The 216,239-nt window shown below is 63.5% G+C and carries 197 protein-coding genes and 2 pseudogenes; 103 read left to right on the top strand and 96 right to left on the bottom strand.

From position 1 onward, the window contains the following. The 6 genes and pseudogenes from AC1DXN_RS19575 to AC1DXN_RS19550 form a co-directional block, all read right to left on the bottom strand. Positions 1–366 (bottom strand): annotated as a pseudogene (locus AC1DXN_RS19575) (IS630 family transposase); the annotation flags it as partial. Positions 367–567: 201 nt separating this feature from the next. Beyond that, positions 568–1,284 (bottom strand): hypothetical protein, encoded by a 717-nt coding sequence (locus AC1DXN_RS19570; protein ID WP_477421627.1) that lies wholly within the window; start codon positions 1,282–1,284, stop codon positions 568–570. Then, positions 1,244–1,702, bottom strand: a complete 459-nt coding sequence (locus AC1DXN_RS19565) for a group III truncated hemoglobin (protein ID WP_477275378.1) — start codon at positions 1,700–1,702, stop codon at positions 1,244–1,246. Before AC1DXN_RS19565 ends, AC1DXN_RS19570 begins: the two co-directional genes overlap by 41 nt. Before the next feature lie 15 nt (positions 1,703–1,717). Beyond that, complete coding sequence (locus AC1DXN_RS19560; RefSeq protein ID WP_477275376.1) at positions 1,718–2,587, bottom strand: SUMF1/EgtB/PvdO family nonheme iron enzyme; 870 nt, start codon at positions 2,585–2,587, stop codon at positions 1,718–1,720. Positions 2,588–2,663: 76 nt separating this feature from the next. Next, positions 2,664–3,770 carry a copper-containing nitrite reductase gene (gene nirK / locus AC1DXN_RS19555; RefSeq protein WP_477275374.1) on the bottom strand — a complete coding sequence of 369 codons (1,107 nt, stop codon included), beginning with the start codon at positions 3,768–3,770 and terminating at the stop codon, positions 2,664–2,666. 237 nt (positions 3,771–4,007) lie between these two features. Next, positions 4,008–4,454, bottom strand: coding sequence for a pseudoazurin (locus tag AC1DXN_RS19550; RefSeq protein ID WP_477241110.1), 447 nt, complete (start codon positions 4,452–4,454; stop codon positions 4,008–4,010). 283 nt (positions 4,455–4,737) lie between these two features. On the opposite strand from AC1DXN_RS19550, the gene AC1DXN_RS19545 reads away from it, so the two are divergent. From AC1DXN_RS19545 to AC1DXN_RS19520, 6 genes and pseudogenes are all read left to right on the top strand, one after another. Then, positions 4,738–5,349 (top strand): DUF4118 domain-containing protein, encoded by a 612-nt coding sequence (locus AC1DXN_RS19545; protein WP_477275372.1) that lies wholly within the window; start codon positions 4,738–4,740, stop codon positions 5,347–5,349. Beyond that, complete coding sequence (locus tag AC1DXN_RS19540; protein ID WP_477275370.1) at positions 5,346–5,477, top strand: hypothetical protein; 132 nt, start codon at positions 5,346–5,348, stop codon at positions 5,475–5,477. The genes AC1DXN_RS19545 and AC1DXN_RS19540 overlap by 4 nt, the downstream gene beginning before the upstream one ends. Positions 5,478–5,580: 103 nt before the next feature. After that, positions 5,581–6,228, top strand: a complete 648-nt coding sequence (locus AC1DXN_RS19535) for a helix-turn-helix domain-containing protein (protein WP_477275368.1) — start codon at positions 5,581–5,583, stop codon at positions 6,226–6,228. Positions 6,229–6,402: 174 nt separating this feature from the next. Next, on the top strand, positions 6,403–7,461 hold the full coding sequence (locus AC1DXN_RS19530) for an Acg family FMN-binding oxidoreductase (RefSeq protein ID WP_477275366.1): 1,059 nt from the start codon (positions 6,403–6,405) through the stop codon (positions 7,459–7,461). A 26-nt stretch (positions 7,462–7,487) separates the two neighbouring features. Continuing rightward, positions 7,488–7,820 carry a hypothetical protein gene (locus tag AC1DXN_RS19525; RefSeq protein WP_477275364.1) on the top strand — a complete coding sequence of 111 codons (333 nt, stop codon included), beginning with the start codon at positions 7,488–7,490 and terminating at the stop codon, positions 7,818–7,820. A 139-nt stretch (positions 7,821–7,959) separates the two neighbouring features. Then, positions 7,960–8,547, top strand: a pseudogene (locus tag AC1DXN_RS19520) (DUF6920 family protein); the annotation flags it as partial. Positions 8,548–8,690: 143 nt separating this feature from the next. On the opposite strand, the gene AC1DXN_RS19515 reads toward AC1DXN_RS19520, so the two are convergent. From AC1DXN_RS19515 to adhP, 4 genes are all read right to left on the bottom strand, one after another. Next, on the bottom strand, positions 8,691–9,137 hold the full coding sequence (locus AC1DXN_RS19515; protein WP_477275362.1) for a pyridoxamine 5'-phosphate oxidase family protein: 447 nt from the start codon (positions 9,135–9,137) through the stop codon (positions 8,691–8,693). Positions 9,138–9,167: 30 nt separating this feature from the next. Further along, positions 9,168–9,422 (bottom strand): lipoyl domain-containing protein, encoded by a 255-nt coding sequence (locus AC1DXN_RS19510; protein ID WP_477275360.1) that lies wholly within the window; start codon positions 9,420–9,422, stop codon positions 9,168–9,170. A 161-nt stretch (positions 9,423–9,583) separates the two neighbouring features. Then, positions 9,584–10,015 carry a potassium channel family protein gene (locus AC1DXN_RS19505; RefSeq protein ID WP_477275358.1) on the bottom strand — a complete coding sequence of 144 codons (432 nt, stop codon included), beginning with the start codon at positions 10,013–10,015 and terminating at the stop codon, positions 9,584–9,586. A gap of 109 nt (positions 10,016–10,124) precedes the next feature. Continuing rightward, positions 10,125–11,198 (bottom strand): alcohol dehydrogenase AdhP, encoded by a 1,074-nt coding sequence (adhP, locus tag AC1DXN_RS19500; protein ID WP_477275356.1) that lies wholly within the window; start codon positions 11,196–11,198, stop codon positions 10,125–10,127. Between the two features lie 148 nt (positions 11,199–11,346). Here adhP and AC1DXN_RS19495 point away from each other — a divergent pair, with 148 nt between their 5' ends. Then, a complete protein-coding gene (locus AC1DXN_RS19495; protein ID WP_477275355.1) occupies positions 11,347–12,867 on the top strand; it encodes an aldehyde dehydrogenase family protein in 1,521 nt (506 codons plus the stop codon). Positions 12,868–13,134: 267 nt separating this feature from the next. Here AC1DXN_RS19495 and AC1DXN_RS19490 read toward each other — a convergent pair whose 3' ends face one another. The 10 genes from AC1DXN_RS19490 to AC1DXN_RS19445 form a co-directional block, all read right to left on the bottom strand. Next, entirely contained in the window at positions 13,135–14,118 is a 984-nt protein-coding gene (locus AC1DXN_RS19490) for a beta-ketoacyl-ACP synthase III (protein WP_477275353.1), read from the bottom strand. Next, the gene (locus tag AC1DXN_RS19485) at positions 14,115–15,380 is read right to left on the bottom strand and encodes an adenosylmethionine--8-amino-7-oxononanoate transaminase (protein WP_477275351.1); all 1,266 of its coding nucleotides are present in this window, start codon (positions 15,378–15,380) and stop codon (positions 14,115–14,117) included. Before AC1DXN_RS19485 ends, AC1DXN_RS19490 begins: the two co-directional genes overlap by 4 nt. Beyond that, positions 15,380–16,015, bottom strand: a complete 636-nt coding sequence (gene bioD, locus AC1DXN_RS19480) for a dethiobiotin synthase (RefSeq protein ID WP_477275349.1) — start codon at positions 16,013–16,015, stop codon at positions 15,380–15,382. Before bioD ends, AC1DXN_RS19485 begins: the two co-directional genes overlap by 1 nt. Beyond that, the gene (locus AC1DXN_RS19475; protein ID WP_477275347.1) at positions 16,012–17,151 is read right to left on the bottom strand and encodes an 8-amino-7-oxononanoate synthase; all 1,140 of its coding nucleotides are present in this window, start codon (positions 17,149–17,151) and stop codon (positions 16,012–16,014) included. The genes bioD and AC1DXN_RS19475 overlap by 4 nt, the downstream gene beginning before the upstream one ends. Continuing rightward, positions 17,148–18,149, bottom strand: a complete 1,002-nt coding sequence (gene bioB / locus AC1DXN_RS19470) for a biotin synthase BioB (RefSeq protein WP_477275401.1) — start codon at positions 18,147–18,149, stop codon at positions 17,148–17,150. Before bioB ends, AC1DXN_RS19475 begins: the two co-directional genes overlap by 4 nt. A gap of 102 nt (positions 18,150–18,251) precedes the next feature. Next, complete coding sequence (gene nadC / locus AC1DXN_RS19465; RefSeq protein WP_477275345.1) at positions 18,252–19,106, bottom strand: carboxylating nicotinate-nucleotide diphosphorylase; 855 nt, start codon at positions 19,104–19,106, stop codon at positions 18,252–18,254. Next, on the bottom strand, positions 19,106–20,647 hold the full coding sequence (locus AC1DXN_RS19460) for an L-aspartate oxidase (protein WP_477275343.1): 1,542 nt from the start codon (positions 20,645–20,647) through the stop codon (positions 19,106–19,108). Before AC1DXN_RS19460 ends, nadC begins: the two co-directional genes overlap by 1 nt. Then, the gene (gene nadA / locus AC1DXN_RS19455) at positions 20,644–21,618 is read right to left on the bottom strand and encodes a quinolinate synthase NadA (protein ID WP_477275341.1); all 975 of its coding nucleotides are present in this window, start codon (positions 21,616–21,618) and stop codon (positions 20,644–20,646) included. The genes AC1DXN_RS19460 and nadA overlap by 4 nt, the downstream gene beginning before the upstream one ends. 66 nt (positions 21,619–21,684) lie before the next feature. Continuing rightward, a complete protein-coding gene (locus AC1DXN_RS19450) occupies positions 21,685–22,656 on the bottom strand; it encodes an NUDIX hydrolase (RefSeq protein WP_477275338.1) in 972 nt (323 codons plus the stop codon). Between the two features lie 150 nt (positions 22,657–22,806). Beyond that, positions 22,807–23,799: a LacI family DNA-binding transcriptional regulator gene (locus AC1DXN_RS19445; RefSeq protein ID WP_477275336.1), complete on the bottom strand. Its 993-nt coding sequence runs from the start codon at positions 23,797–23,799 to the stop codon at positions 22,807–22,809. Positions 23,800–24,005: 206 nt separating this feature from the next. Between AC1DXN_RS19445 and AC1DXN_RS19440 the strand changes: the two genes are divergently transcribed. The 7 genes from AC1DXN_RS19440 (at position 24,006) to AC1DXN_RS19410 (ending at position 29,749) form a co-directional block, all read left to right on the top strand. Continuing rightward, positions 24,006–24,953, top strand: a complete 948-nt coding sequence (locus AC1DXN_RS19440) for a sugar ABC transporter substrate-binding protein (RefSeq protein WP_477244150.1) — start codon at positions 24,006–24,008, stop codon at positions 24,951–24,953. A 128-nt stretch (positions 24,954–25,081) separates the two neighbouring features. Further along, complete coding sequence (locus AC1DXN_RS19435) at positions 25,082–26,200, top strand: ABC transporter permease (protein WP_477275335.1); 1,119 nt, start codon at positions 25,082–25,084, stop codon at positions 26,198–26,200. A 2-nt stretch (positions 26,201–26,202) separates the two neighbouring features. Next, entirely contained in the window at positions 26,203–27,003 is an 801-nt protein-coding gene (locus AC1DXN_RS19430; RefSeq protein ID WP_477275333.1) for an ATP-binding cassette domain-containing protein, read from the top strand. Positions 27,004–27,077: 74 nt separating this feature from the next. Next, complete coding sequence (locus tag AC1DXN_RS19425; RefSeq protein ID WP_477275399.1) at positions 27,078–27,824, top strand: TIM barrel protein; 747 nt, start codon at positions 27,078–27,080, stop codon at positions 27,822–27,824. Between the two features lie 28 nt (positions 27,825–27,852). Continuing rightward, positions 27,853–28,875: a Gfo/Idh/MocA family oxidoreductase gene (locus tag AC1DXN_RS19420; RefSeq protein WP_477275331.1), complete on the top strand. Its 1,023-nt coding sequence runs from the start codon at positions 27,853–27,855 to the stop codon at positions 28,873–28,875. A 28-nt stretch (positions 28,876–28,903) separates the two neighbouring features. Further along, the gene (locus AC1DXN_RS19415) at positions 28,904–29,188 is read left to right on the top strand and encodes an RpiR family transcriptional regulator (protein ID WP_477275330.1); all 285 of its coding nucleotides are present in this window, start codon (positions 28,904–28,906) and stop codon (positions 29,186–29,188) included. 357 nt (positions 29,189–29,545) lie between these two features. Beyond that, positions 29,546–29,749, top strand: coding sequence for a M20/M25/M40 family metallo-hydrolase (locus AC1DXN_RS19410; RefSeq protein WP_477275328.1), 204 nt, complete (start codon positions 29,546–29,548; stop codon positions 29,747–29,749). 155 nt (positions 29,750–29,904) lie between these two features. Here AC1DXN_RS19410 and AC1DXN_RS19405 read toward each other — a convergent pair whose 3' ends face one another. Beyond that, positions 29,905–30,774, bottom strand: a complete 870-nt coding sequence (locus AC1DXN_RS19405) for a LysR family transcriptional regulator (RefSeq protein ID WP_477275326.1) — start codon at positions 30,772–30,774, stop codon at positions 29,905–29,907. Between the two features lie 234 nt (positions 30,775–31,008). Here AC1DXN_RS19405 and AC1DXN_RS19400 point away from each other — a divergent pair, with 234 nt between their 5' ends. The 3 genes from AC1DXN_RS19400 (at position 31,009) to AC1DXN_RS19390 (ending at position 33,322) form a co-directional block, all read left to right on the top strand. Then, entirely contained in the window at positions 31,009–31,164 is a 156-nt protein-coding gene (locus AC1DXN_RS19400; protein ID WP_477275324.1) for a YjiS-like domain-containing protein, read from the top strand. 16 nt (positions 31,165–31,180) lie between these two features. Continuing rightward, the gene (locus AC1DXN_RS19395) at positions 31,181–32,164 is read left to right on the top strand and encodes an aldo/keto reductase (protein ID WP_477275322.1); all 984 of its coding nucleotides are present in this window, start codon (positions 31,181–31,183) and stop codon (positions 32,162–32,164) included. Positions 32,165–32,236: 72 nt separating this feature from the next. Beyond that, positions 32,237–33,322 carry a DUF930 domain-containing protein gene (locus AC1DXN_RS19390; protein WP_477275320.1) on the top strand — a complete coding sequence of 362 codons (1,086 nt, stop codon included), beginning with the start codon at positions 32,237–32,239 and terminating at the stop codon, positions 33,320–33,322. 441 nt (positions 33,323–33,763) lie between these two features. Here the strand turns inward: AC1DXN_RS19390 and AC1DXN_RS19385 are convergent, their stop codons facing one another. Then, entirely contained in the window at positions 33,764–35,017 is a 1,254-nt protein-coding gene (locus AC1DXN_RS19385) for a cytochrome P450 (RefSeq protein WP_477275318.1), read from the bottom strand. 19 nt (positions 35,018–35,036) lie between these two features. Further along, entirely contained in the window at positions 35,037–35,615 is a 579-nt protein-coding gene (locus AC1DXN_RS19380; RefSeq protein WP_477275316.1) for a GNAT family N-acetyltransferase, read from the bottom strand. Positions 35,616–35,799: 184 nt separating this feature from the next. Between AC1DXN_RS19380 and AC1DXN_RS19375 the strand changes: the two genes are divergently transcribed. Then, entirely contained in the window at positions 35,800–36,786 is a 987-nt protein-coding gene (locus tag AC1DXN_RS19375) for a hypothetical protein (protein WP_477275314.1), read from the top strand. Positions 36,787–36,898: 112 nt separating this feature from the next. On the opposite strand, the gene AC1DXN_RS19370 is transcribed toward AC1DXN_RS19375, so the two are convergent. Both AC1DXN_RS19370 and AC1DXN_RS19365 read right to left on the bottom strand, forming a co-directional pair. Beyond that, a complete protein-coding gene (locus AC1DXN_RS19370; RefSeq protein ID WP_477244206.1) occupies positions 36,899–38,791 on the bottom strand; it encodes an ABC transporter ATP-binding protein in 1,893 nt (630 codons plus the stop codon). After that, positions 38,791–40,653, bottom strand: a complete 1,863-nt coding sequence (locus AC1DXN_RS19365; RefSeq protein WP_477275312.1) for an ABC transporter ATP-binding protein — start codon at positions 40,651–40,653, stop codon at positions 38,791–38,793. Before AC1DXN_RS19365 ends, AC1DXN_RS19370 begins: the two co-directional genes overlap by 1 nt. A gap of 607 nt (positions 40,654–41,260) precedes the next feature. Between AC1DXN_RS19365 and AC1DXN_RS19360 the strand changes: the two genes are divergently transcribed. After that, a complete protein-coding gene (locus AC1DXN_RS19360) occupies positions 41,261–42,304 on the top strand; it encodes a LacI family DNA-binding transcriptional regulator (RefSeq protein WP_477244218.1) in 1,044 nt (347 codons plus the stop codon). 14 nt (positions 42,305–42,318) lie between these two features. Here the strand turns inward: AC1DXN_RS19360 and AC1DXN_RS19355 are convergent, their stop codons facing one another. Further along, positions 42,319–43,350 (bottom strand): L-idonate 5-dehydrogenase, encoded by a 1,032-nt coding sequence (locus AC1DXN_RS19355; RefSeq protein WP_477275310.1) that lies wholly within the window; start codon positions 43,348–43,350, stop codon positions 42,319–42,321. Positions 43,351–43,364: 14 nt separating this feature from the next. After that, positions 43,365–44,285 (bottom strand): 2-hydroxyacid dehydrogenase, encoded by a 921-nt coding sequence (locus AC1DXN_RS19350; RefSeq protein WP_477275397.1) that lies wholly within the window; start codon positions 44,283–44,285, stop codon positions 43,365–43,367. A 174-nt stretch (positions 44,286–44,459) separates the two neighbouring features. On the opposite strand from AC1DXN_RS19350, the gene AC1DXN_RS19345 reads away from it, so the two are divergent. The 9 genes from AC1DXN_RS19345 to AC1DXN_RS19305 all read left to right on the top strand — a co-directional run bounded on the left by AC1DXN_RS19345 (position 44,460) and on the right by AC1DXN_RS19305 (position 52,580). Continuing rightward, complete coding sequence (locus AC1DXN_RS19345) at positions 44,460–45,197, top strand: SDR family oxidoreductase (protein WP_477275395.1); 738 nt, start codon at positions 44,460–44,462, stop codon at positions 45,195–45,197. Continuing rightward, positions 45,166–45,744 (top strand): gluconokinase, encoded by a 579-nt coding sequence (locus AC1DXN_RS19340; protein WP_477275308.1) that lies wholly within the window; start codon positions 45,166–45,168, stop codon positions 45,742–45,744. The genes AC1DXN_RS19345 and AC1DXN_RS19340 overlap by 32 nt, the downstream gene beginning before the upstream one ends. Further along, positions 45,741–46,625 (top strand): NAD(P)-dependent oxidoreductase, encoded by an 885-nt coding sequence (locus tag AC1DXN_RS19335; RefSeq protein WP_477275306.1) that lies wholly within the window; start codon positions 45,741–45,743, stop codon positions 46,623–46,625. Before AC1DXN_RS19340 ends, AC1DXN_RS19335 begins: the two co-directional genes overlap by 4 nt. Before the next feature lie 80 nt (positions 46,626–46,705). Beyond that, positions 46,706–48,202, top strand: coding sequence for a sugar ABC transporter ATP-binding protein (locus AC1DXN_RS19330; protein ID WP_477275304.1), 1,497 nt, complete (start codon positions 46,706–46,708; stop codon positions 48,200–48,202). Between the two features lie 20 nt (positions 48,203–48,222). After that, positions 48,223–49,278 (top strand): ABC transporter permease, encoded by a 1,056-nt coding sequence (locus tag AC1DXN_RS19325; RefSeq protein WP_477275302.1) that lies wholly within the window; start codon positions 48,223–48,225, stop codon positions 49,276–49,278. Positions 49,279–49,306: 28 nt separating this feature from the next. Continuing rightward, entirely contained in the window at positions 49,307–50,242 is a 936-nt protein-coding gene (locus AC1DXN_RS19320) for an SMP-30/gluconolactonase/LRE family protein (RefSeq protein ID WP_477275300.1), read from the top strand. 65 nt (positions 50,243–50,307) lie between these two features. After that, positions 50,308–51,423, top strand: a complete 1,116-nt coding sequence (locus tag AC1DXN_RS19315; RefSeq protein ID WP_477275298.1) for an ABC transporter substrate-binding protein — start codon at positions 50,308–50,310, stop codon at positions 51,421–51,423. A 78-nt stretch (positions 51,424–51,501) separates the two neighbouring features. Beyond that, positions 51,502–51,834, top strand: coding sequence for a hypothetical protein (locus AC1DXN_RS19310; protein WP_477275296.1), 333 nt, complete (start codon positions 51,502–51,504; stop codon positions 51,832–51,834). An 86-nt stretch (positions 51,835–51,920) separates the two neighbouring features. Continuing rightward, positions 51,921–52,580, top strand: coding sequence for a GntR family transcriptional regulator (locus AC1DXN_RS19305; protein WP_477275294.1), 660 nt, complete (start codon positions 51,921–51,923; stop codon positions 52,578–52,580). Between the two features lie 68 nt (positions 52,581–52,648). Here AC1DXN_RS19305 and ftsZ read toward each other — a convergent pair whose 3' ends face one another. Further along, the gene (gene ftsZ, locus AC1DXN_RS19300; RefSeq protein WP_477244238.1) at positions 52,649–53,650 is read right to left on the bottom strand and encodes a cell division protein FtsZ; all 1,002 of its coding nucleotides are present in this window, start codon (positions 53,648–53,650) and stop codon (positions 52,649–52,651) included. A 272-nt stretch (positions 53,651–53,922) separates the two neighbouring features. Between ftsZ and AC1DXN_RS19295 the strand changes: the two genes are divergently transcribed. Continuing rightward, positions 53,923–54,162, top strand: a complete 240-nt coding sequence (locus AC1DXN_RS19295) for a BrnA antitoxin family protein (protein WP_477275292.1) — start codon at positions 53,923–53,925, stop codon at positions 54,160–54,162. A 13-nt stretch (positions 54,163–54,175) separates the two neighbouring features. Here AC1DXN_RS19295 and AC1DXN_RS19290 read toward each other — a convergent pair whose 3' ends face one another. The 7 genes from AC1DXN_RS19290 to AC1DXN_RS19260 form a co-directional block, all read right to left on the bottom strand. Further along, the gene (locus tag AC1DXN_RS19290; RefSeq protein ID WP_477275290.1) at positions 54,176–54,940 is read right to left on the bottom strand and encodes an ABC transporter ATP-binding protein; all 765 of its coding nucleotides are present in this window, start codon (positions 54,938–54,940) and stop codon (positions 54,176–54,178) included. Between the two features lie 26 nt (positions 54,941–54,966). Next, positions 54,967–55,965, bottom strand: coding sequence for an ABC transporter substrate-binding protein (locus AC1DXN_RS19285; RefSeq protein ID WP_477275288.1), 999 nt, complete (start codon positions 55,963–55,965; stop codon positions 54,967–54,969). A gap of 54 nt (positions 55,966–56,019) precedes the next feature. Beyond that, the gene (locus tag AC1DXN_RS19280) at positions 56,020–56,868 is read right to left on the bottom strand and encodes an ABC transporter permease (protein ID WP_477275286.1); all 849 of its coding nucleotides are present in this window, start codon (positions 56,866–56,868) and stop codon (positions 56,020–56,022) included. A gap of 43 nt (positions 56,869–56,911) precedes the next feature. Further along, a complete protein-coding gene (locus AC1DXN_RS19275) occupies positions 56,912–58,276 on the bottom strand; it encodes an LLM class flavin-dependent oxidoreductase (RefSeq protein WP_477275284.1) in 1,365 nt (454 codons plus the stop codon). A gap of 59 nt (positions 58,277–58,335) precedes the next feature. Beyond that, complete coding sequence (gene msuE / locus AC1DXN_RS19270; protein ID WP_477275282.1) at positions 58,336–58,893, bottom strand: FMN reductase; 558 nt, start codon at positions 58,891–58,893, stop codon at positions 58,336–58,338. A 147-nt stretch (positions 58,894–59,040) separates the two neighbouring features. Continuing rightward, the gene (locus tag AC1DXN_RS19265) at positions 59,041–60,396 is read right to left on the bottom strand and encodes a glutamine synthetase family protein (RefSeq protein ID WP_477275280.1); all 1,356 of its coding nucleotides are present in this window, start codon (positions 60,394–60,396) and stop codon (positions 59,041–59,043) included. Positions 60,397–60,618: 222 nt separating this feature from the next. Next, positions 60,619–62,265: an acetolactate synthase large subunit gene (locus AC1DXN_RS19260; protein ID WP_477275278.1), complete on the bottom strand. Its 1,647-nt coding sequence runs from the start codon at positions 62,263–62,265 to the stop codon at positions 60,619–60,621. A 284-nt stretch (positions 62,266–62,549) separates the two neighbouring features. Here AC1DXN_RS19260 and AC1DXN_RS19255 point away from each other — a divergent pair, with 284 nt between their 5' ends. The 13 genes from AC1DXN_RS19255 (at position 62,550) to derI (ending at position 77,713) form a co-directional block, all read left to right on the top strand. Then, entirely contained in the window at positions 62,550–64,073 is a 1,524-nt protein-coding gene (locus AC1DXN_RS19255; RefSeq protein WP_477275276.1) for an FGGY-family carbohydrate kinase, read from the top strand. Continuing rightward, a complete protein-coding gene (locus AC1DXN_RS19250) occupies positions 64,070–64,846 on the top strand; it encodes a DeoR/GlpR family DNA-binding transcription regulator (protein ID WP_477275274.1) in 777 nt (258 codons plus the stop codon). The genes AC1DXN_RS19255 and AC1DXN_RS19250 overlap by 4 nt, the downstream gene beginning before the upstream one ends. Further along, the gene (locus AC1DXN_RS19245) at positions 64,843–66,555 is read left to right on the top strand and encodes a glycerol-3-phosphate dehydrogenase/oxidase (protein ID WP_477275272.1); all 1,713 of its coding nucleotides are present in this window, start codon (positions 64,843–64,845) and stop codon (positions 66,553–66,555) included. Before AC1DXN_RS19250 ends, AC1DXN_RS19245 begins: the two co-directional genes overlap by 4 nt. 380 nt (positions 66,556–66,935) lie before the next feature. Next, positions 66,936–67,958: a sugar-binding transcriptional regulator gene (locus tag AC1DXN_RS19240; RefSeq protein WP_477275270.1), complete on the top strand. Its 1,023-nt coding sequence runs from the start codon at positions 66,936–66,938 to the stop codon at positions 67,956–67,958. A gap of 33 nt (positions 67,959–67,991) precedes the next feature. Beyond that, on the top strand, positions 67,992–68,648 hold the full coding sequence (locus tag AC1DXN_RS19235; RefSeq protein ID WP_477275268.1) for a DUF2291 family protein: 657 nt from the start codon (positions 67,992–67,994) through the stop codon (positions 68,646–68,648). Then, positions 68,645–70,183, top strand: coding sequence for a sugar ABC transporter ATP-binding protein (locus AC1DXN_RS19230; RefSeq protein WP_477275266.1), 1,539 nt, complete (start codon positions 68,645–68,647; stop codon positions 70,181–70,183). Before AC1DXN_RS19235 ends, AC1DXN_RS19230 begins: the two co-directional genes overlap by 4 nt. A 24-nt stretch (positions 70,184–70,207) precedes the next feature. Then, positions 70,208–71,341, top strand: coding sequence for an ABC transporter permease (locus tag AC1DXN_RS19225; RefSeq protein ID WP_477275264.1), 1,134 nt, complete (start codon positions 70,208–70,210; stop codon positions 71,339–71,341). Positions 71,342–71,378: 37 nt separating this feature from the next. Continuing rightward, entirely contained in the window at positions 71,379–72,320 is a 942-nt protein-coding gene (locus tag AC1DXN_RS19220) for a D-ribose ABC transporter substrate-binding protein (RefSeq protein ID WP_081725422.1), read from the top strand. Positions 72,321–72,429: 109 nt separating this feature from the next. Continuing rightward, complete coding sequence (locus AC1DXN_RS19215; RefSeq protein WP_477275262.1) at positions 72,430–73,989, top strand: FGGY family carbohydrate kinase; 1,560 nt, start codon at positions 72,430–72,432, stop codon at positions 73,987–73,989. Beyond that, entirely contained in the window at positions 73,986–75,503 is a 1,518-nt protein-coding gene (locus AC1DXN_RS19210) for a glycerol-3-phosphate dehydrogenase (protein WP_477275260.1), read from the top strand. Before AC1DXN_RS19215 ends, AC1DXN_RS19210 begins: the two co-directional genes overlap by 4 nt. After that, complete coding sequence (locus AC1DXN_RS19205; RefSeq protein ID WP_477275258.1) at positions 75,503–76,441, top strand: sugar phosphate isomerase/epimerase family protein; 939 nt, start codon at positions 75,503–75,505, stop codon at positions 76,439–76,441. The genes AC1DXN_RS19210 and AC1DXN_RS19205 overlap by 1 nt, the downstream gene beginning before the upstream one ends. Positions 76,442–76,482: 41 nt before the next feature. Continuing rightward, positions 76,483–77,250, top strand: coding sequence for a triose-phosphate isomerase (locus tag AC1DXN_RS19200; protein ID WP_477275256.1), 768 nt, complete (start codon positions 76,483–76,485; stop codon positions 77,248–77,250). Positions 77,251–77,275: 25 nt separating this feature from the next. Further along, positions 77,276–77,713: a D-erythrulose-4-phosphate isomerase gene (gene derI, locus AC1DXN_RS19195; RefSeq protein WP_477275254.1), complete on the top strand. Its 438-nt coding sequence runs from the start codon at positions 77,276–77,278 to the stop codon at positions 77,711–77,713. 90 nt (positions 77,714–77,803) lie between these two features. Here the strand turns inward: derI and dhaL are convergent, their stop codons facing one another. Beyond that, complete coding sequence (gene dhaL / locus AC1DXN_RS19190; protein WP_477275252.1) at positions 77,804–78,445, bottom strand: dihydroxyacetone kinase subunit DhaL; 642 nt, start codon at positions 78,443–78,445, stop codon at positions 77,804–77,806. Positions 78,446–78,471: 26 nt separating this feature from the next. Next, the gene (locus AC1DXN_RS19185; RefSeq protein ID WP_477275250.1) at positions 78,472–79,479 is read right to left on the bottom strand and encodes a dihydroxyacetone kinase subunit DhaK; all 1,008 of its coding nucleotides are present in this window, start codon (positions 79,477–79,479) and stop codon (positions 78,472–78,474) included. Between the two features lie 320 nt (positions 79,480–79,799). Between AC1DXN_RS19185 and AC1DXN_RS19180 the strand changes: the two genes are divergently transcribed. Beyond that, entirely contained in the window at positions 79,800–80,267 is a 468-nt protein-coding gene (locus AC1DXN_RS19180; RefSeq protein ID WP_477275248.1) for a CatB-related O-acetyltransferase, read from the top strand. Positions 80,268–80,296: 29 nt separating this feature from the next. Here AC1DXN_RS19180 and AC1DXN_RS19175 read toward each other — a convergent pair whose 3' ends face one another. Next, entirely contained in the window at positions 80,297–81,244 is a 948-nt protein-coding gene (locus AC1DXN_RS19175) for a GlxA family transcriptional regulator (RefSeq protein ID WP_477275246.1), read from the bottom strand. An 87-nt stretch (positions 81,245–81,331) separates the two neighbouring features. Here AC1DXN_RS19175 and AC1DXN_RS19170 point away from each other — a divergent pair, with 87 nt between their 5' ends. The 8 genes from AC1DXN_RS19170 (at position 81,332) to msuE (AC1DXN_RS19135) (ending at position 89,174) form a co-directional block, all read left to right on the top strand. Further along, entirely contained in the window at positions 81,332–82,039 is a 708-nt protein-coding gene (locus tag AC1DXN_RS19170; RefSeq protein ID WP_477275244.1) for a DJ-1/PfpI family protein, read from the top strand. A 122-nt stretch (positions 82,040–82,161) separates the two neighbouring features. Next, positions 82,162–82,893, top strand: a complete 732-nt coding sequence (locus tag AC1DXN_RS19165; RefSeq protein ID WP_477244286.1) for a FadR/GntR family transcriptional regulator — start codon at positions 82,162–82,164, stop codon at positions 82,891–82,893. Then, on the top strand, positions 82,890–84,077 hold the full coding sequence (locus AC1DXN_RS19160; protein ID WP_477244288.1) for a PLP-dependent transferase: 1,188 nt from the start codon (positions 82,890–82,892) through the stop codon (positions 84,075–84,077). Before AC1DXN_RS19165 ends, AC1DXN_RS19160 begins: the two co-directional genes overlap by 4 nt. 30 nt (positions 84,078–84,107) lie before the next feature. Continuing rightward, the gene (locus tag AC1DXN_RS19155) at positions 84,108–85,385 is read left to right on the top strand and encodes an ABC transporter substrate-binding protein (RefSeq protein WP_477244290.1); all 1,278 of its coding nucleotides are present in this window, start codon (positions 84,108–84,110) and stop codon (positions 85,383–85,385) included. 188 nt (positions 85,386–85,573) lie between these two features. Next, positions 85,574–86,497, top strand: a complete 924-nt coding sequence (locus AC1DXN_RS19150) for a carbohydrate ABC transporter permease (RefSeq protein WP_477244292.1) — start codon at positions 85,574–85,576, stop codon at positions 86,495–86,497. Further along, on the top strand, positions 86,497–87,345 hold the full coding sequence (locus AC1DXN_RS19145) for a carbohydrate ABC transporter permease (protein ID WP_477275242.1): 849 nt from the start codon (positions 86,497–86,499) through the stop codon (positions 87,343–87,345). The genes AC1DXN_RS19150 and AC1DXN_RS19145 overlap by 1 nt, the downstream gene beginning before the upstream one ends. A 3-nt stretch (positions 87,346–87,348) precedes the next feature. Beyond that, a complete protein-coding gene (locus AC1DXN_RS19140; protein WP_477275240.1) occupies positions 87,349–88,416 on the top strand; it encodes an ABC transporter ATP-binding protein in 1,068 nt (355 codons plus the stop codon). Positions 88,417–88,613: 197 nt separating this feature from the next. Continuing rightward, positions 88,614–89,174, top strand: a complete 561-nt coding sequence (gene msuE, locus AC1DXN_RS19135) for an FMN reductase (RefSeq protein ID WP_477275238.1) — start codon at positions 88,614–88,616, stop codon at positions 89,172–89,174. 24 nt (positions 89,175–89,198) lie between these two features. On the opposite strand, the gene AC1DXN_RS19130 is transcribed toward msuE (AC1DXN_RS19135), so the two are convergent. The 8 genes from AC1DXN_RS19130 to AC1DXN_RS19095 form a co-directional block, all read right to left on the bottom strand. Further along, the gene (locus AC1DXN_RS19130) at positions 89,199–90,275 is read right to left on the bottom strand and encodes an ABC transporter ATP-binding protein (RefSeq protein ID WP_477275236.1); all 1,077 of its coding nucleotides are present in this window, start codon (positions 90,273–90,275) and stop codon (positions 89,199–89,201) included. Beyond that, entirely contained in the window at positions 90,272–91,072 is an 801-nt protein-coding gene (locus tag AC1DXN_RS19125; protein WP_477275234.1) for an ABC transporter permease, read from the bottom strand. Before AC1DXN_RS19125 ends, AC1DXN_RS19130 begins: the two co-directional genes overlap by 4 nt. Before the next feature lies 1 nt (position 91,073). Beyond that, on the bottom strand, positions 91,074–91,934 hold the full coding sequence (locus AC1DXN_RS19120; protein ID WP_477244302.1) for an ABC transporter permease: 861 nt from the start codon (positions 91,932–91,934) through the stop codon (positions 91,074–91,076). A 68-nt stretch (positions 91,935–92,002) separates the two neighbouring features. Continuing rightward, entirely contained in the window at positions 92,003–93,022 is a 1,020-nt protein-coding gene (locus AC1DXN_RS19115) for an ABC transporter substrate-binding protein (RefSeq protein ID WP_477244304.1), read from the bottom strand. An 83-nt stretch (positions 93,023–93,105) separates the two neighbouring features. Then, positions 93,106–94,581 (bottom strand): aldehyde dehydrogenase, encoded by a 1,476-nt coding sequence (locus tag AC1DXN_RS19110; protein ID WP_477244306.1) that lies wholly within the window; start codon positions 94,579–94,581, stop codon positions 93,106–93,108. Next, a complete protein-coding gene (locus tag AC1DXN_RS19105) occupies positions 94,581–95,636 on the bottom strand; it encodes an LLM class flavin-dependent oxidoreductase (protein WP_477275232.1) in 1,056 nt (351 codons plus the stop codon). Before AC1DXN_RS19105 ends, AC1DXN_RS19110 begins: the two co-directional genes overlap by 1 nt. A gap of 5 nt (positions 95,637–95,641) precedes the next feature. After that, on the bottom strand, positions 95,642–97,441 hold the full coding sequence (locus AC1DXN_RS19100; RefSeq protein ID WP_477275230.1) for an alpha/beta fold hydrolase: 1,800 nt from the start codon (positions 97,439–97,441) through the stop codon (positions 95,642–95,644). After that, the gene (locus tag AC1DXN_RS19095; protein ID WP_477275228.1) at positions 97,434–98,021 is read right to left on the bottom strand and encodes an amino acid synthesis family protein; all 588 of its coding nucleotides are present in this window, start codon (positions 98,019–98,021) and stop codon (positions 97,434–97,436) included. The genes AC1DXN_RS19100 and AC1DXN_RS19095 overlap by 8 nt, the downstream gene beginning before the upstream one ends. 138 nt (positions 98,022–98,159) lie before the next feature. Between AC1DXN_RS19095 and AC1DXN_RS19090 the strand changes: the two genes are divergently transcribed. Next, a complete protein-coding gene (locus AC1DXN_RS19090) occupies positions 98,160–98,846 on the top strand; it encodes a GntR family transcriptional regulator (RefSeq protein ID WP_477275226.1) in 687 nt (228 codons plus the stop codon). On the opposite strand, the gene AC1DXN_RS19085 is transcribed toward AC1DXN_RS19090, so the two are convergent. Further along, on the bottom strand, positions 98,843–99,874 hold the full coding sequence (locus tag AC1DXN_RS19085; RefSeq protein WP_477275224.1) for a hydroxyacid dehydrogenase: 1,032 nt from the start codon (positions 99,872–99,874) through the stop codon (positions 98,843–98,845). The genes AC1DXN_RS19090 and AC1DXN_RS19085 overlap by 4 nt on opposite strands. A gap of 143 nt (positions 99,875–100,017) precedes the next feature. Here AC1DXN_RS19085 and AC1DXN_RS19080 point away from each other — a divergent pair, with 143 nt between their 5' ends. From AC1DXN_RS19080 to AC1DXN_RS19060, 5 genes are all read left to right on the top strand, one after another. Continuing rightward, positions 100,018–101,109 (top strand): LacI family DNA-binding transcriptional regulator, encoded by a 1,092-nt coding sequence (locus AC1DXN_RS19080; RefSeq protein ID WP_477275222.1) that lies wholly within the window; start codon positions 100,018–100,020, stop codon positions 101,107–101,109. Positions 101,110–101,190: 81 nt separating this feature from the next. After that, a complete protein-coding gene (locus AC1DXN_RS19075) occupies positions 101,191–102,180 on the top strand; it encodes a sugar ABC transporter substrate-binding protein (protein WP_477275221.1) in 990 nt (329 codons plus the stop codon). A 64-nt stretch (positions 102,181–102,244) separates the two neighbouring features. Next, complete coding sequence (locus AC1DXN_RS19070; protein ID WP_477244322.1) at positions 102,245–103,237, top strand: ABC transporter permease; 993 nt, start codon at positions 102,245–102,247, stop codon at positions 103,235–103,237. After that, a complete protein-coding gene (locus tag AC1DXN_RS19065) occupies positions 103,234–104,010 on the top strand; it encodes an ATP-binding cassette domain-containing protein (RefSeq protein WP_477275219.1) in 777 nt (258 codons plus the stop codon). Before AC1DXN_RS19070 ends, AC1DXN_RS19065 begins: the two co-directional genes overlap by 4 nt. A gap of 3 nt (positions 104,011–104,013) precedes the next feature. Then, a complete protein-coding gene (locus AC1DXN_RS19060) occupies positions 104,014–104,871 on the top strand; it encodes a sugar phosphate isomerase/epimerase family protein (RefSeq protein WP_477275217.1) in 858 nt (285 codons plus the stop codon). A 21-nt stretch (positions 104,872–104,892) separates the two neighbouring features. On the opposite strand, the gene AC1DXN_RS19055 is transcribed toward AC1DXN_RS19060, so the two are convergent. From AC1DXN_RS19055 to pcaQ, 8 genes are all read right to left on the bottom strand, one after another. Next, positions 104,893–106,338 (bottom strand): aldehyde dehydrogenase, encoded by a 1,446-nt coding sequence (locus AC1DXN_RS19055; protein ID WP_477275215.1) that lies wholly within the window; start codon positions 106,336–106,338, stop codon positions 104,893–104,895. Positions 106,339–106,371: 33 nt separating this feature from the next. Then, entirely contained in the window at positions 106,372–107,157 is a 786-nt protein-coding gene (locus AC1DXN_RS19050) for a coniferyl-alcohol dehydrogenase (protein WP_477275393.1), read from the bottom strand. A 2-nt stretch (positions 107,158–107,159) separates the two neighbouring features. Continuing rightward, positions 107,160–108,230 carry a branched-chain amino acid ABC transporter permease gene (locus tag AC1DXN_RS19045; RefSeq protein ID WP_477275213.1) on the bottom strand — a complete coding sequence of 357 codons (1,071 nt, stop codon included), beginning with the start codon at positions 108,228–108,230 and terminating at the stop codon, positions 107,160–107,162. Next, the gene (locus AC1DXN_RS19040; RefSeq protein ID WP_477275211.1) at positions 108,227–109,117 is read right to left on the bottom strand and encodes a branched-chain amino acid ABC transporter permease; all 891 of its coding nucleotides are present in this window, start codon (positions 109,115–109,117) and stop codon (positions 108,227–108,229) included. Before AC1DXN_RS19040 ends, AC1DXN_RS19045 begins: the two co-directional genes overlap by 4 nt. Then, positions 109,114–109,842, bottom strand: a complete 729-nt coding sequence (locus tag AC1DXN_RS19035) for an ABC transporter ATP-binding protein (protein ID WP_477275209.1) — start codon at positions 109,840–109,842, stop codon at positions 109,114–109,116. The genes AC1DXN_RS19040 and AC1DXN_RS19035 overlap by 4 nt, the downstream gene beginning before the upstream one ends. After that, positions 109,839–110,582, bottom strand: coding sequence for an ABC transporter ATP-binding protein (locus AC1DXN_RS19030; protein WP_477245006.1), 744 nt, complete (start codon positions 110,580–110,582; stop codon positions 109,839–109,841). Before AC1DXN_RS19030 ends, AC1DXN_RS19035 begins: the two co-directional genes overlap by 4 nt. 21 nt (positions 110,583–110,603) lie before the next feature. Beyond that, entirely contained in the window at positions 110,604–111,908 is a 1,305-nt protein-coding gene (locus tag AC1DXN_RS19025) for an ABC transporter substrate-binding protein (RefSeq protein ID WP_477275207.1), read from the bottom strand. Between the two features lie 287 nt (positions 111,909–112,195). Further along, complete coding sequence (pcaQ, locus tag AC1DXN_RS19020; protein WP_477275205.1) at positions 112,196–113,113, bottom strand: pca operon transcription factor PcaQ; 918 nt, start codon at positions 113,111–113,113, stop codon at positions 112,196–112,198. Positions 113,114–113,207: 94 nt separating this feature from the next. On the opposite strand from pcaQ, the gene pcaD reads away from it, so the two are divergent. Genes pcaD through pobA form a run of 6 tightly spaced genes read left to right on the top strand, consistent with a single transcriptional unit; the run spans position 113,208 to position 118,016 of the window. Continuing rightward, entirely contained in the window at positions 113,208–114,017 is an 810-nt protein-coding gene (pcaD, locus tag AC1DXN_RS19015) for a 3-oxoadipate enol-lactonase (RefSeq protein WP_477275203.1), read from the top strand. Between the two features lies 1 nt (position 114,018). After that, positions 114,019–114,423 carry a 4-carboxymuconolactone decarboxylase gene (gene pcaC, locus AC1DXN_RS19010; protein WP_477275201.1) on the top strand — a complete coding sequence of 135 codons (405 nt, stop codon included), beginning with the start codon at positions 114,019–114,021 and terminating at the stop codon, positions 114,421–114,423. Continuing rightward, positions 114,413–115,168 carry a protocatechuate 3,4-dioxygenase subunit beta gene (pcaH, locus tag AC1DXN_RS19005; protein ID WP_477275392.1) on the top strand — a complete coding sequence of 252 codons (756 nt, stop codon included), beginning with the start codon at positions 114,413–114,415 and terminating at the stop codon, positions 115,166–115,168. Before pcaC ends, pcaH begins: the two co-directional genes overlap by 11 nt. Next, the gene (gene pcaG / locus AC1DXN_RS19000; RefSeq protein WP_477275199.1) at positions 115,168–115,782 is read left to right on the top strand and encodes a protocatechuate 3,4-dioxygenase subunit alpha; all 615 of its coding nucleotides are present in this window, start codon (positions 115,168–115,170) and stop codon (positions 115,780–115,782) included. The genes pcaH and pcaG overlap by 1 nt, the downstream gene beginning before the upstream one ends. Positions 115,783–115,791: 9 nt before the next feature. After that, the gene (locus AC1DXN_RS18995; protein WP_477275197.1) at positions 115,792–116,844 is read left to right on the top strand and encodes a 3-carboxy-cis,cis-muconate cycloisomerase; all 1,053 of its coding nucleotides are present in this window, start codon (positions 115,792–115,794) and stop codon (positions 116,842–116,844) included. After that, on the top strand, positions 116,844–118,016 hold the full coding sequence (pobA, locus tag AC1DXN_RS18990) for a 4-hydroxybenzoate 3-monooxygenase (protein WP_477275195.1): 1,173 nt from the start codon (positions 116,844–116,846) through the stop codon (positions 118,014–118,016). Before AC1DXN_RS18995 ends, pobA begins: the two co-directional genes overlap by 1 nt. A 16-nt stretch (positions 118,017–118,032) precedes the next feature. Here pobA and pcaF read toward each other — a convergent pair whose 3' ends face one another. The 3 genes from pcaF to AC1DXN_RS18975 are packed head-to-tail and all read right to left on the bottom strand — an operon-like array spanning position 118,033 to position 120,888. Then, entirely contained in the window at positions 118,033–119,238 is a 1,206-nt protein-coding gene (gene pcaF, locus AC1DXN_RS18985; protein ID WP_477275193.1) for a 3-oxoadipyl-CoA thiolase, read from the bottom strand. A 1-nt stretch (position 119,239) separates the two neighbouring features. Next, the gene (locus AC1DXN_RS18980; RefSeq protein WP_477275191.1) at positions 119,240–120,034 is read right to left on the bottom strand and encodes a CoA-transferase subunit beta; all 795 of its coding nucleotides are present in this window, start codon (positions 120,032–120,034) and stop codon (positions 119,240–119,242) included. Then, positions 120,031–120,888, bottom strand: a complete 858-nt coding sequence (locus tag AC1DXN_RS18975) for a CoA transferase subunit A (protein ID WP_477275189.1) — start codon at positions 120,886–120,888, stop codon at positions 120,031–120,033. The genes AC1DXN_RS18980 and AC1DXN_RS18975 overlap by 4 nt, the downstream gene beginning before the upstream one ends. A 109-nt stretch (positions 120,889–120,997) precedes the next feature. On the opposite strand from AC1DXN_RS18975, the gene AC1DXN_RS18970 reads away from it, so the two are divergent. Continuing rightward, positions 120,998–121,768: an IclR family transcriptional regulator domain-containing protein gene (locus tag AC1DXN_RS18970; protein ID WP_477275187.1), complete on the top strand. Its 771-nt coding sequence runs from the start codon at positions 120,998–121,000 to the stop codon at positions 121,766–121,768. A gap of 10 nt (positions 121,769–121,778) precedes the next feature. Here the strand turns inward: AC1DXN_RS18970 and AC1DXN_RS18965 are convergent, their stop codons facing one another. After that, positions 121,779–122,864 carry an SIP domain-containing protein gene (locus AC1DXN_RS18965; protein WP_477275185.1) on the bottom strand — a complete coding sequence of 362 codons (1,086 nt, stop codon included), beginning with the start codon at positions 122,862–122,864 and terminating at the stop codon, positions 121,779–121,781. A gap of 321 nt (positions 122,865–123,185) precedes the next feature. On the opposite strand from AC1DXN_RS18965, the gene AC1DXN_RS18960 reads away from it, so the two are divergent. The 8 genes from AC1DXN_RS18960 to AC1DXN_RS18925 all read left to right on the top strand — a co-directional run bounded on the left by AC1DXN_RS18960 (position 123,186) and on the right by AC1DXN_RS18925 (position 130,906). Next, positions 123,186–123,911 carry a GntR family transcriptional regulator gene (locus AC1DXN_RS18960; RefSeq protein WP_477275183.1) on the top strand — a complete coding sequence of 242 codons (726 nt, stop codon included), beginning with the start codon at positions 123,186–123,188 and terminating at the stop codon, positions 123,909–123,911. Positions 123,912–123,913: 2 nt separating this feature from the next. Further along, positions 123,914–124,951 (top strand): ADP-ribosylglycohydrolase family protein, encoded by a 1,038-nt coding sequence (locus tag AC1DXN_RS18955; protein ID WP_477275181.1) that lies wholly within the window; start codon positions 123,914–123,916, stop codon positions 124,949–124,951. Further along, on the top strand, positions 124,948–125,916 hold the full coding sequence (locus tag AC1DXN_RS18950; protein ID WP_477275180.1) for a PfkB family carbohydrate kinase: 969 nt from the start codon (positions 124,948–124,950) through the stop codon (positions 125,914–125,916). The genes AC1DXN_RS18955 and AC1DXN_RS18950 overlap by 4 nt, the downstream gene beginning before the upstream one ends. A 39-nt stretch (positions 125,917–125,955) precedes the next feature. Beyond that, on the top strand, positions 125,956–127,017 hold the full coding sequence (locus AC1DXN_RS18945) for an ABC transporter substrate-binding protein (protein WP_477244362.1): 1,062 nt from the start codon (positions 125,956–125,958) through the stop codon (positions 127,015–127,017). 66 nt (positions 127,018–127,083) lie between these two features. Next, entirely contained in the window at positions 127,084–127,953 is an 870-nt protein-coding gene (locus AC1DXN_RS18940; protein ID WP_477275178.1) for an ABC transporter permease, read from the top strand. After that, positions 127,953–128,741: an ABC transporter permease gene (locus tag AC1DXN_RS18935; RefSeq protein ID WP_477275176.1), complete on the top strand. Its 789-nt coding sequence runs from the start codon at positions 127,953–127,955 to the stop codon at positions 128,739–128,741. Before AC1DXN_RS18940 ends, AC1DXN_RS18935 begins: the two co-directional genes overlap by 1 nt. Then, positions 128,741–129,805, top strand: a complete 1,065-nt coding sequence (locus AC1DXN_RS18930) for an ABC transporter ATP-binding protein (protein ID WP_477275174.1) — start codon at positions 128,741–128,743, stop codon at positions 129,803–129,805. Before AC1DXN_RS18935 ends, AC1DXN_RS18930 begins: the two co-directional genes overlap by 1 nt. A 297-nt stretch (positions 129,806–130,102) precedes the next feature. Then, on the top strand, positions 130,103–130,906 hold the full coding sequence (locus tag AC1DXN_RS18925) for a 3-methyl-2-oxobutanoate hydroxymethyltransferase (protein WP_477275172.1): 804 nt from the start codon (positions 130,103–130,105) through the stop codon (positions 130,904–130,906). Between the two features lie 15 nt (positions 130,907–130,921). Here the strand turns inward: AC1DXN_RS18925 and AC1DXN_RS18920 are convergent, their stop codons facing one another. Together AC1DXN_RS18920 and AC1DXN_RS18915 are read right to left on the bottom strand one after the other, a co-directional pair. Then, positions 130,922–132,403 carry an HAL/PAL/TAL family ammonia-lyase gene (locus AC1DXN_RS18920; protein ID WP_477275170.1) on the bottom strand — a complete coding sequence of 494 codons (1,482 nt, stop codon included), beginning with the start codon at positions 132,401–132,403 and terminating at the stop codon, positions 130,922–130,924. Further along, positions 132,400–133,401 (bottom strand): ornithine cyclodeaminase family protein, encoded by a 1,002-nt coding sequence (locus tag AC1DXN_RS18915; RefSeq protein WP_477275168.1) that lies wholly within the window; start codon positions 133,399–133,401, stop codon positions 132,400–132,402. Before AC1DXN_RS18915 ends, AC1DXN_RS18920 begins: the two co-directional genes overlap by 4 nt. 116 nt (positions 133,402–133,517) lie before the next feature. Between AC1DXN_RS18915 and AC1DXN_RS18910 the strand changes: the two genes are divergently transcribed. The 7 genes from AC1DXN_RS18910 (at position 133,518) to AC1DXN_RS18880 (ending at position 142,696) form a co-directional block, all read left to right on the top strand. After that, positions 133,518–134,960, top strand: coding sequence for a DHA2 family efflux MFS transporter permease subunit (locus tag AC1DXN_RS18910; RefSeq protein ID WP_477275166.1), 1,443 nt, complete (start codon positions 133,518–133,520; stop codon positions 134,958–134,960). Between the two features lie 267 nt (positions 134,961–135,227). Further along, entirely contained in the window at positions 135,228–136,214 is a 987-nt protein-coding gene (locus tag AC1DXN_RS18905; RefSeq protein WP_477244376.1) for an ABC transporter permease, read from the top strand. Positions 136,215–136,272: 58 nt separating this feature from the next. Then, entirely contained in the window at positions 136,273–137,298 is a 1,026-nt protein-coding gene (locus AC1DXN_RS18900) for a sugar ABC transporter substrate-binding protein (RefSeq protein ID WP_477275165.1), read from the top strand. Positions 137,299–137,378: 80 nt separating this feature from the next. Further along, the gene (locus tag AC1DXN_RS18895) at positions 137,379–139,502 is read left to right on the top strand and encodes an ABC transporter permease (protein WP_477275163.1); all 2,124 of its coding nucleotides are present in this window, start codon (positions 137,379–137,381) and stop codon (positions 139,500–139,502) included. Beyond that, positions 139,499–140,548 carry a WD40 repeat domain-containing protein gene (locus AC1DXN_RS18890; RefSeq protein ID WP_477275161.1) on the top strand — a complete coding sequence of 350 codons (1,050 nt, stop codon included), beginning with the start codon at positions 139,499–139,501 and terminating at the stop codon, positions 140,546–140,548. The genes AC1DXN_RS18895 and AC1DXN_RS18890 overlap by 4 nt, the downstream gene beginning before the upstream one ends. Then, positions 140,548–142,044, top strand: coding sequence for a sugar ABC transporter ATP-binding protein (locus AC1DXN_RS18885; RefSeq protein ID WP_477244384.1), 1,497 nt, complete (start codon positions 140,548–140,550; stop codon positions 142,042–142,044). Before AC1DXN_RS18890 ends, AC1DXN_RS18885 begins: the two co-directional genes overlap by 1 nt. A 244-nt stretch (positions 142,045–142,288) precedes the next feature. After that, positions 142,289–142,696, top strand: coding sequence for a carboxymuconolactone decarboxylase family protein (locus AC1DXN_RS18880; RefSeq protein WP_477275159.1), 408 nt, complete (start codon positions 142,289–142,291; stop codon positions 142,694–142,696). A 4-nt stretch (positions 142,697–142,700) separates the two neighbouring features. On the opposite strand, the gene AC1DXN_RS18875 is transcribed toward AC1DXN_RS18880, so the two are convergent. From AC1DXN_RS18875 to AC1DXN_RS18825, 11 genes are all read right to left on the bottom strand, one after another. Then, on the bottom strand, positions 142,701–143,588 hold the full coding sequence (locus tag AC1DXN_RS18875) for an amidohydrolase family protein (protein ID WP_477275157.1): 888 nt from the start codon (positions 143,586–143,588) through the stop codon (positions 142,701–142,703). Next, entirely contained in the window at positions 143,588–144,664 is a 1,077-nt protein-coding gene (locus AC1DXN_RS18870; RefSeq protein WP_477275390.1) for a VWA domain-containing protein, read from the bottom strand. Before AC1DXN_RS18870 ends, AC1DXN_RS18875 begins: the two co-directional genes overlap by 1 nt. A gap of 224 nt (positions 144,665–144,888) precedes the next feature. Next, a complete protein-coding gene (locus AC1DXN_RS18865; RefSeq protein ID WP_477275155.1) occupies positions 144,889–145,770 on the bottom strand; it encodes an AAA family ATPase in 882 nt (293 codons plus the stop codon). Between the two features lie 8 nt (positions 145,771–145,778). Next, complete coding sequence (locus AC1DXN_RS18860; protein WP_023675798.1) at positions 145,779–146,783, bottom strand: xanthine dehydrogenase family protein molybdopterin-binding subunit; 1,005 nt, start codon at positions 146,781–146,783, stop codon at positions 145,779–145,781. Between the two features lies 1 nt (position 146,784). Continuing rightward, positions 146,785–148,152: a xanthine dehydrogenase family protein molybdopterin-binding subunit gene (locus tag AC1DXN_RS18855; RefSeq protein WP_477275153.1), complete on the bottom strand. Its 1,368-nt coding sequence runs from the start codon at positions 148,150–148,152 to the stop codon at positions 146,785–146,787. A gap of 11 nt (positions 148,153–148,163) precedes the next feature. Further along, positions 148,164–148,646 carry a (2Fe-2S)-binding protein gene (locus AC1DXN_RS18850; protein ID WP_477275151.1) on the bottom strand — a complete coding sequence of 161 codons (483 nt, stop codon included), beginning with the start codon at positions 148,644–148,646 and terminating at the stop codon, positions 148,164–148,166. A gap of 63 nt (positions 148,647–148,709) precedes the next feature. Next, positions 148,710–149,504 (bottom strand): FAD binding domain-containing protein, encoded by a 795-nt coding sequence (locus tag AC1DXN_RS18845; RefSeq protein ID WP_477275149.1) that lies wholly within the window; start codon positions 149,502–149,504, stop codon positions 148,710–148,712. 21 nt (positions 149,505–149,525) lie between these two features. Next, a complete protein-coding gene (locus AC1DXN_RS18840) occupies positions 149,526–149,969 on the bottom strand; it encodes an SRPBCC family protein (protein WP_477275147.1) in 444 nt (147 codons plus the stop codon). Between the two features lie 129 nt (positions 149,970–150,098). After that, the gene (locus AC1DXN_RS18835) at positions 150,099–150,926 is read right to left on the bottom strand and encodes a helix-turn-helix domain-containing protein (protein ID WP_477275145.1); all 828 of its coding nucleotides are present in this window, start codon (positions 150,924–150,926) and stop codon (positions 150,099–150,101) included. A 167-nt stretch (positions 150,927–151,093) separates the two neighbouring features. Further along, on the bottom strand, positions 151,094–152,092 hold the full coding sequence (locus AC1DXN_RS18830) for an ABC transporter permease (RefSeq protein WP_477275143.1): 999 nt from the start codon (positions 152,090–152,092) through the stop codon (positions 151,094–151,096). Between the two features lie 61 nt (positions 152,093–152,153). Continuing rightward, positions 152,154–152,897: an ATP-binding cassette domain-containing protein gene (locus tag AC1DXN_RS18825; protein WP_477244405.1), complete on the bottom strand. Its 744-nt coding sequence runs from the start codon at positions 152,895–152,897 to the stop codon at positions 152,154–152,156. 446 nt (positions 152,898–153,343) lie between these two features. Here AC1DXN_RS18825 and AC1DXN_RS18820 point away from each other — a divergent pair, with 446 nt between their 5' ends. After that, entirely contained in the window at positions 153,344–154,333 is a 990-nt protein-coding gene (locus tag AC1DXN_RS18820; protein WP_477275141.1) for a sugar-binding protein, read from the top strand. A gap of 196 nt (positions 154,334–154,529) precedes the next feature. Further along, entirely contained in the window at positions 154,530–155,309 is a 780-nt protein-coding gene (locus tag AC1DXN_RS18815) for a FadR/GntR family transcriptional regulator (protein ID WP_477244409.1), read from the top strand. A 15-nt stretch (positions 155,310–155,324) separates the two neighbouring features. Here the strand turns inward: AC1DXN_RS18815 and AC1DXN_RS18810 are convergent, their stop codons facing one another. Continuing rightward, positions 155,325–156,263, bottom strand: a complete 939-nt coding sequence (locus AC1DXN_RS18810; RefSeq protein WP_477275139.1) for an NAD(P)-dependent oxidoreductase — start codon at positions 156,261–156,263, stop codon at positions 155,325–155,327. A gap of 116 nt (positions 156,264–156,379) precedes the next feature. On the opposite strand from AC1DXN_RS18810, the gene AC1DXN_RS18805 reads away from it, so the two are divergent. Then, on the top strand, positions 156,380–157,276 hold the full coding sequence (locus AC1DXN_RS18805) for an NAD-dependent epimerase/dehydratase family protein (RefSeq protein ID WP_477275137.1): 897 nt from the start codon (positions 156,380–156,382) through the stop codon (positions 157,274–157,276). Between the two features lie 111 nt (positions 157,277–157,387). After that, positions 157,388–158,164, top strand: coding sequence for a FadR/GntR family transcriptional regulator (locus AC1DXN_RS18800; RefSeq protein ID WP_477244414.1), 777 nt, complete (start codon positions 157,388–157,390; stop codon positions 158,162–158,164). A gap of 7 nt (positions 158,165–158,171) precedes the next feature. Here AC1DXN_RS18800 and AC1DXN_RS18795 read toward each other — a convergent pair whose 3' ends face one another. The 5 genes from AC1DXN_RS18795 to AC1DXN_RS18775 form a co-directional block, all read right to left on the bottom strand. Beyond that, positions 158,172–159,278: a Gfo/Idh/MocA family protein gene (locus tag AC1DXN_RS18795; protein ID WP_477275135.1), complete on the bottom strand. Its 1,107-nt coding sequence runs from the start codon at positions 159,276–159,278 to the stop codon at positions 158,172–158,174. A gap of 29 nt (positions 159,279–159,307) precedes the next feature. Further along, positions 159,308–160,138 (bottom strand): ATP-binding cassette domain-containing protein, encoded by an 831-nt coding sequence (locus tag AC1DXN_RS18790; RefSeq protein WP_477275134.1) that lies wholly within the window; start codon positions 160,136–160,138, stop codon positions 159,308–159,310. After that, a complete protein-coding gene (locus AC1DXN_RS18785) occupies positions 160,135–161,250 on the bottom strand; it encodes an ABC transporter permease (RefSeq protein WP_477275388.1) in 1,116 nt (371 codons plus the stop codon). Before AC1DXN_RS18785 ends, AC1DXN_RS18790 begins: the two co-directional genes overlap by 4 nt. A 151-nt stretch (positions 161,251–161,401) precedes the next feature. Then, positions 161,402–162,370, bottom strand: coding sequence for a rhizopine catabolism ABC transporter substrate-binding protein (locus AC1DXN_RS18780; RefSeq protein WP_477244422.1), 969 nt, complete (start codon positions 162,368–162,370; stop codon positions 161,402–161,404). Between the two features lie 62 nt (positions 162,371–162,432). Continuing rightward, on the bottom strand, positions 162,433–163,407 hold the full coding sequence (locus AC1DXN_RS18775; RefSeq protein ID WP_477275132.1) for a polysaccharide deacetylase family protein: 975 nt from the start codon (positions 163,405–163,407) through the stop codon (positions 162,433–162,435). A 309-nt stretch (positions 163,408–163,716) separates the two neighbouring features. Between AC1DXN_RS18775 and AC1DXN_RS18770 the strand changes: the two genes are divergently transcribed. After that, a complete protein-coding gene (locus tag AC1DXN_RS18770; RefSeq protein WP_477275130.1) occupies positions 163,717–164,964 on the top strand; it encodes a DegT/DnrJ/EryC1/StrS family aminotransferase in 1,248 nt (415 codons plus the stop codon). A gap of 13 nt (positions 164,965–164,977) precedes the next feature. Here the strand turns inward: AC1DXN_RS18770 and AC1DXN_RS18765 are convergent, their stop codons facing one another. The 6 genes from AC1DXN_RS18765 to iolE form a co-directional block, all read right to left on the bottom strand. Further along, positions 164,978–165,274 (bottom strand): hypothetical protein, encoded by a 297-nt coding sequence (locus AC1DXN_RS18765; protein ID WP_477244427.1) that lies wholly within the window; start codon positions 165,272–165,274, stop codon positions 164,978–164,980. Positions 165,275–165,307: 33 nt separating this feature from the next. Then, positions 165,308–165,844, bottom strand: coding sequence for an RNA polymerase sigma factor (locus AC1DXN_RS18760; RefSeq protein WP_477312236.1), 537 nt, complete (start codon positions 165,842–165,844; stop codon positions 165,308–165,310). Between the two features lie 9 nt (positions 165,845–165,853). Beyond that, positions 165,854–166,084 (bottom strand): YgaP family membrane protein, encoded by a 231-nt coding sequence (locus AC1DXN_RS18755; protein WP_477275127.1) that lies wholly within the window; start codon positions 166,082–166,084, stop codon positions 165,854–165,856. 154 nt (positions 166,085–166,238) lie between these two features. Next, complete coding sequence (gene mocR / locus AC1DXN_RS18750) at positions 166,239–167,705, bottom strand: rhizopine catabolism transcriptional regulator MocR (RefSeq protein WP_477275125.1); 1,467 nt, start codon at positions 167,703–167,705, stop codon at positions 166,239–166,241. A gap of 4 nt (positions 167,706–167,709) precedes the next feature. Then, entirely contained in the window at positions 167,710–167,916 is a 207-nt protein-coding gene (locus AC1DXN_RS18745) for a LacI family DNA-binding transcriptional regulator (RefSeq protein ID WP_477275123.1), read from the bottom strand. 207 nt (positions 167,917–168,123) lie between these two features. Further along, a complete protein-coding gene (gene iolE / locus AC1DXN_RS18740) occupies positions 168,124–169,035 on the bottom strand; it encodes a myo-inosose-2 dehydratase (protein WP_477275121.1) in 912 nt (303 codons plus the stop codon). A 263-nt stretch (positions 169,036–169,298) separates the two neighbouring features. On the opposite strand from iolE, the gene AC1DXN_RS18735 reads away from it, so the two are divergent. From AC1DXN_RS18735 to AC1DXN_RS18705, 7 genes are all read left to right on the top strand, one after another. Further along, complete coding sequence (locus AC1DXN_RS18735; protein WP_477275386.1) at positions 169,299–170,471, top strand: MFS transporter; 1,173 nt, start codon at positions 169,299–169,301, stop codon at positions 170,469–170,471. A 170-nt stretch (positions 170,472–170,641) separates the two neighbouring features. Further along, positions 170,642–171,670: an HTH-type transcriptional regulator GntR gene (gntR, locus tag AC1DXN_RS18730; RefSeq protein ID WP_477275120.1), complete on the top strand. Its 1,029-nt coding sequence runs from the start codon at positions 170,642–170,644 to the stop codon at positions 171,668–171,670. Between the two features lie 305 nt (positions 171,671–171,975). Next, positions 171,976–173,103 (top strand): sugar ABC transporter substrate-binding protein, encoded by a 1,128-nt coding sequence (locus tag AC1DXN_RS18725; RefSeq protein WP_477275119.1) that lies wholly within the window; start codon positions 171,976–171,978, stop codon positions 173,101–173,103. Positions 173,104–173,184: 81 nt separating this feature from the next. Further along, positions 173,185–174,732, top strand: a complete 1,548-nt coding sequence (locus tag AC1DXN_RS18720) for a sugar ABC transporter ATP-binding protein (protein ID WP_477275117.1) — start codon at positions 173,185–173,187, stop codon at positions 174,730–174,732. Then, on the top strand, positions 174,729–175,709 hold the full coding sequence (locus AC1DXN_RS18715) for an ABC transporter permease (protein WP_477275115.1): 981 nt from the start codon (positions 174,729–174,731) through the stop codon (positions 175,707–175,709). The genes AC1DXN_RS18720 and AC1DXN_RS18715 overlap by 4 nt, the downstream gene beginning before the upstream one ends. Continuing rightward, positions 175,706–176,692 (top strand): ABC transporter permease, encoded by a 987-nt coding sequence (locus AC1DXN_RS18710; protein ID WP_477244446.1) that lies wholly within the window; start codon positions 175,706–175,708, stop codon positions 176,690–176,692. The genes AC1DXN_RS18715 and AC1DXN_RS18710 overlap by 4 nt, the downstream gene beginning before the upstream one ends. Before the next feature lie 67 nt (positions 176,693–176,759). After that, positions 176,760–177,248, top strand: a complete 489-nt coding sequence (locus tag AC1DXN_RS18705) for a gluconokinase (protein ID WP_477275384.1) — start codon at positions 176,760–176,762, stop codon at positions 177,246–177,248. Here AC1DXN_RS18705 and AC1DXN_RS18700 read toward each other — a convergent pair. Continuing rightward, positions 177,243–178,334, bottom strand: coding sequence for a lysophospholipid acyltransferase family protein (locus AC1DXN_RS18700; protein WP_477275113.1), 1,092 nt, complete (start codon positions 178,332–178,334; stop codon positions 177,243–177,245). The two genes, AC1DXN_RS18705 and AC1DXN_RS18700, sit on opposite strands and share 6 nt — an antisense overlap. Before the next feature lie 214 nt (positions 178,335–178,548). On the opposite strand from AC1DXN_RS18700, the gene AC1DXN_RS18695 reads away from it, so the two are divergent. Further along, positions 178,549–180,033, top strand: coding sequence for an acyl--CoA ligase (locus tag AC1DXN_RS18695; RefSeq protein WP_477275382.1), 1,485 nt, complete (start codon positions 178,549–178,551; stop codon positions 180,031–180,033). Positions 180,034–180,098: 65 nt separating this feature from the next. On the opposite strand, the gene AC1DXN_RS18690 is transcribed toward AC1DXN_RS18695, so the two are convergent. Further along, positions 180,099–180,548, bottom strand: coding sequence for an RrF2 family transcriptional regulator (locus AC1DXN_RS18690; protein ID WP_013530871.1), 450 nt, complete (start codon positions 180,546–180,548; stop codon positions 180,099–180,101). A gap of 255 nt (positions 180,549–180,803) precedes the next feature. Further along, on the bottom strand, positions 180,804–181,790 hold the full coding sequence (locus AC1DXN_RS18685; protein WP_477275111.1) for a sulfate ABC transporter substrate-binding protein: 987 nt from the start codon (positions 181,788–181,790) through the stop codon (positions 180,804–180,806). A 217-nt stretch (positions 181,791–182,007) separates the two neighbouring features. Between AC1DXN_RS18685 and AC1DXN_RS18680 the strand changes: the two genes are divergently transcribed. Together AC1DXN_RS18680 and AC1DXN_RS18675 are read left to right on the top strand one after the other, a co-directional pair. Then, positions 182,008–182,280, top strand: a complete 273-nt coding sequence (locus AC1DXN_RS18680) for an antitoxin (RefSeq protein WP_477275109.1) — start codon at positions 182,008–182,010, stop codon at positions 182,278–182,280. After that, positions 182,280–182,678, top strand: a complete 399-nt coding sequence (locus AC1DXN_RS18675) for a PIN domain-containing protein (RefSeq protein ID WP_477275107.1) — start codon at positions 182,280–182,282, stop codon at positions 182,676–182,678. Before AC1DXN_RS18680 ends, AC1DXN_RS18675 begins: the two co-directional genes overlap by 1 nt. 14 nt (positions 182,679–182,692) lie before the next feature. Here the strand turns inward: AC1DXN_RS18675 and AC1DXN_RS18670 are convergent, their stop codons facing one another. From AC1DXN_RS18670 to AC1DXN_RS18640, 7 genes are all read right to left on the bottom strand, one after another. Then, positions 182,693–183,733 (bottom strand): sulfate/molybdate ABC transporter ATP-binding protein, encoded by a 1,041-nt coding sequence (locus tag AC1DXN_RS18670; RefSeq protein WP_477275105.1) that lies wholly within the window; start codon positions 183,731–183,733, stop codon positions 182,693–182,695. Positions 183,734–183,802: 69 nt separating this feature from the next. Beyond that, positions 183,803–184,687 carry a sulfate ABC transporter permease subunit CysW gene (gene cysW / locus AC1DXN_RS18665; protein WP_477244459.1) on the bottom strand — a complete coding sequence of 295 codons (885 nt, stop codon included), beginning with the start codon at positions 184,685–184,687 and terminating at the stop codon, positions 183,803–183,805. Further along, a complete protein-coding gene (cysT, locus tag AC1DXN_RS18660) occupies positions 184,680–185,531 on the bottom strand; it encodes a sulfate ABC transporter permease subunit CysT (protein WP_477275103.1) in 852 nt (283 codons plus the stop codon). The genes cysW and cysT overlap by 8 nt, the downstream gene beginning before the upstream one ends. Positions 185,532–185,553: 22 nt before the next feature. Continuing rightward, positions 185,554–186,582, bottom strand: a complete 1,029-nt coding sequence (locus AC1DXN_RS18655; RefSeq protein WP_477275101.1) for a sulfate ABC transporter substrate-binding protein — start codon at positions 186,580–186,582, stop codon at positions 185,554–185,556. Between the two features lie 242 nt (positions 186,583–186,824). Then, entirely contained in the window at positions 186,825–187,547 is a 723-nt protein-coding gene (locus AC1DXN_RS18650; RefSeq protein ID WP_477275099.1) for a M15 family metallopeptidase, read from the bottom strand. An 18-nt stretch (positions 187,548–187,565) separates the two neighbouring features. Further along, positions 187,566–189,656: a penicillin-binding protein 1C gene (pbpC, locus tag AC1DXN_RS18645; RefSeq protein ID WP_477275097.1), complete on the bottom strand. Its 2,091-nt coding sequence runs from the start codon at positions 189,654–189,656 to the stop codon at positions 187,566–187,568. A gap of 91 nt (positions 189,657–189,747) precedes the next feature. Beyond that, positions 189,748–195,231, bottom strand: coding sequence for an alpha-2-macroglobulin family protein (locus tag AC1DXN_RS18640; RefSeq protein ID WP_477275095.1), 5,484 nt, complete (start codon positions 195,229–195,231; stop codon positions 189,748–189,750). 272 nt (positions 195,232–195,503) lie between these two features. Here AC1DXN_RS18640 and AC1DXN_RS18635 point away from each other — a divergent pair, with 272 nt between their 5' ends. The 6 genes from AC1DXN_RS18635 to AC1DXN_RS18610 all read left to right on the top strand — a co-directional run bounded on the left by AC1DXN_RS18635 (position 195,504) and on the right by AC1DXN_RS18610 (position 210,232). Next, entirely contained in the window at positions 195,504–197,432 is a 1,929-nt protein-coding gene (locus tag AC1DXN_RS18635; RefSeq protein WP_477275093.1) for an autotransporter assembly complex protein TamA, read from the top strand. Positions 197,433–197,435: 3 nt separating this feature from the next. Further along, on the top strand, positions 197,436–203,486 hold the full coding sequence (locus AC1DXN_RS18630) for a translocation/assembly module TamB domain-containing protein (protein WP_477275091.1): 6,051 nt from the start codon (positions 197,436–197,438) through the stop codon (positions 203,484–203,486). Positions 203,487–203,750: 264 nt separating this feature from the next. Continuing rightward, positions 203,751–205,406: an ABC transporter substrate-binding protein gene (locus AC1DXN_RS18625; protein WP_477275089.1), complete on the top strand. Its 1,656-nt coding sequence runs from the start codon at positions 203,751–203,753 to the stop codon at positions 205,404–205,406. Between the two features lie 224 nt (positions 205,407–205,630). After that, positions 205,631–206,665 carry an ABC transporter permease gene (locus tag AC1DXN_RS18620; protein ID WP_477244476.1) on the top strand — a complete coding sequence of 345 codons (1,035 nt, stop codon included), beginning with the start codon at positions 205,631–205,633 and terminating at the stop codon, positions 206,663–206,665. 12 nt (positions 206,666–206,677) lie between these two features. Further along, entirely contained in the window at positions 206,678–207,835 is a 1,158-nt protein-coding gene (locus tag AC1DXN_RS18615) for an ABC transporter permease (RefSeq protein WP_477275087.1), read from the top strand. A 51-nt stretch (positions 207,836–207,886) separates the two neighbouring features. Then, complete coding sequence (locus tag AC1DXN_RS18610) at positions 207,887–210,232, top strand: dipeptide ABC transporter ATP-binding protein (protein WP_477275085.1); 2,346 nt, start codon at positions 207,887–207,889, stop codon at positions 210,230–210,232. 13 nt (positions 210,233–210,245) lie between these two features. On the opposite strand, the gene AC1DXN_RS18605 is transcribed toward AC1DXN_RS18610, so the two are convergent. Further along, a complete protein-coding gene (locus AC1DXN_RS18605) occupies positions 210,246–210,836 on the bottom strand; it encodes a transglycosylase SLT domain-containing protein (protein ID WP_477244482.1) in 591 nt (196 codons plus the stop codon). 218 nt (positions 210,837–211,054) lie between these two features. Here AC1DXN_RS18605 and AC1DXN_RS18600 point away from each other — a divergent pair, with 218 nt between their 5' ends. Both AC1DXN_RS18600 and AC1DXN_RS18595 read left to right on the top strand, forming a co-directional pair. Beyond that, positions 211,055–212,593 carry a trimethylamine methyltransferase family protein gene (locus AC1DXN_RS18600; RefSeq protein ID WP_477275083.1) on the top strand — a complete coding sequence of 513 codons (1,539 nt, stop codon included), beginning with the start codon at positions 211,055–211,057 and terminating at the stop codon, positions 212,591–212,593. A gap of 57 nt (positions 212,594–212,650) precedes the next feature. Then, positions 212,651–215,077: a GcvT family protein gene (locus tag AC1DXN_RS18595; protein ID WP_477275081.1), complete on the top strand. Its 2,427-nt coding sequence runs from the start codon at positions 212,651–212,653 to the stop codon at positions 215,075–215,077. Positions 215,078–215,147: 70 nt separating this feature from the next. Here AC1DXN_RS18595 and AC1DXN_RS18590 read toward each other — a convergent pair whose 3' ends face one another. Further along, positions 215,148–215,540: a DoxX family protein gene (locus tag AC1DXN_RS18590; RefSeq protein WP_477245016.1), complete on the bottom strand. Its 393-nt coding sequence runs from the start codon at positions 215,538–215,540 to the stop codon at positions 215,148–215,150. A 202-nt stretch (positions 215,541–215,742) separates the two neighbouring features. Here AC1DXN_RS18590 and AC1DXN_RS18585 point away from each other — a divergent pair, with 202 nt between their 5' ends. Next, on the top strand, positions 215,743–216,231 hold the full coding sequence (locus AC1DXN_RS18585) for a hypothetical protein (protein WP_477275079.1): 489 nt from the start codon (positions 215,743–215,745) through the stop codon (positions 216,229–216,231). The last annotated feature ends 8 nt before the right edge of the window (positions 216,232–216,239 follow it).

Raw genomic sequence — 216,239 nt, 5'->3', positions numbered from 1 at the left:
AGCCTTACGGAGCCAATGCTTTAGCTTTGCAAAGAGCTTCTCGATGGGGTTCAGGTCAGGCGAGTATTTGGGCAGCAAGAACAGCCTGGCGCCGGCCGAGCGGATGGCGCGGCGCACGGCCTTGCCTTTATGCGAGCCGAGATTGTCCATGATGACGATGTCGCCGGGTTCGAGGGTGGGGACGAGAACCTTGTCGACATAGAGCTGGAAACGCTCGCCGTTGATCGGCCCGTCGATCAGCCACGGTGCTTCGACGCGGTCGTGGCGCAGTGCCGCCAAGAAGGTCATGGTCTTCCAATGGCCGTGCGGCACCATGGCTTTGATTCTCTCGCCGCGCGGCGCCCATCCCCTGAGTGGCGCCATGTCGTTGGGGCCGTACCTGCGCTGGCGTGGGACGATGGCGAGGGTCTCAATCGTTGGAGCGAGATTGCGCCCCAATGCGAAGCTGGACCGTGGTGATCCTGATTGCACAATTCTTCATTTGGTCAGAATGCAAAGATGATCCGACGCTCTCTTGCCGCAAAGGCTTTCGGTTTCGCCGTGACGTTCCGCGGCAATCGACGGCGACTAGTGGCGGGCGCCTGCTGCAAGGCGGCTGGCGCTTAGAACTCGCTTTCGCTGAAGCGGAGATCGACTGGATAGGCTTTGCCCGATCGCTCTTCGGTTCGAAGCCGGAATCCGAAATGCTCGCCTATCATGACCGTGACCCCGGCCAGCACCAACCGGCCGCAAGCGGCCAAAACTTGCCCAGGCCGCGTCGAAGGTCAGATCGGGCCAGGCCAGCAGGCTTGCCACCCAGACGCCGATGAACGTGCCGACCATGGCCCAGATCATGGTGAGGATGACGCCCACCTTGCTCGGGTCGTCATAATAGCGATCCAGGCATTCGGCGGAGGGCTCGGGGGCATAGAGCGCCGAAAGCATAACAAAGAGCATCGCAAGGCGTGCCACAACGACGATGAAGCCATGCACGCCGATCGGATCGCCGCGACTAGGCGCCGCCATGGCCAACCCGACCATGGTCAGCAGGATCAGCACCACGATGGAAAGCTGGCGTTCGCCGGATGTCAGTTGAGCGAGCATATGCAGCCACCTCAGATGCCCGTCAGGGCGAAATCGTCGCTCGGGTGTCGCATGGCCGCAGGCAATTTGATCTGGCGCAAAAACGAGGCTGATTGCACCCGGAAAAGGGAGTGCAGCTTTCGGGCGGCCGGCCTGACGGGAGCGACGGACGAGCTCCAGTTCAGCCGCCTGCAGCAGTGTTGCCCTCCGGTGAACCGGCAAGCGGAAGGCGAAAGAACATCGCCAGCTTCAGGCTTTTCGCAATCCGCTCAGCGCGGTCGACAAATACCGCAGCCGTTTGCGGGGCAAAGTGCGCCGCCGCGGTTTCGCCGAACAGGTCCAGCCAGATGTCGAAATCGGCCTCGGTCACATCCCTAAGTTTCAGATGCGCAGGCACCGGGCGTCCGTGATAGTCGCCGGTCTTGAGAATGACGGAACACCAGAAGTCGGTCATTTTCTCAAGATGCGGTTCCCAGTCGCCGGTGATCTCGCGCGCAAAAATTGGCCCGAGCCGTTGGTTTTGCCGCAGCCTGGAATAGAACGCGCGGACCAGCGCGCCAATGCTCGCCCTGTCAACGCCCGGATCGGCCAGAGGCTGCTCGGCAGCCGGTCGCGGCTGTTCGATGGCCGATGAGCTCATGTCGATCCTTTCGGGTCAGGAAAATCCCAGTCGCCGCAAGGCAGCCCTTAGGACGTTGAGACGTTCGCGGACAAGGCGGAAACCCAGATTGTCGGGCGGCGTGCCGACAGCGCAGCCGCCACTTTTCCCGTCGCGGATGAAGTTCGACATGTAGGTGCGGTGGAAACCTTCCACGACGTGCACCCCGCAATTGTCGACTGAACTCACAATGCTGGTGCCGTCGGCGGCTATCGTCGCATGGACGTAGCAGGTCGATGTCCATTCCCAGACATTGCCCGCAACGTCCGCCAACCCTTTTGAGTTGGTGCCAAAGGCCCCTTGAAACCTTGGCTCGGGATCGGATTTCCGTCCGAGCGAAGCCTCGGTGCGATACTGGGCGAGCCAGCGCAGCGCCGGGTTGTTGGGGTCGTCGGCGCCGCCCTCGATGTCACCGCGGAACCGTTCGCCGGCGGCATAGGCCCATTCCGTGTCGGTCGGCAGCCGCCATGTCGCGCCCGTCTGGGCCGACAGCCAGGCCGCATAGGCTTCGGCGTCGATATGGCTCACGCCGGTGACCGGAAAATGGCCACTGCCCGGAGTATCCGATGCCTTGCAGTTGCCTGATGTCACGCACCGTCCGTATTCCGCGGCAGTCACCTGGTATTTCATGATTTTCAGCGGTGAACCGACCGTCGCCAGGATACGCGGCGCGGCGACAGGGTGGCCCTTCCCAAGGAATTCACCCGGCTGAGGATGGTCGAACGATCCGGGCGCGAGGGTCACGAGTTCGGGGCTCGCAACGAGCCGGCCGGCCGCGGAGAATCGGTCTACGGCACTGGTCGCGCCCGTGACGATCAGCGCGGCAGCCGCGATACTTCCGAGAGCTACGAGAGGGTTGAAGGACATGGCATTTCGTCCGGGAGCGCACGCGACCTTGCGCAGAGGGCGCAAGGTCGCGTCGATGTTCAGGATCAGACCCTCGTCACTGCGTCGCTATGGCCCTTGGGGCTTCGACCTGTGTCATCAGGTCGTCATTCCAGGTTCCATCGACCGTAAAATGTGCAGTCGCGCCGAGTTCCACGGCCTCGATCAGATTGTGGTTCACATAGGCGTAGACGCCCGGCTGCAGGAACGTATAGAGGGCCGAGCCGGCCGAGCCGCCGCGGATGAACCAGGTTTCCAGGTCCTTTGCCGGAGGGTTGGCGAACTTGCCCTGTTCCCAGACATAGTCGCCATGACCACCGATCAGATGCGGCCGCGTATCGCGATTGGCCTGCGAATGGACGATCAGGACAGTCTCGCCGACCTTCGCCTTCATCGCATTCTCGCCGGTCAGCGATCCGGCCTTGCCATTGAACACGACGTGAGTCGGGATCAATGCGCGCATGACCTTGACGGTATCGTCATAGTTGTCGCCGGCCGTCTCGTATTTCTTGAATTTTCCCTGCTCGTCGCGCGGGATGTAAAAGTCGTTTTCGCCGATATAGTAGATGTGGTCGTAACGGATGGGTTTGCCCTTGTCGTCGCGCAGGCCGTCACGCGGCAGCACCATTACCGCACCGCTCATGCCAGACACGACGTGCCACGGGATCATCGGTCCGCCGGGCGCGCAGTGGTAGACGAACGTCCCGGTGCGCGTTGCCTTGAAGCGCAGCGTTGCCTGCTCGCCAGGGTTGACCAGTGTCAGTGCTCCGCCGCCGAGCGCCCCTGTGGCAGCGTGGAAGTCGATGTTGTGCGCAAGCGTATTGGTGTCGGGATTGATGAGGGTGAGCTCGAGATAGTCGCCTTCATGGACAACCATCAAGGGACCGGGGATCGAGCCATTGTAGGTCATCGCGTTGAGCTGCGTTCCATCGGCGTCGATGACGACGGGCTTTTCCTCAATCGTCATCGTGAACTCGACGACTTTCGGGCCGTCCTTGGCCACCTGGTCGTGCGCGTGGACGAAGGGTGGCGCGACGAGGGTGACCTTTTCGCGCGGCAGTCCGGCCACGTCCTTGGCGCTGGCCACAGCCGGCATTGCGCCGATCGTCGCCACCGCGGCGGCGGTAAGGACAGATCCCAACAGAGCTTCACGTCGCGTAAGCATTTCAATCTCCTTGTGCGTCGACCATTTGATGACCGGAGAATAGCCTGCTTGGGGGAGCCGTCTTTGCGCTGGCGCAAACCGCAATTCATTTCAATGCGACTTGTGGAACTGCGGAGTGGCGCGGATCGTGTTTCGGAGCGCTCCATATGAAATAGGCCGGACTGGACCTCCCCGTCTGGTCCGTCCGGCCGTTTCCCTCCGGCTATCGCCAACCGGAGGGTATCCATCATCGAGATGTCAGTTGGAGGCGGCCTTGGTCGCCTCGCCGAACAGCTCCGCGAACACCGTTTTGGCCTTGCCGGTCTGTTTGACGGCTTGTGCCGCATCGAGGTTCACAGGCTTGCCGACGACGATCAGCGCCACCATGCCCATGCCGTAATGCGGGGCGCATTTCACGCCATAAACGCCTTCCTGGGTCATGGTCACGGTGATCTCCTCGCTTGCCTTTCCCTTGAAGGCTTCAGCGCCGTCCGGCATCATTCCCTTGATGGTCTCGGCATTGTGGGACTTGTCGGTGGGCACGAACTTGATCGTGTCGCCGGGCACCGCTTTGATGTAGGCGGGCTGGAAGACCATCGAACCCTTCTCGCCCTTGTTGAGCATCTGGACGACGTGTTCTTCAGCGCTTGCCGCGCCGGCCAAGGCCAACAATGCGATGGCCGCGGCGATCAGGGGCAGTTTCATGGGATAGTCCTTTCTGGGTTGATCACGGCGTTTGCCGTTGCGCCCTTGTACCGTGCGGGACGGCGTTGCGGTTTGCGCTGGCGCAAACCGGCACACGAAATATCTGGATACGACGTGGCGATCTGGCGCTGGTGAGGAGCCTTGGCCGGCTCGCTTGCATCGCGCGGCCTGCGCTTCTTTTCATTCTGTTCGGGACGGATGGAAAAAATGCCCTAAATGAAAGACGTTCAGTTAGTTTGGCTGAGCTTGGCAGTATCCTTTCAGCTCAGCGGTAACGAATTTCATGCCAGCGCGGGACATTACCGGCATCAAAGGACCTCTCCTGCAAGCGGTGCCGTCTCGCCGCTTCGAGGGACGCAATGGCTATTTGCTGGCGATTTTCATCGTCGCAGCCGCTGTCCTTGTCCGGCTTCTGCTGGAAGGACTGCTCGAAGACCGGGCGACTTTTACCCTCTTCACGCCGGCCATCCTCGTCGCATCGATCGCCGGCGGCATCTGGCCTGGACTGTTGTCCGTGGCGCTTTCGTTGGGCGGAGCGTTCTGGCTGGACAATCTTCAGTCCGATCTCGCCCACAATCCGGTTGAATTCGTCGTCTTCGCCGCTGTCGGCCTGGCAATCGCCTGGATGGGCGAAATGCTGCACCACGCTAGCAAGGCAATCGACCGGGCTGAGAGCGCGCTGGGGGGCCGCGAGGCCCATCTTCGCTCCATTCTCGATACAGTGACCGACGCGACCGTCGTCATCGAAAAGGACGGCACGATCGTTTCATTCAATGCCGCCGCGGTTCGGCAGTTCGGCTATGCCGAAGCGGGCCCTGCATCATCGTCGATGAAAGTGCGATCCGGCTCAGCCCAGCTGGGCGCCAGCCGCTTGCCGGTTTTGCCGGGCGGGTGATCCTGCTCGTCGAAGACGTCGATCCAACCGGCACCGAGGGGTTCGCCGTCCTGACCAAACCGATCGAGGGGAACGATCTGATCGATATGGTGCAGGCCTTTTCGGCCCGCCACGTCCTGGCTGACTAAGCCAGCCACCTCGCTGACTACGTAGAATCCCTTAGGACATAACCCAATTTCGCAGACCGGCATTCCGCGCGATGGCTATTCCACCGAAATTAAGGGAACAGCCATGAACGCCATCGTCGACACTCGGGTGCCCTTCGAAATCCTGACCGCCCTCGTCCCGCGACCGGACGTGTCGAATGATGGCCGGCCGGTGCCGCTCTCGTTCTTCCACGCAGGCTCGGAGATCTACGCACAGGGCGAAAAGGTCGCTTCCCACTACCAGATCGAGTTCGGCGCGGTCCGCATCTACCGGCTGCTGGCTGATGGGCGCAGGCAGATCACGGCCTTCCATCTGGCGGGAGAGACGTTCGGCTTTGAAGCCGACCTTACCCACCATTTCTTTGCCGAGGCCATCGTCACGACAGGACTGCGGACATTCCGCCCGGTGGCCGGCCTGGACAGATCGCGGGAACTTTTGCCGCTAGCCCTTCGTTGCATGGTGCGGGCCCAGGAACATTTGCTGGTTGTCGGCCGGCAGACGGCGATCGAACGCATCGCTGCTTTCCTGGTCGACATGGCCGCACGACAGGGAGATCTCGACCAGATCGAACTGCCGATGTCCCGCCAGGATATCGGCGACTACCTCGGCCTTACGATCGAAACGGTATCGCGCGTGTTATCGAGATTGCGCGACAAGGGTGTCCTCAAATTTCACGGACTTCGAACCCTGGAAATCCGCAAGTCTGAAGCGCTCCGCTCCCTGTGCGAGTAATCTATACGTTCGAGTCGTTGCAGCAGCCGACATGGCGCATGCGCGGCACAGCCCCAGATGCATCCACTGCGAACCGCTCTTCGGGTATCGTCCCAGTGCGCTTCGCAATTGTCGAAGACAGATCGGCCAAAAGCGATGAACAGGCGGCAATATCTGGTTGGCGGAGGCGCCCTGATGGTCGCCGGCGCCGCAGCAACTTATTTTGGGCTCCGAAACATGGGTTCGATGGAGGAATACAACGCCTCCGTGGCCGCGACCCGCTCGGCATTGGCGCAGGCGCCTGGGACGAGCGACTTGATCCGCTACGCGACGCTGGCGGCGAACAGCCACAACACCCAGCCTTGGCAGATCAAGATCAGTGATGTCGGGATAGAAATCCTGCCCGACATGGCGCGACAGACCGCGGTCGTTGATCCGGACAATCATCATCTGTTCGCCAGCCTCGGTTGCGCGGCGGAAAACCTGGCTATCGCTGGCAGCGCGCGCGGAAAGCCGGGCGAACTTAGTTTCAGCCCGGCGAATGACGGTGCCGTGACGTTCGCGTTCGGGAGCGGGTCGCCTGTCGAACCGGCGATGTTCGATGCGATCCCGAAGCGGCAATCGACGCGTGGCGACTATGACGGCAAAGCGGTCAGCCGCCGCGACTTGCAGACGCTCTCCGCTGCAGCGGCCGTGCCGGGCGTCGATCTGGTTCTTATCACGGATCGGCCACAGATCGAGCGCGTGCGCGACCTGGTCGTCGCGGGCAACAATGCGCAGATCGCCGACGCCGCGTTCGTCCAGGAACTGAAGAGCTGGCTGCGCTTCAGCCCCCGGCAAGCGATCGCGACCGGTGACGGTCTCTTCAGCGCATCTAGCGGCAACGCCGCCCTTCCGGCATGGCTTGGTCCGGTTATGTTCGATCTCGTTTTCAAAGCCAAAGCCGAGAACGAAAAATACGCACGACAGCTCGCCTCTTCGGCGGGCGTCGCCGTGTTCGTCGCTCAGAAGGAAGACCCCGAACATTGGGTCCTGGCAGGCCGCGCCTGCCAGCGTTTCGCTTTGCAGGCCACCGCACTCGGCCTCAAGCACGCCTTCATCAATCAGCCCGTTGAAGTCGCTGGCCTGCGGCCGGAACTGGCGAACCTTGTCGGCTTGCCCGGGCGACGTCCCGACCTCGTCATGCGCTTCGGCTACGGAGCCGCGCTCCCCTTCTCGGCGCGCCGGCCAGCAGAAAGTGTAATCATATCTTGAACGGTCCCGTTCAGAGCTCATCGCCGATGCGGCTCGTGACAATCAAGGCCATTCACACTGTCGTCTGGGCTTTTTTCGTCGCGTGCATTCTCGCAATCTGGGTGTTCGCCTTGCGGGGCGACTATTTCTACGCGGCGCTGTCGATCGGCGTCGTCCTGGTGGAGGTGCTCGTGCTGGTTCTGAACGGATGGCAGTGCCCTCTCACATCCGTTGCCGCGGGCTACACCGACGATCGACGCGACAACTTCGACATCTATCTTCCGGAATGGCTTGCGCGTCACAACAAGCTGATCTTCGGGACCCTCTATGTGGCCGGAATAGCGGCCACGCTGGCGAAGTGGAGCAATGCGTCAACATAGAGGAAGGCCGCATGATGGCTGAGGATGATCGTCTGATCAGGCAACGGTTGCCTGCCGCTGTCTATGACCTGGCCTTGCGACTCGGCGTCAATCCCGAGATGCGCCGAACGACGGTCAGGCTCAAGCAAACAGGACGGAGAAACAGCGGCTTGGAGCCACGTCCTGGATGTCATTTACCGCAACGCAAACGATCGACACGGGCGAATGTGCCTTCGATTGGCGGGCACGGGTTGGTCCCTTCGGTATGATCTCGGTGCGCGATGCGTTGCAGGGCGGCCAGGGGCGGTTGGATGTCATGGCGCTCGGGGTCATCCCGGTCGCCCGCGCCGAGCGCTCGTCGGCGCTGATGCGCGGCGAGCTGATGCGATACCTTGCCGAACTTGCCTGGGCGCCCGACGCTATTCTGCTCAACACCACGCTGCGCTGGCGTGAAGACGGTCCCGACAGGCTGGCCGTGAGCGCCGGCGTGGGAGAGACAGCAGCCGAAGTCACGCTCACCCTCGACGGCGAGGGGAGGATCGCCGGTGCCTTTGCGCCCGATAGGCCGCGTTCGGCTACGGCACCAGTCCTGCCAACTCCGTGGCGCGGCCGTTTCTCCGACTATCGTCGTCACGGCAATATTTGGCTTCCGTTTGCCGGAGAGGTCGCCTGGGAAATCGACGGGAAGGAAACCATCTACTGGCAGGGCCAGATCGAACATTGGGAGGCGTCCAACGATGGTGCTTGATCCCGGTGTCAGGAATCACGCTGTTGGACCTCAGCGTCAACGGCAAAAGTCGCTGCATTGATGTATCTGAGCGATTTCTACATCTGCGTCGACCCGCCCGTCGCTCTTCGACAGTGGCGATGTTTTGAGGCACTGAAAACTGCCTACTCGCTTGCTTCCCGGCCCGACACCTGCTCGACGAGGATGCGGAAGAATACGTGCGGCGTGCTGTCCGACACCGGAGGCGTCACCGGTTTGAGGGCGCCGGGCTCCCACCAGTCGGCGTGTTTGCTAAGCATCGTCCACGCATGGTCGCGCTCGAGCTTGTGGCCTAGCCGGTCGGGCAATTCCTCGTAGCGGCCATCAACAACCACACTTCTCCAGCCCCGCCCTTCACCGCGTTCGTCGACCTGGACGGACACCAGTGGGTTGGCGCGTATCCAGTCGATCTTCTTGCCAGGCATGGAAAACGCGTAGAGATGATTGTCGGCGTACGCATAGTGCACGGGCACAACATACGGCTGCCCGTCCTTGGCGCACGCCAGGCGGGCCACACGATTGGCCGTCAGCATCTTGGTGCATTCCAGGGCAGAAAGTGCGCGGATGTGCATCGTGCGATCTCCTGCCAGGGTTGAGCGTCCTCAGCCAGCCCTTAGCCTGTCATCCAATGTCGCGAGCACCGAACCGGGTTCGATGACGGCATTGGCTGCCGCAACAATCGTCGCTCGCCCGCTTACTGGCGCGACGATCTCGTGCAGCGCGTCTTCAATTCGAACTTCCGCGATCCGCTCGCCAACCTTGATTGTGGCACCGCTGGCGATGAACCATCGCTCTACAATGCCCTCAGGCAACATGCTGGACGCCCATAGCGCTTCATCGACCTTGATGTCCTGCATCGTGGTTCTCCTTCAGGCGGGAAGCATAGTCCACTCGCCAAGGCGATCTTTGATCATGATCAAGGAGCCGGATTGGCGTTCGCTGGCGGCTACGATCGGAAAACCGAGCTTGCATCTCGCGGTCGGTGAGGCCTTGCATTCGGTGGTGGTTTGAACGGCAATCAGAAATGCTCCCCCGCCCTGAACGGGCCGATTCGGGTCCCCGCAGCGATCAGGTAGGCCGTCGACCACCCAATGAGCAGAAATCCGTTCACGCCCTCCAGTGCCGCCAAGACGCGCCATGCGTGAGCGGGTACGACGTCGCCATAGCCGACCGTTGAAAAGGTAATGGTCGAGAAGTACAGCGCGGTCTCGAAGTCGGCGAAGATATCAAGCAGCCGGTACAGCCCGGCCCAGAGCCAGATCTCGGTTGTCATGACGGCGAAGAGCCCCATCACGACGCTGATCATTGCGACCGTGCGGCTGTGACGCCCGTGCATGCGAAACCGGGCCACGAGATATCCCATCGCATGAGTAACGGCGATCAGACCAAACGTATGGACCAGGACCGTCAGACTGATGACGACGGTGCCGATGAGCAGATTGAGGATCATGCGCGGGAACGTAGACGCTGCTGATGCCCCGGTCCTTGTGCGAGATCAATCCCGGTGCCGGCGGCCTAGCCTCGATTGAATCGAGATGCTCGGCCGCCGCCGGATGTCGTTAGGCATATGCAGCTTCGGTCTTCCTAGCGCTCGTCTCTATCGGCGCGGTGAGGTCCAGAACCACACGGCCCTCGATCTTGCCCGCCTTGAGCCGCGCGAGGACCGCGTTGATGTCGCTCAACGGGACCTTGGTGATTTCAGCGTGCACCTTGCCCTCGGCCGCGAAGGCAATGGCCTCGTCGAGATCGCGTCGTGTACCCACGATTGATCCGCGCAAGGTAATGCGCTTCAGCACGACGTCGAAGATCGGGGTCGGAAATTCTCCGGCCGGAAGACCGACAAGAGCGACCGTACCCTTGCGGCGCACCATGCGCACGGCCTGGGAGAAAGCCGGTGGCGATACGGCCGTCACCAAAATGCCGTGCGCGCCGCCGCCCGTCGCCTTGAGGACGTCGGCCACTGCGTTTGGTGAGCCAGCATCGATCGCGACGTCCGCTCCGGTCGCTCGTGCCAGAGCGAGCTTGTCCGGCGTGATGTCGAGAGCCACAACCTTGAAGCCCATCGCCTTGGCATACTGGACCGCTACATGGCCGAGGCCGCCGATGCCCGAGATCGCCACCCATTCGCCCGGACGTGCCTCGGTCTCCTTCAATCCCTTGTAGGTCGTGACGCCGGCGCACAGGATCGGGGCTATCTGGGCGAAATCAACGCCGGCCGGAAGTCGCGCGGTGAAGGCCGCCGATGCGATGACATATTCGGCGAAGCCGCCATCGCAGCTATAGCCGGTATCGTGCTGATGCTCGCACAGCGTCTCCCAACCGGTCTCGCAATATTCGCAGCTCAGGCAGGCGTCGTGCAGCCAGGCTACGCCGACCGGATCGCCCTCCTTGAAATCTGTCACACCCGGCCCGAGCGCAGCCACGACGCCCGCCACTTCATGGCCGGGAATGAAGGGCGGCACAGGCTTCACCGGCCAGTCGCCGGAGGCGGCATGCAGGTCGGTGTGGCAAACACCGCAGGCGATAACCTTGACGAGCAGTTCACCTGGGCCCGGTACGGGCACCGGCACATCCTCGATCGTAAGCGGCTTGCCGAATGCCCGTACGACGGCGGCCTTCATCGTCTTGACCATGATCCAACTCCTTTGTCGATGAAGGCAGACTAAGCATCGGGGTGGAAGGTGGCTTTGACCGAAATCAATGTGCGGATCGGGGCAGGGCGTAAAGCTGGGGTTTCCGTGACCCTGGGATGTTCCCGGGCTTCAAGACAAGGAAGTTGCCATGTCCCAGCACGCCCTCGAACTCGTCCGCTCCAAGGGAAACATTCCGGCCCGCTACGGCAACTTCATCGGTGGGAAATGGGTCGCGCCGTTGGACGGGCAGTACTTCACCGACTACAGCCCGATCAACGGCCAACGCCTCGTCGAGGTGGCGAAGTCGACGCCTGCGGACGTCGAAGCGGCACTCGACGCGGCCTACAAGGCCAAGGACGGCTGGGCACGCATGGCACCTGCCGAGCGGTCGCGTCTGCTCAACAAGGTCGCCGACCGCATGGAGGAGAATCTCGAGTTGCTGGCGCTGGCCGAAACGCTGGACAACGGCAAGCCGATCCGCGAGACGCGGGCTGCCGACGTGCCACTTGCCATCGATCATTTCCGGTACTTCGCTGGTTGTATCCGTGCCGACGAAGGCTCGATTTCCACAATTGACGACGACACTGTCGCCTATCACTTCAAGGAGCCGCTGGGCGTCGTCGGCCAGATCATTCCCTGGAACTTCCCGCTGCTGATGGCGGCCTGGAAGATTGCCCCGGCGCTTGCCGCCGGCAATTGCACGGTGATCAAACCGGCCTCCAACACACCGCTAACGCTCTTGATCCTCGCCAATCTTACCGCGGACATCCTGCCGCCCGGCGTGCTCAACGTTGTCACCGGCCCGGGCGGATCGGTCGGGCGGGCGATCGCCGCCAATCCGCGCATTTCCAAGGTGTCGTTCACCGGCGAGACGACGACGGGGAGGCAGATCATGGGGTATGCGGCAGAGCACCTGATTCCGCAGACCATGGAATTGGGCGGCAAGTCGCCGAACATCTTCATGGCCGACGTGATGGATGCCGACGACGAATTCTTCGACAAGGCGCTTGAAGGCTTTGCCCTTTTTGCTTTCAACAAGGGCGAGGTCTGCACCTGCCCATCGCGGGCGCTCGTCCAGGAATCGATCTTCGACAAATTCATGGAGCGCGCGGTGGCCCGCGTTGCAAAGATCAAGGTCGGCGATCCGCTCGATGCCGCGACGCAGATGGGTGCGCAAGCCTCCGAGGATCAATTGACCAAGATCCTGGACTATATCGAGATCGGCAAGCAGGAGGGCGCCAAATGCCTGACTGGCGGCGAGCGCGCCCATCTCGGTGGCGACCTGGACAAGGGCTACTTTCTGAAACCGACCGTGTTCAGCGGCGACAACAGCATGCGGATATTCCAAGAAGAGATTTTTGGCCCGGTGCTGTCGGTTACGACGTTCAAGACCGTCGAGGACGCGATCCGTATCGGCAATGATACCATCTACGGTCTGGGCGCCGGCGTCTGGTCGCGCAACGGCAACGACGCCTACAGGGTAGGGCGCGGCATCCAGGCCGGGCGGGTGTGGACCAATTGCTACCACGCCTATCCCGCCCACGCAGCCTTCGGCGGTTACAAAGCTTCCGGGTTCGGGCGGGAAAACCACAAGATGATGCTCGACCACTATCAGCAGACAAAGAATCTACTAGTCAGCTACTCGACCAAAGCGCTGGGATTCTTCTGATCCTTGATCTGGCCCCTGGAGGGTGGCGCTGGATGCGCCATCCACCCCAAGGCCGCCAAGACGTGAGGTAATTGATTTCGGATGGGGCAATTGATTTTAATACCACAGCGGTTGTGCGGGACCATACGGAACGATACGGGAAGACTTCTAATTTTGGCCCACGAAAAACCCAATGAAATCAATGACTTTAATATGCCCTCCGGGCCCACCAAAATATCCGCGCAGCATCAATTGGATATCGATACCTGCAACCGGCTAGGTAGTTGGCTAAACCCCGACGACGAGCGCACCGCCGCTGAGACCCGCACCGGCCGCCGCCAGCAGGATTTTCTCGCCAGACCGAAACGGCTCCGTCTGATTGGCCAGCGACAGCGACAGCGGGATCGTCGCGGCGGAAGAGTTGCCGTAGTCGGCGATCGTCTTGACGATCGCATGGTCGGCAATGCCGAGGTTTCGCCCGACCGCATCGAAAATACGAGCATTCGCCTGATGCGGAACGAACCGCCCGATGTCCTGTGATCGCACTGCGGCAGTGGCAAGTGCGCTTATCGAGCAATCGGTCATCATCTCGACAGCCTTGGCGAACACTTCGCGGCCGTCGGTCATCGTCATGCGGGTTTGTCCGAGATCCAGGCCGCCATGAAACGGGATGTTGCTTCCGCCCGCCGGGATCTGGATCAGCCCGTAGCGCGAGCCATCCGAATCCACGGAGGCGCCGAGAATCCCCCGATCAGCATCCTCGCATGGGCCAATCACCACGGCGCCGGCGGCATCGGCAAAGAGGACCGAGCTGGCGCGCTCGGCCGGATTGATGCGGCGGCTGAGGATGTTGGCGGCAATGACAAGGGCCGCCTTACCTTGCAGGCGGGTGAAGCCGTCGGCGAACATCAGCGCGTAGATGAAGCCGGCGCAAGCGCCGGTGAGATCAATCGCACCGGCACGGCCCAGTCCCAGCCGATGTGCGACCAGCGGCGCGCTCGGTGGCAGGAGATGATCGGGCGTCGAGGTGGCGAGCAACAGAAGACCGATGTCGCTGCGGTCAATGCCGGCGTTGGCTAGCGCCATGTCGCCGGCTTGCGCGGCAATGCCCGACAGCGTGTCTTCGCCCGTTGCCCAGAAGCGCGAACGAATTCCGGTGCGCCGCTCGATCCAGCCAGGTTCGAGCCCGAGATTGTTCTCGATTTCGGCATTCGCCACTTTGCGCCCAGGCGCATGATGGCCAAACCCGAGAATGCGCGACGACCTGCTCATGACTTTGAGCCGAAACGTTCGCCGGCCTCCTCGATGGCGTCATAGAGCCGGTCGAGCTCATCGCCGGTGATGCAATAGGGCGGCAGAAGGTAGAGGACATTGCCGAGTGGGCGTACGAGCAGGCCGCGCTCAAGGAAGAAAGCGCGCAGCTTCGGCCCGATCTCGGCCAGATAGCCGGCAGAGCCTGCGCGCAAATCGAGCGCCGTGATCGTGCCTGTCACCCGGCTGTCGGTAAAGAACGGATTGTCACGAAAGCGCCGGAGTCCGGCGGCCTGCATCGCGCTCAAGGTCGCGATCCGCTGGGCCACCGGCTCGTCGCGCCAGATCTCGACATTGGCGAGGCCGGCCGCGCAGGCAATCGGATTGGCGGTGTAGGAACTCGAGTGGAAAAACGTCTTCTTCCGGTCCGTCGAATAATGGGCCTGGAAGATGGTGTCGGTGGCAAGCGTGGCCGCCAGCGGGATGGCGCCACCGGTCAACCCCTTCGAGGTGCACAATATGTCCGGAGAGATGGACGCCTGCTCGCAGGCAAACATGGTCCCGGTGCGCCCCCAGCCGGTCATCACCTCGTCGGCGATCAACAAGGTGCCGGAGGCTTCGGCGGTCTTCTTCAATTCCGTCAGAACCCAGGCCGGATACATCAGCATGCCGCCGGCGCCGAGCACCAGCGGCTCGACGATCAGCGCGGCGGCGCGCTGGTCGCGGCTGACGGCCTCGAAACGATCCAGCGTTTCCTGCTCGCGCCCGGCGGCCGGGAAGGGGATGGTGTCGACCTCGAACAGCAAAGGCTCATAGGCGGCGTTGAACACACCGCGGGCACCGACGCTCATCGTGCCGATCGTGTCGCCATGATAGCTGTGCTCCATGACGACGATGCGCGAGCGCGGTGCGCCGATGTTGCCGAAATAGCCGAGCGCCATCTTCAGCGCGACTTCGACGGCGGTCGAGCCGCTGTCGGAATAGAACACCCGATCGAGCCCGGCGGGAGCGAGGCTGACAAGCGCCCCGGCCAGGCGTTCTGCCGGCTCGTGCGTGAAGCCGGCGAAGATGATCTGGTCTAGGCTCGACGCGGTTGTCTCGATGGCCTTCATGATGCGAGGATGGCGATGGCCATGGGTGACGACCCACCAGGAGGAAATCGCGTCCAGGATGCGGGAGCCGTCGGCCTTGTGGAGGTAGGCGCCTTCGGTCAAGACGATTTCAGGGATCGCCGGCTCGAGCGCATGCTGGGTGAAGGGATGCCATACACGGGACTGCGACATCATTCGCCTCCGGTAATCGAAGCAAGGTCGAAGCCGGCAGTCATCGCGTCCCTCAGTGTTTTAGACGTCAGCAGGTCGAGGTGCGGCAGCCTGCCGAGTTGCGGCACGCCGCCGAATTCCACGATGGTCCTCTGCGTATCGGCTACCTCGTCGCCAATGAAGGCGATGCCGATGAGCGGGATGGAGCGCGCCCGCAGGACCTCGATCGACAGCAAAGTGTGGTTGATGGTGCCGAGCGCGGTGCGGGCGCACAGAATGACCGGCAGCTGCCATTGTTCGAATATGTCGATGAACCTTGTCTGCCGGTTGAGCGGCACCATCAGCCCGCCCGCACCCTCGATGACGAGCGGTCCCGGCACGGCGGGCACCGACAGGTCAGCCGCCTCGATCGAGACGCCGTCGATCTCGGCCGAACGATGCGGCGACAGCGGACTCTGCAGGCGATAGGCTTCCGGCAGCACGCGCCCCGACGGCAGGCCAGCGAGCCGCGCAACCACCTCGCTGTCGGTCTCGCCGTCGAGGCCCGATTGCACCGGCTTCCAGTAGAAGCAGTCGAGCAGGCCGGCGAGTCCGGCCGAAAATACTGTCTTGCCAATTCCGGTGTCTGTTCCGGTGACGACGATGCGCGTGGTCATTCTGTGCCCAACACCTCGACGAGCGCCTCGACCATGGCGGAAATGTCGGCTTCTCCGATATTGAGCGTCAGTGAGATGCGCAGGCGCGCCGTGCCCTCGGGCACGGTCGGCGGACGAATGCCGCGTATATCGAAGCCGCGAGCCTGCAGTGCCGCCGCCACCGCCATGGTGCGCCCGACGTCGCCGATGATAAATGGCTGGATCTGCGAGCCGCTCGGCGCCACGCCACAGCGCTCGGCCAACTGCCGGCCGGCGAAGGCGACACGCCCGTGCAACTGAGCACGACGCATGGGCTCGTCGGACAGAATGGTGAGCGCCTCACGCGCAGCGACCGCCATCAGCGGCGATGGCGCGGTGGCGTAGATGAATGGCCGGCACCGGTTGACGAGATAGTCGCACAGCGCTCGTGGAGCGGTGACGAGCGCGCCGGACGCGCCAAGCGCCTTGCCGCAGGTGTGGAGCGCGACGATGTTGTCGCGGCCCTCGAAGGCGGCGGCGAAGCCGCGTCCGTCCGGTCCCCAGACGCCTGTGGCATGCGCCTCGTCGACGAGGATGAAGGCCTCGTGCCGATCGGCAAGCGCGACGAGGCTCTCCAGCGGCGCGCGGTCGCCGTCCATGCTGTAGAGGCTTTCGACCGCGATCCAGACGCGCCCCATTCCGCCTTCGGCGCGCCAGCTTGTGATCGCGTCCTCGACGGCGTCGACGTCGTTGTGCGCGGCCAGCCTGGCCTCGGCGCGCCCGGCCTGCGCGCCCTCATGCATGCTGGCATGGGCGAGTTCGTCGAGGACCAGCAGGTCGCCCTTTTGCGGCAGCGCGGTCAGCAGGGCGAAGTTGGCGATGTAGCCGCTGCCGAAGAACAGCGCGCGTTCGGCGCCGAAGAATGCCGCGGCGTCTGCCTCCAACTGCTCATGCTCCGGTGCATTGCCGCGCAACAATCGCGACCCGGTGGCGCCGACCGGCGTGCCCCGCGCAATCGCCGCCGCAACCGCTTCGCCAAGTCTTTTGGAGGCGGCAAGCCCGAGATAGTCGTTCGACGAGAAGTCGAGCCCAGTGCGCGGCGCAAGCGTCCGCAGGCGATCCTTGCGCGCCAGTCCGCGCAAGGATGCGTCATACCGGGCGAGAAGTGCTTCGTTCATTGCGCCTCGCGTTCCATCGGCGCGATGCCGAGGCGGCGGAACAGCAGAGTATCCTTGTCCTCGCCGGGATTGTCCGCCGTCAGCAGCGTGTCGCCGACGAAGATCGAGTTGGCGCCGGCAAAGAAGCACAGCGCCTGCATCTCGTCGGTCATGGCGGTGCGGCCGGCCGAAAGTCGAACATGCGATTTCGGCATCATGATGCGCGCCAGCGCGATCACGCGCACGAATTCGATCGGCTCGATGGGTTTAGCCTCGGCAAGCGGGGTGCCCTCGATCGGGATCAGCATGTTGATCGGAACGCTTTCCGGATGCTCCGGCAGATTGGCCAGCGTCACCAGCATGTCGATCCGGTCCACGGGCTCTTCGCCCATGCCGACAATGCCGCCGCAGCAGACCTTGATGCCGCTGTCGCGGACATTGGCGAGTGTATCCAGCCGGTCGGCGAACGTACGGGTCGAGATGACCTCGCTGTAGTAGCGTTCCGACGTATCGATGTTGTGGTTGTAGTAGTCGAGGCCCGCCTGTTTGAGACGAGAGGCTTGCTCAAGATCGAGCATACCGAGCGTCATGCAGGTCTCCATGCCCAGCGCCTTGACACCTTCGACCATCGCCACGACCGCATCCATGTCGCGCGCCTTGGGATTGCGCCACGCAGCACCCATGCAGTAGCGGGTGGCGCCGGCGTCACGTGCCTTGGTCGCCTCGGCGATGACGCGCCTGACCTCCATCAGCTTCGACGCCTTCAACCCGGTTTCGTGATGCGCCGACTGGCTGCAATAGCCGCAATCCTCCGGGCATCCGCCTGTCTTGATGCTGAGAAGCCGGCTCAACTGGACCTTGTTGGGATCGAAATTCTGGCGGTGAACGGTTTGCGCCTGAAACAAAAGGTCATTGAAAGGGGCGTCGTGGAGCGCCCGAGCCTCATCCAGGGTCCACAACCGGCGGCCGTCGAAGGCTTGATCTCCAGGCAGGGTCTTTTCCGAAATCGCTGCGTGCATTTCCATGCTGTTCCTCTTGCGTTTTGGCGACGTAGGCGCCCTTGAGCCTGACGGACCGCGTCGAGAAGTGACCGATCGACCGCCGATGGTCAGGTCCGAAGATCAAATCCCCCAGTAGTCGAGACCGATATCGAGGATTGGCGCACTGTGAGTCAACCAGCCGATGGAGATCAGGTCGACACCGGTCGCGGCGACGGCCGGCGCCGTCGTGGGCGTTATCCGGCCCGACGCCTCGGTAATCGCTCGCCCGGCAACCATGGTCACCGCCTGGCGAAGCTCGTTGATCGACATGTTGTCGAGCAGGACGGCGTCGGGGGCAAGCGCCAGGGCCTCTTCCAACTGGGCCAGCGTATCGACCTCGACTTCGATCTTGACGAGATGGCCGACACCGCTTCGCGCGCGCTCGATTGCAGGGCGAATTCCGCCGGCGATGGCTATGTGGTTATCCTTGATCAGGATCGCGTCGTCGAGGCCGAAACGGTGATTGGAGCCGCCACCGGCGCGCACGGCATATTTTTCGACCGCCCGCAATCCGGGTGTCGTCTTGCGCGTGCAGGCGATCTTTGCACCATGCCCGCGAACCGCCGCGACGACCGATGCGGTCGCCGTGGCGATGCCACTCAGATGGCAGAGGAAATTGAGCGCCGTCCGCTCCGCCGTGAGTATGGCCCTGGCCGGACCGCTCACCGAAGCAATGATCTCGCCTTGCATGACCTCGCTGCCGTCCGCACGACACACGGTCATGTCGATGTTCTGGTCGATGAGCCGGAAGGCGAGCATCGCCAGATCGAGCCCGGCGACAGTTCCAGCCTGGCGCGCCAGAAGCACGGTTGTGGCCTGACGGTCCTTCGGCACGACCGCATCCGAGGTCAGGTCGCCAGCTCTGCCGAGGTCTTCGAGAAGAGCTGCCCGCACCAGCGGCTCGAGCATGATTGCGGGCAGTGGGGATAGGTTCATCACGCGACGCCTTCCAGCATTGGGGAGGATTCGAATTCCCGTGCTGCGGCAATGGCCGCGTCGAGCGTAATTTGGGAACGGCGGGCGCCGGCGGCATGGAGGGGGAAGTCCGTCCGGAAATGAGCTCCGCGGCTTTCCTGGCGCAGCAAGGCGGCAACGGTGATCATCAGCCCGACGGCGGCGGGATCGGACGCAATGTCATGTCGCAGCAACAGCGGCAGCAAGGCCCGCGCGGCCTCTTTCAACCCTTTGCCATCTCGCATGACGCCGAGGGCACGTGACAGGAGAGGGCGCACAGGCCTTGGATCTGGCGCGGGCAGGTCAAAGGCCATCGCTGGCTCCCCGCGGTGCCCAAGCGAAGCGGCTACACTCTCGGCGACCCAGCGCGCGCAAACGATGGCTTCGGTCAGCGAGTTGCTGGCAAGCCGGTTGGCGCCGTGCAGGCCGGTCGAGGCGACCTCGCCGCAAGCCCAAAGTCCGGGAACCGATGTGCGCCCGGCCAGATCCACGGTGACGCCACCCATGTGGTAATGCTGGGCCGGTCGGATAGGGATGAGATCACGCCCCGGATCGATGCCGGCCTTGCTGCAGGCTAAGGCGATCGTCGGGAACTGCCGCGCGAATGCCAGGCCGGGCTTTTCCCGCACGTCGAGGAAGACGCGATGGCCGTCGGCAAGATGTCGCCAAACGGCGCGCGCGACGATGTCGCGCGGCGCGAGTTCCGCCCCTCGCACGCCGTCGAGAAAACGCCGCCCTGTCTCGTCGACGATCATTGCGCCTTCACCGCGAACCGCCTCGCTGATGAGCGGCATCGGGCGGCCCGGCCCGTCAAGCGCGGTCGGGTGGAACTGGATGAACTCCAGGTCGGCAAGGACAGCACCCGCACGCGCTGCAAGCGCCAGACCCTGTCCGCAACTGCCCAACGGGTTGGTTGAGTCATGAAACAGGCCGCCGATCCCGCCCGTGGCGAGAACGACCCGTGCAGTGGCGAGGAACACCGGACCCGTCGAACAGTTCGCCAGCACCCCGGCGACCCCGCCGTCCTCCACGGCCAGCCGCCGCGCTTCGATGCCCTCGACGACTGCTATTGTCGGCGTGGAACGCACGGCAGAGACCAAGGCGCGCATAATCTCGCGCCCGCTGCCGTCGCCGTCGGCATGAACGATGCGCCGCCGGCTGTGCGCGGCTTCCAGTCCGAGACGCAGAACTCCGTCGGGTGTCCGATCGAAACGAACCCCAAGGCGCGCCAGGTTCTCGATCGCGGCGGGCGCGGCGTACACGATGCGCCTTGCTGCCTCCGCATCGCAAAGGCCGTCGCCTGCGGCGAGCGTGTCGGCAAGATGGAGCGCCGGTTCATCATCGTCGCCCATGCTGGCGGCAAGCCCGCCCTGCGCCCACGCGCTCGACGCGTCCGCGCCAAGCGGCGATCTCGACAGGAGAAGTACCGGCTCAGGCGCCAGATGCAATGCAGTCATCAGTCCGGCTATGCCACCACCGATGATGACCGGCCGCCCGGCGAGATCGCGGACGTCCATGCTCATACCGCCAGCATCCGCTCGACGGCCAGACGCGCGCGCCCGGCAATCTCCGGCTCGATGGTTACGACATGGCGGTTCTGCTCGAGCGCCGCACGAATGTTTGCGAGCGTTATCCGCTTCATGTGCGGGCACAAATTGCAGGGCCGGATGAACTCGACCTCTGGGTGGTCGACCGCTACATTGTCGCTCATCGAGCACTCCGTCATCAGCACGACGCGAGGCGGTTTTTGCCGCCCGACATAGTCTGACATGGCGGCGGTCGAGCCGGAAAAATCGGCCTCGGCCACCACTTCGGGCGGACATTCGGGATGCGCCAGCACCGTCACGCCTGGATGGTCCTCGCGCAGCTGACGGATGTCGGCCGGCGTGAAGCGCTCATGCACCTCGCAATGCCCTTTCCAGGCGATGATCTGCACCTCTGTCTGGGCGGCGATGTTCTGGGCCAGATACTCGTCCGGCAGCATGATCACCCGGGGAACACCCAGCGACTCGACGACGGCTTTGGCATTGCCCGAGGTGCAGCAAATGTCGGACTCAGCCTTCACTGCGGCGGAAGTGTTGACGTAGGTGACGATTGGCACGCCCGGGTAGCGCTGCCGCATGAGACGGACATCTTCGGCGGTAATGGAATCGGCGAGCGAGCAGCCGGCTGCCGTGTCTGGGATGAGCACCGTCTTTCGCGCGTTAAGCAACTTCGCCGTCTCGGCCATGAAATGCACGCCGGCGAGCACGATGACATCGGCTTCCACCGTCATGGCCTTGCGGGCAAGCGCCAGGCTGTCTCCGACGATGTCGGCGACACAGTGGAAGATTTCCGGCGTCTGGTAGTTGTGCGCCAGGATAACGGCATTTCGCTGCCGCTTCAGTTCGAGAATGGCGTCGATATCATCGGTGAATGCCGGCCATTCGATTGGTGGGATGACCCGCCTTACCCGATCATAGAGCGCGGCGGCACGTGAGGAACCGGTGAGCATGGTCAGCCTTCTTATGCTCCAAATGAGTATAACGAAGGCATATGCTTAACTTGAGCATAAGGATTGTCAAGCGCGTGAAAGTGGCAATTTCGCCCCTGCGACAGTTCGCTCCGCCAGAATCGTCTGGCGGAAGCGGAAACGCTTCGCCGGGCGCCCCCCTGTGTCGGACATTGTCTCGCCCGTCTCCTCGATCAGATCCTGCTGGTCGATGAGACGCCGGAAATTCTGCTTGTGAACGAGCCTGCCGGCGAGTGCTTCAACGGTGCGTTGCAGTTGCAGCAGCGTGAATGCCGGCGGCATCAGTTCGAACACGACGGGGCGGTATTTGATCTTGGTTCGAAGCCTGGCGATGCCCGTCGCCAGAATACGGCGATGGTCGGCGATCATCGGCCAGCCGGGGACAGATAGCGGGCTGCCATTGTCCGACCGGCGTGTGGCTTCAGCCACCAGCTCGGCTTCATAGAGCAGTTCGTATCGCTGCAGGACGAGTTCCTCGTTCCAGCCGCGATCATCCAGGCCAAAGGCAAATTCCACGCGTTGCCGTCGATCGCCGCGCATGTTCCGGGCCTCGGCTTCATCAGCCCAGGCCAAAAGTCTAGGCATGAGCGTATCGGCCAACATGGGCGGCACGCCGGCACGGTGATCTTCCCATGGAAAATACTGATACCAGCCTTGCCAACCATGCGTTGGGGAACGTTCTGCCTGCTCTTCTCGCGTCAAGCCAAGATAACTGATCGAGATCACTTGCTGAACGCCCTTGCCGCCAATCCTATCGCGATCGGCGAACGTATAGAGCTGTTCTATATAGCCTAGCGGATGACCGGTCTGCCGCTCTACCCACGCCCGCAAACCCGACTGCAAGGAGCGATGGTCGAATTCAAAAGGGCCAGACGGCAAAGCGTCCGCGTGCCCGATGGTCAGCACGCGTGGTTCACCGTCGGTCACCGCGATCACAACGGCGATCAGATCTGCACTGACGGCCCGGCTCGGATTGTCGCTTGCAGCCTGCCTTGTCGCCTGTGATGTGTTGTCTTGCATGGGGGTCGATGGAATTCTGATGTGAAGGCGCTCGAATGGGGCAAGCCGAGCGAAGGTGAACTGCCGCACGCCGCCCGTCAACGTGCATCACAGAAGGATGGGGACTCTATCCTTCCCTGAGGCCGGGAATGCGAGCTGATACGGCTCCAGTCAGCTGGACGTCCGCACGATCAGCCGGCCCGGCAAATAGGTTGTTACTTTCTCGCGGTGGCCGAGAAGCATGGCGATCATGACGTCAACCATTTCGGACTCCGGCTGCTCATAAGTCGTGAGGTCGTAGGTCGGGGATCCTGAAAACGCGGTGTTGTCGAAACCGACGACGGCAATGTCCTGCGGTATTCGCAACGCGTACTCGCTGCGGATCACGTCCATGGCGCCGAATGCCAGCGCATCGTTCTCGCACATCAGCACATCGATGCGTTCTTCTGGCAGAGTCCTCTCGAGATAGGCACGCGCCGCATCCGCGCCGGCATCGACGCTGTAGCGCTCGGCCGAAATTTCCATCAGCTCGACATCACGCTCCCGACGCCAGAATTCCTTGAATTTGCGCCGCCGCCCGAGTGCCGTCGACAAGGTTTTCCGCCCCGCCATGAAACCCGGTCTCCGATACCCCCGCGCCAGAAGGTGACGGCCGATTTCCTCCATGGCGATATCGGTATCGCAAGTGATCGCCGGCACGCCCTCGATCTGGCAGTCCCTGGCCACGACGAAAAGCGGTGCGCCGTCAGGCCCGAGTTTCCGATCGTTCAAGGTCTCGTCACGAAAAGCGGTGCCGAACAGAACGATCGCATCGACCTGGCGCTGATCGGCGTTGAGGATTGCGTGGATGTGATTGTAGTGGTCGTTGATGTTGATCAGGACCGCCAGCAGCCCTTCCGCCTGCAGCCCCAAGGTCAGCTTTGCCAGGAAGGGCAGCTTGTGGGGGTTCTCGAAGTCGTCGACGAGAACCGCGACCTGATGCGTCAGGTTGGTGGCGAGACTGCGTGCCAGAAGGTTAGGCCGGTAGTTGAGTTTCTCGGCGGCGGCCAGCACCTTTGCCTTGCTCGCTTCCGTAATCGACGCGCCCTGCGTGAAGGCCCGTATTACCGTCCATTTGGATACGCCGGCTTCCGCTGCCACATTCTGAGCCGTCGCCCGCTTCATGTCCGAGTCTCCTGCTTTCGGAATGTATATTCCATATTCTCATAACTCGAAATGAACAGTTGATTTTTCGACAGGACAATTTATAAGCCATGCAGTTTGCTACCGGTAGCAAGAAAGTTTGCACCCGGTAGCAGGCGCGCCGTGTGGGGCGCAACAATCGTGCTCGTGCCAGGAGGCGCGGGGCATTCTTTGGGAGGAGTTCTGAAATGAAGTCGTTTCTTCGCAACATCATGCTTGGTGTGGCATTCGCGGGCGCGCTTGGTGCCGCTTCGAGTGTCGCCTCTGCCAAGGACATTTCCATCATCGCCGTGACCCACGGCCAGGCCAACGATCCTTTCTGGTCCGTGGTCAAGAACGGCATGGCGGCAGGCGCCAAGGATGCAGCCGTCCATATCGACTATCGCGCACCGGAAACCTTCGACATGGTGGCCATGAGCCAGCTCATCGATGCGGCGGTCAACCAGAAGCCGGACGGTCTGATCGTCTCGATCCCGGATTCTTCGGCCTTGGGGCCGTCGATCCAGAAGGCTGTTGCCGCCGGCATTCCGGTCATCTCGATCAACTCGGGCTCCGACGTTTCGAAGTCGCTGGGTGCGCTCCTGCATGTCGGTCAGGACGAATACAGTGCCGGCAAGGCAGCCGGCGAAAAGCTGAAGGAATTGGGCGGCAAGGTCGCAATCTGCGTCAATCAGGAAGTCGGCAACGTAGCGCTCGACCTGCGCTGCAAGGGCTTCTCCGATGGTTTTGCAGGCAGTGCCACGGTGTTGCCGGTTTCCAACGATCCGGCTGACGTCCGGGCAAAGGTGAAGGCCGCGCTCAGCGCCAATGCTGAAGTCGACACCATCATGGCACTCGGTGCCAGCACAGCCGGCGAGCCGTCCCTGGCCGCTGTTGCCGATGCCGGCATGACCGGCAAGGTCAAGGTCGCGACCTTCGACCTTTCGGCAGACTTCCTGAAGGCTGTCGCGGCCGGCGATGCTGCCTTTGCCATCGATCAGCAACAGTTCCTCCAGGGCTATCTGCCCGTGGTCTTCCTCGCAAACTATGCGAAGTACGGTCTGATCCCCGGCGGCAATGTGCCCTCCGGTCCGAACCTGATCACCAAGGACAAGGCGGCGCAGGTCGTCGAACTCTCGGCTCAGGGCATCCGCTGATGCACCACTGCTGAAACACGTGATCGTCGACAATCCCTCCCCGGTTTCGGGGAGGGCCTTCGGCTGGCGAAGCGGGCGACGAGGGTTGCCCGCGGTGCTTCGGCAACTGCAATCCATTGGGAGGTATCATGACTCCGGAACAGAAAGCCGCGGATGCGGCAAAATCCGACGAGCGGCTCAGGCAGGTGGGAATTCTCACACAGCTGATGCGTCGCCCCGAGCTCGGTGCCGTTGCCGGTCTCGTCCTGGTGGTGATCTTTTTCTTTTTCACTGCGGATCGCTCCATGTTTTCGCTTTCAGGCGCGATGACGATCCTGGCTCCAGCGTCGCAATTGGGAATTCTCGCCGTCGCCGCCGCCCTGCTGATGATCGGTGGCGAGTTCGATCTGTCGATCGGTTCGATGGTGGCTTTCTCCGGTCTGATCTTCGGTGCTGCATTGACCAATTTCGGTCAGCCCGCCTGGATGGCCATCATCTTCACGATGCTGCTGGCCGGCGCCATGGGCGCGGTCAATGGGCAGATCGTCATCAGAACCCGATTGCCGTCGTTCATCGTGACGCTTGCATTCCTCTTCATTCTGCGCGGCTTGACCCTCGTTGGTCTCAAATGGGCGACCGGCGGCTCGACACAGCTTCGCGGGATAAATGACCTCGTTGGCGACGGACCTCTGAGGCGCCTGTTCTCCGGGGTTGCCTTTCAGGATCTCTTCAGCTGGCTCGCTGCACACGGCCTGATCGAAAAATTCGACAATGGCGTGCCGAAGGTAACCGGCGTTCCGGTGTCCGTCGTCTGGTTCATCGTCGTTGCCGGTGTCGCCACATGGGTGCTGTTGCGCACCCGTATCGGCAACTGGATCTTCGCTGCCGGTGGCGATCCCAATGCGGCGCGTAACTCCGGTGTGCCGGTCGATCGTGTGAAGACCGGGCTTTTCGTCCTGACGGCATGCGCCGCAGCGCTCGTCGCGATCATCACCGTGCTCGATGCCGGCTCGACCGACGCGCGCCGCGGCTTCCAGAAGGAGTTCGAGGCAATCATCGCCGCCGTGATTGGCGGATGCCTGCTGACGGGCGGCTACGGCTCGGCGATCGGCGCCTTCTTCGGCGCGATCATCTTCGGCCTTGTTTCCATCGGCCTGACCTACACCAAGTTCGACTCGGACTGGTTCCAGGTGTTCCTCGGCTCGATGCTGCTGCTGGCCGTCCTCTTCAACAGTTTCATCCGCCGCAAGGTGACAGGGGAGCGTTGATCATGGTTGAGAGCAAAGTTGAAACTGCCCCTCCGGTCATCGAAGTCCGGGACATCGTAAAACACTACGGTTCCGTCATCGCACTTTCCGGCGTCTCGATGAAGGTGTCGCAAGGCGAAGTCCTGTGCCTGCTTGGCGACAACGGCGCCGGAAAATCCACCCTGATCAAGACCCTTTCGGGCGTGGTCCGCCCGTCCAGCGGCGATTTCCTGGTCGATGGCAAACCGGTCGCTTTCACCAGCCCGCGTGACGCGCTCGATGCCGGTATCGCGACCGTCTACCAGGACCTGGCGATGATCCCGCTAATGTCGATAACGCGCAATTTCTTCATGGGTCGCGAGCCGCTCAGGGGCTTTGCGCCGTTCCGCCACATCGATTTCCGTCATTGCGACCAGGTGACCCGCGAGGAGATGCACAAGATCGGCATCGATGTTCGTGACCCGAGCCAGGCGGTGGGTACGCTTTCGGGCGGCGAGCGGCAATGCGTGGCAATCGCACGAGCGGTCTATTTCGGCGCCAAGATCCTGATCCTCGACGAGCCGACATCGGCGCTCGGCGTCGCCCAGACCTCGATGGTGCTGAAGTATATCCATCAGGTGCAGCAAAAGGGCCTGGGCGTGATTTTCATCACCCACAACGTCCGTCACGCCTTTGCGGTCGGCGACCGCTTCACCGTTCTCAACCGCGGCAAGACGCTCGGGACCTTCGAGAAGGGAGCGGTCTCCATCGAGGAACTGCAGAACCTCATGGCCGGCGGCAAGGAACTGCAGGTGCTCGCCGGCGAACTCGGCGGCACAGTCTGACCCCGAAAAATCAGGAATCGACCTTGACCACGACAACCACATCATCGCCATTCACGCTCGCAGTCTGTGCCGAGATGGTGTTTCGCTCGCTGCCGGTGCTCGAGCGTCTGAAGCGCATTACCGAGCTCGGCTTTCAGGCTGAGATCTGGGACTGGACGAAGCACGATATCGCCGCGATCGCGAAGTCCGGGGCCATTTTCTCCTCGATGACCGGCTATGTGACGGGCACGCTTGCGGACGATGCCGGCGCGGACGAGCTTCTGCGCACGGCGGGGCTCTCGATCCCCGTTGCCAGGGAGCTGAACTGCCCGCGTCTCAATCTGCACGGCACCGGGCTCGACGGGCAAGGCTTGCCCATCGTTAAGTCCGAATTTGTTTCCGGGGCCATGTGGTTGAAGGCCGCCGACACGCTCAGGCGGATCGCCGATCTCGGAGAAGCGGAGGGCGTCACTTTCGTCCTCGAAAACCTCAACGAAGCCGTCGACCACCCGAAGACGCCGTTCGCCAAGGCGGCCGACACGATTGCGCTGGTGGCCGCCGTCAACAGGCCGTCGCTGAAGCTCAATCTCGACCTCTACCACGCGCAGATCGGGGAGGGGAATCTCATCGAGCTGTGCCGTCAGGCGTTGCCCCATATCGGCGAGATCCAGGTTGCCGACGTTCCCGGCCGCAAGGAGCCTGGGACCGGCGAGATCAATTATCCGGCGATCGCCCGTGCACTGAACGATATGGGTTATCGCGGAACGATCGGAATGGAGGCCTGGCCGTCGGGCGACGACGAACTGGCGCTCTCGCGCTTCCGCAACGCCTTCTCAATCTAGCCAGACAAACAGACTTCAGGAGTATTGCATGCCCAGCCATCGTCCCGTGAACATCGGCCTCATCGGTGCCGGGCGCATTGGATCTTTCCATGCCGAAAGCATCGCCCGTCGCCTCGTCGACGCCGATCTCGTCGCCATTGCCGACCCGGCCCCCGGCGCCGCCGAGAAGCTGGCCGCCAGACTCGGTGCGCCAAACGCCTATACGAGCGTTTCGGAACTTCTCGCCAATCCCGAGATTGAAGGCGTCGTCATCGCGACACCGGCGCGCCTCCATGCCAGCGTCGTCGTCGAGGCGGCGAAGGCCGGAAAGGCGGTGTTCTGCGAAAAGCCGATGGCGCTGACGCTCGAAGATGCGGACCAGGCGATCGCTGCTACTGCGGCTGCGAAAGTGCCGCTCCAGGTCGGCTTCAACCGGCGCTGGGACCAGGCCTTTCACGAGGGCCGCGCCGCCATCGACGCCGGCAAGGTCGGCTCGGTCCAACTGTTGCGCTCACTCACGCGAGACCCCGGCCCTTACGGCGGTGACCCGGCGAAAACGCCGCTGTGGACGATCTTCTACGAAACGCTGATCCACGACTTTGACACGCTTTTGTGGCTCAACCCGGCCGCGAAGCCGGTCGAGGTCACGGCCATCGCCGACGCGCTGGTACGCCCGGACTTCGCAGACAAGGGTTTTCACGACACCGCTGTCGTCACCATCCGCTTCGACAACGGTTCGATCGCCGTCGCGGAAGCGAATTTTTGCGCCATGTACGGCTACGATATCCGCGGCGAGGTCTTCGGCTCTGGCGGCATGGTGACGATGGGCGATGTACGTCGCTCCTCCATGACGCTGTACGACAAGAATGGTGTCTCCAACGATACCTGGCGGCGCGACACCGACCACTTCGTGCACGGCTACACGGCGCAGCTCGCCTCCTTCGTCGAAGCCACGAGGACCGGCACCGTTACCGGCCCAACCGGCAAGGACGCCCGCAACGCGCTCGCCATCGCGCTCGCCAGCATCAAATCGGTCTCGGAGCGACGGACAGTCCAACTTTCAGAAGTCTGACAGACAGCTATTGGGAGGAGTGAAACGAATGCCAAGACATCTGCGCGTTTTGGACACTCCGCCTCTGAGTGTTGAGGAGCTGAGGCGAGTGATCGCAATGCGGCAGGTAACCTTTCCTCACAGCGTTGAAATCGTTGCTAGGAAGGTGCTCGCCCAACCGGAGCTTATGGCCTTCGAAAGTGCCCCCCGGATCGCCAAGCACATCGGCGTATCCACCTCCACCGTGATCCGCTTCGTCACCCATATCGGGTTCCGCAACTTTGCCCAGGCGCGCGGTATTTTCCAGACAGAGCTTCGGCGTCGTTTGAGCTAGAAGCGATATTGGGCGGCAGGAACTCAACGTTGCCGCACCGATTGCCAAAATGCCTGCTGATCCGGTCACCAGATCAGCCGCACCCGGGCTTGTTGCGTCACCGCGATTTCTGGTAGCCGTTCCGCCCAAAGGCTTTCACGAGCCCGCGCTCTGATTTACCTCTGCGTCGATCAATTGAGCTACCGCGCCAAGCAGGTTCTCCCGCAGTTCTGAAGTGCCGAAGGTGATGGCCTGGCCATAAGCGCCATCTATCAGAAGTGCGAGCTGACCGCCAAGGCGCACCGGGGAGCGAGCTCCCATCGCGGCGCTCAATTCGCGCCGACTCTAGTCGATCTGGTGCGGCGGAAGGCGCAACAGTTGGGCTACAGCCATCGCGACCTGCCGAGCCAGGCCGGTCACGATGCCTATTTCATGGCGCGCATTTGTCCGACCACCATGATCTTCACGCCGTGCAAGGACGGCATTACCCACAACAATGCGGAGTTCACGACCAGGGATGAGATCGCGCCCGGTCTCAACGTGCTGCTCCACGGCGTTGTGGCGCACGCCGATCGGGCTTGACCAAGCCAAGGCACTGACATGATTTGCCTCTATGGCCCGTACGGCCAAGGGCCAGTTGATGCTGCTCGACGATCTCTTCAAGTCCTTAGGCGTGACGCCTGACGCCTTTATGGATGCAGCGCGCGACGGCAGTGCTAGCATGCGACGCGTGGGACTTACCGGATCGGCGTCTCGCCGCGAAAGAGCGGCTGGTGCGCCCGCATCAAGCCGGCAATCCGGTTGGCTACCTTTCGCACCGCTGGGGCGTGACGTTCCTCGTGATGGGTGACGATCCATTGGTCGGTTTCGAGTTCGGGGATGGGCTGAGCGACGCGCACCAGCCGCGGATCGCTGTCGCCGACGAAGCACGGAAAGATCGAAAGGCCGGCGCCGGCTGCCACCAGCTCGCGCACCGAATGGGTGTTGTTGCCGCGCACGGCGATGCGGTCGCCGTGATGGGCTTGCAGCCAGCGCGCCGAGGCAATGTTTGCCCCTTCGCCGGTGACGCCGACGAACAGCCCGGCGGCGATGCCGTTGATAAGGTGGCGTCCGGAATAAAGGGCGTGGGCGACCTTGCCGCTCTGACGGCCGGCCAGCCATTGTTCGGTCGGGCGCTCGCTGCGGATGCCGATGTCGGCGGCACGGCGACCGATGTCGACCCGGTCGGTGGTGGTGAGGAACTCCACCCTTATGCCGTCATCGACCGTCCAGATCTCGCCGATGTGGGCAGAAATGAAGGCCGAGGTCCACGGCCCGGCCGAGACGCGGACAATGCGGTCGGGCAGGTTTCCTTCGCGCCAGCGGGTCAGCGACCGCATCGCAGCCTCGACGTCTTCGGCGCGCCGCAGCAGTTCTTCGCCGACCGGGGTCAGCTGGTAGCCGGTCTGCTGGCGTACGAACAGCGGTTCGCCGATCTGCTTTTCGAGCGCGGTGACGCGTCGTCCAAGGGTGGCTGCGCTAAGGCGCGTGGTTGCCGTCGCCGCGCTCAAGCCACCCAGCCGCGCAACGTCGAGAAACAACCTCAGATCGTCCCAGCCAATATCCATTTTTCAGAAATGAAAAACTCCTTGCGACCATGGCTGTAGCGCGAAGTGGGTATCACACGCAAGTATGCAGGCGTTGGAGGCATTGGACAATCCTGTCTGGCGGGACAGTGACAAGCGCCTCGACTGGCCAGCAAGCCAGCGCAATCCTTTCGATCACGCAAGCGCTTTTCGCAGATGTTTTGCGTTTTCAAGCAATCCATGCCGCGGGCATTTTCCGCGCCAAAGGAGACGATCATGCTGTACGACCTTCGACACCGTTTCGCCCGCTGGCTTGTCTACCGCCAGACGCTTGCGAGGCTGAGGCAGGCCTCGGACAGCACGCTGGCGGATGCCGGCATTTCTCGCGAAGAGATCCGCGCGCGTGCCCGCCACGCCAGCCTGCGCCGTTGAGACTATGGAGACGGCCATGCAGATGATGGAGCTTTGGGACGGCCGTTCGGTGCCGCGCATCGGGATCGGCACCTGGGCGGCGGGTGGCGCCGCGCGCTGGAATGATACAGCGACCATCTATGGCGAGGTCGACGACAGCAGGTCGCAAGCCGCGCTGGCAATGGCCTATGATATCGGTGCGCGGGTGTTCGACACGGCAGCCGCCTATGGCGCCGGCAATGCCGAGCTGATCCTCGGGCGGGCGTTGAAGGGCAGGGACGACGCCGTCATCGTCACCAAGGTCGGCTATTTCGGCGATCCCGAAACGCGCAAGATCGCTCCCGAGGATGCCTCCGCCGCGGCGATCCGCACATCGATCGACAATTCGCGGCAGCGCCTGCAGCGCGATCGTATCGACGTCGCGCTGCTGCATATCAACGAATATCCGATCGAGCGCGCCGGTGAGGTGTTCGATACGCTCGGCCTGTTGCGTCAGGAGGGCAAGATCGGCGGCTTCGGCTGGAGCACCGATCACCACGAACGGCTTGCCACCTACGCGCAGCGCGAGGGTTTCGTCGCCGTAGAGAACGACTTCAACGTGTTTACCCCGGCGAACGAACTGATGGCCGTTGCGGCGCGCGCGAACCTCATCTCGTTCAGCCGGCTGCCGCTGGCAATGGGACTGCTCACCGGCAAATACACGCCGGCCATGAAGCTGCCTGCCGATGACGTGCGCGGCGGGAATGCCGAATGGATGGTGTTCTTCAGGGAAGGCGCCGCCAACCCGCACTATCTGTCAAGGCTAGCGGCAATCCGCGACCTGCTCACCTCAGGCGGACGCACGCTTGCGCAGGGCGCGCTCGGCTGGATCCTCGCCAGGTCGGCGATCGCCTTGCCGGTTCCCGGCTTCACGCGGCCCGAGCAGGTCGAGGATAATCTCGGTGCGCTGGAAAAAGGGCCGCTGCCGGCAGCGGTGATGGCCGAGATCGACGGTGTGCTGAATGGTGCCGAGACCGCCTGAAGCGGCGGCTAAATTGCGCCAATCCGGTGGCCATGCTTGATGCCGCCGCACTTTCACGCCACATCGTGAGGGATGAAGGACGAGACAGTTGAGCGGCGTCGGACTTTGCTGTGGGCCTTGCCCGCATCGCTGATCCTGCATGCGCTCGTCACCGCGTTCCTGGTCTACGGCCTGCCTAGTACTCCCCAGAAGCCGCAGGACGAGCAAGCGGTCAATGTCGAACTCGTGCCTCCACCGGATCAGCCAAAACCGAAACCTGTTCCGACGCCGTCTCCAAAGAAACCCGAGGCCGAAAAGCCGCCGGAACCGAAAGTTGAAAAACCGCCCGAGCAAAAGGCTGAAAAGCCGCCTGCGCCGGAAAACCCGTCGAAAATCGAGGTTCTGAAGCCGGTTTTTCAGTTCGGCGACAAGGACACCGGCCCCAGGAAATCCCTGGATGGGGCCAGCGCTCAAGACAACGCGCCGCCGCCGGCCAAGGATGACGATTCGAAGCCGCCTGTCGTGCCGAAGGATGCAGAGACAAAAGCGGCCGCGTCGCCAGACTCCGGGGAGTCAGCCAAGGTTGACCAGAAGCCGGCAGCCGCGGCGAAGGACATCGAACCTACGCAGGACGCCGCCGCGCCGGCCACGCCGTTGACTGCTGCCGGCGGCGATGGTGAGATCGAGCTTCCCGCGTTGGCCCAGGCGCCGAAGGCCAGACCAGAAAATGTGCCGAAATCTGCAAAGGTCTCCAAGCCTGTAAACGCTAATGCCAGGACACCAGGCTCCACGGACGTGGCCACCGCCCGGGCGTATTCGGGTCTTCCAGGCGTCCGCAAGCTGTACTCGAAAGGCGCCACCGGCGATGCGCTCGCCACGACCTCAATGGCAGACGTGCCGCGCGATGAGCGGGCAGGCGAACTTTGCGCCAGCGTCCTGCAGCAGGAGCTGCTGGACGCCTCTTATATCCCCTACAAGGTGCCAGTTTTTCTGCTGAAGGTGGGCAATATCATCGCCCAGCCGAATGCTCATTTTCGCACGCCAACAACATGGTACGATCTGAGCCTCCGATGCGAGGTCGACACCAATGCGACGAAGGTCTTGTCTTTCGCCTACCGTGTCGGAGCGGCCAGCTCGCCCGAGGAAAGCGCCCGCCTTGAACAGTCTCTTCCCCATTAGCTAGAGCGTTCCGGCGGAACAGTTTTCAAGCAAAAGCGACGCTGATCGTTCCGTGCGGACCGAAATCGGCAACGATACTGTCGCCGTGGCGCGCTTCGACCCGGGCGCACGAATGGGCGCCGGACGCTGCTTGCTATCAGTCCGGCCGGACTGGCGCTGATCGAGGAGCTGTCGCCCGAGTGCGCCGCCATCTATGCGGCGATCGAGCAACGCTACGGCGCGGAGCAGCAGGAGCGCCTGCTTGATCTTCTCGAAAGCCTGATCCAATCGGAGTCGACTTCGGATTAGTCTTGCTCGCCCGCCGCTGGCAGACAAGCAGCGCCGGGATCTTCGGAGACGCTGCATATGGCGGTCGTGGTGAAACCGTCGCGACCCGCCGGACCACCCGAGGTGACGATGTTGACGCCGCGAACGCCCTGCGGGCGAAGATCGCGGAGATCGTCAGGTCGCTCGATCCGGCGATCCTCGAGCAGACGCGTCAGTTTCGCCAGCGCGATTGAGAATCAGCGGCACGGCGCTCATGCCGTAAAACGTCAGCGACGGGCGGCGTTTGGCATTGGCGGCATCGAGCCGCCAGCCGGGGGCGCGGGTGAATAGCGCCTCGATCATCGCCGCGATCTCGATGCGGGCGACATGCTGGCCGAGGCAGACATGCAGGCCAGTGCCGAAGGTCATCGACAAGGCCGCCGAGCGGGTGAGGTCCAGCCGATCACCGTCCGCGAAGACGGCATCGTCGCGGTTGCCGCTGCCGAGCACCGGTACCACACCCTCGCCGGCCTTGATCCTGATTTCGCCGAGGTCGATGTCTTCCGCCGCGATGCGGGTGGCCGCGTAGTGGATGGAGGCGCCATAACGCAGCAGTTCGGTGGCGGCGGTGTTCCAGTCGACGGCGCGGCGGTCGAGCAGGGCGCGCTGCTCGGGGAAACGGTCCAGCGCCACTATGGCGTTACCGAGCGCGTCGACGACGGTTTCCTGTCCGGCAAACAGCAGGAAGACGACGTTGGCCACCATGTCCTCGCGCGACCAGCGGCCTTCCGTCACTTCCCGCACCATGCCGGCGACCATTCCATCCGGTCGGAAGGCTTGCCGCGCCAGCCGCTCCTCGACAAAGGCCTGGCATTCGCCACAGGCTTCGGCGCTGGCTGCTGCCGGCTGCTCCTTTCGCAGGTCGAAGGCGCTCGCCATGCGACGGGTCAGTGATTTCAGCGCCCATGGGTCCTCGATCTCGAGCCCAAGAATTTCCTGCAGCAGCCAGAAGGACACCGGCACTGCGAGGCCGGCGACGGTGTCAATGCTGCCGTCATCCAGCGCCTGGTCGACCAGGTCGCGGCTGAGCGCGCGCAGGCCCCGCGACAACGTCTCGACCGCCGGCCGGGAGAGGTAGCCGGCAACCGGCCGGCGCAGTCCACCATGGTGCGGCGGATCGGCGAGCAGCAAAGACCGGGTGAGCAGCGCCATCGGCGCCTGGTCGACAAGCTTGCGGCGGACCTCCTCGTACGTGCCGGGCGGCGCCTGCAGCAGAGCGGGATGCTTCAGCACGCCCGACACCAGTTCATGGCTGAAGACATAATACGCGCCGGCAATTTCGGGATAGGGCGCCATGCCGCGCGCGATGCCGCCGGCCGCGCGCATGCGGGCAAAATGCGGAAACGGATCGTCGCCGAGCACGAAGGGATCGAAGAAAGGAACCGTCATGGCGCGGGCGGCTCGTATGTCATTTCTTGAGATCCTTGGCTGAAATGACCCGGAAACCGCCTGATGCAGCGTCGTGCGGGAAGAAATCCGGCATGACGTAGAGAAACTCGCATTCGAGGACGCGGTAGTGCAGACGCAGCAGCGGATCGCGGATGATCTCTTCCAGCGGCGGCCGTATGCCGGTCTCGTTCCAGCGATCGATGGTGGCGCGGAACCGCGAGTCGGCCTTGACCTTGTCGTCGTCGTCGCCCGATGAGCCGGCATAGGCCGAGCAGCGGCCATCGCCGATCAGCCAGCGTGCGCCGAGGCGGCGGCCATAGTGCTCCATCTCCTTCAGCAGCCGGGTCGCCGTGTTGCCGCCGCGGTGGCTGGGGCGGACGCAGAGATTGTAGGCATAGAGGGCGTACACCGGCTCGCTGCGCGGCAGCGACGCAAAGGCGTCGAAATTTGCCGGGAAATCAGCGCGCACCAGCGGGTCCTGGCTGGTTTCGGTGAAGCAAAGCGTGCCGGCAAGCACATTGCCGTCGATCGCCCCGAGCATGGCGGCGGATGGTCGCTTCGCTGGCCTGCAACGGAGCGGCCCAGGCGGCAGCCTCAAGCTCCATCAGCAGCGGCATATCGTTCATGCCCAGCTGGCGGACGGGAAGCGCAGTGCTCTCGAAGTTCATCTCTCGGCTGTCTCGACTCAAGACGCGCTATAGGGGGCACCGCCGCTTTTTGCTAGTCACCACAATCCCCGTTTGCGATTGTAGACGAAAAAGTGGATCCGAATGATATTCTATGTGACGCATAGAAAGCACGCCTATACCCATGCGGTCGTGCTTCTCTATCACCGGACTGACCTGCAAGCGTCATTCCGGCTGGTGCGCTATGAGGATGCCGGGCTGCTGCGCGGCGTTGACGCGGGTGTGGTGATCTGGTCGGACATGGACCGGCTGACCGCCGACGAGATAGAGCGGGCTGCCAGCCTCAGCGCAGACCTGGCACGTGAAACGAGCCTGACACAGCTGAACCACCCGAGCGCCAGCTTGCAGCGCTTCGATCTGCTGCGCATGCTGCACGACGATGGCAGCAACGCTTTTCGCGTCTTCAGGCCGCAGCAGCTGAGCGACACGATACGCTATCCCGTCTTCATCCGCGACGAGGTGGGGGCGCTCTACGAGGAGCCGCCGCTGCTGCACGACCGACCGGCGCTGGACAAAGCGCTCGCAGAACTGGACGGCAGCAGGTTGGTGCGGCCGATGGTGGTGGAGATGATCGGCACGGCTGGTCCGGACGGTTATTTCAGGAAATTCGCCGCCTTTCGCGTCGGCACTACGATCTACGCCCAGCATTGCGCCATGTCGAAATCGTGGTTCGTCAAGAATTCTGCCGAGGGGCTGCTGCCGGCACATTTCGACGAGATCAGGGCCTACATTGCCGCCAATCCGCATGCCGGCCAGGTGATGCAGGTCTTCGAAAAAGCCCGCATGCACTATGGACGGGTCGACTACGCGCTGGCGGATGGCAAGCTGCTGGTGTTCGAGATCAACAGCAACCCGACCGTGCTCAGCGACCCGCCGACGCCGTTCGCCACCTATGACCCGCAGCGCTTCGCCGACCGCCACGCCGATGCGCTGCTCGCACTGCCGCAGGCGACCGCGCCGGACACGCTGCCCGCGATCGACGCCGCCAATCGAGCGGTCCTGGCCAAATTGCGCCGCCGCTATCAATTCAAGCGGCTGAAGCTCGTGCTGCTGAAAGTCTTCAAGCGAGTTCAGGGAAAATAATCCTTCCCCAGCACAGCCAAGCGTTTCTCGCCAGCCAGGCACCGGACCAACGGGGAACGGAAGCCTTCGATGGCGAACGCATGACGAGGTGACCGTCGACGACCGGATCCAATCACGTCGCTTTGCCGACCGCGGCGTCCAGCTCCATCTCGCTGTCTGAGATGTCGTCGAACGAGGCGTAGTTCATGTTGTAGAGGCGGGCGTAGAGGCCTTTTCCTGCCATCAATTGCTCGTGGCTTCCGCTTTCGACGATCTCGCCATTCTGCAGGACGATGATGCGGTCGGCGCCGCGGATGGTGGCCAGGCGGTGGGCGATGACGAGCCCGGTGCGGCCTTCCAGCAGCGTGACCAGCGCCTTCTGGATCAGCATCTCGGTGTAGGAATCGATGCTGGCTGTGGCTTCGTCGAGCACAAGAATCTTGGCGTCGGCGACCAGTGCGCGTGCGAAGCTGATCAGCTGGCGCTGGCCGAGCGAGAGATTGCCGCCGCGCTGCTCGAGTTCGGTGTCGTAGCTGTCGGGCAGTTGCTCGATGAAGTCGTGCGCGCCGACAGCCTGTGCGGCACGGACCACCTCTTCGCGGCTGGCGCCGGTCTTGTGGTAGCGAATGTTTTCCAGCACCGAGCCCGAGAACAGGAACGGCTCCTGCAGGACCATGGCCACCTGATCGCCGAGCGAATCCTGGGTGAGGTCACGCACATCATGGCCGCCGACCAGGACCTGACCCGACCAGACATCGTAGAAGCGGTGCACCAGCGCCATGGAACTGGACTTGCCCGACCCGGTCGGACCGACCAGCGCGACAGTCTCGCCCGGATTGACGCGGAAGGAGATGTTCTTCAGCACCGGCAGGTTCTGCCGGTAGCCGAAGGTTACGTTCCTGAACTCGACCGAGCCGTCCATGTCGCGCGACAGCGCGAAGGCATCGTCCTTGTCGCTGACATCTATCGGCACGTCGAGCACTTCGGAGATGCGCTGGCCAGAGGCCATGGCGCGCTGCATGACGCTGTACTGCATGGTGAGCGAGCGGATCGGGTCGAAGAAGCGCTGGATGTAGAACAGGAACGCCACCATGACGCCGATGTCGAGGTTTTGCGAAAGCACCATAGAACCGCCGACAACGATGACCGTCGCCATGGCGACGCCGGTCAGCGTGTCGACTATCGGCACCATCACTTGCGCGTATCTGGCCGACCGCAGATGGGCATTGAGATTGGCCAGCACCTTTTCGTCGTAGAGGTCGAAATTGACGTGCTGGCGTTCGAGGCTCTGCACGGTGCGCACGCCATGGATGCCTTCGGCCAGCGCGCCGTTGGCAATGGAGTTGGTTTCGTGCGCGGCCATGAAGGCGACCTTGGCGCGCGGCAGCCAGAACAGGCGCACGATGAACAGCACCGGCATGGTCGACAGCGTCAGCAGGCCGAGCCGGAAATCCAGCCAGAGCAGGACGCTGACGATGCCGAACAACAGCACGATGTCGCCCACCGACATCACCGATGTCTCGAGGAATTCCTGCATCGAATTGACGTCACCTTGCAGGCGCGACATCAGCCGTCCCACTTCGGTCTTGTCCATGAAGCTCAACGAGACAAGCTGCAGGTGACTGAACATGGCGCGGCGCAGGTCGGACAGCACATTTTCGGCGACCTTGCCGACGACGCTTTCCTGCACATAGGAGGCGGCATAGTTGACCAGGATGACGGCCGCGAAAGCGCCGATCGCAGAGTTCATCACCGACCGGTCGAACCTGCCCTCCGTCATGCCGTGGTCGATGGCGTAGCGGATGATCAGCGGGATCGCCAGCTGCGTCAGCGTGAACACCAGCACTGCGGCGACCGAGATGAAAATTCGGCCCTGGTACGGTTTCACGAAGCTCCAGATGCGCCTGATAATGCGCGGATCGTAGGCTTTGCCGAAGACCTCTTCCTCGTCGCGGTGCGAGCCGACGACGGCCTTTGTCGGCCGTCCGCTGGTGTCGTCCTTCTCGTCGTCGTTCTGTGTCGACATCATGCGGCTCCCAGCGCCACCGGCCGGTCGTCTTCCGGCCGCAGCTGCAGGTCGTAAAGCGCGCGATAGCGTCCGCCGAGTGCCAGCAGCTCGTCATGCGTGCCGCGCTCGACGATCCGGCCGTTCTCGACGAAGAGGATCTGGTCGGCATGGATCAGCGAACTCAGCCGGTGCGAGATGATGAGCGTGACGCGGTCCTTGGCGAAGCGCTTCATCGCCGTCCTGATGCGCTGCTCGGTGCCGGCATCGATGGCCGCGGTGGAATCGTCGAAGACCAGCACCGATGGCCGCAGCATCAGGCTGCGCGCGATGGTCAGGCGCTGGCGCTGGCCACCGGAAAGCGAGGCGCCGCGTTCGCCGACGACCGTGGTGTAGCCGGCGGGAAGTCCGATGATGTAGTTGTGCAACTGGGCAAACTCGGCTGCCTGCCCGATGCGGGTTTCGCGCGCCCAGGGATTGCCATAGGCGATGTTGTTTTCGATCGAGGTGGTGAACAGGAACGCGTCCTGCTGCACGACGCCGACGGCCTTGCGCAGCGATTGCAGCGTCACCGCACGGATGTCCTGGCCGTCGATGGTGATCGAGCCCGACGTCACATCGTAGAAGCGCGGGATCAGATGGGCGATGGTCGACTTGCCGCTGCCCGGCGGGCCGATAATGCCGATGGTCTCGCCGGACCTGGCCTCGAAGGAAATGCCGGACAGTGTCTGCCGCTCGCCCGCGCCCGCGTAGCGGAAGCCGACATTGTCGAAGCGCAGCACGCCGTCAGTGATGACGAGGTCCCTGGCGTCAGGTGCGTCCTTGATGTCGAGCTCGGCGTCGAGCAGTTCGAACAGCCGGGTGCCGCAGGTCGAGGCGCGCGCAAACGAATTGACCATCAGGCCGAGCTGGCGCACCGGCATCTGCAGGATGGTCATGAAAGTGAGGAACTGGGCCAGCGTGCCAACGCTGATCTCACCTGCAATCACCTTCTGGCCGCCGAACCACAGCACCAGGCCCATGGCGGCGAGGAACGAGAAATTCATGGCGCTGGTGTTGGAGACGCGAATGTCGACACGCTGATTGGCAAGCTCCAGCGCCGACCGCTTGGCGCGGTCGAATTTTTCCAGCTCGTGTTTCTGCGCCGCAAAGGCCCGCACGACGCGGATGCCGCCGAGATTCTCGTCCATCACCCGGCTCAGCACCGACAGGCGCTCCTGCAGCGTCAGCCAGGTGCTGCGCAAGGCCAGTTGAGTGACCGAGGAGCGCCAGGCGACGAACGGCACGAAACTCAGGCTGAGCAACCCGAGCTCAAGGTCGGTGCTGATCAAGAGGTACGAGCCGACGCCGATCAGCACACCGAGCAGGACTACGCGCAATATGCCGGTGGAAAAGAACATGCGCACGCCGTCGAGATCGAGCAGCCCAAGCGTGATGAGATCGCCGGTATGGACCTTGTCATGGAAGGAGAAGCTCAGGCGCTGGATCTTCTCATAGAAAGCCAGGCGCAGCTCATAGCCGGTGCGATGGCCGACGGCCTCGCCATAGTAGTTCTGCGCCATGGTGAAGAGGCCGCGCAGGATGCTGACGACGAGCAGCGTGAGCGCCGTGTTCCACAGCGCGTGCTCGGCCGCCACGCCGGCACCGGTAGCGATCACGCCTTGCGCCTGATCGATGGCGCGCCCCAGCAGGCGCGGAATGAAAAGCTGCAGCGTCGCGGCGATGAAGGTCGAGACGATGGTGATGGCAACTTGCCAGGGATGGCGAAGCGTCATGCGGGCAATACGCAGCAAGGTGCTGAGGCCCTTGCCCCATGACGCCTCCGCCACATGGGCAAACGATTTGCCGCGCTTCGGCGCGCCGCTGGCCGCATCCGTATTCAAGGAAAATATCCAGACCCGCCCGGGGTTTAGCCCGGACTAATGAAGCAGACTCAATGTGAGCGGTTAATTCGGCGCGATGTTACGCGTGTCCGGCTTGACCGTTCAAGAGCCAATGACGGCCTCGCACTGTGCCTGAAAGGAACTGCTGCTGTGAGTGTTCAGGGTGCCGGTGATCGCTCATGAACCTTGGCCGTGGCGCCAGCATGCGATCAGATGGCCGGCTGCGCCCTCTCTAGAGGGTGGCTCTGCCTTTCTGCAGTCAGGCAGCACCAAGGGCACCGATCCGCGAAAGAGCATCCGCCATTCGCGATATCGGCCGCCGCGGTGTCGACTTGGGCGGACATTTTCGGCTCGGCCAGGGTCGGAACCGATCGCTATTTCTGCGCCATACGCGATGGCCTTGGTGGGTGATAGCTCCACCCTAAAATCCGAGGTTTAACGTGACTTGACACGGGTTGTTGCCAGCCTTTCGTGATATCGATAACATGTCCAACCTGATCCGATTCCACGAGGTGTGGTGCATGAACGAGGCCGGACGCCAGAGGGACCTTGTGCTCGATAGTCTGGCGTTTGCCTGGAGCAGACCAGCGCCATCAGGGGGAGCGGAATGATGGCCAAGGCTGCCACATCGAGGCCGGGCGAAAGCCACACGCCGACAATGGTCGACGTGGCGCTGCGCGCTGGTGTGTCGACCATGACGGTGTCGCGCGCCTTGAAGGAAGGCAGCCGCGTCTCCAAGGCGACGCGCGAAAAGATCATGGCCGCGGTCAACGACCTCGGCTACGTGCTCGACCAATCGGCCGGCAGCCTGTCCTCGCGCAAGACAGGGTTCGTCGCGGCGATCGTTCCCTCGATCAACAATTCCAACTTCGCCGACACCGCACGCGGCATTACTGACGAGCTAGAGAGCACCGGGCTTCAGCTTTTGCTCGGCTACACCGATTACACGGCTGAGAAGGAAGAACAGCTGATCGAGGCGATGCTGCGCCGGCGGCCGGAAGGCATCATCCTGACCGGCGGCGCGCATACCGACCGCGCTCGCCGCCTTCTGAAAAGCGCCGGCATTCCCGTGGTCGAAACCTGGGAGTTGCCGGCCAAGCCGATTGATCAGGTGGTCGGGTTTTCCAACGAAGAGGCGATGGGACTGCTGGTCAAGACGCTGGCTAAAAAGGGCTACCGGAAGTTCGGTTACATCGGCGGGACGACCTCGCGCGATACGCGCGGCAGCCAGCGGCGCGAAGGCTTCGTCAGGGCCATCGAGGAACTCGGCTTGCCCACAGGCCGCCTCGTTTCCTTCGGCGTGCCGCCGATCTCCATCGAGCAGGGCGGCCAGGCCGTCGTCAGCATGCTGGAACGCTGGCCGGACACGCAAGCCGTGCTTTGCGTCTCGGACCTCTCGGCCTTCGGCGCGCTGATGGAATGCAAGCGCCGGGGCATGCAGGTGCCGCAGGACATCGCCATTGCCGGTTTTGGCGACTATGAGGTCGCCGCCTTTTGCCACCCCGGCATCACCACCGTGAATGTCGACTGCTACGGCATCGGGCAACAGGCTGCACGAAGATTGATCCAAGTGATCCGTGGCGACGAGAAACGGCACGGCCAGGAAATCGTCCTGACCAGCTATCGCGTCGTCGAGCGGGAAAGCACTTGACGTGCCGTGTCGCTTCAGAAAGCGATCTGGACCTTCATCGACTTGTTGCGGTCACCGGCGATCTCGAAAGCCGCAACCGCCTCGTCGAGCGGATAGATGCCGGATAGCAGCGGTTTGACATCCACCCGACGGCGGTTGATCAGGTCGACGGCGAGCGCGAACTCGTCGTGGAAGCGGAAGCTGCCGCGCATCTCGATTTCCTTGGCGACGATCAGGTTCTGCGGGATCGACACGTCGCCGCCGAGGCCGAGCTGCATCAGCACGCCGCGCGGCTTCAGAACATCGAGGCCGGACCGCACAGCGCGTTCGTTGCCGGAAGCCTCGAACATCACGTCGAAACTGCCCTTGTCGACATTGTAGGCGGCGAGTTTTTCGCCGTTGGTCGCGACATTGATGGTTTGGTCGGCGCCGATCTCCAGGGCCTTTGCCAGCACGCCGTCCATGACATCGGTGGCGACGATTTCGCGCGCGCCATGGGCTCTGGCGGCGAGGATGCAAAGCGCGCCGATCGGCCCGCAGCCGGTGATCAGAACGCGCTTGTCGAGCAGCGAGCCGGCGCGATTCATGGCATGCAGCGTCACCGCAAAAGGCTCGGCGAAGGCGGCTTCGTTGATGGAGACGTGGTCGGCTATTCTGTGGCACTGCCACGCCTCGGCGACCAGGCGCTGGCGGAACGCGCCCTGGATGTGCGGCATCGGCATGGCGCTGCCGTAGAAGCGCATGTTCAGGCACTGGTTCTGCATGCCTTGCAAGCAGTAGCGGCAGGCATTGCAGGGGCGGCTGGGCGAGATGGCGACGCGATCGCCGATGGCAAGCGCAGAAACGCCGCCGCCGATGGCCTTCACCGTGCCGGCAACCTCGTGGCCGAGGATCATCGGCTCGCGCAGGCGGATCGTGCCGAAACCGCCATGATTGTAATAGTGCAGGTCCGAGCCGCAGATGCCGCCGGCTTCGACTGCTATCTCCACTCGTCCGTCGCCGAGGACGCCCGTATCGGTCTCCTCGATCCTCAAATCTTTTGCCGCGTGGATGACGATCGACTTCATAAGGTGATCCTCTCTCAGACGACCGGCGTCAGCAAGGTCCGTCCGCTGAAATGGGCCTCGAGGTTGTCGCGAACGAGCTGACCCATGGCCTTGCGGGTCTCCACCGTGCCGCTGCCGTGGTGCGGTTGCAGCACGACGTTGGATAGTTTTGCGAAGCGCTCGTCGATCCCCGGCTCGTTCCAGAACACGTCGAGCCCGGCGCCCTTGATGGCGCCGGATTCCAGCGCGGCGAGCAGCGCCGTTTCGTCGACGGTGCTGCCACGCGCGATGTTGATCAGGATGCCATCCGGCCCGAGCGCTGCCAGAACCTCTGCATTGACGATGTTCCTGGTGCCTTCGCCACCGGCCAGCGTCACGATCAGGAACTCGCTCTGGCGTGCCAGGTCGACCAGATCGCTGACGAAGTCGTAAGGAAGGTCGTCGCGCTTTCGGGTGCCGAAATAGGCGATCTCGCAGTCGAAGGCAGAAGCGCGCCGGGCCACCGCCTTGCCGATGCGGCCCATGCCGACAATGCCCAGCCTCTTTCCGTAAACGCGCGTAACCAGCGGCATGTTGGCCTTGCGCCAACTGCCATCACGGACATAGGCATCGGCTTGCGGAATCATGCGCGCCACCGCGAGCAGCAGCCCGATGCCGATATCGGCCACGTCCTCGGTCAGCACGTCAGGCGTGTTGGTGACGCGGATGCTGTTTTCCCTCGCATAGGCAAGGTCGATGGCGTCGGTGCCCATGCCGTAGCAGGAAACGATTTCGAGCTTCGGCAGCTTTGCCATCAGCGCGGCACTGGCGCCAAGTTCGCCGCGCGTCGCGATGGCGCGGATGGCATTGGCATGGCTTGAGATCAAGCCGTCCTTGTCGTCAGCCTGCCAAAGCTTGTGGACGCGATATTTCGCTTCGAGGTCTGCCATGTCCCAGTCCGGATAGGGGCCGGTCATCAATATGTCGGTCACGGCATCGTCTCCTCGCCAAGTGAATTTTTTCCATTGACTATGTTATCGATAACATTCATGTCAATAGGCACTGGCGGCGGCGCGGCGGAAATCGTATCCCGCTTCAGGGACATTCCTCGGGAGGAGCACTTGAGCAGTTCGTTGTTCGATTTGACCGGCATGCGGGCGCTGGTCACCGGTTCGGGGCAGGGGATCGGCCTGGCGCTGGCGGAGGGGTTGGCGCAGCATGGCGCCGAAATCGTGCTCAATGGCCGCAGCGCCGAAAAAGTCAAAGCAGCCACGGATGCGCTGGCGGCGAAGGGATACAAGGCCCATAGCGCCGTCTTCGACGTCACCGATCACGCGGCAGTGGCGAATGGCGTTGCCGAGATCGAGGCGACGATCGGCGCTATCGACATCCTCATCAACAATGCCGGCATGCAGTTCCGCATGCCGCTCGAGGATTTTCCCGCCGACAAATGGGACGAGCTGCTGCGCACCAACATTTCGAGCGTGTTCTTCGTCGGCCAGGCGGTGGCGCGGCACATGATCCCGCGCAAGCGCGGCAAGATCATCAACATCGCTTCGGTGCAAAGCGAGTTGGCGCGCACCAACATCGCGCCCTATACGGCCACGAAAGGCGCGGTGCGCAACCTGACGCGCGGCATGTGCGCCGACTGGGCCAAGCATGGCTTGCAAGTCAATTCCATCGCGCCGGGCTATTTCAAGACACCGCTCAACCAGGCGCTGGTCGACAATCCCGAATTTTCAGCCTGGCTGACCAACCGCACGCCGGCGGGACGCTGGGGCGACGTCGGCGAATTGGTCGGCGCGGCGGTGTTTCTGGCCGGACCGGCCTCATCCTTTGTCAATGGACACACGCTCTATGTCGACGGCGGCATCACGACCTGTCTTTGAACCCGCGCTCATCGTCGTCATGGGCGTCAGCGGCTGCGGCAAGACCAAAGTTGGCGTCGAGATCGCCGCGCGGCTTGGTATCGCCTTCGTCGAAGGCGATACGCTGCATCCGCGCGGCAATGTCGAGAAAATGTCGCGGGGCATACCGCTCACCGACGACGACCGCTGGCCCTGGCTTGATCTGGTCGGCGCGGCCTTGCGCCAAGCGCGTGAGGAAAGCCGCGGGCTCGTCGTCTCTTGCTCGGCGCTGAAGCAATCCTATCGCGATCGCCTTCGTCATGCGACGGGCGGACCGCTGTTTTTCGTATTCCTGGAGGGGTCGCGCTCGCTGCTGCAAGCCAGGCTCGCCGCGCGCCGCGACCACTTCTTCCCACCGGCCTTGCTCGACAGCCAGTTCGCGGCGCTGGAACATCCCGGCGACGAAAAGCTGGTGGTGACCGTTGATATCGACGCCACAGTCGACAGCATCGCCGATGCGGCGTTGCAAGGCCTGGGCGCCTTTGGGGTCGGCCCCGCCAGGATCAAGGAAAGAGGCTCGTTGAGATGACGCAAGCTGCAAAAGTCGCCGTTGTCGGCGCCGGCATCATGGGATCGGCGATCGCCACCCGGTTGATCGAGGCCAGGCAGGCGGTCACCGTGTTCGATCTCGACAAGGCCAAGGTTGCTGCCCTGACCGCCAAGGGTGCTGCTGCCGCAGCGTCGGTCGCCGAGGCGACGCGCGCCAGCGACTTCGTCATTCTCAGCCTCAACCATGCCGATATCGTGCGTTCGGTGGTGTTCGGCGACAACGGTGTCGCTGCTGCGGCATCTCCCGAAAAGCTGCTGATCGACATGTCGTCGATCGACCCGGCCGACACCGCCAAGATGGCGAAAAAGCTCTCGGCCGAGACCGGCATGAAATGGCTCGACTGCCCGCTTTCGGGCGGCGTTCCCGGCGCGCTGGCCGGCCGGCTGACCGTCATGGCGGGCGGTGACGCCGCAGACTTCGAACAGGCGCGCACAGTCATGCAGCATCTCTGCGCCAACTACACGCTGATGGGGCCAAGCGGGGCAGGGCAGACGACCAAGCTGATCAACCAGCTGTTCTGCGCGGTGCTGTTCCAGGCCGTCGCCGAAGCCGTGAAACTCGCCGAAGCCGGTGGCGTCGATCCGAAGGCTATTCCGGCGGCGCTGAGGGGCGGGCGCGCCGATTCCAGCATTCTGCAGGAGTTCATGGCAAAGTTCGCCGCCCGCGATTTTTCGGCCACCGGCCGTATCGACAACATGCTGAAGGATCTGGATTCGCTGCAGGCCTTTGCGCTGAAAACCAAGACGCCGATGCCGATGACAGGGCAGGTGGTCGAGATCCACCGCCTGCTTTGCGCCGCCGGCCTCGGACCGAAGGATTCGGCCGAGATGATGCGCCTGCTCGACGGCAAGACCAGCTAAGCGGAGAGCCCTGATTTTGTCGCTTGACGCTCAGAAATGTTATCGATAACATCATTTGGCGATCTTGGGAGGAACGCTCTGTGTCTGAAGAAAAACTGATCGAGTTCAAGTCGATTACCAAGGAGTTCGGCGGCACCCGCGCGCTCTCCGACGTGTCGCTCGATCTGCACAAGGGCGAGATCCTGGCACTGCTCGGCGAGAATGGCGCCGGCAAGTCGACGCTGATCAAGACGCTCGCCGGCATCTATCGTCCCGATGGCGGCAGCATCCTGTTTCGCGGCGAGCCCTATCATCATCGCCCGCCGCGGCCGAACCAGCGCCAGTCCGTCGCTTTCATTCACCAAGATCTCGGTCTGATCGAATGGATGACGGTCGGCGAAAATGTCGGCCTCGCGCAGGGATTTTCGCTGCGCTCCGGTCTCATCGACTGGCGTTCCACCGAAAAGCGGGCGCACGAGGCGCTGAAGCTGGTCGGCTGCGATTTCGATCCGACGACGCGCATCCAGGATTTGACCCGCACCGAAAAATCACTGGTCGCCATCGCCCGCGCTCTGGCCACCGAGGCCGATGTGCTGGTGCTCGACGAGCCGACCGCCAGTCTTCCGGCCGACGAGGTCGACCGCCTGTTCGACGCCATCCGCCCGCTCAAGCAGCGCGGCGTCGGCATGATCTATGTCTCGCATCGCCTCGATGAAATTTTCCGCATCGCCGACCGTGTCGCCGTGCTGCGCGACGGCAGGCTGGTCGGCCAGAAGAAGGTCGCCGAGACCAAGCCGGACGAGCTGGTCGAGATGATCGTCGGCCGTCCGGTAAGCCAGGTTTTCAGCAAGGCTGAGACGCAGGCCGGCGAGACGGTGTGCGCTGTTCGCGACCTGGTCTGCGCCGGCGCCGGGCCGGTGTCGTTTGACGTGCGCAAGGGTGAACTGCTCGGCCTGGTCGGCTTGCGCGGCGCCGGGCAGGAACTAGTCGGCCGGGCGCTGTTCGGCTGCCAGGCCTTTTCCGGCTCGGTGACGATCAACGGTGTTGCGCCCGACCTGTCGAGCCCGATCGCGGCGATGTCGGCCGGCGTCGGCCTCATCGCCCGCGACCGGACCGAGGAATCCATCGCGGCCTCCTTGTCGATCCGCGAGAACAGCTTTCTCAATCCGGGCGCCGGCAAGCGCGGCCTGTTCTCCTTTCTGGCGCCGCATAAGGAGGCTGCGCTGGCGCAAGTTATCGGCGGCTCGGTCGGGTTGCGCCCCAACGATCCGAACCTGCCGATCGAGGCGCTTTCGGGCGGCAACCAGCAAAAGGTGGTCGTCGGGCGCTGGCTCCACACCGGCCGCACCTTGCTGATCGCCGAAGATCCGACCGCAGGCGTCGATGTCGGCGCCAAGGCCGAGATCTACCGGCTGATCGGCCGCGCGCTTGAAGCCGGTCTCGCCGTCGTCGTGGTGTCGACCGATTTCGAGGAGATCGCGCATATCTGCCATCGCGCGCTGGTGTTTTCGCGCGGACAGATCGTGCGCGAACTCACCGGCAACGACCTGACCACATCCGCCGTGATCATTGCGGCATCGGCTTCCGAAGCCGCCTGATTTTTCTGGGAGCAAAGCCCATGCAATCGATCGAATCCAGCGCACTCGAACCGACCCGCGGTGAAATGACGGGTTTGCCGTTGGGGCAGAAGATCATCCGGCTGCTGCCGGTCTACGGACTGGTGATCCTGACGGCGCTGCTGATCCTTCTGTTTTCGATTCTGCTGCCGAACACCTTCCCGACGCTGCTCAATTTGCGCTCGATCATCTCCGACAAGGCGATCATCGCGCTGCTGTCGCTGGCGGCGATGATCCCGATGGCGTCCGGTCGCATCGACCTCACCGTCGGCTACGGCATCGTGCTGTGGCACATCCTTGCCATCAGCCTGCAGACCATGTTCGGCGTTCCGTGGCCGCTGGCGGTGATCATCGTGCTGCTGCTTGGCGCTGCAACCGGCTTCCTCAACGGACTGCTGGTGGAAGTCGCCCGCATCGACTCTTTCATCGCCACGCTCGGCACCGGCACCGTGCTCTATGCTCTCGCACTCTGGCACACTGGCGGCCGGCAAGTGGTTGGCGTGCTGCCCAACGGGTTCTACGCGCTCAATGGCACGATGGTGTTCGGTTTGCCGATCACCGGCCTCTATGTGTTGGCGATCGCCGTCGCGCTGTGGATCATTCTCGAATATCTGCCGATCGGCCGCTACGTCTATGCCATCGGCGCCAATCCGAAGGCCGCGGCGCTGAACGGTATTCCGGTGCGCCGCTTCGTCATCGGCGCCTTCATCTCGTCGGGTTTCCTGACGGCGCTGACAGGCGTGCTGCTTGCCTCCAAGCTGCGCATCGGCCAGGCCAGCGTCGGTCTGGAATATCTGCTGCCGGCGCTCGTCGGCGCCTTTCTCGGTTCGACCACCATCAAGCCCGGACGCGTCAATGTCTGGGGCACGATGACCGGCGTCATCATCCTGGCGGTCGGCATTTCCGGCATCCAGCAGTTCGGCGGTTCGTTCTTCGTCGAGCCGCTGTTCAACGGCGTGACGCTGCTCGTCGCCATCGGCATCGCCGGCTACGCCCAGCGCAAGCGCGGCGCCGCGCACAGGGCCAGGACCAAGCCTGTAGCGCAGTCCTCGAAGTGATCAGCCGAACCCATCCGGGAACAATGGAATGAGCGACTACGAGATTCTGGACGATCGCTTCCGAAAGCTGACGATCGGGCATGCCAAGCTCGAACGGCTGTGGACCGGCAGCCGCTGGGCCGAAGGGCCGGTCTATGTTCCCTCAGCAAAGCATCTGCTGTGGTCGGATATCCCCAACGACCGGCTGCTGCGCTACGACGAAAGCGACGGCTCGGTCAGTGTCTTCGAAACCCCTTGCAACAACCAGAACGGTCACACGCTCGATGGCGAAGGCCGCGTCGTCGCCTGCGAGCATCGCGGCCGGCGCGTCTCCCGGCTCGAACATGATGGACGCTGGCGGCCGCTTGTCGAAACCATCGACGGCAAGCGGTTCAATTCGCCGAACGATGTGGTGGTCAAATCCGATGGGACGATCTGGTTCACCGACCCGGTCTACGGCATCGACAGCCATTATGAAGGCATGATTGCCCGGCCGGAGATCGGCGCGTCTTATGTCTACCGGTTCGACGAAGCAACAGGCGAGGTGGCTGCGGTTATCACCGATATGGTGCAGCCGAACGGGCTGGCTTTTTCACCCGACGAGAAAATCCTCTACGTGTCGGATACCGGCGCAAGCCATGTTCAGGGCCTGCCGCGGGCGATCAAGACCTATGATGTCGCCGCGGATGGCCGCTCGCTGCGCTCGCGCGGCACGCTGGCCGAATGCGAGGCAGGATTCTTCGACGGGTTCCGCGTCGATCGCGATGGCAACATCTGGGCCTCCAGCGCCGATGCGGTTCGCGTCTACGCGCCGGACGGGACGCTGATCGGGCGCATCCTGGTTCCCGAAATCGTCTCCAATTTGTGCTTCGGCGGTCCGAAGCGCAACCGCCTCTACATCACCGCCCAGACGTCGCTCTATTCCATCTATGTCAACGCGCATCCTGCCGGTTTGGGCCCGGTGGCTGGGCACATCAGCCAGTGACCTGGCGCCCGAAGTCGAGTTCCGGAAGACCAGAATATTTTTTTGAAACCAAGGGAGGTACCAACATGCAACGCAGAACATTCCTGAAATCATCCGTCGCCTTGATGGCCATGACCATCGCTGCTCCAGTCCTGTTCGCCGGCCAGGCACGGGCGGACGCGATGGCCGACGCCATGGCGGTGGTCGAAAAATACGCCCAGAAAGTCACGGCATGGGACGGCCCGACCACCGGTCCGAAGGCGCAGCCGGGCAAGACGATCGTCGTGCTCGCCGGCGACCTCAAGAACGGCGGCATTCTGGGCGTCACCACCGGCGTCGAGGAAGCGGCCAAGGCGATCGGCTGGGAGGTCAAGGTGATCGACGGCGCCGGCTCGATCGGCGGCCGCACCGCCGCCTTCGGCCAGGCCATGGCACTGAAGCCGAATGGCATCGTCATCAACGGCTTCGACGCCGTGGAGCAGGCGCCGGCGCTGGAACAGGCGAAGGCCGCCGGCATCCCGCTGGTTTCCTGGCATGCCGGGCCGGTGATCGGGCCCGATGAAAAGAGCGGCGTCTTCGCCAACGTCTCGACCGACGCCATGCAGGTCTCCACGGCTGCCGCCGACTGGGCCTATGCCGATGCCAAGGGCAAGCCCGGCGTCGTCATCTTCACCGATTCGACCTATGCCATCGCCATCGCCAAGGCCGACAAGATGAAGGCGGAGATCGAGCGGCTGGGCGGAAAGGTGCTCGAATATGTCGACACGCCGATTGCCGAGACCTCGCAGCGCATGCCGCAGCTCACTACCTCGCTGCTGCAGAAATACGGCGATGCCTGGACGCATTCGCTGGCGATCAACGACCTCTATTTCGACTTCATGGGACCCTCGCTGGCCGCGGCCGGCAAGGCCGGCACCGACGCGCCGATCAACGTCGCCGCCGGCGACGGCTCGGAATCGGCCTATCAGCGCATCCGCGCCGGCCAGTTCCAGAAGGTGACGGTCGCCGAACCACTCAACCTGCAGGGCTGGCAATTGGTCGACGAGCTGAACCGCGCCATCGCCGGTGAAAAATGGTCGGGCTATCTGTCGCCGCTGCATGTGGTGACGGCCGACAATGTCGAGTTCGACGGCGGCCCGAAGAATGCCTTCGACCCCGAAAATGGGTACCGCGACCAGTACAAAAAAATCTGGGGCAAATAGACAAGCACGGAGCCGGGCGCATCACCCGATGCGCCCGCAACAGACGTCTCAAGCGCACAAAGCCAGGAAAGCCTCGCCATGATCATTCGCTACGCCCTCTTCGAAGGTGAAATCCATCCCGGACAAGAGGGCGAATTCCGGCGCTTCGTCAGGGACAGGCTGGTGCCGCTGTGGACACAGTTTCCCGGCGCCGAGGAAGTGCGCGTTCTCGACGGCACGGCGCGCGACGAAGGTGCGCCCGCCTACGCGATGGCGCTGGCCATTCGCTATCCCGACATGGACGCCTGCAACCGGGCGCTTCAATCCGACGTAAGATTTCAAAGCCGGGAGGTGACCGGTGAACTGCTGAAGATGTTCACCGGTCGCGTGCATCACCACGTTTTCGAGGCCAACGAATACGCGCCCGTCTGATCAGGGACGGCCAGTATCATCATTAATTGCCGGATGCCCGTCACTGCGGCTAAAGTGGCCGGCCGAGACGGCGCGAGGACGTGATGATGCTCAACGTGGCAGACTATGGCGGCAAGGAAGCCGATGTCGTGCGCGCGCTGGAAGAAGACATCATCTTCGGCCAGCTTGAGCCCGGCGCGCGGCTGGTCGAGGATGTGCTGCTGTCCCGGTTTCCGGTGTCGCGCCACACCATTCGCCAGGCGCTCTACCAGCTCGAAAAGCTCGGCGTCGTTACCCGCGAGCGCAACAAGGGTGCGATGGTAAGGCGGCTGACCCCTGACGAGGTGCGGCAGATCTACGAAGTGCGCGAACTGCTGCAGCGCCAGGCGGCGCTGATGATCCCGCTGCCGGCAAGCCAGTCATTGATCGACGAGTTGGTGGAGATCAACCGGGTCTACAACGCCCATGTCGACGCTCACTATCTGCGAGGGATCCACGAGGCCAATGACCGCTTTCACATGACCATTTTCTCGGCCTGCGGCAACGACTATCTGGTGTCGTCGATCGACCACTATATGCGGCTCAGCCTGCCGATTCGGGCCAATTCGCTGGCCGACCGCGAGAAACTGGAAGTGTCGCGCCAGCATCACGGGTTCATGATCGAAGCGCTGAAGCGGAAGGACAACTGGGTTCTGGCCCAGCTTTGCGTCGACCATCTGCAACCCAGCAAGATCTACTACCTCGAGGAAGTCGAGAAGGCGGGATAGTGAACGCAGCCGCTAGCGGCAGCCGCGAATGCCGGGCCGAGGCCCATGGTCGAGTGGCGTCGTTCAGTTCACGCGAATTTCTGATCCGCCAGCAGCGGCATTTCAACCGCGCGCCGCAATCCCGTCGCGACCACCGACACCCTGAATTTGCCGGCCAGTGCGCGGTCGAATATGGCGCCGACGATGATGTCGGCGTCGGCGTCAACTTCCTCGCGGATGCGAGTGGCGGCCTCGTCGACCTCGAACAATGTCATGTCCATGCCGCCCGAGATCGAGACCAGCACGCCCTTGGCGCCGATCATCGAGGCTTCATCGAGAAGCGGGTTGGCGATCGCCGCTTCGGCAGCCCGCTTGGCGCGGCCTTCGCCCGTGGCTTCGCCGGTGCCCATCATGGCGCGGCCCATGTCGCGCATCACCGACTTCACATCGGCAAAATCGAGATTGATCAGGCCTTCCTTGACGATGAGGTCGGTGATGCAGCCAACGCCCGAATAGAGGACGCGGTCGGCCATGACGAAAGCGTCGGCGAATGTGGTCTTGGCATCGACGATCCTGAACAGGTTCTGGTTAGGGATGACAATCACCGTATCGGCGCATTCGCGAAGCCGCTCGATGCCCTCTTCGGCCGATTGCATCCGGCGTTTGCCTTCGAAGGTAAACGGCTTGGTGACGACGGCTACGGTCAGAATCCCCGCTGCCCGCGCGGCCTGCGCGATGACAGGCGCGGCACCGGTTCCGGTCCCACCGCCCATGCCGGCGGTGACGAAACACATATGCGTTCCCGCCAGGTGGTCCATGATTTCGTCGATCGATTCCACGGCTGCGGCGCGGCCGACCTCGGGCAGGGACCCGGCACCCAGACCTTCGGTGATGTGAGCACCCAACTGGATCAGCCGCGATGCCTTCGACATGGTCAGCGCTTGGGCATCGGTGTTGGCGACGATGAATTCCGCGCCCTGCAGGCCCTCGGAAATCATGTTGTTGATGGCGTTGCCGCCGCCGCCGCCGACGCCGACAACCGTTATCTTCGGCCTCATCTCGGAGATTTCCGGCCTGGTCGCGGTGTTCATTGCCGTTTCTCCCTGGGAAAGCGGTGGTCGACATAATCGTTGCCGGCACCCGCACGAAAACTTGGTCGCAAGGGATGCCAGAATCAGGCTCGTGGCCATGCCACAGGGAATCAGAACGCGGAGTCTGCGGCAAGATGCAATGCACGTTGCTGATGTCACACGGAAGGTGAATTCTGTGGTTTTGCCGGTGAAATGAACGACAATCTCGCGCCACATGGGTTATCGTGGCGCATTCGTGCACCGTCAAAGTCGTCTTCACCCGGGGTCAATCCATGGCAAATCCACCGCGCCGATCGACAAATCCGATGGAGGCCGCCGAAGCCGCCTTCAGGCCGATCAAGAAGCCGGCGGCGCCGGTTCGTGAAGCGTCAGTCGCGCCCAATGTCAGGGAGCTCGTTTCGATCAGGATAGACCGGGCGGTGCTGGATTATTTCCAGGAGGATGGGCCCGGCTGGCAGGATCGCATCAACGACGCGTTGCGGCAGGCCATTGCCGGCAAGCCGATCGTCTAGCTCGTCTGCTCGGTCAGTGCAGGCCGAACTCGCGCAGCAGCTCTTCGCGATAGCGCACGAACCGGCTTTCGCTGCGGTCGCGCGGGCGGGGCAGGTCGACATCGATCAATCGTGCCGCGCCGCCTTTCTCCTTGGGCAGGATCAGCACCCGGTCGGCGAGATAGATCGCCTCTTCCAGATCATGGGTGACCATGACCATGGTGACGTTCTCCTCGCTCCAGATGCGGGCCAGTTCCTCCTGCATGCCGATCTTGGTCATGGCGTCGAGCGCCCCCAGCGGTTCATCGAGCAAAAGGATTTCGGGTTGCACCGTCAGCGCCCGGGCAATGCCGACGCGCTGCGCCATGCCGCCGGAAAGCTGCCTCGGCCAAGCGTCGGCGAATTCGGCGAGGCCGACGAGCGCGATGTAGAAGCGGGCTCTTTCCTCGGCGTCAGCCTTGGTCACGCCGCGCACTTCGAGGCCGAAGGCGACATTGCCGAGCACGGTCAGCCAGGGCAGCAGGCGCGGTTCCTGGAAGATCACGGCGCGCTCGGCGCCGACGCCGTGGACCGGCTTGCCGTCGATGGCGACGCCGCCGCTGTCGGCGGCCTCCAGCCCGGCGAGAATGCGCAGCAGCGTGGTCTTGCCCGAGCCGCTGGCGCCGACGATGACCAGGCATTCACCGGAGCGGACGTCGAGGCTGAGCGTCCTCAGCACGGCAAGCTGACGCCCGCCCAGCGTGAAGGATTTGGAGAGGTCACGGATCGAGACCTCTCCGCCGCGGTTGGTGCCCGTCATTTCCAGCTCCCAGTCCTTCTCAGCTCTCAGTTGGTCTTGGTTTCACCGGGCCGGTACAGAATGTCGGCGGCCTTCAGCTTGCCCTTGGCCAGGCGGCCGTCACGTTCCAGTATGGCGACCCAGAAATCGATGTCGCGGTCGGTGGCTTGCGCGCCTTCGCGCAAGCCAAAGCCGGTCCAGTAGCGGGCGAGATCGCCGTTTTCGCCGCGCTTGTTGAGGATGTCGGCCAGCACCTTGCGCGCTTCGTCCGGATTCTGCCGCGACCAGTCGGAGGCGCGTGCCGACTGCTCAACGAAGTTGCGGGCGGCGTCCGGGTTGGCGGCGATGAAGTCGCGTCGCAGCACGACAAAGCCGCCGGCGAGTTCGCCAAGCACGTCGGTGTCGTTGAACACGCCGCGCACGCCGCCATTGGCGACCAGCGCGCCGGCGAATGTCGCCTGCCAGTAGCCGAGGCCTGCGATATCGACCTGGCGCGAGCGCAAGGTCTGTTCGAGTTGCGGCCCGGGCACGACGACGAGGTTGGCGGCATCCGGCGGCAGGCCGACGCTGTGCAGCGCCTCGCGCACCGTGTAGTCGAGATGGGCGCCGAGCGTGTTGACCGAGATGGTCTTGCCGGCGATGTCGGCGATCGATTTGATCGGGCTGTCTTCGAGCACATAGAAGACGCTTTTCACGTCTTTGTTGATGCCGTTGCTCGGATAGGCGGCGACGAAGTCGTTGCCGCCGGAGATCGAGTTGATCACCGCGGCGGTGGCGGCCGAACCAAGCTCGACGCTGCCGGAGGAAAGCGCAAACAGCGATTCCGGGCCGCCTGCGGCATAGCCGACATTCTCCAGCTCGATGCCAAGGTCTTTGAAATAGCCGAGCTCGTAGGCCAGCTCATGCGGGGAGATGCCGCCACGGCTGGCGAGGTAGCGGAACTTGACCGGTGCGGCCTCGGCAAAGGCGAAGCGGGGCAGGCCGGCGGCGATGATGCCGGCGGCAAGCGGTGCACCGGCTAGCAGGGAACGACGCGTGATTTTCATGGTCGGATCTTTCCTGGGATGAGAGGAGGGGCAGGCCTAGATTGAGAGGGTTGGTCAGTTGACGGGATTGCTCCAGCGGCACAGCCGCCGCTGCAGGACAACCAGCGCCTGGTTGGCGATCAGGCCGAGGCCGGCGAGGATGACGATCGCCGCGAACATCAGCGGGATCTGGAAATTGTATTGCGCGTTCATCACCTGGAAGCCGATGCCCTTGTTGGCGCCGATCATCTCGGACGCGATCAGCAGCAGGAGCGCGGTGGTTGCGCTCAGCCTCAATCCAACGAAGATCGAGGGAATGGCACCGGGCAGCACGACGCGGCGGAACACGGTGAGGCGCGTCGCGCCATAGACGCGCGCCATTTCGAGCAGCTTTGGATCGACCTCCTTGACGCCGCTGGTGGTGTTGAGCAGCAGCGGAAACAAAGTCGCCCAGAAGATGACGAAGATCTTGGAGGTTTCGCCCAGTCCCAGCAGCAGGATGAACACCGGGTAGAGCGCCAGCGCCGAGGTCTGCCGGAACAGCTGCAGGATCGGGTCGAGCGCGGTTTCGACGGCGCGCACCTGACCCATGAACAGGCCAAGCGGAACGGCGACCGCGACGGCGGCGGCGAAGGCAATGCCGGCGCGCTGCAGGCTGATGGCGATGTCGCCGAGCAAGACGCCACCGGCGAGCCCTTTCCACAGGGCGGCAACGATCATGTCGACAGGCGGCAGCACCGCCGCATTGACCCATCCGACGCTGCTCGCCACCTGCCAGAGCGCCAGGAACCCTAGAAGAACGCCGTAGCGCGACAGGAAACGGACGGCCGCCCGGCCGCTGGGTCGCAGGAAGTCAGTGTCTACGCCTGTTCCGCTGCGGCGTGCGCCGATCGTGATCGGCCGCTCAATGTGCTGCAAAGTCATCGTCTTGCCCTTTCCCTGGAAGCTGGTTGGCGCGTCGGGGGATTTATTCGGCGGCCAGCACGGTCGAGCGGGCTGATGTCCACGGGTTTTCCGGCCGCCTGAGGCCAAGGTTTTCGCGCAGCGTCCTGCCTTCGTAAGCCGTGCGGAACAGGCCCCGGCGCTGCAGCTCGGGGATGACCAGGTCGACGAAGTCGTCGAGTGCGCCCGGAAGCCAGGGCGGCAGGATGTTGAAGCCGTCGGCGGCGTCGCTGGTGAACCATTCCTCGAGCAGGTCGGCCACCTCAGTGGCGCTGCCGACGATGGTGTAGTGGCCGCGCGCCGTCGCTACCCATTGGTAGAGCTGGCGGATGGTGAAGTTGTTCTCGTCGGCGATCTGGCGGATCAGCGCCTGGCGGCTCTTCATGCCTTCGGTTTCCTTGCTCGGCGGCAGCGGGCCGTCGAGCGGATAACCCCTGATGTCGAGCGTCTGGCCGGCGAGCCCGTTGAGCAGAGCGACGCCGTCCTCCGGCAGGATGAGGTCGTTGAGCTGCTGGTACTTCTCTCGCGCCTCTTCAGTTGTGCGGCCAACGAAGGGCGCCACGCCGGGCATAATCAGCACCTGGTCGGGATCGCGGCCGACGGCCGCCACGCGCGCCTTGATGTCGCGGTAGAACTCCTGCGCCGTTTCGAGTTTCTGGTGGGCGGTAAAGATGACCTCGGCCGAGTGCGCTGCGAGCCCGCGTCCATCCTCGGACTGCCCGGCCTGGACCACCACCGGGTGGCCCTGAACGGGGCGCGGCACGTTGAGCGGACCTTTGACGCTGAAATGCGCGCCCTTATGGTCGACGTCGTGCAGTTTGTCCTTGTCGTAGAAGCGGCCAGACTGCTTGTCGCGGATGAAGGCGTCGTCCTCCCAGCTGTCCCACAGCGCCTTGACCGTGTCGACATGCTCATGCGCCCTTGCATAGCGCTCGGCATGGTTGGGCTGGACATCGCGGTTGAAATTCTGGGCGGTCTCGTCGCCGGCCGAAGTCACGACATTCCAGCCGGCGCGGCCGTTGGACAACAGATCGAGCGAAGCGAATTTGCGCGCCAGCGTATAGGGCTCTTCATAGGTGGTGGACGCTGTGGCGATGAAGCCCAGATGCGTGGTCAGCGGCGCCAAAGCCGCAAACAGCGTCACCGGCTCGAAGCCGGCGATCTTGGCGTTGCCGCCTTCGCGGGCGCCGAGGCCAACCGTCAGATTGTCGGCCAGGAAATAGGCGTCGAACAGGCCGCGCTCGGCGGTCAGCGCAAGCTGCTTGTGGAACTCAAAATTGGTTGCGCCGTCGGCCGGCGCGTCGGGATGGCGCCATGCCGCAATATGCTGCCCGCCACCAGGCAGGAAGGCGCCAAGTTTGATCTGTCGGGACTTGCTGGGTCTGGTCATTGCGCTTTCCTTCTGGACGGTGCGGGAAGGTATCCTGGATTGTTGGCCGGTGGCGCGTTTCAGGCGGCAACGCTGACGCTGGCGGGCACCCCAATGATCCGGCTTGCCTCGGCGACCGCTTGCCGGGCGCGGGCATGGATGGCTTCGGACACCAGCACGCCATTGGCGAAGTCCTTGTCGGAAGCGTAGATCGCGGTCGGCAAGGTCAGCGCCTCGAAGAAGCCGAACAGCGGCCGCAGCTGGTGCTCGACAATCAGCGAATGACGCTCGCCGCCACCGGTCGCTGCGAGGATTATCGGCTTTCCCCTGAGCGATGACGGATCGAGCAGGTCGAAGAAATGCTTGAAAAGCCCGGTATAGCTGCCTTTGAAGGTGGGCGAGCCGACGACCAATATATCGGCGCCCAGCAACTGCTCGACGACGTTGCGGGCCGATGGATCGAGATCGGCAAGGCGCCTTGCCAGCGGGAAGGAAGGACCGAGATCCTCGATGTCGAAGACGATCGAAGCCGCGCCGGTGTTTTGCGCCACTGCGCCGACGATGTGGCTGACGAATGCCTTGGTTTTCGACGGACGGGTCAAATTGCCCGACACCCCCACCACCAGCTTTTTCGACATTTTGGGCTCCTCGCAAAGCATTCGATGTGCATTAAGCCTACCGATTTTGTAGAATTAAATGAGCGAGGAGATTTCAAAACAAACCCGGCAAGCGGATTGAGTTTGCGGCAGATTGCCGTTGATTGGATTATTCGATGCGAAGGTGACCTAGACGCTTTCGAGATAGGTCTCGATCTCGAAGTCGCTGACATTGAGCGCGAACGTGTTCAACTCCTGGCGTTTGCAGGCGATGAAGGAGTCGCGCAGGATGTCCGGGAAGATCTCCGCCACATGCTGCCCGCTCTCGAAACTGGCGATTGCCGAGGCCCAATCCGGCGGCAGCTTGGCCGGCGGAAGTCCTTGCCCGTCATTGCCGGCGGGATCGCCTGGCGACAGCTGCCTCTCGATGCCGATCAGCGCCGCACCGAGGATTGCCGCAAGCACCAGGTATGGATTGGCGTCGGCTCCCGACACGCGATGCTCGATGCGGCGTGCGCTCGTCGGTCCACCGGGAATGCGGATGGCGACCATGCGGTTCTCATAACCCCAGGCAACCGCTGTCGGTGCATAGGAGCGCGGCCGCAGTCGGCGGTAGGAATTGAAGTGCGGCGCAAATACCAGCGTGCTCTCGGCCATGGCGGCGAGCAGACCACCGACCGCATGGCGCATTGTCTCCGAACCCTGGTCGCTGCCATCGTCGAAGACATTGCGGCCGTCAGTATCGGTCAGGCTGAAATGGACATGAAAACCGTTACCGGCACGGTCGCCATAGGGCTTGGCCATGAAGCAGGCGGCAAAGCCGTGCTTGCGGGCAATGCCCTTGACTGTGCGCTTGAACAGCACCGCATCGTCGGCGGCGCGCAAGGCATCGGCGACATGGTTCAGATTGATCTCGAACTGGCCGACGCCGTTCTCGGCAATCGCGGTGTCGACGGGAATGCCTTGCGTGCGGCAGGCGTCGTAGACGTCGTGGATGAAGGCTTCGAAGTCGTCGATCTCGTCGATCGAAAGGGCTGCGTCGGAATCGAGGCGGCGCCCGGTCACCGGTGACACCGGTCCGACCGGCCGCTGCGATTGCGGGTCGACCAGATAGAATTCAAGTTCCGTTGCCGCGACCGGTGTCAGGCCAAGTGCTGCATAGCGATCGAGGATGCGGGCCAGTGCCCGCCGCGGGTCGCCCAGAAACGGCGCGCCGGTTTCGTCGGCAAGCCAAAGCGGGACCAGGGCGGTCGGGTGTGCTGTCCAACTGACAGGCAGGATGCCGCGTCCCGTCCATTGGCAAAGGCCATCGGCGTCGCCGGTCGAGAAAACCAGCGCATTGCCTTCGATGTCCTCGCCCCAGACGTCGAGCCCGATCAGCGAAAAAGGCATGCGCAGCTTGCCCTCCAGCGCCTTGCGGGCCTGTTCGACCGGGATGCGCTTGCCGCGCATGATGCCGTTCAGATCGCACACCGCAGCCCTCAGGCTGTGGATGTCGTCCCTGCTTTCGAGCCAGTTCAAAACGTCCGCAATTGCATCGCTCAATTTCCAACCCCTGGTTTTTGAAGGCCGCAACGGTTCCGGTTGCGATATCCCTGAATAGCTTCGTGAGTTTTGGAAAATCGCTCCGGCTGGCGCCAGATGCTTTTCCTTCATTTTTTCAATTCACTAGCCGGGATATCGGGAGGCATTTCAAAACCAATTGTGCGATTTGCGACCGCAACATAGAGGCATGGCAGGAGAAAGCCAAGCTCGCGCGTGGAGACATCAAATCTCCGGCGCTGCCGGCAGCCGCTGGCTCAGTTCATCGACGAGAACGCGCTTGTTTTCCGAATAGTCGATGGGGACGACGACGAGATGCACGCCGCCGCCGGCGAAGGCATTCTCCAGAGAGGATCGCAGTTCTCCGATCGCGCCGACCCTGGTCCCCTTGGCGCCATAGGCCTCGGCATATCTGACGAAGTCGGGATTGCCGAATGTCATGCCGAAATCGGGAAACTGGTCGACCGCCTGCTTCCAGCGGATCATGCCGAAGGCGTTGTCCTCGATGAGCAGGACGACCAGGTTGAGCTTGAGCCTGACGGCGGTTTCCAGCTCCTGGCTGTTCATCATGAAGCCGCCGTCGCCACAGACGGCCATGACGCGGCGCCCGGGATAGAGCATGGCGGCCGTCATCGCCGACGGCAGGCCGGCGCCCATGGTCGCGAGCGCATTGTCCAGCAGCAGCGTGTTGGCGACGCGGGTACGGTAGTTTCGCGCGAACCAGATTTTGTACATGCCGTTGTCGAGCGCCAGAATGCCGTCCGCCGGCATGACCGCGCGCACGTCGTGGACCAGGCGTTGCGGCGTGAAGCGGTCCTCGGTGGCGCGGGCGGCAATCCGGTTCAAGATGCCCTCGCGCAGCGGCAGCAAGGCTTGCGCGTTGGGGATGTTGCCTTCGACGCGATCGGCGAGCAGCCTGAGCGAGGCGCCGATATCGCCGATGACTTCGGTCTGCGGAAAATAGACCTGCTCGACATTGGCCGGCTGATATCCGACATGGATCACCTTCGGCCCGTTTGCGCCCATGATGAAGGGCGGCTTCTCGATCGTATCGTGGCCTATCGTGATGATGAGGTCGGCCTGTTCTATCGCCTCATGCACGTAGTCGCGCTCGGAGAGTGCGGCCGTGCCCATGTAGAGCTCGGTTCCGCCGGGCACGGTGCCCTTGCCCATCTGCGTGGTGAAATAGGGGATGCCTGTCCGCAGCACGAACTGGGCGAGGTCGGAGGTCGAGCGCGGTCGCGATGCGGCAGCCCCCAGCATGGCCAGCGGGCGCTTTGCCTTGATGATCATCTGCGCGGCGCGATCGAGCGCGAGTGGGCTGGCCAGCGGAAGCTCGACCGGGTGCGGCGGGATCAGCGCCGCCTCTTCGCACTCCTCGGCTGCGATGTCTTCGGGAAGTTCCAGGTGCACAGGTCCCGGACGTTCCTCCTCGGCAATGCGGAAGGCTTCCCGAACCACGGCCGGGATCGTCCTCGGCGAGATGATCTGGCGCGAATGCTTGGTCAGCGGCTTCATCGCCGCGACGATGTCGACAATCTGGAAACGAGCCTGACGCGACGACCGGATGCCTTTCTGCCCGGTGATCATGACCATCGGCATGGCTCCGAGCAGGGCATAGGCCGCACCCGTGGTAAGGTTCAGGGCACCAGGCCCGAGCGTGGTGATGCAAACGCCGGGTCTGCCGGTGAGCCTGCCATAGGTCGCCGCCATGAACGCTGCCGCCTGCTCATGGCGCGTCAGGATGAGCTGGATCGACGATTTGCGAATGGATTCGACGACGTCGAGGTTCTCTTCGCCTGGAATTCCGAAGATGCGATCGACGCCCTCATTCTCAAGGGCGGCAATGAGCAGGTCAGAACCTTTGTACACGACGCAACTCCTGGAATGAACGGGTTGGGTGAGACATTTTACTGGCGACAGAAATCCAACTGAATCAGCGGTTTGTTGGTCAACTTGCGTTCAGGCCGTTCAACCGCACTGAGGCGATGAGGCTGTTTTGAACATCAATTGACGTTAAATTAACATCGCTATATGGTTCATTTGGCCGGTATGGGTGCCGATTCCATTCTTGTACCGCGTCGCTCATTGGTTGTCGTCAAATCCATGCGAAGCCGCTGCATCGAAAAATCCATGACGCCGGGAGGGCGCTAACCGTGCCTTGCCTGCTCGGCATTGACAACGGCCTCACCGTCACTAAGGCGGTGATCTTCGATGCCGACGGATCGCAGCTTTCCGTAGCGCGTCGGCGGGTGCCGCAATCGATGCCGCAGGCGCGCTGGGTGGAGCGCGACATGGCCGGTCTCTGGCAAGCGACCGCCGAGGCCATCCGCGAGGCGATTGCGCTGTGCGGCCGCCCGGCCGACGACATCAAGGCGGTGGCGGCGACCGCGCATGGTGACGGCCTGTATCTGCTCGACAAGGACCGCCGGCCGCTAGGCCCCGGCATCCTTTCGCTCGACAGTCGTGCGGGCGAGATCGTCGAAAAATGGTCTCAAGGTTCGGTTTTCGACGAAGCGCTGGCGCTGAGCGGCCAGGCGCCGCATGTCTCGGCGCCCTCGGCGCTGCTGGCATGGATCAAGCAGAACGATCCTGACCGTTATGGGCGCATCGGCCACGTGCTTGCCTGCAAGGACTGGCTGCGCTTTTGCCTGACCGGCACAATCGGCACCGACCGCACGGAAGCCAGCACCTCCTTCACGGATTTCCGAACGCAGGCCTTCGCGCCGGAAGCGATGCGCATCTTCGGCCTGGACGATCTTTTCAATGCGCTGCCGCCGGTGGCGCATTCGGCCGACATCGTTGGACAGGTCACCGCCGAGGCTGCCGAAATGACCGGCCTGTCCAGGGGCACGCCCGTCGCCTGCGGCCTGCATGACGTGACCGCCTCCGCCCTTGGCATGGGCGGCCATGAGGAGGGCACGCTCGCCATCGTCGCCGGCACCTATTCCATCAACGAAGTCGTGTCGTCAGAGCCGCGAGTCGACCGGCGCTGGTTCTGCCGCAACGCCCTCGACGCAGGCCGCTGGAACAACATGGCGATCTCGCCGGCCTCGACCGCCAACTATGACTGGTTTCTCGACACGTTCTGCCGCGCGGAGCAGGACAGGACAGATGGCGGCTCCATCCACGAATTGCTGGCAGCAGAGATCGACGCCGCGCTGAAAAAACCTTCGACCATCCTGTTTCACCCCTATCTGTTCGGCTCTCCCTATGGCGATGTCGCCAGCGGCAGCTTTGTCGGCCTGCATGGCTGGCACAATCGGGGCGATATGCTGAAGGCGGTTCTGGAAGGCATCGCCTTCAATCATCGTACCCATGTCGAAGCGTTGCGCGATGGCTTTGCTGTCAGCGAGATCCGCCTGACCGGCGGCAGTTCGCGCAACCCGGTCTTCGTGCAGATATTTGCCGACGTGCTGAACGCCCCGGTCACCGTCACCTCGACCGATGAGGCCGCCGCACTTGGTGCCGCGCTTTGCGCTGGTGCCGCGGTCGGCTTGTTCAAGACGCCACAAGAGGGTGCAAGGCAGGTCGGCATGACGGAGCGGACATATCAGCCAGCGCCGGCCTCCAGTGCCGTGTTCAATGAGCGTTTTTCGCTCTACTGCCGCATCGCCGAGCAGATGAAGTCGCATTGGCCCGCGATCGAAAGACTGGCGCGGCCAGGAGGGAACGCATGATCAAGGCCGACGAACGACGCGAAGAGATCGCCGACTATGTGATCAAGCTCGGTCAGGTGCGCATCGACGATCTGGTCGAGCATTTCGGGGTGTCGCGCATGACCATCCACCGGCACATCGACCGGCTGGCGCAGCAGGGCGTGCTGCGCAAGCTGCACGGTGCGGTGACGGTCCAGCCGTCCGGTCTCTACGAAAGCGCCTTCCGCTACCGGGTGACGGTCAACAGGGCCGAGAAGGATGCGCTGGCACGGGCAGCACTGGATTATGTCGAGGCTGGCCAGGTGGTGATGCTGGACGATTCATCGACGGCAAATGCGGTCGCGACGCTGCTGCTCGACGTCAAGCCGCTGACGGTCGTCACCAACAGCGTGTCGACGGCGGCGCTGATGATCAATGTCGACGATATCGATTTCATCTGTCTCGGCGGCCAGTATCACGGCACCTACAACGCCTATATCGGCATCGTCTGCGAGAACGCCGTGGCGCAGCTGCGGGCCAATGTGCTGATCTGTTCGGCCTCGGCGATTACCGGAACCACTGCTTTCATCCAGGATCCGAATGTCGTGCGGGTGAAGCAGGCGATGATGGCCGCATCGGTCAAGCGCATCCTTTTGGTCGACCATGCAAAGTTCGACCGGATCGCGCTGCATGTCTTCGACGATCTGACCAGTTTCGACGCCGTGCTGGTGACGGAAGGCTTGGGCGACGCGCAGGCGCAGAGCCTCGAGCGGGCCGGCGTGAAGCTGCGCATCGTCAAGACGAAGGCGCCATGAGCCCAGCCGACGGAGCAGGTGCGGACAATCCCGCCGGGCGTCTCGCCGCCATGGCTGCGACCGGCGAGGTCGACGTCGTCATTCTTGGCGCCGGCATAAACGGGGCAGGGCTGTTTCGCGACCTGTGTGCGCAAGGCGTCAGCTGCCTGATCGTCGACAAGGCGGATTTCGGCTCGGGCACCAGTGCCGCGCCGTCGCGGCTCATCCATGGCGGTCTCAAATATCTCGAAACCGGCGAGTTCGGGTTGGTGGCGCAGTCGACGCTCGAACGCAATCTGCTTCTGCAAAACGCGCCGCACTATGTCAGCCCGCTGCCGACCGTCATCCCGATCTTCTCGTGGAGCAAGGGCATGCTGGCGGCGCTGCGGACGCTGTTCGGCTCGACCAGCGCGCCGCGCAGCCGCGGCGCCATCCTGATCAAGATCGGCTTGATGATCTATGATTTCTACGGTTCGCGAAACCAGGTCATGCCGCGCCACCGCATGGTCGGGCGGCGGCAGGCGTTGGGCGAGATGCCGGCGCTCAACCCGGCGATCGTCGCCATCGGCACCTATTACGACGCCAAGATCAGCCACCCGGAACGGCTGGTGCTGGAACTGATCCTCGACGGGTTGCAGGCCAATGCCGCTTCCGCCAGCGCGAACTACACGGCACTCGACACTTCAGCCAATGGCGTGCTCGCCTTCCGGCCGGAAAACGGCAGTGCCTTTTCGGTGCGGCCGAAGCTGGTGGTCAACGCCGCCGGTCCATGGATCGATGACGTCAACGCACTGCTTGGCGCGCCGTCGAAAATGATCGGCGGCACCAAGGGCTCGCATATCCTGCTGAAGCATGACGAACTGGTCAAAAGCCTGGCCGGGCGCATGCTCTATTTCGAGGCCGATGACGGCCGCATCTGCCTTGTCTACGACTATCTCGGCCTGGCGCTGGTCGGCTCGACAGACATCAAGGCCGACAATCCGGACGCGGTGCGCTGCGAACCCGAAGAAGTCGAGTATCTGCTCGAGAGCGTGCGCACACTGCTACCGGGCATGATTTTCGAACGCGACCAGATCGTCTATGCCTATAGCGGCATCCGACCGCTACCGACGTCCGAGGCATCGACGCCCGGACTGATCAGCCGCGATCATTCGGCACCGGTTGCCGAGCCGGATGGCAACAGGTCCTTTGCGGTCATTTCGCTGGTCGGCGGCAAATGGACGACGTTTCGCGGTTTTGCCGAGGAAGTCGCCGACACCGTGCTCGGCCGCCTGCAGCGCAGCCGCAAGGTGACGACGCAATCCATGCCGATCGGCGGCGGGAAAGATTTCCCGGCCAATGCCGCGGCGCGCGCAGACTGGCTGGCTGAGGCACAGCAGGCAACGGGCGCAGCGGAAGGGCGCCTCGACCAATTGCTGTCGCGCTACGGGACCACTGCAATGCGGATTGCCAAGTGGGCGCCGAATGGTGAGGGGCGCCTGCCGGACTCCCACGGCTATGGCAAGGCGGAAATCGACTACATCGCGCGCAACGAATTCGTCGAACATCTGGCTGACATCGTCATGCGTCGCAGCACCTTGGCGATAGGCGGTTCGCTGACGAGCCGCGATCTGCAGGAGATTGCCGCGATCGCCGGGCGGGCGCTGGGCTGGAGCACCGAGCGCCTCGCGCGGGAAGTCGAAGCCGCTGTTGTCGAGCTCGAGGGCAGGAACCTGATGCGGCTGGACTGATCGCGCCATCGCCGACGCCGATAGTGTTCCCAGGGCAATCCGATCGGTTGGCCCTGTTGCGCCTTGTGCGCAGAACTCCCCATCTCACAGCCAGATTGGGATTTTTCCGCACCAGAATACACATAAGCAAAAACAGATACTTAGCGACAATTCAGGCTACTGCGACCTGAGCATTCCCGTTCCCTTCCGTACGAAATAACACAGATTGACGTTAATTTAACACCACCGTATGATCTCTCATATGCTGACCTCCTAATAGGCCTGCTTTGGCTGCCGATCCGTCGGCTGAGGCAACCATCTGCGGAGGGATTGACAGCGATGCAAAGGTATGAAAATTTTTGCACACAAAGATAATAATATCATCCTGGGGAGGAGATGGCTTGAAATCCGGTGGAGCCGCGAACCGCGACCATGAGTCCAGTCTCGCCACGCGCGCGGCCTGGCTTCACTATGCCGGCGGCCTGACACAGGCCCAGGTGGCCAAGCGGCTTGGCCTGACCAGCCTCAAGGCGCACCGGCTCATCACCAAGGCCAACCAGGAAGGCCTGGTCAGGGTGTTCATCGACGGCGATGTCGCCGAATGCGTCGATCTCGAACAGCGCCTGACAGCCGCCTATGGGCTCGACTATTGCGAGGTGGTTCCCGATCTCGATCAGGACGAGCTGCCGTTGAAGGGGCTCGGCATTGCCGGCGCCCAGTTCCTCAAGCGCGAAATCGATCGCGGCGAAGACATGCTGATCGGCGTCGGCCATGGCCGCACGCTTGCGGCCAGCGTCGAGTATCTAACGCGCACCACTGCTGCCCACATCCGTTTCGTTTCGCTGCTCGGTGGCGTGACGCGCAAATTCGCCGCCAACCCGCACGACGTCATGCATCGCCTGGCCGAGCGGACCGGCGCGCAGGCGTTTGTCATGCCGGTGCCTTTTGTCGCGAACACTGCCGAGGACCGTGAGGTGCTGCTCGGCCAGCGCGGCATCAGCGATGTCTTCGCTCTTGCCAGCCGATCCGACCTGATGTTCGTCGGAATAGGCACGGCCGAGCGGGAGGCGTCGCTGGTCGCGACCGGCATGATCGAGCCGTCCGAAATCGACGAGGTCAAGCGTGACGGCGGCGTCGGTGAATTGCTGGCGCATTTCTTCGACGACAAGGGGCGCCCGGTGGAAACCGCGCTGTCGGAAAGAATACTGGCGCTTCCCCGCGACCAGTTGAAGGGCCGCAGGATTGTCGCCGTCGCCGGCGGCAAGGTGAAGGTGCGGGCTATCAAGTCGGTGCTCGAAAGCCGCTATCTGAGCGGCCTGATCACCGACGAATGCACGGCCCGCGCGCTGGTCGAGAAAAGCCGGCTCGACGACGCGGCCGGTGCCACGAAGCCCCGCGTCAACGGAGGATCGACGAATGCGTGACAACGGAAAATCCGCATCGCTGGCGGTTGCATTATGAGCACGAAGGCTGCCTCCGCACCCGCCCGCCAAGCCTCGCCGGGCTTGCGCCGCGCACTTGCCGGTGCGGCAGTTCTAGTTCTGCTTGGAGCCATGGCGCTTGACACCAAGGTGGTGACGATCGGCTCCGCCGGCGACGTTCGCAACGCCGTCTTTTCCGCCGCCGACTATGGCAAGTCGGAATTCCCCAAGGTGCAGGCCGATGTCGAGGCGCGCGCCGCCGACGCCGCGACTGTGGCGACGGCGATCACCAAGGACAGGGCGACTGCCGAAAAGGAATATGGCGTGCCGGCGGGTGTCGGACCGGTCATCTCGGTCAAATTCAGCGGCGTTGTCGGCGAGGGAAAGTCGGGCATCTACAAGGTCGCCGTCGACGGTTTGCCGGATACGCTGACGGTCCGCGTGCAGACAGGGCCGGCGATCAACGGAACCGAGCTTCGCGACGCCACCGGCAAGATCACCTTCGGTCAGTTCACCAACCAGATCGAGTATCAGGACGCCGGCTCGGCGTTGAACAACGAGATGAAGACCGAGGTGCTGGCGAAAGTCGACACCAGCGCCTTGACCGGCAAGACCATAACGGTGGTCGGCGCTTTCAAGCTGGTCAATCCGAAGAGCTGGCTGGTCACACCGGTGAGGCTGGAGGTCAAATGAATTCGGCTTCCGGCACAGAGCCCGCCAATGGCGACGCCGTGCTCTCTGCGCGCAATGTCGTCATGTCGTATGGCGGCGTTCACGCGCTCAAAGGTGTGAACTTCGACATCCATCGCGGCAAGGTCACGACCCTGTTCGGAGAGAATGGCGCCGGCAAGTCGACGCTGATGAAGATCCTGTCCGGCGTGGTGACGCCGACATCCGGCGACATCGTGCTCGATGGCAATCTCGTCAGCTTTTCCTCGTCGTCGGACGCGCGCGATCGCGGCATCTCGATCATCCACCAGGAACTGAACCTGGCGCCGAATCTGAGCGTCCGCGACAACATCTTCATGGGTCGCGAACTGCGCACCAGAACCGGCCTCGACTTCGCCGAGGAGTCGCGCCAGGCGCGGGCGCTGATGGCCGATCTCGAAGAAGACATCGATCCGATGACGTTGGTCGAGGATCTGCGTCTCGGGCAGCAGCAGATCGTCGAGATCGCTCGTGCGCTGTCGGTCGATTCCCGCATCCTGATCATGGACGAGCCGACCTCGGCGCTCAGCGCCACAGAGGTGGAGGTGCTGTTCAAGGTGATCCGCGACCTGACCAGCCGCGGCGTTTCCATCGTCTACATATCGCATCACCTCGAAGAGGCGCTGCAGATCACCGACTACGCTGTCGTGCTGCGCGACGGAGCGATCACCGCGACGGCCGTAGCCAAGGACATCGACCTCGAGTGGATCGTCCGCAACATGGTGGGCGAGAATTTCGACCTCGGCTCGCCGCCGACCGGCCATCCGTTCGGCGCGGTCGCGCTTTCGGTCGAGGATGTCAGTGTCACCGACGCCTCGGGCTCAGGCTATGTCGTCGATCATCTGTCGCTGGATGTCCGGGCAGGCGAGATCGTCTGCATCTATGGGCTGATGGGCGCCGGGCGCACGGAGTTGCTGGAATCTGTCGCCGGACGCGTGCCGATGGCGGGAGGACGGGCGCTGCTAGAAGGCGAGGACGTCTCGGGGCTGTCCATTGCCCAGCGTATCGCCAGAGGCCTTGTGCTGGTGCCCGAGGACCGTCAGCGCGATGGTCTGGTCCAGACGATGACCGTCGGCCGCAATCTGTCGCTTGCCAGCATCGAGGCGTTCGCCAAAGGCCTGTTCCTCTCACGTCCCAGGGAACGCGCTTTGATCGACGACTCGATCCGCAAGGTGACCATCAAGACCGCCGGCGGTAACGCCATGATCGGGTCGCTGTCGGGCGGTAACCAGCAGAAGGTCGTCATCGGCAAGATGCTGACGACCAACCCCAAGGTCATCCTTCTCGACGAGCCGAGCCGCGGCATCGATGTCGGCGCCAAGGCCGAGGTCTTCCGCTTGCTCAGCGAGCGCGCCGCGCAGGGCCTGGCGGTCGTTTTCTCGACCTCTGAGGTCAATGAGTGCCTCAGCATCGCCCACCGCATCGTCGTCATGCGGCGCGGCAAGATTTCAGCCGAATTCGGCGCGAACGCCACCAAAGAGCAGATCATGGCCGCCTCCGGCGAAGCCGTGGTCGCCTGATCATAGAATTTCGGAGCCCCTCTCATGACCGATGTCAGCCAGGCCAGCAAACAGTCCAGTCCGAGCACGGGCGGCGAGGGCTTCGACGTGGCCAAGCTGCTGCTCGAAGGCCGGGCTTTCTTTGCCCTGATCGTCATCATCGTCGTCTTCTCGATCCTGTCGCCCTACTACCTCTCAGTGGCGAATTTCCTGACCATGGCCTCGCACGTCGCCATCTTCGGGATTCTCGCCGTCGGCATGCTGCTCGTCATCCTCAATGGCGGCATCGACCTGTCGGTCGGATCGACGCTGGGGCTTGCCGGCGTCGTCGCCGGTTTTCTGATGCAAGGCGTGACGCTCACCTGGCTGGGCGTCGTGCTCTACCCGCCGGTCTGGGTGGTCGCGGTGCTGGCTTGCATGCTGGGTGCCGTCGTCGGACTGATCAACGGCGTGCTGATCGCGCGGTTCAAGGTTCCGGCCTTCGTCGCCACGCTCGGCGTCATGTACATGGCGCGCGGCCTGGCGCTGCTGATGACCAGCGGCTTGACCTACAATAATCTCGGCGGCAAGCCGGAACTGGGCAACACCGGTTTTGACGCGCTTGGCTTCAACCGCCTGTTCGGCGTGCCGACCGGCGTCGTGGTTCTGGCGGTCATCGCGCTGATCGGCAGCATCGTCCTGAACCGGACCGCCTTCGGGCGCTGGCTCTACGCCTCGGGCGGCAATGAGCGCGCCGCCGAACTCTCCGGCGTTCCGGTCAAGACGGTGCAGATTTCGGTCTATGTGCTCTCAGGCATTTGTGCCGCCATTGCCGGCCTGATCCTGTCCTCGCAGTTGACCTCGGCCGGACCGACCGCGGGCACCACCTATGAATTGACGGCTATCGCCGCCGTCGTCATCGGCGGCGCGGCGCTGACCGGCGGGCGCGGCAACATCCGCGGCACCCTGCTTGGGGCGTTCGTCATCGGCTTCCTGTCCGATGGTCTGGTGATCATCGGCATCTCATCCTACTGGCAGACAGTGTTCACCGGCGCCGTCATCGTGCTCGCCGTGCTCCTCAATGCCGTTCAGTATCGCCGCCGTAGCAAGCTTCCAGCTTCGACGGGCGGCCAACCGACTTCTCAGAAACGGGGGAAGGCCGAAGCGGCCAATCCTGCCCAAGGGAAGACTGCCAGGTGACTGGAGCAACACCGCGTAAATCATTGGAGGAATGTACATGAAAATCGTGCTTAGAAGTTTGCTTGCCGCCGCCATGGTCGTTGGGTTTAGCGCAGCCGCATCGGCCGCGGGCCTGATCTCGATCATCGTCAACGATCCGGCCAACCCGTACTGGCTGACCGAAGGCAACGTCGCCAAGGCCGAGGCCGAGAAGCTTGGATATACGGCCAATGTCGCTGCCCACAAGGGCGACACCAACACGGAAAGCAATCTGATCGACACCGCCATCACCAACAAGTCGGTGGCGATCATCCTCGACCCGGCCAATGCCGATGGTTCGGTCGGCGCGGTGAAGAAGGCGATTGCCGCCAACATCCCGGTTTTCCTCGTCAATGCCGAGATCAACCAGGAGGGTCTCGCCAAGGGACAGCTCGTCTCCAACAACGCGCAGGGCGCGGCTCTCGGTGCCCAGCAGTGGGTGCAGGCGGTCGGTGAAAAGGGCAAGTATGTAGAACTGCTCGGCGCCCCTTCGGACAACAACGCCGCCACGCGCTCGAACGGCTACGCCACCGTGCTGAGCCAGTATCCGGATCTCGAAAAGGCTGCTTCGCAGGTCGCCAACTGGGATCGTACCCAGGGCCATGACAAGATGCAGAGCATGCTGCAGGCCAATCCCGACATCATCGCCGTGATCAGCGGCAATGACGAAATGGCGCTTGGTGCGGTTGCGGCGCTGAAGGAAGCCGGCAAGCTGGCCGGTATCAAGGTCGGCGGCTTCGACGGCTCGCCGGATGCGGTTGCGGCCATCAAGTCCGGCGAACTGCAGTACACGGTGCTTCAGCCGGTCGCCATCTTCTCGGCCAAGGCCGTGCAGCAGGCCGACTCGTTCATCAAGTCGGGCGCTACCGGCGCCACCAGCGAGAAGCAGCTGTTCGATTGTCTTCTCATCACCAAGGACAATGTCGACAAGTACACCGCGCCCTTCGTGCTGTCGGAATAACACCTGCACAGGGGGTGTCCTTGCGGACACTCCCTGCCTCTTCTACGGCTTCCAGACAACAAAGACTGCTGCTTGTGAATTGCCTTCATAACCATCCGGAACTTGCCGCATGAAAGACCTGCTGATCGGGATCGACGCGGGAACGTCCGTGATCAAATCGGTAGCTTTCGATCTTTCGGGGCGGCAGCTTGCCATGGCGTCGGTGAGCAACAGCTTCGTCACGCTGGAAGGCGGCGGCGCCGAGCAGGATCTCGATCAGACCTGGCGCGACATGGTTGAGACGGTTCGCGAGCTGGCGACGAAAATTCCCGATCTTGCCAGGCGAACAGCGGCGGTGGCGATCACCGGGCAGGGCGACGGCACCTGGTTGATCGATGGCGACGGCTCGCCAGTCGGGCGCGCCTGGCTCTGGCTCGACGCCCGCGCCGGACATCTGGTGGACGACATGCGCGCCGATGCCAGGGATCGCACGCGGTTCGAGATCACCGGCACCGGGCTCAACGCCTGTCAGCAAGGCGCTCAGCTCAGCTGGCTGAAGAAGAACAGCCCGGAAATCCTGGAGCGGGCGGCCACCGCCTTTCATTGCAAGGACTGGCTCTATTTCAAGATGACCGGCGAGCGTGCCACCGATCCCTCGGAAGGCACATTCACCTTCGGCGATTTCCGCTCGCGCAGCTATTCCGACGAGGTGCTCGACATTCTCGATCTGACGACACATCGCCGCCTGTTGCCGCCCATGCTCGAAGGCACGACCGACCATCATCCGCTTTCGCCATCGGCGGCAGGAGAGACCGGCCTGCTTGAAGGCACGCCGGTGGTGCTGGGTTATGTAGACATGGTCAGCACCGCGCTCGGCGCCGGCCTTTATGATCCGAGCGGCAATGTCGGCTGCACGGTCATCGGCTCGACCGGCATCCACACGCGCCTGGCGCGCACTGCCGACGATGTCGTGCTCAACGACGATGCATCCGGCTACACGATCGCCATGCCTGTTCCCGGTGCTTATGCGCAACTGCAATCCAATATGGCGGCGACCCTCAACATCGACTGGCTGCTTGGCCTGGCGCGCGACGTGCTGACAGCCAGCGGCGCAAAACCTTCGCGCGACGAGCTGTTGAAAGCACTCGATGTCTGGGTCGAAGGATCGGAGCCGGGATTGCTGGTCTATCAGCCCTATATTTCGCTTGCCGGCGAACGCGGACCGTTCGTCGATCCGGATGCACGCGCGGGCTTCATTGGCCTGTCGGTCAAGCACGGCTTTGGCGATCTGGCGCGCGCCGTTCTCGAAGGATTGGCGTTCGCGGCCCGCGATTGCTACGAGGCGATGGGTACGATGCCGGGCGAGATCCGCCTGTCTGGCGGCGCGGCGCGCAGCCCGTCGCTGCGCCGCATCATCGCCGCAGCGACCAGGGCGCAAGTCAGAACCAGCAGCCGCCAGGAAGCCGGCGCTGCGGGTGCCGCGATGATGGCTGCGGTCGGACTCGGCGTCTATCGCTCCATGGATGAGTGTTGCGCCGAATGGGTGACGCCGCTTCTGGGCGAATGCGATGCCTATGACGAAGCGCTTTCCCACACCTACGATGCGCTGTTTCCATCCTTCGTCGCGGCGCGCCAGGCGCTGCGGCCCGTGTGGAAGAGTATGGCGCAGCGCACAGGAGCAAAGTCTTGAGCGATACGTCTGATGTTGTCGATCTCTTCGTGATTGGCGGCGGCGTCAACGGCGCCGGCATAGCGCGCGATGCCGCCGGCCGCGGACTGTCGGTCATCCTGTGCGAGAAGGACGATCTGGCGCAAGGCACCAGTTCGCGCTCCGGCAAACTGGTGCATGGCGGCCTGCGCTATCTCGAATATTACGAGTTCCGGCTGGTGCGCGAGGCGTTGATCGAGCGCGAGGTGCTGCTCGAGGCCGCGCCGCACATCATCTGGCCGATGCGCTTCGTGCTTCCGCACAGCCCCGAGGACAGGCCGGCATGGCTGGTGCGGCTCGGGCTGTTTCTCTACGACCATCTTGGCGGCCGCAAGCGGCTGCCCGGAACAAGAACACTGAACCTGAGGACCGCGCCAGAAGGCGCGCCGATCAAGGACGAATTCAGGCGCGGCTTCGAATATTCCGACTGCTGGGTCGATGATGCCCGCCTGGTGCTGCTCAATGCGCTCGACGCCAGTCAGCGCGGCGCAAAAGTGTTCACCCGCACCGCCTGTATTGCTGCCCGGCGCGAAGGCGGACTGTGGTCGATCGACATGCAGGACAGTCGCACCGGTGCGGTGACCAAGGTCCGCGCGCGGGGGCTGGTCAATGCGGCGGGGCCGTGGGTCAACGACATCGTCAGCCGCGTCGCCGGGCAGAATTCCACCCGCAATGTTCGCCTGGTAAAAGGCAGCCATATCGTGGTGCCCAAATTCTGGGAGGGACGGCAGGCCTATCTCATCCAGAACAACGACAAGCGGGTGATCTTCGTCAATCCGTATGAAAACGACCTGGCGTTGATCGGCACCACTGACATTCCCTATGAGGGCCGGCCCGAGGAAGTGGCTGCCGAGGCCAGCGAAATCGATTATTTGATCAAGGTGGTCAATCGCTACTTCAAGCGACAGCTGACGGCGCAGGACGTGGTCTACAGTTTCTCGGGCGTGCGTCCGCTCTATGACGACAATGCCGACAACCCAAGCGCGGTGACACGCGACTACATCTTTGAACTCGATGCCCCGAACGGCGGTGCGCCACTGCTTTCGGTGTTCGGCGGCAAGATCACCACCTTTCGCAAGCTGTCAGAACATGCGTTGGAAAAAATCCAGCCATTCTTCCCGGCGATGAAGAAGGCCTGGACGGCCAAAATTCCATTGCCGGGGGGTGACTTGCCCAACGCGGATTTCGAGCAGTTCCTGGGCGATCTGCACGCCGAGTTTTCGTGGCTCAGCCCGTCGCTGGTGAAGCACTATGCTCGAAGCTACGGCACGCGCACGCGCGCCTTGCTGAAAGGGGTCAAAGGCGAAGCCGATCTCGGCCGCCGTTTCGGTCCGGATTTCTACGAGCGGGAAGCGGCTTTCCTGTTCGAGACCGAATGGGCGATGACCGCCGCCGACGTTCTCGAGCGCCGGACCAAGCACGGCCTGCATATCAGTGCCGCCGAGCGGAAGACATTCGAAGACTGGTGCACCAAGATCATGGCGGCGGCAAACTGATGGCCTTCACGCTTTCCCTCAACACCAACCCGCTGGTCAATCGCTTCGCCGATCCAGACGATCTGATCGACGCCATCGCCTATGGCATCGGCATCCGCGACGTGCAGCTGACGCATGAATTCGTCAATCCCGGCTGGCCGGCTGCAACGATTGCCAAATTCCTGCGCCTGTTCAACAACGCGCTGGCGCGGACCGGCGTGCGCATCACTTCGGGGATGACCGGGCCCTATGGCCGGCTCAACCATTTCGGCCATCCGGATGCCGATGTGCGGCGCTACTATGTCGACTGGTTCAAGACCTTCGCCGACATTTCCGCCGAGCTTGGCGCGTCGGGCTTGGGCACGCAGTTCGCCATATTCACCTACAAGGATTTTGACGATCCGCAGCGGCGCGCAGCCCTTCTCGACATCGCGCTCGAATGCTGGCGCGAGGTGGCCGAGCACGCCAAGGCGGCGGGCCTGAGCTATTTGTTCTGGGAACCGATGTCGGTGGGGCGGGAGTTTGGCCACACGATCGAAAGCTGCGTGGAGTTGCAGGGCGCCATCGATGCGGCGAAGCTGCCGATCCCGATGCAAATGATGGTCGACATTGACCATGGCGACGTGACCTCGCCCAACCCTGACGACACCGACCCCTATGCCTGGGCGAAAGCCTTTCCATTGCAATCGCCGATCATTCACATCAAGCAGTCGTCGATGAACAAGGGCGGCCACTGGCCGTTCACGGCCGCCTACAACAAGGATGGCCGCATCATCCCGCAGAAGCTGATCGACACTGTGCGGGCTGGTGGCGGAACCGACAATGAGATCTGCCTTGAGCTTTCCTTCCGGGAGCGTGAACCGGTCGATCATCAGGTTGTTGCAATGATCCGGGAGTCGGTGGATTTCTGGGCGCCCTACATCGACAGCGGCCGCGACAGTCTCAAGCCTCGCGCCTGAGTGGCACGTATCATCCGAATTTCGGATCGAAGGAGAAGAGAATGACCCCATATTGGGTCGGCACGAGCTGGAAGATGAACAAGACGCTGGCGGAGGCGCTGCAGTTCGCCGACGCGCTGGCGGCCTTCGTGCCTGGCTTCGATCCGGCGATACAGCCCTTCGTCATTCCGCCGTTCACCGCCGTGCGGCAGGTCAAGGCGGCGCTCGCCAAAACCCGCGTCAAGGTCGGCGCGCAGAACATGCATTGGGCCGATGCCGGCGCCTGGACGGGCGAGATTTCGCCGCTGATGCTGAGGGATTGCGGGCTCGACCTGATCGAACTCGGGCATAGCGAGCGCCGCGAGCATTTTGGCGAGACGGACAAGACCGTGGGACTGAAAACGGCGGCGGCGGTGAGGCACGGTTTCGTGCCGCTGATTTGCGTCGGCGAGACGCTGGCCGAGCGCGAGGGCGGCCGCGCCGATGACATCCTGACCGCGCAGGTGCTTGGCGCGCTGCAAGGCCTCGCGGGCAATGAATTGTCGGCGGAAATCCTGTTTGCCTATGAGCCGGTGTGGGCGATCGGCGAGAAGGGCATCCCCGCCAGCGCCGACTATGCCGACAAGCAGCAGGCGCTGATCAAACAGGTTGCTGCAAGGCGGTTGCCGGCCGCGCCGCTTGTGCTTTACGGCGGCAGCGTCAATCCCGGCAATGCGGCCGAACTGATCGGCCAGCCGCATGTCGACGGCCTGTTCATCGGCCGCTCGGCATGGCAGGCGGAAGGCTATATCGACATTTTAAAAAAGGCGTCGGCCGCCATCGCGCGCTGACCACGAAGCAAAGGAGTTTATTGCCATGAAGATCGCACTTGGAGCCGACAGCGCCGGCAAGCCGCTGCTCGATGTCATCGCCAAGCATCTCGCCACCAAGCCCGAGCTGCAGGTCGTCGATCTCAGCCAGGCCGGCTACTACGCCGATATCGCAGCCGCAATTGGCCACGAAATTATCGACGGCAAGTACGACCGCGCCATCCTGTTTTGCGGCACCGGCATCGGCGTCAGCATCTCGGCCAACAAGGTGCCGGGCATTCGTGCTGCGCTCACCCACGACACCTATTCGGCGGAGCGCGCCGCGAAATCCAACAACGCCCAGATCATCACCATGGGCGCCCGCGTCATCGGCCCCGAACTGGCGAAATCGATCGCCGATGCCTGGCTGGCCTCGGAGTTCGATCCGAACGGCCCCTCTGCCGGAAACGTGGATGCCATCGACAGGCTCGATGCGAAACGGTGAGGACGGGCGTTGCGGGATAGAGTCAAGGTAAGCCTCTATCCAATTGTTTTAACATGACCTTTTCCGAAAGCCTTCGGGAAGAGAGATGGTCTAGCTCGTCAACGCGACCCGCATCGCCTCGATCACCGTTACCGCGGACGCCGCACCTGGATCCATATGGCCAAGCGAGCGCTCGCCAAGGCGGGAGGCTCGGCCCTTGGTGGCGATCATCGCCTTGGTCGCCTCCGCGCCGGCCCTTGCGGCCTCGACCGCGGCCGCAAGACTGCCAGCCAGGCCCTTGCCGGCGGCCAGCGCCTCGCCCGCCGCTGTCGCGGCCGGCGCCCAGGCATCTATCATCGTCTTTTCGCCTGTTTCAGCCTTGCCGCGATCCTGTATGCCTTTGGCTATCGCCTGGAACACGGCAACGGTGTCGGCTTCGTCGAGCGTCGTCTTGCCCTTCACGGCTGCGGCGCCGCGCATGAAAGCCGTGGCGTAGAGCGGGCCCGAGGAGGCGCCGACGGCGTTCAGGAACGACTTTGCCGCTGTATTCAGCAAGGTGGTTGGATCGGTGGTCACTGCGTCCAGCGCCGAGACCGCATCGCGTGCCGCGGTAAATCCGAGTTCCATGGCGATGCCGTGGTCGGCGTCGCCGATCACGCCGTCAAGCGCGCACAGACGATCCCTGTCGGCTGACATGGCATCGGCGATGGCCGCGAACATCCCGGCGAGGCGGGCGCTGTCAATTGTCGTCATCTCTTGTTCCTTGCCTTTGGCCAAGTTTACCCAGCGCGAAACATGGCGCAGTCGCAAGGGTGGTCCAGCATCGTCTGCAACTCGCCGTCGAGTTGGTGCAGCGTGATCGAGGCGCCGGCCATCTCGAGCGAGGTGCAGTAATTGCCGACCCAGGTTGCGTGGACGCCGACGCCGATGTCGGCCAGCCTTTGCGACAGCCGCCGGTTCATGATGTAGAGTTCCATCAGGGGTGTCGACCCGAGCGAATTGACGAGAATGGCGACGCGGTCGCCGCGCGACGGCGCCATTTCCTGCAATATGTGATCGAGCATCTCGTCGGTGACTTCGTCGGCGCTTTTCAGCGGCCCGCGCGCGACTCCGGGCTCGCCATGAATGCCCATGCCGATCTCCATCTCGTCGTCGCCGATCTCGAAATTAGGCCGCCTTGTCTGCGGCAGCGAGCAAGGCGAAAGCGCAACACCCATGGTGAAGGTGTGATCGTTGGCCTTCGTTGCGATGCGCTCGCATTCGTCGAAAGACAGCATGCGGTCGCAAGCTGCACCCGCCGCCTTGAAGATGAAGAAATTGCCGGCGACGCCGCGGCGCTTGTGCCGTTCGCCGCGCGGCGCGGACGCGACGTCGTCGGTGCTCAGCACCGTGCGCACTTCGATGTCGTCCATCGCTGCCATTTCGGCCGCCATGTCGAAATTCATGACGTCGCCGGCATAGTTGCCGTACATGAACAGCACGCCAGCGCCGCCGCTTGCTGCCTTGGCGCATTCGAGGATCGGGTCGGGAGGAGGGGAGGCAAAGACGTTACCAATTGCCGCCGCGTCGGCCAGGCCCTTGCCGACAAAGCCAAGGAAGGTCGGCTCATGGCCGGAGCCGCCGCCGATGACCAGGCCAACCTTGCCGGGGCGTGGCCCGTTTCTGGCTATGATCGAGCGCGGGCTGCCGGGCACGGCGTGAAGATGTTTTGGATGCGCAGCCAGAATTCCGGCCAGCATCTCGTCGACCGCCTTGCCGCCGTCATTGATGAGCTTCTTGGTTTTCAACAAATGTCCTCCCACAGTGCCAGTCGACCATGCCATTGCGGTCGTCAAAGGAAAAGCCATGTGGCCGGTTGGCTATGTCGTTCGGGCAAAATGGTGCCAGACCACACCAACACCTGCCTCCAGCCAAGATCAGGATTGCGTTGGTGCATAGGTTGTGGATTTCTCTGATGCCGCCGACGATCCGGCGCAAAGGGTGGGGATCCTGAAACATGGCTTTCAAGAGATTGCGAATATTCCTGGGGTTGAAGGACGATCCCAATTCTATCCCGCGCCACGCCAGGATCGGCCGATACTCGAAAAGCCTGAGCGGGGGATCGTTCGTGAACTGCAGCGAAAAATCCCCGGTCGACATTGGCGCATTCTGCGCCATCGGGCCGGGCGTCCGATTCTTCTGCCAAGCCAATCATCCGACAGAGACAGCCGCGAACTACGCGCTTCAGCACCAGCTGTTCAAGACCAAATCGACCTACGAGTATCTGCGAACAAACGGCCCGATCAAACTCGGCCATGACGTGTGGGTCGGAACCGATGCCATCATCCTGTCCGGCGTGACCATCGGCGACGGTGCCGTAGTCGCTGCCGGCAGTGTGGTGACGAAGGACGTGCCGCCCTACGCCATTGTCGGCGGCAATCCGGCGAAGTTCATCAGGAAGCGGTTTTCCGACGAGACAATCGCGGCGATGCTGAAAATCCGCTGGTGGGACTGGCCCTTGGAAAGGCTGATGCAGGAAAAGTCGGCCTTCGACTTGCCGGCCGAACAGTTCGTCGCTCGGTTTGGTGGCGGCTGAAGCGCAGTCGTGGATCGCCAGCCAACGTACTAAAAGCGCTCGCGATAGTCGCGCGGGTTGGTGCCGAGTACGCGCAGGAAGCCACGCCGCATCGTCTCTTCCGAGCCGAAACCGCACCGCCGGGCCGTCTGGTTGACGGGCTGGCCGCGCTCCAGCATCCGTCGCGCCGCCTCGATCCGGATTTCCTCGATCGCGCGGGCGGGCGTCCGGCCCGTCGCCTCGTGATAGCGGCGCGAGAAGCTGCGCGGGCTCATATTGGCGTGGTCGGCCAACTGCGTCAGGGAGAGGTCGCCGGCGAGATTTTCGAGGATCCAGCCATGCAGCCTGTCGAAGCGCCCGTCGCCTTGCTGCAGCTTGAGGGTCTGGCTGAATTGCGCCTGGCCGCCGGGACGTTTCAGGAAGACCACCAACTCGCGCGCCACCGCCAGCGCCGTGTGCCGGCCAAGATCGGCCTCGACGAGGGAGAGGGCGAGATCGATCCCCGCAGTTACGCCGGCTGATGTCCAGACATTGCCGTCACGAATGAAGATCGGGTCAGGTTCGAGGCGGACCGCGGGAAAGCGACGGGCGAACTCCGCGCAGCGTCCCCAGTGGGTCACCGCGCGACGGCCGTCGAGTAGGCCTGCCGTCGCCAACAACATGGCGCCGCTGCAGACGGAAGCGGTTCGCGTGGCGTCGCGCGAGCGCCCGGCGATCCACTGGACCAGCATGGGATCGTCGCAGGCCGCGTTGACGCCCCATCCGCCGGGCACGATCAACGTATCGATCTCGCCTCCGTGCGCCGGCAGCACTGCTGCCTCTACCACAAGGCCTGCCGATGTGCGGATGCGCGCCGAGGCGGCGACGACCGCGACCTCGTAGGGAGCCGGTTCGCCGGCCTGCGTCCTGAAGTCGTTGGCGCTGGCAAAGACCTGAAGCGGTCCGCTGACGTCGAGGAGCTGGATGTCGGGATAGGCAAGCACTTCGATACGGCGCATTGGATTTGGCCTGAAACGAGGGATGATTGGCGATCGTGCCAAAACATGATGCCTTAGATTGGCTGGAGTCAACCTGTGGAGATTTCCATGACCCTTCGTTTCGGCATCCTTGTCTTCCCCAATGTCCAGCAGCTCGACCTCACCGGCCCTTACGAAGTCCTGGCTTCGGCAAAGGGCGCCGAGGTGGAGTTGATCTGGAAGGATTGCAATCCGGTGATGTCGTCGACGCGACTGTCCCTCAACCCGACGACGACCTTCGGCGATTGCCCGCCTCTCGACGTGCTGTGCATTCCAGGCGGAGGAGGCGTCAACGCGCTGCTGGAGGATCAGGCCGTACTTGATTTCGTGCGTGAGCGTGCAGCACATGCACGCTACGTCACTTCGGTGTGCAGCGGCGCCCTGGTGCTCGGCGCGGCCGGGCTGCTGAGGGGCAAGAGGGCGACGACGCATTGGTATGCGCATGACTTCCTTGCCGAGTTCGGCGCCATTCCTGTCGACGAGCGCATTGTCGAGGACGGAAATCTGATCACCGCCGGCGGTGTCACCTCGGGGATCGACTTCGGCCTCCTCCTCCTCGCCAGACTGCTCGGACAGGCTGAAGCCGAGATCGTGCAGCTCTCGCTCGAATATGCCCCGGCGCCTCCTTTCCAGTCGGGCACACCTGCCGAGGCTTCGCCCACTGTGCTGGCGGAGGTAAAGGAGCGCCTCTCGGGTTCGCGGCGGGTTCGCGAAGAAATGTTCGCGCGCTGGCGCAGCGCCAGTGCGGATCCTGCGCCGTCGCGCGCTCACGGCTGAACAGCACGGTCGAATGGCGTATCTCCGCGCTATTCGACCTTGCTTCATTTTGGCGGTTGACTCGCTCCCTCAGCCCGTGCAGAAATTGGTTGGACCATTGAACCACTTTAGGCTCAGCCGGCGTGACCGATTTCCTTCCGCCCATCCAGACGACGGCCCGCGACGATGCGGTGCTGAAGGCGTTGGCCGGCTTCGTCATGCAGGAGCAGCTGGAGCCTGGCGAGAAACTGCCGACCGAACGCATCCTCGCCGAGCGCCTCAAGGTCAGCCGCAACACGGTGCGCGAAGCGCTGACGCGCTGGGAGGGGCTTGGCCTCGTCGAGCGGCGGCAAGGCAGCGGCACTTATCTCAAGGCGGCCGTCTCGCTCGACATGCTGCACATGCCGCTGACGCTCGCCGGCGGCAATGATTTCACCGGCCTGATGCGGACATTGGAAATCCGCCGCGCGCTGGAAGCGGAAGCCGCGGCGCTTTGCGCCATCCGCGCTGACGAGGAAGACCTCGCCGAGATCGAGCGCAAGCTCGACATCATGGAAGAGGCTTTTCACACCAGGGCCGGCATGTCTTCCGAGGAAGACTGGGAGTTCCACCAGTCGATCTATCGCGCCTGCGGCAATCCGCTGTTCGAGCAGATCATCGCCGCCATGCACGAACTGTTCCACCGCTTCTGGGAGCATCCGCTCGGCGTGCGCGATTTCGGCCACGCCAGCTTTCCCTACCATCGCACCATGTACAACTGCATCGCCGCGCACGACCCGGAGGGAGCCCGGGCCGAAGCGCTGAAGCTGATCGCCACCGTCGAGGACGATCTGAAGCGTGGCGCCGCCAAACTCAAACTTTCGGACCGAAAATGAACGAGCACCCGACCGGTTTTCAAATGGACTATCTCGCTGAAGCGGCGACGCTTTTGGCGCATGACGATCCATTCCCCGGCGGCGCGGTGGTGCCGCCGATCTACCAGACCTCGCTGTTCACTTTCGCCAACTACGCCGAGATGGCCGACACTTTTGCCGGCCGGCGGCGCCAGCCGATCTATTCGCGCGGCGACAATCCGACGGTGATGGAATTCGAGGCGCGCGTTGCTGCTCTCGAAGGTGCTGAAGCGGCGCGAGGCTTTTCCAGCGGCATGGCAGCGATCAGCGCCACGGTGCTCGCTTTCGTCGGCGCTGGCGAGCGCATCGTTGCCGTTCGCAACTGCTATGGCGACGCCTACCGGCTGTTCGAGCGGCTGTTCCCGCGCCTCAACATCAAGGTCGACTATGTCGACGGGTCCGACCCCGACGCGGTGGCGGCGGCACTTCCCGGCGCCAAGCTGCTCTATCTGGAAAGCCCGACCTCGATGATGTTCGAGCTGCAGGACATCGCGCATCTGACGCGGCTGGCCAAGGAGCAAGGCATCATCACCAGCATCGACAATTCCTGGGCGACGCCGGTGTTCCAGAAGCCGATCTCGCATGGCGTCGACCTCGTGCTGCATTCGGCCTCGAAATATCTCGGCGGTCACAGCGATACCGTCGCCGGCGTGGTTGCCGGCTCGGCCGCCCATATCGCTCGCATCAACGAGCAGACCTATTCCTCGCTCGGCGGCAAGCTGTCGCCGTTCGAGGCGTGGCTGCTGCTGCGCGGCCTGCGCACGCTGCCGCTCAGGCTGCCGCATCACATGAAGAGCGGGCTCACCATCGCCGAACGGCTGAAGGCGCATGGCCAGGTCGAGCGCGTCAACCACCCGGCCTATTCCAACCATCCGGGCAAGGCGACGCTGGCCGGCTATGCCGGGCTGTTTTCCTTCGAGGTGACCGAGGATGTCGACATTCCGGCCTTCGTCGACGCGCTGAAGTTCTTCCGCATCGGCGTCAGCTGGGGCGGCCATGAGAGCCTGGTCGTTCCGGCAAAGGCCTCGCTCGAGCAAACGCCGGGCCTGAATTCGATGGCGCGCTTCGGCGTCAGCCCCCGAACCATCCGCTTCAACGTCGGATTGGAAAGTGTCGAGGATCTGTGGGCCGACATCGCCCAGGCCTTCGACAAAGCAAAAAAATAGACGGAGCAGTTCAAAATGGGAGTACCTGACATGAAAAGACTGAGCATCATGCTTGCCACTGCCGCCGGCTTGGCAATTTCCGCCAGCGGCGCGCTGGCCGAGTCCACGCTGAAGATGGTCGAGGTCATCACCAGCCCGCCGCGCACCGAATTCTTGAAGAAGCAGATCGCCGAGTTCGAGGCGGCCAATCCGGGCGTCAAAGTCGAGCTGGTCTCGCTGCCCTGGGGCCAGGCCTTCGAGAAATTCCTGACCATGGTGCAGGCCGGCGATACGCCCGACATCGTCGAGATGCCGGAACGCTGGATGGGCCTCTATGCCACCAACGGCCAGCTCGAGGACCTTGGCCCCTACATGGCCAAATGGGACGACGCCAAGACGCTGGGCGACCGGGCCAAGCAGTTCGGCTCGACGGTCAACAACACCCAGTTCATGATCCCTTACGGCTACTATGTGAACGCGCTGTTCTGGAACAAGAAACTGTTCAAGGAGGCCGGTCTCGACGGCCCGCCGGCGACGCTCGATGAATTCGTTGCCGACTCCAAGAAGATCTCGGCGCTTCCAGGCAAATATGGCTACTGCCTGCGCGGTGGCCCTGGCGCCTTCAACGGCATGCACATGTTCATGAATATCGCTCAGGGCAAGGGCGGCTATTTCAACGAAGACGGCACCTCGACCATCAATGATGAAGGCTCGGTCAAGGGCCTGCAGATGCTGGCCGACATGTACAAGGACGGCCTGGCGCCAAAGGATGCCGTGAGCTGGGGCTTCAATGAGACGGTCACCGGTTTCTATTCCGGAACCTGCGCCATGCTCAACCAGGATCCCGACGCGCTGCTCGGCATCGCCGACAAGATGAGCGCCGACGACTTCGCCGTGGCGCCGTTGCCAGTCGGGCCGAGCGGCAAATCCTATCCGACGCTGGGTTATGCCGGCTGGGCGATGTTCGCCAATTCGCAGCACAAGGACGATGCCTGGAAGCTGATGGCGACGCTGTTGTCGCCCAAGGACAATCTGGAATGGGCCAAGGAGGTCGGCGTCGTGCCGATCCACAATGGCGCCGACCAGGATGCCCACTTCAAGACCGAGCAGTTCAAGGGCTGGTTCACCGAGCTCAGCGACACGTCCAAATATGAAATGGTGACGCCGCCGACGCATTTGGAAAACCTCGGCAACTTCGTCGACCAGGTGGCGATCAAGAACTTCCAGGAAGTGCTGCTCGGCCAGAAGACGGCCAAGGAGGCGGCCGACGCATGGGCCGCGTTCCTGACCAAGGAGCAGCAGGACTGGCTGGCCAAGAACAAGAAGTAGTTGTTCTCCCTTCTCCCCGTTCACGGGGAGAAGGTGTCACGAAGTGACGGATGAGGGGCGGCGCCATCCTCTAAGAGTTCGCGCTGCCCCTCATCTGCCTGCCGGCATCTTCTCCCCGTATAGTGACGGGGAGAAGGACGCTGTCATCGACGCCGGCTCATCCCTTTCAACCGAACGAAGCTGTCCGTATGACCTATGCCGTGTCCACGATACGACCCGCAGGCAAGCCGCGAGCGAAGCGGCTGACCCATGCCGCCATCGAGCCCTGGCTCTATCTCAGCCCGGCGATCGTGCTTCTGGTCGTGGTGCTTGTGGTGCCGCTGATCGTCGGCATCAGCTATTCGTTCCGCAAATTCTCCGCCTTCAAATCGGAATATGTCGGCCTTGGCCAGTATCAGGCGATGCTGTCCGACCAGGTTCTGGGGCAGGCGCTGGTCAACACGCTGTGGTGGACGGTCGCCAGCCTGTTCTTCCAGTTCTTCCTCGGTCTCGGCCTGGCGCTGCTGCTCGACAAACCGTTCATCGGCCGCAAGTTCGTGCAGGCTGTGGTGTTCCTACCCTGGGCGGTGCCGTCCTTCCTTTCCGGCCTTACCTGGGCATGGCTGTTCAATCCGATCATCGGGCCATTGCCGCACTGGCTGTTTGCGCTGGGGCTGAAGGCCGAGCCGACCAACGTCTTGTCCGATCCGGCCACCGCCATGTGGGGGCCGATCATCGCCAACATCTGGTTCGGCATCCCGTTCTTCGCCATCACGCTGCTGGCGGCGCTGAAGTCGATCCCGTCGGAACTGCATGAAGCCGCGGCCATCGACGGCGCTTCGCCATGGCAGCGCTTCAGCAAGGTGACGCTGCCGTTCCTGGCGCCGACCATCGTCATCACCGTCATGCTGCGCACGATCTGGATCGCCACCTTCGCCGACCTGATCTTCGTCATGACCGAGGGCGGACCTGCCGGCTCGACCAGCACGGTGCCGGTCTACATCTATGTCAGCGCCTTCAAGTCGCTGGACAAGGGCTATGCCTCGGCGGTGGCGGTGCTGCTGCTGGTGCTGCTCATCGTCTACGCGATCGCGCTGATCGCCATCCGCCGCTCGCTGGTGAGGCACGTCTGATGATTGCCGGACGCTCGACCTCCTCGCGCATTGTCAGTGGCATCGGCCTCTACAGCGCCATTGCCGCCTACATGATTTTTGCACTGTTCCCGATCTTCTGGACGCTGAAGATATCGGTCACGCCGGAGCGGCTGCTTTATTCCGAAGGCATCACGCTGTGGCCGTCGCAGACGACCTTCCACAACTTCATCACTGTGCTGGAAGCCTCTGATTTCCCGCGCTATTTCATGAACAGCGTCATCGTATCGGTGTCGACGGCAGCCTTCGTCACCATCATCGCCACGCTCGCCGGGTACGCCATGTCGCGCTTCACCTTCCGCGGCAAGGCGACGCTTGCGATCATGCTTTTGCTGACGCAGACGTTTCCGCTGGTGATGGTCATTCCGCCGATCTACCGGGTCATGGGAGAACTCGGTCTGACTAACAGCCTGGTCGGGCTGATCATCATCTACACCGCCTTCAACACCGCCTTCGCCACCTTCCTGATGCAGTCCTTCTTCGACGGCATCCCCCGGGACCTCGAAGAGGCGGCGATGATCGACGGCTGCACGCGCGCCCAGGCGATGCGCAAGGTGATCGTTCCGCTGACGCTGCCCGGCATGGGCGCAACGCTCGGCTTCGTTTTCACCGCTGCCTGGAGCGAGCTTTTGTTCGCACTGATGCTGATCTCCAGCGACGACCAGAAGACCTTTGCCGTCGGCCTGCTCACCTATATCGGCAAATTCGCCGTCGACTGGGGGCAGATGATGGCGGCGTCGATCCTGGCGCTGATCCCGGTCTGCATCTTCTTCGCCTTCCTGCAACGCTATCTCGTCACCGGCCTCACCGCCGGCGCGGTCAAAGGATAACCGATGGCTTCCGTCACGCTGCAACATGTCGAGAAGGACTATGGCTCGCTGCGCATCCTGCACGGCGTCGATCTGGAGATCGCCGACGGCGAATTCGTCGTGCTGGTCGGCCCGTCCGGCTGCGGCAAGTCGACCTTGCTGCGCATGATCGCCGGGCTGGAGGAGGTCTCGGGCGGCGAGATCCGCATCGGCGACCGGCTGGTCAATGACGTCGCGCCCAAGGACCGCGACATCGCCATGGTGTTCCAGTCCTACGCGCTCTATCCGCATATGGACGTGTCGTCCAACATGGGCTTCAGCCTGCTGTTGAAGAAGGCAGAGAAGTCGACGATCGACACACGGGTCGGCGCTGCCGCCAAGCGCCTCGGCCTTGACACTTTCCTGCAGCGTCTGCCGCGCCAGCTGTCGGGCGGCCAGCGCCAGCGCGTTGCCATGGGCCGCGCCATCGTGCGCGATCCCAAGGTGTTTCTGTTCGACGAGCCGCTCAGCAATCTCGATGCCAAATTGCGTGTCCATATGCGCGCCGAAATCAAGGCGCTGCACCAGCAGCTCAAGACCACCTCAGTCTATGTCACCCACGACCAGATCGAGGCTATGACCATGGCCGACCGCATCGTCGTCATGCATGACGGCTTCGTGCAGCAGGTCGGCCATCCGCTGGAACTTTACGACCGACCGATCAACATGTTCGTCGCCGGCTTCATCGGTTCGCCAGGCATGAATTTCCTGCCGGCGACGGTCGACAAGGGCGGCAAGGTGGAGGCGGTGCTGGCCGATGGCCAGAAGCTCAGATTGCCGGATGGCTTGCCGCTGAAGAATGGCGACGCGCTTACCGTCGGGCTGCGGCCGGAACATATCCAGCTCGCCGAAGACGGTGCGCTCACGGCGGAGGTTGAGGTGGTGGAGCCGCTCGGGCTGTCGACCCAGTTCTACGTCAAGATGGCGGGACAGCAGGTCTGCGTCTTTGTCATGGGGCGCAGCAATGTTCGGCCGGGAGACGTGGTGCGGCTGTCCGCCGATCCAGCGGCGCTGCATCTGTTCGATCCGGCAGGCGGCAGCCGCATCGGATAAGGGTTTCGTGCCGGTTGGACGGTTCGTGTCGCTCGCCGAAAATTGATCGCCGCCATCATCCGTTTGCGCTAACGAATGGAAAAATAGTTCGTCGTGGCGGTGCCGAAAGGCCTATCATTCCTTTTGCCGCATTCGGAAGTCTATCAAACTTGTAGACACTGAAGGCGGGCTTGCCCGTAGCAAGAAGGTGCCACAGCATGCCCAATCCAACCGTCGTCGGCTTTTCCGGCAATTTCACCCGGCCGTCCAAGACGCGCGGCTTCGTCGAACAGGTGGTGAAGGACATTGCGCGCCAGCATGGCCTGTCGGCGAGCAGCTACGACGTGGAAGATCTCGGCCCTTCGCTCGGTGGCGCCAAATGGGCACGCGACCTCGACGGGCAAGCGCGGGCCATCCTCGACAGCATCGTCAATGCCGATGTGCTGGTGGTGGGCTCGCCGACCTACAAGGGGAGCTACACCGGTCTGTTCAAGCACTTCTTCGATCTCTTCGATCCGGTCTCCTTGAAGGGCAAGCCAGTGGTGCTGCTGGCCACCGGCGGCGGCGAGCGGCATGCGCTGATCGTCGAGCATCAATTGCGGCCGCTGTTCGGCTTCTTCGAAGTGCTTGCCCTGCCGACGGCGGTCTACGCCACCGACAAGGATTTCACCGATGGCGTGCTTCGTTCGGAACCGATCCTGAAGCGCGTCGCGCAAGCCGTCGACGAGGTCGGGCTTGTGCTCGCCAATCGCCCAGCCGCCAGGGTTGCCGCCGAATAGGTCTCAGCCTGCCTGATCCACCAGTCAGGCCGGAAACAGGAACGCGGCGGCCGGATCGAAAAACACCTGCCGGCGGGACTGCGCTCCATCATGCGATTGCATGGCGGCAGATGTCGGCCTGATGTCGATCTCCTGTCCGGCGGCGGTGCGCGCGACGATGCGCCGGCGTTCGCCATAGAAGGCGACATCGACGATCTCGACAGCGAGTTCCGCGCTCGCCGGCTTTCGCTCCATGCCAAACGCTTCCGGCCGGATCATCAACCTGGTTTTTTGCCCCTTCTCGAAAGCACCGTTGACGCTCACGCCGGAGACGACCGAACCGTCCGCCAGCCGGATCGTTGCCGCCCCGTCGACAGTTTCGAGATGTTCGGCGGCGAGGAAATTGGAATTGCCGATGAAGCCGGCGACGAAGTCGGTTGCCGGCCTGAGATAGAGGTCCTCACCGGTGCCGGTCTGCTCGATGCGGCCGTCCTTGAACAGGGCGATGCGGTCCGATAGATGCAGCGCTTCTTCCTGGTCGTGTGTGACGTAGAGGATGGTGACGCCGGTCTCGCGGTGGATGCGGCGGATCTCGGCCTGGATTTCCTCGCGCAGCTTCTTGTCGAGCGCTGAAAGCGGCTCATCCATCAGCAGGATAGGCGGGTCGTAGGCCAGCGCCCGGGCCAGCGCGACGCGCTGCTGCTGGCCGCCCGACAGCGCACCGGGCAGCCTGGCCGCGAAGCTCTCAAGCCGCACCAGGGCCAGCATGTCGGCGACCTTCCTCTTCACCTGGGCATCAGGCCGGCGGCGAACCCGCAGCGGAAAGGCGATGTTTTCCGCCACGGTCAGATGCGGAAACAGCGTGTAGCGCTGGAACACCATGCCGATGTTGCGCTTATGCGATGGCACGGCGAGCAGCGACTTGCCTTCCAGCTGCACATCCCCCGAGCTTAGATCTTGGAAGCCGGCGATGGCATAGAGCGTCGTCGATTTTCCCGAGCCCGACGGTCCGAGAAAGGTCAGGAATTCACCCCTGGGTATTTCAAGCGTGACGTCATGCACGGCAGTGAACGCGCCGAACGCCTTGTGCAATTTGCGGATGGAGAGAAAGGACTGGGTCATGTCTGGAACTTTCGGCGCAGCAGTGCCGTCACCACCATCAGGGCAAGGGTGAGGCCGACGAGCAGGCTGGAGGCGGCGGCGATCACCGGGCTCAGATCCGAGCGCAAGCTGCCCCAGATCTTGACCGGCAAGGTCTGCAAGGTGGGGCTGGCCATGAAGATGGCGACGACGACCTCATCCCAGGAGGCAAGGAAGGAAAAGATCGCCGCGGAAAAGATGCCGATCCTGATCGACGGCAAGGTGATCCTGAGCTTGGCCTCGAGCGGGCTGGCGCCGCAGACGATCGCCGCGTCCTCGATCGACTTGTCGAAGCCTTCAAGCGCCGTAGCGATCGGGATGATCGCGAATGGCAGCGCCAGCACGGTGTGGGCGATGACGAAGCCGATCGTTGTGCCGCCGAGGCCAAGGCGGAGGAAGAAGGCGTAAATGGCGATGGCGAAGACCACGACCGGCAGGACCATCGGCGTCAGCAGCAGGCCGCGCAGGATTTCGCGGCCGCGGAACTGTCCGCGAACCAACGCGAACGAGGCGAGAAGGCCGATCACCACGGCAAGGATCGCCGTCATGGTGGCGATGCGGGCGCTGGTCAGCGCCGCCTCCAGCCAGGACGGGTCGGCAAACAGCTCCTGGTACCATTTCAGTGTCCAACCGGGCGGTGGAAAGGCCAGCCAGCGCGACGATCCGAACGACAGCAGAACGATGAAAACCACTGGCAAGAGGAGGAAGGCGGCGACCAGCGCGGTGAAGCCGAGCAGGGCAATTTTCAGCCATCCCATACGGTCGTAATCGAGCAGCATCTCAGATGCCTCCCGTCACGCGCCGGGCGCCGACAAGGCGCAGCTGCAATGCGTAGAGCGCCATGGTGACGACCAGCAGGATGAAGGCGGCGGCGCTGCCGAGCCCCCAATTGAGCAGCGACTGGATCATCTGCGCGATCATTTCGGCCAGCATCATGTTCGACGTGCCGCCGAGCAGCGCGGGGGTGACGAAATAGCCGAGAGACATGACGAACACCATCAGGCCACCAGCGGCGATGCCGGGCAGCGACAGCGGCAGGAGGATGCGGCGGAATGCCTGGAACGGGCTGGCACCGCAGAGGGCCGCGGCACGCAGCGTCATCGGATCGATCGCCCGCAAGGTGCCGACCAGCGGCAGGATCATGAAGGGCAGCATGATGTAGACCATGCCGATAGTGACGCCGATGAGATTGTTGATGAGCGGCAGCGGCTGGTCGATGACGCCAATGGCGATCAGCGTCCGGTTGATAACGCCGGTGCGCTGCAGCAGCACCATCCAGGCATAGGTGCGGGTGAGCAAATTGGTCCACATCGACAGGATGATGATGCCGAAGACGATCGAGGCGAGGGCCGCCGGCATGATCGCCAGCATCCAGGCGACTGGAAAGGCGACTAGCACGGTAACGACGGTGACGACCGCCGCAACCAGGAAGGTGTTGAAGAACACCCGCGCATAGGTGCCGTCGCCCAGCAATGTCGCGTAGTTCTGCAGGCCGGGCGCCGGCTCGGTGACGCTGCGCAACAGCAGGGCCAGCACCGGGACGGCGAAGAACAGCGCAATCAGGATCAGCGCCGGCAGCAGGCCACCGAAGCCTGCCGGCATCCTGAAAGCTCCAAAGCTCTGACGCGTTTCGACCGACATGGCGGGAACCTGTTTGTGGGACGAGACAGCCTGCGCTGTCTCGTCCCGTTCTGTTGCGGCAGCAGCCGTTACTTCGCCTGCCAGGCGTACCAGCGCGTGGCGATGGCGTCGCGATTTTCGGCCCAATAGTTCATGTCGAGGTTGATCTGTCCGTCGACATGGGCGTCCGGCAGCGACTTCACGACGTCCGCCGCCATCTCCGCCTTGGCCTTGGTGTTGATCGGCGCATAGCCGCTGGCTTCGGCAAACTTTGCCTGGCCGGCCGGGCTGCTCGCCGCAGCCAGGAACTTCATCGCCGCATCCTTGTTCTTGGCGCCCTTCGGCACCACCAGAACGTCGGCCGCCGTCAGGTTCTGGGTCCAGGACACGCCGACATCGGCTTCGTCATGCTGAAGCGCAAAGACGCGGCCGTTCCAGAGCTGGCCGAAGGCCGCCTCGCCGGAAGCGATCAACTGCTGCGACTCCGCGCCGCCGCCCCACCAAACAATGTCCGACTTGATGGTGTCGAGTTTCTTGAAAGCGCGGTCGAGATCGAGCGGATAGAGCTTGTCGGCGGGAACGCCGTCGGCCAGCAGTGCGATCTCGATGACGCCGGGCGCCGACCATTTGTAGAAGGTGCGCTTGCCCGGGAATTTCTTGACGTCGAACATGTCTGCCCAGCCGGCAGGCTCGCCCGAAACGGCGCCCTTGTTCCAGGCGAGCACGAAGGAATAGTAGAAGCTGCCGACGGCATGGTCGGTGGTGAAGCGCGGATCGAGGTCGGCCTTCGGCACAGCAGTGAAATCGATCGGCTCCAGCAGGCCGTCCTTGGCCGCCTTGATGGCGAAATCCATCTCGACGTCGACGACATCCCAATTGACGCTGCCGGCGTCGACCATGGCCTTCAGCTTGCCGTAGTCGGTCGGACCGTCCTGCAGGACCTTGATGCCGGATGCGGCCGAGAACGGTTCCGCCCAGGATTTGGTCTGCGCTTCCTGCGTCGTCCCACCCCAGCTGGTGAACACCATTTCCTCGGCCTTGGCGGCCGTCGTTGCCAGAACTGTTGTTGCCAGAAGTCCGGCAAGGATGCCGGTGAAGATCAGTTTCATGTCGTTCTCCTCTGTTTGTTTTCGTTGTTGGCTGTTCGCGATCGGCGTTTTCGCCTTGATCGCGAATCCCCGGCCTGCGGCGGCTACCGCATGACAAAAGGATCGGGAATTGGGTCGTCCGAGGTGCGTATCCAGACCGATTTCGAACGCGTGTAGTCGCGGATCGCGTCCATGCCGCCTTCGCGGCCGAGACCGGACTGGCCGTAGCCGCCAAACGGCACTAGCGGCGAGACGGCGCGGTAGGTGTTGATCCAGACCACGCCGGCGTGGATGCCGCGCGCCATGCGGTGCGCCTTGGCGAGATTGGTGGTGAAGACGCCGGACGCCAGGCCGAACTTCGTATCGTTGGCCAGTGCCAACGCTTCGGCCTCGGTGTCGAAGGCCAGCGCGCTCAGCACCGGGCCGAAAAGCTCTTCGCGCACGCAAGCCAGGGTCTGATCGGGTACCTCGATGATCGTCGGGGCATAGTAGAAGCCATCCGCCTTGCCTTCAGGGCGTTTGCCGCCTGTGACCAGCCGGCCGCCGGCGGCGAGGCTTTCGGCGACGGTCTTTTCGATCCATTCGCGCTGGCGCGATGTGGCAAGCGGCCCCATTTCGGTGGAGGAATCCTGCGGGTCGCCAATTCTGATGGCTTCTGCTTTTTGCTTGAGCCGGGCGAGAAACTCGTCCTTAACCGAGCGCTCGACCAAGAGCCGCGAGCCGGCGACGCAGCTCTGGCCGGTGGCGGCAAAAATGCCGGCGACGACGGCGTTAGCCGCACTTTCCAGATCGGCATCGGCAAACACCACCACCGGGCTTTTGCCGCCGAGTTCCAGCGTGGTGTAGGCGAGGTTTTCCGCCGTGTTCCTGACGATCTGGCGGGCCGTCGCTGGGCCGCCGGTGAAGGCGACGCGGGCGACCAGCGGATGGCTGGTCAGGCGGTGGCCGCAGTCGTGACCGAAGCCGGTCAGGATGTTGACGCTGCCTGCGGGAAATCCGGCTTCGTCGACGAGTTCGGCGAAAGCGAGCAGCGGGGCGGGCCCGTCCTCGGATGCCTTGAGGACGACGGTGCAACCTGCGGCGAGCGCTGGCCCAAGCTTGACGGCCGACAGGAAGAGCTGCGAATTCCACGGCACGACGGCGGCAACGACGCCGATCGGCTCCGGCCGGATCGTCACCTCCATATCCGCCTTGTCGATCGGAACGAACGCCCCTTCGTGTTTGTCGGCGAGCCCGCCATAGTAGCGGTAGTAGTCGCCGACATAGGCGATCTGGGCGCGGGTCTCGCGGATGATCTTGCCGGTATCGCGTGTCTCGAGCTGCGCCAGCCGATCGGCATTGGCGACGACGAGATCGCCGAGCCGCACCAGAAGCTTGCCGCGCGCCGTCGCCGTCATCGCGGCCCATGGGCCGGAGCGCAGCGCCCGGTGGGCGGCCTCGACGGCACGATCGACGTCGGCCACCGTTGCGGCGGGCATTTTTGCCCAAGGCGCGCCGGTCGACGGGTCGACACTGTCGAAGGTTGCGGCGGCCTCCACGAACTGGCCGTCTATGTAGTTCCTGAATTCGCCGGTGCTCATCACGATCCCGCCTGCGGTGTGGCAAAGGCCGGCATCACCCTGTCGATGAACAGCTGCAGCGATTTCTTCTTGCGCTCGTGCGAAATGCCACTGTCGATCCAGATCGAATACTGGTCGTAGCCGAGCGCCTCATAGGCCTTCAGCCTGGCGATCACCTCCTCGGCTTCGCCGATCACGAGATTCTGCCTGATCTTGTCTGGCGCATATTGCGGCATGGCCGCAATCTCGGCCTCGGTCAGCGCTTCCAGCATGCCCTGGCGCACCGGCTTCTTGTTCTGGAACCAGGCGCCGAACTGGCAGTAGAATTGCGACAGGTCCTGCGTCAGGCGATCGGCGTCGGCGGCGTCCTCAGCGACGAAAGTGTGCATCAAGAGCATGATCTCGGGCCGTGCTATTTCGGGATGAGCATCACAAGCCGTGTTGAAGCGCTCCATCAGGCTCACCACTTCGCCATCGCCGGAGGCGAGCGGCGTCACCTGCACATTGCATTTGTTGGCCACCGCGAAGTCATGCGAGTTGGGGTCACGCGCCGCCACCCAGATCGGCGGATAAGGTTTTTGCAGCGGCTTGGGCGACGAGGTGGTCGACGGGAACGACCAGAATTCGCCGGAGAGTTCGAAATCGCCGTCCCACAGGCCACGGATCGCCGGCACCATCTCGCGCATGCGCTGACCCGCGCCCCAGGCTTCGAGCTCGGGGAAAAGCCGCTGATACTCGTAGCTGTAGGCGCCGCGCGCAATGCCGATGTCGAGCCGTCCGTCGGTGATGACGTCGGCCATCGCCGCTTCGCCTGCGAGCTTGATCGGGTGCCAGAACGGCGCGACGATCGTGCCGGTGCCAAGCCGGATCGTGCTGGTCTTTGCGCCGAGATAGGCAATGTTGATGAACGGGTTGGGCGAGATGGTGAATTCCATCCCGTGATGCTCGCCGATCCAGGCGGTCTCGAAGCCGGCCTGTTCGGCCACCAGGACCAGATCCTCCAATTCGGCAACAAGCTCGGAATGCGGCTTCGCCAGATCCGAGCGCTCCATGTGGACGAACAGCGAAAATTTCATCGGCGTCACCTGCGACCGGAATGAAGAACTTGCGAAGGCACGGGCTTGGCGAGCGGCCGGACCTCGCCTTCGACCTCGTTGCCGACATAGACACCGAATGCATCTTCCGTGCGTTCACGGACATAGCGGGTCAGCATGGAACGAACCGCCGGATCAGCGACCTTGAGATCGGCGATATGGTCGATGTCGACAAGACGGGTCTGGCGATCACTGGGACTGGGAGCGGTGACCGTTCCCCGGTAGTAGACGTGCGAGCGCGACGGATCGGCCGCGTCGTCCCACACCGCAAACAGGAAGCCGAGTTGTGCGTCGACGGCCTTGGCGGCGAGGCATCCCTTGAGGCTGCGGGCATCCTTCGGCGAGCCTAGCCCGCGCCCGGCCGGCAATTCGTGGAAACCGTCCGGTGTTTCGAAAAACAGCACGCGGCCTTCATTTTCGAGAATGGCGCCGACTTCGGTCCCATGCGGTGCTGCCGCCAGCGCCTCCTGGCTGAGGCCCGGCGTGACATAGGTGCCGCGGCAATAGCCGAGCGGCTGCGCGCCATTGTGGGTGAAATCCCGGACGCGGCCGATCAGGATCGAATGGTCGCCGGCGTCGACCAGTTGCTCCATGCCGCAATCGAACACGGCAACGGAACCGTCGATCAGGGGATTGCCGGTTTGCCCGGATTGCCAGGCAACGGAAGCGAATTTGTCAGCGGCCTTGGAGGCGAAGATGCCGGACTCGGCCTTCTGGCTCTCCGACAGAATGTTGATCGCGAAACCTCTTGAGGTCGAAAACGCGCTGTGCCCCAACGCCTTCTTGGCGATGCAGACAAGCACCAGCGGCGGATCGAGCGAGACCGAGGTGAAGGAGTTGGCGGTGAAGCCGCGCGGCTCGCCTTCCGCACCGACCGTGGTGACGATGGTGACGCCGGTCAGGAACGAGCCCAGCGCCCGCCTGAATTCGCCGGGGTCAAATGCAGGAGCCGTCTCCGGTGTGGCGGCAGCGTCTTTCTTCGCATCGAGAAACGCCATGATGTGTTGAGTCACTTTTTCGGGCGAAGCGATTGTCATCATGTGCCTTTCGCCGCTCAGCACGAGGCACTGGCCGCGCGGTGCAAGGCGGGCCATGGCCGCCGACATGGCGGGCGTGGAATTCCTGTCCTCGGATCCGGTCATGAACAGCGCCGGGGCTGCAAGCTCGGCGAGGCGATCGACATGCTGGGTATCGGCGTGAGCAAACAGGCGGTAGGTGCGCGCGTAGCCCTCGGCGTCAACGCTTTCCAAGGCCGTTCGCGCCATGTTGGCCGCGCCGGCCAGACTGGCCGGCAGCGGGTCGCCGAACCAGCGGGCAAGCGTTGCGGCTATGGCGGAAGGGACGGCGTGAGAGCCGAGCGCGGCGGCGCGTTCGCGCACGGCCTGCGCCAGTGCCTCAGGGCGACGGAACACGCCGTTGAGACAGACCACGGAGCCGACACGCGACGGTGCGCGCAGGGCGACTTCGAGAGCGACCAGCGCCCCCATGGAATGACCGACGATCGATACCGAGGCGAGACCGAGATGATCGAGCAGGCGGATCGCCTGATCGGCAAAGTCAGACAGCGCGGCATTTTCCGGTGGCAGCGGCGAGTTGCTATGGCCGAGCATGTCGATGGCGATCAGATCGTGGCGATCCTTCATCAGATCGATCTGCGCCTGCCAGATCGCGGCATTCATGCCGACGCCATGAATGAGCAGAACCGGCGTGCCGGAGCCGGCACGGATGAAGCCGGTTCCGTCCGGAGCCGTGTCCCGGACCCATAGAGGGGCGGCGGCGTCAGCCATGCAGATCCCCGACCTCCTTGAGGTCCTGATAGCGGTCGCCGATGCGATGATGTGGGCGCCCGCCAATGGAGGCGCCGAGCGCCACCACCAGTTCGTCCGGCGCCGGCGCATCGCCGATCTGGAAATGCACGGTCAGATAGTGCGAGCGGCGGCCCTCGTCGTTCTTGTCCATGAGCGGGATCATGATCGGCGTGTTCGGCCCGCCGCGTAGATTGGTGAAGGCGAGATAGGTCTTGGCGCCGACGGCACGGCGGTAGTGATTGCCGAAATGCAGCGTGTGGATCAGCGCCGAGGCGTGCTCGATTTCGCCCGAGGTGCCGCAGATGGCAGCCTTGCCGTAGCCTTCGATCGCCTCGCCCGAACCGGCGACGGCGATGATCTCGCGGGTCAGCATTTCGCCGAGGATGGGGGCGATGGCGCGGATCTCGGGAGACAGATCCTCAGTGAAACCACGCCCTGCCCAGGGGTTCGTCAGCACCGCGGCGACGCCGATCAGGCGCAGCGGCTGGGGTGCTGCCTTGCCGCCTTCGATCAGCGTGTTCTCGATGTAGGTGACGATCTTTCGAATGGCCGGTTTCATCAAAATCCTCTGGGATGGCGCGGTTTCGCGCCGTCATCTCTATCTCGTCTTATGGTATACCATGCTATGGAGCGCCAAGAACCTTGTCAATCGCCCATGGAATCTGTTTTGTGGCTGTACCAGGGAGGCAAAGAAAAAATGTCAGACGATACGCTGCGGATCGACCGCTCCGCCAAGACGCTGCGGACGCTGGCGCTGGAGCGCATGCGCGAGGCGATCATGGATTTCCACTTCCAGCCCGGCGAAAGGCTGGTCGAGCGGCCGCTTTGCGATCAGCTCGGGGTCAGCCGTTCGGTCGTGCGCGAGGTTCTGCGGCAATTGGAGGCGGAAGGCCTGGTGCAGATGATACCGGGCCACGGACCTGCCGTGGCCAAGCCGGATCTCGGCCGCACCGACGAGATCTACGAATTGCGGGCGCTGCTGGAGGGCATCGCGGCGCGGGCTTGCGCCATGTCGGCTACGAGCGAGCAGATCGCTTTGCTCAATGGCGCTTTGACCAACCTTTTCGAAGCCTGGGCGTCAGGCGTGCCGGTCGCGGTGATGCGGGCGACGACCAAATTCTACGAGGCGCTGTTCGAGGCGGCCGATAAGCGCATTGCCTGGGAAATCGTCACCGGGTTGAATGTGCGCATCAACCAGCTGCGTTCGATGACGATCGCCTCGGAGAACCGCCGCGAGCCGGCGATCGCCGAAATGACCGAAATCATGGACGCCATCCGTTCGCGCAAGCCTGAAGAGGCGGAGGCGGCGGCGCGTCGGCATGTCGAATCCGCCTGGCAGATCGCCCGCAACACGCTTCGTCTCCGCGCTCTTGCCGCCGACTAGTTCTTGTCCACAGGCTTTGACCGCATGCGCGAGACGGTTTCGCGTTCGGCGCGCTTGGAGCGCAGCGGCGGCAGGCCGCGGTCGATCAGGTCCATGTCCTCCAACACCATGTCGCCCATGCGCTTGAAAGCGATGTCGAGCGCACCGGCGCGGTGCGCCGAGCGCAGGAAGCCGGGCAGGGCGCGCACGGGATGCTGCTGCGCCAGCGGCTCTTCGGGGAAGACGTCGCTGGCGGCGACGATGTGGCCGCTCTTCACCGCGTCCATCAACGCCGGAAAATCGACTACGCCGGCGCGGCTGAGCAGGATGAAGGCGGCGCCCTTGCGCATGCTGGCGAAGGATTCGGCACCGAGAAAGCCCTGATTCTCTGAGGTCACCGAGGCGACGACGAAGATGAAATCACTGGTCGACAGGACGTCATCGAGCGAGGCTGGTTCGACGCCGTTGTCGATCAGTATCGATGGCGGCAGCCAGGGGTCGAAGACTTTGGTGCGGGTGCGGAAGCCTGTGAGCAGCCGGTTCAGCGCGCGGCCGAGATCGCCGAAACCGACGATGCCGACATCGGCGCCCGAAAGCAGCCGTGCCGTCTGGTTGCCGTCGCCGCCCCAAAGCTCCTTGCCCTGGCGGAAGGCGAGGTCGGCGTCGACGATGTTGCGGGCGAGGTTGAGCGCCATGGCAAGGCCAAGCTCGGCGACCGGCTCGGCGAAGACTAGGCCCGTGGTGACGACATGGATGCCGCGTGCAAACAGCGTCTCGTAGGGCATGTTGTTGAGGAGATTGGTCTCGACATTGAAGACGCAGCGCAGCGCCTTCATTGTCTCCAGCGTCTGCGGCGTGATCGGCGGTTGGCCAACGATGTAGCGGGCTACAGCCAACACATCGGCCGGCAGCGTCGCCACGCCGTCGGGCGTCGTCTCGACAATGCGGTATTTCGCCCGAAAGCGCGCCAGCTGCGGTGGCGTGAAGATCAGGTCGAGCGTGCGTGGTTCGGGCGCACTGATGACCAGCGGCAAGGCGCTGTTGGACATGGCAATTCCTCCCGGCGCGATCCGCACCGCGCCACTCGAAACAAACTCTTACCTTGGATTAAACGATTTACAACTGCGAAAAATCGATTTATCCATTCACACACGGGACAAGGTGCAAGGTCCCGACCTCGGGAGGAGGACCAATGGCGCATCGGCAAGCCCAGCAGCGGCGTCCGTCGATCCACGACGTGGCAAGCCGTGCCGGCGTGTCCGCCGCCACCGTCTCCAAGGTCATGGCGGGCGTCACCACGGTCAAGCCCGAAAATGCACAACGCGTCTTCGATGCCGTCGAACTCCTGGGTTACCGGGTCGATCCGCTGGCCTCGGACATGCGGCGCGCCAAACGCCGTATCATCGGCGCCATCATGCCGGAATTCGAAAGCGAATTCTTCGGCCAGATGGTGACCCAGCTCGAGAGCCTGGCCGAGCAGCGCGGCTACACGCTGGTGGCGGCATCGTGCCGTGAATCGGAAGCGCGCGAAAAGGAGATACTGGAGCGCATGCATGACTGGCGAGTGGCCGGTGTGGTGCTGGCGCCGGTGCGCAACGAGCATGGCCCGGCAGCCGCCTTCATGAAGCTGAACGGCATGACCGGCGTGCTGATCGACCGCGTGCTGTCGGACGACGCTTTCGACACCGTGTCGGCCGACAGTGCGGCGGCAAGTGCCGAGGTGGCGCGCGAGCTGATCGGCAAGGGCCATCGCCACATCCTGGTTGTCGGTCTTGGTGAACAGGCGGCCACGGTGCGCGCCCGTCTCGACGGGTTTCGCTCGACCGCGCTCAAACTGGCACCGGATGTCCGCATCGATGTCGTGCTTGCCGAAACCGATGTCGAACCGCTCCGAGCGCAGCTGCGCGATTATTTTGACAAATGTGAAGTTGAGGGTGGGGGCGCCAATGCAGGCGAGCGCCCGACGGCGGTCTATTCGCTGTTCCTGAAGGGCACGCTGGTGGCGCTGTCCGAATTCCGGCGGCGCGGCTGGCATTGCCCCAACGACATTTCGCTGGTCGGCTTCGACGATGCCGAATGGATGCAGGTGACATGGCCGGCCATCGCCGCCGTGGTGCAGCCGGTCCGCCAGATCGCCGTCCACGCGATGGACGTGCTGTTTGCCAGGATCGAAGGCGAGGAGGGGCCGCCCAAGGCGCGGCTCGAGCCTTGTCAGGTTTTGATGCGGGAATCCGTTGGCTCGCCAGGCAACGGCCCGCTTTCCGGGGGAGGAAACCGACAATAGCCCCCATTGTCGAAGACGGACCAGAAGCGCCGGACCTGGCTTTGGCTCGCGGCGCGTGACATCAACCGGAGGAGAAACGAAATGACATTACTCGCATTGAAGATAAATCGATTTACTTTGGCTTTTGGCGTCGCGATGGCGCTTTCCGCCGTCAGTGTGGCCAAGGCCGAGGACGGCGAATATGGCGTGCTGATGAAGACGTTGGCCAACCCGTTCTGGGGTGCGATGGGCCAGGGCGTCGAGGACGGCGCCAAGGAGGCCGGTGTGAAATATTTCCAGCAGGCGGCCGACAGTGACCAGGCTGCCGAGCCGCAGCTCAACCTTTGCAACACCATGCTCGAGCGCAAGCCGGTGGCGATGATCACCGCCGCCATCAACTCGACCAATCTGCTGCCGTGCCTGAAGGCGGCACAGGATGCCGGCGTCAAGGTCGTCGATCTCGACGGCAATCTCGATCCGGCGGTGCTCGACAAGGAAGGCATCAAGATCGCCTTCCGCATCGGCTCTGACAATGTCGCGGCCGGCGGCCAGGGCGCCGAGTATCTGGTGTCGAAACTCGGCAAAGATGCCAAGGGTCCGGTGCTGGTGATCGAAGGCCTGTCGGGCAACATCACCGGCGAGAAGCGCGCCAAGGGCTTTGCCGACAAGCTCAAGGAACTGGCGCCCGGGCTGGAGATCGTCGCCTCACTGCCGGGTGACTGGGATCGCAACAAGGCGGCTTCGATCGCCACCGACACACTAACCGCGCATCCCGACCTCGTCGCCATTTTCTGCGCCAATGACGGCATGGCGCTGGGCGCGGTGGAATCGATCTATGCGGCCGGCAAGGGCGAGCAGGTGACGATCATCGGCGTCGACGGCAATTCGGACGCGGTCAAGTCGATCAAGGAAGGCCGGCTCAACGCTTCCGTTGCGCAGCTTCCCTATCTCGTCGGCAAGCAGGCGGTCGAGAACGTCAAGAAGGCACTCGCCGGCGACAAGGTCGAGGAAAGCATCGCCGTGCCGACCCTGGTGCTGACCAAGGAAGTGATCGACGCCGGCAAGGAGCCGATGCTCGAATACGTGAAATAGTCCTCCCGGACTGGCTGGCGCGGGCTTGGCCTGCGCCAGCCACTTTTTTTCAAAGTGAGGCAAGATGGCTTCTGAAATGGCGCGGCCCGGTTTCTGGGCTCGGGTGCAGCGTGCATCCGTCGAACGACTTCATATTCGGTTGGAATCGCTGGTGGTGCTGCTGGCGTTGAGCGCGGCGATGGCAGTGCTGTCGCCGTATTTCCTGTCGCTCAGCAATTTTCTCAACATCCTGCTAGCGACGTCGACGATCGGCGTGCTGGCCATTGCCGCCACCTTCGTCATCGGCTCCGGCGGGCTCGACCTGTCGCTCGGCTCGGTCATGGGGCTGGCCGGCGTCGCCGGCGCCTTCGTCGCCGTCAATCTCGGCTGGCCCTCGGTGTTCGCGGTCGTTGCCTGCATCCTTGCCGGCGGGCTTGCAGGGTACATCAACGGGCAATTGGTCACCCGCGCCTTCGTGCCCGCCTTCATTGTCACCCTCGGCATGCTCGGCATGGCGCGTGGCCTCGCTTTGATCATTTCGCAGGGCAGGGCGATCTACGGATTGCCGGCGGCGATCGTCTATATCGGGCAGGGCCGGCCGTTCGGCATTCCCATGCCGGTCATCCTGCTGGTGCTAACAGCTCTCCTGGCACATTGCGTACTCGCCTACACGCGCTTCGGCCGCCATACGCTGGCGCTTGGCGACAGCGAAGGTGCTGCGCGCGCCGCCGGCATCCGCGTCGAACGCCATCGCCGCATCATCTACACGCTGTCAGGGGCGCTCGCCGGCCTTGCCGGTCTGCTGTTCACCGCCCGGGTCAACGCCGGCGATCCGACCGCCGGCATCAACTATGAGCTGACCGCCATCACCGCGGCGATCATCGGCGGCACCAACCTGTTCGGCGGCCGCGCCTCGATCCTCGGCACCATGATCGGCGCGCTGATCATGGGCGTGCTGCAGAACGGGCTGACGCTGCTTGCCGTGCAATCCTACTACCAGCAGATGGCGATCGGCGCCGTGCTGATCCTGGCGGTGTTCATCGACCAGTACCAGGTGCGCAAGGAGTCACGCGTATGACCCTTCTCACCCTGCACGGCATCCGCAAGAGTTTTGGCGCCGTCGACGTGCTGCATGGCGTCGACCTCTCGGTCGAAGCCGGCGAAGTGGTCGGCCTCGTCGGCGACAATGGCGCCGGCAAGTCGACGCTGATGAAGACCATCACCGGCATCTACCGGGCCGACGCCGGCTCGATCGAACTCGACGGCAAGGATATTTTGCCGCTCGATCCCGGCCAGCGGCGCGAACTCGGCATCGAGATGATCTACCAGGATCTGTCGCTGGCCAAGCAGCAGGACGTGGCCGCCAACATCTTCCTTGGCCGCGAGCCGACGAAGAAATTGTTCGGGCTCATTCCCGGAATTGTCGACAAGGCCGAGATGGACCGCCAGGCGGCGAAGATGATCGAGCGGCTGGGGGCGCATCTGCCATCGATAAACCGGTCGGTCGGTTCGTTCTCCGGCGGCCAGCAGCAGACGGTGGCGATCGCGCGGGCGCTGACCTTCAACCCCAAGCTGGTGATCATGGACGAGCCGACGGCAGCGCTTGCGGTGCGCGAGGTGCAGAGCGTGCTCGATCTCATCCGGCGGCTGAAGTCGGAAGGCATCGCCGTCATCCTCATCTCGCACCGGTTGAACGACGTGCTGTCGGTCACCGACCGCATCGTCGTGCTGCGCCACGGCCGGGCCGAGGCCGACCTGATCACCGCCAGGACCAACATGAACCAAGTCGTCAGCCGCATCGTCGGCGGCGGCGATATCAGTGCCGCCGCGGCGCATGAACAACGAGGCTGACCGATGAATACATTTGGACTGCACACTTTCGCCATCGCGCCGGTCTGGGACCTTGACCTGATCGAACCGCAGATGGAGCGGCTGAAGGCGCTGGGCATCGGCCTGCTTGAGATCCCGCTGCTGCGACCCGAGGAGATCGACACCAAGCGCACGCGCGCCTTCGCCGAACGCCAGGGCGTCGAGTTGATCCCGTCGCTCGGCCTGCCGCGCACGCTCGATGTTGTCGAGCGGCCGGACGAGGCGCTGGCTTTCCTCGAGCCGGCCTTCGAGGTGTGCGAAGCGGTTGGGAGTGCTGCGCTCGGCGGCGTCACCTATGGCACGATCGGCAAGACGTCAGGCCGCGCGCCGACGGCCGGTGAAATCGACGGCATGTGCCGCTTCCTAGGACGCGCCGCCAAGGCTGCAAAAGCGCATGGGCTGGAGCTCGGCATTGAACCCTGCAACCGCTACGAGACGCATCTGATCAACCGCGGCATCGATGCTGCCAGGATCATCGAGCGCGTCGGCGCCGACAACATCTTCATCCATCTCGACACCTACCACATGCATATCGAGGAGGAGAGCTTTGCCGCCGGCTTCGCGGCGGCGGCACATTATCTCGGCTATGTCCATGTCTCGGAGGCCAATCGCGGCGTGCCGGGGCGCGGCATGCTCAACTGGGCCGCGTGCATGCAGGCGATCGCCGCCATCGGCTACACCGGCCCGATTACGCTCGAAAGCATGAACCACGTCGATGTCGACATCGCCGGCGGGCTCGCCGTGTGGCGGCCGGTGGCCGACAATCCGAGCGACGTCATCGAGGTCGGGCTACCGTTCCTGCGTGGGGAAGCGAGGAGGGCTGGCCTTACGTTGGGCAGATAGCCATCTGCCCTTCTGCGCCGTTCAGAACGGATAGTGCTGGTTCGGATCCTCGATCGTTACCCAGCGCAAATCGGTGAACTCGGCGATCGAGGCCTTGCCGCCGAAGCGGCCATAGCCCGAGCCCTTGACGCCGCCGAACGGCATCTGCGCCTCGTCGCCAACGGTCGGGCCGTTGACGTGGCAGATACCGGCTTCAATGCGGGCGGCAACCGCCATGGCGCGTTTGATGTCCCGGCTGAACACCGCTGACGAAAGGCCGTATTCTGTGTCGTTGGCGACGCGTACGGCCTCGTCCTCGCCCTTGACACGGATCACCGGCTTGACCGGGCCGAAGGATTCTTCGGCATAGACGCGCATCGACGGCGTGACATGGTCGAGCAAGGTCGCCTCGACCACCGTGCCCGTGCGCTTGCCGCCGGCGACAAGTCTGGCGCCTTTGGCGACCGCGTCGGCGACGAGCTCCTCCATCTTGTCGGCGGCCTGGCTGCTGATCAGCGAGCCGAGCACGACATGGCCGCGCGGGTCGCCGGCCGGCAGCTTTGATGCGCGGGCGGCCAGTTTGGAGACGAATTCATCGGCGACCTTTTCGTCGACGATCAGGCGTTCCGTCGACATGCAGATCTGGCCCTGATGCATGAAGGCACCGAAAGTGGCGGCATTCACCGCCGCGTCGATGTCGGCATCGTCCAGCACCAGCAGTGGCGCCTTGCCACCGAGTTCGAGCAGCGCCGGCTTCAGATGCCGGCCGGCGAGCTCGGCGATGATCCTGCCGACCTTGGTCGAGCCGGTGAAGTTGATGCGCTTCACCGAGGGATGCGCGACCAGCGCCTCGACAATTCCGGCGGCGTCCTTCGGGTCATTGGTGACGACATTGATGACGCCCTTGGGCAGGCCGGCCTCGACCAGCACCTGGCCGATCAGCCGGTGCGTGCCGGGGCACATTTCCGAGGCCTTCAACACCACGGTGTTGCCGCAGGCGAGCGGCATCGCCACGGCGCGGGTGCCGAGGATCACCGGTGCATTCCACGGCGCGATGCCGAGGCACACACCGGCCGGCTGGCGGATCGCCATGGCCAGCGTGCCCGGCTTGTCGGACGGGATGATCTCGCCCGAGATCTGCGTCGTCATGGCAGCCGCTTCGCGCAGCATGTTGGCGGCCAGCATGACGTTGAAGCCGGCCCAGGGACCGGTGGCGCCGGTCTCTTCCATCATCAGCCTGGTGAACTCGCCGACCTTCGAGGCCATCACATCCGCGGCTTTCGACAACAGAGCGCGGCGCCCGCCGGGCCCGGTTTTCGACCAAGCGGGAAAGGCAGCCGCAGCGGCTTCGACAGCGGCGTTGGCGTCGGCCACGCTCGCCGCGGCGGCACGCGTCGCCAGTTTGCCGGTGAACGGGTCCATGCGCTCGTAGGCCGCCGAGCCGGACGCATCCCTTTTGTCGCCGTCGATCAGAAGTCCGATATCCATAGTTTTTCTCCCTCGCTCCGCTGGAGCGTTTTCTTAGAAGCCGAGCACTTCGGCATTGATTGAAGCCTCGAGGCCGCCGTCGACCGGCACGTTGGCGCCGTTGACCCAGCGCGCAGCGTCCGAGCACAGGAACAGCACCACAGGTGCGATGTCGCCGGAGGTGCCGGCGCGGCCGACCCTTGCAATGTCGCTGTCGACGCGGGCGTCGCCGAGCACGGTGCGGAACTGTTTGAGGATCGGCGTTTCAACCGGTCCAGGGCTGACCGCATTGACGCGGATGCCACGGCTCCTGAACAGATCCTGGTGCGCGGCGCGAAATGTCCACAAGAGCAGAAGTTCCTTGGAAACGGGATAGCCTTCCTCGTTCTTGACGACATGGTCGGCGACCACCTTGGCGACATCGGGAAAGCCCTCGATGCCGACCATCGAGGCGGCGCGGTTGAGATTGGCGCGCCAGCCGAAACCGGCGATCGAGGCGACGTTGATGATGGCGCCGCCTTCGCGGATCTTTGGCGAGAGGCCTTCCGAAAGCGCCCGCAGTCCGAAGAAGTTCACTGCGAGCGTCGCCGCGGCGCCGGTGTTGCCGGAGAGACCCGCGACATTGCAGAGCGCGTCGATGCGCTGCGGCAGCTGCGCAACCAGATCATCGACGCCGGCCTTCGACGAGATGTCGGCCTTGACGAAAGTGCCGGCCTGTCCGGTGGGTTCGCGGACGTCGACACCGATCACCTCGGCACCGAGCTGTCCCGCCAGTTCCGCCGTGCGGGCGCCGATGCCTGAGGCGACACCGGTGATGAGAATGGTCTTGCCGAAAAGCATGCTCACGCCTTCTCCCGCTGTGATGTGGTTTGTCGCGACGCTTGGGAGTCGTCGCCCGACAGACCCGTCTCGATTGCGGGCAGCCTGACGCGATAGCCGACCGGCAGCAGGCGCAGGCCAAAACGCTCCTCGATCGTCCCCCACAGGCCGCGCGGCAGAAGCAGCGAAAACAGCACGGCCGTGGCGCCGAGGCCGACCAGGTACCAGACACCGGTGCCGCCGAACCATGTCTCGATGAGGAAGAACACCAGCGCGCCTAAAATGGCGCCTTCGAATGTGCCGATGCCGCCGACCAGCACCATGAAGATCATGTAGGCGGTCCATTGGACGCTGAAATAGGTTTTGGGCTGGAAGGTGATGGAGGTTGCCAGCCACAGTGCGCCGGCAATGCCGATGCCGAAGGCGGCCAGCACGAACAGCAGCCGCTTGGTGCCGGTGACGCGCACACCGACCGAAGCGGCGGCATCCTCATTGTCGCGGATGGCGCGGATCGCCGCACCCGTGCTGCCGCGCAGCAGGCCAAACAGGATGGCGAGCAGGGCGGTCATCGAAGCCAGTGCCAGCCAGTAAATCGTCGCCCGCCTTGTGCCGGAATCATAGACGTTGAGCGAGATCAGCGATGTGCCGGTTTCGCCCTGCACCAGCCGGTCGAGGTTGACCAGAAGATGCGTCAGCGCGGCGATGACCCACATGCCGATGGCGAATTCGCCGTTCTTCAACCGCAGCATGAACAGCGAGAGAGGGATGGACACGGCGCCGACGACAATGCCCGATGCGAAAAGCGCGAGGAAAGGGTTGAGGCCGGCATCGGCCAGGCGGATGGCGAAATAGGCGCCGAGCCCGAAGAAGACCTGCTGCCCGACCGAGACCAGGCCGCCAAAACCGGCCAGCGCGTTCCACATCGCGGCCAGGATCACATAGATGAAAAGCGCGGTCAGCCTGTCGACCGCGCCGGCCGACAGGAATTGCGGTGCGATCGCCAGCAGGGCGATGATGATGGCGACGGCAATCGCGGCGATGCGCGAGGTCGCGGTGCCACGCTCGATGACAGGGGTGGTGGCAGGGGCGCTCATGACGCGCTCCGCAGGCGCAACAGGCCGCGCAGGCCAAAGCCCGAAGTGGAGAGCCGAATGAACAGGACGACCAGGAATGCGACATGGCCGCCGATCAGAAAACCTTGCGGATGCACCTGCGCGCCGAGCGTCTGGGCGAGCGCCAGCACGATGCCGCCGATCAGCGTTCCCCAAAGCGAGCCGGCGCCGCCGATGACCGCGGCTTCGAAGGCGAACAGCAATTGCGGCGCGCCGGCATAGGGATCGAAGGTGGCGCGCATGCCGAGAAAGGCGCCGGCAAGGCCGACCGTGACCATGGCGATCGATGCGGCAATGGCATTGGCACGGCGTGCATCGACGCCGACCAGGCCGGCGGTATCAGGGTCTTCCGACGTCGCGCGGATCGAGCGGCCGAGCCCGGTGCGGGTCAGGAACAGTTGCAGCCCGCCTAGCAGCACCACGGCGGCAGCAAAGGTGATGACGGCGAGCTTGCCGACATAGATGCTGCCGGGCCATTCCCAGGAATCGTAGGACAGGCTGCCGATATAGGGCGCCAGCGAGCGTGTGTCGGCGCCGAACTGTTCGAACAAGAGATTGTCGATGACGATGGCGAGGCCAAAGGTGGTGAGGATTGGCAGCAGCGCGCCGCCGCGCGCACTGCGCTCGAGCAGGAAGCGCTGCAGCGCCCAGCCGATCACCGCCATCAACGGCAGGACAATAAGCAGGCCGAGCAGCGGTGCGATGTGGAATTGCGAGGCCAGTAGCCACAGCGCATAGGCCGAAAACACGGCAAGGCTGCCATGGGCGAGGTTGATGATGCGCATCACCGAAAACATGAAGGACAGGCCGCAGGCGATGATCGCGTAATAGCCGCCGAGCAGGATGCCCTGGATGATCTGGTTGCTCATGCCGGCACGCTCCCGGCGCTCGCCTTGTGCAGGCCGAAATACGCCTTGGTCACGTCGTCGCGCGAAACGCTCTTGCTCGATCCTTCGAGCGCGACGCGCCCCTCAAGCATGCAGATAACCTTGTCCGACACAGAGAGCGCCCGGTTGAGGTCCTGTTCGACCAGAATGATCGTGGTGCCGGAACTGATCAGCCCTTGCAGCGAGGCATAGACACGATCGACGATGAGCGGCGACAGGCCGAGCGAGACCTCGTCGAGCAGCAGCAGCTCGGGGTTGCTCATCAGCGCCCGGCCGATTGCCGTTGCCTGCTGTTCGCCACCCGACAGATGACCTGTTTTGGCATGGCGGCGGGCTTTCAGATTGGGAAAAATGTCGAGCACCCTGTCGACGCTCCAGTCGCCAGGCCGCCCAGTGGTTTTGCCGAGCAGAAGGTTCTCCTCGACCGTCATCTGCACGAACAGTTTTCGCCCCTCCGGCACCAGCGCAATGCCTTTGCCAACGCGGCCGTGCGACGGCACGCCGGACAGGTCGGCGCCGTCGAACAGCACCCGGCCTCCCGATGCCGGATGCGCGCCGGCGATGGCTCTCAGCAGCGTCGTCTTGCCGGCGCCGTTGGCGCCAACCAGGGCCAGCGTCTGGCCACGCTCGACGATGAAGCTGACGCCGCGCACCGCCTGCAGCAGGCCGTGCCGCACAACCAGATTCTCGACCGTCAGCAGGCTCATTTCGGGCCTCCGCCGAGATAGGCGCTGATCACCTGGGGATCGGCCATCACCGCTTGCGGGTTGCCGTCAGCGATGATCTTGCCGGCATCCATGCAGATCAGGCGCTCAGCCACTTGCAGAAGAATATGCACGATGTGTTCGATCCAGATGATGCCGATCTTGCGGCGACGCAATTCCTTGATGGTGTCGACGAGTTCGCTGGCTTCGCCGTCGGTCAGTCCGCCACCGATCTCGTCCAGCAAAAGCAGCGTCGGTTTTGCCGCCAAAGCCCGCGCCAATTCCAGGCGCTTGCGGTCGAGCAGGCCGAGCGTTTCGGCGCGCCGGTTGGCAACACCGAGCATGCCGCACAGCTGCAGCGAGCCCAGCGCTTCCGCATAGGCCTCGTCACGGCCCAGGCCGGCGCCATGCGACGCCGCGACGAAGACATTCTCGAAGGTGGTCATGCCGCCGAACGGCTTTGGCACCTGATGCGTGCGCACCAGCCCGAGCCGGCAACGCTGGGTCGCCGACAGCGGCGTCACATCGCCGCCCTTGAAGCTGACCGAGCCCGAACTTGGCGGAAAAGCGCCTGAGAGCACGCTGAGCAAAGTGGTCTTGCCGGCGCCGTTCGGGCCGACAATGCCGACCGCCTCATTGGCGGCCATGGCAAAATCGATGTTGTCCAGCACCACAAGCGCGCCGAAGCGCTTGTGGATGCCGGCGGCATTGAGGATCGCCTGTTGTTGCGAATGGGTCACCAGTCGATCCTCGTCAGCGGTCCATCAGCCGTTGTAAGGCAGAAGCTTGGCCTCGACCGGCACTTTCGGGTCGGTGGCGTTGTCGGTCACAACATAGTCGAGCGGGAACTTGCTGCCTTCCTTGGCGGCCACCCATTGAGTGCCGATGATCGGGCCGGGCGACACATTGGCCACCGGGCCGCTGGTGAAGTCGACCTTGCCGATCATGGTCTCGGTCTTCAGCGTGCTCAGCGCCTTGGCCACCGCTGCCTTGTCCTTGGCGTCGGTGCTTGCCTTCAGCGCCTCGAAGCCGGCGTCGAGCAACGACATCGAAGCGCCAAGCTGTTGCGTCCACTGCTTGCCGCTCGCCGCCTCGTAGCCGTCGGCAAGCTCGGTTCCGGAGACGCCGGTCAGCGGCGACTTGTAGGGGAAGGCCTTGTGCCAGTAGGCGGCGCTCGAAATCTTCATGCCGAGATCGCCGAGCGCCTCGATGTCGGACGGGAACAGGCCGGTCTTGGCGACCTGGCAGATCTTGATCTGTTTCGTCAGGCCCTGCTGTGCCGCCTGACGCCAGAAGGCGGCGAAATCCGGCGGGATCGGGAAAGAATTGAAGATCTCAACGCCTTCCTGCTTGAACATGGCGATCTGCGACGAATAGTCGGTGGTGCCGGTTTCGTAGGCGCCGGGATCGACGATGGCAAAACCTTCCTTGGCCAGCAGCGGCGCCAGATGGGCGCGGATGGCGTTGCCGTCGGCGTCGTTCGGATACATGACGCCGACCTTCTTGTTGGTCTCGATCAGGTTCCATTGCGAGATGTAGGTCTTGAAGAACTCGCCGACGCCGAAACCGAAATGATAGGTCCATTTGAACGGCGAGGGCTCACCGGGCTTGGCGCCGCGACCGAAATACCAGGCTTCCCAGGGCATGACGGTAGACAGGCAAGGCACGCCGGCGGCTTCGCAAGCGTCAGCCACCGGATTGATGACTTCCGGGGTGGACACGGCCAGCATCAGGTCGATGGCCTGATTGTTTATCAGGTCCTTGGCCAATTGGCCGGCGCGGGACGGATCCGATTGCGTATCCTGGTCGAGGATCTCGACGCTGTATTTCTTGCCGCCGAGTTCGATGCCGCCGGCCAGCGCCTTGCGGGCAAGGTCGAGCACGTAGCCGTCGGTCTGGCCGAAGCCGGCGAGCGGGCCGGTGCGCGGGCTGACGAAGCCGACCTTGAGCGTGTCGCCCGCGGCGAAGGCCTTGCTGCCACCGAAAGCGAGTGCCGCACCGCCGGCGATCGATGTGGCGATGAACTGGCGTCGCGTGACGCCGCTAATGATGGATTTTCCTGGAGTCATGTGGTTGGTCCTCCCTTTTTCTGGCGGCGCCCTGAGGCGAACCGCCGGTTCGTTCAAAGCTTCTGCTGCCTATTGAATTCGTCGATCGCAGCATTGCCGTTCGCCTGGATTCGGCGACGGTGCAGCGGTACGCCGCCGATGCTGACGAATGGCACGATTTCGATCCTCCGAAATCACAGTGCACTAGGCGTTTGGTTCGGTAAAATGATATTTTGCGCTGTTTCACTAACCCAGGGGTTATGAAATCTTCGAGGCGAGGGTGCTGTTTCCGTCGAGGCCTGAGTGTCTCAGGCGTTTTGGCTGGCCGCTTCGCGGATGGTCTGCAGCATGATGGAGAAGGCAGGCGAGGGGGCGGTGTCGGTACGCATCGTCAGGCCGACCGGCCCCTTGGTTTCCTCCGTGTTGACGCGCAAGGCGACGAACGCGCCGCTGCCGATTTCATTGGCGACGACGCCGGCCGAAATGATCCAGACAGCATTGCTCTGGCGCATGAAGGCGCGCCCGAAGGAATCCGAGACGGTTTCGATCTCCGTTGCCGGCGCCGTCATGCCATTGGTGATGAACAAACGGTCGACAAAGGGACGGATGACCGATTCCCGTGTCGGCATCAGCACCGGGAACTCGTCGAGCCTGGCGAACACGTCCACGCCCGGCTGCAGCAGCGGATGGCCCGCGCGCACCACGAACAGCACCTGCTCGGAGTAGAGATGCTCGAAGAAAAAGCCGGTCATCTTTTCCGGCGCCGCCAGCCGCCCGACGACGAGGTCGAGCGCGCCGATCCGCAACTGTTCGAGCAGCACGGCGTTCTCGCCGGTGACGATCTTGATCGCGGCCCCGGTATTCTCCTTAAGGAACAGGCTCATGGCAAGCGGCATCACCCGTGCCGACACCGTCGGCAATGCGCCGATGCGGATCGGATGGCGGTTGATTGCCCCATCCTGCCGCACGGAATCGACACCGCGCTTCAGCGCGGTGATTGCCGTGCCGGCATGGCCGAGGAAGATTTCGCCGAGCCGCGTCACCCTTATGCCGCGACCGTCGCGTTCGACCACGGCTACACCGAGCGCCTCCTCCAGTTCCCGCAATGTCTTGGTCACCGCCGGCGCGCTGACATGTAGAAAGTCGGCGGCTCTGGCTACGCTTCTCTGGCGCGCTACTTCGAGGAATGCCTGCAGATGGCGGAACCGGATGCGGCTTTCGACCATGGTTTTTCATAACCCCTGAGTTAATGAAACGGCGCAAAATATCATTTTACCGAACCAAACACCTAGTGCAATGTGAAGATGGAGGATCGAAATCGTGCCATTCGTCAACATTGGCGGCATCACGCTGCACCATCGCCATATCAAGGCGAACCGCAGCGCGCGCCCGATCGTGTTCATCAATTCGCTCGGCACCGACTTCAGGATTTGGGATGCGGTGTCGTCTGAGTTGAGCGGGGAAATGCCCATGCTGGTCTACGACAAGCGTGGCCATGGGCTCTCCGATATCGGCGGCATCCGCTCGCTCGACGATCATGTCGACGATCTCTCCGGCCTCATCGATCATTTCGGGCTGACGAATGTGGTGCTTTGCGGCCTGTCGGTCGGCGGTCTGGTCGCGCAAGGTTTCTGTGCCAGGCGCCCAGAGATCGTCGATGGCCTTATTCTGTGCGACACGGCCCACAAGATCGGCACGACCGACAGCTGGAACACACGCATCGCAACGATCGAAAGCAAAGGCATCCAGGCCATCGCCGATGCCGTGCTGAAGACGTGGTTCACTCCAGCCTTCCACTCAGCCCGCGTGGCGGAGCTTGACGGCTATTGGAACATGCTGACCAGGCAGGCGCTCGTCGGTTATGTCGGGACATGTGCCGCGGTTCGCGATGCGGATTTCACCGAAGTTGCGCAGCGCATCAGCGTGCCGACGCTTTGCATCGTCGGCGATCAGGATGGCTCGACCGGTCCCGATCTCGTCCGCTGGTTGGCCGACCTTATCCCCGGCGCGCGCTTCGAAATCATTCGCGATGCCGGACACATTCCCTGCGTCGAGCAGCCGGAGGCGCTGACTGCCTTGATCCGCGATTTCGTCGCATCGCTTCCCGATCGAAAGCAAACTCATGGATGACATGTCAGAGACCACAACCACATACCAGACCGGACTGGCGGTTAGGCGCTCCGTGCTTGGCGATCCGCATGTCGACCGGGCCGAGGATGCCGCCACCGATTTCGACCGGCCGTTCCAGAACCTGATCACAGAAGCGGCCTGGGGAACTGTGTGGGCGCGACCTGGTCTTTCCAAACGTGAGCGCTCGATCGTGACGCTGGCGCTGCTGGCGGCCCTCGGTCATGATGAAGAGGTCGCCATGCATGTGCGCGCCACCGCCAACACCGGGGCGTCACGCGACGATATCTGCGAAGCGTTCCTGCATGTCGCGATTTATGCCGGTGTGCCGGCGGCAAACCGGGCCTTCAAGATTGCCAAGGAGGTGTTTTCGGAGATGGACGAAAGCCAGAATGTCCATGTCCGCTAATTCCGGTTCGAACCGGACGCCGGAGATCGGCGCCTTTTTCCAGCGCGACCGGACATGGCATCCGCCGGCGTTGACGCCGGGCTACAAGAGTTCCGTGCTGCGCTCGCCGCAGAAGGCGCTGCTGTCGTTCGACAACACACTGTCGGAGATCGCTGGGCCAGTCTTCGGCCACGCCATGCTCGGCGAACTGGACGCCGACCTGATCCACAATTTTGCCAAGCCGGGCGAGAGCGCCATCGGTGAGCGCATCATCGTCTACGGACGCGTGCTCGACGAGCGCGGTATCGGCGTTCCTGGCGTGCTGCTCGAATTTTGGCAAGCCAATGCCGGCGGTCGCTACCGCCACAAGAAGGACGGCTATCTGGCGGCGCTCGATCCGAATTTCGGCGGCTGCGGCCGCACCATTACCGGCGAGGACGGCAGCTACGCCTTTCGCACGGTCAAGCCCGGTCCCTATCCCTGGCCGAATGGCCCCAATGATTGGCGCCCGGCGCACATCCATTTTTCGGTGTTCGGCCATGGCTTCGCGCAGCGGCTGATCACCCAGATGTATTTTGAGGGCGACCCGCTGATCTGGAGATGCCCGATCGTGCGCGGCATCGCCGACAAGGCAGCGGTCGAAGCGCTGATCGCCATGCTCGACATGCAGGCGACGATCCCGATGGACGCACGCGCCTACAAGTTCGACATCGTGCTGCGTGGGCGGCGCTCGTCGCTGTTCGAAAACCGGCCGGAGGGCAACTGATGGCGCAGTCGCTCGGACGGCTCAAGGAAAGCCCTTCGCAGACCGCCGGACCTTACGTCCATATCGGGCTGACGCCGAATTTCTGCGGCATCGGCGGCGTCTATGCGAGCGATCTCGGCGCTGCGATGGTCAACGAGAAGACCAGGGGCGAGCGGATTGGCCTGCGCATCCGGGTGGTCGACGGCACCGGCACGCCGCTCAGGGATGCGCTGATCGAAATCTGGCAAGCCGATGCCGACGGGCTCTACAATTCGCCGGCCGAATTGCGCGGTGCCGCCGATCCGAACTTTTTCGGCTGGGGCCGCTGCCCGACCGACATGGAAACGGGCCTGTGCGAGTTCGAAACGATCAAGCCCGGCCGCGTGCCGTACCAGGACGGACGCCTGATGGCGCCGCATATCAACCTGTGGATCGTCGCCCGCGGCATCAACATCGGCCTGCAGACGCGGCTGTATTTTTCCGACGAGGCGGAGGCCAATGCGCAAGATCCGATCCTGGCGCGCATCGAGCACCGCATTCGCGTGCCGACGCTGATCGCCGAGCGCCAGGGCAACATCTACGTCTTCGATGTCCACCTCCAGGGCGACAAGGAGACGGTCTTCTTCGACAGCTGACCTGACCACATGACCGTATCGCCCTTCGATCATCCGCTGCTTTCCAGCCTTCTCGGCGACGAGGAAACCTCTAGGCATTTTTCCGTCGAAGCAGAAATCGCCGCGATGCTGGCGTTCGAGCGGGCACTGGCGGAAGCGGAGGCCGAAAACGGGATTATCGGCAAGGACGCGGCAGCAGCGATCGTTGCGGCGCTGACCTCGTTCAGGCCTGACACAACCTTGCTACGTGCCGGCGTGGCGAAGGATGGCGTCATGGTTCCGGAACTGGTGCGCCAGATCAGGGCAGCAGTCGGCGAAGCGCATGGCGCCTCCGTTCATTTCGGCGCCACCAGCCAGGATGTCATCGATACGGCGCTGGTGCTGCGGCTGAAGTCTGTGGTCGAGCATCTCAGTCTGCTGCTGACCGAAAACATCGTGCGCCTTTCGGCGCTTGATGAGCGTTTCGGGGGCAGGGCGCTGACCGGAATGACACGCATGCAGCCGGCGATTCCTATTCGAGTGTCGGATCGCGTCAGGGCATGGTTGGCGCCGCTGCAACGGCACCAGAAGAGATTCTCGGAGCAGTCCGCGCGCTTGCTCGTGCTTCAGTTCGGTGGTGCAGCCGGCACGCTGGAAAAGCTTGGTGACAAGGGGCAAGCCGTGCGCGCGGCTCTCGCCGCCAGGCTCGGCCTTGGCGATGCACCGCAATGGCAGAGCCAGCGCGATACGCTTGCCGACTTCGCCGGCTGGCTGTCGCTGGTGACCGGCAGTCTCGGCAAGTTCGGGCAAGACATTGCGCTGATGGCGCAAGGCGGCGCCGAGATCGAGCTTTCCGGCGGCGGCGGCTCGTCGGCCATGCCGCACAAGCAGAACCCGGTGAAGGCCGAGGTGCTGGTGGCGCTGGTTCGTTTCAACGCTACGCAGCTGTCCGGCATGCATCAGGCGCTGGTGCATGAGCAGGAGCGGTCGGGCGCGGCCTGGACGCTCGAATGGCTGCTGCTGCCGCAAATGGTCGTGGCGGCGGCGGCCTCGCTCAGGCTTGCCGCCGAACTGGCCGCGCAGATCGAAAGCCTCGGAAACTGATGCGCACGCAAATTGTCATCGTCGGTTCGGGACCATCCGGCTTGCTGCTGGGGCAACTGCTGGCCAGCATCGGCGTCGAGACCGTCATCCTCGAACGTTCGAGCCGCGAGCGTGTGCTGGCCCGCGTGCGCGCCGGCGTGCTCGAACAAGGCACTGTCGAGCTGCTTGAGCAGGCTGGCGCGGCAACCAGGCTGCACGCCGAAGGGCTCCCGCATGCCGGCATTTCACTTGCCTTCGATGGCCGCCTGCACCGCATCGACCTGACGGCGCTGACCGGCGGCAAGCACGTCACCGTCTATGGCCAGACCGAAGTGACGCATGATCTGATGGACAAGCGGGAAGCGGCGGGACTCGTCACAGTCTATGAGGCTTCGAACGTCGCGCCCCATGATTTCGATGGCGACGCACCTTTCGCCACCTACGAAAAAGACGGCGTCACCCATCGCGTCGATTGCGACTTCATCGCTGGCTGCGACGGCTATCATGGCGTCAGCCGCAAGTCGGTGCCGGAAGGCGCGCTGAAGACGTTCGAGCGGCAATATCCATTCGGCTGGCTGGGCGTATTGGCCGAAGTGCCGCCGGCCGATCACGAACTGGTCTACGCCAATCATACCAGGGGCTTTGCGCTCTGCTCGATGCGGTCGACGCACCGCAGCCGGTACTATGTGCAATGTCCGCTCGACGACCATATCGAGGCGTGGTCGGACGACCGCTTCTGGGACGAGCTGCGTCGCCGCTTACCGCCGCAGACGGCGGCCGCGGTGGTCACCGGGCCGTCCTTCGAGAAATCGATCGCACCGCTGCGCTCCTTCGTTGCCGAGCCGCTGCGTTTCGGCCGGCTGTTCCTGGTTGGCGACGCTGCCCACATCGTGCCACCGACGGGAGCCAAAGGCCTCAACCTCGCTGCCAGCGACGTGCGCTATCTCTTTGCCGGGCTTCGCGAATTCTATCTGGAGAAATCACGCGCCGGTATCGACGCCTATTCGGGCAAGGCGCTGGCGCGGGTGTGGAAGGCAGTGCGCTTTTCCTGGTGGATGACGACGATGCTGCACCGCTTCCCCGACACCGGCGACTTCGGCCAGCGCATCCAGGAAGCCGAGCTCGACTATCTCGTGCATTCTGAGGCGGCGTCGACAGCGCTTGCTGAGAATTATGTAGGCCTTCCCTACTGAGAAAGGCAGCGCGCCTTCAAACCCGCTCGAGAGCGATCGCGATGCCCTGGCCGACGCCAATACACATGGTGGCGAGCGCATAGCGGGCGCCGCGTTCGCGCAGCTCCAGTGCTGCCGTGCCTGATATGCGCGCGCCCGACATGCCGAGCGGATGGCCGAGCGCGATGGCGCCGCCATTCGGGTTGACGTGCCTGGCATCCTCGGCGATGCCGAGCTGGCGGAGCACCGCGATGCCCTGGGAGGCAAAGGCTTCGTTGAGCTCGATGACATCGAGCTGTTTTGGCGTCAGGCCGAGCCGTGCGCACAGTTTTTGCGTCGCCGGAGCCGGGCCGATGCCCATGATGCGCGGCGCCACGCCCGCGGCAGCACCACCGAGGATGCGGGCGATCGGCGTCAGGCCGTATTTCTTCACCGCCGCTTCGGAGGCGACGATCAGCGCTGCGGCGCCGTCATTGACGCCGGATGCGTTGCCGGCGGTGACCGTGCCGCCTTGCCGAAACGGCGTCGGCAGTTTCGCCAGCGACTCGACCGTCGTGCCGGCGCGAGGATGCTCGTCTTTCGAGACAACAACCGGATCGCCCTTGCGCTGCGGGATCGTCACCGGCGTGATCTCCTTCGCCAGCCGGCCATTGGCTTGCGCGGCGACTGCCTTGTCCTGGCTGCGCACGGCAAAGGCATCCTGGTCGGCGCGTGAGACGGAAAAATCCTCGGCGACATTCTCGCCGGTTTCCGGCATCGAATCGACGCCGTACTGCTTCTTCATCAGCGGATTGACGAAGCGCCAGCCAATGGTGGTGTCGTAGATCTCGGCATTGCGCGAAAAGGCGGTGTCGGCCTTCGGCATGACGAAAGGCGCGCGGCTCATCGATTCGACGCCGCCTGCTATCATCAGCTCGGCCTCGCCGGATTTGATGGCGCGGGCGGCGATGATGACGGCATCCATGCCGGAGCCACAGAGGCGGTTGACGGTCGAGCCGGAGATGTCCCGGGGCAGGCCGGCCAACAGCAGGGACATGCGCGCCACATTGCGGTTGTCTTCGCCGGCCTGGTTGGCGCAGCCGTAGACGACGTCGTCGACCGCCTGCCAGTCGATACCGGGATTGCGTTCGACCAGCGCTCTCAGGGGTATCGCGCCGAGGTCGTCGGCGCGGACCGATGACAGTGAACCGCCGAAACGGCCGATCGGCGTGCGGATGTAGTCGCAGATATAGGCCTCGGCCATGTCATGCTGCCTTTGCTTTTCCGGTTCCCTCATGCGCCGCCTTGGTGCGGGCCTGCAGGTCGCGCAATGTCTTCAGTTCGAGTTCGCTTGGCGCCGGTGTTTCGTCAAGCGCCTCGGCGAATTTTACCACCCAGCCACAGGTCTCCTGCACCTGCTGGCGCGTGACCCCCGGATGCAGTGACACCACGGTGAACTCCTTGGTCGCCGGGTCTGGTTTCCAGATGGCGAGGTCGGTGATCAGCAAGGTCGGTCCAGCCGTGTCGATGCCCAGGCGCTGGCGATGATCGCCGCCCACGCCATGGCCGAAGGAGGTGAAGAAGTCGATCTTTTCGACCATGCCGCGTTTGGTCTGCGCTATGGTGATGTAGACTTCCTTCGACGATGTCGCGATCTCCGGGGCGCCACCGCCGCCGGGAAGCCGGGTCTTGGGATGAAAATAGTCGCCGATGACCGTGGTGTTGATGTTGCCGAACTTGTCGAGCTGGGCAGCACCGAGGAAGCCGATCGAGATGCGGCCTCCCTGCAGCCAGTAGCGGAACATTTCCGGCACCGCGACGGTGGTGACGGCGGTTTCGCAGAGCTCACCGTCGCCGATCGACAGCGGCAGCACGTCTGGCGCGGTGCCGATGGTGCCGCTTTCGTAGATCAGCGTTATGTCGGGCGCATGCGTCAGCCGCGCCACGTTGCAGGCGGCGGACGGCGCGCCTATGCCGACGAAGCAGACATCGTCATTCCCAAGCGCGCGGCTGGCGGCGATGGTCATCATCTCGTTGGGGGTGAAGCCTAGGTCGCTCATGCCGCTTGCCTCAGGTGCTCGACTCTCGCCGCGAAATCGTCGGCGCTTTTCTCGATGACGTTCGCCTGCATCCACGACTGGAACTTTTCACGGTCGGCGGCGATTTCGTCCCATTCCAGATAGGCGGCATTGTCACGCGCATAATAGCCATGCGCGTAGGATGGGTGCGAGCCGCCGGGGACGACGGAAATCGCAGCGATCGTCCAGCGCGGCAGCACGGTCAGATTGGGGTGCAAATCGTCGAAACTGTCCACCACTTCCTCAACCGTGACCACCGCGCGCCTTGCCGCCAGCACCGCTTCCTTCTGGATGCCGATGATACCTTCGACCAGCACATTGCCTTTCCTGTCGGCCTTCTGGGCGTGGATGAAAGTGACATCGGGGCGGATCGCAGGAACGGCGGCAAGCTCTTCGCCGGTGAACGGGCAAGAGACCGATTTGATGTTCGGATTGACCGCCGCCAGGCCAGCGCCGCGATAGCCGCGGAACACGGCGCAAGGCATGCCGGCCGCACCCGCCTCATAGGCATTGGCCATGCCGGCATGGCTGTGCTCCTCGACCTCGATGGTGCGCGGAAAACCGTTCTCGATGGCATCGCGGGCGCGCCGCAACAGGCCGACTCCGGGATTGCCGAGATAGGAGAAGATGATCTTCTTCGCCATGCCCATGCCCATCATCTGGTCGTAGATCAGGTCCGGGGTCATGCGGATCAATGTCAGGTCGCGAAATCCCTGGCGAATGGCTTCATGCGCCGCTGCCGTCGGGATCAGATGGGTGAAGCCTTCGAAGGCAACCGCATCGCCATCATGCAGGTTCTCGGCCACAGCCTGGCTGAGTGGCAGGAATTTGACCATCGCAGGAACTCCAACATCCAAAAAGTTCGTATTGCGAACAAATGTTTTGTATGAGATACTTTTACGACAACCAGGGATGTCGAGTCAATCCTGGGATTTTGGAGGTGGCATGGACGATGAAGCGGCTTCACGTGATCATGTCGGTTCGCTCGAGCGCGGGCTTGCGGTCATGGAAATACTGGCCACCCATCCCGCCGGCATGACGCTGACCGAAATGGCGGAGGAGGCCGGGCTGACCCGTGCCGGGGCTCGCCGGTTCCTGCTCACGCTGGTGGCGACTGGCTATGCGACGCAGTCCGGCCGGTTGTTTTCGCTGTCGCCGCGGCTGCTGACTGTCGTCCGTACCTGGCTCGGCGGCGCGTCGCTGTGGACATTCGCAGCACCCATCCTGCGCGAGGTGGCTGGGCAATTCGACGAAGCCTGCAATGCGGCGGTGCTGTCGGGCGAAGACGTCGTTTATGTCGCGCGCGTGCCGGGCCGGCGCATCCTCAGCGTGTCGCTCGATGTCGGCACCAGACTGCCGGCGCACTGCACGTCGATGGGGCGGATCCTGCTTGCAGGTCTTGCGCCTGACGAACAGCAAACCTTCGTTGCCCAGGCAAAGATAGAGAGACGGACGCCGAAGACGATCACCGACAGGCGGTCGCTGGCCGAAGCCATCGCCAAGGCGAAAGCGGATGGTTTTGCCATCGTCGATGAAGAACTGGAACTCGGCCTGCGCTCGATCGCCGTGCCGATCACCGATCGGACCGGGCAAACAGTGGCGGCGATCAATGTTTCGACCCAGTTGGCGCGGTTCTCCGTGAAGGAGATGGAGAAAGAGATCCTGCCCGCTCTGCTAGTCGCGAAACAGCGCATCGAGGAGTTTTTCTTCGTTTGACGAAGCGAGATCAGTTGGCCATCAATCCTGCCGCGCCGCGCCGCCAATAGGCGGCAGCCAGTGTTTCGTCGCGACCGAGCGCCAGCGTGCCGCGCCAGTGTTCGCGAACGATTTTTGCCGCCGCCGCTTCGGCGGCGAACCAGCCGAAGGCCGAACCGCCCCGCGGCCATGACACCGACTGGACGGCGCGCGCCAGCCTTTCATCGGTACCGGCCGGCACACCGTTTCTCGTCAGCCAGTGCAATTCGATGCCGGTGGCGTTGTCGATATGCTGTCTCTCGCCATCATCGGCAATCTCGACGAAGGCGACACCTTTGGTCTCGGCGGGCAAATTCTCCAGCAATCGCGCCAACGCCGGCAGGCCGGTTTCGTCGGCGCCCATCAGATACCAGGAGGCTTGCCGCACCGGGCGGCCGACCGGCCCCATAATGCCGATTTTCATGCCGGGTGCCGTTTGCGCGGCCCAGGCCGAGCCGACGCTGTCGCCGGGATGGATGAGGAAATCGACGTCGACAATACCCTTGTCCACGTCGAGCCTGCGGATGGTGTAGACGCGCGCCACTGGGCGCCTGTCGTCCGACGGCCAGACAGGCAGGCCATTGCCGCCGAGCACCGGCCAGAGTGGATCGGGGACCTGCCTGGTCGGGAACAGCATGCGGATGTGCATGCCGCCGAACTTGGCAAAACGTAAGAGATCCTCGCCGGCGAGGCGGATGCGGCGCATATGCGGGGTGAGGTCGGTGACATCGGTCACCACCATCTCACGAAACTGCGCGAGGCGCGTCTCGCCGGCGAGATCGCCGGTCCAGACGATCTCCGGGTTTTCGTCCTTGGCATAGACTTCGACCGCGGTGGCGAGCAGGTCCTTGATGCGAGCAAGGCCGTCGCGATCGGCGGCACTGGCGCGCATCACCAGCCGCTCCATGTCGAAGGAGGCGCCGCCAAAGGCGAAGCGGAAGTCGAGCCGCTGGCCATCCCGCGTCGCATCGGCTTCGAAGCTTTGCAGCCTGTCGCTGATGCGGCCGATGTAGTGCGGGAGATGACGCAGGTTCAGCCGCGCCTCGCAGCTCAGTCCGCTTGCCGATGCTTCCGTCATGCTCAGCCTCCGAGCCTGCCTGCCAGTCCAAATCGAGCCTGGTGCGCAAGTTGGCGAACCGGCTCGATGCCGCCATGACGGGTCACATATTAAAACATGATGCCTCGAGTCAACTTTAATTTATAGACCACCGCGATCATCGAAGAAGCATCTCGCACAGGATGCGATCCGCGACCTGGTCCATGCGCTCTATCCGGATGTGGGAAGCGACCGACGGCAGCGTAAGAGACCGCAGATCGTTTCGCGGCAACTCGCAATTGACGTCACCGTTCACATCGGTTATTGAACAGGACTGAACAGGTATATTGAACAGGTATCAATATGAAGCGTCGTGCGGCTCTGTTGTCTCCCGGAACGGGCAAGCCCGAACAGATCGCGACCGTTCTCGAGCAGGAAATACGCTCCGGCGTGCTCGGTTTCGGCGACCGCCTGCAGAGCGAAAACGAACTCGTCCAGCGCTTTTCCGTCAGCCGCAACACCGTCCGCAAAGGCCTCGAGGAACTGTCGAGCCGCGGGCTGATTACCACCAAAGTCGGCATCGGCTCCTTCGTCACTTTCGACGGCATGCCGGTCGACGACAGCATCGGCTGGTCGCGCGCACTGGCCAATGCCGGCGCCAATGCCCAGACCCGGACCTTGCGGCTCGAGGTCATCGAGGATGCCGATCTTGCGGCGCGGCTCGGCATTGAAAATCCGTTCTTCATCGCCGTCGATCGGGTGCGCACCAACGCCGATGACGGCCATGCCATCTCCATCGAGCGCAGCCGCCTGCCGCTGTCGCCCGAGCTCGAAGATGTACCGCTGCGCGGCCTGCGCGAGGGGTCCCTGCACCAGACGCTGCGCGACGCCGGGCTCGTGCCCGACCATGGCGAGGAGTGGGTCGAGATCGAAATGCTGAACGCCGAGGACGCCGCCATCCTGTCCTGTCCGCTGGGCACGCCTTTCCTGCGCGGCCGCCGGCTGACGCGCGCCGCCGACGGGCGGCCGATCGAATATGTCACCAGCCTGCTCAACCCGGCGCATTTCGCGCTGCATATGGAATTCTGAGGATGTCGGACAAAGCTTCCGCCGCAATGATCGACCGGGCGATGGGCGCGCTGATCGGTGGCGCAATCGGCGATGCGCTCGGCATGCCGACGCAGCTTTTGTCGCCGGCCCGCATCGCCGAACTCTACGGTCATGTCGAGGATTTCGTCGCCCCGAACGCCGACCATCCGGTGTCAAAGGGCATGGCATCAGGAACCATCACCGACGATACCGAACAGGCGCTGCTGCTCGGCCGCATCCTGGTCGACTCCGGCGACCAATTCGACCACAGGCGCTGGGTCAACGCGCTGCTCGACTGGGAGCGCGACGTCAAGGCGCGCGGCAGCTACGACCTTTTGGGACCATCGACCAAGCGCGCCATCGACGCCATCAATGACGGGGTGCCGCCTGAGGAAGCGGGGCGCAGCGGCGACACCAATGGTGCGGCCATGCGCATCGCGCCGGTCGGCATCATGATGCCACTGGCGCCGCTCGACGCGCTGGTCGCCAAGGTGGCGGAAACCTGCCGTGCCACGCACAACACCTCGATCGCCATTGCCTCGGCGGCTGCCGTTGCTGCCGCCGTCAGCTGCGGCGCTGCCGGTGGCGACTGGCGCGCTGCTTCGGATCAAGCCGTCCTGGCGGCGCAGCGCGGCGCGGCCCTCGGCCACTGGACCACCGGCGGCGATATCGCCGCGCGCATTGCGTGGGCCAGAGACCTCGTCCGCGGCAAATCCGTCGCTGACGGCATCAAGCTGATCGTCGATCTCGTCGGCACCGGCGTCGCCAGCCAGGAATCGGTGCCGGCGGCCTTTGCGGTGCTGGAGATATCAGGCGGCGATCCATGGCAAGCGGCGGTCATCAGCGCCAATCTCGGCGGCGACACCGACACGATCGGCGCCATCGCGGCCGGTATGGCCGGCGCCTGCACAGGTTTCTCCAAGCTGCCGCAACAGCATATCGCCAAGCTTAGGGGCATCGACCTATCGGAGGTTCGCCTGCTTGCCGCCGATCTTGTCGCGGCGCGGCTGGCGAAGACCGGCAAGGACGCTGCGGCATGAGCGGGCGTCTCGTCCATATCGGCAGTGCGGTGGTCGACTATGTCTACCGTATCGACGCTCTGCCGGCGCCCGGCATGGAAAAGACGGCGTCGAGCTTTGCCCAGGTCGCCGGCGGGGGCTTCAACATGATGGTTGCGGCCAGCCGCACCGGTATGACGGTTGTCTTCGGTGGCCAACTCGGCAGCGGGCCTAACGGCGACTTTTTGCGCGCCGCCTTCGCCTCCGAGCGCATCGAGACGCTGACGCCGCCATCGCCGTTGATGGACAGCGGCAATTGCGTCGCCATGATCTCGAGCGATGCCGAACGCACCTTCGTGTCGTGGCCAGGTGCAGAGAGCGTGCTCAGCCTCGACATGATGCAACCGGTGTCGGTCGTGCCTGATGATTGGGTGTTCACCTCCGGCTACACGCTGAGCTATCCCGCAAGCCGCGAGGCGCTGACCGACTGGATCGAAGCGCTGCCGGGAAACATTCCTTTCGTCTTCGATCCGACGCCGATCATTTCAGACATTCCGCGTCCCATCCTGTCGCGGGTGCTTGGCCGCACGACATGGCTGAGCTGCAACACCACGGAAGCCGCCGAGATCGCCGGCACAGGCGATGTCGAGGTGCTCGCGGCAAGGCTGCTGACCGACCATTGCCCTGGGGCAGCGGGCGTCGTCATCCGCGCCGGCGCCAGGGGCTGCTTTGTGCGGCTGGCCAACGGAACCGCGCAAATCATTCCCGGCTTCAAGGTCGCCGCCATCGACACCAACGGCGCCGGCGACAGCCATATCGGCGCCTTCGTCAGCGCGCTGTCGCGCGGCATGCCGCCCTTCGAGGCGGCGCGCTACGCCAACGCGGCGGCGGCCCTGTCGGTCACCCGCCATGGCGGCTCTTCGGCGCCGAGCGACCAAGAAATCCAGACATTCCTGAGCCATGCCACAGCGCGCGCGCCTGGCCGGAACCAAGAGGCCAATGCCTAAAAAGCCCGGAACCGGGCAAACAAAGAGAGGAACAAAACCATGCGCATGCCTGAACTGACTGCTCTCTTGACGGCGACCGCCGTCTTTACCTCCGCCCTTGCGTTTGCCGCCAGGGCCGACGAAGTGCACGTGCTCAACTGGAAGGGTTACGGCACCGACGAGCCATGGGCCGTCGCGGCTTTCGAAAAGGCGACCGGCAACAAGGTCGTCAACGACTTCTTCAATTCCGAACAGGAAATGCTGACCAAGATCCGGACCAATCCGGGCCTCTACGACGTCGTCATGATCAACGCTGCCTTCAACGACCAGGCGATGGCGGAAAAGCTGATCCAGCCGATCGACGTGTCGAAGCTGCCGAACTATGCCGACATCAGCTCGGACAAATCCGGCTCGCCGATGCTCGACCATGACGGCAAGGTCTATGGCGTGCCGTGGGTGTGGGGCCTGACCGCGCTTGCCATCAACGAGAAGTCCTTCGACAAGCCGCCGACCTCCATCGCCGAGATGTGGGACCCCGCCCACAAGGGGCGTGTGGTCATCCGCGACGACGCCGTCGAAGCGGTGCAGTTCGGCGCCATCGCCACCGGTCAGAATATCAACGACATCAAGGACATGGATGCGGTCAAGACGAAGCTGACCTCGCTGATGCCGCAGATCAAGACCTTCTGGAGTTCGGAGAACGACTGGAACCAGATGGTGGCTTCCAACCAGATCGACATCGGCACCTATTGGAGCGGCTCGGCCGACCGCGCCAAGACGCATTTCAAGCTGCCGGTCTCGCTGGTCGTGCCACAGGAAGGCGCCGTCGCCTGGCTCGATGCCTTTTCCATTCCTGCCGGCTCCAAGAACGTTGCGGGCGCCGAAGCCTTCATCAATTACATGATCGACCCGAAATTCTATGTCGAATGGGTGACCAAGGTTGGCGCCCCGGTCTCGGCCAACACCAAGGCGGTCGCCGCACTTCCGGAAGATGCCTTCAACCGCAAGGTCATGGGTGATCCCGAGGTCGCCAAGCGCATCCAGTTCCAGGCGCCGGTCACCGACGCCCAGCGCGAAGCCTATCTGGCGCTGTGGCAGCAGCTGAAGGTCGACGTGAAGTAAAACTCACATCCGGACCAGCCGGCGGTTCGCGCCGGCTGGTCCTTCAATCCTGGGGAGGAGGGTATCATGGCAGTACAGGGCGCGGTCGCATCGCGTAGCGGGCTGAGATCGGCTCTGCCTTTGCTCCTCCCAGCCTATCTGTGGCTGACGGTGGCGATCTTCCTGCCGCTGTCGGCCATGGTCTTCTTCTCGTTCATGACCGAGCTGCCGCTATCGGCCAAGGCGTGGGCATTCACGCTTGACAACTACGCCGCCTTCTTCTCGCAAGGGCTGTATCTGACGCTGCTTTTGGCCTCGCTCAGGCTCGGGCTCGAGGTGACTTTGTGGTGTGTCGTCATCGGTTACCCCGCCGCCTATGTGCTGGCCAAGGTGCTGAAGGGGCGCAGCCGCGAGGCGATCTTCCTGCTTGTCATCCTGCCGTTCTGGTCGAATGGACTGGTGCGGATCTTCTCCTGGGCGATGGTGCTGCGCGAAGGCGGCATTCTCGACACCGCGCTCAACGCGGTGCTGCCGTTCAAGATCAACATCGACCTCATGTATTCCTACCCCGCCGTCATCATCGGGCTGGTGCACTCCTATGTGCCCTATATGGTGCTGACCTGTTACCTCACGCTGCAAGCCATCGACGACTCGTTGATCGAGGCCGGACGCTCGCTCGGCGCCTCGCGGCTGCAGGTGCTGAAGCGGGTCATCATCCCGCTGTCGATGCCGGGTCTGGTCGCCGGCGCGGCACTGATCTTCGTGCCGGTGGTTGGTTCATTCATGGAGCCGCGCATCCTTGGCGGACGCACCGGCACCTTCTACGGCACGATCATCGAGGACCAGTTCGTCGCCGTCTTCAACTGGCCGCTGGGGGCAGCACTGTCCTTCATCCTGCTGGCCGTCGTGCTGGTCATCCTGGCCGTGGCCTCGCCGGTGCTGAAGAGGGCTGCGTGATGGCGACGACCCGCATCCTCGAAGGACTCGGCCGCCTCTACATCGGACTGCTGCTCGCCTTCCTCTATCTGCCGATCATCATCATGGCGCTGATGTCGTTCAACGTCTCGCCCTTCTACCAATTGCCGTTCGAGTGGACGACGGAGTGGTACAGTTCGCTGTGGCAGAACGACCAGATCATCGCCGCGACCTGGAACAGCGTCGAGATCGCCGTCATCACCACCATCATCTCCACGGTGCTCGGCTCGGCGGCGTCGCTCGCGCTGTTTCGCTATGAATTTCGCGGCAAGAAACTCCTGCAGGCGCTGCTGTTTCCGCCGATCGCCATTCCGTGGCTGATCACCGGCACGGCGATGCTGATCTTCTTCTTCGGCGTCGGCATCGGCCGTGGCGCGCATGCGATCCTGCTCGGCCATGTGGCGCTGGCGCTGCCCTATGTCATCGTCGTCGTCTCGGCCCGGCTGCAGACCTTTGCGCCGGAGCTGGAAGAGGCGGCGCGCTCACTCGGCGCCAACCAGTGGCAAGTGACACGGCGTGTGACCTTGCCGTGGATCATGCCCGGCGTCATCGCCGGCGGGCTGTTCGCCTTTGCGGTGTCGTTCGACCAGTTCGTCGTGTCCTACTTCCTGTCGACGCCGGGCGAGACGACGCTGCCGGTCGAAATCTACGCCGCGATCCGCAAAGGCTTTACGCCCGAGATCAACGCGGTCTCGACGATCATCATCGCCGTGTCGATGGCGCTGATGCTGCTCACGGCGCGGTTCTTCAAATTCGGCGGAGAGAAATAATGGCCGGCGTCCAGGTATCGAATGTCTCGCGCAGTTTTGGGGCGCACAAGGCGCTGGACGATGTGTCCATCGATTTCGCCGATGGCGGTTTTTATGCGCTGCTTGGTCCCTCCGGCAGCGGCAAGACCACGCTGCTCAGACAGATCGCCGGGTTCGATTTCCCTGATAGCGGCCGCATCTCCATCGGCGGTGAAAGTGTGGAACGCGTGCCGGTGGAGAAACGGCAGATCGGCATGGTGTTCCAGAACTATGCGCTGTTTCCCAATATGAGCGTCGCCGACAATGTCGCCTTCGGCCTGTCGGTGCGCGGCGAGGCCAAGGCGACCATCGCCAGCGAAGTGCAGCGCGCGCTCGATCTGGTGCAACTCGGCAAGCTTGGCGGCCGCCGGCCGCACCAGCTCTCCGGCGGCCAGCGCCAGCGCGTTGCATTGGCCCGCGCCATCGTCACCAAGCCGCGTGTGCTGCTGCTCGACGAGCCGCTCGGCGCGCTCGACAAGGCACTGCGCGTCGACATGCAGATCGAGCTCAAGCGTATCCAGCGCGAGATCGGCATCACCACCATCTTCGTCACCCACGACCAGGAAGAAGCGCTGACGATGAGCGACCGCATCGGCATCTTGCGCGACGGCAGGCTGGTGCAGGAAGGGCCGCCCGAGGATATCTACGACAGCCCGAAGAGCGAGTTCGCTGCCACCTTCCTCGGCGACGCCAACATCTTTCGCGGTGACACCACCGGCAGCGGCATCCGCCTGGCCGACGGCACGTCGATTGCTGCAGGCGCCGGTGCAAGGCTCGCCGCCGGCGCCAAGGCTAGCTGCGCGGTGCGGCCCGAACGCATCCGCATCGCCACCGATGCGGGGGCGCCGGATGCGGTCAATGCCAACATGCTCAAGGGCCAGGTTTCCAAGCGCATCTTTGCCGGCAACAACAGCACCTATTTCGTCGAACGGGCCGGACAGACGCTGAAGGTCATCGTCCAGAACACCGGCATTGCAAGGCTGGCTGAGGGGCAGGACGTGGTGTTGCGCTGGTCGCCTGAGAGCACGGTGCTGATCGCCGGATAGGTGCCGAAGGTCGTGGCGACGTCACTTTCCATCTGCGATACTGATGGGAAATGATGTGATCGCCCTTGGCCGGCGTGCGCGCCTATGCGCTACATCCTTGAGCAGAGGCCTCTCGGCTGCGCCGGCTCCGGCGTGCCGCACGCCTGCCGCTGGGGCGATGATGACGACAGCTGGCAAGAAAAAGTGCGACTTCCACGGGATCGATATGTCGGCGGCTGCTGAATAGCACAAGCGGGATAGGTCGAGGTCGGTATAGTGGTTATCCTACCGTGGCAGGCAACAAGGGGAACTTCCTAGATGAGCCGGAAAAGACCGACGGTGGCGGATTTGCGCGCCATGAAGGGCAAGCGCCAGTTGACCATGCTGCGCGTGATGACGATGGACGAGGCCGAGGCCGCCGAGCGGGCAGGGGTCGACATCGTTTCGGTGCCGCCGGAGCTGGTGCTTAACCCGCAGTATCGCGATGCGGCGCCCAGCCTGTTCACCATGCCGGGCGAGAATTTTTATGAGATCGGCACCGCCGATGATTTTATCCGCTGGGCGTTCCGGCTCTACAAGGCGAGTGCCGACGCGGTCTATTGCAGCGCCGGCTTTGCCACCGTCAAGCGGCTGGCCGATGACGCCATACCGGTAATCGGCCATGTCGGCCTCATTCCTTCCCGTGCGACCTGGACGGGCGGCTTCAAGGCGGTCGGCAAGACCGCCGATACCGCTATGCAGATATTCGAGGCGGTGAAACAGTATGAGGCTGCCGGCGCTATCGGCGCCGAGATCGAAGTGGTTCCGGTCGAGGTGGCGAAGGCGATCTCGGAGCGGACGTCGCTGATCATGCTGTCGATGGGGGCGGGCACCGGCTGCGATGCGCAGTATCTGTTCGCCGACGACATTCTTGGTCAGAACCGTGGCCACATGCCCCGCCATTCCAAGGTCTATCGCAATTTCGCCGCCGAATATGACCGCCTGCAGGCCGAGCGCATCGCCGCGTTCTCCGAATATGTCGCCGATGTCAACAGCCTGGCCTATCCTGAGGACAGGCACGTCGTGCACATGGACCCGCAGCAGCTTCGCCTGTTCCTGAACAAGGTCGACGGCGTGGCTTGAAGGAAGCGCGGTCGGCTACGCCTGCCATCTGCCATTGGCGAGCGTGGCGTAGAGGGTCTCGGCGTCGATGCCGAGCGGCCGGTCTTCCCTGAGCGGCAGGACGAGCACGCGTACCGCTGCATGGATCACGCCGGTGGCCGGCGCCAGCGCCAGTCCTTCGCGCACGTCGACCGCCTGCGCGGCGGCCATCAATTCCAGGGCAACAAGCCGCCGCCACAGCCCGATCATCTCGGCGCATTTCGAAATGGCGAGAAGGGTTTGCGTCGCGTGGTCCTCGACGCCTTCCGAGACGGGCAGGAAATCGAGCATCACCGGATTGGCCTTGTGGCGGATGGCGGCCAGGATTGCCGTCACCGTCTTTTGCAGCGGCACGAAACCGGCCGAGGCGCCGCCGGCCGGGGAGAGATATTTGGGCAGGCCGTTGCGGCCTGAGCCGGTGAGCTGGATGAAGCGGGCGGCGCAGGCGGCAGCCGTTTGAGCGATCGCCAGGCCGAGCGTCTCGAAGGCCAGCGCCAGCGAGGCGGTGTGGAAATTGCCGGTCGATAGAACAAGTTCGTCGTCGCCCATCACCAGCGGGTTGTCGGCGGCGGCGTTGAGCTCGATCTCGACGGCTTGTCTCGCCTGATCGATCGCATGGATCAACGCGCCATGGATCGAGGGCATGCAGCGGATCGACAGCGGGTCCTGTAGGGTTGTCGGCGCCGGCGGCTCGTGTCGCGCCAGCAATTCGCGCAACTCCTTCGCCGCGACCTGCTGGCAGGCGGCCGGCCGTGCCGCGTGCAGGCGCGGATCAAGGATCGTCTGGTTGGCGCCGATGGCTTCCATGGTCAGCGCGCCGGCCTGCTGCTGTTGCATCAAGGCAGACAGCGCGTCGGCGACCGCCAGCGCGCCGCTGCCGGTGGACACGGCGGAAGCGTTGATGAGCGACAGCCCGTCCTTGGGCGCCAGGCTGATCGGGGTCAGGCGGGCCAACATCATGGCCTTGGCCGACGGCATGCGCCGGCCCTGATAATCGGCTTCACCGTCGCCGGTCAGCATGCGGCCGAGCGCTGCCATCAGCACCAGATCGCCGGCGCCGATCGAGCCTAGCGATGGCATCACCGGATGGACGCCGGCATTGAGCGCTTCGACGAGCGCGGCGAAGACCCCGACCGAAATGCCCGAACCGCCGACTGAGAGCATCGCCGCGCGGGCCAGCATCGTCGCGCGCACGATTTCCTGCGGCAGCGAATCGCCAACCGCGCCGCTGCGCCCTTCCAAAAGCTGGCGCTGGAAGGCGCCGGCGTCACCGTTGACCGACGTCTCGAGATTGGCGCCGAGCCCGGTGTTGAGCCCGTAGACCGGCTGGCCGGCAGCGGCGGCCTGGTCGAGAACTTTGCGCGCTTTGTCGAGTTTCTCGATGATGGCCGGCGCCACCTCGACCTTGCGGCCGTCGCGGGCGACGCTGGCGACGTCCTCGATGCTGATGCCGGCTCCTGAGAGGACGAGCGCGTTCATGCGAAGCGCAGCCTCTGGCCGATGCCTTGCGCCTGCGCCTTGGCCAGCATTGCCTTGCCCAGCGCAATGTCGGAGAGCGACAGGCCGCGATGCCAGAACAGGATCGTTTCGTCGTCGCCCTGTCGTCCCGGCTCGAGGCCGGCGGCGATCTGGCCGAGTTCGGCATGCAGCGTCTTTTCGCTCAGCCGTCCGGTCTCGACATGCGCGCGCAGCGAGCCGAACTTGCCGCCCTTGCACTGACCCCAATCGTCGACGACCATTTTCTGCATGATATCGGTCAAGGATAGCTCCACCGCGCTCATCGTACCATAGGGCACCACCAGCGCGCCCGGCTTGATCCATTCGGTCTTCAGCAACGGCTGCGGTTCCGGCAGCCGCGATGCCTCGACGACTATATCGGCGCCTTCGACGCAGCTCTTCCAGTCGGCCACCGCCGTGACCTTCTTGCCGAGATCGGCGGACAGTTTGGCGGCAAAATCGTCGCGGCTTTCCGGCCGGCGCGAATGGATGCGGATCTCGTCGAAGTCGAAGAGATGGTCGAGCAGGCGCACGTTCCAGTAGGCGGTGCCGCGCGCGCCGATATGGCCGAGGACCTTGGATGTCTTTTTCGCCAGATGTCTGGCGCCGATAGCGGTGACGGCGCCGGTGCGCATGTCGGTGATGACGGTGGCGTCGAGAATGGCGCGCGGCGTGCCGGTGCGCGGATCGAACAGATTGAGAATGCCGAATTCTGATGGAAGGCCATGCAGGTAGTTGTCGACATAGTCGCCGACGATCTTGACGCCGGCGGTCTCGAGCGGCGCGACGTAGCCGCGCAAGACGTTGAAATGGCCATGGAAGGACGGATCCGGCTCGAGATGGACGCGCGGTTCGATGACCGTCTGGCCGTTGCCTTGGGCGACCAGACCAGCCTCCACCGCGTCGATGATCTCGGCATCGGTCATGGCAAGGGCATCGATATCGAGGGCGTTGAGGTAATCGATGTAGATAGGCTTCATGCGTGCGCGGTCCCCAGGCAGCCCATTCATCCCATAACAGGCCGCGAGGCGACACGAAAGTTTGTTGGCGCATTGTCTGGACGAAGCCGCCCAAATGCTGTTCAAACCGGCGCGTCATGACGGCCATCCCCGAAAACGAAGCCTCGTCCCCGGCAACAATGCCGGCGCGTCAGGCGCGGCGCGTGGCGCTGATCGTCGCCGTTGCCTTCTTCATGCAGCTGCTGGATTCGACGATCATTTCGACCTCGCTGCCGCAGATGGGCCAATCCTTCGGTGTGCCGGCGGTGGCGATGAGCATCGGCATCACCGTCTACATGCTGACCATGGCGGTGTTCGTGCCGCTGTCGGGCTGGCTCGCCGATCGTTTTGGCGCGCGCAACATTTTTCTCATCGCGATCGCCCTGTTCACGCTGGCTTCAATCGTCTGCGGCGTGTCGCAGAACCTGACCGAGTTCGTTGCCGCACGCGCCGTGCAGGGCCTGGGCAGCGCATTGATGACGCCGGTTGGCCGCATCCTAGTGCTGCGCAACGCATCGAAGTCCGAGCTGCTCAACGCCACCGCGCTGATCACCTGGCCGGCTTTGTTCGCACCGGTGGTCGGGCCGGTGCTTGGCGGCTTCATCACCACATACCTGTCCTGGCACTGGAATTTCTTCATCAACATACCGCTCGGAGTTGCGGGACTGGCGCTGGTCGCCCGCTTCATTCCGGGTGATCGTGAAGCCGAGACGAGGCCGCTCGACTGGCCAGGGTTTGTGCTGACGTCGATCGGGCTCGCCGCACTGCTCTACGGCCTCGAACGCATCGCGCATCCGGAAGACGGCATCTTGCCGACCATGGCGCTACTCGCGGCCGGCATCTTTGTCGGCTGGCTGGCGGTGCGGCATCTCCGTCGCGCGCCGCATCCGCTGCTCGACCTCTCGGCCTTCAACGTGCTGACCTTCGCCATCTCGACGCTTGCGGCCGGCACCATTTTCCGGGTGGCGATCAACGCCACGCCGTTCTTGCTGCCGCTGCTGTTCCAACTCGGTTTTGGCTTGAGCCCGGTCGATGCCGGCATGATGATCCTCGCCTATTTTCTCGGCAATCTCGGCATGAAGGCGGTGACGACGCCGACGCTGCGGCGCTTCGGCTTCCGTTCGGTGCTGGTCATCAACGGGGTGATCGCCTCGCTGGCGATCATGGCCTGCGCGGCGATCTCGCCGCAGACGCCACAGGTGCTGGTTGTGGTGCTGATGCTGATTGCCGGCCTGTCGCGCTCGATGCAGTTCACAGCGCTCAACACGCTGGCCTTCGCCGATATCGGCGCGCAACAACGCAGCTCGGCGGCGACGCTGTCCTCGATGCTGCAGCAGGTGGCGATGCTGTTTGGTGTCGCGGTGGCGGCGGCGATCCTCAACCTGTCGCAGGTCGCCAGGAGCCGGCCGGTACTCGACCTCGTCGATTTCCGAATCGCCTTCCTGATCATCGGCGTGATCGGGCTCGTCGCCTCGTTTCGTTTTCTGGCGCTGCCGCCGACCGCGGGTGGCGAGGTTTCGGGTCATTCGCCGGAGAATTGACCGCGTCTTTCCTGCCTTCCGCAGACAGAAATTCCACCTCTTGCTCTGCTCTTGGAGCGGAGCTTTCGTCGGCAACTTCGTCGGCGCAATGAATTGCCAAAAATGCTTGAGTTTCCGCGCATTGCGCCAGTTTCGGCAATCAATGCGTCCACTCGACAATTATCGCTGCCAGCCGCGGTTCTGAACGCGGATTCATTTGACGAGTTGGTGTTGAGCCGATTAGCTTTCGTTTTTTCGGGATGGCAGCGCTGTCATCGGGGCGAGACAATGAACGCGATCGGCTGGCCGAGTTTCAGGCGCCTGAATCAGGAAGGCATTGTCTTTGCCATTGCGGTCGTGCTGTTCGCTGCCGCCGCGATCGGCTTGCCGGGGTTCATCGACCCGAACAATCTCGTCGCCATCGTGCGCTCGGTGTCGGTGCTGGGCATTCTGGCGCTCGGCATGGCGGTCGTCATCATCGGCCGGGGTATCGACCTGTCGGCGGTGGCGATCATGGCGATGTCGGTCGCCTGGTATCTGCAACTCTTGAATTCGGGAACGCCCGACGGGTTGGCCCTCGCCTATGTGCTGGCAGGCGTTCTCGCCATCGGATTGCTGAACGGCTTTCTCGTCGCTTATGCCGACGTGCCGGCGATCTTCGTGACGCTCGCCACCGGCTCGTTCGTCTTCGGTTATGTGCGCTCGCAATTGATCACGCAGGATGCCGTGCCGGTGCCGCAGGGACATTGGGTCGAACTGCTGGGTGGCATGCGTTTCCTCGATATCCCGGTCGAGGTGTTTGTCTTCGCCGGGCTGGCTTTCCTGTTCTTCCTGTTCCTGCGCTACACCAAATGGGGCCGCTACATCTATTTCGCCGGCGACAATCCAGTGGCGGCGCGCAACATCGGCATTCCGGTGCGGCCGATGCTGGTGCTGCGCTATGTCGTCTCGGCGCTCGTCGCCCTGGTCGCCGGGCTGCTGACCGCGGCCAGCCTGCACTCGATCAACACCCGCGTCGTCAACTCGACGCTGCTCTATGACATCGTGCTGGTGGCAGTGATTGGCGGCATCGGCCTTTCCGGCGGGCGCGGCGGGGTGCGCAACGTGCTGGTTGGCGCCGCGCTGATCGGCATCCTGTCGAACGCCATGACCATCATCGACATTCCGCTGCTCTACCAGAACCTGATCAAGGCAGCGATCCTGCTGGGGGCGATCATCGTCGATGGCATCATCAATCCGCGCGACGAACAGACCGCGCAGCAAGGCGACATTTAGGGGTACTCGGCCGGATCATGCCGACCGGCCGGCAATAAGTGAAAACAGAGGATATGACATGAAACTGATCAGAACACTGATGGCCGCCGCCACGGCACTGGCCGTTACCGCCTTCGTGGCACCGACCTTCGCCGCCGACGATCCGGGCCCTGCTGCCTACGCACAGGCGCTCAAGGGCAAGCGCGTCATGCTGGTGCCGCTGGCGATGGGCTTCGACCTGGCACAGGGCTGGGCGCATTATCTGAAGACGGAAGTCGACGCCTGGGGCGGCGTGTTCGAGACCCGCGATCCGAACTGGGTTGTCGATGCCGGCGCGCAGGCGATCACCGACGCCATTTCGTCGGACACCAGGCCGGACGTGCTGATCATCCATGCGCCGGACCTCAACTCCTATTCCAAGCTGATGAAGAAGGCGCAGGCCGCCGGCACCTATGTCATCCTGGTCGACAATCCGGCCAATTTCCCGGCCGACGCCTTTGTCGGCAGCGACTGGGATCGGCTCGGCCAGCTCGAGGCCGAAGCGGCGATCAAGGGCTGCGGCGAGAATTCCTCAAAGAAGATTGGCCTGGTGCAGGGCGACCAGGCCAATTCGTCGAGCCTCTATCAGTATGCCGGCATCATGAAGGTGCTGGAGAAGCACCCCGACTTCAAGGTCGTGGCCAAGCCCGACTCCAACTGGGATCCGACGACCTCGCGCAACGTGACGACGACAATGCTGCAGCAGAACCCCGACGTCTGCTCGATCATCGACTTCTGGGATGGTGACGCCACAGGCGCTTCGGCCGCGATCCGCGATGCCAAGCTCGACGGCAAGGTGTTTTTGGTCACCACCGGCGGCGGCGAAAAGGCCGCCGATTGCGACAAGCTGCAGGACGGCACCTATGGCGCGGTTGTCATGACCGACCTTGCCCGCCAGTCGGGCGACATGAACGCCCTCATCAAGTTCCTGCTGCAGAGCGGCCAGCCGGCCGGCACGTCGCACACCTATATCTACACGTTGGAGAAGGCGACGACCAAGGCCGACCTCAAGCCAGACAGCTGTTGGGACCTGAAGGCGCTGCAGGCCGAAGCGGCGGCGAAGTAAGTCACGCTTTCTCGACTGAAATAAACGAGGTGGCCGGATTGTTTCGGCCACCTCGTTCCCTCATGGAATAGCAGCAACCGATGTCTTTTCGCGAACGCCTCCAGTCCTGGCGCTACAATCTCGTGCCCGACCATATCGTCGGCGAGATCCTGACCAAACGCTGGACCGACAACGCCATTCCGTTCCTGGCGCTGGTGGCGACGCTGGCAACGTTCGGCTCGGTCATTCCCGGCTTCTTCAAGCTGACGGCGCTGCAGGATTCGACACGCCAGCTCGGTGAGTTCTCGATGGTGGTCACCGGCATGACGGTGGTCATGCTGGGCGGCGGCATCGACCTGTCGGTCGGCTCGATCTTCGCGCTGTCCTGTTTTTCCGCCGTCTATGTCTTCTTCATCCTCGAACAGTCGATCTGGCTGGCGATGGCTGCCTCGCTCTGCACCGGGTTGCTGTTCGGTGCCATCAACGGCTACCTGGTCGGCTATCTCAGGCTGCGCGCCTTCCTGACCACACTGGTCACCTTCATTTTCGGCCGCGCGCTGTTCGATATCCTCGTCACCACCTATGCCGCCGACGTGCAGCTTTCCTCAGCCACGTCGGATGTTCTCGATTTCATCGGCGACAGCACTTTCTGGGGGCTTTCCGTTTCGGTGTGGCTGGCGATCATCCTGGCCATCGTCACCCATATCGCGCTGACGCGTTCGCGGCCCGGCTGGCATGTGCTGGCGGTCGGCGGCTCAAGGCGCTCCGCGCACAATGCCGGCATCCGCGTGCGCCGCACCGTGTTCATGACCTATGTCTTTTCCGGCTTCTGCGCTTCGATCGGCGGCTTCCTGATTGCTTGCCGTTTGAGCGGGGCAGGGCCGGGCACAGGCCTCAACCTCGAGATCATGGCGCTGACGGCGGCGGTGGTCGGCGGCGTCAGCCTGGGCGGCGGTCGCGGTTCGGTGATCAAGGGGCTGATGGGCGCGATCATCGTGCTGACGATGACCAACGGGCTGATCCGGCTGGGCTACGGTACCGGCACCAACCAGATGGTGCTCGGCATCATGCTGGCGGTCGCGGTGACCATTGACATCCGCTGGCTGAAGAACCGCCACAAGGTGTTGAACGAGGTCTATGTCGCGCCGGTCTATCTCAAGATGGGCGAAACGCAGTCGGCGGCGCCCGGATCTGGCACGCCCTACGAACTCGACAACCGGTTGTCGGAAGCCGATCATATCGGGCTCGGCGAGTTGGAAGGGCCGGAAGACGTCATCCTCGACCGCGACGATCATCTCTACTGTGGCACGCGCCACGGCGAGATCGTTCGCTTCTTTGCCCCGGATTATGTGAAGTCAGAAGTCTTCGCCCATATCGGTGGCTTTCCGCTCGGTCTCGCCTTCGACAGAGCGGGCAATCTCATCAGCTGCGTCGGCGCCATGGGGCTGTATTCCGTCTCGCCGCAGCGCGAGGTCAAACGCTTGTCGGCCGAGACGTCGCGCTCCTGGACCTCGATCGTCGACGATGCGCGGCTGCGGGACCCGAATGACTGCGACATCGCGCCGGACGGCCGTATCTATTTCACCGATTCGACCAAGCGCTACGACGCCCATGACTGGGCGTTGGACTCGATCGAGAACCGCGCCACCGGGCGGCTGCTGGTCTACGACCCGAAGGATGGTTCGACCAGGACGCTGCTCGACGGCTACCGTTACACCAATGGCGTCTGCATGGCGCATGACGGCAAGTCGCTGTTCTTCGCCGAAAGCTGGGCCTGCCGTGTGCATCGCTACTGGCTGGAAGGGCCGAAGGCCGGCAGCGCCGAATGCGTCATCCGCGACATGCCGGGTTACCCCGACAACATCAACCGCGCTTCCGACGGCAATTACTGGATGGCGTGGCTCGGCATGCGCACGCCAAGCTTCGACCTGTCGCTGCGCCACCCCGACATGCGCAAGCGCATGACGCGGCGGCTGCCGCAGGACGAATGGCTGTTCCCCAACATCAACACCGGCGGCGTGGTGAAATTCAACGAGACCGGCGGCATCGTCGAGGCGATGGGCGACCTCTCGGGTGCCGCCCATCCAATGGTCACCTCGATGCGTGAGCACAAGGGATTTCTCTTCGTCGGCGGCATCCTCAACAACCGCATCGGCCGCTACAAGATATCGGGGGCCGACCCGAACTGGACCAGCCCCGCCTCCTATTGGGGAGCAAAGCCATGATCCTCGATCCAGTGCTCGACCTGTTTCGCGGCAAGGCGGTGACGATCCCGCCGCTCGACGGCGCTTTCCGCCCCAACACGCGGCTGGACAATGCGCCGGCGTTTGCCGGACTGACAGAGCCGGACAACCTGCTGGTCTCCGGTGACCGGCTGCTGGCCTCCAGCGGCAACGCCATCTATTCGATTGCTGCCGGCGCCGAGTCCGAGGTGGTCGAAACTTTTCCATCGCCGATCACAGCGCTGGCGCTGTCGCCATCGGGCGAGCTGACGGTGGGGCTGGAAAGCGGCAAGCTGTTGATTGCCGGCAGGGAGGTTTCGCTGCCGGCTGATCTCCGCTGCATCACTGCACTTGCCTATGGCGATGATGGCACACTGTGGCTCGCCAATGGTTCGGCCGAACATTCGCCGTCGCAATGGGCCGCCGACCTGATGAAGAAGGGCGTGTCCGGATCGCTCTGGAAGCGGGAGCCGGGCAGCACGGATCTCCGCAAAGTGGCCGGCGACATCGCATTTCCTTACGGCCTGTATCCCATCGGCCGGGATGTGCTGGTCAGCGAAAGCTGGCGGCATCAACTGGTGCTGTATGACGGCACGACGGGCAACCGCTCGACGGTGCTGACGCATCTGCCGGGCTATCCCTCCCGGCTCTCGCCTTCCGCCGATGGCGGGGCATGGCTGACCCTGTTTGCGCCGCGCAACCGGCTGATCGAATTCGTGCTGCAGGAGACGCACTATCGGCAAGACATGATCGACCAGGTGCCGCCGGCCTGCTGGATCGCGCCGGCGCTGGCTTCCAACCGCAGTTTTCTCGAACCGTTGCAATGCGGCGGCATCCGCACCATGGGCATCCACAAGCCATGGTCGCCGAGCCGTTCCTATGGGCTGGTGGTCAGGCTCGACCAGACGCTGCAGCCGCAATTCAGCCTGCACAGCCGCGCCAACGGCACGCGTCATGGCATCTGCAGCGTGGTGGAAAAGGATAACCGCCTGTTCATTGCCTCCAAAGGCGGTGACTGCGTGCTGGCCGTCGATGCGGGAGGTTTTTGATGGAACCGATCGTCCGCCTGGAGAACGTCACCAAGACCTATCGCGGCGTGCCCGCTGTGAAGAATGTCAGTTTCGAATTGCGCAAGGGCGAGATCCACGCGCTGCTCGGCGAGAACGGCGCTGGCAAATCGACGCTGACCAAGATCATCGCCGGCGTCGTCGACGCCACCTCCGGCAAGATGTTTCATAAAGGCGCCGAGATTGCCTACGCCTCGCCGCATGCCGCGCTTGAAGCCGGCATTGCCATGGTGTTCCAGGAGACCAGCCTGGTGCCGTCTATGACGGTGGCGCAGAACCTCTATCTCGGCACCGAAAAGTTCCTCAACCGGCTGCGTGGCACCTACATCTCAGCGCAGCAATTCCTGCAGTCGCTGAATTTTCCTGTCGACCCGAATGCGATGGTGGCGACATTGGGTGCGGCCAAGCGGCAGATGGTCGAGATCGCACGTGCCGTCCACCACAATGCCGAGATCATCATCTTCGACGAGCCGACGGCGACGTTGACGCCGGAGGAAAAGCGGCATTTCTTCGCGCTGATCCGCCGGCTGAAGGCAAATGGCGTGTCGATCGTCTTCATCAGCCACGCGCTGGAAGAGGCGCTGCTGATTGCCGACCGCATCACCATTTTGCGCGACGGCGAGCTTGTCATCACCGACGACACATCGGCCTTCGACCGCGACCGGATCGTCGCCGCCATGGTCGGCCGCACGCTGTCGGGGCAGATCTATCGCCAGCGCGACGAAGCGAAGCTGCGCAAGGCCGGCCGGAAGGTGCTGTCGGTACAGGATATCTCGATGAGCAATGTGGTGCGCAACACGTCGTTCTCGATCTTCGAGGGCCAGATCACCGGCGTGTTCGGGCTGATCGGCTCCGGTCGCACCGAGACCTTCAAGATCGTCTCCGGCATCTACAAGCGCGATTTCCTGCGCGGCGGGGCCATCGAACTTGACGACAGGCCGGTGCGCTATCTCGTGCCGAGCGAAGCGGTGGCCGACGGCATCGTCTACGTCACCGAGGATCGCAAGAGCGAAGGTATCTTCGAGACGATGGGCATTGCCGAAAACCTGTTCGGCGGGCTGCTGGCGGCGGGTCGCGAAAAGGCCTGGGTGATCAATGCGCAGGAGATGCGGACGCTTTCCGCCGAATGGACGAAGACGCTGAACATCAAGGCGATCAACGACAATGCTCGCGTCGTCGAGCTTTCCGGCGGCAACCAGCAGAAGGTGGTGATCGGCAAGGGGCTGGTGCAGCAGCCGCGCATCGTCATCTTCGACGAGCCGACGCGCGGCGTCGATGTCGGGGCGATCGCCGAGATCCACCAGATCATCAACCGGCTGGCCGACGAGGGCTTGGCCGTCGTCGTCATTTCGTCCTACCTGCCGGAGGTTATGAACCTGTCGGATCGGATTCTTGTCTGCAGGCAAGGGCGCATCGTCGAGGAGTTTTCGCCGGCGGAGGCTACGGAGGAGAAGATCATGTACGCGGCTGTGCATTAGGTCTTTGGCCGATGCGTACTTCGATAATTGGCCGAGCGGTCCACCCCTTCGTCATCCCTGGGCGAAGCAGGCGCGCAGCGCCGTCGCGAAGACCCAGGGATGACGAAGGTGAGGGGGCTCCGCCAACCTCCACGGTTCGGTGCCTTTGCGCGCCAAAAACCGAATCAGAAAAGCCGATTAGCCGCCTTTGCTCGAGACCTGATTCAACGACCTAGTCCATCGATTCAACCAAGGGAAAAATGCCATGGCCACCACAAGACTTCTCAGCGATGCCGAGGTGGAAAAGATTCCGGCTGTGAAGGCTGTGTTCGACGACATCCGCGCGACGCGCAAATCCGATTTCGTCAACAATTTCTGGCGCGGGCTGGCCAATGATCCCGCTGCGCTGAAGTGGATCTGGGAACAGCTGAAAGTGGTGATGGTTGCCGACAGCGCCATCGATCCGCTGACCAAGGAGATGATCTACATCGCGGTCTCGACCGCCAATGGCTGCTCCTATTGCGTCCATTCACACACGGCCGCCGCACGCGCCAAGGGCATGAGTGATGCGCAGCATGGCGAGCTGGTGTCGATCATTGGATTGGCGGGGCAGACCAACCATCTGGTGACGGCGCTGCAGATTCCGGTCGATCCTGAGTTTGAGGTGAAGTGAAGGTTCACACTGGCCGGTAAACCTTTTTCGCCGTGTTCCAGAAGACATCCGCCTCCGCTGCCACGCCATGTTTTGCCACCGCATTCCGGTGCGCCTTGATCAGTTCGGCGTGGCTGGTCCATAATTTCTCGATCGGGAAGTTCGAACCGTACATCAGATGGTCACTGCCCAAAATGTCGATCGCATTGTCGACGATGTAGGTGATCAGCTCCGCGTCGTTGCGGTGGACGAAGGTGCCGAGGCCGGACAGCTTGACGTAGAAATTGGGTGCCACTGAGAGCGTGCACAGGCCCGCTTTCCAGGCCTCGGTGGTTTCCGGCTCCATGCCGGTCAGCATGCCAGCATGGGTGAGGATGAAATTGGTTTCGGGGTTCTCGCCGACCAGCGTCAGTCCGTCCTTCATTTGGGCCGGGAAAAGCTGCAGGTCGAAGGACAGGCCGTAGTCCTTCAGCCGCGCGACGTTGGCGCGCACTCTCGGGTCTATGACCTGATCAGCCGAGGCGGCGAAGCGAAAAGCCGGCGTTTCGTGCCAGTGCAATTGCATGCGGACGCCGCGCAGCAGCGGATACTTTTTCAGCCGGTCGATCTGGGGCCTGATATCGTCGACGGTCATGTCGGTATAGCCGACGATGGCGTGCGGCCAGCCGGTCTCGTCAGCGGTCTTCTGCAGGAAGGCGACCTCCTTCTCGAAATCCTCCTTGGCCCAGTTGGTCTGGACATAGACGGCCTTCTCGACGCCGGCACCCTTCTGGTCCTGAAGAAATTCCTCGATCGGGTAGTCGCGGCGGATCGGCTCGTAGGGGCCAAAGATGCGCGGCACCATCGGCCCGACCAGCCAGGGCTGATCTTTTTGCCGCCAGATGTGGAAATGCGCGTCTATGGCTTTCTGCATCACGAAACCCTCTTCCAGATTGTCGCCGCAGCCGGGGCCGGGCGGGCGAGCGACAGGATGAAATCGGTGAGACCGGCCATCGACGAGCCGTCGACCAGGTCGTCGAGCAGCGGCAGGATGGCGCGCAGTGCTTCCGTTGCCGGCCGGAAGCGCGGGTCGCCGGCCAGCGGCGTTGCCAGTGAGAGCCGGAAGGCGCGGGCGCTCAGCCGGCGCATTGCAATTTCCAGTTCAGCGTGGTCGCCGCGTTCCAACGCATCCGACAGGATGACGACGGCGGCACCGCGTGCAAAGGCGGAAAAGCGCGGCACCGACAGGAAGGCGAGCAGTGTGGGCCCCATGCGGGTACCGCCGTCCCAGTCATCGACCTGGGCGGCGGCGCGGGCCAGCGCCTGGTCGCGGTCGCGAATGCGCAACGCGCCGGTGATGCGGGTCAAGCGCGTGCCGAAGGTGAAGATTTCGGCGCGATCCGCGCCTTGTACGGCGGCATGCGCCAGTTTGAGATAATCGGCCGTGTGCAGCTTCATCGAGCCGGACACGTCGATCAAAATGAGCAGCTTGCGCGGCACGGTCTGTCGGCGGCGCAGCAGCGGCGAGGGGATGTCGCCATCGGCGCTGACGATTTCGCTCAGCGACCGGCGCAGATCGAGCTTGCCGCGCGAATGGGTGCGCACGGTGCGGAACGAGCGGCGGGCGGGCAGGGCGGAAGCCAGCTTGCTGCGAAAGGCGGATAGTCTGTCGTCGTCGCGCTGAAGATCGCGCATGCTCAACTGTTCGGCGTCGGAGGACAGCTCACCGGCCTCTTGCCGGCTGATCACCTCGATCTCTTCCTCGTTCGCGCCGCCATCATCCTTGATGCGGGTTTCCTCGTCCGCGTCGCCTTCGACCACGGCGGATGTGTTGCCGTAGAAATGGCTCTGGAAATGCGCCTCGAATTCGTCGCGACGGTCCGGCGGCGGCGCCAGTGTGGCAAGGGCAGCCTCGCGGATGTCGGCCATCGAGCGGGGGCCGAGCAGGGTCACCGCCTGCATGAAGCCGGAAATCTGCTCGGGTGCGACGGCAAAAGCATGGCGGCGCAGCAGCCGGCCGAAGCCGAGCAAGGGTGCTGCGGCGCGGGGTAGGCTCTCCTCGCCCCGTTTGCGGGGGTCCGAAGGACGGGTCGAGACAAGTGGCTCGACCCTTGATGCCGGCAGGCAGTTGAGGGGCGGCGCCACCTTCTGCACATCATGGCGCTGCCCCTCATCCGCCCCTTCGGGGCACCTTCTCCCCGTGAACGGGGAGAAGGGATTGCTGAGGTCTCGGCTCACGCCAGCGCCTCCTCGACGATGCGGCCGAGTTCGGGCGCGATGTAGGACAGGTCTTCCTCGTCCTTGATCAGCACGCCGATGGCGCGGCGAAAGGCTTCCGGCCACGGACTGCCGCCCTTTTCCAGAATGGTCGCCGCATTGGCCCATTCGACGGCTTCGGCGATGCCTGGCGGCTTGGCCAGCGGGCGGGCGCGAATGGTCTGCACGGCTGCCGCCACGGCGCGCGCAGTGGCTTGCGCCACATCGCCAGCGCGCAGCATGATGATGGCGGCCTCGCGCTCGGCGTCGGGATAGCCGATCCAGTGGTAGATGCAGCGCCGCCGCAGTGCCTCCGCCAATTCGCGGGTGCGGTTCGAGGTCAGGATGACGATCGGCTGCGCCTTGGCGCGGATGGTGCCGCGCTCGGGAATGCTGATCTGGAAATCGGAGAGGAACTCCAGCAGCAGCGCCTCGAATTCATGGTCCGAACGGTCGATCTCGTCGACCAGCAACACGCGCTCCTCGGGCGCGTTCAGCACTTGCAGCAGCGGTCGAGCGATGAGGAAACGGTCGTCATAGATGTCGATCTCATGCTCGCCGGCATGGCGGATGGCGAGCAATTGACGCTGGTAGTTCCATTCGTAGAGCGCGTGCGCGGCATCGATGCCTTCATAGCATTGCAACCGCACCAGATCACGACCGAGCACTTCGGCGATCGCCTTGGCGGCTTCGGTCTTGCCGACGCCCGGCGCGCCTTCGAGCAGCAGCGGCTTACCCAGTCTTATCGCCAGGAAGATGGCGGTCGCCAGGCTTTCATCGGCGAGATAGCGCGAGGTGGCCAAGCGCGACGCCACTGCCTCCGGCGAGGTCGCGACAGTCTCGGCGCTTGTTGCGGGCATTTCGGTCCTCAGTTCGGCGCTTGCGCCTTCAGCGCGCGCAAAATGCGCTCCGGCGTGATCGGCAGCGTGTCGATGCGCACGCCGACGGCGTCGAAGACGGCATTGGCGACCGCCGGTATCTGCGGATTGGCGCACATTTCGCCCGGTCCCTTGGCGCCGTAAGGCCCATCGGCAGAGGGCCGCTCCAGCACGATGATCTCGGTCTCTGCGAGGTCGCCGGGGCCAGGCATCAGATACTGGTTGAAGTCGGTGCCGCCATGGTCGCGATTGGGGTAATAGGGCTCGGTGGTCTCGTAGAGCGCGTGACTGATGCCCATCCACGAGCCGCCGACCAGCTGCTGCTCGACCATCTTTGGGTTCAGCGCGCGGCCGATCTCGAAGACGTTCTTGACCGTCAACACCGTCACTTCGCCGGTCTCGTCGTCGACCTCGACCTCGGCCACGGTGCAGGCATGGGCATAGCAGGTCGACGGCTTCATCGCGCCGGTTTCTTTCTCGGGATAGGAGCGTGGGATCAGGAACATGCCGCGGCCGGAGATCGAGCGGCCGCGCTTAAAATGCGCCGACAGCGCGACGTCGAAGATCGAGATCGACTTTTGCGGCGCGCCCTTGACCAGGATGTTGCCCTGGCCGTCGGTTTCGAGGTCGGAGGCGTTGACCTCCAGTTCCTCGGCGGCCACCTCCAGCATCACCTGGCGGGCTTCCCTGGCCGCCTGGATGACGGCGTTGCCGGCGCGGTGCGTGCCGCGCGAGGCGAAGGTGCCCATGCAATGCGGGCCGGTGTCGGTGTCGGCGGTGTCGACGACGACGCGGTCGGTCGGCACGCCGATCGTCTCGGCGCAGATCTGCGCCATGATCTGCTTCATGCCCTGGCCGAGATCGACGGAGGACAGCGTCACCATGAAATTGCCGGTCGGCGTCGAATGCACCAGCGCCTGGGTCGGGTCGCCGCCGAGGTTCATGCCTGTGGGGTAGTTGATCGCGGCGACGCCGCGCCCGCGCCTGATCGCCATCTCAAGCTCCCTTCGCGTAGGAGGACATCGCCAGGTACTTTTCAGCCACCGGCCAGTTGGCGGCGCGCGAGGCCTCCTGCATGCATTCGATCAGCGCCGCACCCTCGGTCGGCTGGCGATGTGCCTTCATGTCGCCGTCGCGATAGGCGTTGATGAAGCGGAATTCGAGCGGATCCATGCCGATCAATCGCGCCAGCTTGTCCATCTGCACTTCCAGCGCGAAATCGCCGATGGTGACGCCGAAGCCGCGCATGGCGGAAGACGGCGTGCGGTTGGTGTAGACGCAGTAGGTGTCGATCCAGACATTGGGGATGGTGTACGGACCGGGATAGTGTCCGGCGCCCTTCTGCGCGCCATAGGGCGAATGGCGCGAATAGGCGCCGGCATCGGTGTAGCCGGTGACTTTACGGGCGACGATGCGGCCGTCCTTCATGACGCCGTCCTTGATGACGACCTTTTCGGCCGCGCGGGGTGACGATATCTGCATCTCCTCCTCGCGGCTGTAGATGAAACAGACTGGTCGTCCGGTTAGTTTCGCGCCGAGGATGGCGATGGGCTCGACGATGACGTCGACCTTGCCGCCAAAACCGCCGCCGACGGTGCCGCCGACGAAATGCAACTTGTTGCCGGGCATCTGCAGGATGATCGAGGCGTTGTCGAGGGTGAAGAACATCGCCTGGGTGTTGGTGTAGCAGGTGAAGCGATCATTGCCCTCGGGCGCGACGATGCAGCCGGTCGTCTCGGTCGGCGCGTGCTCGATCGGCGACGACTGGTAGCTCTGTTCCAATATGTGATCGGCGCCGGCAAAGCCCGCCTCGACATCGCCGAAGCGTACCTTGCGGCACTCGCCGCTGTCATAGAGATAGTAGTTCTGGCCGTGATATTCGTTCACCAGCGGTGCGCCGGGCTTCAGCGCCTCTTCCATATCGAAGACCGCCGGCAGCACCTCATAGTCGACCTTGACCTTGGCGGCGGCTTCTTGTGCGGCGCGTTCGGTCTCGGCCAGCACCGCCACAACGGCCTCGCCCTTCCAGCGCACCTTGCCGTCGGCCAACACGGTCTCGTCCTCCGGTCCGATCTGGATCAGGATCAGGATGGTGTAGACATTGTGCGGCACGTCCCTGGCAGTCAGGATTTTCACCACGCCCGGAAGCGTTTCCGCCTCGGAGGTGTCGATGTTGCGAATGCGGGCATGATGGTGCGGGCTGCGCACCATCTTCAGATGCAGCATGCCGGGAAAATTGCGGTCGGCGAAAAAGGCGGTCTTGCCGGTGACATGGCCGGGAGAGTCCGAGCGCGGCCGCGGCTGGCCGATCTCGTGCAGATCGTCCTTGCGCTGATCGGCGAAGTAGTTCTTGCGCAGGTCCATCTTTGCTTTCCTCAGGCCGCGTTCTGCGAATTGGCGCGCGCTGCAAGCAGCACCGCCTGGATGATCGGCTCATAGCCGGTGCAGCGGCAGATATTGCCCGACAGCGCCTCGACCACCTCGTCGCGGCTGGGGTTGGGCGTGTGGTCGAGCAGCACCTTGGCCGCCATGATCATGCCAGGCGTGCAGAAGCCGCATTGTGTGGCGAAGGCGTCAAGGAAAGCGCGCTGCAGCGGATGCAGCACGCCGCCTTGTGACAGGCCCGATGTCGTGGTGATGGCGGCGCCGTCGCATGTCTCGGCCAGCGTCAGGCAGGACAGCCGGAGTTCGCCGTTGATGATGACCGAGCAGGCGCCGCAGGTGCCCTGGTGGCAGCCGCCTTTCGGCGAAGTGTCGCCGATCTTGTCGCGCAGCGCGTTGAGCAGCGTCGTGCCGCTGTCGATGAATTCGGCCGTTTCGCTACCATTGAGCGTGAACTGAACCGGGACCTTTGCCATGTCGTTTCCTCCTTGCGCGCCTGCCCCTCAGGGCAAGCGCGCGCCCCCCCAAAGGGGCATTCTTCAAGCAAGCAAAAGCCGGCCGAGATGGACCGGCAGGACTTCGTTGCGATACCAGGCGCTGGCGATCGGATCGGTGGCCGGCGAAGTGCCGTCGCGAGCGACAGCCAGTGCGGGCGCGATGCCGTCCCGGGTCAGCTTCTTGCCGAGCAGCGCCTTTTCAGCGGCGATTGCGCGCATTGGCCGGTCGGCCATGCAGCCAAGCGCGATCCGGGCTGAGGACACGGCGCCATCCGCCGCCTGTTCGAGCACCGCGGCGATGCTTACCACCGAGACGCCTTTCGGCTTGACCCGCGAAACCTTCAGAAAGCGAAAGCTGCCTTGCGGCGGAATCGCGAAACCGACCGCGGTGACGATGGCTTTGCTCTTGTCGCGTTTTGCCAGAAAGGTCTCGATCGGCAGCTCGCCGTCGTCGGTGCTTACCGTCGCACCCAGCGCCAGCAACGCCACGGTAAAATCGCCATAGGGCGTCGGTGCGAAGAGATTGCCGCCGACGGTTGCCATGTTGCGGATCGCCGGGCCGCCGACAGCGCGCGCGGCGCGGGCAAGCGGCGCCAGATCCGGGTGGCGGGCGATCGCCGCCATGGTCACCGAAGCGCCGATGCGGGCTCTGCCGCCGGCAATGGTGATGGCCGATAGCGACGGGTCGGTCGAGCGGACAAGGCCGAAAACCGAAACATCGCCTTCATTGGCGGCGCGCACGACCAGCGTGCCGCCGCCGAGATAGCGGGTACCCTGGGATGCCAGCGCCGCATTCGCGTCCTTCACCGTCGAGAAAGTCTGCAGTGCAAGCGCCATGGCACGCTCCCTTGTTTGCGCTCAGCTCTGGCCGGCAAAGTGGCTCTTCAGCGCGTTGAAGCCGCCCTGGAAGACATTGGTGCCCATGCCTTCAACCAGCTTGTCGGCGTCCTCGGGTGCAGCGTCGAAGCTCGCGGTCCATTCGGCATAGGTGCGGTCGCCGTCGGTCACCCGGCGCAGCTGCAGCGTCGCCTTGTGGTTGGTGAGCGGCTGCGGCGTTTCCAGGATCGAATAGCTGACGAGGAAGTTCGCGTCGGAGAAGTCGAGCAGTTTTTCGCGCAAGCGCGCGCCGCTGGCGAGCTGGAAGTTGCGAACGCAGCCGATGGTGCCGGCGTCCTTGCCGTCCTCGATATGGCTCTCGACCATGCGCGGGTGCCAGCTCGGCAGGCCATTGAAGTCGCGTATGCGCGCCCAGACCTTTTCGACCGGCGCGTCGATGACGCTGGAGATGGTGACTTTCGCCATATGATGGGTCCCTTGCGCGTTTTGCTGCCCGGCAAGGTAGGGCGTAGGCTGCATCGCCGCTTATCAATCAGTCTTCAAAGCTTATCGATGCGTCTGAAAATGCGGGGCGTCTGAAAATGCGGGCTGGGTTCAGCCGATTGCCCGCGCCGCCTCGCGGTAGAGGGTTGGTGGGACACCAACGTGATCGCGGAAGAAGCGCGAGAAATTGCCCTGCGTGGTGAAGCCGAGATTGCAGGCAACCGAGATCAGCGGCTCCTGCGACCACTGCAGCTGGCGCACCGCTTCCTCCATGCGCAGGGTGTTCCAATAGACATTTGGCGTCAGATTGGTCTGTTCCTTGAACAAAGCGAAGAAATGCGGCCGCGACAGGCCGACGCTGCGCGCCACCTCGTCGAAGCAGATGCGCTCGCAGACATTGGCCTTCATCAGCTGGATCGCCTTGCGGACGCGGAAATCCTGTATGGTGTGGACGCGGGCGCGCACGGTGTGAGGCGCGGAGGCGTCGGCCGCATCGAGCACACTGTCGATGAAGCGCTCGATCTCGTAATTGGCGATGTCGTCGATGCTCTCATTATCGGTGAGGTGATCGAGCAGGTTGCCCGCCGCCTGGTGCAGCCATGGCTCCAGCATGATCGCAGGTACGGAAAACAACGGCGCGGACGAAGGCATGTCGCGGCGGCGGCGCGCCCAATCCGGATCGATGTAGAAGGCGAGGAACAGGCCGGGTGTGCCGTCGCGCGACAGGGCGTGGCTGTGCGGCTCGAAGGAATTGATGCCGGCGGCCGTGCCGGGGCCGAGCCGCACCGTCTGGCGGCCGATGGTCATTTCGCCGGCCGTGCCTTCCAGCCAGATGATGATATGCGCCTCGACATGGGCATGGGTGACGAAGTCGCTGGCGACATTCAGGACAGAAACATGTCCGAACCGGCCCCAATAGAGCCTGATCGCTTCCGTCATGGGTATATCCTCCCGCAGGCGACTGGCCTCCCTTCGCCTGCCGGGGGATAGTGCGGCGCGTGTCATGCCCGCGTCAAGGCACATGGGTGCGACCGGTGATTCCCGGGTGCCATGGCGGCGGATTTTCAGACTGAGCGATAGGCCGGCTTACGCCGGCGCCGTCGCCTTTATTCTTCGCGCCGGAAGTTGCGGAGCCGGTCGAACAGCACCGCCATCAGGATGGCGCCGCCGATGAACACGCCTTGCCAGAAGGCATTGATGCCGAGCAGGCCGAGGCTGTTGCGGATCACCTCGATCAGCGCCGCGCCGACGATGGCGCCGAAGGCAGTACCGACGCCGCCGGCCAGATTGGCGCCGCCAATGACGGTGGCGGCAATCACCTGAAGCTCCATGCCGGTGCCGAGATTGGTGGTGACGGCACCCAGCCAGCCGGTCTGGATGACGCCGGCAATGCCTGCGGCTAGTGCCGAGATCATATAGACCGCGACCTTGATCTGGCGCACCGGAACGCCGGTCAGTGTCGCCGCATGCTCATTGCCGCCGATGGCGAAGATGTGGCGGCCAAATTTCGTCCAGCGCAGCGTGAAGCCGGTAATCAGCGCCAGCAGGATCATGTAAAGCACAGGGTTGGCAATGCCGAACACCCAAGCGCCGCCGCCCAGCGCCAGAAGCTTGTCGTGGTCCGGTCCGAACTGGAAGACGACGGTGTTGTTGGAGGCCACCATGGCCAGGCTGCGCGCGATCGACAGCATGCCGAGCGTCACCACGAAAGGTGGAAAGCCCAGATAGGCGATCAGGATGCCGTTGAAGGCGCCGATGGCGAGTGCGGTGGCGATCGAGGCGGCAATGCCGACCTCGATCGAGTAGCCGGCATGCATGGTAACCGCCAGCACCATCGAAGACAGGCAAAGCACCGAGCCGACCGACAGGTCGATGCCGCCGGTGATGATGACGAAGGTCATGCCGAGTGCGATGATGGCGACGAAGGTGATGTTGCGGGTGATGTTGTAGAGGTTCTTCGACGTGGCGAAGGCGTCGGTGGCAAACGACAGGAAAATGCAGGCGAGGATGACGGCGATCACCACCCAGAAGGTCTGGCTGGCGAAAATGCGCGAGAAAATAGTGTGCTGTTTCTGCGCGATCGTCTGGTCAAGAGTGACTGCCATTATCGACCTTTCCTGCCGGCGATGAGCCGCGCCAAAGTGGCGAATTCCTGATTTGCCGCACTCATGCGACTTGCTCGATGGCGCCGGTGATCAGCCCGGTGACTTCCTCCGGCGAACTCGATGCAATCGCCTTGTCGGCGACCTTGCGGCCGCGGCGCATGACGATGACGCGGTCGGCAACGTCGAAGACGTCGGGCATGCGGTGGCTGATCAGCACGACCGCAATGCCCTGGTCGCGCAACCGGCGGATCAGGTTCAGCACTTCTGCAACCTGCCTGACCGAGATCGCCGCCGTCGGCTCGTCCATCAGCACGATCTTGGCCTGCGACAGCCTGGTGCGGGCGATCGCCACGGCTTGCCGCTGGCCGCCGGACATCTGCTTGACGAGGTCGCGCGGGCGGGTTTCCGATTTCAGTTCGGCAAAGATCTGGCCGGCGCGCTTGTACATCGCGGCATAGTCGAGAATGCGAAACGGCCCGATGCCGCGGCGCAGTTCACGGCCGAGATAGACGTTGGCGGCGGCGGTCAGATTGTTGCACAGCGCCAGGTCCTGGTGGACGATCTCGATGCCGTGCTGGCGTGCTTCCACCGGCCTGTGCAGGATCAACTGCTTGCCGTCCATCTGCATGGTGCCATGGCTGGGGGGGAAATTGCCGGCGATCATCTTGACCAGCGTCGACTTGCCGGCGCCGTTGTCGCCCATCAGGCCAACCACCTGGCCAGGCTCGATCGACAGCGACACATCGTTGACCGCCTGGATGGCGCCGAAATGCTTTGAAATATTGGTGAGTTCGAGAACCGCCACCAGCCTTTTCCTTCCCCATTCTGCCGGGCAGTTGTTCTGCCTCAGGCTCGCTCTTTCCAGCTCCTCCCGGAAACGGCGATAGCGTTCTTTTACGCAAAAGCCGGCGCGCGTCAATCAATTGCGGACCGAATTGAGGCACTTCTTTTTCTAAAAATCAGTTTTGTAGGACAAATAGCATTGACGTTGGCGGCGAGCCGATATTAGCTAAGCATCGGAGGAGAATAGTCGATCCCCGATGCTGGTTGGAAGAAGGGATCGTCGGAGGTTATGGGTCAAGGATTGGGCACCAGCTTTTTTGCCGGGCCGGTTCTAGGCCGCATCTGAAAATACTTATCGACCTGGCTTGATGACATGAGCGCTCGCAAAACGACCCTCTGTCATCGCGCATCCGGGTTGATCTGTGTGGCGGGCACGCCGTGTCCGTCTGTTTCAACGGGAGGACTGACATGAGGAAATCACTATTGCTCGCCGCTGCCGCCGTCATGGCGCTGGGCGCCGGGCCGGCTTTGGCCAAGAAACAGCTCGTCATCGTCGTGAAGGGTCTCGACAATCCGTTCTTCGAAGCCATCCATCAGGGCTGCGAGAAATGGAACAAGGAGAACGCCAGTTCGGAGTACGAATGCTTCTACACCGGTCCGGCTTCGACCTCTGACGAGGCCGGCGAAGCCCAGATCGTGCAGGACATGCTGAGCAAGACCGATACCGTGGCGATGGCGATTTCGCCGTCCAACGCACCGCTGATCGCGCAGACGATCAAGACCGCCAATCCAACGATCCCGATCATGACGCTCGACGCCGACCTCAGCAAGGAAGATGCGGCGCTTCGCAAGACCTATCTCGGCACCGACAACTATCTGATGGGTCATAAGATCGGCGAGTACATCAAGAAGGGCAAGCCGAACGGCGGCACGATCTGCACGATCGAGGGCAATCCTGCGGCCGACAACATCCTGCGCCGCGCGCAAGGCATGCGCGACGCACTGTCGGGCAAGGAAGGCCTGGCGGCGCTGGCCGGCGAAGGTGGCTGGACCGAAGTTGCCGGCTGCCCGGTGTTCACCAATGACGACGGCGCCAAGGGCGTGCAGGCGATGACCGACATCCTCGCCGCCAACCCGAAGCTCGATGCGTTCGGCATCATGGGCGGCTGGCCGCTGTTCGGCGCTCCGCAGCCCTATCGCGACCTGTTCAAGCCGTTGGCCGACAAGATCGCCAGCAACGACTTCGTCATCGGCGCTGCAGACACGATCGGCGACGAAGTGGCGATTGCCAAGGACGGCCTCGTCACCGCGTTGGTCGGCCAGCGTCCGTTCGAAATGGGCTACAAGGCGCCGTCGGTGATGATCGACCTGATCGAAGGCAAACCTGTCGCCGATCCGGTCTTCACCGGCCTCGACGAATGCACCAAGGATACGGTCGACACCTGCATCCAGAAGTAGGCCGCGATTTCGGGGCGTCCGTTTGACGGGCGCCCCGTCACATCGGTTTCAATGACAATGGACGAAGCAGCATTGTCGGGGCAGCAGCTCCGGCTTTCGCATGCCCATGGTTTCGTATTTTCGGCGAAGATTTCGGCGGGTGCGGACAAACTCCGGACAATCTCCCGCGACAGATAGCCGACGCACTGGAACGTGGATGCCGGACGAAAAATCAAGAAAGCGACGCGCCCGGGTCGATGCGCTGGCCAGCCTTCCGGCTGCCGTTCGTCGTGCCGATGCCACGAGGGTTCCAGGTTCGAGCGTGCATGCCTCGCTGGCCCATGAGATTGGTCTGCGGATCGTGCGCGGCGACTATCCGCCGGGAACCATCCTGCCCAATGAAGCCAAGTGGTCCGAGACGTTCGACGTCAGCCGCTCGGCGGTGCGCGAGGCGATCAAGATGCTGATGGCGAAAAGCCTTTTGGCATCACGCCCCAAGATCGGCAGCTGGGTCGAGCCGAAAGAGCGCTGGAACCTGCTCGATCGCGATGTGCTCGCCTGGTATGCGACAGCGCCGGACCGCGAAGCGTTCCTGCGCACCGTGCAGGAATTCCGCCACATCATCGAGCCGGAAGCGTCCGCCTTCGCCGCCGTGCGACGTTCAGAAGAGCAGATGGCCGAGATCAGCCAGGCCTGCCGCGAGATGGGGGAGGCGACAAGCCTGCAGGCGCGTACGCGCGCCGACACGCGTTTTCACCTCGCCATCCTGCGAGCATCGGGCAACGACCTTTTGGTGCCGCTCGGCGTGCTGATTGAATCGGCGCTCGATCACCTCTTTGTCTTCGTCACGCGCGAAACCAGCGACCAGCGGCACGCGCAGAAGCTGCATGAGGCGATCGAGAAGGCCATCCGCCTGCAGCAACCCGCTGCCGCGCGCAATGCGGTGCACCGCCTGCTTGCGAACACCGACGACATTGTCCGCCGGTCGCGACGCTGACGCTGGTCGGCGCGCTCAAATCGTTTGCTTCTTGCCGTCCTTGCTGGGCATCAGGTCGACACCGTTGACCTTGCCGATATGTGTCGCCAGCATAGGCACGAATTGTTCGGCCGGACCGGTGGCATGGGCGCCGGCGAACGAATTCTTGGTGGCATTGCCCAACGGGTTGGCGATGCTTGCGGCACCCGCCATCGATTCCAGGTAGGTGAGATCCTTGAAGGCGTTGGCGATTGAGAATTTGTGGGCGTCGCGGTCGCCTTCCAGCGTCCAGCGCATGAAGGTCTGGTAGAAGCCGCAATCCATGCGGCCGTTGCGGATGACGCTGTCGAAACGCGCCGGCGAAATGCCAACCTTTTGCGCCAGCGCCAGCGCCTCGGAATAGATCGCGGCATAGCCCAGCGAAATGAAATTGTTGAGCAGCTTCATGCGGTGGCCATCGCCGGTGCCGCCAATATGGACGATGCGTCCGGCCCAGGTTTCGATGACGGGCTTCACGCGCGCAAAAAGTGCATCAGGCGCGCCGACCATGGCGTCGAGCGTGCCTTCCCAGGCTTCCTTGGGGGTGCGGCTGAGGGGGGAATCGACAAGATCGACACCGATATCCTTCAGCTCGGCCGCCAGTGCCACCGTCGACACCGGATCGGAGGTCGAGCAGTCGACGACCACCGAACCCTTCTTCAGGCCCTCCTTGAGGCCGCCGGGGCCGCGGATGATGGCCTCGACTTCGCGCGACCCGGTGACGCAGATGAAGACGATATCGGAGGCTGCGGCGACGTCGCGCGGGGTCGACGCTTCCGTGGCGCCCCGGCCAAGCAGATCCTCCGCCGGCTTGCGGTTCTTGCGGCCGAGAAAGGTCAGGGAATAGCCTTTGTCGACGATGTTCTTGGCGATCCCATGCCCCATCAGGCCAAGCCCGATGAAGCCGATCTTCTCGCTCGCGGCAGTCGTGTTCATATCGTCCGTCCTGTCTGGATTATTGATAATTGCCCTGCTGTTTTTGCCGTATGCGGTTGCAGAATGCAATATTGTCTGACAATACACAAAAATCCTTCGAGATGTGGAGACCCAAAATGACGAAGCGGATCATGTTCACCGGTGGCAGCGGCAAGGCTGGGCGTCACGTCGTGCAGTACCTGGTCGAGCAGGGCTGCCAGGTGCTCAATATCGACACCAAGCCGCTCGACAATCCCAAGGTGCGCACGCTGATCACCGACATCACCGACAGCGGGCAGGTGTTCAATGCGCTGTCGAGCTATATGGGCCTGCACGAGTTCGATCCGTCGCTGCGCCCGCAGCCGGTCGACGCCGTGGTGCATTTCGCCGCCATCCCGCGCATCATGATCACCACCGACAACGAGGTGTTCCGCATCAACGCGATGGGCACCTACAATGTCATTGAAGCGGCGGTGAAACTCGGCATCCGCAAGGTGATCATCGCTTCCAGTGAGACGACCTATGGCGTGGTGTTCGCCAACGAGCCGCGCGACCCCAAATATTTCCCGCTCGACGAGGCGTATGACGTCGATCCGATGGACAGCTATGCGCTGTCCAAGGTCGTCAACGAGCACACGGCGCGCGCCTTTGCGCAGCGCAACGGCACCGACATCTACGCCTTGCGCATCGGCAACGTCATCGAACCGCATGAATATTCGCTGTTTCCGAAGTGGTTCGCCGATCCGGGTTTCCGCAAGCGCATCGCCTGGAGCTATGTCGACGCGCGCGATCTGGGCCAGATCACGCTGCGCGCGGTCGAGAAGGACGGGCTCGGCTTTCAGGTGTTCAACGCGGCCAATGACGACACCTCGTCGGACCTGCCGACAGCCGAGCTGTTGAAGCGGTTCTATCCTGATGTGCCGGTCAAGGCCGAACTCGGCGAATATGAGACGCTGCTGTCAAACCGAAAGGCGCGCGATTTGCTCGGCTTTCGGCCCGAACACAGCTGGCGCAAATATGTCAAGACGGCCTGAGAGGGAGCGCATCGCCCGCAATCCAATGCTGATCTGTGCATAGAAGCGGGCTTTGCGGCCCAGCCCGTTTCGCCGGCTTGACAGTTTTGGGAATCCAGACTTTGTGGATGCATGCCGGACGGGAAGCCGAATAAGACAAAAGCGCCTACCAAGGCGGCGCCTGCCGAGCACCCCGCCGGTGTTCGTCGCGCCGACTCGACACGCATGCCCGGCTCAAGCGTGCACGGGTCGCTGGCCAACGAGATTGGTCTCAGGATCGTGCGCGGCGACTATCCGCCGGGAACCATCCTGCCCAACGAAGCCAAATGGTCCGAGACCTTCAATGTCAGCCGCTCGGCGGTGCGCGAGGCGATCAAGATGCTGATGGCGAAAAGCCTTTTGGCATCGCGCCCCAAGATTGGCAGCTGGGTCGAGCCGAAGGAGCGCTGGAACCTGCTCGATCGCGATGTGCTGGCTTGGTACGCGACCTCGCCCGACCGCGAGGTTTTCCTGAAGACCGTGCAGGAGTTCCGCCACATCATCGAGCCGGAGGCGACCGCCTTTGCCGCGATGCGGCGGACCGACGCGCAGATGGCCGAGATCAGCCAGGCCTGCCGCGAGATGGGCGACGCCACCAACCTGCAGGAGCGCACCCGCGCCGACACGCGCTTTCATCTCGCCATCCTGCGGGCCTCCGGCAATGATTTGCTGGTGCCACTCGGCGTGCTGATCGAATCGGCATTCGACCATCTGTTCGCCTATACGACGCGGGAACTTGACGATCTGCAGCACGCGCAGAAACTGCATGAGGCGATCGAGAAGGCCATCCGCCTGCAGCGGCCGGATGCGGCGCGCAATGCAGTACGCAAATTGCTCGCCAACACGGATGGTGTCATCCGATCCAGGTAGCTGGTACTCAGCCGGCCGGTGATGTTGCCAGATGCTGCCGGGTCAGGCCGATCAGCAAGGCCTGGTCGCGGGCGGCGTGTTCGGGCGGATTGACCACCGGCTCGCCATTGACGATGGCGCCCCAGAAGCCGCGCATTTCCTCGACGAAGGCCTCGCCGTAGCCGGCGCGCAAATCCCTTTTCGACAACGTGTGACCGTCAGAGGTCTTCACCGTCAGCCGGGTCGGATGGTGGTTGAGCCAGGGCGAGGGGAATTCGAGTTCGAGGCTGGCATCGTCGAAGAACAGCGTGATGCGCTCCTTGTAGTCGGCAAGCTTTGGCACCGTCAGATGCGTCATGGTCCATAGCGCCTGGCCGCCGAGCAGTTTCACCGCGCCCTGGCCACCATCGCCATTGGCGAAGATCTGCGCGCCGACGATGTCGCCATCCGGCACGCCGAGCGCATCGAACAGGCCATGGACGGCATTCACATCGTGAATCAAGGCCGAGCTGTAAGCACCGGTAAATCCACGGAAAGCCAGATCGGTCGGCGGCACTCCAATGGCTCGTTCGACCTGCTGCTTCTGCTTGGCTGCGGCGGCAGCGATCAGCTCCTTGGGAATGTCGGTGCCGCGCTTATATCGGTGATGGGCGATAAACGGCCAGGCATCGGGATCGTTGACCTCGACCGAGACCGAACGCAGCGTCCCCGCCGTGCCGGGCAATGAGGCGAGCGCCAGCCGGTAGCTCGGATCGAAGCGTTTCATATAGCCGACCTGCATGACTTTCTTGGCCGCATCGCGCGCGGCGACGATCTCGGCGATCTCGGCCGGCGAGTAGCAGAGCGGCTTTTCGCAAAAGACGTGCAGCCCGCGCGCCAGCGCCGCCAGAACCTGTTCGTGATGCAGCGGGTCAGGCGAGCCGATGACGACCGCGTCGAGGCGTCGGTCGAAGAGCTGGTCGATTGTCTCGAAATTGGCGATGCCACTGACATCGGTGACGAACTCGCGCGAAATCCGGGAGGGATCGGCGACGCCGACAACCTCGAACAGATCGTTGAGCCGCAGCAGATTGGGGATATGCTCGACCTGCGAAATCATGCCGGCGCCGATGACGCCGACTCGTATCCTGCTCATGCTGTTGCTCGCTGCAAAATGGTCTCGGCTCAGGGTGCTGCGGCGGGCCGGTTGCCGATCTGGGCCAGCAGGCCGGCGATCTCCGCTTCGACCGCCTTCAAATCCTCGCCGCCCGACATGATCGAGATCACCTCGTCGCGCGAGATGTCCGCCTTGGCGTAGGTGCCGCGATTGCGCCCGCGATTGAGCAGCGTGAAGGTGTCGCCGACCGGGTAGGCGTGGTGAATGTTGTGGCTGATGAAGATGACGGCGAGACCACGCATGCGCGCCTCGATGATGAATTTCAGCACCATCGCCGCCTGATGCACGCCAAGCGCCGAGGTCGGCTCGTCCAAGATCAGCACGCGGGCGCCGAAATGCACGGCGCGCGCAATCGCCACCGACTGGCGCTCGCCGCCCGACAGCGTGCCGACGGCCTGCGTCGGGTCGCGCACGTCGATGCCGATATCGGCCATCGCCTGCCTGGCTATGGTGTTGGCGCGCTCCTTGTCGATGCGCGAGAAGGGCAGGCTGCTCTTCGTCGGCTCGCGGCCGAGGAAGAAATTGCGGGTGATCGACATCAGCGAGATCATGCCGAGGTCCTGGAAGACGGTTGCGACGCCCAGATCCTGCGCATCGCGCGGGCTGCGGAAAGACACCGGCTTGCCGTCGACGAGGATCTGGCCCTTGGTCGGCCTGTAGACGCCGGACAGCACCTTGATCAGCGTCGACTTGCCGGCGCCGTTATCGCCGAGCAGGCAATGCACCTCGCCCGGATAGACCTTGATGTCGATGTCCTGCAGGGCGCGCACCGAGCCGAAATTCATCGACACGCCGCGCAGTTCCATGGCCGGCTGGATGGTCTGGGCTGGTTCGGTCATTTGCCGCCTCCGCGCCCGAGCGCCTTCAGGCGGATGTAGTTGTTGACCAGCACCGCCATCAGGATGACGATGCCGAGGAAGACCTTGAACCAGTCGGTGTCGATGCCGGTGTAGAAGATGCCCATCTGCACCAGGCCGAAGATCAGCGCGCCGAACAGCACGCCATATACGGTGCCGTAGCCGCCGGTCAGCAGCACGCCGCCGATGACCGCGGCGATGATCGCCTCGAACTCCTTGAGCAGGCCGCGCGTGGTGTCGGCGGAGCCGGCTTCCATGACCTGGATGGTGGCGAGCAGCGTGGCCGCGCAAGCGGTGTAGATGAACAGGGCGATCTTGACCCGGTCGACAGGCACACCCACGTTGCGGGCGGCGATCAGGTCGCCGCCGGTGGCGAACATCCAGTTGCCGTATTTGGTCTGAGTCAGCACATAGCCGGCAAGTGCTGTCAGACCGAGCCACCAGACGATCGACATCGGGATGCCGACGACGAAAGGGATGCCGTCGCTGCGGGTGGCAATCCAGCCCTGCGCGCCCATCCAGTGGAAGAAGCCGGTGGAGAGATGGCCGTTGAACAGGCCGGCCGTTGCCGGATCCGGCGCGCCTTCCAGGATATAGGGGATCTGCGTGCGGCCGGTGACGGCGCGGGTGATGCCAATCGACAGGCCGCGCAAGATGTAGAGCGACGCCAGCGTGACGATGAAGGAGGGCAGGCGGGTCTTCACCACGATCAGGCCGTTGAGATAGCCGGTGAGGATGGCCACCGCAAAGGCGCAGGCGATGCCGCCCCACAGCGGCAGGCCCCAGTATTTGACAGTCAGGCCGATGACGACGCCGGCAAAGCCGACCATCGAGCCGACCGAGAGGTCGAACTCGCCGGCGATGATGAGAAGGGCGGCGGCGGTGGCGACTATGCCGAGTTCCGCCGACAGGGTCAGGAAGGTCATCGAGCCCTGCAGCGAATAAAGGTTCGCCGCACCCGGCAGCAGCGCGAAGATGATGATGGTGGCAAGCAGTCCACCGGCCGCACCCGCTTCCGGCCGGCGCAGCCACTGGGTGAGCTTGCCGGCGCTGGCCAGCCGCTCGTCGGCGCCGGCGGCGCGCTTCGACGTCATGCCGAAACGGTCCGTCGCCTTCAACTCAGCTGGAGGTATCGCCTTGTCTTCCACAACCGCCATTAGGCTCCCCAATCGCTCAATTCGCAATGTCGACCAGACACCGGGGAGGTCGCATTTTGCGCTTCCCCGGTTGGCTTGGTTTGCCTGACTAGCGGATGCCGTCCTTGGCCAATGCGAGGATGGCCTTGGCCTTTTCGGGCGAGTCGATGAACAGCGGGCCGGTGTAGGAATTGTTCTGCGGCCAGAAGCCATGCGTGGCGTGCTCGACCAGATAGATGACCGGGAGGTAGCCCATCAGATATTGCTGGGCGTCCATGCCGAAGCCCATCTCACCGGCAACGACGGAATCCAGAACTTCGGGGCTGATGTCGAACGTGTAGAGCTTGATCTTGCCGAACAGTTCCTTCTGCCGGAAAAGCGGGATCAGCGGATTGGCGGCCGTGGCGCCGAGGGCGAAGACGGCCTGAGTGTCGGGATGCGCCGACAGATAGGCCTCGGTGCGGCGCTGGACGTCGGCCGGATCGGGCGACACGGCCAGAACCTCGGTGCCGCCGCCGGACGGCTTCAGGCCATCATTGAGGCCCTGGCAGCGCTGGTCGAGGCTGACATTGCCGACTTCGTGGTTGATGCAGACGACCTTCAGCGTGCCTTCCTTGGCCAGCCGCTCGCCGGCCTTCTTGCCGGAATCATATTCGGAAACGGTGCCGACATAGAGCGTCGTGCCGAGTTCTGCGCCTTCCTTTTCGCCGGAATCGAGCACCACCATCGGAATGTTGGCGGCCAGTCCGGCCTTGACCGATTTGCCGAGCGCATTGGCATCGGCGATCGAGACGGCGATGCCGTCGGGATTGGTGGCGATTGCGGCGTCGAGAAGCCGGGCCTGCTCGACCACGTCGAAGACCTGCGGTGCATAATATTCAACCTTGGCGCCGGTGAGTGCTGCCGCGTCATCGACGCCGCGCTTGACCACCGACCAGTAGGGATCGGACGCCGAGCCGTGCACGACGAAGGTGATGCGAACATCCTTCGGGTCCTTCAGGCCGGCGGCATGCGCCACGCCTGCTAGCACGCCCGCCGAGACAAGGGCGCCCAGTGCCATTTTCAGAACAGTATTCATGTCATTCTCCCATTCACCGTTACAGTTCTTGTTCTCACACGTTTGTCGGTCGCGTGCCCGGCTCACGTCGCGGATCGGCTGGCCACTTTGCGGGCCTTTGCCGATGCCGATTGCTGCTCACCTGCAGTGCTGCCGCGGCCTGTTTTTGTCGATCGCCCGGCCGACAGGGAGGCACGCAGTTCCTCGCGCAACGGCTTCATGCCGATGATGTCGAGCGGCTGTGCGGCCAACCAATCGCGAAAGCCCTGGTCGCGGAACAATTCATATTCCTCGGTGCGGATATAGGCCGCCCGCGGTTCGATGAGTTCAAGTTCCCCCGGCGCGTTGAAATGCAGGCAGAAAAAGGTCAGGCCCTCGCGCACGCCTTCGACCAGCGCCTTGTAGGCCGGCTCGACCGGTCTGGAGCGAGGGCGGCCCCATGTCGTCTGGATGGCGGCATCGAAGATGACAAAGCCGCTGGAGCGCGCCTGCGCCACGCCGCGCTGGAAGGCCTCCTCGGTAACGCCGACCAGATTGTCGTTGGGCGAATAGGCGGCCAGCGTTTTGGTCAACAGGACGGGCAACCGGTATTCCAGTCCGAGCCTGATGTAGATGTCGCAGAATTCCGGCGACAGTGCCGCGCCCATATGCGCGTCGAGATGGGTGACGTCGATGCCGGCGCGATAGGCGGTGTCGATCTGGGCGCGCAGCTCGGTCTCGACGGCTTGCGGTACCGCCTTGCGGCGGGTCGTCGCCACATCCGGCCAGAAGAAGCCGAATTCGTCGGTCAAGCCCGCGGCGCGCGACGGCGCGGTGAGCGGCCGCCATTTGTAGTGCTGCTTTTCACTGTTCAGTGTCAGATGAACGCCGAGGTCGAGCCTGGGGTCAGCGGCGGCACTTTCGGCCATTTCGAGGAACCACGGGCAAGGCACCATCACCGCGCCCGAACTGCACACGCCCAGCCGGCTCAATTCGAGGAAGGCGGTGTTGGCGCCGTGGCACATGCCGACATCGTCTTCGTGCAGCACGATCCTGCGAGCGGAGGCGGGAACGCTCATGGATGGCCCCTTGATCGCCGGCAACGCGGCGCCCCGGGTCTTCCAAAGTGTGTCCCGTCTTGCATGGAACCCGACCGTTTGCCCAACTGGATGTGATGGAACGCCCAAACCGGTCGTTCCGACAGGGCCACTTTGCCGAATTCGGATGGGTACGATTTTCCGGTCAGGCGCGATACTTGGCCCAGTCGGTTGCCAACAATCAGAACCCGTTGGCGTCGGGATGGCTTGGTCAGATCGCGGCGGAGTGGTTCTTTCAAACAGTGCCGGTGAGCGTACAGCTGTCCACACCATCAAGGGACGGAGGCTGCCATGTACAGTGCCGGCGAGGAAGAAATCGAAGCCATTGCCAGGGTGATCCGCTCGGGCGCGCTGTTTCGCTACGGCAAGAACAGCGAATGCGACCGCTTCGAGGCCCGCTATGCCCGGCATCTTGGTGTCGAGCATTTCGCGCTGGCGGCCAGCGGTACCTACGGGCTCGCCGCCGGCCTGATCGGCCTCGGCATCGGCCCGGGTGACGAGGTGCTGGTTCCCGCACACACCTATATGGCAACGGCTACCGCGGTGCTGTCGGTTGGCGCCATTCCTGTCATCGTCGACATCGACGAGAGCCTGACCATCGATCCTATAGCTTTGCGCGATGCCATCGGGCCGCGCACCAAGGCGGTCATCCCGGTGCATATGTGGGGTGCGGCCTGCAACATGAACGCGATCATGGATATCGCGGCCAAACGCGGCTTGCTGGTGCTGGAAGATGTCTGCCAGGGCATTGGCGGCGGTTATGAAGGCCGCAAACTCGGCTCGATCGGCCATGCCGGCGCATACTCCTTCAACTACTTCAAGAACATGACCTCGGGCGAGGGCGGCGGCATCGCCACCAGCGACCCGAAGGTGGCGGAGCGCGCGCGCTGCGCCATCGATCCTTGCCATTTCTACTGGCAGGGCCGCAGCGACAGCATCAAGCCGTTCGCCGGCATCGGCGCGCGGGCATCTGAGCTGATGGGGGCGATGCTCAACGTCCAGCTCGACCGGCTCGACGGCATCATCGAAGCGATGCGGGCCGAGAAGAAGACGGTGCTGGCAGGCACCCGACATCTGGGCAATCTCGGCCTGATGCCGTCGCCGATGAACAGCCCGGACGACGATTGCGCGGCGCAGGTGATGTACCTGCTGCCGAACGAGCAAGCGGCGCAGACGTTCTCGAAGACCATTCCGAGCGTCATTGCCGGCAAGACCGGCCGCCACAACTTTACCCAGTGGGACCAGGTGCTGATGCATGAGGGCGCGCACCACCCGGCGCTCAATCCCTACACGCTGCCCGAGAACAAGGGTCTGCGGCTGACCTATGCCGACGATCTCGGCAAGGGTTCGCTCGACATCCTCAACCGCACGGTGATGATCGCCATGAACCCGGCGCATGGCGATGCCGATATCAGGGATATGATCCACAACATCGACGCGGCGGCGCGCGTGGCGCTGGAAAACGCCTCGCTGGACGAGGTGGAGGTGCGCAAGGCGGCGCCGGTCGATCTGCAGAAATTCGACAGCGTGAACTATTAGCCCTGCACAGTGATTATGACTCTTTGGCCGTATCGTTACTAATGGTCATTCGCGGTGCCGCATGGTGGCGTTTGAACTTACGGTAGGTTGTCTCGACGAGACCGATCGTCCAGCAGATGGGGCAACCGCGAAAAGCCACCATCGACACGCCAGCCAGGGCCAGCGAATAAAATGGATGTGGCACAGAGATCGATATCGCGTAACTCAAAGCGCTGATGCCGACAATACCGCGGACCAGATGTTCGACAAGACCATTGCTGGCGAACATTGTCTTGGGCGAGGCGGTAGATGACAGGTTCATGGGGTTCATAGAAATTCACCTCGCCAATTCATAGTGGTTCAATCAATCCAAGAGGTATTCACGTAGCAGGGCCCGGCTCCGGTGCAGTCGACCCTTGATGCTCTCGCGGGTGAGGTTCAGTGAAGCGGCGACCTCGTCGATCGTCATCTCTTCGATATCGCGCAGTATGATCACCTCGCGGTAGTGTTCGGGCAGGGATTGGATCGCGCGTGAAAGGTCAAGCCGGAGTTCGTCCAGCGACAAATGTGCCAGGCGGTCCACGTTGGCCGGATTCAGCAACGCGTCGTCCAGATTGTCCGGCTTTCCCATCGCGCGCATTGCCATGCGCAAACATTCGCGGCGTACCACGGCCAGCAGCCAGCCCGATATCGAGCCCAGTGCGCGCAGCGTTCCGACGCGGCGGTACAGTAGCCACAATGTCTCCTGCACCACGTCGTCAACGTCGTCGGAAGCGCTGCAGCTGCGCCGCGCATATCGCCGGATGTCTCGCTGTGCGAGGTCCAGCAGAGCCAAGATGGCTTGCTTGTCGCCATTGCGCGCGTCGTCAACCAGAGCCAGGTCATACTTCGGCGTGTACATGCGGGTGCCCTATTTCCCAGTGTCGAGGCGGCGGTTCGCGGCATCCAAGCGGCGACCCGCCATGGCACACATGGGACAAAAACCGATAAAGCCGGTGAGCAGCGTGCTGACGCCGACGCCAGCAATCGCATAGCCGATCACAAGCCCACTAAAGCCCAGCAAGCCGCAGGCGATCATAGCCAAACCGGCAACGACACGAACCACGCGTTCCCATCCAGGTACATTCTTGACATAAAGCACGGTAAATCCCCCAAAATTGCAAGCGCAATGGCACGCTCGAAATGTAAGAGGGCTGGGAATGCAGTTTCGGTTCGCGTCGTTCTAAAAGTATTTCAACAGCGCCATTTCCAGGTCACCCCGCCCTCGGTTCATCAGAGGGTTCTGTGCAGAGGTACTAGCTCCGGTCGAGCCTCACGAACGCCGCCCGCAGCGCCAGCACGGCGCGTAAAATCTGGCGTTCGTCCATCGCGGCGTAGCCGAGCAGCAGGCCGTGTTCGGGCTCGCTCGAATGGTAGTTGATGGAAATGCCCTGGACGTCGAGCCCTTCCTTGACGGCGGCGGCGACGACGTCGCTGTCCTTGTAGGGCCGGACGAAACTTGCCAGCAATTGCATGCCGGAATCATTTTCGGTGACGGTCAGCCACTCGGCGAGATGCTCCTGGCAGAGTTTGACGAAATTCGCCTGCCGGCGGGCATAGAGCCGGCGCATGCGCTTCAGATGCGTGGCGAAATAGCCTTGCGTGATGAAGTCGTTGACCGTCGCCTGCAGGATCAGTGGCGCGAACTGGCCGGTGATCGAGACCGCCCTGTCGAAAGGGACCGACAGTTCGCGCGGCACGATGAGATAGCCGATGCGCAGCGCCGGGATCAGCGTCTTGCCGAAGCTGCCGATATAGACGACGCGGTCGGCGTGATCGAGCCCGCGCAGCGCCGGCACCGGCCGGCCGCGGAACCGGTATTCGCCGTCATAATCGTCCTCGACGATCCAGGCGCCATGACGCTCGGCGATGTCGAGCAGCTGCAGCCGCTCCTCGATGCGCATGATGGTGCCGAACGGCCACTGGCAGGACGGCGTTACATAGATCAGCCGCGGCGGCGGCAGTTCCGGATCGGCCAGGTGCCAGCCACGCCGGTCGACCTTCAGTGGCGCCAGCCTGGCGCCGCTGGCGAGGAAGGCGCTCTTGGCGCCGAGGTAGCCGGGCTCCTCCATCCAGACGGTGTCGCCTTCGTCCATCAGGACGCGCGAGGCGAGATCGAGTGCTGCTTGCGCGCCGGTGACGACGATGACCTGGTCGGCGGTGCAGTTGATGCCGCGCGACAGGCTGATGGTCGAGGCGATGGCCTGGCGCAGGCCGGGATGGCCGGCAAAGGAGAGATAGCCGAGCAGGCTTTCGTCGCGGCTGCGCGCATTGCGCACCAAAAGGCTCGACCAGATGGTGAAGGGAAAGGACGCCGTCTCCGGCACGCCGGGATGGAAATTGATGACGCCTTCATTGCGCGGCGGTTGCGGGCCGTTGACGATGGTCTGGCCGCGCCGCGACAGTTTTTGCGGCGTTCCCAGCCCGGTGCGCAACGACGCCAGCGGCCGCTTCTGCTGGATCGGCGCCACCCAGGTGCCCGATCCGGCGCGCGCCTCGATGAAACCTTCGGCGAGCAGCTGGTCGTAGGCGGCGATGACCGTGTTGCGCCCGACCTTCAGATCTTCGGCCAGCGAGCGCGTCGACGGCAGCAGCGTGTTCTGCGGGATCTGGCCATCGAGGATGAAGCGCCGTAAGGCGCCGTAGATCTGCCGGTGCATCGGTTCTTCCGACGCGCGGTCGACCGACATGATGTCGAGGGAAAGGCGCATGTGGTCGGCCAAGACGCTAGCTTCCGACAAATCGGGCGGCGCGGGCGATCTTTTCCTCGTTGAGCTGGCAGACCGTATCGAGCACCAGGCGGCGTGTTTCGGGGCGAACCTCGCGGCTGTTCTTCAGCGCGCGGTGCACGGTGGCGGCGCCGAGTTCCGCCTTCTTGGCGATCTCGCGGATGGTGCAAAGCCGTTCCATGCCAAGTGCAGCCTCGAAAGCCATATCGCTTCTCCGTCGCGACCTGCGCATCAAGGCACGGCTTGCGGCCAGCCTCAAGCTTGAAAGTCCAGGCCCCAAAAAACCGGCGCCCAGGAATTCTGCGATCCGCGCCGCAACGGGAGCAAGGCGGCGCGGATCGCCGGGCGCTTCGCGTCGCTGCCCCATCGAGGCGCGCGCCCAATTGGCCGACCATCCGCCCCCCGGCGCTGGTCAGGCCATCTCTCGTGTCACCACCTCGAAGCCGGCCTTGCGGGCGGTGTCGAGCAGCGAGGCATAACCCTTGCTGGCATAGGTCAGCGGATGCGCCTTGGCCGGGTCCTGCTCGGCCTCGACGACGATCCAGCCTTCGTAGCCGCGCTGGGCAAGCGGCTTCAGCAACGACAGGAAATCGACCGCGCCGTCGCCGGGCACGGTAAAAATCCCTTTCATCACCGCGACCATGAAGCTCATGTCATCGCGCCGCGCCTGTTCCAGCACCGGCAGGCGGACGTCTTTGCAATGGAAATGCACGATGCGGTCGAGATGCCGTTTCAGCAGCGAGGCGGGGTCGCCTCCCGAAAACAGGCAGTGGCCGGTGTCGAACAACAGGCCGACGCTTTCACCTGTCGCCGCCATCAGCCTGCCGATCTCGTCGTCGGTTTCGACGATGGTGCCCATGTGGTGGTGGAAGGCCATGCCGACGCCGAACGCGGCCATGCGGTCGGCAAGCCTGGTGAGCTTTTCGCCATAGGCCTGCCATTCGCCATCGGCGAGGTGCGGACGCTCGGAGATCGGCGCGAAGATGCCGTCATGACGGCCGCGCGAGGTGTCGGCATAGACGACGACCTTGGCGCCAAGGTCGCGCAGCAGCGTCAGATGCGGGGTGATGGCGGCGAATTCCTCGTCGACGGTCCGGTCGAGGATACGGCCGTCATACCAGCCGGAGACGAGTTCCAGCCCATAGGAGGACAGGATCGGCCCAAGCGTGGCGCTTTGCCGGGGGAATTTTCCGCCAAGTTCGGTGCCGCGATAGCCGGCCTGCGCGGTTTCCGACAGGCACGTTTCCAAGGGCGTGTCGCCGCCGAGTTCGGGAACATCGTCATTGCTCCAGGTGATGGGATTGATGCCGATCTTGACCGTCATGCCGCCACTTTGCAGGCTTGGGGGAACACAATGCCGAGGCTGCAAACTGGCGGGAAAGAGGACCTGTCACTAGGTCCAGTTGAGGCGAGTTTGGTAGAACCAATCGCTGGAGCCACGGATGAGGCCCTTGTGGCGCTGCCCGTCGCCGCGAATGCGCCGATAGTGGTGCTGGTCGACTTCCAGAACCGCGGACAGGAAACGCCTTGACCCCAATCGTCGCCAACCAGGCGAGCACCCCCGGCATAGACAGCTCCTATGCCTGGATGCGTCTCGCCATCTCGATGCTGCTGGCGACGATCGGCGCGGTCGGCATGTGGGCCGTGGTCGTGGTGCTGCCGGCCGTGCAGGCCGAGTTCGGCGTTGACCGCGCCGCGGCATCGATGCCCTACACCGCAACCATGGTGGGCTTTGCCGCCGGCAACGTACTGGTCGGCCGTGCGATCGATCGCATGGGCTATTGGATCCCGGCGCTGATCTCCTCGGTCGCACTCGCCGCCGGACTGCTGCTCGCGGCGGCGTCGACGTCGATCCTGCAATTCACCCTTGCCCAGGGGGTGCTGATCGGTCTCGGCTCATCGGTGATCTTTGGACCGCTGATCGCCGACATTTCGCATTGGTTCAATCGTCGACGCGGCGTCGCTGTCACGGCGGCAGCGGCTGGCAATTACCTCGCCGGAGCACTGTGGCCAACCATCATGCCGACGCTGATCAAGACGGAAGGCTGGCGCTTCACCTATGCCGCCATCGGCGTCTTCTGTCTGGTCACGATGATACCGCTGGTGCTTTTGCTTCGGCGCCGTGCTCCGGACGCGGCAGCGGCCGGTTCGCCTGGAAGCCGGGCTGTGCAGCCGATTTCCATCTCGCCGGCGGCACTGCAAATGCTGCTGGTCGTCGCCGGTCTCGGCTGCTGCGTGGCGATGTCGATGCCGCAGGTGCACATCGTCGCCTATTGCATGGATCTTGGCTACGGCATCGCGCATGGTGCCGACATGCTGTCGATCATGATGGCGGCGGGCGTTGTCAGCCGGCTCGCCTCCGGTTTTGTCGCCGACCGCATCGGCGGCGTGAAAACATTGCTTATCGGTTCCGTGCTGCAATGCCTGTCGCTGCTGTTTTACATCCCGTTCGACGGGCTTGCCTCGCTCTATGTCGTGTCGCTGGTGTTCGGCCTGTCGCAAGGCGGCATCGTGCCTTGCTATGCCATCATCGTGCGCGAATACCTGCCGGCCAAGGAAGCCGGCCAGCGCATCGGCACCGTCATGATGGCGACCATCCTCGGCATGGCGATCGGCGGCTGGATGTCGGGCTGGATCTACGACCTGACCGGCTCCTATGCGGCGGCCTTTCTCAACGGCATCGCCTGGAACCTGTTGAACATCGCGGCGATGGTGCTGGTGCTGTGGAAGGCGCGGCGCAGCGCGTTGGTGATGGCCTGAAGCCGGCTGGCGGACGGGGCTGCCGTGCGTTCGCTTGACAATGGCGCAACGCTGCGCGACGCCAGACGACGAGTGGGTCCGGCAACAGGCCGGTTCGGCATGGCGACAGTGGCAATGAACGTGATTTTCCGATCGGGCGCCGGCAAAGGCGCGGCGCCGGGATCGAGGCGGTGATCAAGCCGCGCTCGCGCCGCGGCGGCGGCCGCCCAACCATTGCCGATGTGGCGCGCAAGGCCGGCGTCGGCGCCATCACCGTGTCGCGCGCCTTGCGTGAGCCGGAGCGGGTCTCCGAGGATCTGCGCAAGCTGATCCAGGCCGCCGTCGACGAACTCGGCTATGTCCCCGACCCGAATGCGCGGGCGCTGGCCTCGGCACGGGCCGATGTGTTTGGCGTGCTGGTGCCGTCGCTCACCAACAACGTCTTTGCCGAGGTGGTGCGCGGCATCTACGACAGCCTGTCGGACGGCCCGTTCCGCATCCAGCTCGGCAACACCCACTATTCCGGCCTCGAGGAAGAGCGCCTGCTGCAGCTGTTCGGGTCGCAGCGCCCGGCCGCATTGATCGTGGCCGGCATCGACCAGACGCCAACCTCGCGAAAACTGCTGGAGAGCGCCGGCTGTCCGGTGGTGCAGGTGATGGAGACCGGACCCGATCCCGTCGACATGCTGGTCGGCTTCTCGCATTTCGACGGCGGGCGGGCGGCAACAGAGCACCTGATCGAGACGGGTTACCGCCGCATCGGCTTCATCGGCGCGCGCATGGACCCACGTTCGCAGCGGCGCCTCGCCGGCTATCGCGCGGCGATGGACGCCGCCGGCCTGTTCGACCCACGGCTGGTCACCACCACGCCGTTGCTGTCCAGCGTGACGCTCGGGCGCGAACTGTTTCGCGACGCGCTGGCCAAGATGCCGACGCTCGACGGGGTGTTCTGCAACAATGACGATATCGCGCTCGGTGTGCTGTTCGAATGCCACCGCGCCTCCATCGCCGTGCCGAAGACGATCGGCATCGTCGGCTTCAACGATCTCGACATGATGCAGGCGGCCTTTCCATCGATCACCAGCATCCGCACCCACCGCTACGAAATCGGCCGGCGCTCGGTTGCCATGGCGCTCGCGGCCATCGCCGGCAAAAGGCCGCAAGAGCGGGTCGTCGATCTGGGTTTCGAGCTCAAGCGCCGCGAGAGCACCGACCGTTGAACGCGCATTCGCCACTGTGCGAATGACGCTTTACACTGCGTAATGGTAGCGCTACCATTTCCGGCGGGAGATGCTTATAACAAATAGTAAAATCTGTTTATTATATATAAGCGACACCTCACACTTGTTTATTATGGATAATATGATAGTTTTTCCGGCGCTGACGGGAGAGCAAGGGGAGGGGATCGGGGCGGCGTTCGGCCACCGAAAGGCGCGGTAGAGCAAGGCAGGAGGTGCCAGGCCTGACGCGCGCGAGACGTCACAGCAGCTAACAACAATCAGAACTGCAACTGGGAGGAATATCGATGATCAAGTCACTCGTTGGTGGCATCGTTGCCGCCACTGCATTCGTCATGCTCAATTCGGCCGCAATGGCCGCCGGACCTGAAGTGGTCAGTGGACCAGCCGCCGAGGCGGACTGCTTCGCGCCCTGGGCCGCAGATACGCAGTTCTTCAAGTTTCCCAAAAAGGATGGCCCATACCGGATCGCGCTCGCCAATGGCTATATCGCCAACACCTGGCGCATCCAGATGATCCAGACTGCCAAGGCTTATGCAGCGCAAAAGGACGTCGCCGCCAAGCTGAAGGAATTCAAGGTGGTGTCGACCGGCGAGGACGTGCCGGCGCAGATTTCGGCGATCAACAACTTCATCGATTCCGGCTATGACGCCATTGTCGTCAACGCGCAGAACCCAACCGCTTTCGCGCCGGTCATCAAGCGCGCCAAGGAAGCCGGCGTCGTGCTGGTCGCCTTCGACAACATTCTCGACACCAAGGACGCCATCAACGTCAATGTCGACCAGAAGGGCCTTGGCGAACTTTGGGGCAAATGGCTGATCAGCCACATCCCCGATGGCGGCAAGATCCTTGAAGTGCGCGGCGTTGCCGGCACGTCGGTCGATACCGACCGCCACAATGGCATCCATGAAGCCTTCGACGCTTCCGGCAAGAAATGGGACGTCACCGAAGTCGCCGGCAAGTGGGACGACCCGACGGCGCAGAAGGTCACCGCTGACGCGATTGCCACCAACGGCCCCTTCGTCGGCATCACCGGCCAGGGCGGCGACACCGGCATCGTGCAGGCGATGATCGACGCCAAGCATCCGTTCGTGCCGTTCGGCGGCGAAACCGAGAATGGCTTCCGCAAGTTCTGCGCGGCGCATGCGGCAGATGGGCTGAAATGCTCGTCCGCCGGCACCGGCCCGGCCCAGGTGGCGGTTGCCATCAAGACGGCGATCGCAGCACTCGAGGGGCAGGTCGTCCCGCAATCGGTCAAGCTGCCGCTGGCGATCGTCGAGGATCCGAACTTCAAGGAAGGTCAGGATTATTTCCCCGACCAGTCCGACAATTTCTTCGTCGGCAATTCCTTCCCGACCTGCGGCATCAATTTTACCGCGCAGGAAATCATGGGTCAGACCAAGGCGGACCAGTAGGCAGCACACAAGGCGCCGCGGGATTTCCCGCGGCGCCGACCGTTCGATTTCCTTAGTCGTCAAAGTGCCTCGGGAGGGCCGATGGACGGTGCGGTTCCGCTCTTCCGGATGGAAGGCATATCCAAGCGCTATGGTGGTGTGCGGGCGCTGGAGAAGGCCGAGCTTTCGGTCTCATCCGGCAGCATTCACGGCATCCTCGGCGAAAACGGCGCCGGCAAGTCGACGCTGATCAAGGTCATGGCGGGCGTCGTTGCCCCCGACGAAGGCCGCATGATGCTGGATGGCAGCGAGGTGACGTTCGCTTCGCCTGGTGCCGCAAACAAGGCCGGCATCGTCTGCATCTTCCAGGAGCTGTCGCTGGTCCCCGAACTCAGCGTCGCCGACAACATCGTCATTTCCGACCCGCCGACGCGGTTCGGCATGATCGATCGCAAGGTGCAGCGCCGCATCGCCGAGGAAGCGTTGGCGCGCGCGGGCGCCGCCGACATCCATCCGCTGGCGCTGGTCAAGGATCTTCCCCTTTCAAGAAGACAGATGGTCGAGATCGCCAAGGCGCTGGCACGCAAGCCGCGCATCCTGATCCTCGACGAGGCGACCTCGGCACTGACCGCGACCGACGTCGCCAAGATCTTCGGCGTGCTGAAGCGGCTGCGCTCCGAAGGGCTGGCGCTGCTCTACATCTCGCACCGCATGAACGAGATCGCCGAACTCGCCGACCAGTGCACGGTGTTCCGCAACGGCCGCAATGTCGCCAGTTACGCGGCGGGCACAAAGAGCGACAATGAAGTCGTCGAGCTGATGATCGGGCGCGAATACAGCCATATTTTCCCGCCGAAGCCCGCACGCACCGCAGCTGCCGCCGTTCCGGTGCTGGAGGCGCGCCAGCTGTCCTGGACCGACCGGCTGGACAATGTCTCGCTGACGGTCGGGGCAGGCGAGGTGGTCGGTCTTGGCGGCCTCGACGGCCAGGGCCAGCGCGAATTGCTGCTTGCCTTCTTCGGCGTGCTGCGCGGTCTGTCCGGTCAGATCCTCATAGACGGCAAGCCGGTGGCGATCGCCAGCCCCGCCGCTGCGCGCCATGACGGGGTCGGCATGGCGCTGATCCCGGAAGACCGCAAGACGGAAGGCCTGATGCTGCCGATGACGGTGCGCGAGAACCTTTCCTTCGCCGCGCTCGACCGGCTGGCAAAAGCCGGCATCATCGACCGCGCCGCCGAACAGCGGCTGATCGACGACATGGTGGGACTGCTGGCGATCAAGACGGCAGGCCTCGACATTCCGGTCGGCGCATTGTCCGGAGGCAACCAGCAGAAGGTGGTCATCGCCAAATGGCTGATGCGGCAGCCGCGCATCATCCTGCTCAACGATCCGACGCGCGGCATCGATGTCGGCACCAAGCAGGAGCTCTATCAGCTGATGCGCAAGCTGGCTGATGCGGGCGCGGCGATCCTGTTTTATTCGACCGACTATGACGAATTGATCGGCTGCTGCGATCGGGTGCTGGTGCTCTATGACGGGGCGGTCAAGCGCGAGCTGGTCGGCGTCGAGATCACCGAGCGGGCATTGATATCAAGCGCGCTCAACATTCATGGCGAGGAGAGCCCTGTGAGCTTGGGAGCGGACGCGTGAAGGATTGGCGCTACTGGCTGGCCGAGCAGCGCGGAACGCTGCTGGCGCTCGGCATTTTCATCGTCATGTTCGTCATCTACACCGCGAACCATCCGGCCGGCTTCACCGCCAACGTCGTGCAGACAGCCTCGAACAAGGGCGTGCTGCTCGCCTTCGTGGCGATGGCGCAGACGCTGGTGGTGATCACCGCCGGCATCGACCTTTCCGTCGGCATGATCTTCACGCTGACCAATTGCCTGGCCTCGTGGCTGGTTGTCGGAACCGGCATCGAGACCGCCTTCGGGGTTATCGCCGTGCTCGGCACCGGGCTGCTGTGCGGGGCGATCAACGGCGCCATCGTCATCTATGGACGGCTGCAGCCGATCGTCGCCACGATCGCCACAGGTGCTGTCTATTTCGGCATCGCGCTGCTGCTCAGGCCATTCCCCGGCGGCTCGGTCAACGAGGACCTGGCCGACGCATTGACCGGGCGCCTCTTCGGCGTGGTGCCGGCCAGCCTGGTGGCGCTGCTGGCCGTGGTGCTGGTCGTCTGGGTGCCGTTCAGCCGCTCGGTACTTGGCCGCGCAGCCTATGCTGCGGGCTCGTCCGAGATGGCGGCCTACATGTCCGGCGTACCGATCCGGCGCGGCAAGTTCGCCGCCTATGCGCTGGCCGGGCTGCTTGCCGCGATCGGCGGGCTGTTTCTGACGTTCTTCACCTATACGGGTGACGCGGCCTATGCCAGCGGCAATGCCTATACGTTGTTCTCGATCGCCGCCGTCGTGCTCGGCGGCGTCTCGCTGTTCGGCGGCAAGGGCAGCGCCATCGGCGCGATCTTCGGCGCGCTGGCTTTCCGCACCATCGGCGACCTGCTCTTCGTTTTCGATTTCGATCCGCTCTGGCAGCCGCTGTTCCAGGGCGTTATCCTGCTGATCGCGGTCAGCCTCGGCGCCTTCGCCCTGTTCAGGGTCCGCAACCGGCTGGAGTGGTTCCTGTGAGCGAGACGACATTGGGCGGAATTGCTGGCCGTATGCCGAAATTCATCCGCCGTGCCGATCCGGCGGTGCTGACGGCCTTTGCTTGCATCGTTCTGCTACTGTTCCTCGGCAGTCTCTATTCGCGCAGTTTCCTGTCGCCGGAATATCTCTTGCAGCAGCTCAAAGTGGCGTCGTTTCTCGGCGTCATCGCCACCGGCATGATGCTGGTCATCCTGCTTGGCCAGATCGACCTGTCGGTGCCATGGTCGGTGGCGGTGGGCGCCATGATGGCCAGTGCGATGGCGGCCTTCGGGCCGGCTGGCGTCGCGTTGGCGATCCCGTTCGGCATTTTCTGCGGCGTCGCGATCGGCATCGTCAATGGTATCGGCGTTGCGTATCTGCGCATTCCCTCGATGATCATCACGCTGGCCACCAACGCCGTCGCGCAAGGGCTGATGGTGGTCTACACCGGCGGGTTCTCGCCGCAGGATTCGGCGACCGGCGCGATGCGCTACCTGGCGACTGGCTTTGCCATTCCGGGTGTGCCCAATGCCGTCGTCATCTGGGCGCTGATCGGGGCTGCGATGGTCTTCGTGCTGACCCGCACCAGCTTCGGCCGCAGCGTCTATGGCATCGGCAATCGCGAGCGCGCTGCCTATCTCTCCGGCATCGACACGCGGCGCGTGGTGATGATCGCCTTCGCGGTTTCCGGCGGGCTCTCCGCCTTTGGCGGGGTGCTGCTGGCCGGCTACGCCTCCAAGGCGGCGCAATCGATGGGCGATGCCTATCTGTTGCCGTCGATCGCCGCGGTGGTGCTGGGCGGCACCTCGATCCTCGGCGGGCGCGGTTCCTATCTCGGCACCGTCGCCGGCGTCATCCTGATCACGCTGCTGCAGTCGATCCTTTCCGTCATGCAGATGCCGGAGGCCGGACGGCAGATCATTTATGGCGTCGTCATCGTCGCCATGCTGCTGCTCTACGGCCGCGCGCCGGCAAGCCGCTAATCCGATCGTGGACGAAGCGGCGGCATCCCGAGCCAGCAGTGTCCAGCCGGGACTTGCCATCGTGGTCATGGGCGTCGCCGGCTGTGGCAAATCGGTGGTCGGCAACGCTTTGGCCGCGGCGCTCGGTGCCATTTTTGCCGAAGGTGACAGGCTGCACCCGCCCGAGAATGTCGCGCGCATGGCGAGCGGCGAGCCGCTGACCGATGCGTTGCGCCAAGGCTGGCTCGATGCCATCGGCCGAGAGATCGCGGCGTCGGCCGGCAGCGGGCAGGGCGTGGTCGCCGCCTGCTCGGCCCTGAAACGCAGCTATCGCGAGCGTCTGCGCGGTTTTTGCCAGCACATCGTCTTCGTCTATCTGGAGATCGACCCGGCGACGGCCAAGCGGCGCGTCGCTAGCCGCAAGGGGCATTTCATGCCGGCAAGCCTGGTCGACAGCCAGTTCGCCATACTCGAAGCGCCAACTTCCGAGGAGCGGGCCTTGACCCTCGATGGAACGCGTCCGGTGGCCAAACTCGTCACTGAGGCTGTGAGCCTGCTTGGCAGCGTGGTTTCATGAGGATGCGCCGGCACCATCGTCAGGCCCGGCATTGTCGGGTCGCTCGCTGAGCCGGTCCTGGCCGGACCATACCATCATCTGCTCGGGATGAAGCTTGAGGGCCTCAAACAGGCGGTCGCGCTTGAGCAGGATGTAGTGCGCCTGAAGCTCGATGTTCTTGGCGCCGTTGGCAATCGATGCCGGCCTCGCTGCCGTCGGCAGCAATTCCGGGCTGATGACGGCGCGGTATTGGCGAAAGGGGACCGTCTCGAAGGTGGACATGGCAAACAGCGCTGCCCCGCCTCTGGCGGCGAAATTTGCCGGCGCCGAGGCCAGATGCGTCCAGCCGCTTTCCCCAAGGGCCACTTCCGCGAATGTCGAGCCGGCATGGATGTTGTTGGTCATCAGGACAACGCCGTTCTCCCTGAGGATCTTCTGCATGCGCATGGTCACCTGATAGGCGTCGCTGCGATCGAACACGACGCGGCTTTTCAGGAAACGGTTCTCGACCCTGACCATGGGCGGATTGAGAAAACGCAAGCCGAATGTCGTCTCGGAGATGCCGTGGAAGCGGACGCTTACCTGATGGGCCTCGACGCCGGCCTCGTGCAGCGCGCGCTTGCCGATGATTGTCTGGGCTGTGAACTGATCGCACCAGATGATGGCGCCGTGGCCGCGCTTCAGCGCCTCCCGAACACCTTCGAGACCCTCGAGGCGGATGGCCGGCGACCAGCCGATGCCGACCAGATGCGCGGCAAAAAGCAGGCGTCGACGGTGAAGTGCGGCAAGCATGGCGCTGAACAGTTCTTGCGCATCGATGCCGTCGCCAAGCACGGCGCGGGTCGACGGTTCGTAGCGCGAAAAATCCTTGCTGACATGGCGCTTCTGGCGAAGCCTGGACACCCAGCCGCAGATCGGTGCCCACCAATTGACGGGCAGTGTAGCGGCGACACCGAGATAGAAGGCAAACAACAGGCTCTCGCGGAAATCCCTGTTTGAAAAGCGGCGCAGCCTTGCGGGTTTGACGATCTTGCGGCTGAAAAACCGGACAGACTCGGCGCTTTCCGGCACCAGAACATCAGCGATGATTTCAGAATGGTAGCCCACGGCGGATGACGGTTTGCGGCAGGCTCCCCTGGATTTTCCGAACCACGGCAACCTCATCCGATCAGTGTCCAGCCTGTTCTTGCGCGTGTCCGAAAATCGCTTTACTGCGTCTGCCACGGGCGCGCAATTGGGCGCCGATGGAACCATTGTGATAGCCATTCAAGGTTCGAGCGTGGAACAGGCCCTGTCGGTGGCGCTTCCGCCGCTGGCGCCAATGCCGCCGGCGGCGATCGCGCTCATGGCGCCCGACCAGCCGCCCCTGAGCTTTGCCGACCTCGCCGCCTATGTCGATCAACTGTGCAGGGATTTCGCGCGGCGCGGCGTGCGCTGCGGCACGGCCGTCGGCATCGTCTTGCCCAACGGCCCGGAAATGGCGGCGTGTTTCCTGGCGGTCTCCGCCCTGGCGGTGGCAGCTCCGCTCAATCCGGCTTACGGCGAAGAGGAATTTCGCTTCTATCTCTCCGATCTCGATGTGAAGCTTCTGCTATGTGGCCAAGGTGTGGGCGAGGCCGCGCGCGTTGCCGCAAAGTCGCTTGGCATTCCGGTGCTCGACATTGTCGCGGCTGAAGCTGTCGCGGCCGGTGAATTTATTCTTTCGGGCGATGCCGAGCTTATGGGCTCCAGCGAAGCGCGGCTCAATGGCCCGGATGATCTCGCGCTCGTCCTGCACACTTCGGGAACCACGGCACGGCCGAAGATCGTCGGCCTGCGGCAGCGCAATTTGCATGCCTCAATGACCAACATAGCGCGGACGCTGGCGCTGTCGGCCGACGATATTTGTCTCAACGTGATGCCGCTTTTCCATATACACGGGCTGATGGCGGCACTCGGCGCGCAACTCGCGGTCGGTGGCGCCGTTGTCTGCACGCCGGGCTTCAACGCGCTCAAATTCTTCGGCTGGCTCGCCGAATTCCGGCCGAGCTGGTACAGCGCGGTGCCGACCATGCATCAGGCGATCCTGGTGCGCGCTGCCCGCAACGGCGACATCATCGAGGCGGCGCGGCTGCGCTTCATCCGCTCGTCCTCGGCGGCACTGCCCGATGTCGTGTTCCGCGACCTTGAGCGCGTCTTCTCCTGTCCCGTCATCGAGGCCTATGGCATGACCGAAGCGGCGCACCAGATGACCTCGAACGGCCTGCCACCGGCGCGTCGCAAACCGGGCTCCGTCGGCCTGCCGGCCGGCCCCGAGGTGACGATCATGGACGACAGGGGCAAGATCCTGCCGGCTGGTGAAAAAGGCGAGATCGTGGTGCGCGGCGTCAACATCCATGACGGCTATCTGAACAATGCCGAGGCCAACGCGGCCGCCTTCACCGATGGCTGGTTCCGCACCGGCGACCAGGGTCTGGTCGATGAAGACGGCGATCTGAAAATCACCGGACGGCTCAAGGAAATCATCAATCGCGGCGGCGAAAAAATCTCGCCGCTCGAGGTCGACAACGTGCTGCTCGATCATCCGCTGGTGGCGCAAGCGGTGACCTTCGCCGTGCCGCATGCCATGCTCGGCGAAGAGGTCGGCGCAGCCATCGTGCTGGAAGAGGGCGCTACTGCCGATGCCGAGCAGATCCGCGATTTCGCACGCAGCCGCATCGTCGAGTTCAAGGTGCCGCGCCACATCCTGTTCCTGCAGGAAATCCCCAAGGGTCCCACAGGCAAGATCCAGCGGGTCGGACTAGCCGGCAAGCTCGGTCTCGTTTGAGCAGACTATTCTTATTGGAGCATGATCTCGTCCGAAAACCGGCTCCCACTTTTCGGGATCATGCTCTAGATTTGCGACGTCAACTCGACCGGAAAATCGTCGTTGTCGGCGTCGCGCATGGCGGCGAGGCTACGGTTGTCGAGCACCTCGGCGATGGCCTGGCGCACTTCCAGCATCATGTGGCGGACCTGGCAGGTCGCCTCGTCGCAATCCTCGCAGCGCTGGTATTGGGTGCGGCTGGCGCACGGGATCGGCGCCAGCGGCCCGTCAAGGACGCGCACGACGTGGCCGATCTTGATCTCGGAGGCCGGGCGGGCGAGGCGGTAGCCACCTTCCTTGCCCTTGCGGCTCTGGACGAAGCCGGCGTTACGCAACTCGCCCAGAATGGCATCGAGGAATTTCTTCGGAATGTTGTTGGCGACAGCGATGTCGTTGACGAAGGCCAGTTGGCCGGCCGGCAGACCAGACAGATGCACGAGGGCCTTGAGGCCGTATTTGCCTTTTTTCGTCAGCATGCCCTGATCAACCCATGAAGCCCCAACCACCCGCATCTGGCGACTGTTTGTGTGCAAATGATGACGTTTTCGCCGCGCGACGCCATTTCGCGAAACAAGCCGCCCAATGGCAGGTTAGGCACAAACGCGTTGATTCTTCGTAACGTTTTGGACGGCAGGGCCGCGAAACTCAGTGGAAACAGCAATTCGGACCGCTGAAACGAAGAAAGCCGGCTACTCGCCGGCTTTCTTGTTCAGATGAGATGGTGGTGATTTCTAGCGGCTGCCATAGGTCTGGTCGAGCAGCCCGCCGGCGGCGAAATGCTCCTTTTGCACCTTGTCCCAGCCGCCGAAGACATCCTGCACCGTCAGCAGGCGGACATCGGGAAACTGGTCCTTGTACTTGGCGGCGACAGCCGCGTCGCGGACCCGGTTGCCGTTCTGGGCGATGATGTCCTGGCCTTCCGGCGTATAGAGGAAATCGAGATAGGTCTTGGCCAGATCGCGGGTGCCATGCTCGTCGGCGACCTTGTCGACGATCGCCACCGGGAACTCGGCGAGCAGGCTGACCGAGGGCGTCACCTGCTCGAACTTGTCGTCGCGATACTCCTTGCGGATGCCGCGTGTCTCCGACTCGAAGGTGATCAGCACGTCGCCGATCTCGCGCTGCACGAAGGTGGTGGTGGCGGCGCGGCCGCCGGTGTCGAAGATCGGCACGTTGTTGAACAGCTTGGTGATGAATTCCTTCACCTTGGCGTCGTCGCCCTTGAAGGCTTCCTTGGCGTAGGCGGTGGCCGCCAGATAGGTGTAGCGCGCATTGCCCGAGGTTTTCGGATTGGGGAAAATCACCTGCACGTCGTCGCGCACGAGATCGTTCCAGTCCTTGATGTGCTTGGGGTTGCCCGCGCGGACGAGGAACGAAGGCAGTGAGTAGAAGGGCGAGGCGTCGTCGGGAAAATCCTTCTGCCAGTCGGCGGAAACAAGACCCTTCTTGACCAGGAAGTCGATGTCGGTGACCTGGTTGAATGTGACGACATCGGCGCCGAGGCCTTCGGCGATGGCGCGTGCCTGCGCCGACGTCCCGGCATGCGACTGGTCGATGCTGACGCCGGGGTGCCCGGCGATGAAAGCCTTGTTCACCTGCGCGAACAGTTCGCGGCCGACATCATAGGAGGCGTTCAGCAATTTGTCGGCCGACCAGGCTTGGGAGGATGCGAGGAGCAGGCCGGCGACGGTGGCGACGTGAAGGAAAAATCGCTTCATGAAAACAAGGCTCCGGATGCAATGCGTTTTATCACTCGACCATAGCCGTGTCGCGACATGCGCGACGAGGCACGCACCGCGGCTTCGCGGCCGCGTTGCGAGAAAAGATATTGCCGAAACAGCCGGCTGCTAGGATTTCGTTCCAGGCGAAGTTCTGGTGCCTTGCATCGCGGCATCGAATGGCATATACAATTGGCATATACAAAGGAATCGCACCATGCCTCAGCACCGCCATTCAACAACGCCGCCGAAGGAGGCGAAGCTGTTCCGCAATAATCGCAGCCAGGCAGTGCGCATTCCTGTCGAGTTCGAGTTTCCTGGCGACAAGGTCTTGATCAGCCGGGAAGGCGACCGCCTGATCATCGAGCCGGTGCGCAAACCTGGTCTCACGGCACTGCTCGCCCTATGGGCGAAAGAGCCGCCACTCGGTCCTGAAGACGACTTTCTCGAGATCAACGATGCGCCTATCGAACCGGAGGAAATTTTCTGATGCGGTTCATGCTGGACACCAACATTATCAGCGACATGATCCGAAACCCGACCGGCAAAGCCGCAAGGGCAATGGCGCGTGAGGGAGACGCCGCCGTGTGCACCAGCATCGTGGTTGCCTCGGAACTGCGATATGGCTGCGCCAGGAAAGGATCAGCCAAGCTGCTCAAGAAGGTTGAAGAGTTGCTGGCTGAAATTCCTGTCTTGCCGCTTGATGTGCCGGTGGATGCCGAATACGGCGCACTTCGCGCCGGGTTGGAGGCGGCGGGTCAGATCATTGGCCACAATGACCTTTTTATTGCTGCCCACGCTCGCGCATTGGGAACTACTCTGGTGACGGCCAACACCGGAGAGTTCAACCGGATCAAAAGCCTGAAGGTCGAGAACTGGTTGGAATAGCGCCCGATCGAGGATCAAGCAGCCGGAAAAAGCTTCCAGCGCTTGGGGCGGAACGCCACCCGGCTCTTCTGTGCCGCCGGATGGTCGACCGGCAGTTCGATCTCGACCCGCTGGCGCTCGCCGCCGATTTCGAGTTCCACCCGTCTGGTGCCGGCGACGCGGCGGCTGGCGGCGACGGTGCCGGCAATGCAGCCGCTGCAGCCGTCCACCAACTCGACATCGTGCGGGCGGAAGAACAGCAATGCGTCGCCTGAAGACGCATGCGGTGCGGACAGCCCGATCGGCCGGTCGGCGATCCAGACCTCGCCATTCTCGACCTTGACCGGAAGTGAGCTCGACTCGCCGATGAAGCCATAGACGAAGGGGGAGTTCGGCGTGTCGTAGATCTCGTCTGCAGAGCCGACCTGCTCGATGCGGCCCTGGCTCATCACCACGACACGGTCGGCAAGCTCCAGCGCTTCTTCCTGGTCGTGGGTGACGAAGACGGTGGTGTGGCCGGTGGCGTCGTGGATCTCACGCAGCCAGCGGCGCAGTTCCCGGCGCACTTGGGCGTCGAGTGCGCCGAACGGCTCGTCGAGCAACAGCACCCTGGGCTCGATCGCCATGGCGCGGGCAAGCGCCACGCGCTGGCGCTGGCCGCCCGAAAGCTGCGCCGGGTAGCGCTTTTCCAGGCCGGAAAGCTGGACCAGGTCGAGAAGCTCGGTGGCGCGTCGGCGTATTTCCTGTGCCGGCGGCCGTGTCGGCCCGTGCCGGACCTTCAGGCCGAAACCGATATTGTCGGCGACCGTCATATGCCTAAACAGCGCATAGTGCTGGAAGACGAAGCCGACATTGCGCTCCTGGATCGACTTCTGCGAGGCATCCTCCTCGCCGAAGAAGATTTTTCCCCGCGTCGGCCGCTCCAGCCCGGCGATCAGCCTGAGCAGCGTCGTCTTGCCGGAGCCGGAAGGCCCCAGCAGCGCGATCAACTCACCGGACTTGATGTCAAGCGACACGTCGTGGAGAGCCGGGAACCGGTCAAACTCCTTGCGCACGTTGGCAACGCGAACTTCCATCAACCGTCCCTTTGTAGTGGATGCATGTCGTTATCCCAAAACCGCTTCACACTTTTGGGCGACATGCATCTAATGCCCGCGCGTCGCGGCGATCTCGGCGCCGTAGCGCATCTCGAGCAGTGTTTTCAAGACCAGAGTAACCAACGCCAGGCCGGCAAGCAGCGAAGCGACGGCAAAGGCGCCGACGGCGTTGTACTCGTTATAGAGGATTTCGACATGAAGCGGCATGGTGTTGGTCAGGCCGCGTATGTGACCTGACACCACCGAGACGGCGCCGAATTCGCCCATGGCGCGGGCATTGCACAGCAGCACGCCGTAGAGCAGCCCCCATTTGACGTTGGGCAGCGTCACATACCAGAAGGTCTGCCACCCATTGGCGCCGAGCGAAAGCGCTGCCTCCTCGTCGCCATTGCCCTGTTCCTGCATCAGCGGGATCAATTCGCGTGCGACGAAGGGGAAGGTGACGAACACGGTGGCCAGAACGATGCCGGGCACAGCAAACAGGATGGCGATGCCGTGCGCCTTCAGCCACCCACCGAGCAGGCCTTGAGCGCCGAACAAAAGCACATAGACCAATCCAGAAATGACCGGCGACACCGAGAATGGCAGGTCGATCAGCGTGGTCAGGAAGGCCTTGCCCTTGAACTCGAACTTGGCGATCGCCCAGGCGGCGGAAATGCCGAAGACGACGTTGAGCGGCACCGAGATGGCAGCCACCAGCAGCGTCAGGCGGATCGCCGAGCGAGCGTCGGCATCGCCCAGCGCTTCCGTATAGGCAGAAACGCCTTTGGCCAGGGCCTCGTGGAAGACGATGATCAGCGGCAACAGCAGGAAGACGCCGAGGAAGGTGAAGGCGATGGCCATCAGCACGATTTGCGCCGGGCGGCTTTCGGTGACCGCCGCCGACTGGCTCTCGTGATGCGGCTCGTAGGATTTGATTTCGGGATCAGCCATAGCGCTTGCGGCTCCATGACTGGGCGAGGTTGACGATCAAAAGCATGACGAACGACAGCAAGAGCATGATCGCCGCAATCGCGGTCGCCGCCGGGTAGTTGTATTCCTCCAGCCGGATGACGATCAAAAGCGGCGCGATCTCGGATTTGTAGGGCAGATTGCCAGCGATAAAGATGACCGAGCCGTATTCGCCGACGCCGCGCGCGAAGGCCAGCGAAAAGCCGGTGATGATGGCCGGCGCCAGGCCCGGAAACAGGATGCGGGTGATGATCTGGAAGCGGCTGGCGCCAAGCGTGGCTGCTGCTTCCTCAACCTCCTTGTCGATCTCCTCCATGATCGGCTGCACGGTGCGCACGACGAAGGGCAGGCCGATGAAAACCAGCGCGATGACGATGCCGAGCGGCGTATAGGCGACCTTGATGCCGAGCGGCATCAAAAGGTGGCCGATCCAGCCATTCGGCGCGTAGAGCGTGGTCAACGCAATGCCGGCCACGGCCGTCGGCAGCGCGAAGGGCAGGTCGACCATGGCGTCGACAATGCGCCGGCCAGGAAAGCGGTAGCGCACCAGCACCCAGGCGACCAGTGTGCCGAAGACGACATTGACGCCAGCCGCGAGGAAGGCGGTGCCGAAGCTGATCTCCAGCGCGTTGAGGGTGCGGCGGTCGGTGGCAATGGCCCAGAATTCAACCCAGCCAAGGGCGGCCGAGCGCCAGACCAGCCCGGACAAGGGAATGAGGATGATGAGGGTGAGGTAGGCAAGCGAGAAGCCGAGCGTCAGTCCGAAACCCGGAATGACACTCGGCTGTCTGAACCGCCACCCCGCCTGCGCGGGTGCTGTGGTCATATCGTCCTGATCTAGATTTAGCTCACTGGGCCGGCTTATAGATCTGGTCGAATATACCACCGTCGCCGAAATGATAAGGCTGTGCCTTCTTCCAGCCGCCGAAAAGCGGATCGTCGATGGAGATCAGCTTGATATCGGGTGTCTTGGGGAGATCCTCCGCTGCCACCAACTCGGGCTTGGCCGGACGATAGTGGTTCTTGGCGATGATCGTCTGCCCTTCCTTGGAATAGAGCCAGCCGAGATAGGCTTCGGCGACGTTGCGCGTGCCCTTGGCGTCGACATTGGCGTCGACGATCGCCACCGGCGGCTCGGCCAGGATCGATGTCGGGGGATAGACGATCTCGAAATTGTCGGCGCCGAATTCGTTCAGCGCCAGATAGGCGTCGTTTTCCCAGCCTATCAGCACGTCGCCGAGGCCTTTTTGCGCGAAGGTGACAGTCGAGCCGCGCGCGCCGGTGTCGAGCACCGGGGCATGGGCGTAGAGATTGCCGACGAATTCCTTGGTCTTGGCCTCGTCGCCGCCATCATTGGCATTGGCATAGGCCCAGGCAGCGAGATAGTTCCAGCGCGCGCCGCCCGAGGTCTTCGGGTTCGGCGTGATCACCTGGACGCCATCCTTGATCAGGTCGTTCCAATCGTGAATGCCCTTCGGGTTGCCCTTGCGAACCAGGAAGATGATGGTCGAGGTGTAGGGGGCCGAATTGTTCTCGAATTTGGTGCGCCAATCCGGATTGATCTTCTTCGACTTGTTGACGATGGCGTTGATGTCGCCTTCGAGCGCCAGCGTCACCACATCGGCGTCGAGGCCGTCGATCACGGCGCGGGCCTGTGCGCCCGATCCGCCATGCGACTGCTGGATGGTGACCGTCTCGCCGGTCTCGGCCTTCCAGTGGGTGACGAAGGCCTCGTCATAGGCCTTGTAGAGTTCGCGTGTCGGGTCATAGGACACGTTCAGAATGGTGGTATCGGCAAACGCGAAACCGAGCGTGCCTGATAGAACCGATGTGACGACCAGCGCGCCGAGCAGTTTCCTGAAATGAGGTTTGGTCATTTCCGCCTCCGTTGATAACGGCCGAACTCTAGCGAATTGATAGAAATTAGATGCATTCAATGTTGCCTTTTTTGCCCCATTGAAGCAATTTTTCGCCGATCCTCAGCCTCATGAGGAAATATTTTCCTCGCGCCGCCATCGCGAGGATTCCGTGCTCATCAGCGATCTAACTAGAAACGGGTCGCGCTTCGGCAATGGCCGCAGGGAATCGGGCGAACTTTGCCGACACAGCGGCCGAAGGCTCACTTGGCAGTGACAGGAAAATCGAAGCGCTGCTTTGGAAACGGCTCGTTTTCCAGCGTGAAATGCCACCATTCGCGCGCATAGTTTTTGAAACCACCGGCGCGCATCGCTTCGACAAGCCGCTTGCGGTTGGCCGCCGCTTCCCCGGCAAGCGGACGGTGCGCCGTTTCGCTCATCGGGTCGAAACAGTCGAAACCAGTGCCGAAATCGAGCGTGTCGGCATCTGATACACCGCAGGCTGGTTTTGGCGCGCTCCTGGCATCGGTTCGGGCGATGGCGACATCGACGGTCGAGCCGCGCGAATGGGTGGACAGTTCGCCGATATAGCCCTTGGCGATGAGGTCCTTGCGCTTGACCGAGGGATACCATTGCGGGTCGGCCGGTCCGCCGGCCTTGGTCCAAGCCCCCATATCGGCGACGGCGCGTGCCGGGCGATAGCAGTCGAAGACGACCAGCGTCAGCCCCTCGGCGGCGATGGCCTTCTGCACACCCGACAGCGCTTCCGCCGCTGGCCTAGTCAGGATGCACACGGGAGCTTCGTAGCCGCTGGCCTTGCGGTGCAGGAAGTTTTCGAGGCCGGCATAGCGGATGTCCTGCCGGATGGTGGCATCGACATCGGCGAGGCGGACAAAGCCGGCGGGGAGGGCGTCGGCGCTTGCGGGCAGGGCGAAAGTCAGCGGCAGCAGGGCGCAAAACGCAATGCCATGAATCACCTGCCGCATTCTATTCAACGAACACCTTCACTCGACGAACACTTTCACGCTCGCCGCGCGTCCCACCGCATCGATCACGGTCAGCGTCGAATAACCGGCGCCATCCGGCAGCCAGGTGGCAGTGCGCCTCCGGTCGATGCCGGTGAGCGGCTTGCCGTTGGCCAGCCAGCGAAACGGCGCACGGCCGCCTTGCAGCTTCAGCACCAGTGGCGAGGCGTCGGCCGAGTTGGTGGCGAGATCGACGCGGGCGCCGTCAGGCGGAAAGATGATCGTCGGCGCCGGCTCGGTCGGTGTCGCCTGCACCAGCCCGTCGGCGCCGGCGCCGAAGCGCGCCAACGTCACTGGCAGGTCCTCGCGCTTGGGCCTGTTGACGCCGGCCGGCTGGCTGGGCAGCGGCACCGCGGCGAGGCCCGAACGGACGAAGCCTTCGAACAGGATGGGGGCGGCCGAGACATAGCCGGACAGGCCGGGCACCGCGCCGGCATCGGCGCGGCCAACCCAGACGCCGAGCACATAGCGGCCATCGAAACCGACCGACCAGGCATCACGATAGCCATAGGACGTCCCGGTCTTGTAGGCGATGCCGCGCTGGGCAGCACCCTCCGGCGGCTTCACGCCCGACAAGATGTCGGTGATCTGCCAGGTGGCCTGATCGTCGAGGATGGTGGCGGTGGTGCGTTCGGCATTGGGCGGCTCGGTGCCGTCATGCAGCGTGTGCGCCTTGCCGCCATTGGCAAGCCCGGCATAGAGCTGGACGAGATCGCGCAGCGTCACCCCGACGCCGCCAAGGCCGATGGCCAGGCCCGGCGCCTCGTTGATCGGCAGAACGGGATTGACGCCGGCCTGGCGGAACCGCGCCGTCAGCCGCGCCGGGCCGACCGCGTCGAGCACGCGGATCGCCGGCACGTTGAGCGACAGTTGCAGCGCCTGCCGGATGCTGACATCGCCTTGGTAGCCCATGTCGAAATTCTTCGGCCGGTAGCCCCCGAAATCGACCGGGCTATCCTCGATCAACATTTCCTGCGCCACCAGTCCCTGCTCGAAGGCCAGCCCATAGATGAACGGCTTCAGCGTCGAGCCGGGTGAGCGGATGATCCTGGTCATGTCGATCCAGCCGGAGCGGCTGGCGTCGAAGAAATCGGCCGAGCCGACTTCGCCCAGTATGTCGCCGGTGCGGGCATCGGCCAGCACCATGGCGACGGAGAGGCGAGGGCCGAGCTTGCTGGCGGCGTCCTTGGCCACCTGTTCCAGCCCTTCCTGCACGCTTTTGCGGATCGTCAGTTGCAGCGGCTTGCCGGCAACAGCCTTGGGCAGCATGGCATAGGCGGCGTGCGCCGCCAGCGCCGGCAATTTGCGGCGCAGGCCCGAGACATCGTCGAGCGCGGCACGCGCCGCCTCGCGTTCGCCAAGCAGGCCTGCCGAGACCATGCGGGTCAGAACCCGGTCGCGAGCGGCGTGGGCGATTTCGAGGTTGCGGTCGGGGCGGCGTTTCTCGGGCAGTTGCGGCAGCGCAACGAGCAAGGCGGCCTCCGAAACCGTCAGCCGCTTCGGCTCCTTGCCGAAATAGGCGAGCGAGGCGGCACGCACGCCTTCGAGATTGCCGCCATAGGGCGCAAGCGTCAGGTAGCGTTCGAGGATCTCGCGCTTGGACAGCCGCCGCTCGATCTGGACGGCGCGGAGCATCTGCTTGATCTTGGAGCCGAGGCTGCGGCTTTCGCGCGGTTCGATCAGCCGGGCGAGCTGCATCGACAGCGTCGAGCCGCCGGAGACGATATGGCCGCTGGTCGCGAACTGTCCGGCAGCGCGGGCCAGCGCCAGCACGTCGACGCCTTCATGGTCCCAGAAGCGCTTGTCCTCATAGGTGACCAGCATGTCGATGAACTGCTTGTCGACCTGGTCGAGGCGGGTTTCAAGCCGCCAGTAGCCGTCCGGCGTGGCGAAGGCCCGCAACAGCTGGCCGTCGCGATCCTGCACTTCGGTCGACACTGTAAGCTCGGCTGGCAGCGGCGGCGGAAAGGCGCGGTCGAGTTGCCAGAGGGTGACGACAGAGACGGCCAGCAGGCCGGCGCTAGCTGCGGTCGCGATAGCTGTTCGGCGAAGGAATTTTCTGGAAAGCATGGCGCTGCCCCTCATCCGCCTGCCGGCACCTTCTCCCCGTTTAGCGACGGGGAGAAGGGGGCTTTCCGCGATGCTGGCGACCTTTTCATCGTTACGGCGCCTTGACCTCCATCATGCCGGTGGCGGTGCGGGCCGAATATTGCGGCCGGTACATGTCTTCGATCGTCGCCGCCGGGTGGGCATAGACGCCCGGCGTCACTGCGCGCACGACATAGGCCAGCGTGATGTTGCGGTCGCCGTCGCCGTCGTTCGGATTGAAGGCTGCAACGAAACGGTCGTCGCGGAATTCGAGATGGGCAGCGTCGGTCTGCGCCAGCCAGGAGAAGTTGGTCAGCTGTGCGCTGGAGACCAGGCCGGGATTGTCGATCTCGAAGCCGGCCGGCAACAGGTCGGTGATCAAAAGCCGCGATGGCCACCTGTTTTGCTCGTAGATCTTGAGCACGACTACATAGCGTTCGTTCTGGGTCACTTCGGTGACGTTGGCCTCGGTGCCGTCGAGCTTGTAATAGGTGCGCTCGATGGTGAAGCCGTCGCCGCTGGCCGGCAAGGGCTGGAGCGGCGACGCCACCGTGGTGACGACCGCCTGCAACGGCGTCGAGCCAGTATTGGTGATAGTCAGCGGGCTGTCGACCAGGTCGCTGCCGGTGACCTGGTTCGAATAGCCGCCGGCATGCGCCGCGCCATTGACGGTCAGCGTGATCGAATCATTGCCTGATCTCAGCGCGCGGGCCGCCAGCAGCATCCAGGATTCGTCCTGCGTGCTGGTCCAGCGCGCCTCGGCGCGTTGTCTTGCCACCAGCTTGATCAGCTCCGGCACGATCTTCGGCACCGGCTTGGATTCAGCGGCAAGCGCCAGGATTGCCGCGCCGTCGCGCAGCGGCGAACCATAGTCCGACCGGTAGTAGTCGTATTCGGTGGCGGCCTTGGCCAGTTGCAGGGCGGTCTGGAAGGTCGCTTCGGCGCGCTGCGTATCGCCGTAAAGCGCCAGGCTCGCCGCCAGCTGGGCGACAGCCATCGGGCTGGTAAAGGCTTCGAGTTGGGTATCGGCATAATAGCGCAGGTCGCCGACCGAAGCCTTCTTGTTGCGGGCCAGCACGTAGAGCGCGTAGGCGATCTCGCTGCCGCGATCCTGGACGTCCTGGTCGTAACCGACCGAGTTCTGCAGATTGCTCAGCGCCTGGCTCATCGCCAGGGTAGGCACGTCGTATTTCTGCTCGCGCGCCCGGGTCAGGAAGTCGCTGACATAGGCGTCGAGCCACAGATCGCCGGAGCCCGGACCCCATAGGCCGAAGCTGCCGGCCGAAGCCTGATAGCTCAGCACCTTGTAGATGGCCGTCTGGATGCGATCGTGCAGGTCGGGGTCGCTGGCCATGCCTATGCTCGAGGCCAACTCGTTGACGTAGAGAAGCGGCATGGCACGGCTGGTCGTCTGCTCGGCGCAACCATACGGGTAGCGGTCGAGCGTCATCAACAGCGACGGTACGTCGAAGGCAGCCGCCTGCGAAACGCCGACGCTGACGGACGCGCCGTCGAGCAGGCTTGCCGCCAGCAGCTCCTTGTCGACGCGCAATGCGCCGCCATTGCCCTTGAGGTCGACCACCAGGCGGGTGGTGACCGGCAGTTGCGACGGGCGCACCGGCACATAGAGCGTCTGCTCGACGGTAGTGCCGTCGGCATGGGCGAGCTTGATGGTGATCGAGGCATTGCCCGCGGTCTTGGCAACTAACGGCACCGTCAGCGTCTGCCGCTTGCCCTTGGCCAGCGTCAGCTTTGCCGGCAGCGGGTTGTCGCCGGTCGAGAGGTCGCCGGTGGTGTCGATGGACAGTGCATAGTCGCCAGCCGGACCATCGGTGTCGGCGACGTCGAGCCGCATGACGGCGGAATCGCCGGGCGCCAGGAAGCGCGGCAGGCCGGCGGTGATCACTATGGGATCGCGGACGATCACATCGGCCTGGGCATGGCCGACCGCTTCCTTGGTCCAGGCGACGGCCATGACGCGCACGGTGCCGTTGAACTGCGGAATGTCGAAGTCGACCCGTGCCTTGCCGTCGGCGTCGAGCTGCACCACGCCGGAGAAGAAGGCAACCAGCTTTTCAGTCGGCGGACTGCCTTGTGTCTGCATGGCCGCCCCGTCGCCGCCGGTGCGCAATTTGCCGGTGGCGCCCAGCGAACCATCGATGAGGCGGCCATAGATGTCGCGAATTTCGAGGCCGAGCATGCGCTGGCCGAAGAACCAATCCTCCGGATCCGGCGCCTTGTAGTTGGTGAGGTTCAGGATGCCGACATCGACGGCAGCAACCGTGACATAGGCATTGGTGCCCGGCTGCACGCCGGCGACCGAAACCGGGATCGACAGCTGCTGGCGCGGCATGGTCTTGTCCGGCGGCGTCAAGGTGACCGCGAGCTTCTTCGAGCCCGGATCGACCTTCAGCCATTTCACGCCGATGGCGCGGGCCGGCATGCGCGTTTCCTGCGCGTCGCCGGGCCGGAAAAGGGTTGCGGTGATATAGGCGCCGCCGCCCCAGTCGTCACCGACCGGGATATCGACGGTGCTGCCGCCTGCGGGAACGCTGGCGGTGACGGTCTTCAACAATTTGTCGGCACCGATGGTCAGCAGAAGTTCGCCGGCAAAATGCGGCGACACCTTGAGCTTGGCCACTTCGCCCGCGGCATAGCTGTCCTTGTCGAGAGCGATCTCGAGCCCGTCCGGCGTTTCGGTGGTGGTCGAGGAGACATACCAGCCGGCATCGAATTCATAGCTGGTCGTCGGCCCCTCAGGATCGGCCGTCTCGATCTCGAGCCGGTACTGGCCCCAGTCGACCGGTACCGAGACGGTGGCCTCGGCATCGGCGCTGAGATCGATCTGGCCATTGGCGATCGATTTGGTGAAGGTGACCGGCTCATAGTTCCAGGAGTTGTTGGAGCGGTACCACTGGTAGTTGCGTTCGACCTTGACCAGCGACCACTGCGCGCCTTTCAGCGCCTCGCGCTTGCCGTCGGGATCGACGGCGATCAGGCTGAATTTTGCCGTGCCGCCTTGCGGCACTTCATTGTCTTCGAAATCCGGACGGATACCGATCATGTGGCCTTGCGGGCGGATGCCGATGTTCAGCGAGCGCTCGATGGCGCGGCCGCCGGTCTCGCGCATGCGCACCGTCACCTTGGCATCGACGAGCTTGGTGGTCGCCGGCAGTTGCTCGACGGAGACCGGGAAGGTCGCCTTGCCGTCATCGCCAACCACCGGCAGATCGGTGAACGGGGTGACGGTCGGCTCCGCCGACTGCTCGTCGGCGAGGCCGAACGAGTAGTCCTTGAAACGGTCCCAGTCGCGCGCTGTCGACAGCGTCAACTCGCCTTCAAGCGCCAGGCCCGCAGCCGGCGCGCCATAGAGAAAGCGGCCGTCAATGTTGATGTTGGCGGTTTCGCCCTGCGCGATCTCCTGCTTGTCGGAGGTCATGTCGAATTCGATGCGATCCGGCACGAAATCCTCGACCAGGAACATCTGGCTGGCAACAGCCGCCTGCTTGGGATCGGTGTAGATCGACACCGTCCAGGTGCCGCGCATGGCATTGAGTTCCAGCGGCAGGTCGACGGCATGGCCGCCGGCCGAAGCGCCGTCGCTGACGATGCGGCGGTTCTCAACCCCGTCGGGACGGGTAAAGATGAAGGTCAGCGGCAGGTTCTCGACCGCCTTGGCGGCGCCGTCGCGGGCAAGGGCGGCGACATGAACGTCCTCGCCGGCGCGGTAGATGCCGCGCTCGGTCCAGGCGTAGATGTCGAGCGCGCCCGGCGCCGCGCGCCCGGTGACGCCACGATCGGACAGGTCGAAGCCGGCGCGGCCCATGTCGAGGAACACGAAGTCGTTGTCGCCCTGCTTGGCCATCAGCACGGCCGGCACCATGCCGCCATCGCCGCGCGTCAGGCCGGGATTGAAGACAGCGTGTCCTTCGGCGTCGGAGGTGGCGGTGCCGAGGATTTCGTTGTTTCTCGCCAGCAGCGTCAGTTCGGCGCCGGCGATCGGCTTGGCGGTTGCCAAGGATCGGGCAAAGACGTTCAGCCCGTCCTGGCCGGTATAGGTCGACAGGCCGATGTCGGAGACGACGAACCATTGCGTGGCGATCGAATTGTAGTCGTCGCCGTTGTCGTTGACGGCCTGCGCGGTCAGCACATAGACGCCGGGCTTGCGCTGCGGCAGGGCTTCGTCGACCGGGAAGGACGTGGTGACGTCCTTGTTCAGATCATTGACGATGTCGAGCTGACCTTCCCAGACGGGCGATCCCATCTGATCGGCGATGCTGGAAATGTCGTAGCCGTCGAGCTGTTTCAGGAACTGATAGCCGGACAGAAGCTGCGCCAGCGAGCGGTCGCCGATGCGGTAAAGCTTCATTTCGGCGGCGTTCATGTTGACGGTGACGACCGGGATGCCGCGGCGCGCGCCGGCGGGCAGCACGAAGCTGTCGCCGGTGAAGCGGGCCGAAGGCGCACGGTCCTGCACATAGATCGACAGCACCACCGGTGCGGCGGTGACTTCGCCAATTGCAGCCGGCAGGCCGGCGCGGAAGGTCACTTCATAGTGCTGGCCGTGCTCGAGCCCTTCGACGCAGATCTGCTTGTCCTTGGCCTCGACACCCTTGGGCGGCGCGTTGTCGACGGTGACGAACTGCGCATAGTCGACGCCGGTCTTGACCAATTCCTCGGAAAACTGCGCGCAGATGCGCGGCGCACTGGTGTCGGCGTCGACCGAATGGTCGATGACGCGGAAGCCTTTGCGCGCCTTCAGATCGGCATAGTCGGCCTGGACCGCCGGCGAACTGACCAGAGCGAGGCTGGCTTCATAGGCCTGCAGGGCCGGCCGGTAGAGGTCACGGCGATCGAGGCCGGCACCGATAAGCGCCAGCACGTCAGCCCGCGTTTTGGTGGTGCGCAGCAGTTTGTAGGCGTTGAGGCCGGCGGAGGTGGCGTTTGCCGGCAAACTGTAGGCTTCCTGGCTGTTGGCGGTCGGCTGTACGGCGAGCGTTTCGCGCGCCAGCCCGAGCCAGAGCTGGCCGTCATCAGGCAACACCGAAACCGCGGCTTCGTACTTCTGCATGGCGGAGCGATGGTCGCCGGTCAGGGCTGCCTGTTCGGCGGCCGCCCGTAGCGCGGTCAGCCCTTCGGTGGGCTTGGTGTAGGTCGGATCGGTCAGCTTGTTGCGGTATTGCTGGGCCTGGTCGGCCATCCAGCTCGGAAAGAACGTCAGCTCCGGCGGCGCGCCGATATCGGGATCGCCATCGATGTTGACGACCTTGCCGGCGATGGCACCACTGAAGGGCTTCAGCGAATTATAGTCGGATTTGAGGAAGCACCATTTGGCCTTGTTGTTGTAGGTGAAGGCACGGCAGGCGGGATCGCCGAGGCATGTGGTCTTGCACTGGTCGAGGCTGACATTCTGGTCGGATCTGAGATCGAAACCGAAGTAATCGGAGTTTTCGGTCGTCACCACCCGCCGTGCTTCGGCCGCTTGCGCGGCAGTCCCCCAGGCGAAAAACAGAAGAATCAGAATCGATAGACCACGAGCCGCCGCGCGCATTGCCATAACACCCTCCAGACACTGCTTACGTCCCGGCATGTTCAAGCTTCAATCAGGCTTGTCAACACGGGGACGCGGCAGGTTCCGCCTGCCAACGGTTTCCTTTCCGGCCGATGACCGGTAGTACCTCCATAGGACAGGGATCACGCTTTCTTGCGAAAACGCAGAAGGTGTGAATTCCAAGCCCTGACTATTTCAGACAATTGGATTGTGGCCCCTTTACGAGCGCTTCAGAACTTCATTCCAATTTTAGCTTTGGGGACTAGGTTAGAACAATAATGCCGGCGTATGAAACGCAGATGTCGGAGGGTACCGCGCGATGGCGCCGGCTTTCGCGCGCCCTGATTCTTGCGTTTGCGTGCTCGACCGCGTTGGTTGCCGAAGGCGGCAATGCGGCCGCTTTCGAGATATTCGGCATCAAATTGTGGGGCTCATCCAACGACGAAGACACCGACATCGTCGACCCGCTGCGCTACGCAGTGACCATTGAGGCGCCTGATGCCGACAAGGACCTCGTCAAGAGGATCGAAAACGCCTCGACGCTGAAAGCCGACGAAGAACGTCCGGTTTCCGGTTCGCTCGGGCTGCTGGCCAAGGCGCGTAGCGACCGTGAGCAGCTGGTCGCCGCGCTTTATGCCGACGCCCGCTACGAGGGCGTCGTCACCATCACCATTCAAGGCAAGCTGCTCGACGACTTGCCGCCCGATGCCGAGTTTTCGGGTCCGCAGCCGATCCCGGTGGTGATCAGCATTGCCGCGGGGCCCAAATTCACGCTTGGCGACATCAGGCTGGAGGGCGATGCGGCCGGGCTGATGAGTGCCGATTTCGGCCTTATCGCCGGCGGCGACGCGGGCTCGGGCGCGGTGCTCAAGGCCGAGGCGCTGATCGTGCGGGCGCTGAAGCAGGAAGGAAGGCCGCTGGCCAAGGTCACCGACCGGCAGATCGTCGCCGACCACGCCACCGCGACGCTCGACGTGACGTTGACGGTCGCCGCCGGGCCGGTCGCCGGCTATGGCGACACCACGGTCGAGGGCACCGAGAAGGTCGACCGCGATTTCACCGAATACATGACCGGGCTGAAGCGCGGCCGCCAATATTCGCCTGAAGAGATCGACGATGCCCGCGACCGGCTGCTGGCGCTGGAAGTGTTCAACAGCGTGACATTGAAGGAAGCCGACAGCCTCGACGCCGACGGCAACATCCCGATCGGTGTCCAGGTCAGCGAGCGCAAGCCGCGCTATTTCGGCATTGGCGGCACCGTCTCCAACACCGAGGGCTTGGGTCTCGAGGGCTATTGGGGGCACCGCAATCTGTTCGGCCGGGCCGAAAAGCTGCGCATCGACGGCAAGATCAGCGGTATCGGCAGCAATGATTTGAGCCAGCTCAACTATAATGCCGGCATCATGTTCGAAAAGCCGGGCGTGATCGGGCCGGCATCGAAATTCCTGGCCAGCGTCAAGACCGTGTTCGAACATCCCGACGCCTACGACCATTTCTCGCTCAAGGGCAGCACCGGCCTGTCCTACGAACTCGACAAGCGGCAAACGGTTTCAGCGGAGGTCGCGCTCGACTATTCGAGGATCACCGACGCCTTCGGCAAGCACAAATACCTGATCGCCAGCATTCCGCTGCAATATGTCTTTGACAACAGGGACAATAGGCTCAATCCGACCAAAGGCTTCAGGCTGCTCGCCTATGCCGAGCCCAGCTACGACATCTTGAGCGGTGCTGCCTTCGTCAAGCTGAAGGGCGAGGGATCGGCCTATCAGTCCCTGGATACGGCTTCGAAGTTCGTGCTGGCTGAACGCGTCGCCGTCGGCTCGATCGTCGGCACCAGCCTTGAACACGTGCCGGCCGACCGGCGCTTCTATTCGGGCGGCGGCGGCTCGGTGCGGGGCTACGCCTATCAGGGCATCGGCCCGAAGGACTTCACGGGTCAGCCGATCGGCGGGCTTTCGTTCTTCGAGACTTCGGTCGAGATGCGCATTGCCATCACCGACACGATCGGCATCGTGCCGTTTGTCGATGCCGGCACCGTCTCGACAAAAGTGTTTCCTGACTTTTCCGACGTCAAGGTCGGCGCCGGTGTCGGCTTGCGCTATCTGACGCCGTTCGGGCCGTTGCGCATCGACGCCGCGGTGCCGCTCAACCGCGACCCAGGCGACCCGCATTTCGGCATCTATGCCGGCATTGGCCAGGCGTTCTGAGCCATGAAGATGTTCAAGCGCATCCTTCGCATTATCCTCTACACGCTGCTCATCGTGGTGGCGGCGGCAGTCGGTGCGCTCATCGTGCTGACCAAGACCGAGCGCGGCCGCGACAACCTCGCCGGCATCATCTCAGGTCTGGCGTCGACGGACGATCGCAAGGTCACGGTCAGCGGCATCGACGGCATCTGGTCCGGGGCGCTGACCGTCGATCACGTCGTGCTGGAAGACCGCCAGGGCGCCTGGCTGGTGGCGCGCAAGGTGGCGGTCGACTGGTCGCCATTGGCGCTGCTGTCGAAAAATTTCAACGCCGACCGCATCGCCGCCGAGCGTATCGAACTGGCACGGCTGCCGGTGGCCGGCACGCAGCCGGCCGACCAGAACGGCACCACCAGCTTGCCGGTGTCGCTCGACATCAAGCAGATAGACCTTCCCGAAATCGCGCTCGGACCGGCGCTTGCCGGCACCGGCGTCGCCGAACTGACTGCCAAGGGTGCGCTGAAGGCCGACGCGTCGCCGCTGGCGATCGAGACCAACCTCAACGTCACCCGCCGCGACGGCAAGCAGGGCAATGTCGACGCCAAGGTGCATTTCGCACCGGCCGACAACAAGCTCGACCTCGACCTCAAGGCGTCGGAGCCGGCCGGCGGCATCATCGCCAATCTGCTCAACCTGCCGGACGCGCCGCCGGTCGATATCGTGGTCTCCGGCACGGGGCCGCTGGCCAACTGGAGCGGCGTCGGTACCTTCCTCGTCGACGGCAAGATCGTTACCCAGCTCACCGGCCGCCACCAGCTCACCGACAAGGGCAACCATGTCGAGGCCAAGGGCGACGGCGAATTCGATCGTTTCCTGCCCGAGAAACTCAAGCCGCTGTTTGCCGGCAAGACCAGCTTCGACCTCGCCGGCACCGCGACCGTGGCCGGCGGCGTCGATATCGAGCGCGCCAACATCGACAGCGACGCCGTGCACGGCACTGCAGCCGGTATGGTCGATCCGAAAGGCGCCAGCGATCTTTCGGTCGAGCTTGCCGCCAAGGCCAAGCCCATCGTGATCAATGTCGGCAGCAAGGCGCAGCCGATCGTGGTGGCGGTCAACAATGCGACCGCGCGTGCCTTCGGCGATGGCAAGGCGCCGATGATCGATGCCGGCGTCTCGCTGGTCTCGGTGGTGGCGGGTGGCACGCAGCTCAACAATCTGGATGCGCAGATCCATTCCGACGGCTTCGACATCGAGAATCGCAGCGGGCCGGTCAGCGTGAAGCTGGCAGCGGCCGGCCTGAAGACCGATGTGGCGACGCTGGCGCCGCTGATCACCGGCAAGCTGACGGTCGATCTTGCGGGTTCGGTCAGCAAGGACCAGATCTCGCTCGATGAGGGGACGCTGCGCAGCGATGCGCTCAATGCCTCGCTGACCGCCAATGTGGCGCTGGCCGACCTTTCGATGCAGCTCAAGATGAATGCCGATGCGGTGTCGACGGCGCTGCCGCCGCAGATCAGTTCGCTGCTCGGCGAACGGGTCAAGTTCTCGGCGGCCGCGACCCGCGATCCGCAAGGTTCCTTCGCCGCCAATTCGATCTCGCTCACCTCGGGATCGCTCACCGCCAGCGGCACCGCCAGCGCACAAGGCAGCGACATCCAGGCCGACATCAAGGGCACGCTCGGCGATGTGTCGGTGCTGTCGCCGATGGTTGGCGTTCCGGTCGCCGGCGGCGTCAATTTCGCGCTGACGGCAAGCGGCCCACGCACGGCGCCGGATTTCTCGATCTCAGCCAACAGCGAAAGCCTGACGGCGTCGGGCCGCACGGTGAAGGACATCAAACTGACCGCAACGGGGAAGGCCGATATCGCCAATCCCGCCGCCGATGTGTCGCTGACCGGCTCCGCCAACGACCAGTTGCTCGATATCAAGGCGTCGCTGATCACTGCCGACGGCAAGCGGTCGATAAAGGGGCTTAGCCTGTCGCTTGGCGACAACAAGGTGTCGGGCGATCTCGTGCTTGACGACAGCCTGCTGCCGCTGGGCACGCTGACGCTCGCTGCCCCCGATATTGCACCGTTGGCGGCGCTTTGTGGGCAGACGGCAGCCGGCGACATCAACGGCACCATCGCCTTCGCCAAGGACGGCGAAGCGCCCAACGTCACCATCAATGCGGCGAGTGGATCTATCTCGCGCGGCGATTTGGCGGCGAAGCTGATCACTGTCAATGCGCTGATTGCCAACTATCTCAAGAGCCCGGCGATCTCCGGCACGATCAAGGCCGGCAGCGTGACATCGGGAACGACTGTCATCGGCGGCATTGGCGTCGACCTGAAGCGCGACGGCGACTGGACCGGCTTTGCCGGCGGCGCCACCATTGCCGGTATCCCGGCCACGGCCGCGGGCCGGGTGAAGATTGCCGACGGTACGACCAGCGTGGAGATTGCCTCCGGCGAGGCGACCGTTCGCGGCATCAAGGCCGCGATCGCGCAGCCATCGACATTGAGCATCACCAAAGGCGTGACCAGCATCGAGAAACTGGCGCTCGATGTCGGCGGCGGATCGGTCACGCTGTCCGGCACCGCCGGCCAGACGCTCGATCTGGCAGCCACCGTCTCCCAACTGCCGGCAGCGCTTGCCAATGATTTTTCGCGCGGCCTCGACGCTACCGGCACTCTCGGCGGCACGGCGCAGATCACCGGCTCCCCGGCAAATCCCGACATACGCTTCGACGCGCAGCTCAGCGGCGCCGAGACCAGCCAGACCCGCCAGGCGGGGCTTGGGCCGCTCTCTGTCGACGCAGCAGGCAGTTTCACCACGGCCGGCGGGGTGGCACTCGATCATGCGACGCTTTCCGGCGCCCAGATTTCCGGCAAGGCGAGCGGCACCATCAATCCGAATGGCGCCAGCGATTTCGCCCTCGATCTTGCCTCGACCGGTCCGAGCCTGCCGCTGGCGCTTGGCAGCGCCGAAAGCCCGATCAAGCTCGAACTGCAGGCGTTGTCGGTGAAGGTCGCCGGGCAAGCTGCGCAGCCGAGGCTGGATATTTCCGCTGTCCTGCCCGCGGTTGCGACCAATTTCACCAAGTCCGAGGGCATCACGCTAGCGCTGCATTCCGATGCCTTCGACGTGAAGAGTCGCACGGGGCCGATTTCCGGAACGGTGACGGCGGAGAAGATCGGGCTGGACAACCCGACCATTGCGCCGCTGATCGCCGGCAAGATCACCGCCAAGGTGGCCGGCAGCCTGGCGGCGGATGCCATCACCATCGACAGCGGTTCGGTGCAGGGTGCGGCGCTGGAAAGCGCCTTCAATGGCCGTGTCTCGCTGGCCGACGGCGCCATAGACGTCAACCTCAAGGCTGACGCCCTGTCGGCGGCGTTGCCGGCAGCGGCGCGCGGCGTGCTGGCCGAGCGGACGCAGCTGAGCGCCGCGCTGAAGCGCGATGCCCATGGCAATGTCACCGCGAACCCGGTCACGCTGATGTCGGGCGCGCTGACGGCCGTCGGCCAGGCCAGCCTTGCCGACGGCAAGGTCGCCGCCGACATCAAGGGCGCGCTGAGCGACATTTCGCTGCTGTCGAAGGATGCCAAGGGTGCCATCGCCTTCGCGCTGAACGCCCAAGGTGCCGGCACCGCACCCGACCTGTCGCTGACGGTGACCGGCGACCGGCTTTCGGTGGCGGCGCGCGAGATCACCGGGCTGAAGCTGACCGCCACCGGCAAGGCCGATGCCGCCAATCCGGCAGCCAATGTACAACTGACCGGCAATGTCGCGGGACAGGCCCTGCAAGGCAGCGCGGTGCTGGCGACAGCGGACGGCAAGAGCGCCATCAACGGGCTGCTGTTGTCGCTGGGCAAGAACAGGATTTCCGGCGACCTGGCGCTCGACGAGGCGTTCGTGCCGGTCGGCACTGTTGCGCTCGACCTGCCCGACATCGGCCCATTGGCGGCGTTGGCTCTGGAAAAGGCAGAAGGCGATGTGCGCGGCACGATTGCCTTCTCGAAGACCGCAAACGGACCGAACGTCGCCATCAAGGCGACGACCGCCACGATCTCGCGTGGCGACCTCTCGGCCAAGACCGTATCGATCGACGCGCTGATCGCCAACTATCTGGCTGCGCCGGTGATCTCCGGAAAGGTCCGTGCCGACAGCGTCACCTCCGGCACCACCGTCATCAGTGGCATCGATGTCGATCTTACACGCGATGGCGACTGGACGGGCTTTTCCGGCGGCGCCACCGTCAAGGGCATTCCGGCCAAGGCTGCGGGCCGAGTGAAGGTGGCCAACGGCACGACGACCATCGAACTTGCCTCCGGCCAGGCGACAGTTCAGGGGATCAAGGCGGCGATCGCCCAGGCCTCGAGCATCACCATCGCCAACGGCACGACGACACTGGACAGACTCGTGCTCAACCTTGGCGGCGGCACGGCGACGGTGACGGGCAAGGTCGGCCAGGCGCTCGACCTCAACGCCACGCTGGCGCGGGTGCCGGCCTCGCTCGCCAACAGTTTCTCGCCCGGCCTCGATGCTGCCGGTTCGATCTCTGGCACGGTAAAGGTGACGGGTGCTGCGGCCAATCCGGCAATCGCCTTCAACATCGACGCCACTGGAGTGCAGACGTCGCAGACCCGCGGGGCCGGCCTCGGTGGACTAAGCATTTCCTCCTCGGGCAATTTTGCCGGCAAGAAGTTGACTTTCAATGCCAATATCGGCGACGGGGCCGGGCTTGGCCTCAAGGGCGGCGGCACGGTGACGACCGCTGGCACGCCCGCTTTGGTGCTCGATTTCGCAGGGAAGGTGCCGTTCGGCTTCCTCAGCCAGAAACTCGCGGCGCAAGGCCTGTCGCTGACCGGTACGGCCAATCTCAATGTGCAGGTGCGCGGCCCCGCGACCTCGCCGGTGATCGGCGGCACCATCAACACATCCGGCGCGCGTCTGCTCGATGCGCGCTCGGGCCTTGCCGTCAACAACATTGCCGCTGATATCTCGATCGGCGCTGGCGTTGCCAGGATCAACCGGCTGACCGGCACGCTGTCGACACGCGGCAGCCTTTCGGCCAGCGGCACGGTCGGCATCAACCCGGCGCAAGGTTTCCCGGCCGACCTGTCGATCAAGCTGGTCGATGGCCGCTACACCGACGGCAGGGTGGTCACCGCCAATCTGAGCGGCGACCTGACCATCAAGGGGCCGCTGACGTCGGCGCCGGTGATTTCCGGCACCGTCAATCTGGCCAAGACCGTGATCACCGTTCCCGAAAAGCTGCCGGGATCGCTGGCGGCGCTTGACGTCAAGCACAAGAACGCACCGGGCTCCGTGCGTGCGCAGGACAAGGCGCTGCGGCCGGCGGCTGCCAGCAGCGGCGGTGGTAGCGGCCTCAACCTCGATGTCACCATCCACGCGCCGAACCAGATCTTCATCCAGGGCAGGGGTGTCGACGCCGAGCTTGGCGGCTCGCTCAAGCTGACCGGTCCGGCATCGTCGCCGCAAGCGGTGGGCACCTTCACCTTGCAGCGCGGGCGGCTGTCGATCCTCGGCAAGCGGCTGACCTTCACCGAAGGCACGGTCGGCTTCTCGGGCTCGCTGGTGCCTTACCTCAACCTCACGGCCACCACGACGACGACCAGCGCCACCGTCACCATTCTGGTGTCGGGCGAAGCGACCAATCCGAAATTCACCTTCTCGTCGGTTCCGGCGCTGCCGGAAGACGAGGTGCTGGCGCAGCTGATCTTTGGCCGCTCGATGTCGAACCTGTCGCCGCTGCAGATTGCGCAGCTGGCCGAAGCCGCGGGGCAATTGGCCGGGATCGGCGGCTCGACCTCGCTGCTCGAAAACCTGCGCAGCGCGATCGGCGTCGACGATCTCGATGTAACCACGGACGACAAGGGCGGCACATCGGTCTCGGCGGGCAAGTACCTGAACGACCGCACCTATGTGACGATCCAGAAGGGCGACAAGCCGGGTTCGGGCAAGGCGACGATCGATCTCAATGTCGGACGCGGCGTCAAATTGCGCGGCGAAGCCAATGACGCCGGCGAGGCCAAGGGCGGTATTTTCTACGAACGCGAATATTGAGGCATTGACCTCGTCATGATGCTTGCGACGTCGAGGGACGGCGCTTCCCCAACCCTTCCGAATGTCTCGGTTTAATCGATCGCAGCGATTCGAACGAAATCCACCGGGCAGTAGCAAATTTGCGTCAAGACTGTCGTTATCGCGCGAACCGCCTTCCTTCCAAAGTTGCACATTCCCTAACATGTTCCCAATCCGTGCCGTCTTTGACATCACGGCCCGGATGCGGAATGGTAAAAGGCAGAAAGCCAACAATGGGAGTTAGTCATGACAATCTACAAGAGTAATGGCGATCGGGTTCCGGATCACATCCTGGCCATGGCCGAAGAAGCCAAGGCAGGCACAGTGGATCGCCGTGAGTTTCTCGCTTTGGCGAGCGTCTTCGGCGCGTCGACGGCGATGGCTTATGGAATGCTCGGCCTGGCAGTGCCGACCGAGGCGCGAGCCGAAGATGCTCCCAAGAAGGGCGGCATCCTGAAGGTCGCCCAGTGGGTCAAGGATCCCAAGGATCCGCGCAAGTCCGACTGGTCGGAAATCGCCAATGCCGAGCGCCAGGCGCTCGAGCCGCTGGTCAAATACACCACCGAATACACGTTCCGCCCCTATCTGCTCGAGAGCTGGGATGTGAATGACGATGCCACCGAATATGTGCTGCATGTGCGCAAGGGCGTGACCTGGCACAATGGCGATGCGTTCACCGCCGACGACGTGGTGCACAATTTCAACCGCTGGGGCGAAAAGGCCGCCGACGGCAATTCCATGCCCGGCCGTCTTGGCACGCTGTTCGACGACAAGACCGGCAAGCTGCGTGAAGGCGCAGTGACCAAGGTCGACGACATGACCGTCAAGCTGTCGCTGACCAAGCCCGATATCTCGATCATTCCCGGCATTTGCGACTATGTCGCTCTCGTCGTCCACAAGAGCTTCGATGAAAAGGGCGGCGATTTCAAAGCCTGTCCGATCGGCACCGGCCCGTTCGAGCTCGTCTCCTACGACGTTGGCCAGAAGGTGGTCTACAAGCGCCGCGCCGACAACAAGTGGTGGGATGGCGACGTCTATCTCGACGGCATCGAATTCATCGACTACGGCACCGATCCGGCCGCCATGGTCAGCGCCTTCGAAGCGGGTGAAGTCCACACCAATTTCGAGACGTCGGCCGACTATGTGTCGATCCTCGACGGCATGAGCCTGGTCAAGTCCGAAGTCGTCACCGCCTCGACCATCGTCTGCCGCACTAACGTCAACAACAAGCCTTACGACAATGAGAAGGTGCGCAAGGCGCTGCAGCTCGGCGTCGACAACAATGTCGTGCTCCAGCTGGGCTACGGCAATGCCGGTTCGGTCGCCGAAAACCACCATGTCTGCCAGATCCATCCGGAGTATTTCGAGCTGCCGAAAGTCGCTCGCGATCCGGCCAAGGCGAAGGCGCTGATGGCAGAGGCCGGCCAGGCCGACTTCGAGCACGAGCTGATCACGGTCGACGAGGACTGGCACAAGAACACCGGCGACGCCATCGCCGCGCAGTTGCGCGACGCCGGCATCAAGGTGAAGCGCACGGTGCTGCCGGGCTCGACGTTCTGGAACGACTGGCTGAAATATCCGCTGTCGATGACCAACTGGAACATGCGCCCGCTCGGCGTCCAGGTTCTGGCGCTGGCCTACCGCACCGGAGAGGCCTGGAACGAGTGTGCGTGGTCAAACCCCGACTGGGACGCCAAGCTCAACGCCGCGCTTTCGGTCGCCGACGCGGCCAAGCGCAAGGAGATGATGAAGGACATCGAGCAGATCCTGCAGGATTCCGGCATCATCATCCAGCCTTACTGGCGCAAGCTCTACAGCCACTCGGTTGCCGCCGTTAAGAACTACAAGATGCATCCGACGTTCGAGCGCGACTACGGCAAGATCTGGCTCGACCAGGCGTGATCGCACCAATCGGGGAAGGGGCGGTTCGTCCCTTCCCCCTTACTGCTTGCATGAATCCAAACCGGAAGTCGGCGCAGCAAAAAGTTGCGGACGCCTGCGGCGAAGTCGTGCAATAAAACAGGGTTGATTGCATCCGAGGGCCTGTTTGACAGCCAGTTTTGCCATCGCGGCTGAGATGGTTTTCCGGCAGGCTCCAACCCCAACCAGACCGGCAGGGGACCGCCATGCTTTCTTTCGTTCTCAGGCGTCTCGGCACCATGGCATTGACGATGCTGTGCCTGACGATGATCGTCTTCTTCCTGATCAATCTCGATCCGAACCTGAAGAAGCTGGCGATCAGCCAGACCGAAATGCATACTTCCGCCGAGCAGCTGGAAAACTGGCTGGCCGAACATGGCTACCGGCAGAACTTCTTCGTCCGCTACGGCCAGTGGCTCGGCCTGATGCCCAAGCAGCCGGTGACGGACCCCGCCACAGGCAAGCCTGCGCAGCGTTTCTCCTTCTGCAATGATCCACTGGTGCCAACCTTCTCCGGCATCCTGCAAGGCGATTTCGGCTGCTCGACCAAGTTCAAGACCACTGTGGCGTCGAAGCTTTTTCCGGCTTTGAGCGCCACCGGCATCCTGATGCTCTGTGTGCTGCTGGTCATGGTGCCGATCTCGCTCTTGATCGGTATTCTTGCCGGCATGCGCGAGGGGTCACGAACCGATCGGGTGCTATCGGTGGCCTCGATTGCGTCGACGGCGACGCCCGAATATGTGTCGGGCGTCATCTTCACCGTCATCTTCGCCTCGTGGCTCGGCTGGCTGAACGGTTCTGCGGCCTCGGCAAGCCAGGGCATAACCTTCTACAATTTCACGCTGCCGGTGATGACGCTGGCAATCTACGGCATTGGCTATATCGCCCGCATGACGCGCGCCTCGATGGTCGAGGTGATGACGCAGCAATATATCCGCACGGCCCGGCTGAAGGGCCTCTCCTTCGGCAGCGTGGTGGTCAAGCATGCGCTGCGCAACGCGCTGATCGCGCCGTTCACGGTCATCATGCTGCAATTTCCCTGGCTGCTCACCGGCGTCGTCATCGTCGAGGTGATGTTCCGCTACCAGGGTTTTGGCTACACGCTGGTCGAGGCGGCCGGCAACAACGACATCGATCTTTTGCTCGGTTGTTCGCTGGTCTCGGTGTTCATCGTCCTGATCACCCAGCTCATTTCCGATGTCGGCTACGCGTTCCTCAATCCGCGTATCAGAGTTCAGTAGGGGGTCGGGCGGATGCAGGTCGAATATATCGGTGCCTTCAATGTCGTGCTCGGCGTGGTTGCGCGTTTCTGGCCGGTCTGGTTAGGGCTTGCCCTGGTGATGGGGGCGAGCTTCGCCTACAAGAAGAGGCTCGGCCTCTACGGCCAGCTGTTCGACAGCGGCGTCGGCATTGTCGGTGTCGGCATCTGCCTGTTCTGGCTGTTCACGGCGATCTTCGCGTCGACCATCTCGCCTTTCAATCCGCTCGACCAGATCGTGGTCATGAAGGATGCGCTGCCGGGTGCGATCGAGCCGGCATCGAAACTCATCTACTACTTCGGCGGCGACAAGCTTGCCCGCGATGTGTTCAGCCGCATGGTCTATGGCAGCCAGATCGTGCTGATCATCGCGCCGGCGGCGACGGGGTTTGCGCTGATGGTTGGCATCACGCTCGGCCTGCCGGCCGGCTACTATGGCGGCAAGATCGACACCGTGCTGTCGTTCCTCGCCAACCTGGTGCTGGCCTTCCCGGTGATCCTGCTGTTCTACCTGCTGGTGACGCCGGGTATCATGGACACGCCGATCCCCTACGGCATGGCCGGGCTGTTCTTCATGTTCCCGATCATCTTCTTCAGCGTGCTGTTCTGGACGCGCTACAAGAACCGGCCCGACCGCCTCTACATCCTTCTCGGGCTGACGCTGATCATCGGCGGCTGGGTCTACCTCGGCCTGGTCTTCGATGCCGATCCGTTCAAGATCATCCACATCGATCCCAACCAGCTCAACATCTTCGTCGCGGTGGTGTTTGCCTCCAGCCCCGGCGTGTTCCGCATCGTGCGTGGCCTGGTCATGGACATCAAGACCCGTGACTATGTGGCGGCGGCGCAGACGCGCGGTGAATCGCCCTGGTACATCATGCTGTGGGAAATCCTGCCCAATGCGCGCGGACCGCTGATCGTCGATGCCTGCCTGCGCATCGGCTACACCACCATCCTGCTCGGCACGCTCGGCTATTTCGGACTGGGGCTGGCGCCGGAGAGCCCGGACTGGGGCACCGCGATCAAGGACGCCAGCCGGCTGCTGCGCTCCTTCATCCATCCGGCGCTGCCGCCGACGATCGCGCTGATGTCGTTCGTGCTCGGCTTGAACCTGCTCGCCGACTCGTTGCGCGAACAATCGATGAAAGACTGATCCGCGGGTTTCGGCCCGACGCGCCTGAAAGAAATTGGATTGGAGCGACCCATGAATGAGGCAGTTCGAAATCCCGGCAAGCCGACCCCTGGGCCAACCGCTGCGCCGATCATCGAGATCGAAAACCTGTCGATCTCCTTCTTCACCCGCAAGGGCGAGATACCGGCGGTCATGGATTTTTCCTGCACGGTCATGCCGGGCGAGGCTATGGGCATTGTCGGTGAATCCGGTTGCGGCAAGTCGACCGTGTCGCTCGGCATCATGCGCGACCTCTCCAACATCGGAAAGATCGTCGGCGGCAAGATCAAGTTCCAGGGCAAGGACATGGGCGAGCTTTCCGATGAGGAGCTGCGCGCCATCCGCGGCAACAAGATCGCCATGATCTACCAGGAGCCGATGGCGAGCCTCAATCCGGCGATGAAGGTCGGCCAGCAATTGATGGAAGTGCCGCTGATCCACGACAAGGTGTCGAAGGAAGAGGCGTACAAACGCGCGCTGGACATGGTGCGCTCGGTCAAGCTGCCCGATCCCGAGCGCATGATGCGTTCCTACCCGCATCAGCTTTCCGGCGGCCAGCAGCAGCGCATCGTCATCGCCATGGCACTGCTGTCGAAGCCGGCGCTGCTTTTGCTCGACGAGCCGACGACGGCGCTGGACGTGACGGTGGAGGCCGGCATCGTCGACCTGGTCAAGGGGCTCGGCGAGAAGTTCGGCACGTCGATGATCTTCGTGTCGCACAATCTCGGCCTGATCCTGGAGACCTGCGACCGCATCACGGTGATGTATTCGGGCGAAGCGGTGGAGACCGGCAAGATCAAGGACGTCTTCGACCGGATGCGCCATCCCTATACGCAGGGCTTGTTCCGCTCGATCCCGCTGCCGGGCGCCGACAAGAACTCACGGCCGCTGATCTCCATTCCCGGGCAATTGCCGCTGCCGCATGAGCGGCCCAAGGGCTGCAATTTCGGTCCGCGCTGCCACCATTTCGTCGAGGGGGTCTGCAACGCCGCCGAAATCCCGATGATCGAAGTCGCGGGACATGAAGGCCATTTTTCGCGCTGCGTGCGCTTCAACGAGATCGATTGGGAAGCGCTGCCGCCCGGTGCCAAGAAGGTCAACGAGCGGGTCGTGCCCGGCGCGCCGGTGCTCAAGATCGAAGACCTCAGGAAATACTACAAGGTCGGCGGCAGCGAAGTGTTCGGCTCGAGCGAGGGCCGCGTCGTCAAGGCCAACGAGACGATCTCGTTCATGGCGCGCGAATCCGAGACCGTCGCCATCGTCGGCGAATCCGGCTGCGGAAAGTCGACACTGGCCAAGGTGCTGCTCGGGCTGGAGACGGCAAGTTCGGGCACAGTGACCCTCGGCAACAAGGAGATCCAGTCGACCGGCATCGAAAAGCGCAGTGTCGAAACCGTGTCGTCGATCCAGATGGTGTTCCAGAATCCGTTCGACACGCTGAACCCCAGCCACTCGGTCGGCTCGCAGATCATCCGCACGCTGGAAAAGTTCAACGTCGGCAACACTGTGGCCGACCGCCGCAAGCGCATGCTGGAACTGCTCGATTTGGTGAAGCTGCCGCGGGCGTTCGAAGCCCGCAAGCCGCGTCAGCTTTCCGGCGGCCAGAAGCAGCGCATCGGCGTGGCGCGGGCCTTCGCCGGCGATGCCAAGGTGGTGGTGGCCGACGAGCCGGTGTCGGCACTCGACGTGTCGGTGCAGGCGGCGGTGACCGAGCTGCTGATGGACATCCAGCGCAAGAACAAGACGACGATGCTGTTCATCAGCCACGATCTGTCGGTGGTGCGCTACATCGCCGACCGCGTCGTCGTGATGTATCTCGGCTATATCGTCGAGCAGGGCACGACCGACCAGATCTTTTCGCCGCCCTATCACCCCTATACCGAGGCGCTGCTGTCGGCGATTCCTATCGCCGATACCAGCGTGGTGAAACGGCATATAGTGCTGGAGGGCGACATCCCGTCGGCGATGAACCCGCCCTCAGGCTGTCCGTTCCAGACCCGCTGCGGCTACAAGAAGCTGGTGCCGGACAATCTGTGCGAGACCAAGGTGCCGCCGGTCAAACATCTCGGCGACGGCCATATGAGCCTGTGCTGGCTGGCCGACGACGTGCTGGCCAAGATGGAGCCGGTGATCAAATTCGACAAGGAACATGCCGCGCATGAAGGCGTGCCGGAAGACGCGCCCCATATCACTGGGCCGGGTTCGACAGGAACGGCGCCCAAACGGCCGCGTGGCAAATCGTCGACCGCGGCAGCGGACGAGATCGGCGATGCCGTGGAGCAGGGCCAGGCTGGGATGCGAGCCCGTCGCCTCAAAGTAGTCGACGAGGCTTCCGAAACCGGTGTTAAAAAGCCGAAAGATACGACAAGGCGGCACTAAACCGGGAAGGGTGCTAGTTTTCGCATTGCCGTAGCTGCGCGGCATAGTCGCGGGCCATCTTTTCGGTGGCCCGGGCATAGCCTTGGACGCCGGCGTCGCCGCGGTTGCCGCGCTGATAGGCGGTCCAGCCGAGATAGTAGGCCAGGTATAGATTGTAGGTGTCGTTGCGGGCGACGCCAAAGGTGTCTGCTGTCTTTGAATGATACCAGCCGACGAAATCGACGGCATCGGCAAATTTCGTCCGCCGCGCCGCCCAGTTGCCGGTCTCGCTCTGATATTGCGACCAGGTGCCGTCCAGCGCCTGCGAAAAGCCGGTGGCGCTGGAGACATGGGTCCACGGAATGAAGCCCAAGAGCTTGGTGCGCGGCGGCCTGGCGTTGCTCTTGAAGCCGGATTCCTTGCGCACCGTCGCCATCAGCACGGGAATCGGTATGCCGTATTTCTGCTCGGCGCGCTCGGCCGCCGCCTGCCAGTTGTCGAACCAGCCATCGTTCTGATCGAAGACGGCGCAGACATCGTTGATGTGGCTTGGCGGCGTCGCGCAGGCCGACAGCGCCAGCAGCACGCAAACAGCTACAATTTTACTAAAACTCGACCTGACCATGGGAAGACGAATAGGCCGAAAACATAAAGGGAATCTTGCCGCGTTCGTTAACGGCTTGCGGAGCGCTTTGGGTCGAACAGGCCAAGTATCAATATTTCGACCTTTTTTGGCGTTTTTGTCTGACTGGTATCCCTAAAGTGCCGCCTTGGCTAAAATCACGCCTGCGAATGGCGTATTTCTGACAGCCTGACCAATGTGCCAAGGCTTTGATGCGGGGCATGACCGAACCGAGACGCAAGCGCGGCGCCGAGCGAACCAGCAACAGGGGTCCCGCCGCTATCCCGCAACTGCCGCTCAGGCGCGTGACCAATCCCTATCCGCCGATGGCGATGCTCTCAGTCGACCAGATCGAGGCGATCCACCAGGCATCGATGCACATTCTGGAGAATTTCGGCATCGAGGTGATGAGCCCGCGGGCGCTGTCGCTGTTCGAGAAGGCGGGCGCCAGGGTCGATCACGCGACGGCCAATGTCCGCATCGATCGCGGCATGATCGAAGAAGTGCTGAAGACGACACAGTCCAGCTACCGGCTTACACCGCGCAATCCGGCCCATGCCGTTCATCTCGGCGGCAACACCATCATTTTCACGCTCGTCGCCGGCCCACCCAATGTGCATGACATGGAACGCGGCCGGCGCGCCGGCAATTTGCGCGACTATGCGGACCTCACCCGGCTGGCGCAGCATTTCAACTGCATCCACATGCTCGGCAACCAGGTCTGCGCGCCGGTGGAACTGCCGGCCAACGCCCGCCATCTCGACACCTATTTCACCAATCTGGTGCTGACCGACAAAAGCTTCCATGTCTCGGCCATCGGCCGGGGCAGGGCCCTGGACGGCATCGAGATGATGGCGATCGCGCGCGGGATGACGCTCGACCAGATGCGCGACGATCCTGGCGTCACCACCATCATCTCTGTCAACTCGCCGCGCCGCTTTGACGAGATGATGGCCGAAGGGCTGATGACTATGGCCGAGTTCGGCCAGTCGGTGGCGGTGACGCCGTTCACGCTGATGGGGGCGATGAGCCCGGTGACGTTGGCCGGTGCGCTGGCGCAGCAGAACGCCGAGGCGCTGTTCGGCGTCGTGCTGACGCAGCTTGTGCGCCCCGGTGCGCCGGTGATGTACGGCGCCTTCACCTCCAATGTCGACATGAAGTCCGGAGCACCGGCCTTCGGCACGCCGGAGAACACCAAGGCCAACATCGCGTCGGGACAGCTCGCGCGGCGCTATAATCTGCCTTACCGCACCACGCCGGGCTCGGCCTCCAACGCCGCCGACGCGCAAGGCGCCTATGAGACGCTGATGGCGCTCTGGGGTGCTGTGCTCGGCCACGGCAATCTCGTCTATCACGCCGCCGGCTGGCAGGAGGGCGGGCTGACCGCATCCTTCGAAAAGTTCATCATCGACGTCGAAATGATCCAGCACATGATGGAGTTCTTGCGCCCGATCGAAGTTAACGAGGCGGAACTCGCCGTCGAGGCGCTGGGAGCAGTGCCGACCGGCGGTCACTTCTTCGGCGAGCCGCACACGCTGGAACGCTACGCCACCGCCTTCTACCAGCCGATGCTGTCCAACTGGCAAAATTACGAGGCGTGGCAGGAGGCCGGCGGGCTAGACGCCACGGCGCGGGCGACGCGGCTATGGAAGAAGGCGCTGGAAGACTATGTCGAGCCGGTGATGGACATTGCCGTGAGCGAGGCGCTGGAGGCCTATGTGGCCACGCGCAAGGAAGCGATCGGGCAGGGCGAGCCGTGATGCCTCCCATTCAGAATCCACTCACTCATCCAACTCATTGATATCAGAGAAAAATCCATGAAATCGCATGCAAAGGTCGTGGTCATTGGCGGTGGCGTCGTTGGATGCTCGGTGCTGTTCCATCTGGCACGCCATGGCTGGACCGACGTGGTGCTTTTGGAGCGGGACGAGCTGACATCCGGCTCGACCTGGCACGCGGCCGGCGGCATGCACACGATCAATGGCGACCCCAACGTCGCCAAGCTGCAGAAATACACGATCTCGCTCTACAAGGAGATCGAGGAACTGTCGGGACAGGCGACCGGGGTGCACCTGACCGGCGGCGTTTTGCTGGCGGCGACTGAGGCGCGGCTCGACTGGCTGCGCGGCGTGGTCGCCAAGGGGCGCTACCTCGGCATCGACCTCGAAGAGATCTCGCCCAACGAGGCGGCCGAACTGATGCCGCTGCTCGACCCAAAACAATTCGTTGGCGCTGTACGCAACAAGGAGGACGGCCATCTCGATCCGTCGGGCGTCACGCATGCCTATGCCAAGGCCGCGCGGAAGCTTGGCGCGGAGGTCGAGCGCTTCACCAAGGTCGAAGACATCGTGCGGCGTGCCGATGGCCTATGGCGCGTCATCACCAACAAGGGCGAGGTGGTGGCCGAGCATATCGTCAATGCCGGCGGCCTGTGGGCGCGCGAGGTCGGCCGCATGGTCGGCCTCGAGCTGCCGGTGCTGGCCATGGAGCACATGTACCTGATCACGGAGGACATGCCGGAGGTCGCTGCCTGGAACGCCAGGACCGGCGCAGAGATCATTCATGCGGTCGATTTCGACGGCGAACTCTACCTGCGCCAGGAGCGCGGCGGCATGCTGATGGGCACCTATGAGAAGGCCAACAAGCCATGGTCCGAGTTCTCCACGCCGTGGAATTTCGGCCATGAATTGCTGGAGCCGGACATCGACCGCATCGCACCGTCGCTCGAAGTCGGCTTCCGGCATTTCCCGGCATTCCAGAACACCGGCATCAAGCAGATCATCAACGGCCCCTTCACCTTCGCGCCGGACGGCAACCCGCTGGTCGGACCGGTGCGCGGCCTGCCGGGTTTCTGGGTCGCCTGCGGCGTCATGGCGGGCTTCTCCCAGGGCGGCGGCGTCGGTCTGGCGCTGTCGAACTGGATGATCGAGGGCGATCCCGGCGCCGACATCTGGGCGATGGACGTTTCGCGCTATGGCGATTGGGCGACGATGGCCTACACCAACGCCAAGGTGCGCGAGAATTATTCCCGGCGCTTTTCCATCCGCTTCCCCAATGAGGAACTACCCGCCGGGCGGCCACTGAAGACGACGCCGGTCTATGACCTTCTGTCGGCCAAGGGTGCTCAGTTTGGCGTCGCCTACGGGCTGGAAGTGCCGCTGTGGTATGCGCCCGACGGGGTCAAGGATGAGTTCTCATGGCGGCGCTCGAGCGATTTCACCCATGTCGCCAGGGAGGTCGCGACCGTCCGCGAAGCTGTTGGCCTGGCGGAGATTTCGAGCTTCGCCAAGTACAAGGTGACGGGCGAGGGCGCAGCAAGTTGGCTCGACCGTATCCTCGCATGCAAGCTACCGAAAACAGGCCGCATGACGCTGGCGCCGTTGCTGAAGGAGGACGGCAGGCTGATCGGTGATTTTACCCTCGCCAATATCGGCGACGGTGAATGGTTCATCGCCGGTTCCGGTGTCGCCGAGCAGTACCATATGCGCTGGTTCGAGGCGCATCTGCCTGCCGACGGCTCGGTTCGCATCGAAGCGCTGGCGCAAAAGCTCACCGGCCTCGCAATCGCCGGCCCGAAGGCGAGGGAGGTGCTGGCGAAAGCCACCCGCGCGGATGTCTCCAATGCCGCACTCCCGTTCATGGCGGTTGCAAAAATGGATATCGGCATGGCGCCGTGCCTGGTCGGCCGCGTCAGCTACACCGGCGATCTCGGCTACGAAATCTGGGTGGCGCCGGAATATCAGCGTGCGGCCTATCAGACGCTGATGGCGGCGGGCGAAGAATTCGGCATCGGCCTGTTCGGCTCGCGCGCGCTCAACGCGCTCAGGCTCGAGAAGAATTACGGCTCGTGGGCGCGTGAGTACCGGCCGATCTATGGACCGCTGGAAGCGGGGCTCGACCGTTTTGTCGCCTATGGCAAGGAGGCCGATTTCATCGGCAAGCAGGCAGCCCTCGCCGAGCGCAAGCAAGGCGGCAGACTACGGCTGCGCGCCTTTGTCGTCGAAGCAATCGATGCGGATGTCATCGGCGACGAGCCGATCTGGTTCGACGGCGCCGTGCGCGGCTGGGTCACCTCAGGCGGCTACGCGCATCATTCGAAAAAGTCCGTTGCGCTCGGCTATGTGCCAAAGGAGATTGCCGACGCGACCGACGGTTTCGAAATCGAGCTTTTGGGCAAGCGTCATGCCGCGCGCATGCAGCCGACGCCGCTGTTCGACGCCAATTTCGAAAGGATGCGCGCCTGAAGTCAGAAGCGCTCCGGCTTCGCCGATGCGCTTCTGATTCTTGTTTTGTAAGCGCGCCGCTCGTTGAACGTCAGGCGCTGCGGCGGTTGTCCAGCGCGAAGGCGCCGGCGCCAGCAAACACCAGATAGAGGAAGATGAAGCAGAAGGAGATCGCCGAATCGCCGCTGTTGTTGACTGGGAAGAAGTCGCGCGGGTAGTGCGCCATGAAATAGGCGATGGCCATCTCGCCTGCGAGAAGGAAGGCCACCGGCCGGGTCAACAGCCCGAGCGCCAGCAGGATGCCGCCGGCGAATTCGAGAATGCCCGCAGTCAATGTCAGTCCGGTCAGAGCGCCCGCATGATCGCTGACGGGGAAATTGAACAGCTTCTGGGAGCCGTGCTCGATGAACTGCAGCGCCGTTATGATGCGCAGCACGCCCAGAGCCTGCGGCTGAAATTTGGCTAGACCGTCAAAAAGCTTCATCAAAAACTCCATTTTAAACCCACCCAGTTCGGCCATAGATTATCGCCCGACGATGGACCACTCACTTCCCATGGCCTGCCATCAACAATCGGTGATTGGTCCCCTGCTGTCCTTTCACATTTATTCACTCTGTGGTTGCATAAGTATCGCTATGGTTGTATTGGTGGTGTAGATACACCAAACCGTGTGGGTTCGCTTTGCCATGAAAAAAGTCGCCATCAGCCTATTCGCAATCCTTGTGGGAACCAGCTTCGCCATGGCCGCCGGCGCCGGCTGTGATGCCTTCAAATGGCCGGTGACACGCGAGCAGTCCCTATTTCCGACGGCGCCCGCCGCGCAGCCCGGCGCCTCGCTTGCGCTCGGCGAGGCTGCGGATCTGGCACTTGAGCCGGTCGACACGATCAGCTTCACCGTGCCGCCGGAACGTGCGCCTGCAGCCGGTACATTCGGCGCAACGGCAAGCGTGACCGTGCCGCCGGAAGGCGAGCTGCAGATCAGTCTGTCCGACGAGGCCTGGGTCGACGTCGTTCAGGACGGCCATGCCACGAAGTCGGCCGCGTTCAGCGGCGTGAAAACCTGCCCCGGCATCCGCAAAAGCCTTCGTTTCAAGCTGTCGGCCGGACCAGCCACCATCCAGTTCAGTGGCGCCAAGGACGAGAGCATCAAGGTCGCGGTGCTGCCGCCGGAATAGTCATCGCG

Source organism: Mesorhizobium sp. P2_H9 (genome assembly GCF_056403215.1).
The sequence above is the reverse complement of the archived record's forward strand: the minus strand, read 5'-3'. Positions and strand labels throughout refer to the sequence as shown.

Bases quoted from the DNA above. Each gene is read 5' to 3' on its own strand.
- AC1DXN_RS19565 (WP_477275378.1), bottom strand. From the start codon at position 1,702: ATGAGCTCATCGGCCATCGAACAGCCGCGACCGGCTGCCGAGCAGCCT.
- AC1DXN_RS19560 (WP_477275376.1), bottom strand. From the start codon at position 2,587: ATGTCCTTCAACCCTCTCGTAGCTCTCGGAAGTATCGCGGCTGCCGCG.
- nirK (WP_477275374.1), bottom strand. From the start codon at position 3,770: ATGCTTACGCGACGTGAAGCTCTGTTGGGATCTGTCCTTACCGCCGCC.
- AC1DXN_RS19550 (WP_477241110.1), bottom strand. From the start codon at position 4,454: ATGAAACTGCCCCTGATCGCCGCGGCCATCGCATTGTTGGCCTTGGCC.
- AC1DXN_RS19545 (WP_477275372.1), top strand. From the start codon at position 4,738: ATGCCAGCGCGGGACATTACCGGCATCAAAGGACCTCTCCTGCAAGCG.
- AC1DXN_RS19535 (WP_477275368.1), top strand. From the start codon at position 5,581: ATGAACGCCATCGTCGACACTCGGGTGCCCTTCGAAATCCTGACCGCC.
- AC1DXN_RS19530 (WP_477275366.1), top strand. From the start codon at position 6,403: ATGGTCGCCGGCGCCGCAGCAACTTATTTTGGGCTCCGAAACATGGGT.
- AC1DXN_RS19525 (WP_477275364.1), top strand. From the start codon at position 7,488: ATGCGGCTCGTGACAATCAAGGCCATTCACACTGTCGTCTGGGCTTTT.
- AC1DXN_RS19515 (WP_477275362.1), bottom strand. From the start codon at position 9,137: ATGCACATCCGCGCACTTTCTGCCCTGGAATGCACCAAGATGCTGACG.
- AC1DXN_RS19510 (WP_477275360.1), bottom strand. From the start codon at position 9,422: ATGCAGGACATCAAGGTCGATGAAGCGCTATGGGCGTCCAGCATGTTG.
- AC1DXN_RS19505 (WP_477275358.1), bottom strand. From the start codon at position 10,015: ATGATCCTCAATCTGCTCATCGGCACCGTCGTCATCAGTCTGACGGTC.
- adhP (WP_477275356.1), bottom strand. From the start codon at position 11,198: ATGGTCAAGACGATGAAGGCCGCCGTCGTACGGGCATTCGGCAAGCCG.
- AC1DXN_RS19495 (WP_477275355.1), top strand. From the start codon at position 11,347: ATGTCCCAGCACGCCCTCGAACTCGTCCGCTCCAAGGGAAACATTCCG.
- AC1DXN_RS19490 (WP_477275353.1), bottom strand. From the start codon at position 14,118: ATGAGCAGGTCGTCGCGCATTCTCGGGTTTGGCCATCATGCGCCTGGG.
- AC1DXN_RS19485 (WP_477275351.1), bottom strand. From the start codon at position 15,380: ATGTCGCAGTCCCGTGTATGGCATCCCTTCACCCAGCATGCGCTCGAG.
- bioD (WP_477275349.1), bottom strand. From the start codon at position 16,015: ATGACCACGCGCATCGTCGTCACCGGAACAGACACCGGAATTGGCAAG.
- AC1DXN_RS19475 (WP_477275347.1), bottom strand. From the start codon at position 17,151: ATGAACGAAGCACTTCTCGCCCGGTATGACGCATCCTTGCGCGGACTG.
- bioB (WP_477275401.1), bottom strand. From the start codon at position 18,149: ATGCACGCAGCGATTTCGGAAAAGACCCTGCCTGGAGATCAAGCCTTC.
- nadC (WP_477275345.1), bottom strand. From the start codon at position 19,106: ATGAACCTATCCCCACTGCCCGCAATCATGCTCGAGCCGCTGGTGCGG.
- AC1DXN_RS19460 (WP_477275343.1), bottom strand. From the start codon at position 20,647: ATGAGCATGGACGTCCGCGATCTCGCCGGGCGGCCGGTCATCATCGGT.
- nadA (WP_477275341.1), bottom strand. From the start codon at position 21,618: ATGCTCACCGGTTCCTCACGTGCCGCCGCGCTCTATGATCGGGTAAGG.
- AC1DXN_RS19450 (WP_477275338.1), bottom strand. From the start codon at position 22,656: ATGCAAGACAACACATCACAGGCGACAAGGCAGGCTGCAAGCGACAAT.
- AC1DXN_RS19445 (WP_477275336.1), bottom strand. From the start codon at position 23,799: ATGAAGCGGGCGACGGCTCAGAATGTGGCAGCGGAAGCCGGCGTATCC.
- AC1DXN_RS19440 (WP_477244150.1), top strand. From the start codon at position 24,006: ATGAAGTCGTTTCTTCGCAACATCATGCTTGGTGTGGCATTCGCGGGC.
- AC1DXN_RS19435 (WP_477275335.1), top strand. From the start codon at position 25,082: ATGACTCCGGAACAGAAAGCCGCGGATGCGGCAAAATCCGACGAGCGG.
- AC1DXN_RS19430 (WP_477275333.1), top strand. From the start codon at position 26,203: ATGGTTGAGAGCAAAGTTGAAACTGCCCCTCCGGTCATCGAAGTCCGG.
- AC1DXN_RS19425 (WP_477275399.1), top strand. From the start codon at position 27,078: ATGGTGTTTCGCTCGCTGCCGGTGCTCGAGCGTCTGAAGCGCATTACC.
- AC1DXN_RS19420 (WP_477275331.1), top strand. From the start codon at position 27,853: ATGCCCAGCCATCGTCCCGTGAACATCGGCCTCATCGGTGCCGGGCGC.
- AC1DXN_RS19415 (WP_477275330.1), top strand. From the start codon at position 28,904: ATGCCAAGACATCTGCGCGTTTTGGACACTCCGCCTCTGAGTGTTGAG.
- AC1DXN_RS19405 (WP_477275326.1), bottom strand. From the start codon at position 30,774: ATGGATATTGGCTGGGACGATCTGAGGTTGTTTCTCGACGTTGCGCGG.
- AC1DXN_RS19400 (WP_477275324.1), top strand. From the start codon at position 31,009: ATGCTGTACGACCTTCGACACCGTTTCGCCCGCTGGCTTGTCTACCGC.
- AC1DXN_RS19395 (WP_477275322.1), top strand. From the start codon at position 31,181: ATGCAGATGATGGAGCTTTGGGACGGCCGTTCGGTGCCGCGCATCGGG.
- AC1DXN_RS19390 (WP_477275320.1), top strand. From the start codon at position 32,237: ATGAAGGACGAGACAGTTGAGCGGCGTCGGACTTTGCTGTGGGCCTTG.
- AC1DXN_RS19385 (WP_477275318.1), bottom strand. From the start codon at position 35,017: ATGACGGTTCCTTTCTTCGATCCCTTCGTGCTCGGCGACGATCCGTTT.
- AC1DXN_RS19370 (WP_477244206.1), bottom strand. From the start codon at position 38,791: ATGTCGACACAGAACGACGACGAGAAGGACGACACCAGCGGACGGCCG.
- AC1DXN_RS19360 (WP_477244218.1), top strand. From the start codon at position 41,261: ATGATGGCCAAGGCTGCCACATCGAGGCCGGGCGAAAGCCACACGCCG.
- AC1DXN_RS19355 (WP_477275310.1), bottom strand. From the start codon at position 43,350: ATGAAGTCGATCGTCATCCACGCGGCAAAAGATTTGAGGATCGAGGAG.
- AC1DXN_RS19350 (WP_477275397.1), bottom strand. From the start codon at position 44,285: ATGACCGGCCCCTATCCGGACTGGGACATGGCAGACCTCGAAGCGAAA.
- AC1DXN_RS19345 (WP_477275395.1), top strand. From the start codon at position 44,460: ATGCGGGCGCTGGTCACCGGTTCGGGGCAGGGGATCGGCCTGGCGCTG.
- AC1DXN_RS19340 (WP_477275308.1), top strand. From the start codon at position 45,166: ATGTCGACGGCGGCATCACGACCTGTCTTTGAACCCGCGCTCATCGTC.
- AC1DXN_RS19335 (WP_477275306.1), top strand. From the start codon at position 45,741: ATGACGCAAGCTGCAAAAGTCGCCGTTGTCGGCGCCGGCATCATGGGA.
- AC1DXN_RS19325 (WP_477275302.1), top strand. From the start codon at position 48,223: ATGCAATCGATCGAATCCAGCGCACTCGAACCGACCCGCGGTGAAATG.
- AC1DXN_RS19320 (WP_477275300.1), top strand. From the start codon at position 49,307: ATGAGCGACTACGAGATTCTGGACGATCGCTTCCGAAAGCTGACGATC.
- AC1DXN_RS19315 (WP_477275298.1), top strand. From the start codon at position 50,308: ATGCAACGCAGAACATTCCTGAAATCATCCGTCGCCTTGATGGCCATG.
- AC1DXN_RS19310 (WP_477275296.1), top strand. From the start codon at position 51,502: ATGATCATTCGCTACGCCCTCTTCGAAGGTGAAATCCATCCCGGACAA.
- AC1DXN_RS19305 (WP_477275294.1), top strand. From the start codon at position 51,921: ATGCTCAACGTGGCAGACTATGGCGGCAAGGAAGCCGATGTCGTGCGC.
- ftsZ (WP_477244238.1), bottom strand. From the start codon at position 53,650: ATGAACACCGCGACCAGGCCGGAAATCTCCGAGATGAGGCCGAAGATA.
- AC1DXN_RS19295 (WP_477275292.1), top strand. From the start codon at position 53,923: ATGGCAAATCCACCGCGCCGATCGACAAATCCGATGGAGGCCGCCGAA.
- AC1DXN_RS19290 (WP_477275290.1), bottom strand. From the start codon at position 54,940: ATGACGGGCACCAACCGCGGCGGAGAGGTCTCGATCCGTGACCTCTCC.
- AC1DXN_RS19285 (WP_477275288.1), bottom strand. From the start codon at position 55,965: ATGAAAATCACGCGTCGTTCCCTGCTAGCCGGTGCACCGCTTGCCGCC.
- AC1DXN_RS19280 (WP_477275286.1), bottom strand. From the start codon at position 56,868: ATGACTTTGCAGCACATTGAGCGGCCGATCACGATCGGCGCACGCCGC.
- AC1DXN_RS19275 (WP_477275284.1), bottom strand. From the start codon at position 58,276: ATGACCAGACCCAGCAAGTCCCGACAGATCAAACTTGGCGCCTTCCTG.
- msuE (WP_477275282.1), bottom strand. From the start codon at position 58,893: ATGTCGAAAAAGCTGGTGGTGGGGGTGTCGGGCAATTTGACCCGTCCG.
- AC1DXN_RS19250 (WP_477275274.1), top strand. From the start codon at position 64,070: ATGATCAAGGCCGACGAACGACGCGAAGAGATCGCCGACTATGTGATC.
- AC1DXN_RS19245 (WP_477275272.1), top strand. From the start codon at position 64,843: ATGAGCCCAGCCGACGGAGCAGGTGCGGACAATCCCGCCGGGCGTCTC.
- AC1DXN_RS19235 (WP_477275268.1), top strand. From the start codon at position 67,992: ATGAGCACGAAGGCTGCCTCCGCACCCGCCCGCCAAGCCTCGCCGGGC.
- AC1DXN_RS19230 (WP_477275266.1), top strand. From the start codon at position 68,645: ATGAATTCGGCTTCCGGCACAGAGCCCGCCAATGGCGACGCCGTGCTC.
- AC1DXN_RS19225 (WP_477275264.1), top strand. From the start codon at position 70,208: ATGACCGATGTCAGCCAGGCCAGCAAACAGTCCAGTCCGAGCACGGGC.
- AC1DXN_RS19220 (WP_081725422.1), top strand. From the start codon at position 71,379: ATGAAAATCGTGCTTAGAAGTTTGCTTGCCGCCGCCATGGTCGTTGGG.
- AC1DXN_RS19215 (WP_477275262.1), top strand. From the start codon at position 72,430: ATGAAAGACCTGCTGATCGGGATCGACGCGGGAACGTCCGTGATCAAA.
- AC1DXN_RS19205 (WP_477275258.1), top strand. From the start codon at position 75,503: ATGGCCTTCACGCTTTCCCTCAACACCAACCCGCTGGTCAATCGCTTC.
- AC1DXN_RS19200 (WP_477275256.1), top strand. From the start codon at position 76,483: ATGACCCCATATTGGGTCGGCACGAGCTGGAAGATGAACAAGACGCTG.
- derI (WP_477275254.1), top strand. From the start codon at position 77,276: ATGAAGATCGCACTTGGAGCCGACAGCGCCGGCAAGCCGCTGCTCGAT.
- dhaL (WP_477275252.1), bottom strand. From the start codon at position 78,445: ATGACGACAATTGACAGCGCCCGCCTCGCCGGGATGTTCGCGGCCATC.
- AC1DXN_RS19175 (WP_477275246.1), bottom strand. From the start codon at position 81,244: ATGCGCCGTATCGAAGTGCTTGCCTATCCCGACATCCAGCTCCTCGAC.
- AC1DXN_RS19170 (WP_477275244.1), top strand. From the start codon at position 81,332: ATGACCCTTCGTTTCGGCATCCTTGTCTTCCCCAATGTCCAGCAGCTC.
- AC1DXN_RS19160 (WP_477244288.1), top strand. From the start codon at position 82,890: ATGAACGAGCACCCGACCGGTTTTCAAATGGACTATCTCGCTGAAGCG.
- AC1DXN_RS19155 (WP_477244290.1), top strand. From the start codon at position 84,108: ATGAAAAGACTGAGCATCATGCTTGCCACTGCCGCCGGCTTGGCAATT.
- AC1DXN_RS19150 (WP_477244292.1), top strand. From the start codon at position 85,574: ATGACCTATGCCGTGTCCACGATACGACCCGCAGGCAAGCCGCGAGCG.
- AC1DXN_RS19145 (WP_477275242.1), top strand. From the start codon at position 86,497: ATGATTGCCGGACGCTCGACCTCCTCGCGCATTGTCAGTGGCATCGGC.
- AC1DXN_RS19140 (WP_477275240.1), top strand. From the start codon at position 87,349: ATGGCTTCCGTCACGCTGCAACATGTCGAGAAGGACTATGGCTCGCTG.
- msuE (WP_477275238.1), top strand. From the start codon at position 88,614: ATGCCCAATCCAACCGTCGTCGGCTTTTCCGGCAATTTCACCCGGCCG.
- AC1DXN_RS19130 (WP_477275236.1), bottom strand. From the start codon at position 90,275: ATGACCCAGTCCTTTCTCTCCATCCGCAAATTGCACAAGGCGTTCGGC.
- AC1DXN_RS19125 (WP_477275234.1), bottom strand. From the start codon at position 91,072: ATGCTGCTCGATTACGACCGTATGGGATGGCTGAAAATTGCCCTGCTC.
- AC1DXN_RS19120 (WP_477244302.1), bottom strand. From the start codon at position 91,934: ATGTCGGTCGAAACGCGTCAGAGCTTTGGAGCTTTCAGGATGCCGGCA.
- AC1DXN_RS19115 (WP_477244304.1), bottom strand. From the start codon at position 93,022: ATGAAACTGATCTTCACCGGCATCCTTGCCGGACTTCTGGCAACAACA.
- AC1DXN_RS19110 (WP_477244306.1), bottom strand. From the start codon at position 94,581: ATGAGCACCGGCGAATTCAGGAACTACATAGACGGCCAGTTCGTGGAG.
- AC1DXN_RS19105 (WP_477275232.1), bottom strand. From the start codon at position 95,636: ATGAAATTTTCGCTGTTCGTCCACATGGAGCGCTCGGATCTGGCGAAG.
- AC1DXN_RS19100 (WP_477275230.1), bottom strand. From the start codon at position 97,441: ATGGCTGACGCCGCCGCCCCTCTATGGGTCCGGGACACGGCTCCGGAC.
- AC1DXN_RS19095 (WP_477275228.1), bottom strand. From the start codon at position 98,021: ATGAAACCGGCCATTCGAAAGATCGTCACCTACATCGAGAACACGCTG.
- AC1DXN_RS19090 (WP_477275226.1), top strand. From the start codon at position 98,160: ATGTCAGACGATACGCTGCGGATCGACCGCTCCGCCAAGACGCTGCGG.
- AC1DXN_RS19085 (WP_477275224.1), bottom strand. From the start codon at position 99,874: ATGTCCAACAGCGCCTTGCCGCTGGTCATCAGTGCGCCCGAACCACGC.
- AC1DXN_RS19080 (WP_477275222.1), top strand. From the start codon at position 100,018: ATGGCGCATCGGCAAGCCCAGCAGCGGCGTCCGTCGATCCACGACGTG.
- AC1DXN_RS19075 (WP_477275221.1), top strand. From the start codon at position 101,191: ATGACATTACTCGCATTGAAGATAAATCGATTTACTTTGGCTTTTGGC.
- AC1DXN_RS19070 (WP_477244322.1), top strand. From the start codon at position 102,245: ATGGCTTCTGAAATGGCGCGGCCCGGTTTCTGGGCTCGGGTGCAGCGT.
- AC1DXN_RS19065 (WP_477275219.1), top strand. From the start codon at position 103,234: ATGACCCTTCTCACCCTGCACGGCATCCGCAAGAGTTTTGGCGCCGTC.
- AC1DXN_RS19060 (WP_477275217.1), top strand. From the start codon at position 104,014: ATGAATACATTTGGACTGCACACTTTCGCCATCGCGCCGGTCTGGGAC.
- AC1DXN_RS19055 (WP_477275215.1), bottom strand. From the start codon at position 106,338: ATGGATATCGGACTTCTGATCGACGGCGACAAAAGGGATGCGTCCGGC.
- AC1DXN_RS19050 (WP_477275393.1), bottom strand. From the start codon at position 107,157: ATGCTTTTCGGCAAGACCATTCTCATCACCGGTGTCGCCTCAGGCATC.
- AC1DXN_RS19045 (WP_477275213.1), bottom strand. From the start codon at position 108,230: ATGAGCGCCCCTGCCACCACCCCTGTCATCGAGCGTGGCACCGCGACC.
- AC1DXN_RS19040 (WP_477275211.1), bottom strand. From the start codon at position 109,117: ATGAGCAACCAGATCATCCAGGGCATCCTGCTCGGCGGCTATTACGCG.
- AC1DXN_RS19035 (WP_477275209.1), bottom strand. From the start codon at position 109,842: ATGAGCCTGCTGACGGTCGAGAATCTGGTTGTGCGGCACGGCCTGCTG.
- AC1DXN_RS19025 (WP_477275207.1), bottom strand. From the start codon at position 111,908: ATGACTCCAGGAAAATCCATCATTAGCGGCGTCACGCGACGCCAGTTC.
- pcaQ (WP_477275205.1), bottom strand. From the start codon at position 113,113: ATGGTCGAAAGCCGCATCCGGTTCCGCCATCTGCAGGCATTCCTCGAA.
- pcaC (WP_477275201.1), top strand. From the start codon at position 114,019: ATGTCAGAGACCACAACCACATACCAGACCGGACTGGCGGTTAGGCGC.
- pcaH (WP_477275392.1), top strand. From the start codon at position 114,413: ATGTCCGCTAATTCCGGTTCGAACCGGACGCCGGAGATCGGCGCCTTT.
- pcaG (WP_477275199.1), top strand. From the start codon at position 115,168: ATGGCGCAGTCGCTCGGACGGCTCAAGGAAAGCCCTTCGCAGACCGCC.
- AC1DXN_RS18995 (WP_477275197.1), top strand. From the start codon at position 115,792: ATGACCGTATCGCCCTTCGATCATCCGCTGCTTTCCAGCCTTCTCGGC.
- pobA (WP_477275195.1), top strand. From the start codon at position 116,844: ATGCGCACGCAAATTGTCATCGTCGGTTCGGGACCATCCGGCTTGCTG.
- pcaF (WP_477275193.1), bottom strand. From the start codon at position 119,238: ATGGCCGAGGCCTATATCTGCGACTACATCCGCACGCCGATCGGCCGT.
- AC1DXN_RS18980 (WP_477275191.1), bottom strand. From the start codon at position 120,034: ATGAGCGACCTAGGCTTCACCCCCAACGAGATGATGACCATCGCCGCC.
- AC1DXN_RS18975 (WP_477275189.1), bottom strand. From the start codon at position 120,888: ATGGTCAAATTCCTGCCACTCAGCCAGGCTGTGGCCGAGAACCTGCAT.
- AC1DXN_RS18970 (WP_477275187.1), top strand. From the start codon at position 120,998: ATGGACGATGAAGCGGCTTCACGTGATCATGTCGGTTCGCTCGAGCGC.
- AC1DXN_RS18965 (WP_477275185.1), bottom strand. From the start codon at position 122,864: ATGACGGAAGCATCGGCAAGCGGACTGAGCTGCGAGGCGCGGCTGAAC.
- AC1DXN_RS18960 (WP_477275183.1), top strand. From the start codon at position 123,186: ATGAAGCGTCGTGCGGCTCTGTTGTCTCCCGGAACGGGCAAGCCCGAA.
- AC1DXN_RS18955 (WP_477275181.1), top strand. From the start codon at position 123,914: ATGTCGGACAAAGCTTCCGCCGCAATGATCGACCGGGCGATGGGCGCG.
- AC1DXN_RS18950 (WP_477275180.1), top strand. From the start codon at position 124,948: ATGAGCGGGCGTCTCGTCCATATCGGCAGTGCGGTGGTCGACTATGTC.
- AC1DXN_RS18945 (WP_477244362.1), top strand. From the start codon at position 125,956: ATGCGCATGCCTGAACTGACTGCTCTCTTGACGGCGACCGCCGTCTTT.
- AC1DXN_RS18940 (WP_477275178.1), top strand. From the start codon at position 127,084: ATGGCAGTACAGGGCGCGGTCGCATCGCGTAGCGGGCTGAGATCGGCT.
- AC1DXN_RS18935 (WP_477275176.1), top strand. From the start codon at position 127,953: ATGGCGACGACCCGCATCCTCGAAGGACTCGGCCGCCTCTACATCGGA.
- AC1DXN_RS18930 (WP_477275174.1), top strand. From the start codon at position 128,741: ATGGCCGGCGTCCAGGTATCGAATGTCTCGCGCAGTTTTGGGGCGCAC.
- AC1DXN_RS18925 (WP_477275172.1), top strand. From the start codon at position 130,103: ATGAGCCGGAAAAGACCGACGGTGGCGGATTTGCGCGCCATGAAGGGC.
- AC1DXN_RS18920 (WP_477275170.1), bottom strand. From the start codon at position 132,403: ATGAACGCGCTCGTCCTCTCAGGAGCCGGCATCAGCATCGAGGACGTC.
- AC1DXN_RS18915 (WP_477275168.1), bottom strand. From the start codon at position 133,401: ATGAAGCCTATCTACATCGATTACCTCAACGCCCTCGATATCGATGCC.
- AC1DXN_RS18910 (WP_477275166.1), top strand. From the start codon at position 133,518: ATGACGGCCATCCCCGAAAACGAAGCCTCGTCCCCGGCAACAATGCCG.
- AC1DXN_RS18905 (WP_477244376.1), top strand. From the start codon at position 135,228: ATGAACGCGATCGGCTGGCCGAGTTTCAGGCGCCTGAATCAGGAAGGC.
- AC1DXN_RS18900 (WP_477275165.1), top strand. From the start codon at position 136,273: ATGAAACTGATCAGAACACTGATGGCCGCCGCCACGGCACTGGCCGTT.
- AC1DXN_RS18895 (WP_477275163.1), top strand. From the start codon at position 137,379: ATGTCTTTTCGCGAACGCCTCCAGTCCTGGCGCTACAATCTCGTGCCC.
- AC1DXN_RS18890 (WP_477275161.1), top strand. From the start codon at position 139,499: ATGATCCTCGATCCAGTGCTCGACCTGTTTCGCGGCAAGGCGGTGACG.
- AC1DXN_RS18885 (WP_477244384.1), top strand. From the start codon at position 140,548: ATGGAACCGATCGTCCGCCTGGAGAACGTCACCAAGACCTATCGCGGC.
- AC1DXN_RS18880 (WP_477275159.1), top strand. From the start codon at position 142,289: ATGGCCACCACAAGACTTCTCAGCGATGCCGAGGTGGAAAAGATTCCG.
- AC1DXN_RS18875 (WP_477275157.1), bottom strand. From the start codon at position 143,588: ATGCAGAAAGCCATAGACGCGCATTTCCACATCTGGCGGCAAAAAGAT.
- AC1DXN_RS18865 (WP_477275155.1), bottom strand. From the start codon at position 145,770: ATGCCCGCAACAAGCGCCGAGACTGTCGCGACCTCGCCGGAGGCAGTG.
- AC1DXN_RS18860 (WP_023675798.1), bottom strand. From the start codon at position 146,783: ATGGCGATCAGGCGCGGGCGCGGCGTCGCCGCGATCAACTACCCCACA.
- AC1DXN_RS18855 (WP_477275153.1), bottom strand. From the start codon at position 148,152: ATGGACCTGCGCAAGAACTACTTCGCCGATCAGCGCAAGGACGATCTG.
- AC1DXN_RS18850 (WP_477275151.1), bottom strand. From the start codon at position 148,646: ATGGCAAAGGTCCCGGTTCAGTTCACGCTCAATGGTAGCGAAACGGCC.
- AC1DXN_RS18845 (WP_477275149.1), bottom strand. From the start codon at position 149,504: ATGGCGCTTGCACTGCAGACTTTCTCGACGGTGAAGGACGCGAATGCG.
- AC1DXN_RS18840 (WP_477275147.1), bottom strand. From the start codon at position 149,969: ATGGCGAAAGTCACCATCTCCAGCGTCATCGACGCGCCGGTCGAAAAG.
- AC1DXN_RS18835 (WP_477275145.1), bottom strand. From the start codon at position 150,926: ATGACGGAAGCGATCAGGCTCTATTGGGGCCGGTTCGGACATGTTTCT.
- AC1DXN_RS18830 (WP_477275143.1), bottom strand. From the start codon at position 152,092: ATGGCAGTCACTCTTGACCAGACGATCGCGCAGAAACAGCACACTATT.
- AC1DXN_RS18820 (WP_477275141.1), top strand. From the start codon at position 153,344: ATGAGGAAATCACTATTGCTCGCCGCTGCCGCCGTCATGGCGCTGGGC.
- AC1DXN_RS18815 (WP_477244409.1), top strand. From the start codon at position 154,530: ATGCCGGACGAAAAATCAAGAAAGCGACGCGCCCGGGTCGATGCGCTG.
- AC1DXN_RS18810 (WP_477275139.1), bottom strand. From the start codon at position 156,263: ATGAACACGACTGCCGCGAGCGAGAAGATCGGCTTCATCGGGCTTGGC.
- AC1DXN_RS18805 (WP_477275137.1), top strand. From the start codon at position 156,380: ATGACGAAGCGGATCATGTTCACCGGTGGCAGCGGCAAGGCTGGGCGT.
- AC1DXN_RS18800 (WP_477244414.1), top strand. From the start codon at position 157,388: ATGCCGGACGGGAAGCCGAATAAGACAAAAGCGCCTACCAAGGCGGCG.
- AC1DXN_RS18795 (WP_477275135.1), bottom strand. From the start codon at position 159,278: ATGAGCAGGATACGAGTCGGCGTCATCGGCGCCGGCATGATTTCGCAG.
- AC1DXN_RS18790 (WP_477275134.1), bottom strand. From the start codon at position 160,138: ATGACCGAACCAGCCCAGACCATCCAGCCGGCCATGGAACTGCGCGGC.
- AC1DXN_RS18785 (WP_477275388.1), bottom strand. From the start codon at position 161,250: ATGACGTCGAAGCGCGCCGCCGGCGCCGACGAGCGGCTGGCCAGCGCC.
- AC1DXN_RS18780 (WP_477244422.1), bottom strand. From the start codon at position 162,370: ATGAATACTGTTCTGAAAATGGCACTGGGCGCCCTTGTCTCGGCGGGC.
- AC1DXN_RS18775 (WP_477275132.1), bottom strand. From the start codon at position 163,407: ATGAGCGTTCCCGCCTCCGCTCGCAGGATCGTGCTGCACGAAGACGAT.
- AC1DXN_RS18770 (WP_477275130.1), top strand. From the start codon at position 163,717: ATGTACAGTGCCGGCGAGGAAGAAATCGAAGCCATTGCCAGGGTGATC.
- AC1DXN_RS18765 (WP_477244427.1), bottom strand. From the start codon at position 165,274: ATGAACCCCATGAACCTGTCATCTACCGCCTCGCCCAAGACAATGTTC.
- AC1DXN_RS18760 (WP_477312236.1), bottom strand. From the start codon at position 165,844: ATGTACACGCCGAAGTATGACCTGGCTCTGGTTGACGACGCGCGCAAT.
- AC1DXN_RS18745 (WP_477275123.1), bottom strand. From the start codon at position 167,916: ATGGCTTTCGAGGCTGCACTTGGCATGGAACGGCTTTGCACCATCCGC.
- iolE (WP_477275121.1), bottom strand. From the start codon at position 169,035: ATGACGGTCAAGATCGGCATCAATCCCATCACCTGGAGCAATGACGAT.
- AC1DXN_RS18735 (WP_477275386.1), top strand. From the start codon at position 169,299: ATGCGTCTCGCCATCTCGATGCTGCTGGCGACGATCGGCGCGGTCGGC.
- AC1DXN_RS18725 (WP_477275119.1), top strand. From the start codon at position 171,976: ATGATCAAGTCACTCGTTGGTGGCATCGTTGCCGCCACTGCATTCGTC.
- AC1DXN_RS18720 (WP_477275117.1), top strand. From the start codon at position 173,185: ATGGACGGTGCGGTTCCGCTCTTCCGGATGGAAGGCATATCCAAGCGC.
- AC1DXN_RS18705 (WP_477275384.1), top strand. From the start codon at position 176,760: ATGGGCGTCGCCGGCTGTGGCAAATCGGTGGTCGGCAACGCTTTGGCC.
- AC1DXN_RS18695 (WP_477275382.1), top strand. From the start codon at position 178,549: ATGCCGCCGGCGGCGATCGCGCTCATGGCGCCCGACCAGCCGCCCCTG.
- AC1DXN_RS18690 (WP_013530871.1), bottom strand. From the start codon at position 180,548: ATGCTGACGAAAAAAGGCAAATACGGCCTCAAGGCCCTCGTGCATCTG.
- AC1DXN_RS18685 (WP_477275111.1), bottom strand. From the start codon at position 181,790: ATGAAGCGATTTTTCCTTCACGTCGCCACCGTCGCCGGCCTGCTCCTC.
- AC1DXN_RS18680 (WP_477275109.1), top strand. From the start codon at position 182,008: ATGCCTCAGCACCGCCATTCAACAACGCCGCCGAAGGAGGCGAAGCTG.
- AC1DXN_RS18675 (WP_477275107.1), top strand. From the start codon at position 182,280: ATGCGGTTCATGCTGGACACCAACATTATCAGCGACATGATCCGAAAC.
- AC1DXN_RS18670 (WP_477275105.1), bottom strand. From the start codon at position 183,733: ATGGAAGTTCGCGTTGCCAACGTGCGCAAGGAGTTTGACCGGTTCCCG.
- cysW (WP_477244459.1), bottom strand. From the start codon at position 184,687: ATGGCTGATCCCGAAATCAAATCCTACGAGCCGCATCACGAGAGCCAG.
- cysT (WP_477275103.1), bottom strand. From the start codon at position 185,531: ATGACCACAGCACCCGCGCAGGCGGGGTGGCGGTTCAGACAGCCGAGT.
- AC1DXN_RS18655 (WP_477275101.1), bottom strand. From the start codon at position 186,582: ATGACCAAACCTCATTTCAGGAAACTGCTCGGCGCGCTGGTCGTCACA.
- AC1DXN_RS18650 (WP_477275099.1), bottom strand. From the start codon at position 187,547: ATGCGGCAGGTGATTCATGGCATTGCGTTTTGCGCCCTGCTGCCGCTG.
- pbpC (WP_477275097.1), bottom strand. From the start codon at position 189,656: ATGCTTTCCAGAAAATTCCTTCGCCGAACAGCTATCGCGACCGCAGCT.
- AC1DXN_RS18640 (WP_477275095.1), bottom strand. From the start codon at position 195,231: ATGGCAATGCGCGCGGCGGCTCGTGGTCTATCGATTCTGATTCTTCTG.
- AC1DXN_RS18635 (WP_477275093.1), top strand. From the start codon at position 195,504: ATGCCGGCGTATGAAACGCAGATGTCGGAGGGTACCGCGCGATGGCGC.
- AC1DXN_RS18630 (WP_477275091.1), top strand. From the start codon at position 197,436: ATGAAGATGTTCAAGCGCATCCTTCGCATTATCCTCTACACGCTGCTC.
- AC1DXN_RS18625 (WP_477275089.1), top strand. From the start codon at position 203,751: ATGACAATCTACAAGAGTAATGGCGATCGGGTTCCGGATCACATCCTG.
- AC1DXN_RS18620 (WP_477244476.1), top strand. From the start codon at position 205,631: ATGCTTTCTTTCGTTCTCAGGCGTCTCGGCACCATGGCATTGACGATG.
- AC1DXN_RS18615 (WP_477275087.1), top strand. From the start codon at position 206,678: ATGCAGGTCGAATATATCGGTGCCTTCAATGTCGTGCTCGGCGTGGTT.
- AC1DXN_RS18610 (WP_477275085.1), top strand. From the start codon at position 207,887: ATGAATGAGGCAGTTCGAAATCCCGGCAAGCCGACCCCTGGGCCAACC.
- AC1DXN_RS18605 (WP_477244482.1), bottom strand. From the start codon at position 210,836: ATGGTCAGGTCGAGTTTTAGTAAAATTGTAGCTGTTTGCGTGCTGCTG.
- AC1DXN_RS18600 (WP_477275083.1), top strand. From the start codon at position 211,055: ATGACCGAACCGAGACGCAAGCGCGGCGCCGAGCGAACCAGCAACAGG.
- AC1DXN_RS18595 (WP_477275081.1), top strand. From the start codon at position 212,651: ATGAAATCGCATGCAAAGGTCGTGGTCATTGGCGGTGGCGTCGTTGGA.
- AC1DXN_RS18590 (WP_477245016.1), bottom strand. From the start codon at position 215,540: ATGAAGCTTTTTGACGGTCTAGCCAAATTTCAGCCGCAGGCTCTGGGC.
- AC1DXN_RS18585 (WP_477275079.1), top strand. From the start codon at position 215,743: ATGAAAAAAGTCGCCATCAGCCTATTCGCAATCCTTGTGGGAACCAGC.